Source organism: Nonomuraea jabiensis, from assembly GCF_014204795.1.
Taxonomy (GTDB): Bacteria; Actinomycetota; Actinomycetes; order Streptosporangiales; family Streptosporangiaceae; genus Nonomuraea; species Nonomuraea jabiensis.
Window position 1 is genome coordinate 11,261,760 of the sequence record NZ_JACHMB010000001.1, and the last position, 228,676, is coordinate 11,490,435.

Here is a 228,676-nt window from a genome sequence, read left to right on the forward strand (position 1 = left end):
AGCTGACCGCCGAGGAGCTGGCGGGAGCCTACGAGCTGGTCGAACGGTGGCCCCTGCTGGCCGAGTGCGGCCTGCCCGACACGGTCGTGCACGGCGACTTCCACCCGGGAAACTGGCGCAGCGACGGCGGCCCGCCGGCCGTGGTGGACTTCGCCGACGCGCACCTCGGCAACCCGGTGCTGGACGGAATACGGGCCCGTGACTGGCTTCCCCCCGCCAGACGACCCGCCGCCGCCCAGGCGTGGATCGAGGCGTGGACGGCCCACGTCCCCGGCTGCGAGGCGGCCCGGGCGCTCGCGATCGCCGAACCGCTGTCCCACCTGGCCTACGCCGTCCGTTACCAGGAGTTCCTGGACGGCATCGAACCGTCGGAGCGGATCTACCACCACGGCGACCCGGTCACCAGCATCCGCGCCGCCCTGCGCTCCGCCGTGATCATGGACTGACGATCCGGCCGTCGCGATGCCGGACGCGCGAGCGCGGTCAGGGATGCGGGGCCTTGTTGCGGTAGAGCCTGCGCAGCATGAGGGCGATGCTGAGCCGCAACCGCCCGGACGGTTCGCGCAGCGACCAGCCGAGCAGCCGTTCGGCCTGGGCCATCCGCTCGTGCAGGGTCGAGTGGTGCACCTGCAACGCCGCGGCGGCCGTGCGCAGGCTCGCGCCGCCGGCCAGGGCGTCCAAGGTCAGCGGCATCCACGGGGCGGTGGCCGCCGCACGCTCAACCGCGGCGACGTCGGGAACGGCCACAGGCTGGACGTCCACCGCGGCGGCCAGCAGAATCAGGCCGCCCAGTTCCTCGGCGAGCACGACCCGCGGGCCGGGATCGGCCGGCGTGCCCTCAGCGGTGAACCGCGCCGCCGCCCGCGCCGCGGCCACCGTCGCAGGCAGCTCCAGCAGGGGCACGGCGGGACCGGCGCCGGCCCGCGCCCCGTCCGGCAGCGCCTCATGAGCGGCGCCGACCCGCAGCGAACCGTCGAACCCGGCGATCACGCGCGCGCGTGCCGACCGGTCCAGCCCCAGCAGCTTCGCGGCGTGGTAGCGGTCCTCGGCCGGGGCGGAGTCGTCCAGCAGCACCTCCACCAGCTCGGCGTCGTGGTGCGAGCGTGGCCGGGCCCGGCTGCGCGTGCGGTCGAGGATGGTGCGCGCCGACATCGCGGCCCGTTCGAGCACCATCGCCTCGACCGGACCGGCCGGTCCCGGATGTTCGAGATAGACGGTGAGGTGGGAATCGACGGTCAGCCGGCACCAGCCCGCCTCGGGCCCGGACGGACGCTGCTCGGTGCGGGTCCCGTCAGGCGTCACCCGGATCCTGAGGTTGCGGTCGGTGTCGATGAGGACGGCCGGACGGCCGGAGAGCACGGCCGCGCCGCGGACCACGTTCTCCAGCCCTGCGCGGCGCTCGATCAGCTGGTCGAAGAACGTGATCACCCGCAGCGCGGCCCCGGCGTCCGGGTCCAGGGCCTCCAGGCGGCCGACCAGCTCTCTCATCTGTTCATTGTGCGGGCTCGCCGGCTCAGGTCGCCAGCAGCCGGCGCAACCAGTCCTGCCGGGCGCGGGTCATGGCCTGGGAGAGCGCGGCCTGCGGCATCCAGGCGTCGAAGGCGTGGAAGCCGCCGGGCCAGACGTGCAGTTCGGCGTCGCCGCCGCACTGCCAGATCCGGTCCGCGTACGCGATGGCCTCGTCGCGGAAGATCTCCGCCGAGCCCACGTCGATGTACGCGGGCGGCAGCCCGGAAAGGTCCACGGCCCGCGCCGGCGCCGCGTAGGGCGGCACGTCCGCGCTGCCGTAGGCCGCGCCCAGCAGGGCCCGCCAGCCGGTCTCGTTCGAGGTCTGGTCCCAGACGCCGAACCCGCGCATCTGGACCGTGGAGTAGCTGTCGTTGCGGTCGTCCAGCATCGGGTAGCCGAGCAGCTGGCCGTACACGGCGGGCCCCTTCCGGTCGCGGGCCAGCAGCGTGACCGCCGCCGCGAGGCCGCCGCCGGCGCTGACCCCCACGATCACGATGCGGTCCCGGTCGGCGCCCAGGTCGTCGGCCTGCTCGGCGATCCAGCTCAGCCCGGTGTAGCAGTCATCCACCTGGGCGGGGTAGGGATGCTCCGGCGCGAGCCGGTACTCCACCGACACGACGATCGCGCCGTGCGGTTCCGCGAGATCCAGCATCGGCGTCATGCCGGACCGGCGCGTGCCCGCGACCATGCCGCCGTCGTGGATGTGGTAGATCACCGGGGCCGGCGCGTCCACGGCCGCCGGTGTGCAGACCAGCACGGTGACGTCCGGGGCGCCGGGTGAGCCGGGCACGACGTGGTCGGCGAAGGTGTAGGCGCCGCCCCGCCGCAGACCGTCGTCCCCGACCTCGTGGGCGGCGACGTGGCCGGTGCGCAGGGCGCCGATCAGGTCCGGGGTCAGCGTCACCGGCGCGCCGCCCTGCACGATGGCGAGCCCGGCGGCCAGCTCGGCGTCGAAGGGCGGGGGTGGACCGGTCATGCGCGCCCGAACCCTGCCTGCGTCTCTCATGGTTCCCATCGTCGAGGTCGGGCCCGCCGGTCGGCCACCAGACGCATGTCGGGTAATAGCCGACAGGTGTCGGGTGGTGGCGGGCTTCCGCGTTGCGTGAAGGTTTCCGCAACGTGTCGGAATCACCCCGCTGTGATCAGCCTCAGATTGGTCACGATACCCCGCTCCGCGGCACAGTGCGGCAATCCCGAGACCTCACCCCCACTGGAGGATCCATGTTCGTTCGGAGTCGGGCGCGGGCGGTCGCCGCCGCCGCGGCGTCCCTCGCGTTGGCGGCCTCGCTGGCCGCGTGCGGTGGCGGCGACTCGGGTACGTCCGCGGTGCGCAGCGGAGGAGCGGGCGCCAGCGCGCCCCCGCCGACCGCGCCGTCGGGCGTCGCCACGTTCGAGGACGCCGCTCCCGGCAGCGGGGCGGGCCTGACCATCGGCTTCACCCAGCTGAACCTCGCGGTCGGCTTTCCGCAGGACGTCCAGCGCGGCGTCGAGGAGCAGGCCAAGAAGGCCGGCGCCAAGCTCATCACCTGCGACTCCAAGGCCGACGCCGCCGTGGCGCTCGACTGCGCCAAGCAGTTCAAGACCCAGAACGTCAACGGCCTGATCACGTTCCAGGCGGACGCCAACGCCGCCCCGCGGATCTGCGCGGCCGGCCCGCCGGTGCCGGTGATGGCCGTGGACATCGAGCAGAAGCCGTGCCAGACGACCTTCGTGGGCGCCGCCAACGAGTACGCCGGGCAGCTCGTCGGCTACAACGTCGGCCTCTTCTTCGCCAAGCAGAACAACTGCGAGTACGACGCGTTCGTCTCGCTCGAGTCCAAGGCCGTGGGCCAGGTCAACGAGCTGCGGATGGGTGGCATACGCAAGGGCTTCGAGAGCGTCTGCGGCGCGATCCACGACCTGCGCACGCTCGACACCGGGCCCGGCGGGCTCAGCGAGCCGGCGCAGCGGCTGATGACCGACACGCTGACCGCGCTGCCGGGGGCGAAGCACGTGATCGTCGTGGGGATCAACGAGGACGTCATCATCGGCGCCCTGGCCGCCGCCCGCGTCCAGAACCGGATGGACGACCTGTACCTCGGCGTGCAGAACCTCAACCCGAAGAACTGCGTCATCTACACCGCCCCGCACTGGCTGGGCAGCGTCGCGTACTTCCCGGAGAAGTACGGCCAGCTCCTCGTGCCGAACCTGATCAAGGCGATGAAGGGCGAGAAGCTGCCGGCCGACCTCCTGGTGCCGCACGAGTTCGTCACCAAGGAGACGGTCAAGCGGTACTACCCGTCGTACGCCTGCTAGGAGGGCCGCGATGTCCTTCCTGAACGCCCGCGGCATCACCAAGTCCTTCGGCCCGGTCAAGGTCCTGCACGGCATCGACTTCACCGCCGAGGCCGGCTCGGTGGTGGCCCTGCTGGGCGAGAACGGCGCCGGCAAGAGCACCTTCGTCAAGATCCTGGCCGGTGACCACGGCGCGGACAGCGGCGAGATCGTCATCGACGGACAGCGCCGCCGGTTCGGCTCCGTGGCCGACGCGCGGGCCGCCGGCATCCGGCTGATCTCGCAGGAGATCGCCGACGCCGGGACCCTGACCGTGGCCGAGAACGTCGTGCTGGGCGCGTGGCCCCGCCGGTACGGTGTGGTGAGCCGGAAGGAGACGCGCCGCCGAGCCGCCGGGCTGCTGGCCCGGCTGCGCGCCGACATCCCGCTGAACCGGCTGGTCAGCGACCTGCGGCTGGGCGAGCGGCAGATCGTCGAGATCGCCCGGGCCCTGGCGGGAGAGAGCCGGTGCCTGCTGTTCGACGAGCCCACCGCGGCACTGTCCGACATCGAGGCCGGGCGGCTGTTCGAGCTGATCGCCGACCTGCGCGCGGCCGGCGTGGCGATCGTCTACATCACCCACCGGCTCGACGAGGTCTTCCGCGTCGCCGATCGCGCGTGCGTGCTGCGCGACGGCCGCATCTCGCTCGACCGGCCGGTGGCCGAGGTGACGACGGCCGGCCTGGTGGAGGCCATGGTGGGCCGGGCGGTCGCCGCCCGCCGCTTCGTAGCGGGCGCGGCCGCTCCGGCCCCGCCCGCCGGCGCGGGGCTCAGCCTGCACGCGGCGTCCGGGGACAACTTCGCGAACGTGTCGCTGTCGGCCGCGCCGGGCGCCGTGGTCGGCCTTTACGGCAAGGTCGGCTCGGGCGTCTCCGAGGTGGCCGAGACCCTGTTCGGCATGCGCCGGCCGGCGGCGGGCGAGCTCCGTCTCGACGGCAAGGCACTCCAGCTGCGCGCACCGGCTGACGCGATCCGTGCCGGCATCGGCTTCCTGCCCCCGGACCGGCAGGGCCAGGCCGTGCTGCCGGGCCGGCCCGTGGCGGAGAACCTCGCCGCGCCGAGCTGGCGGCGGCTGGCCGGGCGGGGCGGTCTGATGAGCCGCGGCCGGGAGGCGCGGGCGTACCGGCGTTGGCACGATGCCCTGTCGATCCGCTCGCGTGACGACCCCCGCCAGAGCATCGGCACCCTGTCCGGCGGCAACCAGCAGAAGGTCCTGCTCGCCCGCTGGCTGGAGTGCGGCTCCCGCGTCCTCGTGCTGTCCGAACCGACCCGGGGCGTCGACGTCGGCGCCCGGCAGGAGATCTACCAGGCGATCCGCGGGCTCGCCGCGGACGGGACCGCCGTCGTCGTCGCGTCCTCCGACTACGAGGACATTGTCGCGGTCGCCGACCAGGCCGCGGTCATGGTGCGCGGCCGGATCGTGGCCGTCCTCGACGGCGCCGACGTCACCACCGACCGACTCACCGAATCCGCAGGAGGAGCTCTCAGTGTCCGATAGTGCCGTCACGCCGGGATCCGCGGCGGTGGCCGCGGGCCAGGATCCGGCGCCGGGATCGCCGGCCGGCCGGGCATCCGCGCTCGCCCGGATCCCCAACAGCGCCGCGCTCGTGGTCTTCCTGATCCTGGAGATCGTCTTCTTCAGCGCCAACTCCAAGTACTTCCTCAACTGGGACAACGCGGCGAACATCCTGACGGCCATCTCGATCACGGGCGTGCTCGCCGCGGGCGCCACGCTGCTGCTCGTCTCAGGGCAGTTCGACCTGTCCGTGGGCAGCGGCGTCGGGTTCGTCGGCCTGCTCCTGGTCGAGCTGCAGCCCCATCTGGGCACGGCCCAGGCGGTCCTGGTGGCGGTGGCGGGCGGCATCGCCATCGGACTGCTCAACGGCTTCCTGGTCAACGTGCTCGGCATCAACGCGCTGATCACGACGCTCGGCACGCTCGCCATCTTCCGCGGGCTCACGCTCGCGGTGGGTAAGGGACAGAACATCGCGGTGGAGGGATTCGACTGGGCCATCGCCCGGCCGTTCCTCGACATCCCGGTGCCGGCGCTGGTGTTCGTCGGCGTGGCCGTCGTCTTCGCGCTGCTCATGAGCTTCACCGTCTACGGGCGGGAGATGTACGCCATCGGCGCCAACGCCAACGCCGCGCGCCTGGTCGGCATCCGGGTCAAGCGCAAACTGTTCCTGGCGTTCGTCATCTCCGGGCTCTGCATGGCGCTGGCCGGGCTGCTCAACACCTCGCTGATCGGGTCGTCGTCGGGCACCACGGGCACCGGACTCGAACTGGCCGCGGTCACCGCGGTGATCCTCGGCGGCACCAGCCTCCAGGGCGGCACGGGCAGCGTGTTCGGCACGATCATCGGCCTGCTGATCGTGGGCGTGCTCAGCAACGGTCTCACCCTGATGAACGTCGATTCGTCCTGGCAGCAGGTCGCCACCGGCTCGCTGCTCATCCTCGCGGTCGCCTTCGACCGGCTCCGTGCCAAGCTGCTCAGCGGGCGCCGATGAGCGCGTGCCAAGCTGCTGAGCGGGCGCCGATGAGGGCGGCGACCTACACCGTCCGGCGGAACGCCGACGTGCCGATGAGCGACGGCGTCCGGCTCCGTGCCGACATCTGGCTGCCCGACCGCGACGGTCCGGTGCCGGTGCTGCTGGAGCGGATGCCGTACGACAAGTCGTCCTCGTTCATGGCACAGCACATCGTCGGGCTGGAGATCGTGCGTGCGCTCGACGCCGGGTTCGCCGTCGTCGTGCAGGACACGCGCGGGCGCTACGCCTCGGAAGGGACTTTCGATCCGTTCGCGCACGAGGCGGCCGACGGCCGTGACACCGTCGCCTGGCTGCTGGAGCAGGACTTCTGCAACGGCGACGTGTTCATGTACGGCGCCTCCTACATCGGCGCCACCCAACTGCTGGCCGCCTCGGCCGCGCCCGAGGGCCTGCGCGCCGTCGCGCCCCAGCTGACCGGCTCCGGCTACTACGAGGGCTGGACCTACCGCGGCGGGGCGCTGCAACTCGGGTTCGTCCTGCTGTGGATCATCGAGTCGCTGGCTCCGCCGGACCTGGACCGCCGCCGGTCCACCGATGAGGTACGGACGCTGCTGGCGGAGCTCGCCCGGGATCCCTGGCGGGCCATGGACCGGCTCCCCATACGGCGGACGGACCTCGAAGCGCTCGCGCCCTACCTGCGCGACTGGCTCGCCCACCCGTCCCGCGACGGCTTCTGGGACGCCATCGACCCGTCCCTGGCGTACGGGCGGATGGACGTCGCCGGACTGCACATCGGCGGCTGGAACGACATCTTCCTCGAAGGCACCCTGCGCAACTACCGCGGGCTCAGCGAGCAGGCGGCGACCGAGGAGGCGCGCCGGCTCCAGTACCTCGTCGTCGGCCCCTGGTCGCACGGCAACCTCAGCGGGTGGCAGGGCGACGGCTGGCACGGATACGACGCCGACGCCGGCGCCCTCGACCTGACCGCGATGCACCTGGAGTTCTTCTCGGCGATCGCCGAGCGCCGCGAGCCGGACCTGCCGAAGGCGCGGATCTTCTTCACCGGCTCGAACACGTGGCACGACCTGCCGTCCTGGCCGCCGCCAGGCACCACACCGAGCTCGTGGACGCTCGGCGCGGACGGGAGCCTGGTGCGGGAGGGCGCGGGCGAGCCGGCGACGCTCACCTACCGGTCCGATCCGGCGAACCCGGTGCCGACCACCGGCGGGGCGACGTTCCTGCCCGGGCTGCTCGTCGGCCGCAACTCGGGCCCCAAGGACCAGGCCGGGATCGAGGCGCGGGACGACGTGCTCGTGCTGACCTCCGCACCGCTGGCCGCCGGCCTCACCATCGCCGGCGAGGTGGTCCTGCACCTGGAGGCGGCCTCGTCGGCCGAGGACTGCGACTGGACGGCGCGCCTCACCGAGGTCGACGGGGCCGGCCGGTCGGTCGGACTCGTCGACGGCATCGTGCGGGCCCGGTACCGGCACGGGGGTGAGGCCGTCCCGCTGCGGCCCGGGCGGCGGGAGTCTTACCGGCTGCCGCTGGGCTCGCTCGCCCACGTCGTACCGGCCGGACACCGCCTCCGCCTGCAGATCGCCTCGTCCAACTTTCCCCGCTTCGACCGCAACCCGCAGACGATGGCGGAACCGGCCGACGCGACCCCGGACGACTTCGCCGTCGCCGACCAGAGCGTCTTCGTCGGGGCCGGCGGCACCCGCCTCGTCCTCCCCGTCGCGCCGAACCTAGCGACAGGCTGACGTACACCAGCGGCTCATCGAGTCGGAGCCGAGGTCGCACGTCGTGCGGGTCGTCGATGGCTAGGGCGCGGGTCGGGAGGTCGTTGGGGGTGTTCTCCAGGTCAGCCGAGCCGGGAGGGGTGTGACGATCAGTCACATAACCCTCCCCGTGTCGAAAGACCTGATGCCGGGAATTTCTCTAGACAACCTTGGATGTTCGGAGGCCTGCTTGAGCACGAAGGACGCCATCGCCCTTCTAGCGGGAGCCATCATCGCCGTTTCCTTCGTCGGCAGCGCCAAGACCTCCCCGGCCACGGCGGCCAGCCCGCTGGGCAACTCCAGCGGGACGCGGCCCGGTCTGGCGCCCATCACGTCGGACGCCGACAAGGGCAGGGCACGCGAGCTCATCAAACGCGTGCGGGTCAAAGGGCTCGGCCCCAACACCGGCTACGAGCGCACCCGGTACGGCGACAACTGGGCCGACACCGCGAGCGGGGTGCCGTACGCGCGCAACGGCTGCCGCACCCGCGACGACCTGCTGGCCCGCGACGGCCAGAACGTGAAGTACCGGTCGGGCTCCAGTTGCGAGGTCGTCTCGATGGAGCTGGTCGACCCCTACACCGGCCGGACCATCCACTGGCACAAGAACAACCCGGACGAGGTGCAGGTCGACCACGTGGTGCCGCTGAACTACGCGTGGCGCATGGGCGCGCCGCGCTGGCGGATGTCCAAGCGGCTGGACTTCGCCAACGACCCGCTGAACCTGCTGCCCGTGGCCGGCTACGCCAACGAGCAGAAGGACGCCTCCGGCCCGGCGAGCTGGTTACCGCCGCAGCGGCGCGTCCGCTGCGCGTACGTCACCCGCTTCGCGCAGGTCGCGCTCAAGTACAACGTGCCCGTCACCCCGGCGGACAAGAGGATGATGCTGGCCCAGTGCCGCTGATGAGCCGGGCTACCGGGGGTCCTCCCAGGTGAAGCCGTGCTCGAACGTCTGCTCGGCCAGGATCCGCTGCCCGTCCGTGTTCGGGTGGAAGTAGTCCCATTTGCTGACGTGGTCGAGCGTGAACGGGTACGAGAACACCGCGCCCCCGTCGGTGTGGCAGCCGGGCCCGAACCTGGCGCACGCCTGGGCCGCCGCGCGGTTGTAGGCCATGACCCGCGCCCGCACCCGCTGGCGCCGCTGGACGTCGGCGCGTTTGGTCGAGGTGGGCTGGGCGAGCATCGACTGGCAGATGCGGCCGGCCGTCCAGAACGTGCGGGCGAGCGGGGTGGTCCTGCCCACCTCCCACAGCCGCCGCAGGTCGGGGATGCTGGCGATGAACACCCGGGCCGCGGGCATGCCGGCCCGCAGCTCGGCCAGCGCCGCGTCCATCCGCTGCCGGTACGTCTCGACGGGCGTCATGGCCTGCTCGGTGCGCACGCACGCGTCCTGGGCGCCGATGAGGATCGTGACGTAGTCGGCCTTGGCCTCGACGGCCTTGCGCACCTGGCCGAGCAGGTCGGCGCTGGTGGCCCCGGGGACGGCGAAGGTGAGGTTGTGCTTCTGGAGCGTTCCAGCCATGGCCGACAGGCGCAGGTAGTGGCTGTTCACCTGGGGGTTGTCGCCGGAGGACCATGAGCGCGGGGTGCAGGAGACGTAGAAGCCGCAGGCGTTGAAGCCGGTGGAGATGGAGTCACCGAGCGCGGCCATGATCTCGGGGACGGGCTGGGCCGCGGCGGCCTGTGCCGGACCCGTGGCGGAGACGAGGAGCATTGCGGCGAGGACTGAGCCCAGGCGAGCGATCATGGACCCAAGGTAGGAAGCGGATCAGCGGCGGGCCATGACGTCCGGGTCAGGTCTGTGATTTCAGGACCGACTTCATATCGTCGCTTGACAGCCCGGACCCGATCAGGATGGGGTAAATGCAGCTCAACGTCTGGTTTTATCCGGGTTCGTTGACCGTAACCTCGCATTCACGGGGGTCTGAGTCGAACGTGTTCAGTTCCCGCATAGAGTGTCTTGGGTGAGTGTCGCGCTCGGAACAACCCGCCCGCTACCGGTTCGCACCACCCTTGTCGGCGACCCGGGCGACCTGCTGGCATCCCTGCCCAGGACCGCCCCTTACGCCTGGGTCAGGAACGGCGAGGGCCTCGTCGGCTGGGGGCAGGCCGCACGGGTGGCCGTGCCCCCGGGCCCGGGGCGGTTCGCCTGGGCCCGCCAGTGGCTGGCCACCGTGTTCGGCGACGCCCACGTCGACGACGCCGTGCGCACCCCCGGCTCCGGCCCGGTCGCCTTCGGCAGCTTCACCTTCGACGAGGACGCCCACGGCTCCGTCCTCGTCGTCCCGCGCGCCGTGCTGGCCCGCCGCGACGGCCACGCCTGGCTCACCACGATCGGTGACGCGCCGCTGGAGACGTTCTCCCCCATCCGCGACCCCGGCCGCATCAGCTACGGCGACGGCAGCCTGAGTGCACCCGAGTGGGAGCACGTCGTGGCCAGGGCCGCCAAGCGCATCCGCGAGGGCGAGCTGGAGAAGGTCGTGCTGGCGCGCGACCTGGTCGCCACCGCCGAGCGGCCCATCGACGTGCGCCTGCTGCTCACCCGGCTGGCCCGGCGCTATCCCGAGTGCTACACGTTCTCGGTCGCGGGGCTGGTGGGGGCCACGCCCGAACTGCTGATCAGGCGTACGGGCCAGGAGATCGAGTCGCTCGTGCTGGCCGGCACCACCCCGCGCGGCACCGGCCCGGCCGACGACCTCGCCCGCGGGGCCGCGCTGTTCGCCTCGCCCAAGGACCGGCACGAGCACGAGTGCGCCATCGCCTCGGTCCGCCAGACGCTCGCCCCCCTCTGCGCCTCGCTGGAGACACCGGACGAGCCCGAGCTGCTGGTGCTGCCCAACGTCCAGCACCTGGCCAGCCACGTCACCGGGCGCCTGGCCGACGGGGCCTCCGTTCTCGACGTGGTCGCCGCCATGCACCCGACGGCCGCCGTCGGCGGCACCCCCACCCCCACCGCGATCGAGGTCATCCGCGAGCTGGAGGGCATGGACCGGGCCGGCTACGCCGGGCCCGTCGGGTGGATCGACGCCCACGGCGACGGCGAGTGGGGCATCGCGCTGCGCTCGGGGCTCGTGCAGGGCCGCCGGGCCCGCCTGTTCGCGGGCGGCGGCATCATGGGCGACTCCGACCCGGCGGCCGAGCTGGCCGAGGCCCAGGCCAAGTTCAGGGTCATGCAGTACGCGCTGGAGGGCTGATCAGGCAGTGTGATCAGACAGTGTGATCAGGCAGGGACGTGGATCTCCTCGCCCACGTCCACGCGCGCCCGCCCGGCCGTCAGCGTCGCCACCCAGTCCGCGAACGGCGCCACCTCGTCCTCGCCCACGGAGACGGCGAAGGTGACCTCGCCCGCGTACGTCACCTCGCGCACCGGGTGGCGCGAGGCCCGCAGGTCGTTCTCCACCCTCCCGGCCTGGTCGTGGGCCACCGCGACGCGCACGACGCGGGCCGGCACCATCCGCACCGGCTCGGCCCGGTCGAGGGTCTCGGTCACGGCGGAGCCGTAGGCCCGCACCAGCCCGCCCGCCCCCAGCAGGGTGCCGCCGAAGTAGCGGGTCACCACCGCCACCACGTCGCTGAACCCCCTGCCCACCAGGGCCTGCACCATCGGCGTGCCCGCCGTGCCGCCCGGCTCGCCGTCGTCGTCGCCCTTCTGGACGCGCTGCCCGATGACGTACGCGGTGCAGTTGTGGGTCGCGCCGGGATGCTTCTGCCGCCGCTCGCCGATGAACGCGACCGCCTCCTCGACGCTGCGCGCGGGCGCCAGCGCGCAGATGAACCGCGAGCGCTTCGCCTCCGTCTCGTGCTCGACGACGGAGGTGAGAGTCAGGTACGGCGCAGGCACATTCGACAGGTTATGCCCTTGCCGGGCCGACTCCGGAAGCTACCATCTCGTCCATTCCATAAGGACCTACGGGAGGGTCTCATGGACATTGTGAACCGCCTCATGCCCTTCGTCTCCTCGGCGATCGACGCCTACGGCGTGAGCGTGCTGGCCAAGACCCGCGAGCTGGCCGCCGACACGGCCGTGGCCCGCGGCACCCGCATCCTGCAGCGGGTCTTCGGCCGCGGTGACGCCGCGTCCAGACAGGTGATCGAGACGGTGGCGAGCGCCAAGCCGGACGACGAGCCGAGCCGCGCGGCGTTGAAACTGGCGATCATGGAGGCGTTCCGTGCCGACCCGCACCTCGCGGGCGAGGTCGCGGCCATGTTGCCCAGGATGACGGATGACATGATCGTCACAGGGGACAACGCCCCCGTCCTCTGACGCGAAGGAGGGACGTCCCTTGCCCAGCGAAGGCGGGAGCAGGCTGCTGGCCGTCAGCGATCTGCACGTCGGCTACGAGGAGAACCGGGCCATCGTCGAGGAGCTGAAACCGGCCGACCCCGGCGACTGGCTGCTGGTCGCGGGCGACGTCGGCGAACGGCTGGAGGACATCGCCCGGACGCTGGGCCTGCTGGCCGCGCGGTTCGAGCGGGTGGTCTGGGTGCCGGGCAACCACGAGCTGTGGACCCCACCGGGAGACCCGCCGGAGCTGCGGGGCGTGGCCCGCTACGACCATCTTGTCGCCATGTGCCGCGAGCTGGGCGTCGTGACGCCGGAGGACGACTATCCGGTGTGGGAGGGAGCCGGCGGGCCGGTCCGGATCGTGCCCCTGTTCCTGCTCTACGACTACACGTTCCTGCCGCCGGGCCACCGCACCAAGGCGAGCGCGCTCGCGTACGCGCACAGCACCGGCGTGGTCTGCACCGACGAGTATCTCCTGCACCCCGACCCGTACCCGAGCCGCGAGGCGTGGTGCCGGGCCCGGGTGGAGCTGACCACGCGGCGCCTGGCCGGGCTGGACGGCGTGCCGCTGGTCTTCGTCAACCACTATCCCCTGGTACGCGAGCCGACCGACATCCTGCGCTACCCGGAGTTCGCCCAGTGGTGCGGCACGACCGCCACCAGGGACTGGCACACGCGTCACCCGACCGCCGCCATGATCTACGGCCACCTCCATATCCCCCGCGTCACCTGGTACGACGGGGTGCGCTTCGAGGAGGTGTCGCTCGGCTACCCCCGGGAGTGGCGGCGCCGGCCGGCCGGCCGCAGGCTCCTGCGCGACGTGATCGTCCCCTAGACCGGAAACCGCAAACACTTCTTCGCGAAGAAGTGTTTGCGAAGAAGTGTTTGCAGTTTAGGCTTCGTGTCATGACGCGATCCCCCGACAGCGTGGTCGTCCTCGACGCCAAGGGCCTGCGCGCCCTCGCCCACCCCTTGCGGGTGCAGCTCGTCGACCTGCTGCGCAAGCACGGCCCGTCCACCGCCACCCGCCTGGCCGAACGCTTGGGGGTGAACTCGGGCACGGCCAGCTACCACCTGCGCAGGCTCGGCGCCGCCGGGTTCGTGGAGGAGGACGCCGAGCGCGGCAACGCGCGGGAGCGCTGGTGGCGCTCGGTCCACCGGACGACCCGGCTCGTCGACGACGACGGGCTGTCCGAGCGGGAGCCTGAGGCGGTGCTGGCGTACATGCAGTCCATCGCCGCCCTCTACAACCTGCGCACCCAGCAGGCGCTCAACGAGCTGCAGACCATGCCGCAGCCGTGGCGCGGCGTGCTCGACCTCAGCGCCATCCCGTTCCGCCTCACCCCGGAGGAGGCGCAGCGGCTGCGCGCGGACGTGGCGGAGCTCTTCGCGCGCTACCGGCGCGACGGCGACGAGGCGCCGCCGGACGCGGTCCGGGTCTACCTGATGACGCAGGTCATCCCCGAACTGGACGACCCCGAGGAGCCGTGATGGAGCCGCGCGGGTCCTTACGGCCGATGGCCGGGGTGCTGGCGGCCATCGCCGTGTCGATGACCGGGACGCGGGTCTCGGCCATCGCACTGCCCTGGTTCGTGCTGACGACCACCGGCAGCGCGGTGTGGACGGGGCTGGTGGCGTTCGCGGAGATGGCCCCGTACGTGCTGGTCAAGGCGCTGACGGGACCGCTCGTGGACCGGGCGGGGCCGCGCCGGATCTCGTGGGTCGCCGACGTCGTGAGTGCCTCGGCCGCCGCCGCGATGGTCGTGCTGCACGCGCTCGGTCTGCTGCCGCTGGGCGTGATCGTCACGCTGGTCGCGGTGATCGGCGCGGCCCGCGGGCCGGGCGACCTGGCCAAGGAGATCATGATCCCGGAGGCGGCCGAACGCGGGCGGCTGCCGCTGGAGCGGGCCACCGGGCTGATGGGCGTGACGGAGCGGCTGGCCGTGACCGTGGGACCGGGGGCGGGCGGCGCGATGGTGGCGCTGCTCGGCTCGCTGCCCAGCCTGGGCGTCAGCGCCGCCCTGTTCGCGCTCGGATCGGCGGTCGTGGCCGTGGCGCTGCCGCGCGGCCTCGGACACCGCGCCCCCGGCGCCCCAGAGCACGAAGAGGAGGAGGGCTACTGGCGGCGGTTCGGCCAGGGCTTCGCGTTCCTGCGCGGCGAGCCGCTGCTGCTCGCGATGATGGCCATGGTCGCCGCCACGAACCTGCTGGACGCGGCCTGGAGCCAGGTGCTCGCGCCGGTGTGGGCCAAGGAGTCCGGCCACGGGCCCGCCGTCCTCGGGCTGAGCGTCAGCGTGATGGGGCTGGCCGCGGTCGGGGGCAGCCTGGTGGCCTCGGCGGTGGCGCACCGGATGCGGCGCAGGCCGGTGCTCTTCGTGGCGTTCCTGCTCGGCGGGCCGCCGAAGTTCCTCATGCTCGCCGTGGACATGCCGGTGTGGGGGCTGGTGGCCGCGTGGGTGGTGATGGGGTTCAGCGGCGGGTTCCTCAACCCGATCCTGAGCGCGATCTCGTACGAGCGCGTCCCCCGGCACCTGCTCGGCCGGGTGGGCGCCCTGCAGGGCGCGGTGATGTGGGCCGGCATCCCGCTGGGCGGGCTGCTGGGCGGGGCGGCGGTGACGGCGGCCGGGCTGGCGCCGGTGCTGGTGTCGTGCGGGATCGCCTACGCGCTCGTCACGAGCCTGACGGGGCTGCGTCCCGAGTGGCGCGAGATGGACCGGCTGCGCGGCCACGGCCCTCCCGGCGTACCGGCGCCAGAGGGCAGCGCCGGTACGCCGGGACGTTAGAGTGATCAGCGGGTGATCAGGCCCTGCGCCAGGTCGGCGGCGGTGGCCACGTGGGAGCGGCGGGCGGCGGGGCCGTAACCGCCGCCACCGCCCGACTCGCAGCGCAGCACGTCCCCCGCCGTGACCGGCAGCGCGTTCACCTTGAGCATCTCGCGGGCGTCCGGGGTGCCCGGGTTGAGGGTGACGCGGGGCGGCGCGCCCGGTTCGCCGCCCGCCAGGCCCCAGGCTGGGGTGACCGAGCGCTCGAACCAGAGCGACAGCGAGGTGTCCCCGCAGAACTCGTACTCGCGCACCACCCCGTTCCCGCCCCGCCACTGACCGGCCCCGCCGGTGTCGGGGCGGATCTCGTAGCGGCGCACCCGGACCGGGAACAGCGTCTCCAGCACCTCGATGGGCATGTCCCGCAGCGCGCCGTTGACGTTGTTGATCAGGCAGGTCTCGCCGTCGCCGCCGTCCCAGGCGCCCCAGCCGCCGACCGTGGCCTCCTGGGAGACGTACAGCTTGCCGGTACGCGGGTCCGTGCCGGTGAACTGCACGATCATCGAGTCCCCGTACGAGGCCGCGGCCGCCTTGTCCGGCAGCACCGGCGCCAGCGCCTTGACCACCAGGTCGATGAGCAGCCCCAGGTGCGAGTAGTAGTACTGGCAGGCGGCGGGCGACTCGGCGGCCAGCATGGAGCCGGGCCGGGTCTCGACCGACAGCGGGCGGAACGAGCCGCCGTTCAGCGGCACGTCGCCCGAGACCAGCAGCTTGTAGCCGACGCGGACGGCGGCCACGGCCTGGGCCGCGCCGCAGTTGACCGGGCCGAGCGCCTGCTCGGCGCAGTCGGTCAGGTCGACGTGCATCGACTCGCCCGACACCGCGACCGTGACGTTGACCGGCAGCGGGGTGCCGAGGTCGATGCCGTCGTTGTCGAGGAAGCCGGCGGCCTCGTAGACGCCGTCGGGGATGGCCGCGATGGCCGCGCGTTCCATGCGCTCGGTCTGGGCGAAGATCTCGTCGCGGGCGGCCAGCACCGTCTCCAGGCCCCACCGGGACACGATCTCCTTCAGCCGCCGCTGGCCCGTCATGGCGCAGCTCACCTGGGCGCGCAGGTCGCCGAGCGTGGCGTGCGGGAAGCGTACGTTGCGGGCGATCACCTCGTGCAGGTCGCGGCAGGGGGCGCCGCCCGCGTACACCTTGACCGGGCCCATCCGCAGGCCCTCCTGGAAGATCGACGTGGAGTCCATGGAGCCGCCCGGGTCCTTGGAGCCGACGTCCAGCCAGTGCGCCCGCGACGCCGCGAACCCGGCCAGCTCCCCCTCCACGAAGATCGGCCCGTAGACCGTGACGTCGTTGAGGTGGGTGCCGCCGATGTAGGAGTCGTTGAGCACCCACACGTCGCCCTCCTGCCAGACCTCCCGCCCGTACAGGCGCTCGGTCTCGCGGGTGCACACCTCCAGGTTTCCCAGGAAGATCGGCAGCCCGGACGACTGGCCCAGGACGTTGTGGTCGCGGTCGAGCAGCGCGACCGCGCAGTCCTTGGCCTCGTAGATGACGGGGGTGTAGGAGCTGCGGATGAGGGTGGTGTTCATGTCCTCGGCCGCCTGCAGCAGCGCGCAGCGGATGATCTCCGTGGTGACAGGGTCGATCAAAGGTTCACCTTCACGATGAGAAAGCCGTTGGGGTCCACGGTGGCCACGCAGCCGGGCGGGATGACCGTCGTCGCGGTCTCCTCGACCACGATCGCGGGCCCGGCCAGCTCGCCGTCGAGGCTGGAGCGCCGCAGCACCGGGGTGCTGTGCACGGCCCCGTCGAAGATCACATCCCGTACGTACGCCGCCCGCTCCTCGGGTGCCTCCTGCGTGGCGGCGGCGGTGCGCGGGAACGAGCCGAGCCCGGTGCTGCGCAGCATGACGAACTCCACGGGCGCCTCCGGGGTGGCGTGCCCGTAGCGGCCGGTGTGCGCGCCGGCGTAGCGGGCCGCGATCGTCTCGAGGAAGCCGGGCTCGGCGGGCTCGGCCGCGTCGCGCAGCGGGATGGTCAGCGTGTAGTCCTGGCCCTCGTAGCGCATGTCCACGGCGTGCTCGACGCGGCGCCGCTCCTCGGGCACGCCCTGGGCGGAGAGCGCCGCCAGGACTTCTTCCTCCAATGTCCCGAAATTTCGGGACATGTCGGGGCCGTCGAGCGTGTCCTGCGACCGGAAGTACGGATGCGTCAGATCCCGGCGTACGTCGGCCTCCAGCATCCCCCACGCCGAGAACGCGCCGGGGAAGCGCGGCACCACCACCTCGGAGATCCCCAGCTCACGCGCGATGAACACGGCGTGCATCGGCCCCGCGCCCCCGAACGCCACCAGCGCGAACTCGCGCGGCTCGATCCCGTGCTCCACGGTCAGCGTCCGGATCGCCTGCGCCATCTTGGCGTTGGCCACGTCGCAGATCCCCTCGGCCAGCAGCAGCGGATCCATGTCCAGCTCGTCGGCCAGCGTGACCACCGCCGTGCCCGCCGCCTCCACGTCCAGCGTCATCAGCCCGCCCGCGAACCAGGCCGGGTCCACCCGGCCGAGCACCACGTTCGCGTCGGTGACCGTGGCCCGGGCGCCGCCCCTGCCGTAGCAGGCCGGCCCGGGCACGGCCCCGGCCGACTCGGGCCCGACCCGCAGCGCGCCCGCCTCGGCGTACGCGATCGAGCCGCCGCCCGCGCCGATCGTGTGCAGGTTCACGATGGGCATGAGCACCGGGTAGCCCTCGATGCGGGCCTCGGCGCTGACGTCCGGCCGCCCGTTGACCACGAGCGACACGTCGAACGACGTCCCGCCCATGTCGATGCAGATCGCGTTCTCCCTGCCCATGAGCCGGGCCGCCGCGACGCCGCCCATCGTGCCGCCCACCGGTCCGGACAGCAGCGTCTGCAACGGCCTGCGCATCGCGTACGAGGCGTTCACCAGCCCACCCGACGACTGCATCACGTGCACCGGCACCGCCAGCCCCCGCTCGGCGAAGCGCCGCTCGATCCTGGCCAGGTAGCGGCGCACCACGGGCCCGGTGTACGCCTCCAGCACCGCCGACGAGGTCCGCTCGTACTCGCGCCACTCCCGCGCCACCTCGTGGGAGAGCACGACCAGCACGTCGTCGCCCAGCTCCTCGCGCAGGAGCTCGCCGGCCCGCAGCTCGTGCGCCGGGTTCGCGTAGGAGAACAGCAGGCACACCGCCACCGCGTCGAACCCCTCCTCCCGCGCCCGCCGCCCCGCCGCCCGCACAGACTCCTCGTCGAGCGGCACGAGCTCGCGCCCCAGGTAGTCCAGCCGGCCGCCGACCTCCATGACGTCCTGGCGCGGGACCAGCGGCGCGGGCTTGCGGTAGCGCAGGTCGAACATGCGGTCGCGGTTGCCCCTGGCGATCTGGTAGACGTCCCTGCCGCCCTGGCCAGCCAGCAGCAGCACCCGGGCGCCCTTGCGCTCCAGCAGCGCGTTGAGCCCCTGGGTGGTGCCGTGCACGAAGAACGAGATCCCGGCCGGATCGTCGACGACCCGGCCCAGCGCGGCGAACACCCCCTCGGCCAGGTCTCCCGGAGTGGTGGGCGCCTTCGAGGCGGTGACCGTCCCGCTGCGTTCGTCGTAGCAGACGACGTCGGTGAAGGTGCCGCCGATGTCCATGGCGACGCGATAGCTCATGCGCTGCACCGTACGCTGGCGGGGGCACCGCCCGCATGTGCGAGCCGCACAGGGCAGGGCCCCTTTCGGTGCATTCCGCCCGGCCGCCCCCGCGCCACCGTACTTCGGCCGGGTCGGCTACGGCACTCCTGCGGCGGCGGAGCACGGCGGGCGGGCCGTGGGAAGGGTCGCGGGTGGGCTCAGCGGAGGAGGACGTGGCAGGCGAGTTGCAGGGCCAGGCGGGTGGCGGCGTCGTCCAGGTCGAAGCCCGCGGACTTGATGCGCTCCAGGCGGGTCGTGATCGTGTTGCGGTGTACGCCCAGCCGTTCGGCCGCCTTCAGCGCACCACCCTCGTCCAGCACCGCGGCCAGCGTCTCCAGCAGCGTGCCGTCCTTGTCGACCGCCAGCAGCGGTCGCAGCACGACGGTGGCCGGGGTGCGCAGGACGCCGGTGGGCAGCGCGCCCAGCAGCTCGGCCGGGCCCATGCGATCCGCTCGCGCCACCGTCCCCGATCCCGCCACGAACGCCGCCGCTTCGGCTCCCAGCAGCGACTCCCCCACTGACCGCAGGCCCTCCACCCGCGCGCCCACCCCGGCGGCGCACGGCCAGGGCATCGTGCGGAGGCAACGGTGGAGGCGTTCGGCCAGCTCGCCGGGGTCCAGCGCCGACCATCCCGCCCAGCCCTCGCCGCGCGGCAGCACGGGCACCTGGCCCACGGCCGCGGCGATGAGCGTCCCGGCCAGCGCGGCGTCGCCCGCCTCCGCCGTCGGCCGGACCTGGTAGGCGGTCAGCGCGCCCTCGACGGGCCAGCCCAGCGCGATCGCCTCCGCCCGCGCCCCGCGCTCCTCCGGCTCCCCGGACTCCCCCGGCTCCCCTGGCTCTCCCGGCTCCTGCTGGGCGTCGGCGAGCAGGCGTTCGGCGAGGGCGCGCCTCAGAGCGAAGTCGCGGGAGGAGCGCAGCCGCTCCTGCGCGGCCCAGGCGGTCAGCGGGGCCACCGCCAGCCTCAGCACGGTACGGACGGCCGCCGGCCATCCGGGCGATCGGGACGACCCGCCGGCCACGAGCGTGCCCAGCAGGCCGCCGTCCAGATCGGGCACCTCCACCTCGGCCGACCACCGCGCCCCCACCCCACCACCGCCCCGGGCACCCCCTTCGGACCGGGCACTCCCCTCGGGCCGGGCGCTCACGTCCCACCGCAGGCCCGCGTCGGACCGCGCACTTACGCCGGACCGGGCCCCCACGTCAGGCGGCGTGCCGTCGTCCCCAGAGGGCTCCGCCCGCCCGCGGCCGCCCGTCCCCTCGGCCTCCGTGCTCAGCCGAGCGGCACCCGGCCGGTCAACGGCCCGGGCTCCGGCCAGGTGGCGGCCGTACCGGTCGAGGAGGGTCACCGAGGTGCCGGGAAGCTCGGCGTTCAGGACGCCCAGCACGCGACGGGCCGAGGGCCCGGCCTCGGCCAGGCGCGTGGCGCAGCGGGCCACGAGCTGGGTGCGGGCCGCCTCCGGGCGGGCGGCGGCCGAGGCGACCCGGACCGCGACGATCAGCGGATCCTCGTCCACGAAGATGAGGGTGACGCCGAGCCGTTCCGCCAGCACCTCGCCGGATCCCTCGCTCAGCCCGCCCGCCGGCGCGATCACGCACGCCGCCGCCTGCTCCCACGCCCGGCGGGTGGCCATCTCGACGGCCCACCCGCCGCTGGCCGCCGTCCCGATCAGGACCACCGCCGTGTGCGGCGCCACGGTCCCGAACACCGACAGCTCGTCCACGATCCGCACCTGGTGCACGGGGTTCTCGCCCGAGCCGTACATCCTGGCCCCGGCCAGCGGCCCGGCGTTGACCAGCTCGGCCACCGTGACCGGCGCCTCCCACCCCGCCCGCGGCCCCGTCACAGCGGGATCCCGAACGCGTGCAGCCCGCCCAACCGCTGCCCCCGATCCGTGTGCCACACCGGGGCCGCCTTGACGACCATGACGTCCACCTCCAGGCCGGGCACCGCCTGGTCGACGTCCACGACCATCCCGTCGGCCGTGGAGATCATGCAGATCTGGTCCGGCGTCATCGCCACCGCCGCCCCGTCGGCCAGGGCGAGCACGATCTCGTTGTGGGCCTCCAGCCGTACCAGCCGGCGCAGCCCCTCCGTCTCCTGCACCACGATGCTCGACGGCAGCGACGGCAGCGACAGGTCGGCGCCGTGCCCCGTGCTGCCCTCCACCGCCAGGATCCGCCCCCTGCACAGGTTCCGCACGCCGAAGGGCGCCGCGGTCGAGCGGGGCGCGCCGGGCTCGCCCGCCCGCAGCAGCAGGCTCACCGTCCCGGGCACGAGCACCCGTGCCAGGTCGCCGGCCGCCATCGGGTAGCAGGCCGCCACCGCCCACCCGCCGACCGACAGCACGACGGGGCGCATCAGCTCCTCGACCCGGTCGCCGGCCGTCTCCAGCAGCACCAGCTCGCCCGATCCGCCCGCCAGCGCCACGGGTGCCGGGCTCATCCCGCCCAGCGCGTACGTCGTCTGCTCCAGCAGCGGGAACACCCGGCCCGTGCCGTCCCCGTCCACCAGCGGCACCCCCAGCTGGGCCGCCGCGATGAGCGGGACGAGGGCGTTCTCGGCGGCCAGGTTGAGCGCGACCACGGCCCCGGCCCGCTCCCCCAGCCTGCGTTCGAGCGCCCGCACGGCGCGGGCGGGCTCGTCGCCCCTCGGCAGCTGCTCCCCCAGCGCGGTCGTGGACCCGACCAGGCTGACCGCGACGCACAACGTGTCCGGCGCCGGCTCCTCGGCCGTCACCAGTTCGACGCCCGGCCCGATCAGCGAGCCCGCCCAGTCGAGGGTGAGGGTGTGCGCCGACTCCGCCGCTCCGGTCGCGAACATCCTGGCCCCGGCCGACAGCCGCGCGAGCCCGCCCTCGTCGATCACCACGGCCTCGCCTGCGCGCCGGTTCACGGCATCGCCCCCTCGGCCGTCACGCGCACCCGGTAGAGCCCGTCCGGCAGGTACGACAGCGGGTTCACGGTCGTCTCCGCGATCCTGGCCGACCCGGGCAGGGCGCCCGCGCTGACCACGCGGGTGAGCGCCTCGTCCCTGGCGTCCTGGAGCACCCGGTCCAGCTCCGCCCGGCCCCGCGCCTGCACGATCCGCTCCACCTGCGCCTCCGGCCGCCCGATCGCCGCCCCGTACGCCGCGGCCACCTCGCCGGGCACGCCGGGGAGCGCCACCCGCCCGCGTGCCAGGCTCGCCGTCCCGCCCAGGTCGCAGGCCAGCGGGTAGCGCCGGAAGTAGTGGGCCGACACCAGCCCGCCGCCCGATCTGGCGAAGAACACCGGCACCCCCGGCAGCTCCCGGGCCGCCTCGTCGGCGATCCGCCCCGCCTCGGGGCCGAGCGCCGCGTTGCGGATCGTGGCCTCCTCGCGCTCGCGCAGCCCCGGATGGCCGAACTCGTACGACAGCGTGATCCGCGCCTGCGGCACCTCGGCCGCGATGATCGCCGCCACGGCCAGCTCGTGGTCGGCCAGCATGGGCGAACCGGTCGCGGTCACCGCGAAGTCGCTCAGCCCGCACGTGGCGGCGAAGCGCCGGACCGCCTCGGTGTCCAGCGGCGCCAGCACGCGCCCGGTGAGGCTGTGGCCGCCGCGCACGATCGTGGCCGTCCCGGAGCCGACGCGCGGGCGCAGCGCCTCGGGGCACGGCCCGCCCACCCGGATGGCCGCCACCGCGGCGGTGGGCACGTCGCCCAGGTCCACGGCCACGCAGGCGCGCGCCGCCGCGCGGGCGGCGACGCGGCTCACCGGCCACTCGGGCGCGCCGTCCCTGACGGCCACCAGCACCGGCGAGGGCCGTACCAGGGCGACGCCGAGGATCACTCCAGCTCGCGTCCTTCGGTCTCCGGCAGCGGCACGGCCAGCAGCGCCGTGGCCACCATGAACGCGTTGATGATCAGCATGGTAGCGGTGAACCCGGTGGCGTGGGCCAGCAGCGCCCCCACCGCCGACGGCGCCACCGTGGTGGCCACGAGCTGCGCGGCCGTGGCCCACGAGTAGCCGGTGCCGCGCAGGGCGGTCGGGTAGAACTCGCCGTTCCAGGTGTTCCAGACGCCCCAGGCGCCGAGGCTGAAGAACGACAGCACGAAGTTGCCCAGGTACAGGCCGGTGGTCGAGGAGGCGGTGGCGAACCAGAGCCCGCCCAGCACCGCCGCCACGACGTAGACGAGGAACACCTTCTTGCGCCCGAACCGGCCGGTCAGCAGCGAGGCGCTCACGTACCCGGGGATCATCATCAGCGCGCTCAGCGCCGCGAAGCCGAGCGAGGCCGACAGCGTCAGCCCCTTCTGCTGCAGCAGCGTCGGCAGCCACGTCTGCAGGCCCCAGTAGCCCCAGTTGAAGACGAAGTTCAGCAGCAGCATGACCACGGTGATCCGGGAGAGCCCGCCACGGAACAGGTCGAGCGGCCGTCCCACCCGCTCGCTCGCCACCGTGAAACTGGCGTCGGCGTCCGGGCTGCTCAGCGTGCGCAGCACCGCGCGTGCCTCCTCCTGGCGGCCCCGGGCGGCCAGCCAGTACGGCGACTCCGGCACCCACGCCCGGATCGCGAACGCCCACAGCCCCGCCGCCGCGCTGGCGATCACCACGACGTGCCAGCCCAGGCCGCCCAGCGTCGTCGACGCCCCGATCGCGGCCAGCATGCCGATCGGCCACCCGATCGACAGGTAGACCGCCGCACGCCCGCGCGAGCGGGTCGGCAGCAGCTCCAGGAAGTAGGGGAAGGTGATCGTGTAGACGCCGGCCAGTGCGAGCCCGGAGGCCACCCGCAGCGCCACGAGCACCGCCATGTTCGGCGCGAACGCCGAGGCGAGCGCGATCGCCCCGTACGCCAGCAGCGACCAGAACGCCACCGGCTTGCGCCCGGCCCGGTCGGCCACCGGCCCCCACACCAGCACGCCGGGGATCATGCCGAAGGCGACCGCCGACAGCACGACGCCGACCCCCGCCTCGTCGATCCCGAAGGCGGTGCCGAGGTCGCCGGAGACGTAGACGAGGGCGAGCTGCTCCCACGACTCGATGACGAACGCGATGAACAGCGCGAGCGCGACGAGCACGTGCCTGCGGGTGAACGGCATCCGATCGAATGCCGCGCCGATGGGGATCGTTCGGGAGTCGACGGCGGTCATGGAAGCTCCTCGGAGGGGGGCGCGGAATATGGCCGCACCATAAAGCCGCCCTCGTCCGGCGGCCCTGTGCACGCCGCACTGGCGGGCCGCACGATCTGTGCGGCCCGCCCTGCGTCACGGGCGGGCGGCGTAATAAGGGCCCCGGGGGAACCGCCGCGGGCGCGTAGATCAAGACTCGATCCACCGCCGCAGCACGCTCGTGGCCAGTGTCATGGCCGCTTTGCAGGCGTTCGTGTCGCGCAGCTTGTCGAGCATGAGGAAGTCGTGCACGATGCCGGCCATCCGCACCGCCGTCACGTCGTTGCCCAGCTCGCGCAGCCGCGCCGCGTACAGCTCGCCCTCGTCGCGCAGCACGTCCGCCTCGCCCGTGATGATCAGCGTGGGAGGCATGCCGCGCAGCTCCTCCGACCTGGCCCGCAGCGGCGAGGCGTGACTCTCGGCCCGCTGGGAGGGCTCGGGGGTGTACTGGTCCCAGAACCACTTCATGCCGTCGCGGTTGAGGTAGTAGCCGGAGGCGAACTGCCGGTAGGACTCGGTGTCGAAGCTCGCGTCCGTGACCGGGTAGAGCAGGCACTGGCCGCGCAGCTGCACGAAATTGAGTTTTCTGGCCATCATGGCCAGCACGGTCGCCATGTTGCCGCCGACCGAGTCGCCGCAGACGGCCATCCGGGTAGGGTCCAGGTCCTTCTCCTTGCCGTGCTCCGACACCCAGCGGGCCGCGACGTAGTTCTGCTGGATCTGCGTGGGGTACTTCGCCTCGGGAGCGCGGTCGTACTCCGGGAAGACGACGGCGGCGCCGCAGCGCGCGGACAGCTCCCGCACCAGCCGGTCGTGGGTGTGGGCGGAGCCGAACACCCAGCCCGCGCCGTGGATGTAGAAGATGACCGACAGGGTCCCCGTGGCGCCCTTGGGCTTGACGATCCGGACCGGCACCAGGCCGGTGGGGCCGCCCTGGACCTGGATCCACTCCTCGTCGATCTCCGGCCTGGGCACGTTCGGGTCCGACTGGAGCCGCTCCAGCGCCTCGCGACCCTCCTCGGGCGGCAGCTCGTAGATGAACGGGCGCCGGGCGGTGGCGTCGGCGAACTCCTGCGCCGCCGGCTCCAGGACGACCCGCTTGATCATTGTGGTCACGATGACCCCCCGGTGAATGTCACGCCGAGGGATTTGTGCCTATTCGCACCTCCAGACCACCGCCCAAAACCGTCAAATTCCCCCCAAAACGGGTCACTCCCTCTGGAGCTCGTGCGCCAGCTCCTCCAGCTCCGCCCCGCCCGCCATGAGCGCGGTCAGCTCCTGCGTGGTGATGTCGGCCTTGCCGTACTCGCCCAGGCTGGCGCCCCGGTTGAGCAGCAGGAACCGGTCGCCCACCGGGTAGGCGTGGTGGGGGTTGTGGGTGATGAAGACCACGCCGAGCCCCCGGTCGCGGGCCCGGGCGATGTACCGCAGCACCACCCCGGCCTGCTTGACCCCCAGCGCGGAGGTGGGCTCGTCGAGGATCAGGACGCGGGCGCCGAAGTAGACGGCCCTGGCGATGGCCACCGACTGCCGCTCGCCGCCGGACAGCGTGCCGACCGGCTGGTCCACGTCGCGGATGTCGATGCCCATGGCCCGCAGCTCCTCGCGGGCGACCTTCCTGGCCTTGGCCACGTCGAAGGCCAGGCCCTTCTTCGGCTCCGAGCCGAGGAAGAAGTTCCGCCAGACCGACATGAGCGGGATCATCGCCAGGTCCTGGTAGACGGTCGCGATGCCGCGGTCGAGCGCGTCGCGGGGGCTGGCGAAGCGCACCTCCTGGCCGTCCACCAGCAGCGTGCCGACGTCGTGCTGGTGGACTCCGGCGAGGATCTTGATGAGCGTGGACTTGCCGGCGCCGTTGTCGCCGAGCACGCAGGTCACCTCGCCGGCCCGTACGCCCATCGACACCTCGCGCAGCGCCAGCACCGACCCGAACGTCTTGCCGATGCCCCTGGTCTCCAGAATCGTCTCCAGAATCAATGCTTCACCTCCTCGGCGTACCGCCTGACCAGGCGGTTGGCCAGCGTCGCCAGCAGCAGCATCGCGCCCAGGAAGAACTTGAACCAGTCGGCGTTCCAGCCCAGGAACACGATGCCCTTGTCGGCCATGCCGAAGATGACCGCGCCGATGGCGGCCCCGATCGCGGAGCCGTACCCGCCGGTGAGCAGGCAGCCGCCGATGACGGCGGCGATGATGTAGATGAACTCCTGCCCGATGCCGATGTTGGCCTGTACGGAGGTGTAGCGCAGCGCGAGGATCGAGCCGACCAGCCAGGCGGCGAACGCCGTCGTCATGAACAGGGCGATCTTCGTACGGGCGGCGGCCACGCCGACCGCGCGGGCGGCCTGCTCGTTGCCGCCCACCGCGAAGATCCAGTTTCCGGCCTTGGAGCGCATGAGCACCCAGGTGGCCACGGCGGTCACCAGGAGCCACCACAGGATCGCCACCCGGAACGAGGTCCCGCCGATCTGGATCGTCCCGGCGAGGATCGCGTTCGCGGCCTCGAAGCCGGAGGCCCGGCGCAGGCCGCTGACCTGCACCGTCCCGGTGATGGCCTTGGTGACGCCGAGGTTGACGCCCTGCAGCATGAGGAACGTGCCCAGCGTGACGATGAAGCTGGGCAGCCTGGTCCTGGTGACGACCAGGCCGTTGGCGAACCCGATGGCCAGCGCCACGACCAGCCCGACGAGCATCGCCAGCCAGACGCTGAACCCGTAGCGGGTGGCCAGCGTGACCAGGATCAGCCCGCTCGTGCCGGTCAGCACGCCGGCCGACAGGTCGAACTCGCCGCCGATCATGAGCAGCGCGACCGCCACGGCCATGATGCCGAGCGTGGCGGCCGGGTCGAGCCAGTTCGCGACGCCGTCCAGGGACCGGAACACCGGCGACTGGGAGGCGAAGAACACGAACACCACGACCAGCCCGACCACCGCGCCCAGCTCGGGCCGGATCAGCAGCCGGCGGGCCAGGCCGACGTCGGCGACCCGCTCATCGGCCGCCAGGGTCATCGCGTGCCCGCCTCGGCCAGCTTGGCCACCTGCTCGGCGTTGTCCTTGGTCACGAAGCCCGGCCCGGTGTTGACGGGCAGGCCGCCGCCGACGGTGTTGAGGTTGTTCTTGTACAGGTTGAGGAACGTGATCGGCAGGTAGCCCTGCAGGTACTGCTGCTGGTCCACGGCGAACAGGATCTCCCCGTCCTTGATCGCGCTCACCACGTCGCCCGACAGGTCGAACGTGGCCAGCTTGGCCTGCGAGCCCGAGTCCTTGATGGCGTCCCTGGCGGCGATCGCGACGGCCGGGTTGAGCGCGAGCACGCCGTTGACCTGCTTGTCCGACTGGAGCTTGGCGGTGACCTTGGAGGTGACGTCGGCCAGGTTGCTCACGTCGACCTGCAGCCGCTCGACCGTGCCGCCCAGCGTCTGCTCGGCGCCCTTGCAGCGCTGGTCGAGGCCGACGTTGCCGGCCTCGTGGATGACGCACAGCAGCTTGGTGACGCCGGCGGCCTTGAGCTGCTCGCCCGCGCCGCGCCCGGCCACGTCCTCCGACTGCCCGACGTGCGTGATGGCGCCGAACGCCTTGGAGGAGTCGGCGCCCGAGTTGATGGTGACCACCGGGATCTTCGCCGCGACGGCCTTGCCGATGGCCTCCTTGAGCGCGTCGGGGTTGGCCATGGAGACCACGATGCCGTCCACCTTCTCCGAGACGGCCTGGTCGATGAGCTGCGACTGCTTGGCGGGGTCGCCGTCGCCCTGGTAGGTGACCTTCACTCCGTACTGCTTGCCCGCGGCCTCGGCGCCGTTCTTGACCACGTCCCAGAAGGAGTCGCCGGCGCCTCCGTGGGTGATGACGGCGAAGCTGGCACTCGCGCCGGCCGGGGCGGCGGCGGAGCCGGCGGCGGGAGCGCTCTGCGCGCTCTGCCCTCCGGAGGAGGAGCAGCCGGTGACGGCGAGCGCGCCCAGCAGGGCCAGCACGATCGGGGTACGTCTCATAGGACACCTCCAAGACCAACGGGCTCGCCCTGGTTGTACCTCAATATCATTTCTATGTATAGACATACGGACTTGTTCACAGTAGAACGGAACCTTACGTTCCGATATACTGAAGGGTATGACGAGCGCACCCATGAGCGGCCGCAAAGCGCAGGCCGCCCGCAACGACGAGTTGATCCTGCAGGCGGCCCGGGCGGTCTTCACCGCCGACCCCGGCGCCCCCATCGCGGCCGTGGCCGAGAAGGCGGGCGTCGGGATCAGCGCGCTCTACCGCCGCTACCCCAGCAAGGAGGCGCTGCTGCAGAAGCTGTGCGGCGACGGGCTCAAGCTCTACATCGAGATCACCGAGCGGTCGCTGGCCCAGGAAGGCGACCCGTGGGAGGCGTTCGCCACCTACATGCGCGGCATCGTGGACGCCGACACCAACTCCCTGACGATCAAGCTGGCGGGCACGTTCACGCCGACCGAGGAGCTGGGCCGCGACGCGATCCAGGCGTCGTCCCTGGCCACCGAGGCGCACCGCCGCGCGGTGGAGGCCGGCGTGCTGCGGCCGGACGTGACCACGGCGGACATCGCGCTGCTGTTCGAGCAGCTGGCCTCGATCAAGCTCGGCGACGAGGAGCGCACCGCGCAGCTGCGCCACCGCTACCTGGCGCTCGTGATGGACTCGCTGCGGATGCCGCCGGCGCACCGGGAGCTGCCGGGCCCTCCCCCCGTGGACGAGGAGCTGTCGGTGCGCTGGTACCCGTCCTAACCCTCCGGCTCGGCCAGGCGGCTCGCCAGCGCCACGGTGCGGCGGGCCCGGGCGACGATGGGGGCGTCCACGAAGCGACCGTCGGGCAGCGCGACCGCGCCGAGGCCCGCGCGCTCGGCCCGCTCGGCCGCCTCGACGATCTCCGCCGCCCGGGCCGCCTCCTCCGCCGAGGGGCGGAACGCCCGCCTGATCACGGGGATCTGGCGGGGGTGGATGGCGGTCCTGCCGAACATGCCGAGCCCCCGGCCCGCCAGGCAGGAGGCCAGCAGGCCGGCCTCGTCCTTGACGTTCGGGTAGACGGCCATGGGCACCGGCGGCAGGCCGGCCGCCGCCGCGGCCAGCACCACCTGGAGCCGCAGGTGGTCCATGGCCCGCTCGTCGGTGATGGCCAGCTCGGCGGCCAGGTCCTGCTCGCCGAGCGCGACGCCGGCGACCTTCGGGTGCGCCGCGATCTCGCGCGCCGCGACGATCCCGGCCGCCGACTCCAGCAGCGCGTACGCCGGAGCGCCGCTGACCGCGTCGAGCACGGCCGCGGACTCCACCTTGGGCAGCCGAACGGCGTCGGCGAGCTCCCCGACGGCCTCGAGGTCGGCCAGCCCGCGCCCGGTGGCCAGGTCGTTGACGCGCACGTGCACCCGCGCCTGCCCCTCGGCGTCCCGGCGGGCGCGCAGGTAGGCGACGGCGTTGGCGCGGGCCTCGTCCTTGCGGGCGGGTACGACCGCGTCCTCGAGGTCGATGATGACGACGTCCGCCCCGGAGGCGGCGGCCTTGTCGAAGCGCTCGGGCCGGTCGCCGGGCACGTACAGCCAGGTGACGTTCACGCGATCACGCCCTCTTCGCGCAGGGCGGCGATCGCCTCGCCGGTGTAGTCGAGCTCCGCGAGCACCTCGTCGGTGTCGCGCCCGAGCCGCCGTCCCGGCCAGCGGATCTCGCCGGGCGTGTCCGACAGGCGGAACAGGACGTTCTGCAGGGTGACCGAGCCGAGCTCCTCGTCCGGCACCTCCACGAACGTCTCCAGGGCCGCGTACTGCGGGTCCTCGGCGATGTCGGAGACGTCGTAGATCGGCGCGACCGCGGCCTGCGCCTCCTCGAAGCGGGCGATGACCTCGTCGGCGTCCCGCTCGGCGATCCACGACGCGACGGCCTCGTCCAGCTCGTCCACGTGCTGCACGCGCCCGCTGCCGCTGGCGAACCACGGCTGCTCCACCAGGTCGGGCCGCCCCACCAGGGTGACCACCCGCTCGGCGACGGGCTGGGCGCTGGTGGAGATGGCCAGCCACCGCCCGTCACGGGTCCGGTACGTGTTGCGCGGCGCGTTGCTGCTGGACCGGTTGCCGGTGCGGCGCGGCACGACGCCCAGCGCCTTGTACGCGGTCATCTGCGGCCCCAGGATGCCCAGGATCGGCTCGATGATCGCCAGGTCGATGACCTGTCCCCGCCCGCTCCGCTCCCTGGCGCGCAGGGCCACCATGATCGCGTACGACATGGCCAGGCCCGCGATGCCGTCGGCCAGGGCCAGCGGCGGCAGCGTGGGCGGCCCGTCGGGCTGGCCGGTCATGGCCGCGAACCCGCTCATGGCCTCGGCCAGCGTCCCGAACCCCGGCTGCTTGGCCATCGGCCCGAACTGCCCGAACCCGGTCATCCGCGCCACGATCAGCCGCGGGTTGAGCTCGAGCAGGTCTTCGGGGGCGAGGTTCCAGCGTTCCAGGGTGCCGGGGCGGAAGTTCTCGATCAGTACGTCGGACCGCTCGGCCAGGCGGCGCAGGATCTCCTGGCCCTCGGTCCGCGACAGGTCCACGGCCGCGGTGCGCTTGTTGCGCGCGAGCGTCTTCCACCACAGCCCCACGCCGTCCACGGAAGCGCCGTGCCCGCGCGACGGATCGCCGCGCCGGGGGTGCTCTATCTTGATCACGTCGGCGCCGAAGTCGCCCAGCATCATCGCGGCGGAGGGACCGGCGAACAGGGTCGCCGCGTCGATGACCCGCAGGTCGGCGAGGCTCGTCATAGGTATGTAACTTATAAGAAATATGTCATAGGTCAACCAGACAGGACACTCTTGGACATGTCGCCTACGGACCCGCGGCCGCCGATGAGCAAGGCCGAGTACGTCTACAGCGTGCTGCTCGACGAGATCCGCACCGCGCGGATCCCGGGCGGCACGGCGCTGCGGGCCGGGGAGGTGGCCCGCCGGCTGGGCGTGTCGGTCACCCCCGTGCGCGAGGCGCTGCGCAGGCTGGAGAAGGACCGGCTGATCAGCTACGAGGCGCATCACGGCGCGACCGTCGTGGACCTGGGCGACGAGGCCCTGGCCGAGTACTACGGCCTGCGCGCGGTGGTCGAGGGCCTGGGCGCGCGCCTGGCGGCGGGCCGGATCACCCCGGAGGAACTGGCCGGGCTGCGCGAGCTGCACGCCTCGATGGCCGAGGACGCCGCGCACGGCAGGCACGACCGGCTCGGCGAGCAGAGCAGGCGGTTCCACCTGCGCATCGTGGACATCGGCGGCCCGGCCTTCCTGGCCGCGCACGCCAGGTCGGTGCGCAACAGCTTCCCGGTGCCCGCCGAGGCGTCGCTCTGGCTGGACGAGGCCCAGGTGCGGGCCCAGCTCGAAGCCCACGAGGGCATCCTGAACGCGCTGGCGACCGGCGACGCCGAGACCGCGGAACGCATCATGATCGACCACGTGCGCCGGGCCGGTGATTACCGGCAACAGCACTGACCGAATACGTACGTCACGGTCGCCGATGACAAAAATCAGCGTTCGGCCCTGCTCTATTGCAACTCGATTACGGCTGTTGCACGATGGCCACTCAGGTGGTCTGGCACCCGAGGGGGCAGGGACTGTGGCGGACGCGTGGACACTGCATCCCGACTACCGGACCCCTCCGGTCCCCACCGGCGCAGGCGTCCTCCCGGGCCCCTGGCGGCATCCCGACGGCGGCCAGATCATGAACGGCACCTACGAGCGGTCCCTTCCCGACCGGCAGGTCGAGGTCGTCACCGTCTGGTACGGCTACGCGCTCAGCCACTGGAGCGGGCCGCGCATGCCGCGCTTCAGCAGCCCGCTGGTCTCGGCCTGGAACCCGGTGCTGGCCCAGGGGCTGGCCGTCGACCCGGACTCCCCCTCGCCGTACCACGACGAGCTGTGGTGCGACCGGTGGATCGCCGACGCCCTGCTGTACGGGCGCAAGCCGTACGGGGCGTTCACGCTGCCGGCGGCCGAGGCGCTGCGCTGGTTCGCCAAGAGCGGCGGCACCGGCCTGGTCTACCACGCGGAGCCGGCCGGCGGGCTGATCAGGGTCGTGGCGGGCACGGCCGAGCGTTACGCGCAGCTGTTCGACCTGGACGCGCTGATCGCCGACTACCGCGGCGCGCTGCCGCCCGAGCTGGCCGAGCCGGAGGTGGCGGCGCTGGAGGCGCACGGCGGCCACTCCCCCGCGCTGCGCTACATCCTCAGCGAGAACGGCGAGGCCCGCTTCGCCCGGGCGGCGCTGTCGGTCCGCGGCCTCACCCTCGGATACCCTCCACGGGAGACGGCCGCCCGCATCGCCGCCGCGGCCCTCTCGTGAGCGCACCCACCAGCTGAGCCGGAGCCACGCCGTGACCGCGAGACCCATGCCGGGCGTCAAAGGTGTCCTGTTCGACCTGGACGGCACCCTGCTCGACCACCGCAGCGCCGCCGACGCCGCGATCACGGCCTGGATGACGGCGCGCTTCCCCGGCCACCCGCGCCTGGAGGAGGTGGCCGCGCTCTGGGCGGTCCTGGAGGGGCGCTACCTGGCGATGTGGCACGCGGGCGAGTGCACCCATCAGGAGCAGCGGCACCACCGCCTGACCTCGCTCTGCCGGGAGCTGGCCGTGCCGGTGCCCGGCGACCTCGACTCGGCCTACGCCGACTTCGGCGAACGCTACCGGCAGGGCTGGACCGCCTACCCGGACGCGGCGCAGGCGGTGGCGGAGCTGGGCGGGTTCGCGCTCGGGGTGCTGACGAACGGGGCGCAGCGGATGCAGGAGGCGAAGGTCCGCGCGATCGGGCTGGCCGACCTGGTCGGGCCGGTGCTGACGGGCGAGGTGCTGGGCGGCCACTTCAAGCCGTCGCCCGCCTCCTACACCGGCGCCGCCGCGGCGCTGGGGCTGGCCCCGGAGCAGGTGCTGCTGGTGGGCGACGACGTCGACAAGGACGTGACGGGGCCGGCGGCGACCGGGATGCGCTCGGTCTGGCTCGACCGGCTCGGGGTCGAGCCGCCCCCCGCCGGCTTCCCGCGCATCACCTCACTGACCGAGCTCCCGCGACTGCTCCGCTAGCCCCGTTTTCCGCATGTGAGGTTGTTTGAAGATCGCTGGGTTGCTGTGGTGATCGTTGTCGCGGTATGACCTGGCTGGTGAGACAGCGTGCGGAGTGGGGTCGGGCCAGTGTCGAGAAGATACTGGGAGCGTTACCGGTGGTGGCAGGGTTCTGCTCCCGGCTGCGGATCCGGGAGCTGGTGGATGCGGCCTGCCCCGTACGCGATACCGCAGAGCTGACTCATGGCCAGGTGATCGAGGTGCTGGTGGCCAACCGGCTGACCTCGCCCGCTCCGCTGGTGCACGTCCAGGCATGGGCCAGGCAGTGGGCGGTGGGTGAGGCGTTCGGCGTCGAGCCCGAGTTGCTGAACGATGACCGGATCGGGCGTGCTCTGGATGCCATCGCCCCGCATCTGGATCAGCTCGTCGGATCGGTCGGGCTGGCCGCGATCGAGGCGTTCGGTATCGACGTGACCCGCTTGCACTGGGACATGACCTCGATCTCGCTGCACGGCGACTACGACGATGCCGAGTCCGGCTTCGCACGACCCAGGTTCGGTCATCCCAAGGACCGGCGGCCGGATCTGAAGCAGATCCAAAGCGGGATCGCCGTCAGCTCCGACGGCGCGATCCCGGTCTTTCACCGTGCCTACGACGGCGCCGCAGGGGAAGTGGCCCAGGTCATCGGCGCTATGCAGGCCCTGCAACGGCTGGCCGGCCCGCAGCAGGTCCTCATGGTCGGCGATTCCAAGCTGATCTCTTACGCCAACCTGGCCGCGATGATCGCCGATGAGGTGGGTTTCATCGCCCCCGCCTCCAAGATGTTCGTCAGCGCCCAGACGCTGGCCGGCCTCGATCTGGCCACGGCCCGGCCGGTGGATTACATCGCCGCCCGCGACGCCGGCAAGAGCGCCGACCGGCGCGGCGTCTGGCACGTGCGCGAAGACACCATGACGCTGGCCGGGCCGCGCAAGAACGACCCGGTGCTGAGGCTGCGGCGGATCTTCGTGCATTCCTCGGCCCGTGCTCAGGCGGCCGCCAGCGCCCGGGCCAAGAAGCTGGCGCGGGCCGGTGAGGATCTGGTCCGGCTGGAACGCGGCCTGGGCAGCCGCCACTATCCCGACGAGCAGGCGGTCACCGACCGGATCACCGCGATCGGCCGCGCCCGCCGGGTGAGCGCCTACCTGACCGCTGAGACCGGCACCGACCGGCTCACCGGCAAGCCCACCCTCGCCTGGCACTTCGACGCCCACGCCCTGGACGCTGAAGCCGCCACCGACGGCTGGTACGCCTTGCTGACCAACCTCGACCCACGTCAGGCCGATACCGAACAAGTGCTGCGCCACTACAAAGGCCAGGAAGCCGTCGAGCGCCGCTACCAGGCGTTCAAAGGCCCGCTGGCCGTCACCAACCTGTACCTCAAGAACAACCGCCGCATCAACGCGCTGATCACCGTCATCTGCCTGGCTCTGCTCATCTTCTGCCTGATCGAACGCCAAGTCCGCCTCGCACTGGCCGCCCGCGGAGCGACCAAGGTCGACGGGTTGTACGCCGGCAGGCCCGCCGTTCCCACCGGCAAGCTCGTCCTGGACGCGCTGACTGGCATCCGGCTGATCCCGGGCATCGGGCAGTCACCCCCGACCATCCCGCAACCCACCGATCTTCAACTCCATCTCCTGGACCTCCTCGACATCGATCCACGAGACCTCCGCTGAAGATCGCTCACATGCGGAAAACGGGGCTAGCGGCGTCACCGCGGCCGCCTCGCCTGCGGCGTCACCGCGGCCGCCTCGCCTGCGGAGTCACCGCGGCCGCTGCGGCGTCACCGCGGCTGCTTCGGCGTCACCGCGGCCCGCCTGCCTGCGGGGTCACCGCGGCGCGAGCTCGGCCAGCACCGAGCCGTCCAGGTCGAAGCCGCCCACGTGCGCCAGGTAGGACCCCTGCACCAGTGGGTCGCCGAGGTAGACGCCGCCCGCCTGGCGCACCAGCAGCGCCCCCGCCGCCACGTCCCAGGGGTGGGCGCGGGTGCCGTACGCGGCGTCCGACCAGCCGGCGGCGACGTGCGCGAGCTTGAGCGCGGCGCTGCCCGGCCTGCGCACCGCCGAGAAGGACTCCAGGAACCGGCCGTAGCGGCGCAACGCCTCCTCGCCGTCCGCCTCCAGGTCCGCGGGCGTCGGATAGCTCGACAGCAGCATCGCCTCCCGGTCTCTCGTGGCTCCGGCGCTCCTCAACGGCGTGCCGTTGCACCAGGCGCCCTCGGTGGAGGCGCTGAACTCGTCCTCGCGCACGGGGTCGTACACCACGCCGGCGACCAGCTCCCCGCGCGCGGCCACGGCGATCGACACGCAGAAGAACGGCAGCCCGGCGGCGAAGTTGGCGGTGCCGTCGATGGGGTCGATGTACCAGACGAGGTCGCCGGAGCCGGACGTGCCGCCCTCCTCACCGACGATCATGCTCTCGGGCACGCGGGCGGAGATGACCGCGCGGATGGTCTCCTCGGCGGCCCGGTCGTGCTCGGTCACCGGGTCGTGGAAGTCGCGTTTGGTGGACACCTCGGGGCGGGACCTGAAGGCCTTGCGCAGCCGGGGCCCGGCGGCTCTGGCCGCCTCGGTGGCGATGTCCAGCAGGTACGTCACGTCCATCTTCACTCCCAAAGCAGGGGAAAAAGGCTTCATGCCCCACTATGCCCATTTCGCCCTCTTCGGTTGTTTGTCAGGACATTCTGACCTGCGTTAAGCTGATCAGCATGACCGCGAATCTCGCCATCGACCTGGACCGATCCAGTCCCGTGCCGCTCTACTTCCAGGTGGCCGAGCAGATCGCCGAGGCCATCCGGCGAGGGGACCTGGCGCCCGGCTCCCGGCTGGACAACGAGATCCTGCTGGCCGACAAGCTGGGCCTGTCGCGGCCCACGATCCGCCAGGCCATCCAGTATCTCGTGGACAAGGGCCTGCTGGTGCGCAAGCGCGGCGTCGGCACCCAGGTCGTCCACGGGCAGGTCAAGCGCTCGGTGGAGCTGACCAGCCTCTACGACGACCTGCGCAGGGCGGGCCAGGAGCCGGCCACGCAGGTGCTGGCGCTGGAGCCGCGCCCGGCCGAGGAGGAGGTCGCCGGCATCCTGGGCGTGGCGGCGGGCACGGAGGTCCTCTATCTCGAGCGCCTGAGGTTCGCGGCCGGGGAGCCGCTGGCGGTCCTGCACAACTGGCTGCCGATCGGCCTGGCCCAGCTCACCGCCGCCGGGCTGGAGAGCCGCGGCCTGTACGAGCTGCTGCGCGCTGCGGGCGTGCGGATGCGGGTGGCCAACCAGCGGATCGGCGCGCGGGCCGCCACCCAGGCCGAGGCCCGGCTGCTGGCCGAGCGCCGCGGCGCGCCGCTGCTGACCATGGTCCGCACCACGTACGACGACCAGGGCCGGGCCGTCGAGCACGGCTCACACGTCTACCGGGCCTCGCACTACTCCCTCGAGGTCACCCTCATCGAGCGCTGAGGCGGCCCGCCGCTTCAGGTAGAGCGTGGTGCAGATCCCGAACACCACCGCCACCGCGAGCCCCACCCACGAGAAGCCCTTCAGCCACTTCTCGGCGACGAGCCCGAGATAGAAGATCACCGTGGTGGTGCCGCCCGCCCACACGATCCCGCCGAGCACGTTGGCGACGGCGAACTTCCAGTACGGCATCCGCAGCGCCCCCGCCAGCGGCCCGGCCAGGATGCGCAGCAGCGCGATGAAGCGCCCGACGAAGACCGCCCACACCCCGAACCGCTGGAAATACCCTTCGGCCTTGGCGACGTGCCGGGGCCCGAAGTGCTTCGGGAAGCGCCGCCCGAGCCGCTCGAACAGGGGCGCGCCGCCCCTGCGCCCGATCGCGTAGCCCACGGAGTCCCCCAGGATCGCCCCGGCGCTCGCGCACGCGCCGACCCAGAAGGGGTGCACCACGCCCTTGGAGGCCAGGATCGAGGCGCTGACCAGGACGATCTCGCCGGGCAGCGGGATGCCGAGGCTCTCGAAGCCGATCACCAGCGCGACCATGGCGTAGAGCCAGCCGGCCGGGATCGCCTGCAACCATTCGTCGATATGCACGCGCGCAACCCTAGCGCCGTCACATCACCACAAGACCCGCGATCGAGACCTTCCTTCCGCACCGGACGGTCAGCGTTCGCTGTCCAGCATGGACATCTGCGCCTCGGCGTACCGGGAGCCGGCGGCGGCGCCCTCGGGGACGACCGCCTCGATGGCCGCCAGGTCCTCGGCGCTCAGGCTGACGTCCAGGGCGCCCAGGGCCTCGGCCAGCCGCTCGCGCCGCCGCGCCCCGACGAGCGGGACGATCTCCTCGCCCTGGGCCAGCACCCAGGCGATGGCCAGCTGCGCGACCGTGGCCCCCTTGGCCTCGGCGAGGCCCCGCAGCGCCTCCACCAGCGCGAGGTTGTGCGCCAGATTGTCGCCGGAGAAGCGCGGGCTGGCGGCGCGGAAGTCGCCGGCGGTCACCTCGCGGTCCTTGGACCAGTGGCCGCTGAGCAGCCCCCTGGACAGCACCCCGTACGCGGTCACGCTGACGCCCAGCTCGCGGCAGGCCGGCAGGATGTCCCGCTCGATCCCCCTGGACAGCAGCGAGTATTCGAGCTGCACGTCGGCGATCGGGTGGACGGCGTGGGCCCGCCGGATGGTCTCGGCCCCGGCCTCGGACAGCCCGACGTGCCGCACGTGCCCCTTGGCGACCTCCTCGGCGATGGCGCCGACGGTCTCCTCGATCGGCACGGCCGGGTCGACCCGCGCGATGCGGTAGACGTCCACGTGGTCGGTGCCGAGGCGGCGCAGGGTGTAGGCGAGCGAGGTCTTGACGGCCGCGGGCCGGCCGTCGAAGCCGAGCCAGTTGCCGTCGTAGTCGCGCTGCGCCCCGAACTTCACGCTGATCCGCACGTCGTCGCGCGAGCGGCCGTCGAGCGCCTGGCGGATGAGCAGCTCGTTATGACCCATGCCGTAGAAGTCGCCGGTGTCGAGCAGCGTGATGCCGGCGTCGAGGGCGGCGTGGATGGTGGCGATGGACTCGGACGTGTCGGCCGGCCCGTACAAGTCGGACATTCCCATGCAGCCCAGCCCGAGGTCGGACACGACAGGTCCGTCGGTTCCCAGAGTTCTCATATGACCAGTATGCCCATCGCGCTGACAGATTTCAATTTTTGTCAGCGCATGCAAGCCGCTCGAAGTCCGCCCGGGACGCCACGCGGACGAAGTCGAGGTGCGCGTTGGCGGGATCGGCGGCGGCCCGCCGGTAGTGCTCGCGGTAAACGGCGTGCTGCTTCCAGGCGAACCGGATGATCGACTCGTCCTTGTCGAGGAGGAAGCGGAAGGATTCCCTGTTGCCGTTCCACAGCTCGGCGCCGGTGGCCATCCGGCGCAGCGTCCTGACCAGGAGCTGGCGCATGACCGCCGGCCTGGGCAGGTCGATCCAGACCACGGTGTCGGCCCGCGACCACACCAGGTCGCGCACGGCGGAGTAGTTGCCGTCGACCACCCACCCGTCGCCCGCCGTGAACGCCTCGACCTCGGCCCTGAACTCCTCCGGCGGGCGCGGCGTCCACCCCGCCATGTGGAAGACGGAGTCGAGCTCCAGCCACGGCACCCCCAGCCGCCCGGCCAGCGCGGCCGCCAGCGTCGACTTCCCCGACCCGGAGTTCCCCACCACGGATACGCGTCTCACCCGGCACAATCTACTGCCGGGGCGGGCCTGCCAACGGAAGATCATGCGTTTGCGCACGTCAGCCAGGAGGAGCGGTTCGACGGGCTCGTCACATGCTGAGGTCCCCCGTCTCCATGTAGATCTCGCCGGCCACCTCCACCCGGGCGTGGAAACCGTGCTCCCCGGTACGGGAGACGCCCAGGTCGAAGGCCCCCTCCGCCGTGTCGCCCGCCACGAGCCGCCGCCGGGGCGTGTCCGCCCGGCCGAACGTCACCGGCACCGGACGCTCGAAGTCCGCCGGCGGCTCGCCGGTGACGCCGGGCTCGTGGCGCACGGTCCCCGGGACGAGGCGGACGGTGAGGACCTGGTCGAAGTCGGGGCGGGCGGTGATCTCGTGCGCGAGGTGCAGCCCGCCCGCCCGGCCGAAGCACAGGTAGCGCAGCGGTGCCTCGTCGTCGTGACGGGCCGCCGGGTCGAGCCGCCGGAAGAGGAAGACGCGCTTGACGCGCGCCGTGACGTCCTCGGCGATCGGGGTGCCGCCGCGCTCGAAGTGTCCCCGGAAGACGGTGCCCCGCAGCGAGGCCCGCACCGGACCGGCGTCGGGGTCGAGCTCCAGGATGTCGAACGGGTCCGGCACGAACGTGCGCAGGTCGTCGACCTTGCGTACCGCCTCGCGGACGTCGTCGCGGAAGTCGACCTCCATGAGCGCCTGGAAGCGGTGCGCCGGGACGTGGAACATCGGCAGGTGCGAGAAGTAGAGCGGGTCGTCGCCGAAGAGCAGCATTCCATGGACGTCGAACGTCTCGGGCTGGGCGTGGTCGTGCATCGTCGCCTCCGGTTTTCCGCTGGACACCCAGTACAGCCCCGGCGGCGCGACGAACGCCTGAGTACGGGCTACTCAATCGGCCCCCCTGTAATCGGCCCCCCTGTAATCGGCCCCCCTGTAATCGGCGCTGTGTAATCGGCGCTCAAGCCGCGTGCAATCCGCCCCGCGTACAACAGCGGGGAACACGCCTGCGGCGGGCGCGAAGAGAGCGGGGAGAGCGATGGGCACGGGTCTGTGGATGTCGATGGCGATCACGGGGGCGACGATGCTGGTCCTGGCGTGCGTCGGACTGCCGTTCCTGATCGCCTCCTGGAACGGCCGGCAGCTCCTGGCCACCGGCATCGCCGCGCAGGCGGTGATCGAGTCGATGGCCGACACCGGCGTGACGATCAACGGGCAGCCGCTCGTCAGCTTCGTCCTGGGCGTGCGGACGCGGGACGGGCAGGTGCACCGGGTCACGCACCGGCAGTCGCTGCCGCGCCTGCCCATGGGCATGGTCGTGCCCGGCGCGGTGGTGCCGGTCAAGGTGGACCCGCAGCGGCGCGACCGGGTGCGCATCGACTGGGCGTCCTGGCGTCCCACCCCGTACGGCGCGTAGCCGCCGAGAGCCAGACCGACCCGTCCGGTGGTTTCCGGACGGGTTACGTTCTTTTTTCCATCCGGTCCTAACCCTTGGCAACTCACCTCCCAGACACCTAAGGTTCAGTGCAATGCCACACATTACTGGGAAGGTTCATGACGTCCAAGCAGGTCAGGCCCCTGGCCGGCGCCGTACGCACCTCCAAAGGAGCAGTTCGGCCGCTGTCCGGAGCACGCATCACCGGCGGACTGCTGCATGACTGGCAGCGCCGCAACCGCAGGGCCACAATCCCCCACACCATCGAGCAGCTCCGCGCGGCGGGCAACGTCGCCAACCTGAGCCGCCTCCTGGAGGACGCCCCCGCCCCCTACCGGGGCCGGTACCCGTTCCTCGACACCGACCTGTACAAGACCCTCGAAGGTCTGGCGTACGAGCTCGGCGACGGCGACACCTCGGCCAGGGAGTTCTTCGACGAGGTGGTCGGCCTGCTGGAGCGGGTCCAGGCCGGCGACGGCTACCTCAACTCCTTCTTCCAGGACCCGGCGGCTGCCAAGAAGCCCTGGGAGGACCTGACCTGGGGGCACGAGCTGTACAACTTGGGCCACCTCATCCAGGCGGCCGTCGCCGCGAACCGGCGGATGGGCGACGACCGGCTGCTGCGCGTGGCCACGCGCTTCGCCGACCTGGCGGTGGAACGGTTCGCGGAGAGGGGGATCTGCGGCCACCCCGAGGTGGAGATGGCCCTGGTCGAGCTGTTCAGGGAGACGGGCGAGCGCCGCTACCTGACGCTGGCCGCGGCGTTCGTCGACCGCAGGGGCACCGGGCAGATGGAGCACAGCATCTTCCCCGGCGAGTACTTCCAGGACCACGTGCCCTTGCGCGAGCTGCCGTCGGTGACCGGCCACGCGGTGCGGATGGCCTACCTGGCGGCGGGCGCGGCCGACGTCTTCCTGGAGACCGGCGACCGGTCGCTGTTCGAGGCGCTGGAGCGGCTCTGGGACGACATGGTGGCGACCAAGCTGTACGTCACCGGCGGCCTGGGCAGCCGCCACTCCGACGAGGCGATCGGCGACCGGTACGAGCTGCCGTCCGAGCGCGCCTACAGCGAGACCTGCGCGGCCATCGGCGTCATGCAGTGGGCGTGGCGGATGTTCCTGGCCGGCGGCGACGCGAAATACCTCGACGTGTTCGAGCGCGTGCTCTACAACGCCTACGCCGTGGGCCTGTCGGCCGACGGCACGGCGTTCTTCTACGACAACCCGCTGCAGCGCCGCCCCGACCACGCGCAGCGCAGCGGCGCGGAGGCGGGCGGCGAGGCGCTGCGCCGCGCCTGGTTCACCTGCCCGTGCTGCCCGCCCAACATCGTGCGGTGGATGGCCCAGCTCGCCGACTACGTGGCGGCCGAGCGCGACGGCGCCGTGCTGATCGCCGCCTACACGCCGGCCACGATCCGCACGGCCGAGCTGGAGCTGGCGATGGAGACGGCCTACCCGTGGGACGGCGACGTGCGCATCGTCGTCGAGCGGGCGCCGGACGGGCCGTACGGGCTGGTGCTGCGCGTGCCCGGCTGGGCCGGGAACGTGACAGTCACCGTCAACGGCGAGCCCTGCCAGGCGCCGCGCTCCGGCGGCTGGATCACCCTGCACCGTGCGTGGTCGCCGGGCGACGAGGTGCGCCTCACCCTGCCGATGCCGGTCCGGGCGCACGGCTCGCACCCCCACCTGGACGCCACCCGGGGCGCGCTCAGCCTGGCCCGGGGGCCGCTGGTGTACTGCGTCGAGCAGCACGACAGCCCGCAGGCCCCCGTCGACGACCTGCTCGTCGGCGCCCACGACGTTGTCAACGCGCACACCGAGCGCCGTGACGCGGCCGTCGTGCTGCGTCTGGAGGCGGACGCGGCTCCCCCGCCCGCCGCCGAGCTCTACCCCGAGCTCCCTCTGCACGAGGCGCTCCCGGAGACGAGGGTCGCGGCGACCTTCGTCCCGTACTTCCTGTGGGGCAACCGCGGCCCCCAAGCCATGCGGGTCTGGGTCAGGACCCCCTGGACCAACGGAAAGAAGGCATCATGATGAGGAGATCGGCGGCGCTCGCGAGCGTCACCATGACCACCGTGCTGGCGCTCACCGCCTGTGGCGGGGGCGGCGGCGCGGCGGCCCCCGGCACGGGGACGGGCACGGGCGCCTCGGGCGGGCCGGGCGCGCCCGCCGCGACGGGCGGCACCGTGCGCATCCTGGCCAAGGCGGACTTCTCCCATCTGGACCCGGTGCGCGGCTTCGACGGCGGAGTGAACAACTTCTACCGGCTCATCTACCGGGGGCTGACGATGTTCGGCGCGGGTCCGGGCGCCGAGGGCACGAAGATCGTGCCCGACCTGGCCACCGACACGGGCACGCCGTCCGACGGCGGCAAGACGTGGACGTTCACGCTCAAGGACAACCTGTTCTTCGAGGACGGCTCGCCGATCAACAGCGAGTCCGTGAAGTTCGGCTTCTCGCGCACGTTCGACCCGGAGGCCGGGATCGGCTCGCCGTACGGCAAGCTGCTGCTGGACGCGCCGAAGGACTACAAGGGCCCGTACCTGGACGGCGACCTGAAGACGATCGAGACGCCCGATGACAAGACGGTCGTCTTCCACCTGAAGAAGCCCTTCGCCGACTTCCCGAGCGCGCTCGCGCTGGCCAACTTCACCCCCTTCCCCAAGGGCACGGGGGCGGGCGCGGCGTTCGACACCAAGCCGATCGCGAGCGGGCCGTACAAGCTGGAGAGCTACCAGCGCGGCGCCTCGCTGAAGCTGGTGCGCAACCCGCAGTGGAAGCGTGAGACCGACAGCGTGCGGGCGGCCAAGCCGGACGCGTTCGAGTGGACGTTCGGCCTGGACCCGGCCACGATCGACGAGCGCATGCTGGCCGAGCAGGGCACCGACACCGACGCCATCGGCCCGTCGATCCAGGCGGCGACCGTGGCGCGGGTGCAGGCGCCGCAGATCAAGCAGCGCACGCTGTCCGGGCTCAACGGCTGCACCACGTACATGGGCCTGAACACCACCAAGAAGCCCCTCAACGACGTGCGGGTGCGCCAGGCGATCAACTACGCGATCAACAAGGACACCGTGGTCGCCGGCATGGGTGGCGGCGCGCTGGCCGCCAAGGGCACCTCGATCCAGCCGCCCACGGTCGCGGGCCGGGTGGACTACGACCCGTACCCGTACAACCCCGAGGAGGCCAAGAAGCTGCTGGCCGAGGCCGGCCAGGCCGACGGGTTCACCCTGACGCTCGACACCCGCCCGGACCCGAAGATGGCCGCGGTCGCGGTGGCGATCCAGGACGCGCTCAAGCAGGTGAAGATCGACGTCAAGATCAACAACATCGACACCTCCACGTACTACGAGGTCATCGGAACGCCGGCGCAGCAGCACGACGCCGCCGTCACCGGCTGGTGCCCCGACTGGGCCTCCGGCGCGACGTTCCTGCCGCCGCTGTTCGACGGCCGCAACATCACCTCCAAGGGCAACTCCAACCTCGCGCAGATCAACGACAAGGGCATCAACCAGCGGATCGACGAGATCGCCGCGATGACGGACGTGCAGGCGGCCAACGCGGCCTACGGCGAGCTCGACAAGCAGATCATGAAGGAGGCGCCGGTCGTCCCGCTGGCCTACGAGAAGCTCATCCTCCTCGTCGGCTCCAACATCGCCGGCGCCTACCAGTCCAACTCCTTCTCCGGCGGCATCGACCTGATCTCCGTCGGCCTGGCGAAGCCGACGAAGTAGATGGCCGTCGCCGCTTACTCCCCGAGCACGTCGAGGGCACGGGTCACGAGCGCGCTGCTGCGCGACAGGGGCGCGGTGCTGAGCACCGCGTTCCTGTCGCTGATCGTGCTGATGGCGATCTGCGCGCCGCTGATCAGCGCGATCACCGGCCACGGCCCGAACGACTTCGACACCGCCGCCGTCGACACCGACCTGGGCGGGGTGCCGCGCGGGTCGCTCGGCGGCATCAGCGCCGAGCACCTGCTGGGCGTCGAGCCGCAGAACGGCCGCGACATCCTGGCCCGCATCGCCTACGGCGCCCGCGTCTCCCTGCTGATCGCGGTCTCCGCCACGGCGCTGACGACCCTGCTGGGCGTGGTGCTGGGCATGCTGGCCGGGTTCTACCAGGGCTGGGTGGACCAGGTGATCTGCCGGGTCATGGACTTCCTCATGGCCTTCCCCGCGCTCATCTTCATGATCGCGATCCTGTCGTCGCTGCCGCAGGGCAACCGGCCGGTGCTGCTGGTCCTGGTGATCAGCGTGTTCGGCTGGCCGTACCTGGCGCGGGTGGTGCGCGGGCAGACGCTGACGCTGGTGAACAGGGAGTTCGTGGAGGCCGCCCGCGCGTCGGGCGCCTCCACGGGCGCGCTGGTGTTCAAGGAGATCCTGCCGAACCTGCGCAGCTCGCTGATCGTGATGACCACCCTGGCCGTGCCCGGCTACGTCGGCACCGAGGCGGGGCTGTCGTTCCTGGGCGTCGGCGTCACGCCGCCGACGCCGTCGTGGGGCCAGATGATCTCGAGCTCGGTCGCCTGGTACTCCGTCGATCCGATGTACTTCGCGATCCCCGGCGGGTTCCTGTTCCTCACCGTGCTGTCGCTGACGGTGCTCGGCGACCGGCTGCGGGCCGCCTTCGACGCCGGGGAGGCCTCATGATGGCGCGTTACATCGCCGGGCGGCTCGCCGGGGTGGTGCTGATCCTCTTCCTGGTGTGCCTGTTCACGTTCATCATCTTCTTCACGCTCCAGCCCGACCCGGCGGTGATGATCTGCGGCAAGACGTGCACGCAGGAGCGCATCGACCAGATCCACGCCGTGCTGGGGTTGGACGAGCCGCTGGTGAAGCAGTTCTTCGGCTTCCTCATCGGGATCTTCGCCGGGCGCGACTACGGCGAGGGCGCCAACCTGGTGCACTGCGGCGCCCCCTGCCTGGGCTACAGCTTCCAGACCGGCCAGTCCGTGTGGGACATGGTGGTCGACCGGCTGCCGGTCAGCGCCACGGTCGCGATCGGGGCCGCGGTGCTGTGGCTGCTCATCGGGATCGCCGCCGGGCTGCTGAGCGCGGTCAAGGAGGGCACCTGGTGGGACCGCACCGCCATGGGGCTGGCGCTGGGCGGCTCCAGCGTCCCCAACTACGTGCTGGCGCTGGCGCTGCAGTACGTGCTGGTGGTGCAGCTGCAGGTGCTGCCGTTCCCGCGGGCCGTGGCCTTCGCCGACGATCCGGTGGTGTGGTTCCAGTCGTACCTGATGCCGTGGATCGTGCTGGCCACCGGCTACGCCTGCCTCTACAGCAGGCTCACCCGGGCGAACGTGATCGACACCCTCGCCGAGAACTTCATGCGCACGGCCCGGTCCAAGGGCCTGAGCCCGGCGCTGACCATGCGCAGGCACGCCCTGCGCCCGGCGCTGACCCCCATCGCCACGATCTTCGGCATGGACTTCGCGGCGCTGCTGGGCGGCGCGCTGATCACCGAGACGGTCTTCGGGCTGAACGGGGTCGGCAAGATGGCCGCCGACTCCATCACCAAGAACGACCAGCCGGTGATCATGGCGGTGACGCTGCTGGCGGCGTTCTTCGTGGTGGTCGGCAACGTGGTGATCGACCTCGTCTACACGAGGCTGGACCCGAGAGTGAGGATCACGGCGAAATGAGCGACCTGCTTGTCGTGGAGGACCTCACCGTCACCTTCCCCACCACGCGCGGCCCCGTGGACGTGGTCAAGGGCGTGTCCTTCACCGTCGGACGGGACGAGACGGTCGGGATCGTCGGCGAGTCCGGGTCCGGCAAGTCCATGACCAGCCTGGCCGTCATGGGGCTGCTGCCCAAGGGCGCCAGGACCAGCGGCAGCATCCGGCTGGACGGCGTGGAGCTGCTGGGGCGCCCGGACCGGGAGCTGCGGCGGCTGCGCGGCGACCAGATGTCGATGATCTTCCAGGACCCGCTGTCGTCCCTGAACCCGTACTACACGGTCGGCCTGCAGATCGAGGAGATGTACCGCGCCCACCGCGGCGGCTCCCGCGCGGCGGCGCGCAAGGTCGCGGTCGAGGCGCTGCGGCAGGTGGGCCTGCCCGAACCGGAGCGGCGGGTGGACTACTACCCGCACCAGTTCTCCGGCGGGCAGCGGCAGCGCATCATGATCGCGATGGCTTTGGTGTGCTCGCCCGCGCTGCTGATCGCCGACGAGCCGACCACGGCCCTGGACGTGACCGTGCAGGCGCAGATCCTCAAGCTGCTGGCCGGACTGCGGCAGGAGCGCGGCATGGGCATGGTGTTCATCACGCACGACCTGGCCGTGATCAGCTCGATCGCGACCCGCGTGCTGGTGATGCGCCAGGGCGAGCAGGTCGAGTACGGCACGGCCGAGCAGGTCTTCGCCGAGCCGCGCCACGACTACACCCGGATGCTGCTGGACAGCATCCCGCGCATCGACGACCCAGTAGACGGTGAGGTGAAGGCATGACGCTGCTGCGGGCCAAGGACCTGACCAAGCGGTTCGTCTCGCGCGGCCCGCTGGGCGCCAAGGCCGAGTTCACGGCGGTCGACCGGGTCAGCTTCGAGGTGCGGCTCGGCGAGACGCTGGCCGTGGTCGGCGAGTCCGGCAGCGGCAAGTCGACGACCGCCCGCATGATCGCCAAGCTGATGGACCCGAGCGAGGGCACGCTGGAGTTCGACGGCGAGGACGTCACCCATGCCAAGGGGGCGGCGCTGGCCCGCTTCCGCGCCAACGTCCAGGTCGTCTTCCAGGACCCGTTCTCCTCGCTCAACCCCCGCCACACGGTGGAGCGGATCCTGATGGCGCCGCTGGACTACCAGGGCATCGCCCCCGACGGCGGCCGGCGGGCGCACGCCAAGGAGCTGATGGAGCGGGTCGGGCTGAACCCCGACCACTCCCTGCGCTACCCCGCGCAGTTCTCCGGCGGGCAGGCGCAGCGCATCGGCATCGCCCGCGCGCTGGCCGTCAACCCCAAGCTGGTCATCTGCGACGAGGCCGTCTCCGCGCTGGACGTGTCGGTGCAGGCACAGGTGATCGAGCTGCTGCGGCGGCTGCAGCGCGAGAGCGGCTTCAGCTACGTGTTCATCGCCCACGACCTGGCCGTGGTCCGGCAGATCGCGCAGCGGGTCGCGGTGATGAGCGAGGGGAAGATCGTCGAACTGGGGGACGCCGAACAGGTCTTCGGCGAGCCCCGGCACGATTACACGCGTACGCTGCTGGCGGCCATCCCGCGCATCAACCCGGAGTGGGACCGCCGCAGGAGGGAGAAGCTGTGATCACCGCGACCTACACGATCCCGGGCATGCGGGTACGCGACCACGTCGTGGAGGTGCCGCTCGACTGGTCGGACCCCGAGGCCACGATCAGGGTCTTCGCCAGGGAGCTCGTCGCCCCCACCCGGGACGGCGACGACCTGCCGTGCCTGCTCTACCTGCAGGGCGGGCCCGGCGGCAAGGGGCCGCGTCCCGTCGGCACGTCGGGCTGGCTCGGCAAGGCGCTGGAGACGTACCGGGTGATCCTGCTCGACCAGCGGGGCACGGGCCGCAGCTCGCGGATCGACGGGCGGGTCATGAACGCGCTCGACCCGCAGGAGGGCGCCGACTACCTGGCCCACTTCCGCGCGGACTCGATCGTGGCCGACGCCGAGCACCTGCGCAAGACCGTCTTCGGCGGGCGGCGCTGGTCGACGCTCGGGCAGAGCTACGGCGGCTTCCTGACGATGACGTACCTGTCGCAGGCGCCCGAGGGCCTGAGCGCCTGCTACGTGGCCGGCGGGCTGCCCTCCCTGGACCCCGACGCGTCGGAGGTCTACCGGCGCACCTATCCCCGGGTCGCGGCCAAGAACGCCGAGTTCTACCGCCGCTACCCGCACCACGCCGAGACGGTGTCCCGGCTGGCCGACCGGCTGGCCTACGGCGACGTGCTGCTGCCCGACGGCGACACGCTCACCGTGCGGCGGCTGCAGTCGCTGGGGATCGACTTCGGCATGAAGCCGGGATACGAGCGCATGCACTGGCTGCTCGACGAATCCGCTGAATTGCCGGAGACGTTCCTGCACCAGGTACTGGCCCGCTCCTCCTACGCCGACAACCCGCTGTTCGCCGCGCTGCAGGAGAGCATCTACGGCTCCGGGCCCGGCGCGACCGCCTGGGCGGCGCAGCGCGAGCGCGCCAACCACCCCGCCTTCGCCGAGGACGCCCGGCCGCTGCTGTTCACCGGCGAGATGATCTACCCCTGGATGTTCGCCGAGATCCGCGCGCTGCGCCCCTTCCGCGCCGCCGTCGACCTGCTCGCCGAGCGGGCCGAGTGGCCGGCGCTGTACGACCTGGACCGCCTGGCGGCCAACGAGGTGCCGGTGGCGGCGGCCGTCTACTTCGACGACATGTACGTCGACTCGGGGCTGCAGCTGGACACCGCCTCCCGGGTGGGCAACACGCAGGCCTGGGTCACCAACGAGTACGAGCACGACGGCATCGGCGAGGAGCGCGTCTTCGCCCGCCTGACCGGACTGGTCCGCGACATAGGAGGAGGAATCACCAGTGAGTGACGGCAAACCCCCCAGGCTGACAGAGGTCCCCGCGTTCCGCGAGTTCATCGCCCAGGGCTGGGACGCCCCCGCCCGCACCCCCGACGTCGTGCCGGGGGCGGCCGAGGCGGCCGCCGCGCACCGCGAGCGCCTGGCCACCGCGCTGCCCGGCCGGACCGTGGTGGTCAAGGCGGGCCGGGCGCCGGTACGCAGCAACGACACCGCCTACGACTTCCGCGTGGACAGCGACTTCTACTGGCTCACCGGCTGCGCCGTGGAGAACGCCGTGGCCGTGATCGCGGACGGCGCCGCCACCCTCTACCTGCCGCCGCCCGCCCGCCCCGGCGACCTCGGCTTCTTCGCCGACGCCGCCTACGGGGAGCTGTGGGTGGGCCCGTCACCGTCCCTCGCCGAGTGGTCGGCGGCGCTCGGGGTCGCGGTGCGGCCGCTGTCCGACTTCACGGACACCTCCGAACCGGTGGAGGAGCTCCCCCGGGTGCTGGCCGAGCTACGCATGATCAAGGACGAGTGGGAGATCGGCCAGCTGCGCGAATCCGTGGACCGCACGGTCGAGGGCTTCGCGGCCGTGCTGGCCGAGGTCCCCGCGGCGATCGAGGGGGCGGGCGAGCGGTGGCTGCAGGGCACGTTCGACCGCTACGCCAGGGCGTACGGCAACGGCCCCGGCTACGCCACCATCGTCGGCAGCGGCCCGCACGCCCCCACCCTGCACTGGGTGCGCTGCGACGGGCCCGTCCTGCCGGACCAGCTGCTGCTGCTCGACATGGGCGTGGAGGTCCGCAGCCACTACACCGCCGACGTCACCCGCACCTTCCCCGCCTCCGGCACCTTCTCCCCCGCCCAGCGGCAGGTGCACGACCTGGTGGAGAAGGCGCACCGGGCGGGCCTGGCGGCGGTCGGCCCCGGCCGGCGCTTCACCGACTTCCATTACGCGGCGATGGAGGTCATCGCGCGCGGGCTGGACGACTGGGGGCTGCTGCCGGTCTCGGTGGACGAGGCCCTGTCGGACGCCGGCCAGCACCACCGCCGCTACCTGATCTGCGGCATCGGCCACCACCTGGGCCTGGACGTGCACGACTGCGCCCAGTCCAGCCCGGAGGCCTACCACGGGGCCGCCATGGCACCGGGCATGGTGCTCACCGTCGAGCCTGGCCTGTACTTCCACGCCCACGACCTCACGGTCCCGCCGGAGCTGCGCGGGGTGGGGGTGCGGATCGAGGACGACCTGCTGGTGACGCCGGCCGGCGCGGAGATCCTGTCGGACGCCCTGCCCATCGACGCCTCCGGCCTGGAACGCTGGGCCAAGGAGTCCACCGCCTGACCCCGCGGGTTCTCCCGGCACCACCCCACACGGCGCCGGAAGAACCCGCCCCCACCCCGGCTGCGGGCCCTCCCGGCGGCTCCGGCTGGCGTCCTTGCCGTGCCCACGTCTGGACGCTGGGGGGCCCACCTCCTCGGGCGCGCGCGTTGCGCCGAACCGCACCGCACCACGTCTCGCCGACCCGACGCTTGGAGGGCCTGCTCGCAGGATGGCGCTGAACCGGTCCTGACGGGCGAGCGCGGGGTCAGGCCGAGCCGCCGTAGCGGGCGTAGGCGGGCACGAAGTCACTCCGAGCCGGTGTAGCGGGCCTGGCGGGCGGTGGCGGTGAGGGCCGCCGCCCGGGCCGCTTCCGTGGGTGTGAACGGCAGCTCGGGACGCCGGACCAGCAACGCCCGGTCCGGATTGACGGAGATCACCATCGTGGTGTTGAGCTCGGCCCCCTCGTCCACCGTGTCACCCGGCCGCCGCCACTCCACCTCCGGCACCCGCAGCAGCTCCGCCATCGCCTCCGGCAGCCGGTCCGGGTCCGCGCTCACCCGCTGCGCCAGCACCAGCGCCTGGACGCCGGGGTCGGTGAGGTCCTTGACCTGCGCGGGCACGATCACGACGTCATGCCCGCCCGCCTCCGTCAGCGCCCCGGCCAGCGCCTCCTGCGCCAGCCCCGGCGGCGCCTCGATGACGAACTCGTCCAGCGCGTCACACCCCGCGGGCGTGATCGCGCTGCTGCCGGTCGGCGCGATGTGCAGTGCCAGGATGTTGCAGCCCAGCCGCCCGAACGCCCCCGCCACCGCGGCGAGCCGCCCCGGCCGCTCCACCACCCGCATGCGGATGCGCCACAGCACCATGGCCGCCCCCGCGCCCTCCTCCACGGGCAGCGCGGGGGCCTTGCGTACGGGGCGGTGGCCCAGCCGCTTGTGGACCACCGCCCCCACGATCAACGCCGCCCCCAGCCCGACCATCACCACCGGACCCGGTTCGCGGTGGCCGAGCAGGGTCGCGAGCAGGTGCGCCAGGCCGACCGCGAGGAACAGCGCGGCCAGCTCGACGATCTCTCGCCACCAGGAGCGCCGATTGCCGTTAACCACCTTGGGTGCATCGCTCATGCACCCCAGTGTGTGCGGGGCGTGTTTCGTGATCACGAACGGCGCGGTTGCGGCGGCATTAAACCGCGCTAACCGCATGACCCGTTCGTGACAGGCCCCTTAGACCCGCTCGACCTCGAAGACCAGCGCCGACTCGGCCCGCAGCACGGGAGCGGGCAGCCCCAGCTCGCCCAGGACCGCGCCGCTCAGCCGCACCGGGCCCGCGGTCCACTCCGGCAGCCCGGCCGCGCGGGGCTTGGGGCCCGCGACCCGCACCTCGTACGTCGCCGCCGGGTCGAGCCCCGGCAGCCGCAGCGGCGCGGGCCCGATCGCGACCCTGGAGGTGAGCTGGACGAACGCGAACACCCCGCGCTCCGGCAGCACCACCCCGTGCAGCAGCGCCGACGGGTCCGGGTGGTCGGCCCGCACCACCCGCCCGCCGTGCAGCGTCGGCCGCAGCCGCTTGTGCAGGGCGATCCACTCGGCCAGTTCCTCCAGCTCCGCCTGGCTCACCGAGGTCAGGTCCCACTCCACGCCCATGTGACCGAACAGCGCGGTCGCGGCCCGGAAGGCCAGCGGCAGCGACCGGCCCGTGATGTGGTCCTGCGGCGCGCCGACGTGGCTGCCCATCCGCTCCGGCGGCACGAGCAGCCCGGTCCAGCGCTGGATCGCCTGCCGGTCGAGCGCGTCGTTGCTGTCCGACGTCCACACCCGGTCGGTACGCGCCAGGACGCCGTAGTCGACGCGGGCCCCGCCCGACGAGCACGACTCGATCTCCAGCTCGGGGTGGCGGGCCCGCAGCTCGTCCAGCAGCCGGTACGTGGCCAGCGTCTGCGCGTGCACCCCGGGCACCCCGTCGTGCACCGGCTCGGCGATGTCGCGGTTGTGGTCCCACTTGATGTAGTCGAGCGCGTACTCGCTCACCAGGCTGTCCAGCCGCTCCAGCAGGTAGTCGTACGCCTCGGGCCTGGCCAGGTCGAGCACCTGCTGGTTGCGCTGCGGCGGCGGCATGCGCTCGGACCGTCCGAGGATCCAGTCGGGGTGCGCGCGCAGCAGGTCGGAGTCCGGGTTGACCATCTCCGGCTCGAACCACAGCCCGAACTGCATGCCGAGCTTGCGCACGTGCTCGGCGAGGGGGTTCAGGCCGTCCGGCCAGACGCCCTCGTCGACGTACCAGTCGCCGAGCCCGGCCCGGTCGTCGCGGCGATGGCGGAACCAGCCGTCGTCGAGTACGAACCGCTCGATCCCCGCCGCCGCGGCCTTGTCGGCCAGCTCCAGCAGCCGGTCGAGGCCGTGGTCGAAGTAGGTGGCCTCCCAGTTGTTCAGCGTGACCGGGCGGACCCCCAGCGGGCGGGCGGCGCGCAGGTGGTCGTGCAGCCGCGTGCTCGCCTCGTCCAGCCCGCCGCCCGACCAGGTGAAGTACACCTGCGGCGTGCGGTAGCTCTCCCCCTCGGCCAGCACGATCTCGCCGGGCTCCAGCAGCTCGCCCGCCGCCACCAGCGCCGGCCCCTCGGCCAGGCGCTCGGCGTAGTGGAGGTGGTTGCCGCTCCAGCCCGCGTGCACCCCCCACACCTCGCCGCCGCGGAACCCGAACCCGGCGGTCCCGGCCACCAGCAGCCCCGTGCCGTCGTGCCCGGTCCGGCCGCGCCGGTTCTCGCGCGACCACACGCCGTAACCGAACGCCGTGCGCTGCGGCACCTTCTCCAGCGCCCACCGGCCGGTGAAGTCCAGCAGCTCGCCGGCGCGCGCCGGCACCGGCAGCGCGCAGACCAGCCCCTCCAGCCGGTACGGGGCGGCGGCGGTGTTCGTCAGCGTGTGCCGCATCGTCACCAGGCCGCCGGCGTCCATGGCCAGCTCGGTGACCAGTTCCAGGCCCGCGCGGGCGTCGGAGGCCGCGACGGTGACCGTGCCGCCCCGGCCGGGCGTCGCGTCCGCGTCGAGCCGGTCCAGCGTCCAGCGCACCGGCCAGTGTTCGCCGTCCCGGCCGCCCGACAGGCCCGGCCTGCCGTACCAGTTGTCTCCCTGGGCGGGCAGCAGCGGCGGCGCGGCGGTGAGGGAGGCCAGCGCGGGCGTCAGCTCGTCGCCGGTCGCGGACCCGAGGTCGGCGCCGAAGTGGCGCACGCGCGGCAGGCCGGTGCCCGAGGCGTCCAGCACCAGGGCGGCTCCCGCGGCGGAGAGGATGAGGGGTGACAAGTCGGACTCCTCGTTCAGCTCAGCGTTACGACGCGAACCTACAGGAACAGCACACTTGCCTCGATCATGGGGCGGCCCCTCCGGGGGCAGGAGCCGGAGGGGGTGAAAAGCGTCAGACGGAGATCCGCCCGTCGTGGACGCCGCTCTGCCCTGCGTGCGGCGGGGCGTCAGGCGGGCTCGGGCGTGCTGCCGAGCACGACGCGCAGGTCCGCCTGCGTAGGCGGCTTCGTCCAGGTGAGCCCCGGCCCCCCGGCGGCGATCAGGCGCGGCGCGACCTCGCGCAGCAACTCCCCGGCCGCGGCCTCGGGCTGCTTCTCCCTGGCCTCCCGGTACTGCTCGAGCACCCTGGCCAGGTCGAGCATCATCGTGTTGGTCTCACGCACGGTGACCTGCAACGCTCCAATGGCCGGGTCGGCCGACCAGGGGCACTCGCCGGACACGGCCTCGCGCACCGCCTCGGCGAAGGCGGCCCGGTCCATGCCGTCCACCTCGCCGTCCAGCCAGTCCTCGCGCAGGTTCAGCACCCCCGGCCGCTCCACCGCCCCGAGGTGCGCGATCAGGGCCACCACCGTGCCCTGCGGATCGTGCAGCGCGGCGTCCCCCCTGGCCGCGAAGGCGTCGGCGAGCAGGTGCAGCGAGATCAGCCGGGGCGGCTCGTACGTCGTGAGCACCCCCTGCCTGCCGCGCGCCCGCAGCGGGTAGGCCCGCAGACCCTCCATGAACGCGGGCTCGACCTCCGCCGGGATCCCGAGGTCCATGTCCGCCTCGACCGTGGTGCCGGCGTCACCGGCGTCACGGCCGGCCGGGTCACGCCGGAACCACCAGACCATCGCCCCCACGACAATGGCGGCCAGCACTACCACTGCGATCCACACGATGTTGTTTGCTTTCCCCTCGTACCTGACAGCGGTAGCAGCGTAGTGTGCTCCGACCGGATGAATACGCAAATTTCTGCAAATGCGGCTAAGCGCACCCGCGGATCGTGTATGCCCTGGCGGCTGACAGAATTGGAAAGGTGACAGATGGCATCCTGACACCGGACCAGATCCTCGCCGCGGCCCAGGACGTCCTGCGCCGTTACGGTCCGGCCAAGGCCACGGTCGTCGACGTCGCCCGCGCGCTCGGCGTCAGCCACGGCAGCGTCTACCGGCACTTCCCCAGCAAGACGGCCCTGCGCGAGGCCGTGACCCAGCGCTGGCTCGACCAGTCGCACGCGGAGCTGGCCACCGTGCTGGCCTCCGACGCCCCGGCCGGCGTGCGGCTGCGCGAATGGCTGGGCGCGCTGTTCCGCTCCAAGCGCAAGCGGGCGCTGGACGACCCCGAGCTGTTCGCCACCTACGTGGCCCTGGTGACCGAGTCCAGCCAGGTCGTCGAGGGACACGTCGCCGACCTGGTCGGCCAGATCCGGCAGATCGTGGACGCCGGGCTCGAGCGGGGCGAGTTCGCCGCCCCAGACCCCGCCGCCACGGCCCGCGCCGTCTTCGACGCGGCGATACGCTTCCACAACCCGGCGCACGCCGCCGAATGGAGCCGGCCGGGCATCGAGGATGACTTCACCGCTCTGTGTGATCTCATCCTTCTCGGGCTCGAAGTCCGCTGATGGTGTGGTGTTTTTACATCTGGTAACCGGAATTGTTGTCCTGGCGGATTAGCTCTCTCCACCTGCATCTCCGTTCAGCCCTGAACAGACATGTAGACTCGGAGCCGAACGCTGTCGCTCTCAGTGACGCCACGGGCCGGCCCGCGCCACCGGTAGGAGGTTCCCGGCCCTGACAGAGCGCGGAGCCGCTTCATGGAGCCACTCCAGCTGACCACCACCCGCCGCAACGGGACCCTGACCGTCAGCGTGTCCGGCGAGCTCGACATCGCCACCACCGAACGCCTGCGCGCCCACCTGCTCGACCTGCTGCAGGAGGCGGGACGCGCCCCGCACAAGCAGGTCGCGCTGGTCATCGAGATGAGCCGGCTGACCTTCATCGACGCCGCCGGGCTCGGCATCCTCGTCAGCGCCCGCAACCACGCCCAGGCCCAGCAGGTTCCGCTGCGCCTCACGGGCGTCCCGCCGGCCGTCCGGCGGCTGCTGCGCATCACCGGCCTGGAGGCGCGCCTCACCTGAACGCCCGCCACCTGTAGGTTGTCAGGCGTGATTCAGGTTCCCGATCAGATACCCCTGAAGCTGGAGGACGGGTTCGAACGCGTCAGGCGGGAGCTCGACCTGCCGGACGACTTCCCCCGCGCCGTGCTCGACGAGGCCGCGTGGGTGGCGCGGGTGCCGCGGCTCGACGCCGAGGACCTGTCCGACGTGCCGTTCGTCACCATCGACCCGCCCGGCTCGATGGACCTCGACCAGGCCGTGCATCTGGAGCGGCTGCGCGCCGGCTACCGCGTCTGGTACGCGATCGCCGACGTCGGCGCGTTCGTCCGGCCGGGCGGCCCCATCGACGCCGAGGCCCGCACCAGGGGCGAGACCGTCTACCTGCCCGCGGGCAAGGTGCCGCTGCACCCCAAGGTCCTGTCGGAGGACGCGGCCAGCCTGCTGCCCGGCGCCCTGCGGCCGGCCGCGGTCTGGCGCATCGACCTCGACGCCGACGGCCGCACGGTCGGCGCCGACGTGCAGCGCGCGCTCGTGCGCAGCCGCGAGCGCCTCGACTACGCCTATGTGCAGGCGGCCGTCGACACCGGCACCGCCGACGCCGTCCTGGGGCTGCTGGCCGAGATCGGCCGCCTGCGCCTGGCCCTCGAACGCGAGCGCGGCGGCGTCACCCTGCCCACCCCCGAGCAGGAGGTGGTCTCCGACGGCGACGGCGCCTACCGGCTGGAGTTCCGGCTGCCGCTGCCCGCCGAGGCGTGGAACGCGCAGATCTCCCTGCTGACCGGCATGGCCGCGGCCTCGATGATGCTCGACGCCGAGATCGGCATCCTGCGCGTGCTGCCCCGGCCGCACGCCGACGACCTGGCCAAGGTCCGCCGGGTGGCCCAGGCGCTGGACGTCCCCTGGCCCGACGGGGCCGCCTACGGCGCCGTGGTGCACGACCTGGATCCGCAGAACCCGCAGCAGGCGGCGTTCCTGCACGAGTCGAAGGTGCTGCTGCGCGGCGCGGGCTACGTGGCCTTCGACGGCGCGCCGCCCAAGCTGGCCGAGCACGCGGCGGTGGCGGCGCCGTACGCGCACGTCACGGCTCCGCTGCGGCGCCTGGTCGACCGGTACGCGACCGAGGTGTGCCTGGCGGTCGCGGCGGGCGTGCCGGTGCCGTCCGACATCCGGGCGGGCCTGGCGGCCCTGCCCGCCATCATGAGCTCGACCGGGCGGCGCGCCGGGGCGGTGGAGCGGGCGTCCGTGGACCTGGTGGAGGCGTTCCTGCTGCGGGAGCGGATCGGGCAGGCGTTCGACGCGGTGGTGATCGACGTGGACGAGCGCCGCGGGGGCGGGCAGGTGCAGCTCGTCGACCCGGCCGTGATCGCGCGCTGCGACGGCCCGCTCCCCCTCGGCGAGCGGGTCACGGTACGCCTGACGCAGGCGGACCCGGCCACCCGCGAGGTCCGCTTCACCCTGGCGACGTGAACCTCGGGCGACTGCGGGGCCGCGCGCGGCCCCGCACCGGGCGTCACTTCTTCAGCGGACTCCATCCCGCGCCCACGCCCATGAGGTGGAGCGCGACGCAGAGCAGCCCGGCGGTACCGAGCGTGGCGACCGTGACCACGCTGCCGACCGCGAGGCCGGCGATCTCGAAGACGAGGGCGAGCACGAACAGCAGGGCGGCGACAAGGGCGAACATGTGATGGCTACCTCCGAACGGGGCCGGCCGGACGCCGCGCATCCGAGGGGGCTGGCCTCGGCGAGTGCGTCCGAGGATGTCTCTGACATGGGGATTTCCAGCACGATCGGCCGAAAAACTGCCCCGAAGGTGACGTTGCGTGAACGAACGACGACACCGATTTGACCGGCCGGTCAGTCTCCCGGCATGGGGCTCAGACCCCTTTCACCCGCATGCCGTCGCAGACCACATCAGCCATCCGTACGGCCGCCCCTCTGGCCCGGGCCCTGCGCTCGGCCACCAGGCACCCGCGCAGCAGATCCAGCACGTCCTCCCCCGCCAGATCCCCGCGCGCCGCCCCGGCCCGCTGCGCCCTGACCAGTAATCGGGCGACGGCCCTGCCGAGATCGTCCTGCAACGAGACCTTCATCCCGGCCCCGCTGTCGAGCATGTCGCACAGCGCCTGGCTCTCCGACGCCTGCTCGACCACCTTGGCGAACCAGGCGAAGAACGCCTTCCCGGGATCCTCCGCCGTGGCCAGCGCGCGGGCGTCGGCCACGAACCGCTCGATCCGCCCCAGCAGCACCGCCTCGAACAGCGCCTCCTTGGTCGGGAAGTGCCGGTAGACGGTGCCCACCCCGAACCCGGCCCGCCGCGCGATCTCGTCGAAGGAGATCGTCAGGCCGTCACTGGCCAGGGCCTCCTGCGCGATCTGCAGCACCCGCTCCCGGTTCCGCCGGGCGTCGGCCCGCAGCGGCCGGGCCGAGCTGTGGTCGTCGCCCATGAACGAACCTGCCTTCAACAACCGGAGGGATCTCTCCGATTCTATCGACCACCCCTCGGCCCCGCGCCAGCCGTGGTCAGCCGGCGTGGCGCTCGGTGACGATGTGGTCGCCAATGCCGGGGGCCGCTCCCCCTGCTGCCCGGCGCGCCCGGCTGCGCGACCCTCATCACCAGCCGCCCCCGCCTGACCACGCTGGTGACCGCACACGCCGTCGACCTGCCGATGATGCCCCACGAGCAGGCGCTCGACCTCCTGCACAACCTCTGTGCTCAACCCCGTACAGGTGAACGTGCTCAGTTGGTGATGCGCTGACCACGGGCTCTCGTCAGTCCGCAATGGACGGTCGACGGCGTCGGTCGGCAGGGCACTTCTCATGCCACCTTGATGACAACCTCGGCGGTGTAGTCGATGAACCGCACCCCGATGGCTTCGGCGTGCTCGCGCTTGGCGGTACTCCCGGTGCCGATCACACGCAGCTCGCGCCCGATGGCCAGCCGGGCGACGGCGAGGCCGACCCCGCCTCCGACCCCGTTGACCAGGACCGTGGCACCGGCCGGGAGGCCGAGCTGGTCGAGCGCATCCACCGCGGTCGTCCCGGCCACTGGCAGCGTTGCCGCCACGGTCGCGGACAGACCCGCCGGGATGCGGGCGGTGTTCGGCGCGGACAGCACCGTCGTCTCGGCGTAGGTGCCGCCACCGGCGCGCGCGAAGCCGAAGACCGCGTCACCCACCTCGAGCCCGTCAACGTCCTCGCCCCGGGCGAGAACGGTTCCCGCTGCCTCCATGCCCAGCACTCGGGGGAACGGACGTCCGCCGTCGAGCCCGGGGACCAGACCCGAGCGCAGGTCGTCGATGTCAAGGGCGACGAGCTCGTGGACGCGGGTGCCGGTGTAGAACGTGGTGTAGCTCATGGCGCGGTCGCGGGGCGGGGACAGTTAGATCTCGCAGAAGGCGGACCCGGGTGCGCGGCTCGAGCGCCCGCGGAGCGAGGTTGGGCAGTTTGATCCGTTCGGCTGCCGCGGGACCGATGCCGAGGCGGCGGTTGAGATCGTCGACTGCGGTCAGGTGCGCGTTGACGGCGGTGGGCTTGCGCACCCGGGAGAGGTAGTTGCTGACGGTTTCGCCGTCGGGCGGAGAGCCAGGCTTGGTGAGGTCGCTTCGTACGCAAGATCCAACGCGCCACAGTCTCCCCCTCCATCCCCACGGACCATCTCTTGCGTTTACGCAAAGTTCAGTACATACTGAATTTTATAGACGATTGAGATAGGTGGAGGGAATGACAGACGATCGGGAGCGAATCCTGGAGTGGGTGGAGCGGGCGGCGGTGTTCTGCACGGATGAGTACGCCGTGCCGCCCATCGCCGGCCGCGTGCTGGCCTGGTTGATGATCTGCGATCCGCCGGAGCAGTCGGCGGGCCAGATCGCCGAGGCGATCGGCGCGAGCAGGGCGTCGCTGGCCACCAGCATGCGCCTGCTCATCGACGCCGGATTCGTGCGCCGCCGCACCCGTCCGGGGCAGAAGACTCACTACTACCGGGTGGACGACGACGCCTGGGAACGGGTCGTCCGGCGCAGGGTCGCGGGCCTGGCCGCGTTCCGTGAGATCACCGCGGCGGGCATGGAGCTGACCGGCTCCGATCCGGTGCGCACCGGGCGGCTGCGCGCGGCGCACAACGTCTTCGACTGGATGGACAAGGCCTTCGCGAGCATGCCCGGGCCGCAGCACGAGGGAGATGCCGATGAGGCGTGAGCAGGGCCGCAGCGCGATCGTGGCCGGGGCCGGGATCGGCGGGCTGGCCGCGGCCGTCGGCCTGCTGCGCGGCGGATGGGACGTGACCGTGCTGGAGCAGGCCCGGGAGCTGGGAGAGGTGGGCGCCGGCTGGTCGTTCGCGCCGAACGCGTTGCGCGCGGCCGACGCCCTGGGCGTCGGCGAGGAGTTCCGGGCGTGCTCGGTGCCCACCGAGGCGGGCGCCACGATGCGGCTGCCGGACGGGACCTATCTGATGCGGTTCCAGCCGGACGCCGACCCGGCGCTGCTCGCCAACCACCGTGCCGACCTGCAGCGCGTGCTGGCCCGGCACGTGCCGGCAGAGCAGATCCGTACCAGCGCTGCGGTGACCGGCGTCCGCCAGGACGGCGACGGCGTCACCGTCACCTGCCGGGACGGCGGCGAGGTGCGGGCCGATCTGCTGGTCGGGGCGGACGGCATCCACAGCACCGTACGCCGCCGCGTCTGGCCGGACGCGCCCGAGCCCGTCTTCCAGCGCATCCTGTGCTGGCGTGGGGTGACAGAGCCAGGCGCGGTCGGGCCGGTGAGCGGGTTTCAGACCTGGGGCCGCGGCGCCCGGTTCGGCGCGCACCCGTTGATCGGCGAGCGGGTGTTCTGGTTCCTCACCGTCCGCCAGGAGCAGCCGGGCCTGCGCTTCGACGACGATCTCGGCGAGGTCTCGGCCAGGACGCGCGGCTGGCACGACCCCATCGCGGCGCTGCTGGCCGCCACGCCGCCCGAAGCGGTGCTGTGCCACGACATCTACGACCTGGACCCGCTGCCCTCCTACGCCAAGGGCCGCATCGCACTGCTCGGCGACGCCGCCCACGCGATGACCCCCTTCCTGGCCCAAGGCGCCTGCCAGGCACTGGAGGACGCCGTCGTACTCGCAGCCGAGGCAGCCCGGACGAGCTCCGTCCCACAGGCCCTGAACCGCTACGACCAGGCCCGCCGCCCCCGCACCCAGCAGGTGCAGCGCATGGCCAGGACCGACCCCAAGCTCAGCCTGTCCACCAGCGGTGCCACCTACCGGCTCATGACCACGATGACCCGCCTGGCCTCCTCCGGCGTGGCCCGCCGCAAGAGCGCCCGGCTCTGGGACTGGACCCCACCCCCTCTCTCCACAGAAGGCACACGATGACGATCGAGCACATCAGGTTCCGCAGCGGCGACGTACACTGCGCGGCCGACCTCTACCTGCCGCAGGAAGCCGACGGGCCGGTGCCCGGCGTGGTGATGGGGCACAGCGTCCACATGGTCAAGGAGGCACTGGCGCCCGGCGCCGCCTACCTGGTCCGTGCCGGTTTCGCCGTCCTCGCCATCGACTACCGCACCATCGGCGCCAGTGAGGGCCACCCGCGCGGCCAGGTCTTCCCGCACCGCTACGTCGACGACGTCCGCAACGCCATCACCTACCTGCAAGGCCGACCCGAGGTCGACGCGGCCAGGATCGGGTTGTGGGGGCACAGCCTGGGCGCCACCGTGGCGATCCAGGCGGCCGCGATCGACCGCCGAGTCGCATGCGTCGCCTGCCAGAACCCCAGCATGTTCAATGGCTGGCGCGCGATGGAGAAGGCCCGCGGCCGGGCCGGCGTCCAAGCGATCCTCGATGTCGTCGATCAGGACCTGCGGCAACGCCAGGAGACGGGGAAGGGGATGCGCATGCCGCTGCTCGGCACCGGCGATCCGCACATCGTGGACTACCTGCAGCTGGCCAAGGAGGTCTACCCTACGTTCGACGACGAGGTGGAGGCCGAGTCGCTGGCCCAGGTGCTGCTCTGGGTGCCGGAGGCGTTCATTGAGCGCGTCGCCCCCCGGCCACTCCTCATGGTCACCGGGCGCGAGGATCTCACCCACGACATCGACGAGGTCCTGGCCGCCTACGACCAAGCCCGCGAACCGAAACGCCTGGAGATCCTGCCATATGACGAACGCGGCCTGTCCGTAGAACCCGGACTCGGCCAAGCGATGAGCCTCGCGGCCGAGTGGTTCCACCGACACCTGATCGAGGCAGAGCCGTTCGTCCCCTCCCCACCGGCCAGCGAGGTACGCGCCAAGGGCTTGCGCCCCGAATTCACTTCTCAGTAATCGGGGGGTCGGTGCACAGGCGTTCGCGTTGCTCCTGGTCAGAGCACGACCGGATGGCTCCGGGCTCGAACACAGCGGGGATGGCGAGCTGCCGAAGGGGTGGGCGGCAGCGGCGGATCCCGCGATACGGGCGTGAAGCGGGAACGACGCCGAGGGCTGCCGCATGATCTTTCGCAGGAAGAAGCCGGAACCGCAGAGCCTTGCCGCCAACGGGCCGGCCAGTGTCGTCGCGACCAACGCCACCGACGTGAGCACCAGCGTCCACTATGGCCTCGCTCCTGGCTCCGTCCGAGCGGCGGGTGACGTCCGCGGACCCGAACGCCTGGTCCGGCTTCCCTTCCACCTGCGGACCTTCGTCGGCCGCACGACCGAACTCACCTTGCTCGACCAGGCGCTCGTTGGGCCCGGAAGCGCGGTCATCTACGCCGCACACGGCCTCGACGGCATCGGCAAGAGCGCCTTGGCCGCCCACTGGGCTGACCGGCGGCGTACCGACCATGGCGTCATCTGGTGGATCACCGCCGACTCTCCCGCCGCCCTGCGCACGGGCCTCGCCGACCTGGCCGTCGCCCCCCAGCCCGACGAGGCCCTCGAGTTACTCCGCCGTGTCTCCGACGCCACCGACCTGACTGGCGCCGCCGATTTGTGCGCCGACCTGGACTACCTGCCCCTGGCCATTGAACAGGTCGGTGCCTACCTGCTGCACACCGGCCTAAGCCCCGCGGAATCCCTGCGGCTCCTCGACACCTCTGACCCCATCGACAGCGACGTCGAACATGCTGTCACCCGCCTGTGGCACATCACCCTCGACCGTCTCACCCCCGAAGCCGCCCGCCTCCTGCGCCTCCTCGCCTGGTCCCGAAGAAATCCCCCGCTCGCTCCTCACCCCGCTCCTGCCGGAACCCGCTCTCGCCTCCGCCCTGGACACCTTCGCCGACTACCGCCTGATCTCCCTCGCGGACGACACCATCTCGGTACACCGGCGGGTGCAGTCCCTCGCCCGCACTCCCGGCCCCCGCCGCAGCCCCCAAGAGATCACCCAAGCCCGCGCCCAAGCGGTCGACCTCCTGCGCGAAGCGATGGAACCTCTCGTGGGCGGCCCTCAAGCCTTCCGCCTCATGAATCCGTTCATCCCCCACGCTGAGGTCCTCCTCGACCACATCCCCCCGAGGATGACACCTCCGACATGGTGCTCTTACTCGGCATCGTCGGCTCCCAATTCCTCGTCTGGAACCGGTATGAAAAGGCGGTCGTCCTCTTCGAGCGCGCCCTGGCGGCCGGACGCACATGGACGAATCAGCCCCGCGAGGTCATGTTCCAGCTGGAGAACAACCTGGCCGTCGCCCATGGCTGCATGGGCGACCATGAAACCGCTCTCGCGCTCCTGCGAGAGCGCATCGCCAACTACACCACCGAACTCGGCGCCGACGCCCCGCTCACCGCCGAGGCACGGTTGAACCTCGCCGACGCTCTCCAGGCCGCACAACGGTCCAGTGAAGCCGCCACCCTCCTTGAGGAGATCATCGCCGAGGCCACACCGGTCCTCGGTGCCGACCATCGCCTGCTCCAGCAGACCACCGCAAGGCTCACCCAACTCCGTATCCAGACAGCGGGATCATCCGCGATCCCGCTGCTTGAAGACGTCTATAACAGCCACCTCCGCGACCACGGCATCGACGACGTCCAAACCAGCACCGCCCGCGTCCGGCTCATCGAGGCGTACATGGAAGAACGGGACTACACCCGCGCGATCCCGCTCCTGGAACAAGAGCACGCCCACAAGGCCGACCGCTTCGGCCTCGACCACGACAGTGCCATCACCGTGCGCTCCCAGCTCGTCCTGGCCTGCGTCTCCACCGGGGACACCGAACGCCTCCGGCCCCTGGGCACCCGGATCGGTCTCGACCTGGACCTCACCCTCGGCCCAGACCGCCCCTCCGCCCGATCCCTCCGCGACGCCCTCCCGTTCTTGCTGGACGGGGCATGACCCCTGCGGTGGTCCGGACGGCGAAAGCGGGCGCCACGCTCGCCGTCGCGGCGACCGTGAACGTGGCCACTTCCCTGATCACTGACGACCTCACCGCGGGTTGGCTGGCGGCCGGCGTTACCACGCGGGTCGAGACCTCCACGGCATCGCCCCACCACGGCCCCGAACCCGGACCGGGCATCAGCGCACCGGGACGCGGCGCCCTCGCCGCGGGTGGCGACATCGACCAGGCCCACACCGAAGGCCGGGAACCCGGCCCTTGACGGCCCTCCCCTGCGTACGGGCCCTTTCAGGCGTGTTCGTAGGGCTGTGAGGGAGAGCTGGTGAAGGGGGAAGAGAGACGGCAGGACCCGGTGCGGCGGCAGCAGCTCTACGATCCAGCGAGCGAGCTCGAAGAATCATCCCCGATCTTGTCACTGATGGTGAACAGAGCAGCATTCGGTATCAATCGTGGGGTTGCTGTTCAGCTGACCTGGCCGGACTCAATCGCGTGTACCTGGTGACAGCAGTCTTACCGACACCCGTTTCACCCGGCGCCTTCCCCGCATCACCTGACGCGCTGCCCTGGGCCGCGCTGCCGTCAGAGGTGTTGCCATGGGCGGTGCTGCGGTCGGCGGCGGATGGGCTCGCGGCCTCTGGTGTGTCAATCGCGAGTGGGCCAGGCCGAGGCGTGCGTCAGGTCGCTGTAAGGGGGGAACAGATCCACCAGCTGGGTGACCGTGAGCAGCCGGGCCAGGCTGCCCTGCACGCCGATCAGCCGCAGCGCCCCGCCACGTTTCTCGGCCCGGCGCTGGGCCTCGATGAGGACCCACAGGCCATGGGAGTCACAAAACTCCAGCTGCGCGGTATCGACCACGATGCGCGGCCGGGATGCGGTCAACAGCTCATCCAGCGCGTGCAGCAGGGTGAGGTGGGTCTGGTGATCCAGCTCTCCCGCCAACCCCAGGAGGGCGAAGCGGGGACGCTGCTTGATAGTGATCGTTAACTGTGTCATGCCTTTCGGATGGGGGTCGACTCGGGACAGGAAGCCTGTCCCGTGCTGCGGCGATGGACACCTGGCCCGGCCGCCGTAGCCACTTCAGCGATTCCCTCTACCCCGCTCTTCGGCGGCTAAATATCGACTCACACGCTGCCTTGCCGATCGGGCGCGTTCCTGGCGCTCGAAGCCTGGCGCGGCCGGCGTCCGCCGCCACAGGTCTCAGGGCGTATCCCGGCGCGGCGCCTCCGTCTCGACGCCGTGAGCCCGAGCTTGCCGGTCTTGCCCGGCCGCCAGGCGGTGTAGCCGCTCCAGCTGCCGGCGGAGCGCCGACACGGCAGCACTGGTCTGGGCCGGCAGCAAAGAGGCTGCCTGATCCATGCGCTCAGCCGCCGCTGCCGCGTCGTCGTCGGGAACGTCGTCGGCACGCCCTTGGGCCGGTGCACCCCATCGACGGGACGGGGTCTTCGCGCCCGCGTCTGCTCGCGGCCCGGGCCGCCTCCTCAGGCTCCAGACGCTCGGCGCGCTCGCGCAGCGCCGGCACCTGCCTGCGTGCGCCCACCCACAGGGTCATCTTGTCCCCCGACCTCCCCGACCCCAGCCCCTGCGACCAAAATCGTTAGTCAGCAGGCTCTTACAGAGGTGGGACGATTCCGCTGGCCACCAGCTGCGTTCACAAATAACAGGCGGAAGTAACCCGCGAAGCCGAGCTCGCCGCAACCGTCCTGACACCTGGTCTTCTGCCGATGAAAATTTCACGAATGGTCCAGGGGAATCGCCGGTCATCCCCACGATCCGAAGCCGGGTTGCGCGGCATCGCTAGTCCCCCTTGACGCCATACATTGGACGTCATACGTTTCGGCGAACCTATTCCTTGTCGGATGCCTTGTCGCGTTGACGAACCACATCGTTTCCTCAGGTCCGGAGTCGACGTTCTACCGCATGCCCCACATCACGGTGTTTCGTCGAACGGCGACTGGTACGGGGCGATGAACCAGCCATGGCGGCACGGGCGGCATTAGGTAAAACCATCACCCACCTCGCCATCAGGAGTTTCGATGAGCACGCCGATGAACCGTCGACACTTCATCGCCACCACTGTGGCCACCGCCGGCGCTGCCGGGCTGCCTCCGGCAATCTTCGATGGCCGAGCGGCTGCTGCCGTGCCGCCGCAGCTGACGCTGCCGCAACGCGGCATCTACGATACGGCCGCCGCGGCAGGTTGGACCGATGCCTTCCTGACCGGCAACGGTGAGTACGGGGCCATGCTCTACGGTGCGCCCAGCCTGGAGAAGGTGGTCTTCACCCATCATCGGTTCGTGATGCCCAACGGCACCCGTAACGTGACTCCGCCGGTGCTGTCGGGCCGATTGGCGGGGGTCAGGGACAAGGCGCTTGCCGGCGACTTCAGCGGTGCCACCAGTGACTTCACCTCCGGCTGGTCGTTGCGCTGGACCCAGACCTTCCATCCGGGCTATGAGCTGCAGATCAGCACCCCAGAAATGACGACGGTCAACAACTACGCCCGGATCACCGATTTCAGGACCGGTGAGGTCACCTCGACGTGGACCGACGGTTACGGTACGTGGAGCCGCCGGGCTTTCGCGTCCCGAGCCGACGGGGTCATCGTCCACGAGCTCACTCCCGCGCCGGGCCGGACGATCGACACCACGCTCGGCGTCAACACGGTCCTGAGCGGCGTGCCGGGGTCCGTCGGTTTCACCACCCTGGCCACGGTCGGCAACGGTGACGGCTACCTGAACCTGCGGGGCAGATACCCCGCCGGGCAGGGGGCGTTCGGCTATGAGGGCGTCACCCGGGTGATCGCGACCGGCGGTTCGGTACGGGTGAGCGGGTCGGCCATCGTGGTGGCCTCGGCGACCAAGCTCGTGCTGCTGACCAAACTCGACCGCTACGAGTCGTCCACCGCGTGGGACGCGAAACCGCTGCACACGGCGCTGGCCGCGCTGAGCGCCGACTACACGGGCTTGCTCACGCGGCATACTGCCCTGCACACCGCGCTGTACGACCGTTCACGCCTCGACCTGAACGTCAGCGCCGCCGATCGGCAATTGTCGACCAGCGAGTTGATCGCGCGGCAGAATGCCAACCGCAATGTCATCGACCTCGCGTTGTTGGAGCGGATGTACGACTCCGGCCGTTACCTGTTCCTCAGTTCCAGCGGCATCCTGCCGCCGCGGCTGACCGGCCTGTGGACGGGCGCCTGGGACGCGGCATGGGCCGGCGACTTCACCACCGACGCCAACGTCAACTTCCAGGTCGCAGGCGGCAACATCCTGTCCCTCACCGAAGCCATGGACGGCTACTTCAACCTGATTCTCGGCCAGATCAACGACTGGCGCACCAACGCCAGAAACCTCTACGGCGCTCGCGGCCTGCTCGCTCCCTCCCGGACCGACGGCGAGTACGGCAAGATGCTGCACTTCGACGGCGGGTTCCCCGGGCACACCTGGATTGGCGGCGCCGACTGGCTGCTCTATCCACTGCTCGAGTACTACCAGGTCACCGGTGACGCCACCTTCTATCGCACCAAGCTCGCTCCGGTCCTGATCGAGCTCGCGTCGTTCTACGAGGACTTCCTCACCCGCACCGACGCCAACGGCAAGGTCATCTTCGTGCCGTGCTTCTCCATGGAGAACAGCCCCGGCAACACGGGCAGGCAGTTGTCGATCAATGCGACCGGCGAGATCGCCGCGGGCAAGCACGCGCTGCAGGCCGCCATCGAGGCTGCCAACTTCCTCGGGACCGAGCAGGGCCCAGGCCAAGGCGTGCAACGCTGGACCGCCTTGCTGGCCAAGATACCCGATTACCGGATCAACGGCGACGGGGCGCTCGCGGAATGGTCGTGGCCCAGCCTGAGCGACCGATACAACCACCGTCACGTACAGCACATGTACCCGCTCTGGCCGCTGCACGAGATCAACCCCGAAGACAAACCCGACCTGATCCGCTACGCGAGCCGCGCCCTGGATCTGCGAGGGGACGAGGCAGGGGAGGCTCACGGCGCCATCCACCGCAGCCTCGCCCGAGCCCGGCTCAAGGACGGCGTCGGCGTGTACACCAACGTGCGGAAGATTCTGGGCAACAACATGATCTTCCGGTCGTTGATGACCTCGCACAACCCGAACCTGGCGATCTACAACGCCGATGCCGCCAATTCGCTGCCCGCGATTCTCGCCGAGGCATTGATCTACACGAGGCCCGGCATCCTGGAGTTGCTGCCCGCCCTGCCCGATCAGTTCGCCAAGGGCACGATCACCGGCGTGCGCGGCCGCAACCGCATCCGGATCGAGTCCCTCACATGGGACCTCGGCGCCCGGACCGTCACCGCCACCGTCGTCTCCGACATCACCCAGACCGTAACGCTCATCTCCCGGCGCGGAATCGCTTCCGTTTCCACCGGTGCGAGCGTCGCCGCCTCGCCGTTGGGCAGCTACGCCAGGCAGGTGTCGCTCACCGCAGGTACGACTACCCGGATCACCGTCGAGTTGGGCGCCGGCGGCCCGTCCACCGGCGTCGTCCGCCTGGTCAACCGCAACAGCGGTAAGGTGCTTGACGTCTCGGGCGCCTCCACCGCCGACGGCGCCGCCATCGTCCAATGGCGCTGGAGCGGCGGGCCCAACCAGCAGTGGCGGATGTCGCAGAACTCCGACGGCTCCTTACGGCTGTCCGGTGTCGGCAGCGGCAAGGTCCTCAGCAGCCCGAACGCCAACCAGGGCGCCGCCCTCGTCCAGGCGACCGATAACAACGGCGCGAACCAGCAGTGGAAACTCCTTCCCGCAGCCACAAGCGGCTACTACCGACTCGTCAACATCGGCAACGGATTGTGCGCGGACGTCGAAGGGGGCTCCACAGCCGACGGCGCCCGAATCATCCAATGGGCTGGCAACAACGGCGCCAACCAGGAATGGCAGATCGTCACCATATGACACCCCGGACCCACCCACGCGTTCCGTCGCACTACCTCGCTGCCGAGGTTGTCACTTCAGGTGTCTTTACTTGATTCGGCCTGGATAGGCGGTGCATTGCTGCACCGAGGCCCCCTCAGAACCGTGCGGGCCACTCCTCGCGGCACACGGCTCAAGCAAGCCCCGGATGAAATCGCGAACGCCCCGGTATGTTTCTGTTATCCCCATCCGTCCCCTCCGTCACTCTCACCAAAGCCTCCACACGGGAGGCAACGGCAGTAAGGCAGCAATGATCGACAAGAGCTGTGCAAACTCCTCAGCCCGCCATCTGGCTCTCACCGCGCTGGCGACGGCGGTGGCCCTCTGTGGCGCCCCGGGGCCGGCGGCATCCGCCGCCGTGCGCACCGCCATCCCAGCGGCGCTACACGGCGGCACGGGCCTGCCCGATCCGGGAACCGACCCCGTCTTCTCCTCCGATGGGGAGCTGAGCAGGAAGGAGACCTATACCTACCGGCCGTCCAAACCGGGCGACCACGCCTTGCCGTCCGGCACGTTCCTGCTGTCCTACGACGTGTCCCAAGCCTCGCGGCACCCCTTGAAGGCGCAGCTCGTCAAGGCCCGAGCGGAGCTCGCCCGCAGCACGGGCATCGCGCTCTACCTCACCGGCGGAACCGCGCTCAACGACACCGACCTGAGGGCGGTGCAGACGGCCGGCAACGCCGAGAGCGCGGGCGGGCTCGGGCTGACCAACTTGAACCGACTGCACATCTACAACCTGCGATCCCTCCAGGGCGGCACAGAGTGCACACCGGACTCCGGACTGGCCTGCGCCGGGCAGATCGCACGCGGCGGGCGCTCACCGTACCTGTGGTACAACGGGTGGTGGGGGTCGTGGGTCAGGCACCTGGTGCTGGACGATCTGCAGGACGTCAAGCCCGGCTCCTTCAGCAACCACAACTTCGCCTCAGTCAGCTTGAAGGCGGCCCGCACCGTCGGGGCGATGGCGTTCGGACACGGGCCTTACGCCAAACTGAGCGTGCTCTATCTGCCCAGCGTCACGGAGATCGGCGCGAACGCGTTCCGCCGCAACCAGTACCTGACCAAGGTCAATCTCCCGCGGGTGCGCACCATCGACGACTTCGCGTTCGACGACGCTTCCCGCCTGCGCTACTTCAACGCCCCCGAACTGGAGTCGATCGGCCGGAACGGACTGAACGACAGCCACGTGTTGGAAGCGGTCAACCTGCCCAAGCTCCGCTACATGGGCATCAACTGCTTCGATCTCAACGGTGACGCCGCCGCCGGGACAGGCGTCAAGGTGCTGCGGCTGCCAAGCCTGCAGACGCTGGACAAGAACGCCATCGTCCACCTCGCCTCCCTCAAGGAGCTGTACGCGCCCGCGCTGACGACCGCCTGGCATGACTCGATATCCGGCAACGCGAGCCTCGAATCGGTCTACGCACCGAGCCTGAGCAAGCTCGGTCCGCGCGTCTTCGCTCAGACTCCCCGCCTGCGAGCGCTGTACCTCGGCCAGAAGCCACCCGCCCAGGACGCCGCCGCGTTCACAGGAGCCGACCCGGCGAAGCTGACCATCTACTACACCGGCGACACCTCCGCCTGGGCGAGCTTCGTACCGGCGGGCAATCCCACGATCAAGCTGGTCAAACGGAATCCGGACACGGCACCTTCCGCCACCCCGTCGGCCGGCCCCCTGCCGGCCCAGACTTCCGCGCCGAATCCGCCGGCCACGGCATCCCCGTCGCCTACGTCAACACCGGCGCCTGCCGGACTGCCCACAGGCGTCACGCGGTCTTTCCGATCGCTCGACACTCCTCCACTGTTCATCCAGGCGTCCGGCGGCTTCGCCCGGCTAGCCGCCATCCGCGAGGACGATCCGGCCGCAGCCCGGCAGCGCGCCGGCTTGCGCATCGTGCCGGGCCTCGCCGACCCCAAGGGATACTCATTCGTCGGCCCCGACGGCCGCTACCTACGCCATAAGAACTTCCGGCTGCGTTTCGACCTCAGGGATGGCAGTTCCTTGTTCAACAAGGACGCCACCTTCTACGCCCGTCCCGGCTCGACCGCCGCATCGGTGACACTGGAGTCGTTCAACTACCCGAACCGGGTCGTCGTCCAGCGCAACCGTCAGCTATGGCTCCTTCCCCGGCAGGCGACCGCCGCCTTCCGCGCCGCAAGCTCCTTCCAGCCGGTCCTGCCTCTCCGCTGAACCTTGACGGCTCGACGGGCAGCGTATGTCCTCGCGCGCTGCCCGTCAGCGGATCGGGAGGACGCTGCGCCTACGCCTCGACAAAGGTCACACTTGCCACCGCCGCGGCACGGCCGACCACACCGCCTGGGCCGTGGTCGCGCAGCGCGAGCTCACCCTGGCCCACGCCGTCGAGAAAGCGGCGCGATCACGGGGATACGCGCTCCACGTGACGACCGACGCTCCCGAGCCGGGCAAGCTGCTTGAGCGGTTCCGCGAGCTCACCGCCCCCAGGTCGACGGAGTGGTCATCGTGCCGGGGTGCGCGTTCGGTGGACGCATCCGGACTTGACCTGGTCGGCCTGCCGCGAGTGCAACTGAACACGACAAATCCGCTGCCCGGGGAGACCGAGTACTCCTGGCCGGCGCTGAGCTCAGTACGACAGCCCATCGAGGCGGTGGCCGAGGCATCCGTCGACCGGCTACTTGATCAACACAGTGCCGAGCGCCGACACGAAACCTTCTTCGGGACGCTCATCCCGCGCGCCTCCTGCGGCCCGCATCCGGTACGGAGCCCTAGGTGAACGGTCTGAAGCGCGACCTGCGCGTGTTGGCGGCTACGTGACGGCGCCGGTCATTTGCCCGGATATGAAGTGCTTCTGGCCGATGACACAGACGAAAGGACCGGAATGACGGCGAGGGTGGAGGCCGCGAACACGAGTCTCCACGAGGTGCTGAACTGGCCCCGGAAGGCGACGCCGCTCGAATATCGAGTTACGCGGCCTGAGCAGCGTGGTGGTATTCGTTGATCGCGCCTGCGGCGACGGCGATGTGAACGTCGATACCCATCGAGCCCTCGCGCCGGATGACTGCTTCCGGCGCGAAGAACCCTGCGACATGGAAGGCCTCGCTGTGGACGGACGGCGGATTATTGCTTTGGTGGGCTGCAACCCGAGCCTCGTGTGCGGCGGGCGGCTCAGATCGCTTCACCGTGGCCGTGGTGTTCTTCGTCGGGGGGTGACGTAGCCGATGCCCTCGTGCAGCCGGACGGTGTTGTAGAAGGTGCGGCGTGCCGGAACATCCAACGGCCGAACCGGTTGCAGTTGTCAACCGCGGTTCGAGATGGGAACTGCGGATTCAGCTCCCGTGGGGTCCGCTTCGGCGCGCAGGATCCGCCAGATCACATAGGCGCAGGCGGCGGTTGCGGGCATGGTCAGCAGTGTGCTGACAGTCCCGAGCACGATCACGTTCCCGGCCAGGTACAAAGGCACCATCACCATCGCGCCGATGGCGAATTTCGCCAGGAAGACCGCCGAACACTTCTGGTAGAGGCGCCGCCTCGCACGATCGCGCCGCCAGGTGAACCGTTCACCGCGCGCTTGTCCCACCACCAACCCGATCAACGGCCACCCCACCAGCATGGATACCAGGAACACGGCCCCGCCGACCACGCTGGCCAGCACACCGACAAGGTAGAAGTTGACCCCCACCCCGCTACTCCCGGCCAAGAACGCGGACACGCCCACCGTGAGTAGCCCGCCGGCTGCCTGCCAGTACTTTCGGTCGGTCCACACCCGGGCCACCGCGAGGACGAACACACCGCCGACTGCGATCAGGGCGGAGGTCGTGACTTGGCCGGTTATCAGATAGACAACCGTGAACAGCGCTCGGGATGCGATGCTTTCCGCGAGCGTGCGCCAGCCGCCCACTACGGCGAACAAGGACAGCGACTTCTGCGTCAGCAGGTTGAAGTTCATGTGCTGACCTCCGCTCCATTGGATCCGCCGGATCCGCCGGGGGTGGGAACCATGCGGGGGGTGCCTTTGGTGACGTCGGGGGCGGGGAAGCTGTCGCGGCGCATCGCGTCCTCGTAAGCACCGATCGCGGCGCGCAGACTCTGCTGCCCACGGGAGGCCTGGACCAGCTCATCGCAGAGGCGGTGCGCATCCTGCATCGCCAGGTTGCCGCCGAAACCCGGTGCCACGTGGATCGCATCGCCGATGACCGTCACCGGAGCAGCCGGCCATGCCGGCATCAGCGGGATCAGCCCGCCCCGCAGGGCGACTGTGAGGTGCGGCCACGCGTGGTCGACGACCATCTGCAACGTCGGGTGAAAACCGGCGGACACTTCCTGCGCTCGGCGCCACACCGTGGCCGGTGATTCGGCCGAACCGAGCACCTCCTTCGTGACGGGCAGCGCCCACATCATGTAGTCCTCGGCATCGGCGACGACGCGGGAGTGCAGAGCAGGCAGCCACTCTTTCCTCGCGACGACCGGCGGCTGGCTGAACCGCAGCACGGCCATCGCCATCATCGCGCCGTGCGCCTGTGCGTTGGAGGGGCTGTGGCCGATCAGTTCGGGTAGCCCGGTACCGGCCACGGCCCGCAGCGGCGTCGCGCCCATCAGCGTGCGTTTCCCCGTGTCGACCACCCGCACGTGAGGCAGGTACTGGCGGCGAACGGCTGAACCGATGCCGTCCGCACCGACCAGCACGTCCGCGGTGTCCGTGCTGCCGTCGGCGAACCATGATCGGACGGTCCCGTCGGGCCGCTGTTCGAACCGCGTGAACTCCGCCCCGAACCGCACCGTGTCCTCCAGTCCGGTCAGCAACACCGCCCGCAACAGCGGCCGGTGTACCTGCCGCCCGGGCCGCACCCCCGCCGTGCCGTCCAGCGGTTGGCTCCGCTCGACCACAAGCCTTCCCTCTACTTCGGACAGGAGCAGCCTCTGTTCGCGCGGTCCGCCCATGGTGGCCTCCGCCATCGCCACATGCGGCGGCGGCAAGCACGCCCGCAGCGCAGCCGTTCCGCGGTCATCGAAATGCAGGCTGACGCCCTGCGGACGCCCCTGCTCCTCTTCCCGCTCGTATACCACGACGTCGATTCCCGCCCGTCGCAACCCCTGGGCCAGCGTCAACCCGCCAAGCCCCGCACCGACCACGACTACCTTCACACTGCCGACCTTTCTCCACCGATTGATGAAGTTCAAGGTAGCACGTACCGGGTGAATAACTTCACCAATCGGTGAGGAAAGATCCGATAGACTCGCCCTGCCATGACAGAACACAGTCCCTCTGCTCGCCCCGGACGCTGGCGATCCGGCGCGGAAAGCAGGCAACGGATCCTGGAAGCCGCCCGCGCGCTGTTCCGCGAGCACGGCTATGGCGGCACGACCGTGCGCGCCGTCGCCGCCCAGGCGGAAGTCGATCCCGCCATGGTGTTCTACTTCTTCAAAACCAAGCAGGGCTTGTTCGCCGCGGCCACGGAGATGCCCCCCCATCTGCCGTCAGCCATCGAATCGATCTTCACCGGCGGCCTCGATGGCATCGGCGAACGCATCATCCGAACGCTCTTGGAGAACCTGGACAAACCCGGCCGCACGCCGCTCATGATGCTGACCCGGTCAGCCCCCACTCACGAGGTGTCCGAAGCACTGCTCCGCGAATTCATCGACCGGGAAATCACCAGTCGGCTCGCGGCGATGCTCGACACGCCCGACGCCGCGCTACGGGCCGGCATGGTGAACGTCCAGATCCTGGGCCTGGCAGTAGCGCGTTACATCGTACGACTCGAACCGATCGCCTCTGCCTCCACCGACGAACTGGTGGCCAGCCTCGGCCCGCTCGTGCAGCAGTGCCTCACCGGACAGGGGGCTACTACCGCTACCGACACGCCAGGCAGTGGAAGGTGATCGACTTCACCCGCCACAGCCCCCATGATTGCCGGCGCCGGTGACATGATTTCGACCACCCTGTCGGGCTCAATAAACATCCCCAGTCGACCGCGTCCTGGACGAGCTGCTGCTACTGGCGCGCAGCCAGGCCGGGCTCGCGGCGCGGGAGCCAGTCGACCTGGCCGCTGTCGCGCCCGCCGCCCTCGACGCCACCGGAGCGCGGCTGCCGCCGGCGTCGCCGTACGATGCGAGCTCCGGCCGGCGCGGGTCAGCGGCGAACCGGTCCTGCTGGAACGGATGGTCGGCAACCTGGTCGACAACGCGGTCCGCTACAACGTGGCGGGCGGGCGGCTGGGTCGTCGACACGGGAACGGCGGGCGGGCGCGCCATCCTGCGGATCTCCAACACCGGCCGCCCGGTCCCGCCCGGCGAGGCGGAGACGCTGCTGGAACCGTTCGTGCACGGGCAGGGCACCCGCGTCCGCACCGACGGGCTGGGGCTGGGGCTGTCGATCGTGCGCGCGGTCACCCTCGCCCACCGGGGACGGATCGCGGTCGCCGCCCGGACCGGCGGCGGCCTCGGCATCACCATCGACTTCCCGCAGAACCCGGTGACGAAGGACGCGAGATCGCAGGACATTGATTCGAGCTACCTCGACCTCGCGGTGCGCGGGGTGCGCTCCGCCGAGGTGAGCACGAAGATCAGCCGCCACCTGGAGCGGCCGTGCGCCTGGCTGGCCGCCGGGCTCGGGCACCCGCGCGTCTCGGCGGTCACCGCCCGCGAGATCACCGCCTGGCGCGATCACCTGGCCGCTGCCGGGTGGCGGCGCAAGGACGGCGGCGCGGCCGCCATGGCGCCGGCGGCGGTCAACAACCATCTCGCCCATGCCTCGGCGCTGTTCTCCTGGATCAACGCGCACGCCCCGGCCGCCCTGCTGCCGGGGGGCGATCCGACCAAGCGCGTCGAGCCGCTGCGGCTGACCGCCCCGAGGTCCGCGCGTTGAACGCTGCCCAGGTGCGCACCGTCAAGAACGTGCTGGACCGGCTGGAGTCCTTCCACCAGCTCACCGGCCGTCGCCACCGTGGCGGCCCGGCCGCCACGCACCGCCATGCCCGGCCGCTGCGTGATCGCGTCATCGTGCACACGATGCTGGGTACCGGGCTGCGCCGCGCCGAGATCGGCGGCGGATACGTCGAAGACCTGTGACACCGCTCGAGCGGTACGGGCGCATCAAGGGCGGGGTCAGGGGATGTCGGCCAGGCGGACCTCGCCGGCCGCCCCGGCCGGGCGGAACCGGTAGCCGCCCTGCCGGTCGAGCTGCAGGTCCATGGCGTGCGGAACGACTCACCTCGCCTTCGGCCATGGCCCTCACCACTGCCCGGGAGCAGCCCCGAGTTGTCAGTCGCGCTTCTGGGCGGCGGCGTACTTCTCCGCGCCCTCCCGCTCCAGCCAGGCGGCGAAGGTCATCAGGCCGGGGTGCCGCTCGCGCAGGGCCGGAATGTCGGCGTACCAGCCGCCTCCGTGGTTGGCGAACTCGTAACCCGCGATGGCGTCATGGCCCTTGTCCAGAAGGACCTCGCGCGGAATGGCCCGGTAGGTGATCGGCTCGTGCAGCACCTGCTCCATGACGTGCGCGATCTGGGTCATGGTGAGCTCGTCGCCCGCCAGTTCGAGGGTCTCGCCCACGTACTGGGCGGGGTCGGTGAAGGCCAGGGCGGCGAAGACGCCGATGTCCGTACCCGCGATGAGCTGCACCGGCACATCGGGGAAGATGACGTCGGCCAGCACACCGTCGCGGGTGCCGAAACGCGGATCGACCTGGTTGTCCATGAACCGGACCGGCCGCAGCACCGTGGTCGGCGTGCCAAGCCGCCAGGCGTGGGCCTCCAGTTCCGCCTTGCTCTCCCAGCGGCGAATGCCGTGGCCGGCGTCGGCGGCGCCGACCGAGGCGTAGACGAAATGCTCGATGTGGGCGTCGGCGGCCGCGTCCGCGACATTCCTGCCCAGCCGCAATTCATCCTCGACGGTGAAGTTCGGCGGCGTTCCCGGGTAGCCCGCGGTGGGCTGGACGCTGAAAACGCCGTACACGCCGCGGAACGCGGCGTCGAGCGAGGCGCGGTCGTCCATGTCACCGTGCGCCACTTCGGCACCCGCCTCGGCCAGCGCGCGGGCACTCGCCGATTGAGGGTTCCGTACCAGGGCCCGCACGCGCCACCCGGCCCCCAGCAGCGCACGGGCCGCCGCACCGCCCTGGGTGCCGGTGGCGCCTGTCACCGCGACAATGTTCTCCATCACTTACTCCTTGATCACGTTTCGAACAGTTGGTGCGCGCGACCGAAGCCCAGGTCGTCCACCAGGCGCCGCTTCCACGGACGCTGGAGCACGGCGTGGGTCAGCCTGCGCGTGGTACGAGGGGCCGCCATGATCGTCGCTGCCGGCTCCCTGGCCCGGGGGATCAGCCGGTCGGCCGGCACCACCTCGTTGACCAGGCCCAGCTCCAGCGCCTGCGCGGCATCTATGCCCGCGCCGGTGTAGAGCGCCGTGGCGCTGCGCTTGAGGCCGAGGAGCTCCTGAAAGACCAGGTGCTGGCCGTCACCCGGCACCGCGCCGGCCCGGAAATGAGTGTCGTCGAAGACGGTCTCGGGGGTGCACAAGGTGATGTCGCAGGCGAGCGCGAGCTCGTGGTGGTAACCAGGGCCGTTGATGGCGCCGATGGTGGGAACGTCCACCGCGAACACCGTCGTAGTAGGTCTGGTAGCGCCCGCCGGTCAGCCGCCTCTCGCGCAGGTCCGGCTCCAGCCCGGCATCCAGGACCCGCCGGTGCCCGTGATGATCAGCACCTCGTTGGCCGGGTCGTTCCCGGCTTCCTGAAAGACCTGTCCCCACGCGTAACCTCCCAAGCTAACCGGGGATACTCCCCGTTTAGCGGCCTGCGCTACGATACGGGGACTGTCCCCGTTTCTGCAACCGGAAGTACCGTGACCCAGCCAACGGCCAAGCCCATGCGGGCCGATGCAGCGCGCAACTACGAGCGCATCCTCGCGGCCGCGAGATCGGCCTTTGCCGAACAGGGAGCCCAGGCGCCGCTCGACGACATCGCCCAGCGGGCAGGCGTCGGAAACGCGACCCTCTACCGCCACTTCCCGACGCGGCAGGCCCTGCTCGAAGCCGTACACCGCGACCACATCGAGGCCCTGTGCCGCCAGGCCGAGGCACTGCTGTCGTCCGCCTCGCCCAGCGAGGCCCTGATGTCCTGGCTCAAGGCCGTCGTCGCCCAGGGCAGCACGACCCGCGGCCTGGCCGCCTCCCTCATGGCTGCAGTGGGAACGCAGGAGGAGTCATGGTGCCGCGCGGCCATCGTCACCTCGGCCACCGCACTGCTCACCCGAGCCCAGCAGTCGAACGCCATCCGCCAGGACGTCACGGCCACGCAACTGCTCAAGTTCGTCAACGCCATCGCCCTGGCCACAGAGACGGAACCCGACCGAGACCAGCAGTCCGGCCATCTCCTCGACCTCCTCCTCAACGGCCTGCGCCCCACACCTGGCTGATCCGCAAGCCGGGATAGACCGTGTGACCTTTCCCGACGCCATCGAAATCCTCAACCCCGACGACACCCACAAAAGACCAGAGGGGTCCGCGAGCTGGCCGGGCGTGGAGGGACGCACCGACCGCGCCCCGGTGGCCGTGCAGGGGGGCGTGGGGATCGATCCTTCCGGCCGTACGGAGTTTCATGCTGGCCGCCCGGGCGCGCGGCCTGGGCACCGTGTGGACCACCGCGCATGGCTGGCCGGCTACCGGCGTTCTGGCCTGAGAGCTGTCTCTTGGATCAGGTTCGGAGCCAGATGGCCAGCGCGGCCAGGGTGACGGCGCCGAGGAAGATGTAGGCGCGTTTGTCGTACCGGGTGGGTGCGCCATGAGGCGCCAGGGAGTCGAGTGAGGTGAGAGACCTTCACCGCCGGGTTGTCGCAATCATCCGGCTGAAGCTGGGGGCAGTTCGTCCCGGAGGATGCCGAGGTGGGCGATAAGCAACCCTGACAACGTCGGGACGGACTGGCACTGCCAGACGGTCCGGGTCCGCCGAATGTCTGACGGATGGCCGCACCATGAACTGCGTACCCCGGACACCGAAGCACCCGCCCCCGGAAGGGCGGGTGCCGGGCTCGGGGCCGGTCAGGAGGGTGTGGCCCGGTGGTCGGTCAGGGGGCGCGGGTGGGTGTGGGCGAAGCGCTTGAGGCGGATGCGCTCCTCCCTGCGCACGGGCGACAGCTCCACGATGCGCGCCCCCTCCGGCACGAACCGCAGGTCGTGCGTGATGAGGAGCGTCGTCCGCCCGGCCATGAGCCGCAGGAGCGGCTTCATGACCTGCGCGGCCGTGGCCTCGTCCAGCCCTGTCATGGGCTCGTCGAGCACCAGCACCGGCGCGTCCCGCAGGACCGCCCTGGCGATGGCGATCCGCTGCCGCTGGCCGCCGGACAGCAGCCGCCCCCGCTGCCCCACCGGCGTGTCGTAGCCCTGCGGCAGGAGTTCGGCGAACTCGTGCACCCCGGCCGCCTCCGCCGCCCTGACGATCTCCTCCAGCGAGGCGTCGGGGCGGCCGTAGGCGATGTTGTCGCGTACGGACCCCGAGAACAGCAGCGTCTCCTGGTGCAGGACCGTGATGTTCTCGCGCAGCGACTGCCGCGTCAGGCGCCGGATGTCGACCCCGTCCAGCAGGATGCGGCCCGCTTCCGGGTCGTAGAACCGCAGCATCAGCTTGGCCAGCGTGGACTTGCCCACCCCGCTCGGCCCGGTGAGGACGACGACCTTGCCGGGCGAGGCGGTGAACGTCACGTCCCGCAGCACCTGCCGCCCCCGCCTCGGATACGTGAAGGCGACCCTGTCGAACTCGACCAGGCCCCGGCTCCGCCCGGCGGGCACGGCGTCCTGGGCGTCGGTGACGGAGGGCCTGACCTTGAGGATCTCGATGACCCGGTCGGACCCGGCCGCCGCCTCGGACACCGTCAGCGCGAGCTCCCCCAGCGCCTGGACCGCCGGGTAGAGCAGTGCCAGGTACGCGGCGAAGGCCAGCAGGCCGCCCAGGGTGAGCCGGCCGGCGGCGATCTCCCACGCGCCGAACCCGAGGACGACGATCAGGCAGACGGTCTCGATGACCTGAACGGTGGGCCCGTACAGGCCGGACAGCCAGGCCTGCGACATGTTGGCGCGCAGCCACATGCCGCCCTCCCGGTGCAGCCGGCGCGACTCGGCCTCCTGCCGGTTGTACGCCTGCACGAGCGGCTGGTTGGCCAGCCCCTCCTCCAGGACGCTGTTCATGGCGCCGTTGCTGTAGCGCTCCCGGGCCGCGGCCGTTCTGAACCTGCCCGCGAACACCTTGGACACCACCAGGAACAGCGGGATCAGCGCCATCGTGACGAGGGCGAGGTCCCAGCGGATGAAGAAGGCGGCCCCGGCGAAGAACACCACGCTGGCCGCCGTGGTGAGCGCCTTGACCAGCCCGGAGCCCACGAGCTCCTCGATGGCCTCGATGTCGTCGGTCAGCCGTGCCATCAGGTCGCCGAGGCGGCGGTTCTCCGAGAAGTCCGGCGCCAGCGTCTGCAGGTGCGCGTAGACGCGGTCGCGCAGGGCCAGCAGGAACCGTTCGGCGCCCAGCGCGGTGGCGTACGTCGCCGCGAAGGACGTCGCCCCGGCGATCGCGGCGAGCCCGAGCCAGAGGGACGCCGGGACCCAGAACTCGCCCAGCCGCCGGGTGGTCAGCACCTCGTCGGTGATGTGGCCGAACAGGCGGATCGCGGCGACCTCGCAGAGCGCGGCCACGACGGCGAACACGACGCCGGCCGCGAATAGGCGGCGCAACCCGCGGGTGTCCGGCCAGAACTCGCGGAAAGTGCGGCGAATGGAAATCGCCGGGGCGAGTTCGCGGCCGGAGACAGTCAATGAGAGCCGGCGGCCAGGCCACCGGCTCTCACGGGAGCGGTTTACCACCCCCACCACCAGCGCCGGGAGCGGCAGCGCCAACCGCGCCAACCACAACGCCAGCGCCTACGGCGTCGGCAGCAACCCTGCTGGAAGTCCATCCTGGTGAGCTGAGTGCCAGCCATGATTCCTCCCCCGTTTGCTGACTTGTACAAATCGCACGTTAGCACCCGAAATGCGACAAAGCACGAGATATCGCCTTTTTAAAGGTAATTTGACCAGCGAAACCGCCCAACAAAGGCCGTTGCCCGACGCTGTTAAATCGAGCGTAAATAAAAAGAACCGCTAATCCGGGTAACGGTAATCCCAAAGGATGCTGCTCAGAACTGGTTCCAAGGTGTAGGTCACCCGATACTTTGGTCCGATGGATCGGACGTCTGCCCCCAGGATCATGGACGCATGGCATTCCTCGGCGTCATCCTCATGATCCAGGGCTTCGGCAGCCTCATCGCCGACCACTTCTTCGGCAAGAACTTCGGCCTGCTCCACCTGGTGCTCGACGGCACCGCGCTCACCGTCGTGAGCACCGTGGTGGGCGTCGCGGGCCTGCTCCTGACGATCGGCGCGATCGCCAAGAACGACTAGGACCCGCCCTCCGACAGAGGGCGGGTCCGACCTTTCGACAGGTCAGGTGAGCGAGGAGTAGGCCACCACGCCCCGCCGCATCGCGTCGACCGCCTTGCCCGCCGTCTGCTTGATCTTGCTGCCCGGCGGGGCCGCGTTCCCCAGCTGCCCGAGCAGGTCCATCAGCTGCTTGACCCACCGGACGAAGTCACCGGCCGCCAGCTCGTTGCCGTTCACCCCGTCCCGCAGCACGGCGTCCAGGGTGTGCCCCTTCGTCCACCGGAACGCCGCCCACGCGAACGCCAGATCCGGCTCCCTGATCGTCGACAGCCCATGGTCGGACTCGATGCCCTCCAGCTCCCCCCACAGCCGGATCATCGACGTCAGCGCCTCCTGCGTCCGCCCGGCCGGCACCTTCGGGCGGCGCGCGTCATCGGAGGCCCGCGACTCGAACACCAGCGCCGACACGCACGCCGCCAGCTCCGCCGGGTCCAGCTCCTCCCACAACCCCTTGCGCAGCGACTCGGCCGTCAGCAGGTCGAGCTCGGTGTAGATGCGGCCCAGCCGGCGGCCCTCGTCGGTGACCGTCTCACCCTCGAGATAGCCCAGCTGCTCCAGCACCGAGCAGATGCGGTCGAACGTCCGCGAGATGACGTGCGAGCGCCCCTCGACCCGGCGGCGCAGCCCCTCGGTCTCGCGCAGCAGCTTGTAGTAGCGCTCGGCCCAGCGGGCGTGGTCCTCACGCTCGTCGCAGCCGTGGCACGGGTGCTGGCGAATGAGCCGGCGCAGCTCGTTGACCTCGTCGTCCTCCACCGTGTGGTCGCGCGCCCTGGCCGGCTTGCCCAGGTCGCGGTCGCCCAGCTTGGCCAGCAGCGTGGAGACGAGATTGGCGCGCTCCTTGGGCGAGCGGCCGTTGAAGTTCTTCGGGATGCGCAGCTTCTCCAGCGGCTCGACCGGCACGGGGAAGTCCGCCGGGTCGAGCTTCTTGACCTGCTTGCCGATCGTCAGCACCAGCGGGCTCGGCCCCTGACCGCGCGGGTTGCGGCCCGGATCGAGCACGATCGCCAGCCCCGCCCGGCGCCCGCCCGGCACCCGGATCACGTCACCCGGCTGCAGCGCCTCCAGCGACCGCACCGCCGCCGCCCGGCGCGCCGCGCCACGCTGCCGGGCCAGCTCGGCCTCACGATCGGAGAGCCTGCGCCGCAGCGCCGCGTACTCGGGGAAGTCCCCCAGGTGGCACGTCATCGCCTCCTGGTAGCCCTCCAGCGCCTCCTCGTGCTTGCGCAGCTGCTTGGCCAGCCCGACCACCGCCCGGTCGGCCTGGAACTGCGCGAACGACTCCTCCAGCAGCGTCCTGGCCCGCTCCCGGCCGAACTGCCCGACCAGGTTGACCGCCATGTTGTACGAAGGCTGGAAGCTCGACCGCAGCGGATACGTACGCGTACCCGCCAGCCCCGCCACCGACAGCGGATCCATGCCCTGCTGCCACAGCACCACCGCATGACCTTCGACGTCGATGCCGCGCCGCCCCGCCCGCCCGGTCAGCTGGGTGTACTCGCCGGGCGTGAGGTCGGCATGGGTCTCGCCGTTCCACTTGTCGAGCTTCTCGATCACCACGCTGCGCGCCGGCATGTTGATGCCCAGCGCGAGCGTCTCCGTCGCGAACACGGCCTTGACCAGCCCGCGCGTGAACAGCTCCTCCACGACCTCCTTGAACGCCGGCAGCATGCCCGCGTGGTGCGAGGCCAGCCCGCGCTCCAGGCAGTCACGCCACTCCAGGTAGCCCAGGACGGCCAGGTCCTCGTCCGGAAGGTGCGCGGTGCGCTCGTCCACGAGCTGCCTGATCTCGTGCCGCTCGCGGTCGGTCGTGAGCCGGATCCCGGCGTACAGGCACTGCTGCACGGCGGCGTCGCACCCGGCGCGGGAGAAGATGAACGTGATCGCCGGCAGCAGCCCTTCGGCGTCGAGCTTCTCGATCACCTGCACCCGGTCCGGCGGCCGCGAACGCTGCGGCCGGCCGTAGCCGCGCCTGCCCCGCCCCGCCGTCAGCCGCTCGGCGTCGCGCGTCACCCGCATCAGCGTGGGGTTGACGCGCGGGGTCAGGTCGTCGTTCACGAACATGTCGTAGAGGCGGTTGCCGACCATCATGTGCTGCCACAACGGCACCGGACGGTGCTCGTCCACGATCACCGTGGTGTCGCCGCGCACCTCGCCCAGCCACTCGCCGAACTCCTCGGCGTTGCTCACCGTCGCCGACAGCGCCACCAGCCGCACCGACTCCGGCAGGTGGATGATCACCTCTTCCCAGACCGCGCCGCGGAAGCGGTCGGCGAGGTAGTGGACCTCGTCCATGACCACGAACCCGAGCCCCGCCAGGGTCGCCGACCCGGCGTAGAGCATGTTGCGCAGCACCTCGGTGGTCATGACGACGATGGGGGCCTCGCCGTTGACGCTGTTGTCGCCGGTCAGCAGGCCGACCTTGGCGGTGCCGTAGCGCTTGACCAGGTCGTTGTACTTCTGGTTGGACAGCGCCTTGATGGGGGTGGTGTAGAAGCATTTCTGGCCCTGCTCCAAGGCCAGATGGACGGCGAACTCGCCGACCACCGTCTTGCCCGACCCCGTGGGCGCCGCCACCAGCACACCGTCTCCGGCCTCCAGGGCGCGGCAGGCGTCTAGCTGGAAGTCGTCCAGCTCGAAGTCGTAGAGACCTCGGAACGATCTCACCGCGGCCCCGTCGTCCCCATGTTTCTGACGGAAGGCCGCATAGCGTTCCGCTGGCGTTGTCATACCCGTCAGCCTACCGAAATCGCCTTTCCGGTCGGTCCCCCCGTGGTGCGACGGCTCCTGCCCGGGCGCCTTTACAATGTAGATTTCAAACGATGACCCGTAACGCCCCCGGGCGTACCTCGCAGTGGACCGGCGCCGGGCCCACGCGTTCGCCGTCGGCGTAGGCGAGAACCGAGTCCGTGGTTTCCAGCCGCACGCTCCGTACCCGCCGCACCGACACCGCCCGATGCCCCACGTGCGTCCCCCGGTAGACGCTCGGGAAGACCCGCAGGAACTCGGCCTTGGACACCGCGTCCAGCATCACCACGTCCAGCAGCCCGTCGTCGGGCCGCGCGTCGGGGCACACCCGCATCCCCGCCCCGTACGAGCACGTGTTGGCCACCGCCACCAGCATGGCCTCGCGCTCGATCACCTCGTCGTCGTCGAGGGCCAGCCGGAACGGGATCGGCCGGAACGAGCGCAGTTCCTCCACCGTCGCCACCAGGTAGCGCGCCATCCCCGGCGGCCACGTCTTCCGGTTGGCCCGCTCGTTGACCCGCGAGTCGAACCCGCAGCACATCACGCCCGCGAACAGCTCGTCCGCCTGCCCTGCCCGGATCCGGGCGACGTCCACCAGGCGCGACTTCATGCGCAGCACGGCGCGGGCCGCCGCGATGGGGTCGGCGCACGGCACCCCGAGCGCGGCCGCGATGTCGTTGCCGGTGCCGGCGGGGATGATGCCGAGCGGCACGTCGGTGCCGGCCACGGCCTGCACGGCCAGGTGCACCAGCCCGTCGCCGCCGAAGGCCACGAGCGCGTCCGGGCGCTCGGCCACGGCGGTGCAGGCCCGCGCGAGGGCGTCGGCGGCGTCGTCGCCGACGATCACCGACAGCTCGGCCCCGCCGGCACGCAGCCGGCGCGCCACGGGCTCGAGCAGGCGCAGCGTACGGCCGCCGCGGGCGGCGGGGTTGACGAGCAGGGCGAGTTGTGGGGACACGCCCGGAACTTATCGCCTATCGCGTGGAACCGGAATCCTCCCCGGAGCGCTCGTCGTCGACCGGAGTGGAGTCCTCCACCAGCGGGGAGGCCTCGTCGTCGGACAGGTGGGAGAAGTCCTCGGTGGCGGGCATGCGCTTCTCACGCATGAACATGAAGAACTCGGCCAGGAAGTAGAGCACGATCATGGGTGCGGCCAGGGCCATCATCGTCAGCGGATCGCCGCCGGGCGTGATGACGGCGCCGAAGACGAACATGGCGAAGACCACCCAGCGGCGGTGCTTCTTGACCGTGGCGTAGGAGAGCACGCCGATGAAGTTCAGGAACACGAGCAGGAGCGGCAGTTCGAAGGACACGCCGAAGATCAGCAGCATGATCAGGACGTAGTCGAGATAGTCGTCGATGCCGATGGTGGCGACAGTGCCTTCGAGCGAGAATCCCAGCAGGATGCCGAGGCTGGTGTCCATGATGATGTAGGCCAGCGCCGCGCCGAGCACGAACAGCGGGACAGCCAGCCCCATGAACGCCATCGAGTAGCGCTTCTCGTTGCGATAGAGCGCGGGGGTCACGAACGCCCAGATCTGGTAGAGCCAGACAGGCGAGGACACCACGAGGCCGATCATCAACGAGACCTTCAGCGTGATGAAGAAAGACTGGAAGATGCCACTGTAGGTCAGGGCACACTGCCCGTTGAGCTGGCGCGACTGAACGGTCTCGCAATAGGGGGCTTTGATCGCCTCCCACACGGGGTCGAAGAAGATCCAACCGACGATGACGCCGACGACGACGGCGGCCACCGCTATGAGCAGCCGGTTGCGCAGCTCGCGCAGGTGCTCCATGAGGGGCATGCGGCCCTCGGGGTCACGCGCGGGCTGACTCGACCGTTTGAGCAACGCCATCTAACAGTCCAGGTGACGAGGAGGGATGGGGGTCAGGCTCGCTTGTCGGCCTGGGCGGCGCTGGCGCGCAGCCTGGCGGCCTGCTCCTCGAGCTGCCTGGCCTGCTCCTCCGCGGAGAGCGCAGGGGCGGCCTGGATCTGCGAGGGCTGCGCCGGCTGGGGCTGCGGCTGAGCCGGGGCCTGCGCCTGCGCCTGCGCCTGGACGGTGTGGGTGTCCTCGTCGTCGTCGCGGAGCTTGGCCGTCTCGGACTTGAAGATGCGCAGCGACCTGCCGACGCCGCGGGCCATCTCGGGCAGCTTCTTGGCGCCGAACAGCAGGACGAGCACCAGCGCGATGATCAGAAGTTCGGGGACTCCGAGATTCGACATGAAACGCCCTTTTCTAGCGAGTGCCTTTTTTCAGCCACGATCGTACGCTGCCTGAGGCGTGGTCTCACCCCCCTGGCCCGCCAATCTGGCCCGCCGCGGCTCCAGCTGAGCCGTCGCCTCGGCGATTTCCCTCTTCAGAGTACGTGCCGCCACGACGACGCGGGCACCCGCGACCCCGACCACGCCGAGCCCCGCCACGCACAGCCCGCCCGCCCGCCACGTAGATCCACGTCATGACTGGTGAGCGTACAGGGCCAGGGCCCGCTCGGCCTCCTGGCGCACGGTCTCGGCCATCTCGGGGGGAGAGACGACCCGGCCGGTGTCGCCCAGGCGCAGCGCCAGCTTGAGGATCCAGTCCTCGTCGCGGGCCCGCAGCGCCACCCGCAGCCGCCCCTCGCCGAGCTCGGTGACCTGCTCGCACGGGTAGTACTCGGCCACCCACCGCCCGGCGGCGCTGAGCTCCAGCTCGACCAGCTCGTCAGTGGGCGAGGGCCGGAAGACGCCCTGGGTGACGTCGATGGGCTCGGCCTCGGCCGGCGGGTCGGCGGGCACGTCGAGCACCTCCACGCCGAGCATCCGGTCGAGCCTGAACAGCCGCATCGCCTCGGCCCGGTAGCACCAGCCCTCCAGGTAGGTGCGGCCGTCGACGACCACGACCCGCGTGGGGTCGACCTCGCGCGGCGTCACCTCGTCGCGCCCGGGCACGTAGTAGCGCAGCGACAGCCGCCGGCCCCTGGTGAGCCCCTCGCGCACGCGCGGCAGCGCGTCCGGCGCGGCGTCCACGTCGACCGCGAGCTGGCTGCTGAGGGTGGCGGCGCCCTCGCCGGCGGCCCGCTCCAGCTTGGCCGTCACGCGGGGCAGCGCGTCCCCCGGAACCTCGGCGAGCTCGGGGGTCGCCGCCAGCATGCGCAGCGCGACCAGCAGCGCGCTGGCCTCGTCGATGCCCAGCCGCAGCGGCCTGGCGATGGTCTCGGCGTTGTCGATGATGATCTCGCCGCCGTCCCAGGAGACGTCGATGAGGTCGCCGGGGGTGTGGCCGGGCAGGCCGCACATCCACACCAGCTGCAGGTCGTCGATGAGCTGCTTCTCGCTCAGCCCGAACACCGCGGCCACCTCGTCGACCTGCGCCCCCGGGTGGGACATCAGGTACGGCACCAGCGCCAGCAGCCTGGGCAGCCGGTCGGCCGACCCGCTCATCTCAGCTCCTCTGTCATGCCATTGCCCCCTTCAGTCGGCGGATGACGGCCTCGCGGGCGTCCGGCGGCCCGACGACCTCCACGTCGGCGCCGAGGCTGGCCATCCAGCCGGCCAGGCGTTCGGGGTCGGTGAAGGGCAGGTCGGCCTCGTCCCACCCGGCGTCCCCCGTACGCACGGCCGAGGCGAGCTGCCGCAGCCCCTCGCACGTGCCCTGGCGGACGCGGACGACGGCCACCCGCTCGTCCGTCGAGTCGTCGGGAAAGCCGACCATACCCCGGAGATCGACCCCTTCGGGCACCTCGACCGCGCCGGGCCGGCCCATGACGGTGACCTGGCCGGTGACGCGGCTGAGCCGGAAGACGCGCGGCGCCTGCCGGTCGCGGTCGAACCCGGCCACGTACCAGCGGCCGTTGCGGCTGACCACGCCCCACGGCTCGACGGTGCGGGCGCGCACGCTCTCGCTGCCGGCGCTGCGGTAGTCGAAGCGCACCACGCGCCGGTCGCGCACGGCGTCCCACAGCGCGGGGAAGGCCGGGTCGCGGGTGTCCACGCGCAGCTCCAGCGCGCCGCCGCCCATGACCCCGCCCATGGACGGGCCGACGGGCTGCTCGGTGGCCACGCCGCCGGCGCGCAGCTTCAGCAGCGCCCCCGAGGCGGCCTCGGCCAGGCTGGCCCGCTGCCACACCTGCGCGGCCAGGCCGAGCACGGCGGCCTCGTCGGGCTCCAGGGTGATCTCCGGCAGCTCGTACGACTCGCGCTCGATCCGGTAGCCCGGCTCGTCCTCCCAGGGGTCGCGCACCACGTCGATGGGGATGCCGATCTCGCGCAGCTCGTTCTTGTCACGCTCGAACATGCGCTGGAACGCCTCGTCGCCGTCGCGGTCGTAGCCGGGGACGGCCTGGCGGATCTGCTCGGCCGACAGTGGCCTCCGGGTGGCGAGCAGGCAGATCACCAGATTGAGCAACCGTTCGGTCTTCCGGCGCGACATCTGCCTCACTCCTCCTGCATCGACGCTACCCTGCCCCCGTGATCAGATGGCGCAAGGGCGAGGTTGTACGGATCCGGCGCGAGTGGCCGGGAGCGGTGGAGCTGGACGTCGCCGTCCCCGAAGGGGAGTGCCGGGCGCTGGCGTATCCGCCGTTGGTGGGCCGCCCGGAACCCGGCGACGAGGTGCTGCTCAACACGACGGCACTCGCGATGGGTCTCGGTACGGGAGGTTACGCCATGGTGGTGGCCGTCCCGAACCGTTTGCCGCAAGATCCCGCGGGTCCGGGCCACCTGGTGAAGGCCCGCTACACGCCGCTGCAGGCCACGGTGCTGGGCGCCGACGAGCAGGACTCCCCGCATCACGACAGATTGCGCGAGGCCGACTCGCTCGACGGGATGCCGGTGGTGGTGGCCGACCTGCACTCGGCGCTGGCGCCGATCCTGTGCGGCCTGTACGCCGACCGGCCCGGCACGCGGGTGGCGTACGTGATGCAGGACGGCGGCGCGCTGCCGGTGTGGTTCTCGATGGCGGCGGCCCGGTTGCGGGAGATCGGCTGGCTGGCGGGCGTGGTGACGGTCGGGCAGTCGTTCGGCGGCGACGTGGAGGCGGTCACCGTCCACACGGGGCTGCTGGCGGCCCGGCACGTGCTGGAGGCCGACGTGGCGATCGTCGCGCAGGGCCCGGGCAACCTGGGCACGGGCACCAGGTGGGGCTTCTCCGGGGTGTCGGCGGGCGAGGCGGTCAACGCGGCGGGCGTGCTCCGCGGCCGCCCGGTGGCGGCGCTGCGGGTCAGCGAGGGCGACCGGCGCGAGCGCCACTACGGGGTCTCGCACCACTCGCTGACCGCCTACGGCCGGGTCGCCCTGACGCCCGCCGACGTGCCGGTGCCGGAGCTGCCCGGGGAGTTCGGCGAGCGGGTCAGGGACCAGTCGGAGCTGCTGGCCGTCCGGCACCGCCTGGTGCCGGTGCCGGTGGAGGGCCTGCACGAGGCGCTGCGGGAGTCCCCGGTGCGCCTGTCGACGATGGGCAGGGGCCTGGAGGAGGACCTGCCCTACTTCCTGGCCTCGGCGGCGGCGGGCAGGCTGGCGGCCTCGCTGCTGTCGTAGGAGTCCTTGAACGTGAACGCCTCGGGGCTCGGCCCCTCGGCCCTGAGGCGCTCCAGCCGCGCCATGCCCTCGGCCAGCGACGGGATGTGACCCTCGGGGACCCACCACATCACCATGTACGGCTCCGCGATGCGCAGGAACCACTCCCTGCGCCGGCGCAGCACGCCCAGATGAACGCTGCGGTAGGTGTAGTTCCACAGGGTGTCCAGCGACTCCCACACCGAGAAGTTGATCAGCAGGTGGTCGCCGTAGTCGTGGATGACGGTGGCGGTGGGGTCGCTCTCGCTCTCCTTCAGCCGCCACACGAACCCGGGGGACTCGTCGGCGACGGCGTTGATGGGCTCGAGGAGGGCGACGAACTCGGCGAGGTCCTGACTGTCGATGGGCGCGCGCAGATGGGCGATGTTCAGCTCAGCGAGATGCATGACGCTCAGCACACCACCCGTCCGCCTTCTATGTCAATCCTCATTTATTTTAGAGAGGGAGACGCAGCACTCCCCCGGCCGCGGATCGAGCCTGGCCCGGCCCGGCTCGTCGCCGAGCCCTTCGAGCAGCCCCTGGCACAGGGCCAGGTTCATGGAGCACACCAGCAGCGGCTGCTCCTCGGCCAGCACGTGGAAGGGGCAGTTGCGCAACCGCAGCGCGCCGCCCTCCTCGTACGGCTCGTAGCCGCGCTCCCTGAGCACCCGCTCGACGGGCTCACCGGCGTGCCCCTTGGCCAGCCGGGCCCCGGCCTCGCGCGCCGCCCGCTCGGCCCGCTCCTCGGCGCCCAGCGCGTCGACGACCTCGGCCAGGACCGAGGCGAGGGCGGCGTAGTCGCGCGGCGGCAGGCTCACCGACCGCTCGCCCCTGGCCCGGCGGTAGACCTTGGCGGGCCGGCCGCTGCCCGGCCCCTTCTTCTCCTGCTGCCGGAACCCGCTCTCCAGCAGCCCGGCCTCGACGAGCTTGTCGAGGTGATGGCCGGCGAGGGTCCTGGAGACGCCCGCGGCCTCGGCCGCCTCACCCCTGCCCACGTCGCCGCCGCGGGCCGCGACGGCCGCGTACAGGCTGCGGCGTACGGGGTCGTGCAGGAGGGCCAGCGCGTCGAGGTCGTCGCTACTCACAACGGGAGTCTATGAAAGCTTCCGCTCCACGTGCTTGTACGTGCACGCGCGGCTGGCGTTGGACGGGACGTTGCCGTACCTGCGCCAGCACGCCCCCTTCTTGATCACCCAGATGTCGACCCACTCGGGCGCGTGGTAGCGGCGGTAGGTGGCCTGGGCGTTCTTCAGCACGCGGGCGGCCACGGCCTTGGCCTGGGCCTTGCTGGAGGCGGAGGTGTTCACCCACGTCGTGCCGGCGTCGCCGCCCACGACGCAGGGCTTCTTGACGCCCTTGCAGAAGGGCGGGCCGCCGGCGGCGGAGGCGGCCGTGGCGCCGCCGAGGAGGACGGCTAAGGCGGAGGCGATGACCAGGAATGCACGGATCATGAGGATCATCCTGCCTCAATAGGCGGCGATGACGTCCACGACGTAGACGAGCGTGTCGGTGCCCGTGATGCCGCGGGCGGGGTCGCCGGCGGGGCCGTAGCCGTAGGAGGGCGGGACGACCATCAGGACCCGGCTGCCGGCGGGCACCCCGACCAGGGCCGCCTCCCACCCCTTGGGCACGCCGCCGTCGCCGATCCTGAACGCCTTGGGCCGGCCGCTCGTCCAGGTGGCCTCGAAGACGCGGCGGCGGCTCCAGATCGCGCCCTCGTACTGGGCGACCACGAGCTGCCCCGCCCGCGTGCCGCGCCCCTGACCCCTGGCCAGCACCTTGGCCTCGAACGCGGCCGGCGGGGCGGTGGCGGGCACCTCCAGCCCGGGCGGGGCGCCGGCGCCGACGCGCACGCCCGCCAGCGAGCCGCCGCCCGCCTCGACCGAGGCGCCCCTGGGGTGGGCGCCGAGGATGTCGACGACGTAGACCATCTCGTCATCCGGGCCGACGCCGGGCGGCAGGCGCGCGCCACGGCGTTGATCGGGCGGAAGGGCGGCCAGGACCCTGCTGCCGACCCTGCGGCCCCGCAGCGCCCCGTCCAGCCCCGGCGGCAGCTCCCCCAGCGGGAACGCGGCCGGGGTGCCGCGGTCGAAAGTGGAGTCGACCAGGCGGTTGTCCCCGCCGTCCCAGACGTGCGCGGTGTACTGGACGATCGCCGTGTCGTCCGCGCCGAGCCGGGCGCCGTCGCCGCTCGCCAGCTCCTCGACCTTGAGCCCGGCCGCCGGTGCGCCGCCCGCGAACGTGATCGTCGGCCTGGCCCCGAACGGGCCGTCCACCGTCATGCCCGGATCGCGCGCCACCCCGCCCGAGCAGCCGGCCAGCAGGAGCAGGACCGGCAGTAACGCGGCGGTACGGCGGTGCGGCATCGGTCCTCCCACGCGGCGGGGCTGAGCGTGGCGATGCTACCGCGCCCGGCCCCGTCCTGCCGTGTCCGGCCCGCGCGCGGGCCGGACGGGAGAGTCGGTTCAGGAGGCGCCGAGGATGTCCACCACGAACACGAGGGTGCTCTTGGCGGGGATGCCCTGCTGCGCCTGGTCCCCGTAGCCGAGGTCCGGCGGGATGCTCATCACGACCCGGCTGCCGACGGGCACCCCGGCCAGGCCCTGCTGCCAGCCCTTGATGACCCCCGACAGCGGGAACTCGGCCGGCTGGCCCCGCTCCCAGCTGGAGTCGAACTGCTTGTCGCTGCCCCACAGCTTGCCCGTGTAGTGGACGGTGAGCGTCTGGCTCGCCTCCACCTTCGGGCCGGTGCCCTCGATGAGGGTCTTGACGACGAGCTTGTCCGACGGCTTGTCGCCGGTCTTCGTGGTCAGCGTGGGCGCCTTGTCGCCGCCCGGGTTGTCGACCTTGACGCCCTTGAGGCTCTCGCCGGTCTCCTTGCCGGTGGCGGCCTTCAGCGGCGGCGGCTGGGTGCCGACGATGTCGAACACGAACACCTTGGTCGGCTCGGCCGGCTGCTGCGTGGCCTGCTGCTGGGCGACACTGTCGTTGGCGAGCACGGCCAGCAGCCGCCCGCCGTGCTTGACCTTGGTGAAGCCCTCCTGCAGCACCTGCGGGATCTGCTGGTCGACCGCGATCGTCTCGGGCTTCTTGGTGTCGTACGAGGAGCCCTGGACCGCGTTGCCCTTGCCGTCCCAGTTGTAGACGGTCAGGTTGACGATCACGCGGTCGCCGGACTTGATCCCGTCACCGGTGCCCGGCTGGATCACCTCGTACGACGACTTGGTGGCGGGCGTGCCGGCGGGGAAGGTCACCGTGGGCTTGGCGCCCACGTCACCGGTGACCTTGACCCCCGACCCGGCGCCGGCGGCGCCGGTGCTCGCGCCGTTGTCGGAGCCGCAGGCGGCGGCGAACAGGATCAGTGGCACGGCGGCCAGTACGGCCAGAGCGCGGCGCATGGGTTTCCCTCGGGAAGACGGCAGATTCGCGTCACCCTATCCGACATCCGGGTAGGCCCGAGGTAAACCACGCGCTACATCCCGGCTATGAGCTTGTCCACCCTCTCGTCCACGCTGCGGAACGGGTCCTTGCACAGCACCGTGCGCTGCGCCTGGTCGTTGAGCTTGAGATGCACCCAGTCGACGGTGAAGTCGCGCCGCTTCTCCTGCGCCTTGCGGATGAACTCGCCGCGCAGCCGCGCCCTGGTCGTCTGCGGCGGCACCGACTTGGCCTCGAAGATCTTCAGGTCGGACGCCACCCGCTCCACCGAGCCGCGCTTCTGCAGCAGGTAGAACAGGCCGCGCTTGCGGTGCACGTCGTGGTAGGCCAGGTCGAGCTGGGCCACCCTGGGCGAGGACAGCGGCAGGTCGTACTTCTTGCGGTAACGCTCGATGAGCTGGTATTTCGTCACCCAGTCGATCTCCCGGGAGACCAGGTCGAGGTTGCCGGTGTCGACCGCGTTCAGCGTGCGCTCCCACAGCTCCAGCACCCGGTGGGCGATGGCGTCGCCGCCGCGGCGGTCGACGAAGTCCTTCGCCTTGGACAGGTATTCCTGCTGGATCTCCAGGCTGGAGGCCTCCCGCCCGTTGGCCAGGCGCACCCTGCGGCGGCCGGTCATGTCGTGGGAGACCTCGCGGATGGCCCTGATCGGGTTCTCCAGCGACAGGTCCCGCATCACCGTGCCCGACTCGATCATGCGCAGCACCAGGTCGGTGGCGCCGACCTTGAGCAGCATCGTGGTCTCGCTCATGTTGGAGTCGCCGACGATGACGTGCAGGCGGCGGAACCGCTCGGCGTCGGCGTGCGGCTCGTCCCGGGTGTTGATGATGGGCCGCGACCGGGTCGTGGCGCTGGAGACGCCCTCCCAGATGTGCTCGGCCCGCTGCGATACGCAATAGACGGCGCCGCGCGGCGTCTGCAGGACCTTGCCGGCCCCGCAGATGATCTGCCGCGTCACCAGGAACGGGATCAGCACGTCCGCCAGCCGCCCGAACTCCCCGTGCCTGCCGACCAGGTAGTTCTCGTGGCAACCGTAGGAGTTGCCGGCCGAGTCCGTGTTGTTCTTGAACAGATAGATGTCACCCGCGATGCCCTCTTCGCGAAGCCGTTTCTCGGCGTCGACCAGCAGGCCCTCGAGGATGCGCTCGCCCGCCTTGTCGTGGGTGACGAGCTCGATGACGTTGTCACACTCGGGTGTTGCGTATTCAGGATGGCTGCCCACGTCGAGGTAGAGACGCGCGCCGTTGCGGAGGAAGACGTTGCTCGATCGGCCCCAGGACACGACCCGCCGGAACAGGTAGCGCGCGACCTCGTCGGGCGACAGCCTGCGCTGTCCCCTGAACGTGCAGGTCACGCCGTACTCGTTCTCCAGCCCGAAGATGCGACGATCCATCACCTCACACTATGCCCCTGGATCGGCGAGCGGGAGAGATCTTCCAGGTGTTTTCCCACCCGGCCCTCTGTGACCCCTCTTTTATCCCCTTTGTCCCCGCGCCCGCCCCCACGGGGCGCGGGTCCGTTCTGCCGCTTTTCCAGGACCCTCGGCGTCAGGGCGTCCAGATCTCCTGAACCTGGACGATCTTCCCCTTGTAGACGGTGATGAGCGCGGGCTTCCCCTCCCGCTTCATCAGCACCGACCTGGGGCAGCGCTTGCTGCCCAGCCCCGTGTTCCGGTTGACCGTCATGGCGCCCTCCGACTTCGAGCAGCCGAACGCCGACAGGTAGACCACGTCCTTGGCGACGGGCGAGGCGTACGCCATGACGTCACCCTCGGGCGGGCCCACGAAGTAGCCCTCGGTCTCGGTGCCCTTCTTCCACTTGATCGGCTCGTACTCGGCCACGTCCCCGCGGATCTCGGTGATCCGGCCGCGCAGGATGCCGTCGTGGCGGGAGTGGATGCCCTTGGTGAAGTCGTGCTTCGGGTCGGACTGGAAGGTCGTACCGAACGGCTTGGGCGCCTTGAACTTGGGGAACGCAGCGGCATACCCGGACGCCGCACCGGCCGCCACAGCCGCCGCAGGGGCGGCGTGAGCGGCCACACCGGAGCTCAGCACCACGGCCACAGCGGCACCGGCCGCCAGGAGGCCACGCATGGGAGTGTTCACGGATTCTGAGATCCGCCATCACCCCCCAAAGTTCACCCCCACCCCAGTGATACAAATCACACTCCCGCACCCCCACCTTCTCCACGATTTCACCTCACCTCAGAACCTCCACGCCCCCCGAGCCCCTCACCACCTCGACGCCACCGCCCACACAGTTGCGCGCATCGCCCGTGGTCGCCTACCCACCGCGTACACCTCCCGCATCTCTCCGCAACCCATGCACCGCCTCCCCGCCCCGACCACTTACGCAGCCCTCTGCACCTCATGCACCGCCTCCGCACCACCGCACCACCCACGCGGTCCCCGCGCCCCCAGACACCGTCTGCACCGCCGGCACCCCCGCAGCGCCCCCATAGCGCCCATTGGACCGTTGCCCACACCCCAGCACACGCCCCCGCACCGCGCCCTCGTGCCACGCCCTCGTGTTACGCCACCCGCCCAACCCCCCGCCACCCGCCGACCGCCACCACGGACCCCGCCACCCGTTCACCGCCGCCCTTTCACCGCCCCGCGCCGTAACGCTGCCTCACCCACCGCCGCAAGCTCTCCATCGCGGCCCCCGCGGCCCACGCCATCGCCGCCATGCCCCCGCCCGAGCTCCCCACCATCCGTCGCCCACCGCCCTCCACGCGGCCACACCCCCTCGCCGCCCCCTCACCGTCCTGCGCCACCGCCCCGCGCACCGCCGCCGACTCGCCACCGTAGCTCCGCCATCCCAAGCCGGAGGCCGCCCGTGAAATCACCCTCCTCCCCCGGCGAGCGGGGAAACCCCCGCAAGACGACGAAAAACCCGTCAGGGGCCGCCGTAGCGGCCCCTGACGGGTTCGAGAAGGGTGGACGGCTACAGCGGCGCCGAGCCGTCGTCCACGTCGCCCTCAGGCCCCGTGGGAGGCGGGGTGTCCTCGGAGGAGGGCTTGGCCGCGGGCGGCGGGGTGGCGGCCGGGGGCGGGGTGGTGGTCTGGGCCAGCAGGCGCTCCAGCCGGGCGCCCGTGAGCCGCAGGAACTTGCGGTGCTCCCGGTTGCGGTCGAGGACCGCCACCTCGAGCTGCGCCACCGGCGGCCGCTCGCCGCCCGGCTCGGTGAGCGCCGTCAGCGCCACCTCCAGCGCGTCGGCCAGCGACATCGACTCGCGGTAGCGCTCCTTGAGCCGCGTGGACACCGCGTCCGCCTGGCCGCCCATGGCCGCGAAGCCGTGCTCGTCGAAGACCGACCCGTCGAAGGTGAGCCGGTAGATCGCGTCGCCGTCCTTGGTCTCGCCGACCTCGGCGACCACGACCTCCACCTCCAGCGACTTGATCGACTCGGTGAAGATGCGGCCCAGGTTGGAGGCGTACAGGTTGGCCAGGCCGCGCCCGGTCACGTCGGAGCGGTCGTAGGTGTAGCCGTTGATGTCGGCGTAGCGGATGCCGCCGAGCCGCAGCTCCTCGAACTCGTTGTAGCGGCCCACCGCCGCGAACCCGATGCGGTCGTAGATCTCGCTGATCTTGTGCAGCGCCCGCGACGGGTTGGGCGCGACGAACAGGATGCCGTCGACGTACTGCAGCACGACGACGGAGCGGCCCCGCGCGATGCCCTTGCGCGCGTAGTCGGCCTTGTCCCGCATGATCTGCTCAGGGGACGCATATCCAAAAGGCATGGACACGTGCGGTGGTCCTTTCTAGCGCAGCGGGGCGATGGGGCCGTCGGGCGAGATCAGGCGGGCTTCGAGCATCTGCTCCACGTAGTCGGAGACCTGATCCTCACTCAGCCGGCGGAAGCCATCGGCGTCGATCACCGACACGATCGGCCAGATCTTCCTGGTGACATCGGGCCCACCGGTCGCCGAGTCGTCGTCGGCGGCGTCATAGAGCGCCTGGATGAGGGTCATCGTCATGTCGTCGGCCGACGCCCCGTCGCGGTAGAGCTTCTTCAGCGACCCACGCGCGAAGATCGAGCCGGAGCCGATCGCGTCGAACCTCTCCCTCTCGTACGGCCCGCCCGCGACGTCGTAGCTGAAGATGCGCCCCTCATCCTTGTCAGGGTCGTACGCGGCGAACAGCGGCACCACCACCAGCCCCTGCATCGCCATCGGAAGGTTGCCCCTGATCATGGTGGCCAGCCGGTTGGCCTTGCCCGCCACCGACATCGTGCGGCCCTCGAGCTTCTCGTAATGCTCCAGCTCCACCCTGAACAGCCGGGCGAACTCGATGCCGGTGCTGGCCGTGCCCGCGATGCCCATGCACGAGTAGTCGTCGGCGCGGAAGACCTTCTCCACATCGCGCTGGGAGATGATGTTGCCCGATGTCGCCCGCCGGTCGCCCGCCATGATCACGCCACCGGCGAAGGTGGCGGCCACGATCGTCGTCGCGTGCGGGACCTGGTCGCCGATCGGGGTGGCCAGCACCTCATTCCGCTGCGGCAGCAAATCAGGCGCATACGAGCTGACAAACTCCGTGAACGAGGAACTTCCGGTGTTGCGGAAAAGCTGGTTGACCAAGCCGGCGGGCAGATCCCTGTGCGATGCCACGCGACTCCCTCCAAACGTCAGTGTTCCTAGGGCGACCCTACTCATGTTGCGTTGTTGTCTGCACTTCCCACGATCAGCTCACGGCGAACCCGCGTGATCACACGCCGCCCCGTTCCGTGTTCAGATCGTTTCTTTACGGCCCCCTGCGGCCACGCGACCGCCGCTAAGTCCGCACATCCCGAACAGGCGGCCAACCTGCGGCTCCCCCCGGCGACCTGCGGTGATCGCCACCCCGGCCGCCCTCACCCTCACGTCCTGCGGCACCGGCGCAGCCAGCATCTCCCCGACGATCGCCGCCAACTCCGTCTCCGGCGGCAAGAGCTCCGAGTCCGCCGACTGGATCAGGCGGTGGGTGATCCCCGAGTTCGAGAGGACGCCCCGCAACGACAAGGTGCTCTTCCAGCCCAGCGGCCTCGACGACGAGCAGTACAAGACGAAGATCGCGCTCGTTCTCACGTCCAGGGCCGGCGCCGACATGATCGACATCGACGGCATCCGGTCGGACAGTCCGCCCAGGCCGGCTACATCCGGAGGCCGGCGGCGCCACCGTCGAGCAGTGGGAGGGCCGGTCGCAGATCCCGCAGGCGTACAGAACCCGGGCATCCTCGACGGCAAGAAGTACGGCCTGCCGGAGAACACAAGACGGCCGCGTCCTGTTCCACAACAGGACCCTGCTCACCAAGGCCGGCCTGCCCGCCCGTCCCTGGCAGCGTCTCGGCGACCCCAGCCTCCAGGCTGCAGCGCAGTCCGCCCGCGGCTTCCGGTTACCGGAGGGATCAAGGCATGACCGAAGCTGTCGACCTCGCCGTCACCGCCATCCCCGTCACCCACCACCAGGCCGAAGCCCTCGCGCTCCCCGACCGCGTCGGCCGCCATGCCTCACGGCCCCATGATCCAGATCGCCACCCCGGCCAAGATCTTCCACCGCCCCGCCACCACCTTCGCCGCCTCCACCCCAAGAACTTCCTCCCCGCGGAGATCACGCCACCACCCTCAACCAGGCCGTCGTCCAAGACGGCGAAGAACCACCCAACGGCACCCCACCCGGGCATCCCCGCCCCGCCCTCACCTACCGCGACGACCGCCCCACACCGCCTCACGACATACTTAGGACCATGAGGGACTGGATCCTCCACGTCGACCTCGACCAGTTCATCGCCGCCGTCGAGATCCTCCGCCACCCCGAACTCCGCGGCAAACCCGTCGTCGTCGGCGGCTCAGGAGACCCCACCCAACCCCGCACCGTGGCCGCCACCGCCACCTACGAAGCCCGCGAACACGGCATCCACTCCGGCATGCCACTGCGCACCGCACTCAAACGCTGCCCCGAAGCGATCTTCCTGCCCAGCGACCCACCCGCCTACGAAGCCGCCTCCGCCCACGTCATGGCCGTACTCCGCGAATTCCCCGTACGCGTCGAAATCTGGGGCTGGGACGAAGCCTTCCTCGGCGCCACCACCGACGACCCCGAAACCCTCGCCGCCACCATCCGCCAGACCGTACGCGAACGCACCCAACTGTCCTGCTCCATCGGCATCGGCGACAACAAACACCAGGCCAAACTCGCCTCCGGCCTCGCCAAACCCGCCGGAATCTACCGCCTCACCAGCGACAACTGGGCCGAGATCATGAACGACCGACCCACCGACGCACTCTGGGGCATCGGCGCCAAGATCTCCAAAAAACTCGCCGCCCTCGGCCTCCACACCGTCGCCGAACTGGCCGCCGCCGACCCCACGCACCTCGCCCGCCACTTCGGCCCCACCAACGGCCCCTGGTACCGCTACCTCGCCCTCGGCAAAGGCGAAGCCGAAATCGTCACCACACCCTGGATCGCCCGCGGCCACAGCCGCGAAACAACCTTCCAGCACGACCTCACCGACGAAACCGACATCGCCCACCACGTCGCCGACCTCGCCAACCAGGTCGCCCACGACGCCCGCGAAGCCGGCCGCGACATCACCCGGGTATCGGTCAAGGTCCGCTTCACCCCGTTCCTCACCCGAACCCGCCAGTCAAAACTCCCCGCCCCCACCACGGACCCGGCCACCATCCAGCAGGCGGCCCTCACCATCCTCACCCGCTTCGACCTCACCCGCCCGGTCCGCCTCCTGGGCGTCGCCGTCGACTACACCCTCCCCAGAGCCGATCAGCCCACCCTCGACACCGTCGAATAGAACTCGCCCCGAAGCCGCTCGTCAGCCTCGACCAACTCCCGAAGCTCCTCCTCCGAAACCTCGACGTCGTCGAACTCCTCAACGGTCGCCTCGACATAAGAAAGCGCCCGCCGCACCACCCCGGGATCATCCCTGAACTGCCCGATCCCCGTATTGCACGGCAGACACAGCGCATATCGCACATCCCCGGTGCGATGACAATGGTCCACATGCTCGGGCGGCCGATCCCAGCACACCACACACAGACCATGCTGAGCCGAGATCATCCGCTCGACATCCTCATGCCGCACCTGATAACGCTGCGTCAGGTGATAACTCCGCGTCCGCGCCACCTCATCGGAAACGCGCTGCCGCGGGAGGACCACGAACTCGGGCCAGAGAATCTCCCCGTCCAGATAAAGGGCCGCCAACTCCAGCAACACCAGATTGTCGCCGAAGTGGCCGAGCCCGTTGTTGCAGTTGAAACAGAGAATGCCCCGGACCAGGCCGGTCGCGTGGCTGTGGTCGACGAACGTGCCGGGGACGGCCCGGCAGATGGCGCAGAGCCCGCCCTGACGGGCGAGCATGCGCTCGAAGTCGTCCTCGGTGATGCCGTAGCGGCGCTTCAGGTGGTAGTTGCGAGTGCTGCCGTGATTCTTGATCCGCTCTTCCCGCATCACGGTGTTGTGACACGGCTTGCAGTAATCGGTAAGCCCCGACTTCACCGCCCGGTTGCGCCCGAACTCCGTAACCGGCTTCACTCTCTCGCAACGAGGGCAGTATTTGTGCCCCTCGGGGACTTCCCTCACCTCTCGCACCGTTTTGCCTTGCTCGGCCATGCGTTTGCGATAGCTCTGAGTGGAACGCCTCCGAAAGCATGCCTTGCAATACCGCGCACGGCCATCGGCCATGCGCTTATTGAGCCCGAACTCGGCGACCGCCTTGGTCTCACCGCAGTCCGGGCATCGCTTCACCTCGTCCGGCGTTTCCACCCGATTTACCCTTTTTGAATGTCCGGTTTGCCCTACTCTCCGCCCTTTTGTACATAAGAGCGCACGAATTCCTCTGCGTTCTCTTCGAGAACTTCGTCGATTTCGTCCAGAATTGCGTCGACATCGTCCGTGAGCTTCTCCTGGCGCTCCTGAACGTCCGGCGTCGCCGAGGCCTCGGTCTCCTCGACTTCGCTCTCGCGCCGACCGGCCTGCTTCTGGCCTCCGGTGTCCTTGGTTGCCATGTCCTACCTCCGGTTGGGGGACTGCCTCTAGGCATATCTTCCCCGAACCGGGCGACATTTCGCGCCGATCGCCCAGCGATCTTGCCCGCTTGACTAGATAGTCGAGCTATCCAATAATGGATCCACCTACACACGAGGAGGTTCCGATGTCCCCCGCATCCCTGAGCACGGCCGGTGTGCTCCTCATCACAGTCCCCGGGGTGGCCTTCGGCGGCGTCACCCTGTTGAAGTTCCTGATGCGCAACGTTCCCGGCTACCTGGACAACCCGGTCCGGCGTGGCCTGTGGCGGGCCGGGCACGCGCATGCGGGCGTGCTGGTGCTGTTCTCGCTGGTGGCGATGCTCTATGTGGATCAGGCGAGTCTGCCTGAGGGGCTGAAGGCCCTGACGCGGGTGTTGATCGTGGCCGCGCCGATCCTGATGCCGCTGGGTTTCTTCCTGTCGGTGGTGCGTCCGCGTGACACGAAGCCGAGCAGGTTGATCTGGCTGACGGTGGCGGGTGGGGCGTGCTTGGCGGTGGGCACGCTGACGCTGGGTGTGGGCCTGCTGTAGGGGGTGGACCGGCCCCGGGGCGCCGCCATGGGCGGGGGCCGGTCTACTCGGATCGGTCGCCGACCGGCGAGCCGGATCAGTCGCCGCCAGTAGGCCGGATCGGTCGCCGACCGGCGCGCCGGATCAGTCGCCGCCGGTGAGGGCGGCGACGAGGTCGGCGGCGGTGCGGCAGCGGTCGAAGAGTTCGCCGACGTGGGCTTTGGTGCCGCGCAGTGGTTCGAGGGTGGGTACGCGCTGGAGTGACTCGCGGCCGGGGATGTCGAAGATGACGGAGTCCCAGGAGGCGGCGGCGACGGATTCGCTGTATTGGCGCAGGCAGCGGCCGCGGAAGTAGGCGCGGGTGTCGTTGGGCGGGTGTTCGACGGCGCGCTGGACTTCTTCTTCGGTGACGAGGCGTTGCATGCGTCCGCGGGCGACGAGGCGGTTGTAGAGGCCGCGGTCGGGGCGGATGTCGGAGTATTGCAGGTCGACGAGCTGGAGTCTGGGGTGGGACCAGGCCAGGCCGTCGCGGGTGCGGTAGCCCTCGAGGAGTTCGAGTTTGGCGACCCAGTCGAGTTCGCGGGAGAGCTGCATGGGGTCTTCGGCGAGCCGGGTGAGGACGGACTCCCAGCGGTCGAGGATGTCCTTGTTCATCTCCTCTTGGGCGGTGCCCCGCTCTTCGACGTATTTGCGCGCTTGTTCGAGGTATTCCATCTGGAGCTGGACGGCGGTGAGCTTGCGGCCGTCGCGCATGGCGATCTCGTAGCGGCAGGTGGGGTCGTGGGAGACGGCCCTGAGGGCTTGTACGGGGTTTTCGACGGCGAGATCGCGGGTGAGGAAGCCTTCCTCGATCATGGCGAGGACGAGGGCGGTGGTGCCCAGCTTCAGGTATGTCGATATTTCCGACATGTTGGCGTCGCCGATGATCACGTGCAGCCGGCGGTACTTCTCGGGGTCGGCGTGCGGCTCGTCGCGGGTGTTGATGATGGGCCGCTTGAGCGTGGTCTCGAGGCCGACCTCGACCTCGAAGAAGTCGGCGCGCTGGCTGATCTGGAAGCCTTCGCCGCGGGAGTCCTGTCCGATGCCGACCTTGCCGGCGCCGACGACGACCTGGCGGGAGACGAAGAAGGGGGTCAGGTGCCGGACGATGTCGGCGAAGGGGGTGGCGCGCCGCATGAGGTAGTTCTCGTGGCAGCCGTAGGAGGCGCCTTTGGCGTCGGTGTTGTTCTTGTAGAGCTGGATGGGCGCGTTGGAGGGGATGGCGGAGGCCCGGGTGGCGGCGTCGTACATGACGCGTTCACCGGCTTTGTCCCAGATGACGGCGGCCCGGGGGTTGGTGCATTCGGGCGAGCTGTATTCGGGGTGGGCGTGGTCGACGTAGAGCCGGGCGCCGTTGGTGAGGATGACGTTGGCCAGGCCGAGGTCCTCGTCGGTGAGCTGGCTGGAGTCGGCGACCTCTCTGGCCAGGTCGAAGCCGCGCGCGTCGCGCAGTGGGTTCTCCTCTTCGAAGTCCCACCGGGCCCTGCGCGCCCGGGCCGCGGAGGCGGCCAGGTAGGCGTTCACGACCTGTGAGGAGGTCACCATCGCGTTGGCGCCCGGCTGGCCGGGTACGGAGATGCCGTACTCGGTCTCGATGCCCATCACCCGACGCACCGTCATGCAACACCCTCTGTTCGTCCGGATCTGTCTATCCGCCGTTTATATGCCCGAGCCTATGCCCTTCACAGTGCCCCAGGGTCACAGAGTTATGGCACCGACGCCTTTTCAACCTGTACGGCGGGAGCTGATGGGGTTTGCGTGGATCTGCGGGGCTTGAGTAGCCGCTGGATGGGCCGTTCGGCAAAGGAGTACACGAGGTACGACAGCGCCACGGCCACCAGGACGGTCGTGGTGGCGACGGCCCAGGGGGGCAGGTGGCCGGTGAGCGCTGGGATGAGGGCCACCGCGACGACGCCATGGAAGAGGTAAAGCGGGTATGTGATGCCGCCGAGCGCGGTGAGCGTCCTGGACGGTTTGAGGCGGATCAGCCCGAGGGCGGCGACGGCCATCACGGCGAAGATCAGGGTGATGGTGATGATCACGCTGAGGTCGGCGACGGGCATGTTCTTGAACCCGACGTTGTCGACGCGCCGGTGGACGCGGTCGAGCGCGGAGCCGATCGACAGGGCGTACCCGCCGGCCACGTAGAGCCACGGCAGCCAGGCGCTGCCGCGTTTGTGGATGAGGTAGAGGGACATGCCGGCGATGAAGTAGGGCGCGTAGTCGGGCATGACGATCTCGTTGACGATCTCGTTGCCGAGCCGGTCGGCGCCGAAGGCGGCCACCAGCCAGACGCCGGAGAAGATCAGGACGCGCCCGTACGTGACCCCGATGATCACGAGGATGACCATCAGCAGGTAGAAGCGGAGCTCCGCCCAGAGCGACCAGTAGACCTGGCTGGCGTCGGTGACCTTGAACAACCGCTGGAACATGGTGGCGTTCACCAGGTAGTCGCCTGGTGAAAGTTTTGGGTCAAGCGCCTTGGCGCCGGTGAGCCCGTAGAGGGCCGCGGTGGCGACGAGGCTGAGCCAGTACGCGGGATAGAGGCGCACGAACCTGGACCGGGCGAACCCGCCGAGCCCGCGCCCCCACACGGTCATGAGGATGACGAACCCGCTGATGATGAAGAACAGCTCGACCCCGAGGATGCCTAACCCCGCGAAGGGCGCCAGCGGCGGGAACAGCGCGGCGGGCCTGGCCCCCCAGACGGACGCGTACGCCACCAGGTAGTGGAAGGCGACGACGGCCAGCGCGGCGATGAAGCGCAGGAGGTCGAGCTCGGCCAACCGGCCGTCTCCCCGAGCATGCTTGGGCCGGTTAGGTGCGTGCACGCCCTTTTGACGTCACGTGGATCACTTTGGTTCCAGCGGTCCCTCCGTTCCCACCACGAGCGGCCGCGAGGAGTCGTCGAGCCCGAGCGCGTCGCGGGCCGCGGGCGTGAGGGCGAGCAGGCCGGCGGCTCCGGCGGCGCCGCACTCCGACAGGTGGACGCCGTGGCCGGCCAGGAGGCGGGCGGCGTCGGCCGCCTGGTCGTCGGTGATCGTCATGTAGAGGTCGGCGAGGTGGTGGAGGAGGTGGTGGGCGATGATGGAGGGTTCGAGGCAGTCGAGGCGGCCGAGCGTGGTGTGGCCGCCCTGGACGCGTACGGGCTCGCCGGCTCTGGCGCTTTCGAGCAGGCAGGGCGCGCCTTCCGGCTCGACCACGACGATCTTGGGCTGTTCGCCCCAGCGGTCGCGCACGTATGCGGCTCCGGCGGCGGCGAGCCCGCCGACGCCCGCCTGGAGGAACACGTGGGTGGGCGCGCCGGCGCCCCCGTGGGCGGCGCTGTGGCCGCCGGTCGCGGCCGAGGAGCCGTTGAGCCTGCCCGAGTACGCCTCCAGGCCGGTGAGCGCTCCTGCGGACGTGGCGGGGCCAGTGGTGCGCGCCGGGACGGCGGGCAGGGCGCCCGGGTCGGCGAGTTCGTCGAACAGGACGGTGTAGCCGCGCATGACGTCGAGCGGGATGCCGGTGTAGCCGTTCCAGGAGCTGTCGGAGACGAGCCGCCAGCCGTTGCGCTCGGCGGCCTGGATCGCGGCGGCCATGCTGGCCTCGTAGTCCTCGCCGCTGCGCCGTACCTCGGCGCCGAGTCCGCGCAGCCGCTGCGCGAACGCCTCGGGGACACCTTCGCTGAGGTACACGACGCAGTCCACGCCGACCTCGGCGGCCCCGGAGGCGACGGAGATGCCGTGGTTGCCGGCGCTGGCGCACACGAACGGCGTGCCGCCGCCCTCGTGCTCGGCGAGCAGGTGGACGGCGTACGCGCCGCCGAGCGCCTTGAAGCTGCCCAGCCCCATGCGCCCGCTCTCGTCCTTGACGTGGACGGCTTCGGTCCCGGCCAGGTCCGGGACGGTGCGGACCGGCGTGGGCCGGTAGGAGGGGTGCCGGGCGAAGTGGGCGCGGGCCTGGCGGGCGTGCTCGGTCCCGATGAGCGCGCGGTCGTGCGCGGTGTACGGGGCGCGGGCGGGGTTGAGGTACTCCATGATCGCCATGCTAGGCGGGGCCCACCGCTCTCCCCGGCCCGCCACTCCGCCGCAGTGAGAGCCCGGTGAGAAGCACCGTGGGAGCCCGGTGAGAAGCACCGTGAGAAGCACGGTGGCAGGCGGTCAGGCGCGGTCGCGGGCGGCGGCGACGGCGGCCTGGCCGAGGCTGACGCCGCCGTCGCCGGGCGGCACGCGCACGTGTTTGAGCACCCGGAACCCGGCCGCGCGCAGCCGTTCCACGGTGGCCTCCAGCAGCAGGGCGTTCTGGAACATCCCGCCCGACAGCGCCACCGCGGTCAGCCCGGTGGCGGAGCGGAGGGCGTCGCAGGCGCGGGCGACGGCGTCGGCGAGGCCGTTGTGGAAGCGGCCGGCGATCGCGCGGGTGCCGGTCCCGGCCGCCAGGTCCGCGGCGGCGGCCCGGACGAGGTCGGCGGCCTCCACGACGAGCAGGTCGCCGTGGGTGATCCGGGCCTCGTACGTGCCGCGCTCGGCCGGGTCGGCGTGCTGTTCGAGTTCGACGACGGCCTGCCCCGCATAGGTGATCTTGTCGCGGACGCCGAGCAGCGCGGCGACGGCGTCGAAGAGGCGGGCCGCGCTGGAGGTCAGCGGGGAGCCGGGGGCGAGCCGGAGCGCGTCGGCCCAGGGGTTGCGGCGGGCCACGTCCAGGCGGGCCACGTCCAGGCCGGGGTGGCCGTCGCCGAGGTAGGCGGCGGTCATGCGCCAGGGCTGCCGGACGGCGGCGCTCCCGCCGGGCATGGGGATCTGGGCGAGGTGGCCAAGGCGTTCGAAGGAGGTCAGGTCGGCGCGCAGGAACTCGCCGCCCCACAGGGTGCCGTCGGGGCCGTGGCCGAGCCCGTCGAGGGCCACGCCGAGCACCGGCCCGGGGTCGCCGTTGTCGGCCAGGCAGGAGGCGATGTGGGCGTGGTGGTGCTGGACGCCGAGGAGTTCGACGCCGCGGATCTCCTTGGCGTGCCGGGTGGACAGGTAGCCGGGGTGCAGGTCGTGGGCCACGATCTGGGGCCGGATGCCGAACAGGCCGCAGAAGTGGTCGATGCTCTCGACGAACGACCGGAGCGTCTCGTGGTTCTCCAGGTTGCCGATGTGCTGGGAGACGAACGCGCGCCGCCCTTCGACCAGGCAGAAGGTGCTCTTCAGCTCGGCGCCGCAGGCGAGCACGGGCCGGGGCGCGGGCCAGCGCATGGCCAGCGGTTCGGGCGCGTACCCGCGGGCGCGGCGCAGCACGGTCACCTCGCCCGCCATGGGCCGCACGACGGAGTCGTCGGCGCGTACGTGGATGGGGCGGTCGTGGATGAGGAAGGCGTCGGCGATGCCGCTCAGGCGGGTCAGCGCGTCGTCGTCCTCGTAGGCGATGGGCTCGCCGGAGACGTTGCCGCCGGTGAGGACCATGGGTTGGGCGAGCTCGGCGAGCAGGAGGTGGTGCAGGGCCGTGTAGGGGAGCATGAGGCCGAGGCTGCGGGTGGCGGGCGCCACGGAGGCGGCGACGGGGGCGCCGGGCAGGCGGGGCAGCAGCACGATGGGCCGGGCGCGGCCGGTGAGCAGTTCGGCGGCGTGCTCGTCGATCTCGCACAGCCTTCGCGCCTGCGCCAGGTCGGCCGTCATGACGGCGAACGGCTGCTCCTCGCGGTGTTTGCGGCCGCGCAGCAGGGCGGCGGCCCGCTCGTCGGCGGCGGGCACGGCGAGGTGGAAGCCGCCGAGGCCCTTGACGGCGACGACGCGACCGGCGCGCAGCAGGGTGACGGCGCCGGCGACGGGGTCGCCGCACAGCTCGGTGCCGCGGGCGTCGCGCAGCCGCAGCCGGGGCCCGCAGGCGGGGCAGCAGGTGGGCTGGGCGTGGTGGCGGCGGTTGCCGGGGTCGTGGTATTCGGCCGCGCACGCCTGGCACATGCCGAAGCCGGCCATGGTGGTCAGCGGCCGGTCGTACGGGACGCCGCGCACGATCGTGAAGCGGGGCCCGCAATTGGCGCAGTTGATGAACGGGTAGCCGTGGCGGCGGTCGTCGGGGTCGGCCAGCTCGCGCAGGCAGTCGTCGCAGGTGGCGCCGTCGGCGCGGACGAGGGGGCGCAGCGGGCCGGACGGGATGCCGGCGGCGATGGTGAAGCCGTTGTGGCCGGTGGGGCGGGCGCTGACGACGGTGACGCGTTCGATCTCGGACAGGGCGGGCGCGTCGCGTTCGAGCGCGGTCAGGAACTCCTCGACGCCCGCCAGGGCGCCTTCGACCTCGATGTGCACTCCGTTGACGTCGTTGTGCACGCGCCCGGCCAGACCGAGCCGGCGGGCGAGCGCGTGCACGAAGGGACGGAAGCCGACGCCCTGGACGACGCCTTCGACGTGCACGTCTACTCGTTTGAGCGTGGTCATCAGACCAGTGTGCGCCTGTTCGGGGCGGCGTGCATGCGTATCGGCCGTGTCGTCGCCGGCGTCGCCGCGCGCCCGCCGCGTGCCCCGCCGCGGCAGGGGGCGGGCATGCGGACGGGAGGGCCGCGGCGGCCCTCCCGTCCGGGGGTTCTACAGGTACTGGCCGGTGTTGGCCACGGTGTCGATGGATCGGCCGGCTTCGGTGCCCTGCTTGCCGGAGACGAGCGTGCGGATGTAGACGATCCGCTCACCCTTCTTGCCGGAGATGCGGGCCCAGTCGTCGGGGTTGGTGGTGTTGGGCAGGTCCTCGTTCTCGGAGAACTCGTCCACGCAGGCCGTGAGCAGGTGCTGGACCCGCAGGCCCTTCTGGCCGGTTTCGAGGAACTGCTTGATGGCCATCTTCTTCCCGCGGTCGACGATGTTCTGGATCATCGCGCCGGAGTTGAAGTCCTTGAAGTAGAGGACTTCCTTGTCGCCGTTGGCGTAGGTCACCTCGAGGAAGCGGTTCTCCTCGCTCTCGGTGTACATGCGCTCGACGACGCTCTGGATCATGCCCTGGATGGTGCCCTCGCGGGAGTCGCCGTGCTCGGTCAGGTCGTCCGGGTGCAGCGGCAGGTCGGCGATGAGGTACTTGGAGAAGATGTCCTTGGCCGCCTCGGCGTCCGGCCGCTCGATCTTGATCTTGACGTCCAGGCGGCCGGGCCGCAGGATCGCCGGGTCGATCATGTCCTCGCGGTTGGAGGCGCCGATGACGATGACGTTCTCCAGGCCCTCGACGCCGTCGATCTCCGACAGCAGCTGAGGGACGATGGTGTTCTCCACGTCGGAGGACACGCCGGAGCCTCGGGTGCGGAAGATCGAGTCCATCTCGTCGAAGAACACGATCACCGGGGTGCCCTCGGAGGCCTTCTCCCGGGCCCGCTGGAAGACCAGGCGGATGTGCCGCTCGGTCTCGCCGACGTACTTGTTGAGCAGCTCGGGGCCCTTGATGTTGAGGAAGAAGCTCTTGCCGGACTGGCCGGTCTTCTCCGCGACCTGCTTGGCCAGGGAGTTGGCGACGGCCTTGGCGATGAGTGTCTTGCCGCATCCGGGCGGGCCGTACAGCAGCACGCCCTTGGGGGGCCGGAGCTTGTGCTCGCGGAACAGGTCGGCGTGCAGGTAGGGCAGCTCGATGGCGTCCCTGATCTGCTCGATCTGCCTGCCGAGGCCGCCGATCTCCTCGTAGGAGATGTCGGGGACCTCCTCGAGGACGAGCTCTTCGACTTCGGACTTGGGAATGCGCTCGTAGACGTAGCCGGAGCGCGGCTCGAGCAGGAGCGAGTCGCCGGCCCTGATGGGCTGGCCGACGAGCGACTCGGCCAGTCGCACGACGCGCTCTTCGTCGGCGTGCGAGATGACCAGGGCGCGCTTGCCCTCGTCGAGCAGTTCTTTCAGCATGACGATCTCGCCGACCTCTTCGTAGCCGAGGGCTTCGACCACGTTGAGCGCTTCGTTGAGCATGACCTCCTGGCCACGCCGCAGCGAGTCGATGTCGACGGCAGGGCTGACGTTCACGCGGAGCTTGCGGCCGCCGGTGAACACCTCGATGGTGCCGTCTTCTCTGGCCTCGAGGAAGGTGCCGAAACCGGATGGCGGCTGCGCCAGCCGGTCGACCTCCTCCTTGAGGGCGACGATTTGGTCCCGGGCCTCCTTGAGTGTGGCGACCAGGCGTTCGTTCTGGCCGGTCACGGCCGCGAGGTTCGCCTGCGCCTCATGGAGACGCTCTTCGAGGACTCTGGCCTGACGGGGTGACTCGGCCAGCTTCCGCCTCAGCGCGGTGATCTCCTCCTGGAGGAAGGAGACCTGTGTTGAAAGATCAGCGACCTCCCGTTCGCGCTGCGCGGCTCGAGCCTCAGCATCATCGCGAGCTGCCACGCCCGTCACCTCCTTCCCAGTCGAGGGCGACTACTAAGGACCTTACCTATCTCGGGCCCCTCCGTAACCTGGCCGGGCAGTGTTCGTAGAGTGACATTCAGTATTCGGTGAATAATCCTCAATAGTGCGTTTAATACTCCCAGCACATGCACACGGGAATCTGTTCCCGTGTCACGCACCAACGCACCCTCGTGGCCAAATTGTCATAGTTCCTCGGTGGTCCCCTTCGGTCGACGGCGTCTCGGCGGGGGCGTCACTCCGTCCGCCATGCGGCGGGCGGTGACGAGGAATCCCGTGTGGCCGATCATCCGATGATCCGGTCTCACCGCGAGTCCTTCGACGTGCCAGTCGCGAACCAGGGTCTCCCACGCATGCGGCTCCGTGAAACACCCGTGATCGCGAATCGTCTCCACCGTCTTGGACAGCTGCGTGGTCGTGGCGACGTAACAGCAGATCACGCCACCCGGGGTGAGCGCCTTGGCGGCGGCGTCGACGCACTCCCACGGGGCGAGCATGTCGAGGATCACCCGGTCGACGTCGCTCTCGTCGATGGAGGCGACCAGGTCGCCGACGACCAGGCGCCAGTTGTCGTCCATGGGGCCGCCGAAGAACTTCTCCACGTTCTTGCTCGCCACGTCGGCGAACTCCTGGCGCCGCTCGTACGAGGTGACGTGCCCGTCGGGGCCGACGGCCCGCAGCAGGAAGCACGTCAGCGCGCCGGAGCCGACGCCGGCCTCGATCACCCGCGCGCCCGGGAAGATGTCGGCCATGCCGACGATCATCGAGGCGTCCTTGGGGTAGATGACGGCCGCGCCGCGCGGCATGGCCAGCGTGTAGTCCTGCAGCAGGTGGCGGAAGGCGAGGTATTGAGTGCCCCCCGAGGAGCGCACGACGGAGCCCTCAGGCTGCCCGATCAGGTCGCTGTGGGGGATGGCGCCCTTGTGGGTGTGGAAGACGCCGTCCTCTTTGAGCGTGATCGTGTGGCGTTTGTTCTTGGGGTCGGTGAGCTGCACCTGATCCCCCGCCTGGAAAGGCCCATGCCTGCGGAAACCCATGGCCGCAAGGTTATAGGGCTTTCGAGGGCGACCGGACGCACGGTATCTATGGGGGATGCTTCCGCGCGACGTGATCTCCACCGGCCCCCTGATTCTCCGGCCTCCCGCGGAGGAGGACGTCGAGGCGATCGTGAAGGTGTGCAACGACCCGGTGACCGCCCGGTTCCTGCCGGTGTTGCCGTCGCCGTACCGGGTGCAGGACGCGCACGACTTCCTGGAGCAGGCGGCGGCGAAGTGGGCGGGCGGCGGCGCGGAGTTCGTGATCACGCAGGACGGCGGCTACGTGGGCGCCATCGGGGTCGTCCCGCCCGATCAGTGGGGCGTGGCCTCGATCGGCTACATGGTGGCGCCGTGGGCGCGGGCCCGGGGCGTGGCGGCGACGGCGGCCAGGGCGGTCACCGACTGGCTGTTCGACCACGGGGTGCGCCGGGTCGAGCTGCAGGCCGCGGTGGAGAACGTGGCGAGCCTGCGGGTGGCCGTCAAGGCGGGCTTCCTCGAGGAGGGGCGCCGGCGGGAGGCCAGGCGGCTGCGCGACGGCCGCTACGTCGACATGGTCACCTTCGCCCGGCTGGCGGGGGACGCGGTGGCGGCGGAGCCGTACCTGCCGTTCTTCGCGGACGGGGAGCTGTGCGACGGCGTGGTGCGGCTGGTGCCGATGACCGTGGAGGACGCCGGCGACTTCCACCGGATGCTGGCCGACCCGACGGTGGCGGCCTATCACTTCGGGCCGATGGGCACGCTGGAGGAGCACGAGCGGCGCTGCCGCTACACCGGCTACTGGTGGGTGTCGGGGCAGCGGATCGAGCTGGCCGTCAGGGACGCGGCCTCGGGGGCGTTCGCCGGGCACATCCAGCTCGCGCACGTCGTCCCGTCGCTGGGGCAGGCCATGGTGGGCTATTCGCTGGTGCCCGAGTTCCGGGGCAAGGGGTTCATGACGCGGGCGGTCAGGCTGCTGGTGGACTGGGCGTTCGCGAACACGGCGCTGCACCGGATCGTGGCCGGCACCGACGCAGGCAACACGGCCTCGCACGCGGTGCTGGAGCGGGCCGGGTTCAGCCGGGAGGGCGTGCACCGGGGGCTGTTCGTCAGGGCGGACGGGACGCGGGCGGACGACGTGGCGTGGTCGGTGCTGCGTCCCACGTGACGGGTGCGGGCAGGGAGGGCGCAGAAATCCTGATTTCCTGTTGAGGGCTAGTCAGGAGCCGCGTCGGGGGTGATAGTCAGGGCACCCGCACTTCAGTTTCGCGCGATCGGGCCGCGCGATCTCTCCTCCCCCCGAGGGAGCACCGCGATGTCATACAACCATGTCGATGCCGCCATGCGTGAACTCATCGCCTCGTTCTCCTGCCTGGAGGCCGCCGACCTGCTCGACCGGCTGGCGCGTACCGCCGCCGCCGTCACGGGCACGGCCTACGCGGGATTCGTGCGCGTGGACGCCCTGCGGCTCGAGGCCGACACGATCCACACGCACGCCCCTCCCGGCGATCCCCAGCGCGTGCGCCGGTGGCTGGCCGGGTCGGGGGTGCTGAAGGAGCTGGCGACCGTGCCCGTCACGGTCCGGCTGGCGCGCGACGCGGCGGTGGGCGAGCCGGGCTTCCTGGCCACTCCCCTGCCGCTGGCGACGCGGGACCACACGTTCGTGTGGGTCGCCGGGCGGGGGTTCGGCGACGGGGACGAGCACCTGCTGAGCCGCTTCGCGACCGCTGCCGGGCGGGCGCTGGAGGCGGCGAGCGGGCTGGAGGCGGCGGTACGGCTGTTGCGCGGGGTACGGGCGTTCTGCCCGGCCCAGCCGCCGGACCTTCCGGTTGGAGGCGACCGGATCCCGGGGTAAGGGACGACCGGTTGTCCGCGCGGATTGGGCCGAGAATGACTCCATTTATCCAAAGATTTTACGGATACTTGGCTATTTATCCGTAAATCGTGGCCATTTCGCCCCTACGGCTGCTCCGCGGGGCCCGGGCGCTCGCGCGGCCCTGGACGCGGAGCGCCCGCGGCCCCGGGGCGGGGACGCGGGCGTTCCGGCGGCCGGGTTATCCCCGGTGCGCCTCGAAGCGGAGCGTGCGCGAGACGCCGACCCGGACCGTCGTCCCGGGGGCGATGGTGACCGGCTCGTTCGGCGGGATGTCGTAGAAGTTGGGGTCACCGGGCGGCTGGATCTGGGTGCCGTTGACCGAGCCCAGGTCGACCAGGTTGACATCCCACCCGTCGAGCGCCACCCGCAGGTGGCGGCGCGACACCGAGCCGTCCGGACTGGTCACCTTGGCGGGCCTGGCGGTGCCGCCGGCCACCTCGGGCGCCCGCTCGGGGTCGCGGCCCAGCAGGTAGTCGCTCTCCAGCGGCAGCGCGGTACCGTCGTCGAGGATGAGCACCCCGAGCGACGGGCGCGGCCCCTTGTAGGGGACGAGGGTGCGCTGCACCAGCGCGATGCCGCACACCGCGCAGTAGGGCGAGCGGGGGTCGTTGAAGTGGTCGTTCTTGCAGTCGACGCCGTAGACCAGGGGCCGGTCGCCGTGGTCCTGCTGCTGCTCCTGCGGCGGCTGGCCCGGGTGGTCGAAGTGGTCGGGCGGGCCGAGCAGGGGCGGCGCGGGCTGGTCGAAGTGGTCGGACGGGCCCAGGTGCTGCGGCATCGGCTGGTCGGCCACGCCGTTGCCGGGGGGCGGCTCGTCGTAGGAGGGGAACTGCTGCTGCTCGGGCAGCGACTGCGGCTGCTCCTGCGGCGGCTGGAAGAAGGGGGCCGGCTGCTCCTGCGGCGTGTGGTAGGGCGGCTGGTCCTGAGGCTGCCCGTAGGGCGGCTGGTCCTGGGGCGGACCGTACGGCGACTGATCCTGGGACGGGCCGTACGGTGGCTGGTCCTGGGACGAAAGGTATGACGGCTGCTCCGCCACCGGCGCGGGCTGCGGGCCCGACGGCGGCCCCGGCACGACCGGCGGCTGGTCGGCCAGCGGGTACGGCGGCCGTTCCACCGGCGCGGGCGGCTGCTGGACCAGGTCGGCCTCGAGATGGATGGCCGTGGCGGGCATCTCGCTGGTGAGCGGCCTGGACGGGGCGAGTGCCGAGGACTGCTCGGTGAGGTCGCCCACGAGGCCGCCGCCGTGCACCACGCCGCCGTCGAAGCGGACCGCGGGGTGCGGGGTGCCGGCGCCGGGCAGGCTCAGCTCGACCCGCTCGACGGGCCCGGTGACGAGCCGGTCGGCCCACGTCAGCGAGTCGCTGCCGGCCAGGCGCGTCTCACCGCCCGGGGTGCCGATGGTGGCCGCGGCCGAGCCGCTGACCAGGACGGCCACGCCTTCTCCGACCCGGCCGGCGACGGCGCAGGTGGCCGGGTCGCCCGCCATGTTGGCCGCGAGCACCTGAGCGGCGCGGCGGGCCAGCGCCCTGCCGTCGCCGCCGGACGCGGCCGTCTCGCGCAGCGCGTCGAGCAGGTCGTCGGCGGCGGCCTCGCCGGCGTCGCACACCAGCAGCAGCCCGCCCGCGTAGGCGACCAGCCCGTTACCGGGAAGCGGACGCACCACTCCGAAGCCCTGGCCAGTCATGCGTCCTCCCTCATGACGACGGCGCTGCGCTGCTCATCGGTGCCCTCGCTGCGCTCGGTCACTCGTTTCTCCTCCCCGGAAGCCGGCGAAATTACGGCACCCGCACTGCCGTGCTGGCCACCAGCCATACGCATACCCAGACGAAGGGGCCGTGCCGCGGCCACGTCGTCTCGATTCGGTGAACCGGTGGACCGCAACAAACCCCTTAACTGTGCAAGTTTGGCCAAACAGAACACTATCGGCCAGTCGTCACATCGCAGTAACCGGCCGCAGTCGGCTCCGGCCGCCCGAAACTGCTGGACACGACCCTATCCATGGCCCGCCGCTTAAACGAGTGGGACAAATCAGACGCCCGTGAAAACCCGGTTAACATCGGCCGTGGCGAGCACCCCGTAGATCTCGCCGCCCCGTTCCACCAGGAGATACTCGCTGCCCGGGGCCTCGCGCATGGCGTCGATGAGCGGCTCTCCGGTCAGGTCGGCCGCGAGCACCATGGTGGGCTCCAGGGACTTGGCGACCGAGCCGGCGCTCACCCAGGGGCGGCGGTGCTCGGGGGTGGCCTGGACGGCGGCCTCGTTCACGATCGCCAGGGGCCGGCCTTCGTGGCCGACCACGACGAGGGCGCCCGCGTTGCGCTCGGCGGCCTGCCGCAGCGCCTCCGACAGCGGCGTCTCGGCGGTCACCGGGATCGCCCTGCGCGCCAGCGCGCGGGCGTTGACCTGCGGGATCCTGGCGCGGATCTTGGCCACGCGCAGCGACTGGCTCGCGCCGAGCCAGATGAACGACGCCAGCACGAACGGCCACAGCAGTTCCATCGTGTCGATGTCCTGGCCGCCCTGCAGGGTCGTGGCGATCGAGAACACGACGAGCAGCACGGCCAGCACGCGGCCGCCCCAGGCCGCGACGATGGTGCCGGAGCTGGGGTTCTTGGTCAGCTGCCAGACGCCGGCGCGCAGCATCCGGCCGCCGTCCAGGGGCAGGCCGGGCAGCAGGTTGAACACGCCGACGATGAGGTTGGCCATCCACAGCTGCCAGATGAGCACCTCGGGGATGCCGCCGCCGTTGATCACGTAGACGTCGGCGGCCAGGCCGAGCCCGGCCAGGCCCAGCGACAGCGCCGGCCCCGCCGCGGCGACCAGGAACTCCTTGGCCGGCGTGGGCGGCTCCTTCTCGATCTCCGACACGCCGCCGAGCAGGTAGAGGGTGATCCTGCGCACCGGCAGGCCGTAGAACTTGGCCAGCACGCTGTGGGCCAGCTCGTGCAGCAGCACCGACACGTACAGCAGCACCGCGAACACGAACGCGACCGCGTAGGCGGCCGTCCTGTCGAGCTCGGGCAGCATCTGGCTCACCTGGCGCTCGAACGCCCAGGTGATGAAGGCCGCCACGATGAACCATGTCCACGAGACGTACACCGGAATGCCGAACGGCTTCCCCATCCGAAGACCGGAGAACTCCCGCCGCGGGCTCTGCTCGCTCACTGCACTCCTTGATACGTCCATTACGTGCTGTTGCTGCCTTGATGCTACGCGCCGGATCGGTGATCATCGTGGCGCGAAGGCTATTCTGTCGGGGTCTTGACCTAGAGTGCGGTGCATGACGTTGACCGAACCGGTGATCATCGGAGCTCTCTCCCCGTCCCGGGCGGGCGATTTCATGACCTGTCCGCTGCTCTACCGCTTCCGGGTGATCGACCAGCTCCCCGAGAAGCCTTCGCAGGCGGCGGTGCGGGGCACGGTGGTGCACGCGGTCCTGGAGCGGCTCTACGACCTCCCGGCGCCGCGGCGTTCGGTCCAGGCGGCGCTGGAGCTCCTGGAGCCACAGTGGCAGCGGCTGCTGGACGAGGACCCGCAATACGCGCAGATGTTCGCCGACGAGGCCGAGCAGGCCGAGTGGCTGGTGCAGGCGCGCGGCATGCTGGAGCGCTACTTCACGCTGGAGGACCCGACGCGGCTGGAGCCCGCCGAGCGCGAGCTCTACGTGGAGGCGGTCCTCGACGGGGGGCTCATGCTGCGCGGCTACGTCGACCGGCTCGACGTGGCGCCGACCGGCGAGGTCCGGGTGGTCGACTACAAGACCGGCAGCGCGCCGGGCCCCGACTTCGAGGCCAAGGCGCTGTTCCAGATGAAGTTCTACGCCCTGGTGCTGTGGCGGCTGCGCGGCCAGGTGCCTCGGCTGCTGCAATTGGTCTACCTGGGCGGGCAGGGCGAGGTGCTGCGCTACGCCCCGGACGAGGCCGACCTGCTGGCCACCGAGCGCAAGGTGATGGCGCTGTGGACGGCGATCGAGCGGTCGCTGGAGTCGGGCGAGTGGCGTGCCCGCCGCAGCCGCCTGTGCGACTGGTGCGACCACCAGGCCCTGTGCCCGGAGTTCGGCGGCACACCCCCGCCGATCCCCGCCCGCCAGCCGGGCGACACCACCCGCACCCACCGCCGCGCCGCCACCGACGAACTCTGACCCACCCCGCCACCCCACCCGGCACCTGCGCGCGGGGGTTTGAGGGCGGATGGGTGGCAATCCTCCCGAGGGAGGAGGTTACGGGCTTTCACCTGGGCCTACAGTGAAGCGGTGCGCATAGACCGGACCACGTTCCACGACGCGGTGCTCGCCGGGGTGGTGGCCGCGGCGTCGGTGGCGATGTTCGTGCTCTACGGCCCCGACCGCCTGCAGGCGCAGGGTCTGGCGGTGGACGGCATGCGCGCCCCCGACCCGCTGGGCGGGCTCCTGGTGGTGCTGGCGTGCGTGCCCGTGGCGGCGCGCAGGCGGTGGCCGCTGGCGGCGATGTGCGCCGAGCTGGTGCCCGAGACGCTGCTGAGCGTGCTCGGCTACGGGACCGGGGTCTCGGGGCTGGCCGGGCTGGTGCTGCTGTACTCGGTGGCCTCCTACCGCGGGCTGGCGATGGCGCTGGCGGGGCTGCTGATCTCGATGGTGACGTACGTGCTGGGCGCCCTGGCGGGCCCGGTCAGGGCGACGAGCTGGAGCGAGCACGTCGTGGTGGCCGTGGTGCTGGTGGCGGTGTGGGGCGCGGGGCGGAGCCTGCGGCTGCGGCGGGCGTACCTGGACGAGCTCAAGGACCGGGCGGAGCGGCTGGAGCGGGCGCGCGCGGCCGACACGAGGGCGGCCCGCGCCGAGGAGCGTTCGCGGATCGCCCGCGAGCTGCACGACGTGGTGGCCCACCACGTCAGCGTGATGACCGTGCAGGCGGCCGCGGCGCGCAGGGTGCTGGCCTCCGATCCCGACCTGGCGCGCGAGGCGCTGTCGGCGATCGAGCACACCGGCCGGATGGCGATGGCGGAGATGCGCAGCATCGTCGGCGTCCTGCGTACCGACGCCCGCGCCGAGCTGGGCCCGCAGCCCGGCGTGCAGGATCTGCCGGTGCTGGTGGAGCAGATGCGGGAGGCGGGGCTGGCGACCCGGCTGATCGTGGAGGGCGAGCCGCGGCCGCTGCCCGCCGGGGTCGACCTGGCCGCCTACCGGCTGGCCCAGGAGGGGCTGACGAACAGCCTGCGGCACGCCGGGGCGGGGGCCAAGGCCGTGGTGACCGTCCGCCACGACCCCCGTGAGCTGGACGTACGGGTGCAGGACGACGGGCTGGGCGCGGCCGGGGTGTCCGCGCGGCCAGGGCACGGTTTGGTGGGCATTCGCGAACGGGTCGCACTCTATGGTGGAATCCTCAACATCGGTCCGCTACCGGGGGGCGGTTTCGAAGTGCGGGCGAGGTTCCCGTTGAAGGACGGCCAATGACGATCAGAGTGCTGCTGGTGGACGACCAGCCGCTGCTGCGTACGGGATTCCGCCTGATTCTGGAGGCCGAGTCCGACATCACGGTGGTGGGGCAGGCGGGTGACGGCAAGGACGCCATGGAGCAGACGCGGGCGCTGCTGCCCGACGTGGTGCTGATGGACATCCGCATGCCGGGCGTCGACGGCATCGAGGCGACCCGCAGGATCGTGCGGGAGGCGGCCCCGACGGCGCACGTGCCGAAGGTGCTGGTGCTGACCACGTTCGACCTGGACGAGTACATCGTGGAGGCGTTGCGCTCGGGCGCGTCCGGGTTCCTGCTGAAGGACGTGCCGCCCGACGAGCTGGTGCAGGCGATCCGGGTGGTGGCGGCGGGCGACGCGATCGTGGCGCCGAGCGTGACGCGGCGGCTGCTCGACAGGTTCGCCAAGCGGCTGCCGTCGGCGTACGAGCAGCCCGCTCCGGCCCGGCTGGACCGGCTGACGGAGCGGGAGCTGGAGGTGCTGCGGCTGATCGCCAAGGGAATGTCCAACGCGGAGATCGCGGCCAAGCTCGTGGTGAGCGAGACGACGGTCAAGACCCACGTCGGCAACGTGCTGACCAAGCTGGGGCTGCGCGACCGCGTGCAGGCCGTGGTGCTGGCCTACGAGACGGGGCTGATCACGCCGGGCACGTACTCCTGAGACGGGGGGCGCGCCCGGGCGGGCGCGCCCCCCGTCTCAGGACACGGTCAGGACGCGGCGGCGGGGGCGGCCTCGGCCGCGGCGGGGGCGTTCTCCGGGAAGTGGCAGGCGACGCGGTGGCCGCTGGCCAGCTCCTCCAGGGGCGGCTCGACCGTCTTGCAGATCTCCTGCGCCTTCCAGCAGCGGGTGTGGAAGCGGCAGGCGGGCGGCGGGTTGAGCGGGCTGGGCACGTCGCCGGCCAGCCGGATGCGCTCGCGCTCCTTGCGCGCCTTGGGGTCGGGCACGGGCACGGCCGACATCAGGGCGTTGGTGTACGGGTGCATCGGCGTGCTGTAGAGCTGCTTGCGGTCGCCGATCTCCACGATCTTGCCCAGGTACATGACGGCCACCCGGTCGCTGATGTGGCGCACCACCGACAGGTCGTGGGCGATCACGACGTAGGTGAGGTCCAGCTCGTTCTGCAGGTCTTCGAGCAGGTTGACGACCTGGGCCTGGATGGAGACGTCGAGCGCGGAGACCGGCTCGTCGGCGATGATCAGCTTGGGCTTGAGCGCGAGGGTGCGGGCGATGCCGATGCGCTGCCGCTGGCCGCCGGAGAACTCGTGCGGGTAGCGGTTGTAGTGCTCGGGGTTGAGCCCGACCAGGGCGAGGATGTCCTGGACGGCCCGCTTGACGCCGTGCTCGGTCTTGACGCCCTGGATGCGGAACGGCGCGCCGACGATGGTGCCGACCGTGTGGCGGGGGTTGAGCGACGAGTACGGGTCCTGGAAGATCATCTGCATGTCGCGGCGGAGCGGCCTCAGCTTGCCCTGCCCCATGTGCGTGATGTCCTCGCCCTCGAAGACCACCTTGCCGGCGGTGGGCTCGAGGAGCCGGGTGACCAGCCGGCCGGTGGTGGACTTGCCGCAGCCGGACTCCCCCACCAGGCCGAGCGTCTCGCCCTTGAACACGTCGAAGCTGATCCCGTCGACCGCCTTGACGGCGCCGACCTGCCGCTTGAGCAGGCCCTTCGTCACGGGGAAGTGCTTCTCCAGGCCCTGTACGGAAAGGAGCGGCTCGTTCTTGGGCTCGGTCACTGGGTCTCCAGCAGTGGCTTGATCTCGTTCTCCCACAGCTCCCGCCGCTCCGTCCGGTCCATGTGGCAGCGCACCAGGTGGCCGCCCTGGGTCTGGAGCAGGTCCGGGACCTCGGACTTGGCCTTGCCTCCGGTCCGCTCCGCGTACGGGCAGCGGGGGTGGAAGGCGCAGCCCGGCGGCACGTTGATCAGCGACGGCGGGGAGCCCTTGATCGGCAGCAGCCGTTCGGTGGGCTCCCGGTCGAGCCGGGGCATCGATCCCAGTAGACCCCATGTGTAGGGGTGCTCGGGACGGTAGAAGATGTCGTCGGCGCTGCCGTACTCGATGCACTTGCCCGCGTACATGACCAGGATGTCGTCGGACAGCTCGGCCACCACGCCCAGGTCGTGGGTGATGATGATCAGCGCGGAGTTGAACTCGCGCTGCAGGTCGACCATGAGGTCGAGGATCTGGGCCTGCACGGTCACGTCGAGCGCGGTGGTGGGCTCGTCGGCGATGAGCAGCTCGGGGTCGCACGACAGCGCCATGGCGATCATGGCGCGCTGGCGCATGCCGCCGGAGAACTCGTGCGGGTAGGAGTCGACGCGGCGCTGCGGCTCGGGGATGCCGACCCGGCCGAGCATGTCGATGGCGTGCTTCTTCGCCACGGCCTTGGTGACCTTGTTGTGGATGCGGTACGCCTCGATGATCTGGTCGCCGACCGTGTAGAACGGGTGCATCGACGACAGCGGATCCTGGAAGATCATCGCCATCTTCTTGCCGCGCAGCCCGCGCACGTGCTCCTGGGAGGCGCCGACGAGCTCCTCGCCGTCGAGCCAGATCTCGCCGGAGATGTTGGCGCCCTTGCCCTTGTGCAGGCCGAGGATGCCGAGGCTGGTGACCGACTTGCCGGAGCCGGACTCGCCGACGATGCCGAGCGTCTTGCCGCGTTCGAGGTCGAACGTCAGCCCGTCGACGGACTTGACCAGGCCGTCGTCGGTCGGGAAGTGGATCTTGAGGTCCTTGACCTGCAGAAACGCGCTCATGCCAGCCTCACCCTCGGGTCCACGACCGCGTAGAGCAGGTCGACGATCAGGTTGGCCACGATGATGAAGGCGGCCGCCACCAGGGTGACGCCCATCACCTGGGGCAGGTCGTTGCGCTCGATGGCGTCCCTGGCGTACTTGCCGATGCCGGGCAGCGAGAACGTGCTCTCGGTCAGCACCGCGCCGCCGAGCAGCAGGCCCAGGTCCAGGCCGAACATGGTCAGCACCGGGGTGAGCGTGGCTCTCAGCCCGTGTTTGAGCACCACGGCCCGCTCGGGCAGGCCCTTGGCTCTGGCCGTGCGTATGTAGTCCTCGGACATGGTCTCCAGCATGCCCGCCCTGGTGAGCCGGGCGTAGCCGGCGGCGTACAGGAAGGCGAGCGTGATCCAGGGCAGCATCAGGTTGTTGGCCCAGGTGAGCGGATCCTCGCTGAACGGCACCCAGTCGGCGACGTCGCCGACGAGGCCGAGCTGGTCACGGAAGATGGCCAGCGAGACGATGCCGGTGAAGAAGATGGGCAGCGACACGCCGGCCAGGGCGACGCCCATGGAGATGCGGTCGAAGAAGCTGCCGCGCCGCAGCGCGGACACCACGCCGGTGGCCACGCCGAAGAACACCCACACCACGGCCGCGCCGAGCGCCAGCGACAGGGTGATCGGTATGCGGTCGAGCAGGTCGGGCAGGACCGGGTTCTGCGTGACGTACGAGTAGCCGAGGCAGGGCGCCGGGCACAGCTCGACGCCGGGGCCGTAGTTGCGCTCCACGCCGACGAAGATGCCCTTTACGAACCGCCCGTACTGGACCAGGAGCGGGTCGTAGAACCCCAATCGGATCGCCGTATCGTGGATGACCTGCTCGTTGGCGGCCTTGCCGACGTAACGAGAGGCGAGGTCGTCAGCGGACATCCCAGCGAGCCGAGGCACGAGGAAGAAGATGGCGAACGTCGTGATGCTCACCACGAAGAGCAGCATGACGGCCGCTATCAACCGTCTGAGAATGTATGTGAACACTGATCTCGGCCATGGCGGCCGGGCCTCGTGAGCCCGGCCGCCGGAGCCTTCACCTGCTTTCGACGTACGTGTCCGGCGGGGTCCGCCTGACCGATTACTGGGTGCTCAGCGTGAGGTACTCGTACATGCCCCAGTTCTGGCTGACGAAGACGTTCTTCAGCGTCGGCGGCCGGTAGAACAGGCCGTGCGCCCAGACGTAGGGCAGGATGAACGCCGAGTCCATGACCTGCTTGTCGACCTGCGCCCAGATGGCGTTGCGCTTGGTGGCGTCGGTCTCCGCGGCCGCCTGGTCGATGAGCTCGTCGATCTTCGGGTCCTTGACGCTGAGGTTGGTGTTACCGGCGTCGCGGATGACACGGCTGTCGACGATCTGCTGGAAGAAGCCGAAGCCCTCGGGGTAGTCGGCGCCCCAGCCGTAGACCATGAGGCCGAGGTTGTTCTTCTTGGCGAAGTCGGGCTTGCCGGCGTACAGCTTGAAGTAGTCGCCCTGCGGGTAGCCCTTGATCTCCAGCTTGATGCCGACGCGGCCGAGCGACTGCTGCAGCGACTCGGCGGTCAGCTTCTCGGCGGCGCGCTCGTTGCGGTAGGAGATGGTGGTGCTGAAGCCGTTGGGCTGGCCACAGGCCGCCAGCTCCTCCTTGGCCTTGGTGAGGTCGCCGGTCGGGTTGGCCTCGACGCCGTACGGGTCGATCTTCTGGTAGCCGGTCATCTTCGCCGGCATGAGGCTGAGCGCGACGTCGCCGCCGGCGTCGGGGCCGCCGTAGGCGCCCTGGATCGCGGAGCGGTCGGCCGCGTACATCACGGCCTTGCGGCAGTGGATGTTGTCGAACGGCTTGACGTCACCGTTGATGTTGGTGAACCAGGTCCGGTCGATCGGGGCCGAGTCGGCGTACTGCTTGACCTTCGGGTCGGTCAGGACCGTCTTGCGGGCGTTGGCCGCCACGCCGGTGCTGTTGATCTTGACGTCGATCTTGCCGGACAGCAGGCGCTGGTCGAGGTCGTCCTCGTTCTGGCCGAGCAGCACCTCGATGGAGTCGTTGAGCTGCTTGCGGTTGGGGTCGGTGGCCGGGTCCCAGTTGGGGTTCTTCACGAGCTCGATGCGCTTGGTGAGCTCGTGCGACTTGAACATGTAGGGGCCGGTCGAGACCGGGTGCTCCTTGTACTTCGAGCCGGTGTCCTTGGCCTCGGGCACGGGGGCCGTCTGCGGGAGCATGGCGAAGTAGTCGAAACCGCCGTACGGCTTCTTCAGGTGGAAGACGACGGTGGACTCGTCGGGCGTCTCGACGGCCTTGAAGTCGTCGAGCTTGCCCTTCATCTTGTACGGGCCGGTGTAGCCCTGCACGTCGAGCCAGTCGTTGAAGTAGGTCGGGCCGCTGGGCAGGATGTCCTTGTCCAGCGAGCGGGCCACGGCGTACTTGACGTCCTTCGACGTCACCGGGGTGCCGTCCTCGAACTTGATGCCCTTGCGCAGCTTGTACGTCCACGTCTTGCCGCCGTCGCTGGGCTTGCCCAGGTCCTCGGCCAGGTCGCCGACGAGCTGCAGGCCCTCCTCGCCCGGCACCGGCTTGAACATGGTCAGCGCGCGGGTGTAGAGGCGGGAGAAGTTCCACGCGTAGCCGTAGTACTGGTCGCCCGGGTCGACGGAGTCGAAGTCGCCCGGCATGCCCATGTGCAGGGTGCCGCCGGTCTTCTCCGACGGGTTGACGACCTGCGTGACGCCCGCGTTGTACTGGCTCGCGGGCTTGTCGTCACTGCCGGTGCCGCTGGTGCTCTTGGCACCGCCACCGCCGCCACACGCCGAGACGACCACGGCGAGAGCGGCGGTCACCGCCACTGCCGACGCCTTTGATCTTGTCTTCATCGACCTGACACACCCCTTGTATCTAGGAGTTGAGAACTTGCTGAAAACTCACGAGGGCTATCGGGCCTTGGGGTCGAAGGCGTCCCTGAGGCCGTCACCGAGCAGGTTGAACGCCAGCACGGTGATGAAGATCGCGAGACCGGGGAAGATCATGAAGTTGGGCGCCACCTGGTAGTTGTGGACGGCGTCCGACAACATGCCTCCCCACGTGGGAGTCGGCGGCCGCACACCCACGCCGAGGAACGACAGCGCGGCCTCGAACAGGATGTTCGAGGGGATCAGCAGCGTCGAGTAGACGAGGATCGGCGCCAGGAGGTTGGGCAGGATCTCCTTGAACAGGATGGTGTGGTTGCGCGCGCCCAGGCTCCTGGACGCGTCGACGAACTCCCGTTCGCGGAGGGACAGCGTCTGACCTCGGATGATGCGCCCGATATAGGGCCAGTTGAAGAACCCGATGATGAACACCAGCAGGCTGATGCGCAGCGTGTCGCCCGACATGCCGAACGCCTTGTCGGGGATGACGCCGGCCAGCGCCAGCGCGAACACCAGCAGCGGGAAGGCCAGGAAGATGTCCATGAGGCGGCTGATGACGGTGTCGACCCAGCCGCCGAAGAAGCCGGCGATCATCCCGAGGACGGTGCCGAGCACCACGCACAGCAGGGTCGCGAAGAACGCGATCAGCAGCGAGATGCGGGCCCCGTACAGGACGCGGCTGAACAGGTCGCGGCCCGAGTCGGGCTCCACGCCGAACAGGAAGTCGCTGCTGATGCCGCCGAAGGCGCCCAGCGGCGCGCCGATGGAGGGGTCGAGCTTCTCCCGGTGCCACTCGCCCGGCGGGTGCCCGAACCACGACACCAGCAGCGGAGCGAAGACGGCGACCAGGATGAGCAGGAGGATGACGATGCCACCGGTCATCGCGATGCGGTCGCGCTTGAGGCGCATCCACGCGATCTGCCCGAGGGAACGTCCCCTGATGACCGAGGTCTCCGCTCCCTCAAGAACGGTCTCCGGCCCTGCTTCGATGGCCGATTCCGGAACATCGAGCGGTGCGGTCATGCCAGTAGCCCCCTGGATTCCAGACGACATCGTCCGTGTCGGCGCGGTCCCGGTCAGGGTAGTGCGCCCATGCGATCGAGGTCCGCGTGTCGCGGCCCCAGGAGGCAGAATCTATGGCCTGAGCTGGTGTGACTAGTCCCTCTGAGCTCTATGTGGCTCAACTGTGATTGACCAGAAACTCATTCGTATCGATCTTGAGGAGAATGTCTACGAGCCGTCCCGGTTACGTCTCGGAACTGTGACACAGCCGAATTCGTCCGTGGATTCAGCTGATGCCACGCTTTTTGAGCAGCGCCTCGATGTCGGAGAAATCGTCCTCGGCCTTGGCGGTCTGCTTGGGCGCGACGGCGGGCTGCTGGGGTTTGGGGGCGGCTTTGTTCGCTGAGGGCTTAACTGCGGGGGCCTCTGAAGGGGCCTTCTTCCTGAAGCTCGCCAGTTTCCGGCCGCGCATGACGCCCGACGCGACGAACAGCACCACCGACAGCCCCGCCACGGCGACCCCTGCCCAGACGAAGGGATTGAACACCATGCCGGTGACGAACCCCACGATGGTCGCGCCTATGGTCCACAACGTCTGCAGCGCACCCGTCAGGTAGGCCGCCGCCGGCAGCAGCGCCCATGCCGCAGCCCGCATGCCCGAGGCCGCCCCCCGGCGCCTGAAGGCCAGGAAACTGAGTATCAGGCCCAGCAGGGTCAGTCCGGCACACAGCGGCAGCCAAACGGTCGGATTGAGCATCACGCCACCCCTCGTATCGACTACATCTCCATCCTGGCACGCGAAACGCCGCCCGCCCCTCCTCCGCGAGAACCACTTGTCCCCTAGGGGTCCGGCTTGCCACCCCGGGGGCCGGCGACCGTGATCGAGTCGGCCTCCCCGGCCGGGCGGCATCCCCCACGGCCCGCCGTCTGGCCGGGCGCGGGGCCCGCTGACGGCGGCGGCCGAGGACGGATGGTGCAGGAAGGTCAGGACGCGAATTTGACAGCGAGGGGGCGCTTGGGAGGTCGGACGGATGCGAGGTTTGGTGGGATGTGAGGTGAGGCGGATGCGGCGTGAGAAGGGATGTGAGGTGAGACGGATGCGAGGTGACAGGGATACGGGGGTGAGATGGATTGCCGGGGTGAGACGGATAGGGCGGGGTCAGATCGAGATGAGGGCGCGGAGGTCGGCGACGGTGACCTGCTCCAGGGACGGCACCACCAGTCGGCCGGGCGCGGGGTCGATGGCCAGCAGGCTCGGGACGGCCACCACCGCACACCCCGCCGCCGTGGCGGCCGCCACGCCGTTGGGAGAGTCCTCCAGCACCACGCACCGCACCGGCTCCACCCCGAGCAGCCGCGCAGCCGTCAGGTACGGCTCAGGGTCAGGTTTGGTACGCGTGACGTCGTCCGCCGTGACCACCACGTCGAACCGGTCGCGCCCCACGCTCTTGAGCACCGCCTCCGCGATCTCCTTCAGCGACGACGTGACCAGCCCCACGGGCACCCCCTCGTCCCGCAGCGCCTCCAGCAGCTCCAAGGCGCCCGGCATGACATGGACCCCCGCCGTCAGCCGCCGCACCATCCCGCCGGTCATCCACTCCCGCACCGTCTCGGCGGGCACGTCGGCGCCGGAGACGGCCAGCATGTAGTCGACCGTACGCTCCATGGATCCGCCCAGCAGGTGGACCTGGTGCTCCGGTGTCCACTGGGCGCCGAGCCTGGCCATCACGTCCGTCTCGATCTCCAGCCAGACCCGCTCGCTGTCGACCAGCAGCCCGTCCATGTCGTAGAAGACCGCTTCCACGCCTGCCCCCCGATCGGTAGTGTTTGCCCGCCATTGTCCCTGCCCCGCCCGGTTCACGGACAGGCCGCCCCCCGCCACCGGCCTCGTCCACCCGCCCGAGCCGCCCCCCCGTCACCGGCCTCGTCCACCCGCCCGAGCCGCACCTCGTCCCTGGGACGAAGCGACCTCGCGCGGTCATCTCCGCCCTTCGACTCGCTTCCGGTCAAGCGCTACGGCAGCGCCGCACGGCTCGTCCCATCCACCTGCCGAGTGAAGTCCTGAACCGAGCCACCCGCCCAGATAACCGGCCGAGCCGCTCCCAAACCGGCCGCCCCTGGTGCCACCGTTCCGTCCACCGACCGAACACCCCCGGCAGCAGGCGGTCCACCCGCCAAGCGCCCCCCGGCAGCAGCCCGTCCACCCGCCGAGCGGACTCCGCAACCGGCCCGCCCACCCGCCGACCAGCCGAGCCAAGCCGACCAGCCTCTCCGGCACCGGTCCGTCCACCGACCGGTGAGCGACCACCCGCCCGGACCGCGAGCCCGACATCCCCCTGCCGAGAGACCGTCCACCCGGACCGGGAAGCCGCCATCCGCCCACCGACCCGTGAACGACCGCCCGCCCGAGCCCGGAAGCCGCCATCCACCCGCCGGCCGGTGAAGGGCCGGGTGGGTGGGGGTTAGACGTTGAAGTATTTGGCCTCGGGGTGGTGGGCGACCAGGGCTGAGGTGGCCTGTTCCGGGTGGAGCTGGAACTCCTCCGACAGCGACACCCCGATGCGCTCCGGGTCGAGCAGCTGGAACAGCTGCTTCTGGTCCTCCAGGTTGGGGCAGGCGGGGTAGCCGAACGAGTAGCGGCAGCCCTGGATGTTGACCTTGAGCATGTCGTCGATCGACTCCTCGCCGCCGATGCCCCACTCCGAGCGCACCCTGGCGTGCCAGTATTCGGCCAGTGCCTCGGTGAGCTGCACCGACAGGCCGTGGAGCTCGAGGTAGTCGCGGTAGGCGTCCTTGGCGAACAGCTCGGCCGTCGCCTCGGCGATCTTCGCGCCCATGGTGACGACCTGGAAGCCGACCACGTCGACTTCGCCGGAGTCCTTGGCGCGGAAGAAGTCGGACAGGCACAGGTGGCGGTCGCGGCGCTGGCGCGGGAAGGTGAAGCGGGTGCGCTCGCTGCCGTCGTCGTCGAGGATGATCAGGGAGTCGCCGTCGGAGACGCACGGGAAGTGGCCGTAGACGACGGCCGCCTCCAGCAGCCCCTCGGTCTGGATGCGGTCGAGCCACATGCGCAGCCGCGGCCGCCCCTCGAGCTCGACCAGCTCGTCGTAGTCGGGCCCCGCGCCGCCCCTGGTGGGCTTGAGCCCCCACTGGCCGAGGAACAGGGCGCGCTCGTCGAGGAAGGCGGCGTAGTCGGTCAGGGAGATGCCCTTGACCACGCGGTCGCCGTAGAAGGGGACCGCGGGGATGGGGTTGTCGGCGGCCACGTCGGAGCGGGCGGGCAGTTCCTCGACGGGCGTGCGCTGCAGCACCGCGCCGGTCTTGACGCGCCGCTCGCGCAGCGGCGGCAGCGTCGCGCCCGCGACGCCGCGCTTGACGGCCATGAACGAGTCCATCAGCCGCAGTCCCTCGAACGCGTCGCGCGCGTAGCGCACCTCGCCCTCGAACAGCTCGGCCAGGTCCTGCTCGACGTAGGCGCGGGTCAGGGCGGCGCCGCCGAGCAGGACGGGGTATCGCTCGGCCAGGCCCCTGGAGTTCATCTCCTCCAGGTTTTCCTTCATGATGACCGTCGACTTCACCAGCAGCCCCGACATGCCGATGACGTCGGCCTTCTGCTCGTCGGCGGCCTCGAGGATGGCCGAGACCGGCTGCTTGATGCCGAGGTTGACGACCTGGTAGCCGTTGTTGGACAGGATGATGTCGACGAGGTTCTTGCCGATGTCGTGCACGTCGCCCTTGACGGTGGCCAGCACGATGCGGCCCTTCGACTCGCCCTCGACGCGGTCCATGTGGGGCTCGAGGTAGGCGACGGCGGCCTTCATGACCTCGGCCGACTGCAGCACGAACGGCAGCTGCATCTGCCCGGAGCCGAACAGCTCGCCCACCGTCTTCATGCCGTCGAGCAGCACGTCGTTGATGATCTCGAGGGCGGGCCGCTGCTCCAGCGCGGTGTCGAGGTCGGCCTCCAGGCCCTTGCGCTCGCCGTCGATGATGCGCCGCTTGAGCCGCTCCCACAGCGGCAGCGCGGCCAACTCCTCGGCCTTGCCGGCGCGCAGGGCGGCCGCGTCGACGCCCTCGAACAGCTCCATGAACCGCTGCAGCGGGTCGTAGCCCTCGCGGCGGCGGTCGTAGACCATGTCGAGCGCGACCTGGCGCTGCTCGTCGGGGATGCGGGCCATCGGCAGGATCTTGGAGGCGTGCACGATGGCCGAGTCGAGCCCGGCGTTGACGCACTCGTTGAGGAACACCGAGTTGAGCACCATGCGGGCGGCCGGGTTGAGACCGAAGCTGATGTTGGACAGGCCCAGCGTGGTCTGCACGCCCGGGTAGCGGCGCTTGAGCTCGCGGATGGCCTCGATGGTCTCCAGGCCGTCGCGCCTGGTCTCCTCCTGGCCGGTGGCGATGGGGAAGGTCAGGCAGTCGACGATGATGTCCTCGACCCGCATGCCCCAGTTGGTGGTCAGGTCCTCGACGAGGCGGCTGGCCACGCGTACCTTCCACTCGGCGGTGCGGGCCTGGCCCTCCTCGTCGATGGTGAGCGCGACGACGGCCGCGCCGTGCTCGCGTACGAGGCGCATGATCTTCTGGAAGCGGGAGTCGGGGCCGTCGCCGTCCTCGTAGTTGACGGAGTTGACCGCGGCGCGCCCGCCGAGCATCTCGAGACCGGCCTGCAGCACCGCGGGCTCGGTCGAGTCGAGCATGATCGGCAGCGTGGACGCGGTGGCGAACCGGAACGCCAGCTCCTTCATGTCGGCCACGCCGTCGCGGCCGACGTAGTCGACGCACAGGTCGAGCATGTGGGCGCCGTCGCGGGCCTGATCGCGGGCCATCTCGACGCAGTCGTCCCAGTGGCCGGCCAGCATGGCCTCGCGGAAGGCCTTGGAGCCGTTGGTGTTGCAGCGCTCGCCGATGGCCAGGTAGGAGGTGTCCTGGCGGAACGGGACCGTCTGGTAGAGCGAGGAGGCGCCCGGCTCGGGGTGCGGCCGGCGCGGCGCGACCTGCTGGCCGCGGACGCGCTCGACGACCTGGCGCAGGTGCTCGGGCGTGGTGCCGCAGCAGCCGCCGACCAGCGACAGGCCGTAGTCGCGGGTGAAGGTGCCGTGCGCGTCGGCCAGCTCGGGAGCGCTCAGCGGATAGTACGCGCCGTCGGCGGTCAGCACGGGCAGGCCGGCGTTGGGCATGCAGGAGAGCTTGAGCCGCGAGTGGCGGGCGAGGTAGCGCAGGTGCTCGCTCATCTCGGCGGGGCCGGTCGCGCAGTTGAGGCCCACGACGTCGACGCCGAGCGGCTCGATCGCGGTCAGCGCGGCGCCGATCTCGGAGCCGAGCAGCATCGCGCCGTTGGTCTCGATGGTGACCTGCGCGATGATCGGGATGTCGCGGCCGGAGTCTTCGATGGCCCGCTTGGCGCCGATGACGGCGGCCTTGACCTGGAGCAGGTCCTGGCAGGTCTCGATGATCAGCGCGTCGGCGCCGCCCGCGATCAGGCCCGCGGCGTTGTCGCGGTAGGCGTCGCGCAGGACGGCGTACGGCAGGTGGCCGAGCGTCGGGAGCTTGGTGCCGGGCCCCATGGAGCCGAGCACGAAGCGCGGCTGGTCGGGCGTGGACCAGTGGTCGGCGGCCTCGCGGGCGATCCTGGCCCCCGCCTCGGAGTATTCGAAGACGCGGTCGGAGATGTCGTATTCGCCGAGGGCGGCGAGGTTGGCGCCGAACGTGTTGGTCTCGACGCAGTCGACGCCGACGGCGAAGTAGGCGTCGTGGACGCCGCGCACGATGTCGGGCCGGGTGACGTTGAGCACCTCGTTGCAGCCCTCGTGGCCGTGGAAGTCGTCGAGCGTCGGGTCCTGGGCCTGGAGCATCGTGCCCATCGCCCCGTCGGCCACGATGACGCGCTGGGACAACACTTCTCGGAAGGACGGGGAGATGCTCATGGGGTAGAGCTTATCGGGTGCGCCTAGAGCCCTACTCGCAAGCGGCCCGTACGCGCGTTCGCTCTGGGAGCGAAAGCGGGGCCACCAGGGGCGTGGGCGCCCCGGTCTTCGAGACCCCGGCGGTCCTAAGGTGGGTGCCGGGCGCTATCGTACCGACTGTCAATTGAACGCCGCGTCCAATTGGGGGTCTCCGTGACCTACCGCACCGTACTCGTCGGCACCGACGGCTCGGCCTCCTCCTTCCGCGCCGTCTCCGCGGCGGCGTCCCTGGCCTCGGCGACCGGCGCCACTCTGGTCCTGGCCTGCGCGTACCTGCCGATGCGGGAGAGCGAGCGCGCCGCGGCCGCCGACCGGCTGGGCGATCTCGCGTACAAGGTGGGCGGCTCCACCCCGGCCGACGACGCCCTGCGGGCGGCGCGCGGGCACGCCGTGGCGGCCGGCGCCTCGGACGTGGTCCTGGCCGCCGAGCAGGGGGACGCCGTGGACGTGCTCGTGTCGCTGGCCGACCGGCACCGGGCCGACCTGCTGGTGGTGGGCAATCGCGGGCTCAACAGCCTGGCCGGGCGGCTGCTGGGCTCCGTGCCGTCCGCGGTCTCCCATCGCGCCGCCTGCGATGTCCTGATCGTCCACACGACGGACGGCCGCTGACCGCCCGCCCCTTTTCGCTTTTCTTACGCGCACGCGCGCGCGAGGCATCGCCACGACCCTGCGGCGGTGGTGCGGCGAGTGCGGGTGGCTTGCCGGACGCTGCCCCGATATGCGCGGGTGACGCTATGACGCGGATGGCGTATGTCGCAGGAAGATCACGTCTGCGCCGCAGCGGTAGATACCTGGCCACAGAGGGCATATCTGGCGCATAGAACGGCACATTGCACACAAGGCCCATCAACCGCAACAGACGCAGCCGTTGCAGGAGGCGCATGGTGCTGGAGGCAGGAGCGAAGGGACGCGGCGGTATGAGCGGCAGACGAGTGCGGGAGCGCCAAAGAGGCGATGTTGGTGCTGAAGGAGCGACGGGAGGGGTGGGCCTGCTCGCGGCCAGCGGGCCGGGATGCAGACGCTCCGAGGCGTGCGGCGGGAGAGTGGGAGAGGCGCGTAAGTGTCAGCGGGGTTGCGGGGGTTGGAGCCGGGATAAAGGTGCAGGAGGTATGGGTGACGCGGGGCGGCGTAGGGGTTTCGGACGGGTGGGGTGGCGGGCTGGGATGGGTGGTGGGGAGGCGCGGTGAGGTGTCGGCCTGAGGGCACGGGGATGGCGCGTTCGCGCTTGAGAGGCGGGTTGCGCGTTCGCGGGGAGATCGGTGACGCCGAGTACTCCCGACCGCATAGGCTTAGCGAGACGATGGAGAGAGGAGGCGACACGTGATAGAGCTCGAAAGGCTCCCCGAGCTCGTAGACCCGGTGCTCATTGCCGCGTTCGAGGGGTGGAACGACGCGGGCGAGGCCTCTAGTGGTGTGATCGCCCATCTCGAGTCCGCCTGGAAGGCCGAGCCGCTGATCGCGCTCGACCCGGACGACTACTACGACTTCCAGGTCACCCGGCCCGTCGTGGAGATGGGCGAGGGGCTGACGCGTTCGATCGTGTGGCCGACGACGCGGCTGCTGCGCGCCCGCCCGCCGGGCGTGGAGCGCGACGTCGTGCTGCTGCGCGGCATCGAGCCCAACATGCGCTGGCGCTCGTTCTGCGCCGACATCATCGAGATCTGCCGGGAGCTGGGCATCGAGCTGGCCGTCATGCTGGGCGCGCTGCTCAACGACTCCCCGCACACGCGGCCGGTGCCCATTCTCGGGGGTGCGACGGACGAGGCGCTGGCCCGTTCGACCAACCTGGAGCTGAGCCGCTACGAGGGCCCCACCGGCATCGTCGGGGTGCTGCAGCACGCGTTCGGCGAGGCGGGGCTGGACGCCATCTCGCTGTGGGCGTCGGTGCCGCACTACGTCGCCCAGCCACCCAACCCGAAGGCGACGCTCGCGCTGCTGCGCCGCCTGGAGGACGTGCTGGAGATCCCCATGCCCCTGGGCGAGCTCGACGAGGAGGCCCGCGCGTGGGAGCGCGGCGTCGACGAGCTGGCCTCGCAGGACAGCGAGGTCGCCGAGTACGTCAAGGAGCTGGAGGAGCGCAAGGACGCCGCCGAGTTGCCCGAGGCCAGCGGCGACGCGATCGCGGCCGAGTTCGAGCGCTACCTGCGCCGCCGGGACCGGGACACTGACAGCTAACCCTCAGGGATAAAAACCGCGAAATTTTCGGGATTTCGGGTAATAATCGGGGCCGTACAAGATTGCACCCACGTTAGGGCTCCAGACACAGATCCGATAAATCCAGAAAAACCCCTCGGCTTCGCGCCGTGATGCCTACTCAACTAACCGCGCACGTTAGGCACGCCATGGCGACTTCCCATGTTGACCCGCACCAAAGAAGTCAGGACACCAGGCGCCGCGTCCTCGAGATGGCCGTCTCCCTCCGGGAGGACCGCTCCGGCGGCTCCGTGGACCACTTCCTCGCGCTGCTGCAGGACCGCCTTCCGCTCTGGCTGAGCATTCTTCATGATCTCTCCTATCGCATCGGAAAAGGGTGCGTAGCGGACAACCTTCTCCCCATTGCCCGAGCGGGCATTAATTACTACATCGAGGTGCAAAGTGCAGCACTTCCCGCTTTCACCTCGCCGCAAGTGACGGTCCGCTTCCGCGAGGCCGTCCGCGACACCGGGCTGGGTCCGGGCACCGAAGTCGCGCCGCTGGCCGCGTACCTGGCGGCGGAGCAGGACCTCGGCCGGATCGGACCCGAGGTGGACCCGGAGGCCAGCGCACGGCTGCTGATCGCGGGCTGCTTCCACCGGGCCTACCTCGAGATGTTCGTGGGGGCCGACGCCGGCCCGACGCTGGAGGCCAGCGCTCGCGAGATCGTCCGCGAGCTGCGCCTCGAACCCGTTCCCGCCTGACCTCCGGAGATCCGGCGACAGCACCCCGGCCCCGCCCGCGGCGATCCCGCGGGCGGGGCCTTCGCATGCGCCGAGCCTTGCCAACTGCCTGAACGCGTGTTTAGCGCGCTGAACATGTGTTCAGCGCATTCGGACCTGACGCGCAGGCCAAGATCCGCGACGCGGCCATCGCCCACTTCGCCCGCGACGGCTTCCAGAAGACGAACCTGCGGGCCGTCGCCGCCACCGCGGGCGTGAGCGCCGCCCTGGTCATCCACCACTTCGGCAGCAAGGAGAAGCTGCGGAGCGTCTGCGACGACCATGTGCTCGGCGTGCTGGTACGGCGGGCGCACGAGGCCGGGACGCCCGGCCTGCTGGGCGAGTTCATGGCGAACCCGGAGGAGTACCAGCTCAAGGTGCGCTACATGGTCCGGGCGATCGAGGAGGACACCCCCGCCGCGGGCAGGTTCGTCGACACGCTGGTGGCCGAGTCGGAGTCGATCCTGCGGGCCGGGATCGCCGACGGTTCGGTGCGGCCGTCCTCGGACGTGCGGGCGCTGGCCGTGTTCACCGTGCTGACCAGCCTGGCCATGCTGACCATGGCCCCGCCCCTGACGCGCGCGCTCGGGCACGACGGCTTCGGCCCCGAGGTCCTGCGCCGGATGACGCTGCCCACGCTGGAGCTCTTCACCCACGGCCTGTACGCGGACGACGCGCCGCTGAAGGCGGCCAAGGCCGCCTGGGAGACCACTCAGAAGAACGCCGCTCAAGAGAACAGGGACGAATGACCGATGGCGACCGCGCTACATCGCGCACCGGGCCAGGAAGCTGGACGAGATCGCCCGGCGCTTCCTCGCCCGCCACCCCGACGCGATCGGCCTGGACCTGGGGGCCGGCCTCGACAGCCGGGCGCTGCGGATCGCCCCGCCGCCCACCGCCGAATGGCACGACGTCGACTTCCCCGAGGTCATCGCCGCCCGGCGGCGGCTGCTGCCGGAGGCCGCCAGGCCCCACGACCTCGCCGCGGACGTCACCGACCCCGCCTGGCCACCGGCGAGATCGCCTTCAACGGCTACAGCACGTTCGCCGTGTGGGCCCAGAAGCGGGTCGCCGTCGGCAAGAACGTCGCCGGCATCTCCAGGTTCCCCGGCCTCGACGACCCCCGCGAGCCCGAACGCCGGCACCCCAAGCTGAAGCTGGTCAAGGAGGTCCTGATGACACGGGAGCCCGAGGTGGCCGGGTTCCCGGCGTGGCTACGGCTGATGAACCGCCTGACCGCCCCCAGCGCGGCGTTGTCGCGGAAGGGGAACGTGGTTCTCCATTACCGTTTCTAGGGGTAGACTGATCGTCAGTTTCACTGATGATTTGGAGAGCTGACCATGATTCTGATCACCGGCGGGCTGGGCTTCATCGGCACGCACACCACCCAGGCCCTGCTCGACCTCGGCGAATCCTGCGTGCTCGTCCAGCGCAGGCCCGCCGTGCTGCCCGAGAGGTTCGCGAACGCGCCCGTCGTCGTCGAGCAGGCCGACCTCACCGACGAGGCGGCCCTCCTGGCCGTCGGCGAGCGGCACAAGATCACCGGCATCGTCCACCTCGCCGGCTCCATCCCGTGGCCGCCCGGCGCGTACCAGCCGCTGGAGGGCGCGGACAAGTCCATCCGCAGCCTCCTGAACGTCTTCCGCGCCGCGAGCGAATGGCAGGTGGCGCGGCTCGGCCTGGCCAGCACGATCGGCGTGTACGGCGGCGTCACCGCCGAGGGCGCGCTCAAGGAGGACCTCCCCCTGCCGATGACGTCACCCCACCCGATCCCGGCGTTCAAGAAGATCGGCGAGCTGCTCGGCGACCATCTGGCCGGCGCCATGGGCCTCGACGTGGTCCACTACCGCATCGGCGCCATCTGGGGCCCGCTCGGCCATGCCCAGTCGCCGTTCTTCGCCGCGCCGCAGCTCGTGCACGCCGCCGCCCGCGGCGCCGAGCCCGACCTGTCCGCGCTGCGCGCCGGCGCGTACGCGGAGGACGGCATCGACCTGTGCTACGTCAAGGACTGCGGCCGCGCCCTCGCCCTGCTCCAGCTCGCGGACCGGCTGGCGCACCGCACGTACAACGTGGCCTCCGGGAGGGCGACGACCAACGGCGAGGTCGCCGCGGCGATCAGGAAGCTCGTGCCCGACGCCCGCGTCGGCCTCCCGGAGGGCCGCGACCCCGCCGCGCGGGACACCTGGCTCGACATCACCCGCCTGCGCGAGGACACGGGGTACGAGCCCGCCTACGACACCGAGCGGGCGGTCGCCGACTACCTGGCCTGGCTGCGCGCCGGGAACGAGCGCTAGGGCGCTCAGCCTCCGAGGGCGGCCAGGCGGCCCACCGTACCGTCGATGACCTGCGTGTACACCGCCTCGGTCAGCTCGGCCACGCGCGCCCAGCCGTACCTCGCGCGGGCCCTGAGCGCCCCGGCGGCGGCCAGCTGCGCCCGCCTGCCCGGGTGGTCGAGCACGTCGCTCAGCGCCCTGGCCAGGGCGCGCGGGCGGCGCGGCGGCACCAGGACGCCGCAGCCGGCGACCGTGTCCAGGTGTCCCCCGACCGCCGAGGCCACGACGGGCACGCCGCACGCCATGGCCTCGATCGCCACCATGCCGAACGGCTCGTACCACGGCACCGTCACCAGGACGTCGGCCGAGCGCATCAGCGCCGGCACGTGCTCGCGGGGCACGCTGCCGATCACGTGGACGCGGCGTTCGAGCCCGTACGCCCGCGCCAGGTCGTACAGCCTGACCGCCTCCTCGTCGTCCGCGCGGCCGCCCGCAATCACCAGGTCGGCGTCCGGGATGCGGCGCAGCGCCCTGATCACGGTGTCCACGCCCTTGCGCGGCACCATCCTGCCGATGCTGAGGATCAGCCTGCCGCCGGTGCGCGGCGCCACCGGCCCGTCGGGGCGGAACACCGACAGGTCCACCCCGCACGGCACGACCGCGATGCGCCGCTCGGGGACGCCCATCGCGCGCAGTTCGGCCACCTCGTCGCCGCAGGTGGCCAGCACGGCGTCGGCGCGCCTGCCGATCGCGCGCTCGGTGTCGATCCGGTGGGCGGGGCTGGTGTCGGCGTCGCCCTGCCAGCGCCGCTTGACGGTGCCGAGCGCGTGGAACGTCTGCACCACCGGCACCCCGTCGGCCGCCCGCAGCGCGGCCTGCCCGCTCATCCAGAAGTGGGCGTGGACGACGTCCGGGGGGCTCGCGGCCCAGCGCTCGGCCAGGCGCTCGCCGAACTCGGGCATGTACGGGGGCAGCTCGTCCTTGGAAAGGGGAACCGGCGGCCCGGCCGTGACGTACTCGACCGTGACGCCCGGCGCCATGGTCACCGACCGGGGCTGCCGCTCGGACGTGCGCCGGGTGTGGACGACGACCCTGTGCCCGCGCCCGGCGAGCGCGCGGGCCAGTTCGGCGACGTGGACGTTCTGGCCGCCGGAGTCGACACCACCGACGGCCGCCAGCGGATCCGCGTGCTCGGAAATGAGATCGACCTTCACTGCGTCAGCTCCCTCACTGCCTTGACCACCTGCTCGCTTGTCACGTGAGACAGGCACGGGTGCCCGGGCACCGGGCAGGTGCGCGCCCTGCTCGCGCGGCAGGGCGCCTCCTGGTCCCCGAGCAGCACCGTGGGCACGCCGTACGGGGCCCACCGCGCCGCGGGGACGACGGGGGCGAACAGGCTCACGACCGGCGTCCCGACCGCCGCGGCCAGGTGCGCGGGGCCGGTGTTGCCCGCCACGAGCACGCCGGCACCGTCGATGACGGTGGCGAGTTCGGCGAATGTGGTCACGCCTCCGAGATCGACGGCGACGTCGTCGGCCACGTAGGCGGTGAGGTCACGTTCGTTGCCGGTCACGACGACCCGGTGTCCGTCCTGCACCAGCTCCCGTACGGTCCGCCGGTGCCGTTCGGCCGGCCAGGTCCGCGCGGGGGCCGATGCCCCTGGGTGCACCACGATGTACGTGCCTTTGCCGGCATGGGCGCCGGCCCCAAGCAGGTGCCCCAAATTTTCGGCGATATCCGGCAATGGCCGCTGAACAGCGAGTTTGCCGTCATCGCCGGCCGGCAACTCGAATCCGGCCGCCCTGGCGACCGCCAGCATCCGCTCCGCCTCGGGCACGTCGACGCTCTCGTCCACGACGTGCCGGACGTCCAGGAGCGAGCCGGGGTAGTCGTTGCTGATGGCGGTGATCCTGCGGACGCCGGCCAGCCGGAGCAGCAGGGCCAGCGGGAGCGCCGACTGGTGGAAGGAGGTGAGGATCACCGCCTCGTCGACGCCCGCGAGCCTGCCGACCAGGTCGGCCGCCTGTCCCTTGGTGACGGGCGGCGGGGTGTGGTCGATCCACGGGGCCCGCCATTCGATCACCCGGTCCACGCCGGGCAGCAGCTCGGCCGCCTGCCTGCCGTCCGGGCCGGCCAGGAAGACGAGCTCGCGGGCCAGCGTGCGCACGGCCCTGACGGCGGGCCCCGCCAGCAGCACGTCGCCGGCGCCGTCCAGCCGCGCCACCAGGACCCGGCCCCGGTCGAGCGGGCCGCGGCGGCGCGCGGCGCGGACGGCCGGCTTCCTGGCCGACGCGCGCGGGACGGTCCGCATCCTCCGGCGCGGGGCCGTGTCGCACAGCACCGCTCCCGGCATCCGGCCGCTCGTCGCCGCCTGCGCACGCGGGCACCAGGTGGCGGCCGGATCATGGAATATCGCGTCGATGCCGAGAAACCTCATCGTTCCCCCTCACAGGACGGGAACCGCTACCGAGAGGAGCGATGCTCAAACCTTCCCCACGGCTCTGAGATGCGCAAACAGGAGAAACGGCCTGGAGTTGGTCACGTTGAGTAGTTGTTTGCCTGGTTGGACCCCGGGTAGCTGGCGGACACGCGACGGAGGTGGAAGGTGTTCGAAAAGCGACGTCCCGGCGCGGTGCTCTTCGATCGGGACGGGACCTTGATCAGGGACGTGCCGTACAACGGTGACCCGGACCTCGTCGAGCCCATGCCGGGCGCGATGGAGGCGGTGGCCAGGCTCAGACGGGCCGAGGTGCCGGTGGCCGTGGTCACCAACCAGTCCGGCGTGGCCAAGGGCCTGCTGTCCCCGGACGACATGGATCAGGTGAACGCCCGCGTGGAGGAGTTGCTGGGGCCGTTCGACGCGTGGGCGATCTGCGTGCACGACGACGCCGACGGCTGCACCTGCCGCAAACCGGCGCCGGGGCTCGTGATCAGGGCCGCCGCCGTGCTCGACGTCAGCCCCCGTGACTGCGTGGTCGTGGGGGACATCGGCAGGGACATGGAGGCGGCCAGGGCCGCCGGGGCCAGGGGCATCCTGGTCCCCACCCCGCAGACGCGCCAGGAGGAGATCCTGCAGGCCGCGGAGGTCGCCGACGACCTGATCGACGTCGTCGACCTGGTGCTCAGCGACGCCGAGGCGCCGGTGCCGGCCATCAGCGCGCCGTGGGCCCGCGCGCTGGGTTGGAGCCGCTGGTGAGCCGGCGCAGGTATGAGAGCAGGTCGGCTGGGTAGGCGCCGCAACATGATGATGCTCGACTGGACCCGCAGGGCCGCCTGCCTCGACCTGGACCCGGAATTGTTCTTCCCGATCTCTCTGGAAGGGCCGAGCCAGTCACAGGCCGAACGGGCCAAGCATGTGTGTGCCGGCTGCCCCGTACGTGAGCCGTGCCTGGAGTACGCGCTGACCACCAGGCAGGCGTACGGCGTGTGGGGCGGCACCGACCCGCAGCAGCGCAGGGAGCTCGTCCTGCGCTCGGCCGCCTGACCGACCCCCGGCTCAGCCGGGAAGAGCCGCAGCGAGGAAGCGCTCCCGCTCGGCCGCCTCCAGGTGGTCGCTGAACAGCACGCCGTCGAGGTGGTCGACCTCGTGCTGCAGCACCCTTGCCAGCACCCCCAGCGCGCGGACCGTCACAGGCTTGCCCAGCATGTCGCGGCCACGCGCTGTGACCATGTAGGAACGTTCCAGTGGCCACCACAGCCCCGGCGCCGACAGGCACGCCTCGTCGGCCGTGACCCGCCGCTCCGACAGTTCGAGGCGGGGGTTGACCAGATGGCCCGACTTGCCGTCGTAGGAGTAGACCACCACCCGTACCGGCTCGCCCACCTGCGGCGCCGCCAGGCCCGCGCGGCCGGCGCCGGCGCGCATGGTGGCGGTCAGCGACTTGACCAGGCGCCGCAGCTCGCGGTCGAAGTCCTGGACCGGCTCCGCGACCGAACGCAGCACCGGATCGTCGAACGTGCGAATAGGCCGGACCGTCACCCGCAACTCCCCCATAGGCCACGTCGTCACCGTCAACGTTTCCCGTGACCGCGCCTCGCCAATCCCTGAGGACCTGCCTTGTAGCACAGCGGTAACAGAGGAGACCCGTGGGCGAAACCACCCGAAAGCAGTATCGGAGGGTGATCTCACTAGCGTCACACGTGCCTGTGATGCCTGGCCGGGTGCTCGGGGCCCGGCCAGGCATCTTCGACTACCTGGAGGTGCCGGCATGAGCGTGCTTGCCCTTGAGGGCGGGTCCTCCCCGGAGACGGCCCCCGACGCCCTGTCGGGCTTCACGGTCGGCGTGACCGCGACGCGGCGGCGCGAGGAGTTCGGCGCGCTGCTGGAGCGGCGCGGCGCCCGGGTGGTCAGCGCCCCCGCGATCCGGCTGGTCCCGCTGGCCGAGGACGCCGACCTGCTCGCCGCGACCCGGCTCAGCCTGGCGGAGCCGCTCGACGACGTGGTGGTCACCACCGGCGTCGGCTTCCGCGGGTGGATGGCCGCGGCCGAGGGCTGGGGCCTGTCGTCCGACCTGGGCGAGCACCTGGCGAACGCGCGGCTGCTGACCCGCGGCCCCAAGGCGCGGGGGGCGGTACGCGCCGCCGGCCTCAACGACCACTGGACGCCCGCCACCGAATCGTGCCAGGAGGTCAAGCAGTACCTGCTCGACCAGGACCTGCGCGGGCGGCGCATCGCGGTGCAGCAGCACGGCGAGCCGCTCAGCGACTTCGTGGCGGACCTGCGCCAGGCGGGGGCCGAGGTGATCGAGATCCCGGTCTACCGGTGGCTGCCGTACCGCGACATCTCGCCGCTGCGCCGCCTCATCAGCCAGACCATCTCCGGCTCGGTGGACGCGGTGGCCTTCACCAGCGCGCCCGCCGTGCACGCGATGCTGGGCGCGGCCCGCGCGGAAGGGCTGGAGGAGTCGCTGCTGGCGGCGTTCAGCGGGACGGTCGTGGCCGCCTGCGTCGGGCCCGTCACCGCCGAACCGCTGACCTCGCGCGGCGTTCCGACGCTGCAGCCCGAACGTTCGCGCCTCGGCGCGCTGGCCCGCGCCCTGGCCCGGCACCTGCCCGAGCACGGGGTGACCCGGCTCGTGGCGGGCGAGCACCGGCTGGAGATCCGCGGCCACGCGGTGGTGGTGGACGGCGAGCTGCGCCCGCTGCCCCCGGCCCCGATGGCGGTGCTCAAGCGCCTGGCCGACAAGCCGGGTCACGTGGTGTCGCGCGCCGACCTGCGTACCGTGCTGCCCGGCAGCGTCGCCCGCGACTCGGCCGAGCACGCGGTGGAGATGGCGATCACCCGGCTGCGGCGGGCGCTCGGGCCGAGCGGGATCGTGGAGACGGTGGTCAAGCGCGGCTACCGGCTCGCCTGCCAGTACGAGGTGGGGCTGTGATCCGACGTACGGCCACGCTCGTCCTGGCCGCGCACGGCACGCGCAGTGCCGCCGGGGAGTCGACCCTGTCGGCCCTGGCGGAGACGGTCCGGAGGGCCCGTCCAGGGCACCGGGTCGAGCTGAGCTACCTCGAGATCAGCTCGCCCCTGCTGTCCGACGTGCTGCCCGCCGTCCGCGGCCCCGTGGTCGTCGTCCCGCTGCTGCTGGCGGGCGGCTACCACGCCCACATCGACCTGCCGGAGGTCATCGCCTCCCGCCGTCCCGACGCCGTGGTCGCCGGCTGGCTGGGGCCGCACCGGCTGCTGACCTCCGCGCTGGTGCGCAAGCTGGCGCGCGCCGGCCTGCGCGCCACGGACGCGGTCCTGCTCGGGGCCGCGGGCTCCTCCGACCCGTCCGCCCTCGCCGACGTCCGCGCCGCCGCCCACCGGCTGGCCGTACGCCTGGCCCGGCCGGTCACGGCCGCCTTCGCCTCGGCCGGCTCGCCGTCCCTGGAGGAGGCCATGGAACGGCTCGGCTCGACCCCGGCCGCCCGGGTGGCCATCGCCTCGTACGTGCTCGCGCCCGGCCACTTCCATGACCGGCTGGCTTCGGTGGGCGCGGGGCTGGTGAGCGACCCGCTCGGTCCGGACCCGGACGTGGCGGCGCTCATCTGGCACCGCTACGACACGGCCCTCAGCAGGCGCCAGCCGCTCAGGTCACCTTCAGCCGGCCTGCATCGGGCGTCTCTGTAGCGCAGGACGGTCCCCGCCGAGCGCCGTTCGCCCGGCGCTCGCGGGACGGCGTCAGAGGGCGACGCCCAGGAGGGCGTCCGCGAGGTCGCGGACCAGAGCGGGGGCGCCGGGGTCGGGGCCGTCCTGGTCCAGGGCCTGCTCGGCCCAGGCGTCGATGGCAGACAGGGCGCCCGGGGAGTCGAGGTCGTCGGCCAGCCGGGCGCGTACCGTGGCCAGCAGCTCCTCGGCGCGCGGCCCCGCCGGCAGCGCGACCGCCGCGCGCCAGCGCGCCAGCCGCCGCTCGGCGTCGGCCATCAGGGACGGGACGTACTCCCAGTCGGCGCGGTAGTGCCGGGCCAGCAGCACCAGCCGGACCGCCATCGGGTCGTGGGCCACCCGCAGCCGGGACACGAACACCAGGTTGCCCTTGGACTTGGACATCTTCTCGCCGTCCAGCGCCACCATGCCCGCGTGCGTGTAGAACTTGGCGAACGGCCACTCGCCGGTGAGGGCGTGACCCTCGGAGGCGCCGCACTCGTGGTGCGGGAAGATCAGGTCGGAGCCGCCGCCCGCCACGTCGTAGCCGCCGCCCAGGCTGTCCAGGGCGATCGCCGTGCACTCGATGTGCCATCCGGGCCGCCCCCGGCCCAGCGGGGCGTCCCAGGCGGGCTCTCCGGGCCGCTCGGCCCGCCACAGCAGCCAGTCGAGGGGGTGCCGCTTGCCCGCCCTGTCGGGGTCGCCTCCGCGTTCGGCGAACAGGGCCAGCATCTCCGCCTCGTCGTAGCCCGACACCTGGCCGAACTTGGGCGCGTCGGCCACGCTGAAGTAGACGTCGCCGTCCAGGGCGTACGTGACACCCTTGGCCGACAGCTTGGAGATCAGCTCGGCCACCCGGCCGACGACCTCGGTGACGCCCACGTACTCGCGGGGCGGCAGGATCCGCAGCGCCTCCATGTCGCCGCGGAACAGCTCGATCTCCCGCTCGGCCAGCTCGCGCCAGTCGACGCCGGTCTGCTCGGCCCGCTCCAGCAGCGGGTCGTCCACGTCGGTCGCGTTCTGCGTGTAGTGGACCTCGTGGCCCGCGTCCCGCCACATCCGGCCGACGAGATCGAAGGCGTGGTAGGTGTTGGCGTGGCCGAGGTGGGTGGCGTCGTAGGGGGTGATGCCGCAGACGTACATCCTGGCGGTCGGCCCCGGGTCGGTCTGCCTCACCTGCTTGGCCGAGGTGTCGTAGAGACTCAGCGGAATGCTCTCACCTGGGAGCTTTGGAACGTTCTGGGCAGCCCACGATCTCATGTGTTTGAGCCTATCTGTCCCGATCAGCGGTCAGGTCAGTGAACTCGTACGTCACGCCCTCCGCGGAGAGTGAGACCTCCATCACCGACAGGGAGGCGAAGACGCGCCCGCCGGGGAGTTGGTGGCGGACGATGAGCGCGCCAGGGTCGGCGGACGGCTCGGCCTTGATGAGCTCGCTCCAGGTCTCGCTCTCGAACCTGGGCAGGTACACGACGACCCGTTCGCTCGCCGGGTCCAGGCCCGTGTTCACGATCATGCTGATGCCGTCGGGCAGGTCGGTGGTGGTCAGCCGGTCGCCGTCCCAGCTGAACATGCGGATCCGCGCCAGGTCGGCGAGCACCAGGTGGAAGGGGTCGTAGCGGGTCACGTCGGGGCCGGGCGGCTCGCCGGTGGACGCGGCCCGCAGCGCCAGGTCGCCGCGCGAGAGCCGGTCCGCCTCCGGCGCGGGCCGGCCGCGCCCGTTGAGCAGCGCGGCGGCGCGGCGGGCCGCCGGGTTGACGGCCAGCCAGGTGCCGCCGGCCTTGAGGTCGCGCCCGCCGACCACGCCCGGATGCTCCGGCCAGTGCTCCCCCGGCGCCTCCCACGGGCGGTCGGTGAACTCGTCTCTGACGCCCATGAGGGTGAGCGTCCGCCCGGGTTTCACGATCAGCGTGCACATGGGGCAAAGGGTAATAAACGGGCTTCGGCCGCCGCCGGGAGGGGCGGGCCCTGACGGGCCCGGGAGCGCTTCAGATCGGGGGCCAGGGGATGGCGGGCCAGCCTTCGGAGGGGTACGGGTGCACGCCGGTGTCGAGCAGCCGCCTGACCCGCCGCCAGGTGGCCTCGACCTCCTCCAGGCTCAGCAGCTCGCGCAGCCTGCGCCCGAGGGAGCCGGTCTCGATGTCGCGCTCCAGTTTGGCCAGCACGGCCACCGCCTCGCGGGCGAGGGGCTTGCCGCGCCACTGCCAGAGCACGGTACGGAGCTTGTCCTCGACGGAGAAGCAGACCCCGTGATCGACCCCGTAGACGTGCCCCGTGGGCAGCGGCAGCAGGTGGCCGCCCTTGCGGTCGGCGTTGTTGACCACCGCGTCGAACACCGCCATCCGGCGCACCAGCGGATTTCGGCTCTTGACCAGCCGCTGGAGGTCGACCTCGCGCTCGGTGTCGATCCACAGCTGGACCATGCCGGGGCCGAAGGGGCCGTCGCGGTAGACGGTGGGCGGCACGATGTTCCAGCCGGTCGCCTGCGACACCTCGAACGCGGCCACCTCCCGGGCGGCCAGCGTGCCGTCGGGGAAGTCCCACAGCGGGCGCTCGCCGCGTACCGGCTTGTAGACGCAGGCGGCCGTGCGGGAGCCCAGCTTGACCGAGCAGTAGAGCGTCATGTTGGTGGCCTCGACGAGGCGGCCGGCCACCTCCAGCCGGCCGTCGCGCAGCAGCGCGAGCGCCTCGTCCTCCTGCATGGACGGCGGTTGCCGGGACGGCTTGACTGCCGGTTCGCTCTCCGGAGCGGTCATGAAGCCGCCTCACCCCCGCGATATCCGTTGAGGCGTACGCAGACGTGCCCGGCGGCGTCGAGCGGCTGTCCGCACAGCGGGCACGGTGGTCGGCCGGCGGCGACGATCTCGAGGGCCCGCCGGGTGAAGGCGCGGGCGGCTCCCGCGCTGATGCGCACCCGCAGCACCGCGGGGTCGGCGGCCTCGACGTCTTCCTCGTCGACGACCTCCTGCGCCTCGATCACCACTTGAGACCTCTCCGCGTCCCAGGCCAGCGCCATGGTGCCCACCCGGAAGTCCTCCGAGACGGGCACGTCGAGCGGCGCGTCGTCGGCCAGGTCGGCCGGGGCCAGCGCGGGCACGTGCGCGGTGCCCCCGCTCAGGCGCAGCACCTCGTCGAGCAACTCGTCCAGCCTGCCCGCGAGGGCGGCGACCTGCAACTTCTCCAGCGCCACCGTGGTCAGTCTGCCCTCGGCCCTGGCCTGCAGAAAAAAGGCGCGCGCGCCCGGCTGCCCCAGGGCACCGGCGACGAACCTCTCTGGTGGGTCGTAGTCGAAGACCGGCATACGCTGACCTTACGTGGTTCCGGGTCCGCCGCCGACGGCGGCATCGCTCCCGGTGATGTTTTCTCCCCCGTCTTTCTCCTCCGAATCCTCGGGAAGCCGCAATTCCCCCATATCGTTGAGCCTGAGAACAAAGGGGCGCAGGGGGGTATAGCGGATGACGGTGAGGGCCGCAGGATCGGCTGTTATCCGCTGAAAGTGATCGAGATGCAGGCCCAGAGCGTCCGCGACGATCGATTTGATCACGTCGCCGTGGCTGCAAACCAGGTAGACAGCCTTCTCCCCCAGGCGTTGATTCCACTCCCGGACCGCCGCGACCGCCCGATGTTGCATACCGGACAGGGACTCCCCTTCCGGAAATGTCACCGCACTGGGGTGCGCCTGCACCACCCGCCACAGCGGCTCCTCGGCGAGCTCCTTCAGCGGGCGGCCGGTCCAGCCGCCGTAGCCGCACTCGATGAACCGGTCGTCGATCAGCACGTCCATCCCGCGCCCGTCGGCGACCGCGTGGGCGGTCTCCCGGCAGCGTTCGAGCGGGCTGGAGACGACGGCGTCCAGCCGGACGCCGGCGACGCGGGCCGCCAGCGCCGTGGCCTGCGCCAGGCCGGCCTCGCTCAGATGCACCCCCGGCGTACGTCCGGCCAGCACGGGGCCGGTGAGGTCCGTCAGCCCGTGGCGGGCCAGAAGCAGCGTGGTCACCTGGCAAGTGTCGCAGGCGTGGATCACAACTTCTCACCGTGGGCCGCCACGGCCGCGCCAACCGCGGACAACAGTGGTGCGGCAGCCCGATGAGCAGGTTTCTTGTTGGTAACCTGGCGGGATCATGGAGCAGCGCTATGTCGGCCGCAGCGGCCTGTCGGTGTCCCGGCTGGGGCTCGGCACGATGACCTGGGGGCGTGACACCGACGCGGAGGAGGCGGCCGCCCAGCTCCGCACGTTCCTTGACGCCGGCGGCAATCTCGTCGACACGGCCGACGTCTACACCGGTGGCGACTCCGAGCGGCTGCTGGGCCGGATGCTGCGCGACTCCGTGCCGCGTTCGGAGCTGGTGATCTCCACCAAGGCCGTGGTGACGCCGACCGGCCGCCGCCCGCGCGACGCCTCCAGGCGCCACCTGATCGCCGCGGTCGACGACTCGCTCAACCGGCTCGGGCTCGACTACGTCGACCTGTGGCAGCTGCACACGTACGACGCCGAGGTGCCCATGGAGGAGACCCTGGCCGCGCTCGACGCGATCGTCTCCTCCGGACGCGCCGTCTACGCGGGCGTGTGCGACTACACCGGCTGGCAGCTGGCCGTCGCGGCGGTCACCCAGAAGATGATCCCCGGCCGCATCCCGATCACCTCGGCGCAGGCCGAATACTCGCTGCTGGCCCGCGAGCCCGAGCGTGAGCTGCTGCCCGCCGCCGCCGAGCTGGGCGTGGGGGTGCTGGCCTGGTCGCCGCTGGGCCGCGGGGTGCTGACCGGGAAATACCGCACCGGCATCCCGGCCGACTCCCGGGCCGCCACCCCGCACTTCGCCGACTTCGTCCGGCCGTATCTGGACGAGCGCAGCCGCAGCGTCGTCGAGTCGGTCATGACCGCCGCCGACGGGCTCGGCGTCTCACCGCTGGCGGTCGCCCTGTCCTGGGTCCGCGATCAGCCGGGGGTCTCCTCGGCCATCGTCGGAGCCCGTACGCACGCGCAGCTCACCGGGGCCCTGACGGCCGAGGACGTGGTGCTGCCCATAGAGATCCGAGATGCCCTCGATGACGTGTCGTCACCCGACTGACCCCTCGCCCCAGGAACGAGAGGCCCCCTCGCGTATCACTAGTCGATACCGAATCGCAACTTTACCTGCCAAACGCCTGCGTCTCAGGTCCGATGTCCATAAAGATTTCCCCCGGAAGCGACGCAGGAGGGGACGGATGGGGAGCAGGGCCGCGATCTCGGCTGGAGTTCTCGCGGTGGCGCTGGCGGCCGTCCCAGGGGCCGCGACGGCCGCGACAGCCGGCGCGCAGGACTGCACGCGCGACGGGGGCCTGCTCTCAGGGGTGACCAACACACTGTGCGACGTGGTGAACACGCTCACCGGCACGGTCGACACCTTAACCGGCGGGACCACCAAAAAAGTCACGGACGGCGTGAACGACACCACCGACGAGGTGCTCGGCCGGGTCGGAGAGGTGGCGCCGACCACCAGGTCCACGCCTGACGCCAGAACCTCGCCGTCGCCCTCCGCCTCCGCAACGGAGCAGGGGGACGACCCCCTGGACACCGGCTGCCGGCCGGGGCAGGCCTGCGCGGACGAGGACACCACGCTGAAGCTCACCCCCTCGCCCTCCCCCTCTCCCTCGCGCACGTCGCGACCCCGCGAATGGGGCGTGGAATCCCTGCCCAGCAAGAGGCCCACGGCGCCGGAGCAGCGCCCGCAGACCATGGACACGGGGCGGCCGGTGATCGAGAAGGAGACGAAGGCCCACACGGACGAGCCGCGGGTGGACCTGCTGTGGCCCAATCCGTTCGCCCATGAGCTGACCCTGCCGATGCAGGACAAGCGGGTGGTACGGCCCAGCCCGCCCGCCTCGGACGTGCTGGGGACGGCGCTGACGATCGCGCTGCTGGGGTCGGCGGTGCTGGCCACGCGGATCGTCCAGCAGCGGCGCCAGCGCACGGAGCCGGTGGAGTCGATCCCCTTCGAACCGGCGCGCGCCGGCAGCGGCAGCGGCGCCGGCAACAGCAACGGCCGTCACCGCCTGGCCTGAGCGGGCCCGCGACCTGCCGCGCGCAGAAAAGCGGGGCCCCGCGACCCTCGAGACCCCGCTCCCAGCCTTCGATCAGGCGCCGACGGCGTGGACGCCGCCGTCCACGTGGACGATCTCGCCGGTCGTCGCCGGGAACCAGTCCGACATGAGGGCCACGCACGCCTTGGCCGCCGGGATCGTGTCCGCCAGGTCCCAGCCCAGCGGGGCCTTCGCCGGCCAGCTGTCCTCGAACTCCTTGAAGCCCGGGATCGACTTGGCCGCCATGGTGCGCAGCGGACCGGCAGCCACCAGGTTGACGCGGATGTTGTGCGGGCCGAGGTCGCGGGCGAGGTAGCGGCTGCACGACTCCAGGCCCGCCTTGGCCACGCCCATCCAGTCGTAGACGGGCCACGCCTTCGTGGCGTCGAAGTCGAGGCCCACGACCGCGCCGCCCTCCTTCATGAGGGGCAGGCAGGCCACGGCGAGGGACTTGAAGGAGTAGGTCGACACGTGCAGGGCCGTGGCGACGTCCTCCCACGTGGTGTTGAGGAAGTTGCCGCCCAGCGCCGTCTGCGGGGCGAAGCCGATCGAGTGGACCACGCCGTCGAGGCCGTCCACGTGCTCGCCCACCCGCGCCGCGAGCGTGCCGAGGTGCTCGTTGCTCTGGACGTCGAGCTCCAGCACCGGCGCCGGCTCCGGCAGCCGCTTGGCGATGCGCTCGACCAGGCTCAGCCGCCCGAACCCGGTGAGCACCACCGTGGCGCCCTCCTCCTGGGCCAGCTTGGCCACCGAGAACGCGATCGAGGCGTCGGTGAGCACGCCGGTCACGAGGATCCGCTTGCCTTCGAGAATTCCCACGTCAGTGCCCCATTCCGAGTCCGCCGTCGACCGGGATCACGGCCCCGGTGATGTAAGAGGCGTCGTCGCCGGCCAGGAAGCGTACGACGCGTGCCACCTCCTCGGGCGCCGCCTGGCGGCCGAGGGGGATGCGGGAGACGATCGCCTCCTGGTCGAGGTCGGCCGTCATGTCGGTGGCCACGAAGCCGGGCGCGACCACGTTGACCGTGATGTTGCGCGAGCCGTACTCGCGGGCCAGGGAGCGGGCGAAGCCGACCAGCCCGGCCTTGGAGGCGGCGTAGTTGGCCTGGCCGGCCTGGCCGGACAGGCCGACCACCGAGGAGATGAGGATGATGCGGCCGCGCTTGAGCTTCATCATCGGGCGGATGGCCCGCTTGGCCACGCGGTAGGCGCCCGTCAGGTTGGCGTCGATGACGTCGGTGAAGGTGTCCTCCTTCATCATCGCCAGCAGCGTGTCCTTGGTGATGCCCGCGTTGGAGACGAGGACCTCGACCGGGCCCTGCTCCGCCTCGACCTTGTCGAACGCGGCCTCGACGTCGGCCGTGCTGGTGACGTCGCAGCGCACGCCGAACAGGCCCTCGGGCGGCTCCCCCGATCGGTAGGTGACCGCGACGGCGTCGCCGGCCGCGGCGAGTTCACGGGCGATCGCAAGGCCTATGCCGCGATTGCCCCCGGTGACGAGTACAGAGCGTGCCATGGCACCAGACGCTATCTCCTACCGGCGGGTATCCGGTTGTCCGGGTGGCACAAGATCACAGGGTTAGGATCGTGGACATGCGCCAGATCGATCCCGACTTCCTGGAGCTGCCGCTGCGGCAGCTGGCGGACGCCGCCCTGCAACGCGCCCGCGAGCTCGGCGCCGAGCACGCCGACTTCCGGCTCGAACGCGTCAGAGCCGAGACGCTCAGTCTCTATGACGCCCGGCTCGAAGGCGCCATGGACGCCGACGACCTGGGCTACGCCGTGCGTGTCGTCAAGGGCGGCACGTGGGGCTTCGCGGCGGGCATCCACCTGACGCCGCAGGCCGCCGCGGCCGTGGCCGAGCAGGCGGTGCGGGTGGCGGAGGTGAGCGCCCCAATCAACCGCGAGCCCATCGAGCTGGCACCCGAGCCGGTGCACGCCGAGGCCGTGTGGGTGTCGGCGTACGACGTCGACCCGTTCGAGGTCCCCTCGGCCGACAAGGTGAGCCTGCTGGCCGACTGGTCGGCCGGCCTGCTGAAGGGCGCCGACCACGTGTCGGCGCGGCTGCTGCAGGTCAAGGAGCAGAAGTTCTACGCCGACACGGCCGGCACGGTCACCACGCAGCAGCGGGTGCGGGTGCACCCGAAGCTCAACGCCATGAAGGCGCACGAGGGCGGCTTCGACGACATGTCGACGCTCGCGCCGCCGGTCGGGCGCGGCTACGAATACCTGACGGGCACGGGCTGGGACTGGCAGGGCGAGCTGGCCAGGCTGCCCGAGCTGCTGGCCGAGAAGCTCGCGGCGCCCTCCGTCGAGGCGGGCGACTACGACCTGGTCATCGACCCGTCCAACCTGTGGCTGACGATCCACGAGTCGATCGGCCACGCGACCGAGCTGGACCGGGCGCTCGGCTACGAGGCGGCGTACGCGGGCACCAGCTTCGCCACGTTCGACCAGCTGGGCGAGCTGGTCTACGGCTCGCCGCTGATGAACGTGACCGGCGACCGCACGGTCACGCACGGCCTGTCCACGATCGGCTACGACGACGAGGGCGTGCAGGGGCAGAGCTTCGACATCGTCAAGGACGGCATCCTGGTCGGCTACCAGCTCGACCGGCGGATGGCCCTGATGAAGGGGCTCGGGCGGTCCAACGGGTGCGCGTTCGCCGACTCGCCGGGGCACATGCCGATCCAGCGCATGGCCAACGTGTCGCTGGCGCCCGCGCCGGACGGCCCCTCCACCGACGAGCTGATCTCGGGCGTCGAGCGGGGCATCTACATCGTCGGCGACAAGAGCTGGTCGATCGACATGCAGCGCTACAACTTCCAGTTCACCGGGCAGCGGGCGTACCGGATCTCCCACGGGAAGCTGGCCGGGCAGGTCAGGGACTTCGCCTACCAGGCGACCACGACGGACTTCTGGCAGTCGATGGAGGCCGTCGGCGGGCCGCAGACTTACGTGCTCGGGGGCGCCTTCAACTGCGGCAAGGGCCAGCCGGGCCAGGTCGCGCCGGTCAGCCACGGCTGCCCGTCGGCGCTGTTCAGGGGCGTGCGGATCCTCAACACCGTTCAGGAGGGTGGCAAGGCATGACGCCGCAGGAGATGGTCGAGAAGGCCCTGGAGCTCTCGGCGAACGACGACTGCGTGGTGCTGGTGGACGAGGAGTCCACGGCCAACCTGCGGTTCGCGGGCAACACGCTCACCACCAACGGCGTCGCCCGCTCCGCCCGGCTGACCGTGATCTCGATCGCGGGGCAGGGCGTCGGGGTCGTGTCGCGGGCCGCCGTACGCGACGATCAGCTCGCGGACGTGGTGGCGGCGGCCGACGCGGCCGCGCGGGAGGCCCAGCCCGCCGAGGACGCCCGCGCCCTCGTCGAGGGCGTGCCGGAGTCGCCGCACTGGGGATCCGCCGTCGAGCCGACCGACATCGGGGTGTTCGAGGGGTTCGCGCCCGCGCTCGGCGACGCGTTCGCGGCGGCCGAGGCGGGTGGCAGGAAGCTGTACGGGTTCGCGGAGCACTCGCTGACCTCGACGTTCCTCGGCACGTCGGCGGGCCTGCGGCTGCGCCACGACCAGCCGACCGGGCGCCTGGAGCTCAACGCCAAGTCGGCCGACCTGAAGCGTTCGGCGTGGACGGGCGTGTCCACCGAGGACTTCACGGACGTGGACGTCGCGGCGCTCGACTCCTCGCTGGCGCAGCGGCTGGAGTGGGCCAAGACCCGGGTCGACCTGCCGGCCGGGCGCTACGAGACGCTGCTGCCGCCGAGCGCGGTGGCCGACCTGATGATCTACCTGTTCTGGTCGGCGGGGGCCAGGGACGCGCTCGACGGCCGCTCGGTGTTCTCCAAGCCCGGCGGCGGCACGCGGGTGGGCGAGCGGCTGGGCACGCTGCCCGTCACGCTGTCGAGCGACCCGTCGGCGCCGGGCATCGCGTGCGCGCCGTTCGTCACGGCGCACGCCTCCAGCCGGGAGAGCTCGGTCTTCGACAACGGGCTCCCGCTGGGGGCGACCGACTGGGTCAAGGACGGGACCCTGGAGGCGCTGCAGCAGACCCGCTACTCGGCGGAGCTGAGCGGCCTGCCGGTGACGCCCGGGATCGGCAACCTGATCATGTCGGGCCCCGAAGGCGGCCGGTCCATGGAGGAGATGATCGCCTCCACGGAGCACGGGCTCCTCGTCACCTGCCTGTGGTACATCCGCGAGGTCGACCCGCAGACGCTGCTGGTGACCGGGCTGACCCGGGACGGGGTCTACCTGGTCGAGCACGGGGAGGTCGTGGGCGAGGTGAACAACTTCCGCTTCAACGAGAGCCCGGTCGACCTGCTCGGGCGGTTGACGGAGGTGGGTGCCGGCGGGCGCACGCTGCCCCGGGAGTGGAGCGACTACTTCCAGCGCGCGATCATGCCGGCGGTGCGGGTGCCGGACTTCAACATGTCCACGGTCAGCCAGGCCAGCTGACCCTCCCGGCGGCCGCGCCCGTCCCGGGCGCGGCCCCCTTGGTCAGCGGGGGCCCAGGAGGGCGCCGAGGGCGTGGCTGAGCGCCTCGCCGAGGGTCTTGGTGCACGTCTCGTAGCCTTCGTACGGGCCCCCGTACGGGTCGTACACCTCGGGCGCCCGCCGCGCGTCGCGCCGTTCGGCGGCCGACTCGACGATCGCCCGCGCCCGCTCGGCCGTGTCCGAGCGGTAGCGGCGGTGCCCCGCCCCGGCCGCCAGCTCGGCGAACTCCGGCAGCGTGAACGTCCTGCGCTCCGCCTCAGGGGCGATCCCGACGGCCACGGCCCGGTGCCCGGCCTCCATCGTCAGCAGCAGATCGGCCGACCTGACCAGGTCGAGGTCGAGCATCCGGGCACGGTGCGCCCGGCCGTCCAGGCCCAGCCGGTCGAGGGCCGTGATCGCGTGGGGGGCCATCGGCCGGCCGACCAGCGCGCGAACCCCCGCGCTCCCCGTCGCCACGGGCAGGTGCGCGGAGTTGAGCATCGCCTCGGCGATCACCTGCGCCATGGCGGAACGGCAGATGTTCGCCGTGCACACCAGCAGGATCCGGAACTCAACACTCACACCGGCCAATCTAACCTCCCGCCCCGGGCGAGGGGCGGGGGGACGGCTCTCCGATCCGCCGGCCGGCTCCCGCCTCCCCGGGGCCCGCGCGGCCGCCTGCGGCCGTCAGAGAGCCGTACGCGGCCCGCGAGGCGTCCCCGAGGTCGGGCGTCCCCCGGGGGTCAGGCGTCCCCGAGGTCAGGCGTCTTCGAGGCGGAAGCCCACCTTCATGCCGACCTGGAAGTGCGCGACCTCTCCCGCGTCGAGATATCCGCGGATCTCCGTCACCTCGAACCAGTCGAGGTGACGCAGCGTCTGCGAGGCCCGCCTGATGCCGTTGCGGATGGCCTCGTCGACGCTCTCCCCCGACGTTCCGACGATCTCGGTCACCCGGTACGTTCGATCCGTCATCTCCGCTCCTCCTTACTCAAAGGCCATGATCGCATGACCCCTGTTCCCGCGCCGGGGCGCTGTCGCCCCCGGCCTGTTCCAGGTCTACGGTGGAAGATATGAAGGGGTCGCGCAGGAGACCAGACGTCCATCAGGTCACGGACGCCAAGCCGTCGCTGACGGACGACATCCGCAAGCGCGAGATCGGCTACCTCATCAAGATGGGCATCCGGACGATCTGCCTGATCCTGGCGGTCGTGGTGCCGGTGCCGTGGCCGTACCGGCTGCTGTTCATCGGCGCGGCAGTCTTTTTGCCATACATAGCCGTAATCGGGGCCAATGAGAGAGGGAAGGCTGCCCCTCCGCCTACCTTTGACACCCCTGAAGCTAACCAAACCGAGATACCGCTGCATCGACGCGAGATCGGGTCGTGACTAAGTCTTGACGCATCCCACGGGTTGTAGGTGTACGCTTTAGGCAAGCGCTCCGGTCCCCCGTCGGAGTGCTGGTGCCGGCGTTCCGGGCCCCCGTCGGAACGCCGATGACGCGACGCCGGGTGGTTTGCCCCCGTAACCACCCGGCGTCGCCCTTTCCCGGAACTTTTTGATCAGTCGGCGACGCCGGCCGCAGTCGGATAGGGCCGCTTTCCCGAAACCGTTTGCACTCCCTCCCGCCTCGTTATTCACAGGAAATCTTCAGGCGGGAGGGCGGCTTGACTTCAAGAGTTCGTTCGAGTCTCAGCGGTCTGTCAGCGTCTCGGTTGTGGCCTGTCCCCAGTTCTTCGCCAATGTGATCAGTTTCGCCACCGCGTCGTCGGGGGCGGTCCCGGCGCCCTGAGCGAGACCGAGCAGGTACGCCGTCAGGGGCGCGGCCGGTCTGGCCACGCCGTGGGCGACCTCCTTGGTGAGGTCGAGGATCAGGTCGCGGTCCACGGTGGCCGGGTCGATGCCCAGCTCCTTGCAGGCCAGGGCAGTCCATTCGTTGAGCACGTTCATACGAGCCTCCTCCAGGTCGTCCATTGTGTCGCAGTCGAACCACGGCCTTCCCGGCAACGCCAGCCGCACGGCCGTGAGGGGGCCGAGCAGGCCCTTGAGCGAGCGGCCCGGGTAGGCGGCCAGGGCCCGCCTGAGCCGAGCCGTCGGCCACACCCCGGCCAGCCACTGCTCCCGCCCGCCGTCATCCACCATCACCACCCCACCGACCGGGCCCTCCTCGGGGCCCGGTTCTCGGGCATCTCCGGACGTGGGCAGCACGGCGCCTCCCGACGCCGCCCCTGCGCCATCACGAGGCATCGGCGGCGGCGTGGCGTCCTGAGACATCGAGCGCGCGACGTCCTGAGGCATCGGGCGCGCGACGTCCTGAGGCATTGGGCGCGCGACGTCCTGAGGCATCGGCCGCGACGCTTGGCTGGGCGTCGACGGCTCTGTGGCGCTCTCGGACGTTGCCCGCGTCGCGTTCCCGGATGACGGCTCCACGACGTTGCCGGGTGTCGGGCCCGGGACGCCACCGGACGCCGGGCGCGCCGTCTCACCGGACGTCGAGCGCACGGTGCCGGCGGTGGTGCCGGGTGGCTGCGTTGTGGCGGCGTTCAGGAGGGACGTGACGTGGCGGGCGGTGATGAACGGCAGGTCGCCCGCGAGCAGGACCACCCACGGGGCGGTGACCTCGTTCAGTCCTGCCGCCAGAGCCGGGACGGGGCCGCTTCTCGGCGGGTCCTCGCGGACGAACACCACTGCGGGGATCGGCCGCTCGGGGCCGACGACGATCGTCGTACGGGCGTCCGCGACCGCCGCCACCACGTGCTCGACCAGGGACCTGCCGCCCACGGTGAGACCGGGTTTGTCCGCCCCGCCGAGCCGGCGGGCCTCTCCCCCGGCCAGGATCACCGCGTCGAAAGCCACCCGACCCGGACGCTCGGCCGAGGGCGCCACGTGGAAAGCCACCTGACCCGGGCGCTCGGCCGAGGACGCCACGTCGTCAGCCGCCGATGGCGGACATCGGCCGGGCCGGCTGGAGGAAGGACGGGTCGTCGATGCCGTGGCCGGCGCGCTTGCGTGCCACGGCGGCGACCCAGCGTTCGGCCAGTTCCTCGTCGGAGGCCCCCGCGCGCATGCGCGTCTTCAGGTCGGACTCCTCCGTCGCGAAGAGGCAGTTGCGTACCTGGCCGTCGGCGGTGAGCCGGACCCGGTCGCAGGACCCGCAGAACGGGCGCGTCACCGACCCGATCACCCCGACCCGGGCGGGCCCCCCGTCCACGAGGAACCGCTCGGCCGGTGCGCTGCCGCGCTCCTCGATGTCGTCCACCGTGAGGTCGAACGCGCTCGACAACCGGTCGAGGATCTCGTCGGCGGTGACCATGCCCTCGCGGGTCCAGCCGTGCTGGGCGTCGAGGGGCATCTGCTCGATGAAGCGCAGCTCGTAGCCCTGGTCGAGGCACCACCGCAGCAGCGGTACGGCCTCGTGGTCGTTCAGGTCGCGCATGAGGACCGCGTTGACCTTGACGGGACGCAGGCCCGCCTCGTCGGCGGCGGCCAGGCCGGCGATCACGTCCGCGTGCCTGTCCCTGTAGGCCAGCCGCTTGAACGTGTCGGGGTCGAGCGTGTCGAGCGAGACGTTGACCCGGTCGAGCCCGGCGGCGGCCAGCGGCTCGGCCAGCCGGGCCAGCCCGATGCCGTTGGTGGTCAGCGAGATCTGCGGCCTGGGGGTCAGGGCGGCGGTACGGGCGACGATGTCGACCAGCTCGCGCCTGATGAGGGGTTCGCCGCCGGTGTAGCGGACCTCGGTGATGCCCAGGCGTTCGACGCCTATGGTCACGAGGCGGACGATCTCGTCGGCGGTGAGGAGCTGCGCGTTGGGGAGCCAGTCGAGGCCTTCGGGAGGCATGCAGTACGTACAGCGCAGGTTGCACTTGTCCGTGAGGGACACCCGCAGATCCGTCGCCACCCGTCCGAACGAGTCTCGCAACATGGGGCGTCACCTCCTGTTCGTTCGCCAGAGGGCCAGACTACGACGCCTGTCGGGCGGCGCTCAAAACCACTCGTTCACCACACGACAACACTTTGCGCCCTAGATCGATTCCACACGAACAGGCCAGAGGTACGTGAAACGCCGCACGCGGTCGGCGTCAGGGGTGTTCAGCCCGCCGCCTCGTACCAGGCCTCGCGGGCGTGCATCAGTTCGGCCAGGTGGTTTCTCGCCCACTCGCAGCCCGCGTTCATGGGTTCGATGAGGCTGCGGCCGAGGTCGGTCAGCTCGTACTCGACGCGCGGCGGGATCTCCTCGTACGCGGTGCGGGTGAGGAAGCCGTCGCGCTCCATGGCACGCAGGGACTCGGTGAGGACCTTCGGGGTGATGCCGCGCAGCGTGACCTCGAGTTCCTTGAAACGGCGCGGGCCCGATTCCAGGCAACGGATGAGCTTCGCGGTCCACTTGTCGCCGATGCGGATCGGCGCGACTACCGGAGGGCATCCGGTGAACATGTCCGGATCGAGTGGCTCGGCCATGCCGACATCGTAGGTAACTATCGTTGCGGAAAGCGATATCTCGCCCTTTACCGTCTCCGCTGAGTGGCCGGGGAGACCGGCCCAGGCAGAAGGGGTGTGGTGAGGGTGAGCAAGATCGTGGTGTTCGGCGCCGGTGGGCGGGCCGGGGTGCGGGTGGTCGCGGAGGCGGTCGGGCGGGGGCACGAGGTGACGGCCGTCGTTCGGGATCCCGGGAAGTACGCGGGGGTGTGGGGTTCTCCCGGGACGGGTTCCTCTGGGGCGGGATCGTCCGGGACGGGATCGTCCGGGACGGAGCCCTCCGGGGCGGGATCCTCCGGGGCGGGATCCTCCGGGGCGGGATCCTCCGGGGCGGGATCCTCCGGGGCGGGGTCCTCCGGGGCGGGGGTGCGGGTGGTGGCCGGGGATGTCACCGACCTTGCCAGCGTGGCGGAGGTCGCGGCGGGGCATGACGCGGCCGTTCAGGTGGCGGCTCGGCTGGACGTGTCGTCGGAGGAGTTCTACACGGCGGCGGCCCGGGCGCTGGTCGGCGGGCTGGGGCAGGCCGGGGTGTCCCGGCTGGTGGCGGTCGGGATCGGGACCCTGCTGGAGGTCTCGCCCGGGGTTCGGCTCGTGGACACGCCGGACTTCCCGGCGGAGGCGCGGGCGTTCTCGCTGGGGCATGCGGCGGAGTTGGAGGTGTTCGAGAAGTCGAGGCTGGACTGGGTGGTGCTCGCGCCGCCGCCTGTGCTCCTCGATGAGTCGGCGTCCCGGACCGGGCGTTATCGGATCGGGGGTGGAGAGGTGCCGGCGTTGGAGCCCGTGTTCTCGTTCGCGGATCTCGGGGTGGCGGTGGTGGACGAGGTCGAGCGGCCCCGGCACCACCGCGTCCAGGTTGCCGTGTCGTATTAGGCGCCGCCGGTTGCCGTGCTCCCGGAACGTCTTCACCGCGCCACCGCCTTCGTAACGCGCCGGGGAGCGCGCAGGGTGGTAGGGCGTTCTGGGGAAGCACAAGCGATGGAACGCCCTGGGGCCGTGAGCCGCGTGGCGCGTGGGGCAAGCTCTCGGGCGTACGGCGCGCTGGGCGTAGGCGCGCCAAGCGGATGCTGCACGAGCGCGGGCGCATGGGGCCGGGCTGCGAGCGGCCGGGGGCGATCTGCGCGGGGGCGGCCTGCGCGGGGGCGACCTACGCAGGGACGACCTGGAGGGCGGGCTGCGAGGGGGCCTGGGCAGGGCCGTGCTGGAGGGGGCCGCGGTGCACGGGGCGCGGCGCACGTGCCGGGCTGCGCGAGGCGGCGGCGGGCACCGCGAGCCGACCTACGCGGGCCGGGCCCCGCGGGGGCGGCCTTGGCGAGGCGGGCTGCGAAGGGCGGCCTGGGCACGGCCGTGCCGGAGGCTCGTGCTGCACGGGGCGCGGCGCACACGGCCGCCCTACGCAGGCAGCCTGGGCGAAGCGGCCTGCGCGGGAGCGGCCTGCGCGGGAGCGGCCTGCAGGGCCGGGCTGGAGGAGGCCGGGCTGCACGGGGCGCGACGCACGTGCCGGGCTGCGCGAGGCGGGGGCGATCTGCGCGGGGCGACCTAAGCGGGGCTGCACCGAGCGGCCTGCGCCGGGCCGTGCTGCTCGGGGCGGGTTACGCGGGTGGTCGGGGTGGGGGGCGCGGCCGGGGTGTGAGGGCTTGGGGTGGAGCGAGGTGGGGCGGGGGGAGCGGTGTTGGGAAAGGATGGGAATGGGAAACGCCCGGCCGGGAGGGGCCGGGCGTTTCGGGGTGGGTCAGCGGCGGCCGACGACCTTGACCCAGTCCTTGCCCTCCGCCGGGGAGAGCCAGCGGGAGCCCTCGAAGACCGCGCGCCACGTACCCGACGTGCGGGCCGGGACCCGCGTCGAGAAGTAGCCCTTGCCGCTGGTCCTGACGGTCTCCACGTACTCCCAGCGGCCGCTGCCGTCAGGCTGGAAGAGGATCACGATCCGCTTCGCGGCCAGGCGGTGCCAGCGCTCCGAGTCCTTGCAGTAGTCGGCGTGGTGCACCGAGACGAAGCCGTTGATGTAGTCCTCGTCGCACTGCACGGAGAGCTTGCCCTCGAGCGTGATGGGCCGGCCCCGCCATGCGGGCTCGGGGTTCGCGTCGAACTGCAGGCTCGTGTAGCCCGCGACATCCGGGTCCAGGCCCGGATCCGGGTCCGCGAGGGCGGGCGAGGCGGCGGTCGCCACCATCGTCGCGCCCAGGGCGGCAGCCGCCAGGCCGGCGGCTAGACGTCGCATCTTCAAAATCGGATTCCTTCCCCGTCTCGAACGCGGCCCCAAGACGGGGCCACGTCAAAGCCAATGACGCGTAAGGGTAAGGAAAAGTTGGAGTAAAGCCGATCACAATTCGGCAACGGCGGTTTAAGGCCGTGCTATAGGCATATTTTCGGCTATTGCGTAATTTGTCGGGGCTTGGACGCGTCTGGCGCGTAGTGTCCTGTTCCGGGATAGCGGACGCGCCAGAGGCCGCCCGAGCGGCCCGTGACCGTCGCCTCGAAGGTCCCGGAGGCGTCCGTCATCGTCTGCCCGATTCGCTCCCAGGTCGCGGACTCGTCGCCGCGCCACAGGATCTCCAGCCGCTGCCTGGCGAACGGGCCGTAGTCGGTGTAGCCGCGCGGGTCCACCCGCCTGAGCGAGCCGCGCAGGCGTACGAGGTCGGAGCCCTCCAGCTTGTCGGCCCGCACCGACGAGAGCTTCGTGTCCCGCCTGAACTGGAACGACGCGTACTCGGTGACCGTAGTCCCGCCCGCTCCCCTGGCGGTGGCGGCGATCGTCCAGGTGCCGGTCGGGTAGTAGCGGTTCAGCTGCTTGTCGGGCAGGAAGCGCCAGGTCTCCCAGCCGTTCGCCATGCGGGCCGGCGGGCCGGATCCCGGTCCCGTGGTGCGCCAGGTCAGCTGCGGCGGGCTTTCCTCCAGACCGTCCTCGGCCATCTGTGGTGGTTGCCCTGCTTTCTGGCCGAGTGAGCCGAGTGAAAGGGAAGGTGCCTGAGCGGTTCCGGGTGCTGGTGCCTGAGCGGGTCCGGGTGCGAGTACCTGAGCGGGTGCGGGTGCCTGAATGGGAGCGGGTGCCGGCGCCGCGGGCTGGGCGCCCGGTCGGGGATGGTTCGGGGGCGCTGGGCGGGCAACCGGTGCCGGGCGGACAATCGGTGCGGGGCGGGTGATCGGTGCCGGCCGGGCCACCGGTGCAGGTCGGGGCGCCGTGACCGGTGCGGGGCGGGGCGCTGTGACCGGTGCGGGGCGGGTGCCGGTGGAGCCGCTGGTGGGGGAGGAGCCGGGGCCGACCGAGCCGGTGTCGGGGGCGGGCGCCGGAGCCGGGGCCGGGGCTGGGATCGTTAGCTTGTCGGTCAGTACGGGGCCGGGCGGGGCGCCGGGTTCGATTTTGACGGTGATGCCGTCCTTGCCGCGCGCGCCTTTGGCGACGACGTCGACCACCAGGCGTACGGAGTCGTTCGCCCCCACGACGGGTTCGGCCGGACGGACGGTGATCGCGCGGATGGCGGGCTCGGTCGCGACCGGGGGGGCGGGCACGGTGAGCGGCCCGGCCGCGAGCGAGACGAGAAGAAGGCTTCTGGTCATGATCGAGACGGTAGGAACCGCCCGGTAATGGCCAGGACCTCGACACACGCCACGAATGGCAAAACTGTGATCAGCCGGAGCAGCCAGGAAGCCCCGCCGACAGCGGCCCGCCGACAGCGCCCATCGACAGCGCCCCGCCGACAGCGGCCGACGAAAGCCGGCCGCCGGAAGCGCGGCTAGCGTGGCCCGCTGTAGAGGCCCTCGATGATGTCGGCGTATTTCGCGTGGATGATCCGCCGCTTCAGCTTGAGACTTGGGGTGAGCTCCTCGGTCTCGGCCGTCCACTCGCTCCCCAGCAGCGCCCACTTCTTCACCTGCTGCACCCTGGCCAGCTTGGCGTTCGCGGCCTCGACCGCCGTCTCCACCTCCTTGACCACCTCCGGATGCTCGGCCAGCTCCGCCAGCGAGGCGAACGCGATGCCGCGCGCCTGCGCCCACCCCGGAGCGACCTCCCCGTCGAGCGTCAGCAGGGCCACCGGGTGCGGGCGGTTGTCGCCGTAGGCGAGGGCCTGGCCGATGAGCATGTGCTCCTTGAGGTGGTTCTCGATCTCGGCCGGGGAGATGTTCTCGCCGCCCGCCGTGATGATCAGCTCCTTCTTCCGGTCGACCACCCGGTAGAAGCCGTCCTCGTCGACCGTGCCGATGTCGCCGGTGTGCAGCCAGCCGCCGTCGTCGATGAGCTCGGCCGTGGCCTCGGGCCGGTTGACGTAGCCGCGGGTGTTGAGCGGGCTGCGGGTGAGGATCTCGCCGTCCTCGGCGATGCGGATCTCGACGCCGGGCTCGGCCCTGCCGACGGTGCCCAGGCGGTAGCAGGAGGGGCTGTTGCCGGTGAACGCCCCGGTCGTCTCCGTCATGCCGTACACGTCGATGACCTTGAGCCCGAGCCCGGCGTAGAAGTGCTGCACCTCGGCGGGCAGCGGCGCGGCGCCCGTGGCGGTCCACTCGGCGCGGTCGAAGCCGATCATGCCGCGGATGACCGACAGCAGGGACGCGTCCGCCTGCTCGTAGGCCGCCCGGATCTCGGGGGTGATCGTGCGCCCGTACTGGCCGGCCTCCACGTACTCGGCGCCCGCCCGCATCGCCTGGCGTACGGCGGCCTGCTGCTCCTCCGGCTGGGTGGCGAGCACGGCGAGCAGGCGGGCCATCATCTTCTCCCACACGCGCGGCACCCCGAAGAACATCATCGGCCTGACCTGCCCGAGCGTCTTGCCCAGGTTGGCCAGGTCGGTGCAGAAGTGCACGTGGGAGACCTTGACCAGGGGCAGGTAGAGGCTGAGGATGCGCTCGGCGATGTGCGCGTACGTGAGGTAGGAGATCTGCGTGCCCCGCAGGGGCAGGTTCGTGATGCGGTCGGTGGCGGCGACCTCGTAGAAGACGTTCGTGTGGGTGAGGGGGACGCCCTTGGGCATGCCGGTGGTGCCCGAGGTGTAGAGGACGGTGACCCTGTCGTCGGGGGTGACCGCGCTCATGCGGGCCTCGATCTGGGCCGGGTCCGCGGCCAGGCGCGTACGGCCCAGCTCCAGGAAGTCCTCCCACGACATGAACCGCTCGTCCGCGGGCGCCCCTTCGAGCATGATGATCTTGCGGAGCCCGTCCAGGCGGGACAGGACGGGCTGCCAGCGGGCCAGCTCGGCCGGGCCGCCCAGCACCGCGTACCGGGCGGCCACGTCGCCGGCCACGAACGCGATCTGGTCGGGCGCGAACGTCGAGTACACCGTGCAGCCGACTCCGCCGGCGTGCACGGCGCCCAGGTCGGCGAGCACGTGCTCGCTGCGGTTGACCATCATCACCGCCACCGACTCCCCGGGTTCCAGCCCGAGCGCGGCGAACCCGGCGGCGATCTCCAGGACCCGCTGCCGCGCCTGCGCGTACGTCAGCGTGGTCCAGCCGTCCCCGTCGGGGTCGGAGTAGGCGGGGGCGTCGGGATGCTGCTCGGCGGCGAGCCTGAGCTGTTCGCAGACGGTACGGCCGGCGATCTGCCGCTCGATCTCGGCCCGGACTTCGAGGACTTCGGCCATGGCGCGCGCCTCCGGTCAGTGTTCACTTGCGCGAGTGGCCTGCATCGCACCACACCCCGGGGGTAGCGGCAAGAGCTCGGGGGGAGAGATCCGCATCCTTCACGTAGAGTAATCGGTTGGGTGCGCAGAGGGGGCGGCACATGAGCGGCAGGACGTTCTTCGGGCATCCCTGGGGGCTGGCCACGCTGTTCGGCACCGAGATGTGGGAGCGGTTCAGCTGGTACGGGCTGCGGGCGATCCTCGCCACGTTCCTGGCCGCGTCGCCGGCGCAGCACGGCCTGGGCCTGTCGCAGGAGACGGCGCAGGCGGTCGTGGGCGTCTACGGCGCGCTCATCTACCTGGTGGCGCTACCCGGGGGGTGGATCGCGGACCGGATCCTGGGGGCGCGCAGGTCGGTGTTCTGGGGCGGGTTCGTCATCATGCTGGGGCACATCAGCATGGCCGTGCCGGTGTCGTCGCCGTTCTTCGTGTGGCTGGGCCTGCTGCTGATCATCGTCGGCACCGGCCTGCTCAAGCCGAACATGTCCGTCATGGTCGGCCGGCTCTACCCTGAGGGGGACGACGCGCGCAGGGACGCCGGGTTCTCCCTGTTCTACATGAGCATCAACCTGGGCGCGTTCTTCGCTCCCATCGTGGTCGGCTGGCTGGCCGACGGCGACCGGTGGCACCTGGGGTTCGGCGCGGCGGCCGTCGGGATGGCGTTCGGCCTGGCCCAGTACCTCCGGGGCGGCCGTCACCTGCGGGGCATCGGCGAGCGGCCGGTCCACGTGCAACATCGCCTGTTCTGGTGGGTGACCGGGAGCACGGCGGCGGCGACGGCGATCGCGCTGGGCGCGTGGGCGGCGACCGGCACGCTCACGGTCGACCGGCTCACCGTGGCGGTCACCGTGGTCATCCTCGTCGTGCCGGTGGCGTATTTCGCCTACATCCTGCTCGGCAGCCACGACCTGACTGAGGACGAGCGGATCCGCATGAAGGCGTACGTCTGGCTGTTCGTGGCCGCGGCCGTCTTCTGGATGATCTACGACCTGGCGCCGAGCAAGCTGCTGTTCTTCGCCAGGGACCACACCGAGCTGTCTCTGTTCGGCCTGCCGATCCAGCCGGCCACGACGCAGTCCTTCAACCCGCTGTTCATCATGATCTTCGTGCCGGTCTTCGCGGCGTTGTGGGTGCGGCTCGGGACGCGGGTGAGCACGCCGCAGAAGTTCGCGTTCGCGCTGATCGTCATAGGGTTGAGCTTCGTGGTCATGGCCGTCGCGGCGGCGCTGGCGGGGCCGGGCAGGGTGTCGGTGTGGTGGCTGGTGCTCGTCTACCTCATCCAGGTGTTCGGGGAGCTGTCGTTGAGCCCGGTCGGGCTGTCGGTGACGACGAAGCTGGCGCCGGAGGCGTTCAAGGGGCAGATGCTCGGGGTCTGGTTCATCTCGCTGTCGGTGGGCGACGCGGTCGGCGGGCAGACGGGGCGGCTCGGCCGGGTGCTGTCGGATCCGATGTACTACCTGGTGCTGGCGGCGATGGCGATCGTGGCCGGGATCGCGCTGTTCATGTTCGCGCGGAGGTTGCGGGTGATGATGGCTGAACACCACGAACCGGTCATAAGGTAAATATTCCGACGTGTCTGAAATTCTCGACCTTGTCGGCATCTTCGTCTTCGCGTTGACGGGCGCGCTCATGGGCGTGCGCAAACGGCTCGACGTGGTCGGGATGGTGGTGCTCGCCGAGATGACCGCCCTGGGCGGCGGCGTCGTACGCGACCTGATCCTCAACGTCCGGCCCACCGCCTTCCAGAGCCTCGGCTACGTGCTGGTGCCGGTGGCCGCGACGGTGATCGTGTTCTTCTGGCATCCGCACGTGGCGCGGGTGATGCCGCTCATCCTGGTGCTGGACGCGGCGGGGCTCGGGCTGTTCTGCGCGGTGGGGACGGAGAAGGCCCTGGAGTACGGCCTCGCCCCGCTGCACGCGGCGCTGCTGGGGGTGGTGACGGGCATCGGCGGGGGCATGCTGCGCGACGTGCTGGCCGGGGAGATCCCGACCTTGCTGTACGACCGCCAGCTGTACGCGGTGCCCGCGCTGCTGGGGTCGGGGGTGATGGCGGCGCTGTCGGCGTACGGGCTGCACGGCTGGCCGGCCACGCTGGCGGCGGCGATGCTGGCGTTCGGGCTGCGGATCATGGCGATGCGCTTCAAATGGCGCGCCCCCTTGGCCCGGGGCTCCGGCGAATGAGGTGCTCGAATTGCGGGAAAGCAGACGACATCGCACGCTGGAAGCGACTAGCGTGAGGGAGGTGACACAGAGCGTGGCGAAGACGATACGCATTGATGACGTCCCGGACGAGACGTACGAGGCGCTCCGCGTTCAGGCGGAGGCGGAAGGCCTCACGGTCGCCGACTATCTGCGTCGCCAGCTGCGACTCATCACCCGCCCCACGACCGCCGAGGTCATCGAGCGAGCGCTTCAGCGGCCGCGGGAGAACGGTCCGACCAACGACGACATCCTCGCGGCGATCCACAAGGCCCGCGGCGCATGATCGTGGTCGACGCCTCGGCCTGCGTCCACGCCCTTCAGGCCGAGCGGCCCGATGCCGACCTGGTGCGCACGCTCCAGAAAGCGGGGTCGCTGCACGCTCCCACCCTGCTCGACGTCGAATTCCTGAGCGCTCTGCGCGGGCTCGTGATCAGCGGCAAGCTCCCCATCGACCGGGCTGACGAAGCGCGCATGGACTTCTCCGATCTTCCCCTCATCCGCTATCCGGTCGAGAAGCTCGCCGATCGGATCTGGGCGTTGCGCAATAACTTGACCGTGTACGACGCCGCGTACATCGCTCTGGCCGAAGCCCTCGGATGCGCGCTGGTCACCACGGACGCCAAGTTGCGCTCCGCATGCGGACATCGGGCGGAGGTCGAGGTCTACCCCCTCACACCATCGCGATGAGCGCGTCCGACGGGCGGTGGGGGCCGGTGGGGCCGTGGTCGCGGGCGGCGCGGATGCGGGTGAGCGCTTCGGTCAGGACCTGGGGCGGCTGGGTGTAGGGCAGGCGGAGGTAGCTCTCCAGCGTGCCCTCCAGGCCGAACCAGGGGCCGGGCGCGAGGCGTACGCCGTGGTGGACGGCCGCCTCCGCGAGCGGCGTGGCGCCCGGGCCGTTCAGGCGCACCCAGAGGGTGCCGCCCCCGCGCGGCACCGTGAACGTCCACTCGGGCAGGTGCTCGCGCAGCCCCGACACCAGCGCGTCGCGTGAGGCGCGCAAGGTGCGGCGGCGCTCGGCGCGCGTCTCCTCCAGCCGGTCGAACAGCCGCGCCACCACGAGCTGTTCCAGCACCGGGCTGGCGATGTCCACGGCCGACCGGAACATGGCCAGCCGCCGGGCCAGCGCGGCGGTGGTGCGGACCCAGCCGATGCGCAGCCCGCCCCACCACAGCTTGGAGGCCGAGCCGATGCTGATCACCCGGCTGTCGGTGTCGAACGCCGCCGCCGGGGACGTCCTGGGCACCTCGTCCAGCGCCAGCTCCGACCAGGTCTCGTCCACCACCAGCATCGTGTCCGTACGCCGGGCCGCGCCCACGACGGCGGCGCGGGTGGCGTCGTCCATGAGGGCGCCGGTCGGGTTCTGGAAGTCGGGCATGAGGTACGCCAGCCGCGCCCCCGACTGGCGCATGGCGCCCGTCAGCAGGTCGGCCTGCCAGCCCTCGTGCGAGATGCCGACCGGGACGATCCTGGCGCCGCGCTGCCGGGCCACGTCGATGGCGTGCGGGTACGTCGGCGACTCCACGAGCACCGGGTCCCCCGCGCCGACGAGCAGGCCGAGCACGAGCTGGATGGCGTGCTGGGAGCCGGTCGTGACGAGGATCTGCTCGGGCCGGGTGGCCAGGCCCCTGGCGGTGTAGTGGGCGGCGATGCGCTCCCTGAGCACGGGCAGGCCGATGGGGTCGTAGCCGTTGCCCATGCCGTACCTGGGCAGGTCGTCCACCGCCTCCAGCATCGCCTGCCGCAGGGCCGACGGCGCGGGCGGGGCGGCACACTGGAGCTGCACGAGGCCGTCGCCGTCGGTGCTGAGCCACGGGTTGTCGGCCGTGGTGGCGGGGTCGGGCAGGGCGGTCCAGCTGCCGGAGCCCTGGCGGCTCTCCAGGTAGCCGCGTTCGCGCAGCAGGTCGTAGGCCGAGGTCACGGTGGTGCGGCTGACCTTGAGGGTCTCGGCCAGGTGGCGTTCGGCGGGCATGCGGACGCGTACCGGGATCTGGCCGTCCATGATGAGGGCGCGCACGCCGTCGGCGAGCGCGCGGTAGTACGGCCGCGCCGCCGGGTCGATCTTGATGAGCCGCGCCACCTGGGTCGCCGACAGATACCTCATAAGGCCACTTTTCGTGATTGGCTCTGTTTTGGCAAGCCGGCTGGATGCCAATCTGTGGCCACTATGAGTGAAGCGACCGTCCCCCGGCTCAGTTCGTCCCTTCCCGCGCGCCTCGTCAGGCTGTACGGCGGGCTCGCCCTCTACGGCACCGGCATCGGCCTCCAGGTCGAGTCCGGGCTGGGCAACGACCCGTGGGACGTGTTCCACCAGGGCCTGGCCCTGCGCAGCGGCCTGTCCATCGGGACCGTCATCATCGGCATCGGCGCCCTGGTGCTGCTGCTGTGGATCCCGCTGAAGCAGAAGCCCGGACTGGGCACGGTCAGCAACGTCGTCTTCCTGGGCCTGTTCGCCGACGGCGCGATCTTCCTGCTGCCCACCCCGTCGCACCTGGTCCTGCAGGCCCTGTACGTGGTGCTCGGCGTCGTCGCCATCGCCCTGGCCACCGTGCTCTACATCGGCGCCGGGATGGGGCCGGGCCCCCGCGACGGCATCATGACCGGGCTGATGCGGCTCGGCCTGTCGGTGCGGCTGGGCCGGTTCCTCATCGAGATCACGGTCCTGGCCGCCGGCTGGCTGCTCGGCGGCACCGTGGGCGTGGGAACGCTGGTGTTCGCGCTGGCCATCGGGCCGTTGACCCAGCTGTTCACCCGCTGGTTCCCCCTGACGTGATCCCGTGACCGGGGCCGGGCATGACGCGACATGATCGGACCCGCTCACGGGATCACCCCTCATCCGAGTAGCGTCTAGGCATGCGGATCGAGGACTACGCCCTCATCGGGGACATGCAGTCGGCGGCTCTGGTGGGCCGCGACGGTTCGATCGACTGGCTGTGCCTGCCAAGGTTCGACTCGCCGTCCTGTTTCGCGTCGCTGCTCGGCAGCGAGCGCAACGGGCACTGGTGGCTCGGCCCCACGGGCCGCAGACCCGCCACCCGCCGGCGCTACCGGCCCGAGACGCTCATCCTGGAGAGCGAGTGGGACACCCCGACGGGCACCGTCCGGGTGATCGACTTCATGCCCCCGCGCGACCGCAACCCCGACGTCGTGCGCATCGTGGAGGGCGTCTCCGGGAGCGTGGAGATGTCCACGCAGCTGCGGGTGCGCTTCGACTACGGCCGGATCGTGCCGTGGGTGCGCCAGAGCGACGGCCACCTGCAGGCCATCGGCGGGCCCGACTCGGTGTGGCTGCACTCCCCCGTGCCGCTGAAGGGCGGCGACTACGCGCACCGGGCCACGTTCACGATCAAGGAGGGCGAGCGGCTGCCGTTCGTCTTCACCTGGCACCCCTCTCATGAGCCGATGCCGGCGCAGATCGAGGCCGAGACCCAGCTGCGCGAGAGCGAGGCCATGTGGGCGGAGTGGGTCGCGCGGTGCACCTACCAGGGCCCGTACCGGGATGCCGTGGTCCGGTCGCTGATCACGCTCAAGGGCCTCACCTACGCCCCCACCGGCGGCATCGTGGCGGCGCCCACCACGTCGCTCCCCGAGGACGTGGGCGGGGTGCGCAACTGGGACTACCGCTTCTGCTGGCTGCGCGACGCGACGATGACGCTCGACGCGCTGATCAGCTCCGGTTACCTGGAGGAGGCCGCCGACTGGCGCGCGTGGCTGCTGCGGGCCATCGCGGGCCGGCCCCAGGACCTGCAGATCATGTACGGCGTCGCGGGCGAGCGCCGGCTGCCCGAGCTGCGCCTCGACTGGCTCGACGGCTACGAGGACTCCCGGCCCGTCCGCATCGGGAACGAGGCGGTCAAGCAGCTCCAGCTCGACGTGTACGGCGAGGTGATGAACTGCCTGTTCGTCTCGCGCACGCGCGGCCTGTCACCCGACGACCGGGCGTGGACCATCCAGCGCGAGCTCCTCGACTACGTGGAGGACCACTGGGACGAGCCCGACGAGGGCCTGTGGGAGGTGCGCGGGCCCCGGCGGCACTTCGTGCACTCGAAGGTGATGTGCTGGGCGGCGCTGGACCGGGCGGTCAAGTACGTGGAGCGGTTCGGGCGCACCGGCCCGGTCGACAAGTGGCGCACGCTGCGCGACGTCATCCACGCCGAGATCTGCTCGAAGGGCTACGACGCGCGGCGCAACACCTTCACGCAGTCGTACGGGTCGTCGGAGCTGGACGCGGCGCTGCTGCTGATGCCCATCGTCGGCTTCCTGCCGGCCGACGACCCCCGGATGCTGGGGACGGTGGCGGCCATCGAGAAGGAGCTCCTGTCGGACGGGTTCGTGCTGCGCTACCCGATGGCCGAGGACAACGACGTGGACGGCCTGCCCGGCGGGGAGGGCGCCTTCCTCGCGTGCAGCTTCTGGCTGGTGGAGGTGATGGCGATGCAGGGCCGCAAGGAGGAGGCGAAGACGCTGTTCGAGCGGCTGCTGACCCTGCGCAACGACGTGGGGCTGCTGGCCGAGGAGTACGACCCCCGCTACAACCGGCTGGTCGGCAACTTCCCGCAGGCCTTCAGCCACGTCCCCCTGATCCACGCCGCCCGCGCCCTCTCGTAGCGGGCCTACGGGCCGGTGAGGCGGCGCTCGCCGGCCGTGGTGATCACGAACACCTGCCAGTTGTAGTAGGCGTAGTAGTTCCTCGGGTCGCGCTTCATCTGGCGGGCGTGCAGGAGGATGGCGTTCACGTACGCCCGGGAATGGTTGTACGCGTACAGCGCCCGCCGGTAGTCGCGGGGCGCGCCCGAGGCGCGCAGGTAGTTGGCGGCGCCCATGACGGCGTCGCGCGGGTCCTGCACGTCGCCGCCCATGCCGTACGCCTTCCAGGTGCCGGGCATGAACTGCATGGGACCCTGGGCGCCGACGTGGCTGTCCGACTTCACCCGGCCGAACTTGGTCTCCGCGAACATCACCGCCGCCAGCACCTCCCACTCCACCCCGAACCTGCGTTCGGCCTTCTTGAAGTGGCCGAGCAGCTCGGCGGCGGGCGGGGCGGGCTGGACCTTGAACGTGGCCGAGGGCTTGACCGGGTGGGCCAGGGAGAGCAGCTCGCGGATGGCGGCCGTGTTGTCCTTGGCCTGGGCGGCCAGCCCGGACGGCAGGCGGGCGAAGGCCCGGGCGGCGACCTCGGGGTGGCGGGCGGTGTAGCGGTAGACGCGCTGCTGGTGAAGGGCCAGGAGCTCGACGTCCCTGGGCGGCTTGCCGGTCTTCGGCCAGGCGTCGATCGCGGCGTTGAGCGCGGCGCTGGTCCCCTTGAGCGCGGCGGCCAGCCGGGCGGGGTCGCCGGGGATCTTCTGGTCGGGCGCGGGCAGCGTCTCGCCCGCCTGCGGGGTGGACTGCTGCGGGGTGGACTTCTGCGGGGTGGGCACGGACGGGCTCGGCGCGGGTTGCCGGCCGGCCGCCGAGGCCGCCGGGGCCGGGTCGCCGCAGGCGGCCGTGCCGAGGAGGGCGGCGAGCGCCATCGCGGCCAGGGCGCGGGCGGGGCGGGGCGGCGGTGATGATCGTGGCGTTCCTCCATGGTCGGCCAACCTACCGGCTGCGGCCCGCCGCCGGCGCCAGGCGGGCCCGGACACGCGCCGTGCGGGCTCGCCCGCGCGCCCCCGCCGCGCCGCTGATCGGGGCCGCTCCCCCGCAGGTGGCGGCTACCCGCGCCGCTGGTCGGGGCCGCTCGCGCGCAGGGCCCGGGGTGAGGCGCCCAGCTCGCGTCGGCAGACCTTGTTGAACGCCTGCAGGTCCGGGATGCCCACCGCCGCCGCGATCGCGGGGATCGCCAGCGTCGACTCGCGCAGCAGGTGCAGCGCGCGCGACAGCCTCCTGCGGCGGATGTACGCGACCACCGTGTGCCCCGTCTGGGCGCGGAACAGCCGGGTGAGGTGGTTGTGCGACACCCCGGCGGCGCGGGCGATGCCGGGCACGGTCAGCGGCGCGGCCAGGTCCGCGTCGATGTACTCCATCGCGGCCGCCACGACGGCGTGCGCGCTGCCGGCGACGGGCAGGTTCGCGATCCGCCAGAGCACCGTCCAGACCTCGGCCGACGCCCTGGCCCTGGTGTCGGGGACCGCCGCGATGGCCTGCCGCAGGGAGGCGGCGATGAGCGGCGCCTGGTCCCCCGCGTCCCGCATGACGGGCACGACCCGCCGTTCGTCGCCGCCGGGCAGCCTGAAGTGCGCGTACAGGTGCTCCGACCTGCCCCGGTAGTGGTAGTGGACCTCGGCGCCCGGCGGGATCAGGCTGAGGTGGCCGGGTTTGATCGCGTGTACCACCCCGTCGACCACCAGCTCGGCGGCGTACCCGTACAGGTGGAGCTGCCACAGGTCGGGCAGCCGGAACACGTCGTGGTCCCTGACCACGCCGTGCACGCCCACCCCCGCGCCGGCCACCGCCGGCGGGTCGGAGAGCGCGATCGTCACCTGCCGCACGGGAGCTGTTCTATCGCAGCGGGGGAAAATGGACCAGTAGTTGATGATTACATCCCACGACAGGGCTGGTGTCCGGTTCTAGTTTCGAGGCATGCGAACCACTTTGCTGACCTCCGCGCAGGTCGCCGGATTCGTGGCCGCCGGCTATCTGCGGCTCGACGGGGTCGTCCCGGACGAGCTCAACGACCAGGCGATCGACGTGCTGGAGGCGGGCATCCCGCGCTCGCCGTACGGCACTCCGGTCGCCAAGGCCTACCCCGAGGGATCGTTCGCCCGCCGGCTGATCGAGCTGCCCGCCGTCGCGGGCGCGCTGCACTCGCTCGTCGGTCCCGACCCGACCGTCGACCACCATGCCGTGCACGTACGCGAGCCGCACAACGGCCACGCCCAGCCGTTGCACGCCGACGCCATCATCGACACCCGCATGGACGCCTTCGACGTGCAGCTCATGTACTACCCGCGCGAGGTGACGGCCGACATGGGCGGCACCCTCGTGGTGCCGGGCAGCCACCTGCGCCGGATCAACGAGAGCGACACCGGCCGCTACCAGAACCTGCGCGGCCAGACCCGGCTCACCTGCCCCGCCGGGACCGTGATGCTGCTCCACCACGGCATCTGGCACGGCGGGCGGCGCAACGACAGCGACGTCCGCAGGTACATGTTCAAGATCCGTTTCAACCCGACCGTGCCGCAGGTGCGGCTCTGGGACACCTCCGACCTGGACGATCCCGCCGTCGCGGCCGAGCTGGGCCGGCGCTTCCCCTGGTACGAGCAGGCGACCGGGCGGTTGGAGGTCCACAACCGGGTGCGGATGTGGCGGGCCCTGATCAACGATCCGTCGTTCGACATCGAATACTGGACGACTCGCGTGAACAACCGCCCCGGGAGGGTCGCATGAAGCAGCAGGTGCTCGTTCTCTACCTGGCCACCTCCGCGCTCGACGCCCCGGTGGTGGGCTGGTCGCGCTACGACGGCACCGGGCGCACCGAACCGACGGCCGGTGACGGGGACGAGCCGCCGTACGAGACGGGGGTGGAGGCGTTGCGCGACGGGTGGCGGCTGTTCCAGGCGTCTCAGCTCATCCCGCCGTATCCCGGGCACGAATATGACACGTCGTTCATGAAGCACGAATTCTTCTTCGAGAAGATTTCGTAAACCCGGACGTACGGCCTTATCGTGTGATCGCTCGATCTGGCCGGAGGAAGGAGCGGGATGCCTGACCTGCGCCCGCTCCGGCCGGGCGATCCCGAGCGGATCGGCTCGTACCGGCTCGTCGGCGTGCTCGGCTCCGGTGGACAGGGCGTGGTCTACCGGGGCGTTGGCGACGACGGGCGCGAGGTCGCCGTCAAGGTGCTGCGCCTCGCCCACGACGAGGACGTCACCAAGAGCTTCCTGCGGGAGGTGGAGGCGGCGCGGCGGGTGGCCGCCTTCTGCACGGCCGCGGTGCTGGATGCCGGGATGGCGGACGAGCGGCCGTACATCGTGAGCGAGTACGTGGCAGGGGACACGCTCCAGGACCTGGTCCGGGCGTCGGGGCCGCGGTCGGGCGGGGCGCTGGACCGGCTGGCCATCTCCACGCTGACCGCGCTGGCGGCCATCCACCAGGCGGGGATCGTGCACCGGGACTTCAAGCCGGGCAACGTGCTGATGGGGCCGGACGGGCCGATCGTCATCGACTTCGGGATCGCCAAGGCCCTCGACGCGACGACCCGGACGTCGGTGCCGGTGGGGACGCCCGCGTACATGTCGCCGGAGCAGTTCCGGGGCGAGCGGGTGGGGTCGGCGTCGGACGTGTTCAGCTGGGCGGGGACGATGGTGTTCGCGGCCACCGGGCGCACGCCTTTCGCGGGAGACACGCTGGCGGCGGTGGTGAACAGCGTCCTGAGCGGCACCCCGGACCTCACGGGGGTGCCGCCGCACCTGCTGGGCGCGATCGAGGCGTGCCTGTCCAAGGACCCGTCCACCCGCCCTGACCCGACGACCCTGCTCCAGCAACTCATCCGCCAGGCCGGCCCGACGTCCCGCGCCCCCGTTCCCGGAACGCCCTCCGCTACCCCGCCCCATAGTTCAGCCCAGCCCGCCGGGGCGGCTCAGGGCGTCGGCGCCTGGGCGCCGCCCGCTGGAGCGGTCCCGTCCGGTCCGGCTCCCTTTGGGACGGTGCCTCCGCCCGGCGGGGTGGCGCAGGCCGGGCCTCCGTTTCCTCCCCCGGGGGCGTGGCCTCTTTCCGGTGCTCAGCCCGTCCCCGGCTCTTCGGCCGTCCGGTCGGGGCCTCCGGCCGGGAATGCCGTTCAGACGGGCCCCGACGGCATTTCGACCGGCCCCGACGCCCGGAGCGGCATTTCGACGGGCCCTGATGCCTGGGGCGGCGTTCAGGCGAGACCCCACGCCGGGACCGGGCCGGCGGCGGGTGCGGATACGGAGACCGGGCGGGGCCGGTCGGTCAGCCGGCGGGCCGTGTTCGGCGGGGCCGCGGCGGCGGTGGCCGCCCTCGCGGTGTCCGCCTTCACCGTCCTGCGCCCGAGGAACGACCTCCTCCGCCCGGACGGCCGGCGTACGGAGCAGCCGCTCAGCGGAAGCCCCTCCCCCGGCACCACGTCCCCGGCACCTGCACCGACGCCGTCCGACGAGCCCTTCGGGACGCAGATCGCGGCGTCCGAGCCCCTGCCGGGAGGGAACGGCGCGACCACGGTGCTGGCCGCCGCAGGGAGCACCATCGGGTGCGGGACTCCCAAGGGGGTGGTGTTCGCGTGGGGCCTGGGGCAGACGGCCACCAGGATCGGGGACGGTGGGGGCTCGACGACGGGCGTGGCCATCGGCGAGGTCGGCGGCACGCCGGTGCTGGCGTCCGGGCATGCCGACGGGCAGCTGCGGCTGTGGAGCCTGACCGGCGAGAGCATCGCCTCGCACAAGGTGAGCGACCCCGTCATCGCGGTCACCGTCACGGGCGGGGGCAAGGCGGTCGCGGTGTCGCAGAAGTACGACTCCATGAAGGACCTCCGCAGCGTCGTGCGCCTGTGGGACATCTCCACCGGCAAGCAGCTCGGCCCCGCGATCAACGACCACTTCCAGGGCATCCGAGGGCTGGCGTTCGGCCGGCTGGGCGAGGACGACGTGCTCGTCACCGGCGACGGCGGGCAGCGGGTCCGGGTGTGGCGGCTGTCGAACGGGCGGATGACGCACTCGTTCCACACCGGGGAGATCGGCGGGATCGAGCGGCTGGCCTGCGGCGAGATCAAGGGCAAGCCCGTCCTCGTCTCGACCCACCTGGACGCGACCCTGCGCGTGTACGACCTGGCCACGGGCAAGCGCAGGAAGAAGTGGGAGTTCAGCGACCAGAGCCCGGACGACCGGGGCACCACGGCCCTCGTCGCGGGCCGGCTGGGGGACGTGCCCATCGCCGTCGTCGCCCACGGCCCGTGGAACGGCGACGTCATCGTCCGCGTCTGGAACCTCGACGACGGCGACACCGTCGGCGTGCTCGGGCCGGGCCTCGGCGGAGCGATCCGCGTGGTGGCGCTCGCCGAGCAGGGCGGCCGCCCGGTGGTCGCCGGCACCACCGAGGACCGCACCCTCCGGACCTGGAGCCTCGGCCCCGCCTGACCCTCCTGGCCCGCCGGCGCAGGGAGGACTGCGGCACCGACGATGCCCGCTCGGTCGCCCAGCCTCGCCTGATCGGATGCGTCTGACAATCCTGCTGACCCGACCTTTACTACGGGGGTAAGCGTGATCGGCTCGCCTCCGTGCCCGCTCATAGCGTGGACGTGTCGTATTCGAATCGCGGTCGAATACCGAGTCAGTGCGACTCCCCCGACCGCGACTGCGCGTGAGGAGGCCAACAGTGAGCCAGACCGCCCAAAGGGCCGTTCGCCCCGGTGCCGCCGATCCAGACCCCGCCCCGCGCGCGCCGGACAAGGTGGGACCGGGCGATCCTCGCTACCGCTGGCTGGTGTCGAGAGGCTACAACCAGCGATTCCGGTGCGCCCCCGAACACGTCCGCCCGGCCGTCTCCACCGAGGACGTCCTGGGAGCGGTCGACGAAGCAGTACGGACGGGCCGGCGGATCGCGGTCCGCAGCGGCGGTCACAGCTTCGAGCACCTGGTGGACGATCCGTCCGTGCAGACGCTCATCGACCTCTCGGCGATGAACGCGGTCCAGTACGACTGGCGCCGCCGCGCCTTCATGGTCGAGGCGGGTACCACGCTGGGCGAGGCGTACCGGAAGCTGTTCCTGGGCTGGGGTGTCACCATTCCCGGCGGAACCTGTCCCGATGTGGGGATAGGCGGGCATGTCTGTGGCGGCGGATACGGGGCCCTGTCCCGGCTGCACGGCCTGATCGTCGACCACCTGTACGCGGTGGAAGTGGTCGTGGTGGGTCCCTCGGGGAGGGCCACGAGCGTGGTGGCCACCCGGGAGCCGTCGGATCCCAACCGGGAGCTGTGGTGGGCTCACACGGGAGGCGGCGGCGGCAACTTCGGGATCGTCACCCGGTACTGGTTCCGGTCCCCGGACGCTCACGGCGGCGAGCCCGCCACCTTGCTGCCTCGGCCGCCTGCCACGGTGTTGCACTACTCGTTGGATTGGCCGTGGTCGCAGCTCGACCAGGACTCGTTCGTCCGGCTGGTCCGGAACTTCGGGGAGTGGGGCGAGCGGAACTCGGCGCCCGGCTCCTCCGCGGCCGCCTTGTACGGTGAGCTGGCCCTGCCCAGCCGGCCCAGCGAGACCATCACCCTGTCCGGGCAGGTGGCCACGGACACCGGCGCGCAGGCCCTGCTGGACGACCTGGTGAACGCGCTCGGGCAGGGCGTCCCCATCCAGCCCGCACGCCAGTCGTCCGCCCTTCCCTGGCTCGCCGCCACGCAGGCCTTCGGCTACGAGTCGGGCGCCTCCGACCTCCGCTCCAAGATCAAATCGGGGTATCGGCGGCGGCGCCTGACCGACCAGCAGATCGTCACCGCCTATCGGCATCTGACCCGGTCCGACTACAACTATCCGTACGCGAACCTCTTCATCAACACCTATGGAGGACGGGTCAACGCCGTCGCACCGGCTGCGACCGCCGTGCCCCATCGCGACTCGGTCTTCCTGGTCGGCTACCTCGTCGGCTGGCAGGGGGCGGCCGAGGACACCCGGCACCTGAGCTGGATCAGGGACCTGTACCGAGACATCTACGCCGACAGCGGCGGGGTTCCGGCCGGTGACGCCGATGACGGCAGCTTCATCAACTACGCGGACACGGACCTGGCCGATCCCCGGTGGAACGCCTCAGGCACTCCGTGGCACGCGCTGTACTACAAGGACACCTACGCGCGGCTCCAGCAGGTCAAGCGCCGCTGGGACCCGCACGACGTCTTCCGTCACGCCTTGTCCGTCCGCCCCCACTGACCTGCCGCACGGCCGGGGCTCCGGGCGGCGTGCCCTCGTTACGACGCCGGGCCGGACGCAGGCGGACCGGGCGGAGGCGAGCCGACGGGTGATGAGGGGAGTGCCCGGCCCGGGCTGGAGCCGGGCCGGGCACTCCCCCTGGCGGGGTGTTACGGGGTGGTGAGGCGGGCGATGAGGGCTTGGGCGTCGCGGGTCAGGATGGTGCGGGAGGTCGGGTCGGGTACGTTGGCGCGCTTCTCGGCGGCCTTGACGAAGCGCTTCAGCGCGTCGATCGCGTGCCCAGGCTTGCCGCGCCTGTCGTGCCGCTCCGCCGCATCGAGGTGTTCCAGCAGTTCCCGGGCCCCCTCGGCGGTCACCGTGTGCGCCTTCCTGAAGTGCGCGATCAGCGCGCGCACATCGGCGTACGAGGTCGTGGTCGAGAACGTGACAGTCGAGGTCACGCTCCGCCCCGCCCGGTCCGTGGCCGTGGCGACGAGCGAGTGGTCGCCGAGGGGCAGGGTCCACAGGCGTACCGGCGCGCCCGGGGGCAGCGCGGTTCCGTCGAGCTTGGCCGTGGCGCTCTGCACGCCCGAGACCGCGTCCGTGGCCGTCAGGACCGGGGTGACGGTGCCCGAGTCGCCGTACGGCTTGGTCTCCACGCCGGTGACCGTCAGCGCCGGGTCCGACTTGTCGATCTTGACGGTGACCGTGCCGATCTGGGAGACGTTGCCGCCGTTGTCGGTGGCCCGGTAGCGGACCTCCTTGGCGCCCTCCGCGCTGAGCGTCACCGGGTTGGCGGCGTTCGCCCAGGTCGTCCCGCCGTCGAGCGAGTACTGGCGGGTGGCCACCGTGCCGTTGTCGGTCGCGGTGACGGTGAGCGTCACGTTGCGGGTGTACCAGCCGTCCGCCCCGTCGGGCGAGGCCGGGCTCAGCGTGGCCGTGACGGCGGGCGGGCTGGTGTCCGCGACGCCCCCGCCCTGGAACGTGAGCGCGTCCACGTCCACGCCGCCGGTCGAGGTGACGTACAGGCGGCCGGTTCCCGCGGGCGGGTCGGCGAGCGCGGTGGTGACCGTCTGCCAGCCGTCCCCCGGCGGGATCGTCACCGTCGCGAACGGCGCGGCGGTGGGCGACTTCCAGCGCAGGGAGAGCGTGCCCGCGCCCGAGGCCCTGGTCTGGACCCCGGTGATGCCGGCGAAGTTGACCGGGTCGTAGGCGAGCCAGTCCCCCGCGTCGAACGAGGTGACCTTGAACTTGCCCGACGCGCCGTCGTCGGGGGTCCTGGTCACGCCGCTGCTCTCGTCGGCGTGCTCGGCCTGCGCGAGCTTCGGGTTGAGGGTGAGCGCGGCCTCGCCGAGCGCCCCCGGGATGCCGTTGGCGCCGTTGTCGCGGTAGCTGACGACGACCACGCCGTAGATGTTCTCCGTCTCGCCGTGCTCGGGCGCGTTCGCGGGCGTCGGCCAGGCGCCGGTGCAGCCGGTGCCGGTGGTCTCGGGGTGGGCGTGCACGTCGTGCCCGAGACCGAACGTCCACTGCATGCGCGAGCACACCGGGCTGTCGCCATCCTCGGCGTCATGAACGGCGATCTTGTACGGCACCGCGTTCCCCCAGTCGAAGAACCCGCCGTCCGGCGGCGTCTGGACGCTGACCTCGGGCGCGGTGTTGCCGACGGTGATCTCGGCCGAGGTGAGGCCCGCCCGGCCGCCGGAGTCGGTGACGCGCAGCCGCGCCACGTACTGCCCCAGCTCGGTGTAGGTGTGCGTGGCCGTCGCCCCGGTGGCGTCGAACGTGCCGTTCCCGTCGAAGTCCCACTCGTACGTCAGCGTGCCCGGCTCGGTGTCCCTGGACGACGACGCGTCGAAGGCGACCGTGAGCGGTGCCTGGCCGCTGGACGTCCGGTCCGTGGTCATCCTGGCCTGGGGCGTCTTGTTGTCCGGGGTGTAGTCGATCCGGTAGAGCCCGGCGTCGGGGTTCGCGCGGAAGAACCCGTCGCCGTACTCCAGCACGTACAGCGACCCGTCCGGCCCGAACTCGATGTCCATCGGGCTGTCGGTGATGGGCTGCGCGGCGTCCCGCAGCTCGGCGTTGGGCAGGAAGTGCTCCAGCTTGGTGACCGGCCCGTCCGGGTACGTCACGGTGAACGCCGCCAGGTAGTCCTGCGAGAACTCGGCGAAGAACGCCTTGCCGTCCCAGTACGCGGGCAGCTTGCCGGGCGCCGGGTTGTCCGGGTCGTAGTGGTAGATCGGCCCGCCCATCGGCCCCTGGCCGCCCTGCGGGTCGAAGTCCACGAGCCCGGCCCACTCGGCCGGCTGGTGGGTGTTGTTGTCGCCGTAGTAGAGGTCGGCGGGGACGGCCGGCGGGAGCCGGTCGAGGCCGGTGTTCCAGCGCGAGGTGTTCAGCGGCCCCGCCGCGCAGTCGAACCACGGCCCCGGCTTGGCCGTCTCGAAGTCCCAGTCGTTGTAGTTGAAGTTGTTGCCCGTGCAGTACGGCCAGCCGCTGTTCATGGGCTTGGTGAGCGGGGTGACGTTCCACTCGACGTAGCCGAGCGGCCCCCGGTTCGGGTCGGCGGTGCCGGCGTCGGGGCCGTAGTCGGCCCACGACAGGGTGCCCGTCTCCGCGTCCACGTCCATCCGGAACGGGTTGCGCACGCCGGTCACGAAGATCTCCGGGCGCGTCTTGTCCGTGCCCGGCGGGAACAGGTTGCCCTGCGGGATCGTGTACGTGCCGTCGTCGGCGACCTTGATCCGCAGGATCTTGCCGCGCAGGTCGTCGCTGCTGCCCGCGCCGCGCCGCGAGTCGAAGCCCGGGTTCATGCCGGGCGCGTCGTTGTTGGGCGCGTACCCGTTGGCGCCGGGCGCGCCCGCCGGGGTGTTGTCGCCGGTGGCGAGGTAGAGGTTGCCGTCGGCGTCCCAGTCCACGTCGCCGGCCACGTGGCAGCACTGCCCGCGCTGCGTCTCGACCTTGATGATGACCTGCTCGGTGGACAGGTCGAGCGCGTTGCCGGTCCACTTGAAGCGGGAGAGCTGGTTGTAGCCCTTCCACTGGTTCCAGTACGTGTCGTCGGCCCCGGCGGGCAGCGAGTTGGGCGCCGAACCGGCCGGCGTCGTCTCCGGGTACGGCGCCGACATGGTCTTGGGCGCGTAGTAGAGGTAGACCCAGTGGTTCTCGGCGAAGCGGGGGTCGAGGGAGACGGTCTGCAGGCCGTCCTCGGAGTTGTTGTAGACCGGGACGGTGTTGACGATCTTCGTGACGCCGGTGGCCGGGTCGGTCAGCCTGATGTCGCCGTTGCGCGCGGTGTGCAGGACCCGCCGGTCGGGCAGGACGGCCAGGTCGATCGGCTCGCCCACGTTCTTGGTCAGCGTGATCTTCTCGTAGCTCGACCACTCGGTGGCCGGTTCGTGCGCCTGGGCAGCGCCCGATAATGGGCCGGACAAAGGGCCGGGTAAGACGAGTGCGGTGGCGGTCAGGAAGAAGCCGCCGAGCACCGTGAGGGTACGCTGCATGGTGATGCCGCTCCTAGGACGAGGAGTGTCATGATCCGGGCCGCCACGCCCGCCGCTGCAACGGCGGGGATCGCGTGGCGGTCCGGCCTTGTGGTGGGGGTCAGCCGCGCAGGGCGGCCATGTTCCGGTAGCTGAGCTCGGCGTACTGCAGCGACTGGCCCGGGTCCGCGCCGGGTGCGTTGTCCTGCTCGTACATCGGGTTGTGCAGGCCCCTGGACCGGAGCCGGCCGAAGAAGCGGGCGTAGTCGATGTCCCCGGCCCCGAACGGCACCATGTCGTAGCCGTTGGCGGTGCCCGGGTTGGCGGTGCCGTCCTTGGCGTGGAACAGCGGAAACCGCTTCTCCCGCGCCAGCACGGTGGCGAGCGGGTCGAAGACGTCGGTCTGCGCCGAGCCGTCGGGCGCGGTGTACGTACGGTGCTTGAACTGGGCCACGTGCGCCCAGAAGATGTCCATCTCGAAGTAGACCCGCCGGGGGTCGCTGATCTCGAAGAAGTACTCCAGCTTGCGGATGCCCGAGGAGCGGGTGGGCCGGCCCTGCTCGTCGAGCGGGCCGCTGTCGAGCAGGAACGCGTACGCCGCGTCGTGGTTGTGCGTGTAGAGCTTGAGCCCGGCCTGGCAGGCGAGCTCGCCGAGCGCGTTCCACTTCTCCGCCGCCACGTCCCAGTCGGCCTTGTACGCGCTGCCCGTCGGGTCGGAGCCGGTGCCCACGTGGTCCAGGCCGAGGATGTTCGCGATCTCCAGCACCTGCTTGAACCGGTCGAGGTCGGCGGTGCTCAGCGGCCACGAGGCCGGGATGAAGCCGTGGTTGCCCTCGGCCCGCAGCCCGTTGTCGTCGAGCCAGCTCCGCAGCAGCCTGGCGCCCTCGACGGTCTCCAGGTTCGCGCCGCCCTCCGCGTTGGCGTGCTGCCGGTACCCGGCGAACTCGACCTGCTGGTACCCGATGCGCGCGAGCGCCTCGAACACGCGGCGGAAGCCGGACGGCAGGGTCGTGGACGCCGGGTCGCGGCCGATGGCGTCGCGGACGGTGTAGAGGATGATGCCGCGCTTGCCCGGCGGGATCAGCGGCCGGTTCCGGCCGCCCTGGGCCTGCACGGGGTCGGCGGCGGCGGGCTGGGCGAGGGGGACGGCGGCCGCGGCGGCGATGCCGGTGGTGGCCGCGAGCAGCCGGCGGCGGCTCAGGCCGAGCGTGCGACGGAGCGCCTCTTCCTGCTCATGGAGCTGGCTCACGCGTGTTTCCCTTTCGTCAGGGACGCGTGCGCCGACCACGTCACGGTATTACTGTGCCCGGCTCCACGAACATGCCACCGCGCGGGGAGCTGCGACGATCAATTGTTACTACGCCGTGCGGGCGCGGTCAATGGTGCCCAAATGCCTGATCGACGGCGTCCGGGGCGAGCACGTGGTCGATGACCATGACGGCGGCTCCGACGACGCCCGCCCGGTCGCCGAGCCGGCTCGACCTGATGCCGAGATGCTGGGTGGCCAGCGGGAGCGAGCGGCTGTAGATCGTCTCCCTGACCCCGGCGAGCACCTGCTCGCCCGCCTCGGCGACGTCCCCTCCGATAACGATGAGCGAGGGGTTGAAGAAGTTCACGATCGAGGCCATCACGGCGCCGACCTCGCGGCCGGCCTGCCTGACGAGCCGCGTGGCGCGCAGGTCGCCCGCGCGCATCAGCGCGACCACGTCCCGGCTGCCGTTCGCCGCCACGCCGGCGGCGCGCAGCTGCGCCGCCATGGACGCGCCGCCCGCGACCGCCTCCAGGCAGCCGAGGTTGCCGCACCGGCAGGGCGCCTCGGACGCCGGGACCCGGATGTGGCCGACGTCGCCCGCGGCGCCCTGCGCGCCCCGGTGCAGCCGGCCGCCGGAGATGATGCCGCAGCCGATCCCGGTGCCGATCTTGATGAAGATCAGGTGGTCGATCTCGGGCCCGGCGGCCCAGTGCTCGCCGAGCGCCATGATGTTCACGTCGTTGTCGGCCAGGACCGGCGCGCCGAGCCGCGCGCCGAGCCATCCGGGCACGTCGAAGCCGTCCCAGCCGGGCATGATCGGCGGGTTCACCGGCCGTCCCGACGCGTGCTCCACCGGGCCTGGCAGCCCGACGCCGACCCCGCAGACCTGGTCGAGGTCGTGCCCGGCGCCGTCCAGCAGCTCGCGGAAGGCGGTGGCGACCCACTCCAGCGTGCGCTCGGGCCCCTGGTCGACGTGCAGCTCGGCGGCCCGCTCCGCGAGCACGGTCTTGCCGAGGTCGAGCACGGCCAGGCGGGCGCGGGTGGCGCCCAGGTCGGCCGCGAGCACCACCCGCGCGCGCTCGTTGAACGCGAACACCGCCGCCGGGCGGCCGCCCGAGGAGATCGAGTCCTCGGCGGCCACCACCCAGCTTCCCGCGATCAGCCCGTCGAGCCGCTGCGACACGGTGGATCTGGACAGGCCGGTGAGCTCGGCCAGCTCGCCGCGGGTGCGGGCCCGCCCGTCCCTGAGGATCGCCAGCAGCGCCCCCGCTCCGGTGCCCTGGCCGTTGGATGCCGTTGACATGGGCTCTAGCTTACTTCGATGATCGGCCGACTTATGTTGACAGAAACTAAAAGTCCGATCTATCGTCCCGAAATATGCCGGACATATGTGGGCAACAGGCGCACATATCGTGAAATCGTCCGGCAATCCTGAGCTCCGGCCCGGGATCAACGCTCCACGCTTGGAGGATTCGGTCCGGCCCTGAGCCCGCAGTCGCGCCGAGACGCGGGCCCCGCAGGGATGCCACCCGGCCGGATCCTCCACAGGCCCTGGTTCCGGCAATCCGGAAACCGGTGTCCCGGACTGAGGCCCCACGCGGGAGCGCTCCCAAGCCCGCGGCGCATCTCCTCAGCCGGCCTCCCACAGGTCGCAGTTGTGCTCGGCGAGCATCGTGGCCAGCGGGACCGGCGTGGACCGGCCGCCCGCCCTCAGGGACATGACGAGGGAGGTCCCGTTGAAGGCCGGCCAGCGCGCGGAGTGCGCCGCCCGCGGCTGCCCGGTGATCGTGAACGACCCCCAGTAGTGCACCATGTCGCGGGCCAGCCGCCGCTCCGAGGCGTCGAACGTCGGCGCGATCGGGGTGCCGTTGTCGAAGCTCGGCCACAGGTAGGCCAGCTCGGCGGCATGCCCCGCGCCCCACTCGTAGCCGGCCGGCTCGGGGGTCAGGCCGGGGCCGGTGCGGTGGTCGAAGCGGTAGCCGTACACGCGGGTGTGGGCGGACAGGGCCTCGATGAAGCGCAGCGTCGGGCAGCCGCCGAGGCCGGCCAGGAAGCCGGAGTCGGTGAAGACGGCCGCCGCCAGGTACGCCGAGGTGAACTGGTCGGACTGCGCCGGCCACGGATACCTGGCCAGGACGGCGTCGGCGCGGTCGGGGAAGAGGCCGCGGACCCAGCCCTCGTACTGCTCCCTGGTCCAGCCGCGGGCGCCCTGCAGGAACGTGCGGCCCTCGTCGCGGGTGGAGCCGACGATCAGGGGGACCCGCTGGAAGCGGCCCGCCCGCACGGCGGTGTCGGGGTTCTCCGGCAGGGCGGGCGTGCCGTACAGGAACGAGGCGAACTGCGGCCCGTCGACCAGCTCGGCCGCGCTCAGCCCGCGCAGGCAGGCCAGGTCGGAGCAGCCGAGCGTGGTGGCGATGGAGGCGCCGGCCTGCTCGCCGTCCGCGTACGGGCGGCTGGTGCAGGACCCGCTCTGGATGATCGCGCGGGCGAACAGCCCGGCCGAGGTGGGAGAGGTGAGGTTGGCGCACACGGAGAAGCCGCCGGCCGACTCGCCGTCGATGGTCACCTGGCGGGGGTCGCCGCCGAACGCGGCGATGTTGCGGCGCACCCAGCGCAGCGCGGCCTGCTGGTCGAACAGGCCGTAATTGCCGGACGTGCCCGACTCCGCGGCCAGCAGCGGGTGGGCCAGGTAGCCGAAGACGCCGAGCCGGTAGTTGACGCTCACCACGACGACGTTCTCGAGCTGGGCGATCAGGGTGCCGTCGTGCTGGTTGGCCGAGCCGTTCTGCAGGCCGCCGCCGTGGATCCAGAAGAGCACGGGCAGCCGCTGCCCGGCCTTCGTGCCGGCGGGGCGGAACACGTTGAGGTACAGGCAGTCCTCGGTCTCGGAGCGGGGGCCGTTGGAGCCGGCCGCGGCGGGGCAGCGGTTGCCCCACTGGGAGGCGTCGCGCACGCCCTGCCAGGCGGGCGCCGGCCGGGGTGCCCGCCAGCGCAGCTCGCCGACGGGCGGGGCGGCGTAGGGCAGGGCGAGGAAGCGGTCGACGCCGTCCGCGCGGGCGCCGCGTACCAGGCCGGTGTCGGTACGCGCCACGGGCCGGTCGCCGCCGGACGCGGCGGCGGGCACGGTGGCGGGCACGGGGAGGGCGGCGACCAGGGCCGCCGCGGCGAGCGCGATCAGTAATCGTCTCAACGGACTGTGACCTCCTGACGTAGACGCAGGTCCCTGGAGGAGGACCCGACGTGGACGGTACGGCGGCCCCTCGCGAGGGTCCACCGGCCGTCCGACCAGTAGTGCAGTGCGCGCGGCGGCACCGTCACGGTGACGGGGCGCCGCTCGCCGGGCGACAGCCGCACCCGGGCGAACCCGGCGAGCGCGCGGGGCGGCATCGGGACCGGCGGGCCGGGCGGCGGGCCGAGATACACCTGCGGCACCTCGATCCCGGCGCGCCGGCCGGTGTTGGCGACCGTGAACGACACGCTGAGCCCGCCGCCCGCGGCCCGCACCGACAGGCCGCCGTACTGGAAGCGGGTGTAGGACAGGCCGTGCCCGAAGGGGAACAGCGGCTCGATGCCGTGCGCGTCGTAGTGCCGGTAGCCGACGAGCACGCCCTCGCTGTAGTCGGCGACGCCGCCCACGCCCGGGTAGCGCTCGGGCTGCGCGGTGGGCACGTCCTCGGCCCGCCGGGGGAACGTCACCGGCAGCTTGCCGCCCGGGACGGCCCCGCCGAGCACGAGCGTGGCGGTGGCGTCGGCGCCCTCCTGGCCCGGGTACCACATCTGCAGGATCGAGCACACGCCGCCCACCCACGGCATGAGCACCGGGTCGCCGGTGTTGAGCACGACCGCGGTGCGGGCGTTGGCGGCGGCGACGGCCCCGATGACGGGGTCCTGGCCGTTGGGGAGGGCGAGGGCGGGACGGTCGGCGCCCTCGGTGCCCTCGTTGAAGGCGAACACGAGCGCCGCCCGCGCCCCCTTGGCCAGCACGGCGGCCTCCCGCAGCGCCTCCTGGCGTCGGCGCGGGGTGACCCAGGCCAGCCTGACCTGCAGCGGCGTGCCGGCGACGCCGGTGGCCGCGACGGTGACGGGCTTGGCCACCCCGGCTTCGAGGCGGACGGTCGCACCGGCGTTCGTCAGGCCGCCGGAGGTCGCGATGAGGCTGCTGTTGCCGCCGATGAGGGCGCCGACCGAGCCGATCCTGACGCCGTCGAGGGTCAGCGAGATCGAGCCGTTGAACGACGGCACCCCGCCCGCGCCCTGGATGCGCAGGTCGTAGTCGCCGGTCTCGGGCGCGGTGAGCGTGCCCGTCCACGTCCACGACGAGCCGGCGGGCAGGGCGTCGGCGCCGGTGTGGTCCACCTGGGCGGCGGCCTGCGGGGTGCCGCCCTGCTGGGCGCCCTGTTGAGTGCCCTGTTGAGTGCGCTGCAGCACCAGCGCCGAGTCAGGCACCGGGACCCCTTCCAGGTCCACGCCCGTGGCCCAGCGGATGCGGCTGCCCGGGCCGGCCTGGCGGCGCAGGGCGGCCAGCGGGCTCTCGGCGCTCGCGGGGATCACCCTGGCGCTGCCTCCGCCGCCCACCAGGGGGCTGGCCGCGGTGGGGCCGATGACGACCAGGTCGGCCAGGTCGGCGCGGCGCAGCGGCAGCAGGTCCCGTTCGTTGCGCAGCAGCACGGCGCCGGCCAGCGCGATCTCCTTCGCGGTGCGGGCGCCGCCGGCCGGGTCCGGGGAGGGCCGCGGCCGGCCGCCGCCGAGCAGGCCGAACCGGTCGAGCTGGACGAGGACGCGGCGCACCGCGGTGTCCACCACCGACCCGGCCAGCTGCCCGGAGGAGACGGCGGCGGCCAGGCCCCCGTAGTTGACGCCGAAGGGCATCTCCATGTCCATCCCGGCGGTGAGCGCGGGCGCGCCGCTGTGCGTGGCGTACCAGTCGGACATCACCCAGCCGCCGAAGTGCCATTCGTCGCGCAGGATCCCGGTCAGCAGGTGCGGGTGCTCGGCGGCGTACACGCCGTTGACGTGGTTGTAGGCGGCCATGACGGCGCCGACGCCCGCCTGCACGGCGGCCTCGAAGGCGGGTAGGTAGATCTCGCGCAGGGTCCGCTCGTCCACCTTGACGTCGATCGTCTGGCGGGCGTTCTCGAAGTTGTTGGCCGCGTAGTGCTTGACCGTGGCGATGAGGCCCTCGCCCTGGATGCCGCGGATCTCGCCGGCGACGAGCGCGGCGGCCAGCAGCGGGTCCTCCCCGAGCGTCTCGAAGTTCCGGCCGGCCTGCGGCACCCGGACGATGTTGGTCATCGGCGACAGCAGGACGTCCATGCCCAGCGCGCGGCCCTCCCTGCCGATGACCGCGCCGAACCGCCGGGCGAGGTCGGGCGCGAACGTCGAGGCGAGCGCCACCGGCGCCGGCAGGGCGGTGGCGCTCGCCGTGACGCGCACCCCGGCGGGCCCGTCGGCCAGGCGGAGCTCGGGGATGCCGAGGCGCGGCACGCCGGGAACGTACCCGGCCTGGCCCTTGGAGGCGGGGTCGGTGGCGCCGTGCAGCAGCGAGACCTTCTCCTCCAGCGTCAGCTGCCGCAGCAGCGCGTCGACGTCGGCCCGATGGTGGGCGGGGCGGGCGGTCCGCCGCGCGGGGGCGACGGCCGCGGCCACGGCGGCCGCGCCGAGCAGCCGCGCCGCGTCGCGGCGCGTCAGCGACGGGTTGAGCGCTTCAGCCATGTGAACAGCTCCTTCGAGGAACGGGCCGACCGGCTGGGGTCGCGCCCGCAACATACGAGCCGCGGAGAGGGTTGCGGAACCGCGTTCTCCGTTCAACGGAAGACTTTTCAGAACGTCGTTCGGTGTGTTTCTGGATTGTTACCCATAGCAACAAACTCTGGGGCTTCGAGGGCTGGACCCGCAGGCAGCACGGGTTTACGTTGCCGCAAACAACATAAAAACCGGAACATCGCGGGGTGACAGGTCCGAACCGGGAGGCGGCGACCATGACCACAACCGACGACGGCCCGGCCGCGGCCACGATGCGCCGGGGCGTCCACGCTCCCGGCGGCACCAAGCAGCCGGCAAGCCGGACGGCTTCCGGAAGCGCGCAGCGGCCCGCCGGCCGGACCGTGACGAGCCGGGTCCTCAGCGTGCTCAGCGCGTTCTCCGGCGAGTGTCCCAGGCTGAGCCTGTCCGACATCAGCCGCCGCGCCTCGATGCCGTTGACGACCGCGCACCGGCTGGTCAGCGAGCTGATGTCGTGGGGCGCGCTGGAACGCGACCGCGACGGCCGGTACCAGATCGGGCTGCACCTGTGGGAGGTGGGCGCGCTGGCGCCGCGCGGGCTCGGGCTGCGCGAGGCCGCCATGCCGTTCCTGGAGGACCTGTACGAGGTCACCCACCAGCACGCCCAGCTCGCCGTCCTGGACGGGCCCGACGTGCTCTACCTGGAGCGGATCTCCGGCCGGGACGCGGTCGGCGTGCGCAGCCGGGTGGGCGGGCGCTTCCCTGCCCACGCCACGGGGGTCGGGCTGGCGCTGCTGGCCCACACGCCGCCCGCGGCGCAGGAGGCGTACCTGGCCGGGCCGCTGGCGGCCTTCACCGACCGGACCATCGCGGACCCCGGGCGGCTGCGGGGGGTGCTGGCCGAGGTGCGCCGCCACGGGTACGTCATCAGCGACCGCCAGGTCACGCTGGACGCGGTGTCGGTGGCCGCGCCCGTGCGAGACGCGGCCGACGAGGTGATCGCCGCGCTGTCGGTCGTGGTGCGCGTGGGCGAGCCGCAGGCGGGCGCGCTCGTGCCGGCCGTCGTCAGCGCCGCCCGCGGGCTGTCGCGCTGGCTGCGGTCGCACCCGGAGCGGCCCTGACGGGGGTTGCCTTTTCCGGCTGTTGTGTGATGTGGTGCGGCTCGCTTTCCTCTATCGCTCTGGAGGCTTGACCGTGCCGTTCATTGTGGATCTGACCAGCGGGAACGTGGAGAAGGAGCAGCACCCGGGCGAGATCGGCGGGTCAGTGCCGGGGCTGCGGCTGATGGCCGGGCGCACGCCCGCCGGGCTCGATCCGTACGATCCGGGGGCGCTGCTGTACGTGGCGGCCGGGGCGCTGGGCGGGACGGCGGCGCCGGGGCTGGCCAAGGCGGTGTTCCTGGCGAAGTCGCCGCTGACGGGGGTGGCCGGGGAGTCCCACGCGCTCGGGCCGTTCGCGGCGGGCCTGCGCGGGGCGGGCGTCAGGGCGCTGGCCGTCACGGGGCGGGCCGCGCGGCTGTCGTACCTGCTCGTCCGGGACGGGCAGGTGTCCCTGCACGACGCCTCGGAGCTGCGCGGGCTGGGCACGGCCGCGACCACGGACGCGCTGCGGGCGCGGCACGGCCAGGGCGCGCACGTGGCGGCGATCGGGCCGGCCGGGGAGAACCTCGTGCGGTACGCGAGCATCGTGACCGACCACGCCTACGCCGCCGGACGCTACGGGCTCGGCGCGGTCTTCGGGGCCAAGAACCTCAAGGCCGTCGTGTGCGTCGGCGAGGTCCCAGCGGAGGGCGCGGCGGAGGTCGCCGACCCCGGGGCGGTCGCCGGGCTGGCCGCCTTTTACCGCGGCTCGCTGGCCACGAACCCGCTGGCGGCGATCCAGGCGGGGATGCCCGGGTTCGCCGGATGGGTGGGCGACCCGCCCGCTCCCGGGTACGCCGCGGTGCGCAACTTCTCGGTGACCGGCGCGCACGGGCTGCGGGTGCCGTCCGCGGGTGACTACGACGGGCGCGCGGTGGCGACCACCGGCGCCTGTCCCGGCTGCCCCAATGACTGCCTCAAGGTGTACGCGCCCCCGGGGCTCGCCGAGCGGCGGACCGGCGGGCTGGGGCAGGAGGCGTTCCTGTCGCTCGGGTGGAACCTCGGGATCGACGACCTCGACACCGTGCTGGCCGCCAACGCCCGCTGCAACGACCTCGGGCTGGACCCGGTCTCCCTGGGCGGGACGCTGGCGTTCGCCATGGAGTGCGCCGAGCGGGGGCTGCTCCCCGGCGGGCCCGCGTTCGGCGACCCCGTGGCGTTGCCCGGGCTCGTCGACGACGTGGCGGCGCGCACGGGCGAGATGGGCGACCTGCTGGCCGAGGGCGCGGCGCGGGCGGCCGCGAAGCTCGGGCCGGCCACGGCCCCGTACGCGATGACCGTCAAGGGCGCCGAGCTGCCCTGCTTCGACCCCCGCGTCCAGCCGGGCATCGGCCTCGGGTACGCGATCGCCCCCGGCGGCCCGCGCTACGACGCGCTGGAGCACGACCTCGACTTCGACCCCGTGGCGGGGCTGCCCTACAGCTTCGGCGAGGCGCGGCGGATCGGGGCGGAGCCCGCGCCGGTCGCCGGGCTCGACGCCGAACGGGGCCGGCGCACCGCCCGGCTGCTGCGGCTGTGGAGCGGGCTCGACGCGCTCAACCTGTGCGTCTTCGCCTCCTCCCCCACCCGCCCGCTGACCATCGACCACCTGAGCGCCCTGGTCACCGCCGTCCTCGGGCGGGAGTTCACCCTGGACGACCTGCTGGCGGCCGGTCAGGCGCGGCTCGACGGGATGCGCGCGTACGCGATCCGCGAGGGCGGCGGGCCCGACGAGCTGCCGGCCCGGATGCACGAGGAGCCGGTCACGGCGGGGCCCCACGAGGGCGCGGTGCTGGACCGCGCCTCGTTCGAGCTCGCCCGCGCCGCCTTCTACGAGGAGCTCGGCTGGCGCTGATTCCCCCGGAAAACACTCTTGTCCGGTTTGTGTGGTTCGCGTTATGTTCTGGTCAATCGTTTGAACGAGAGACGGGAGACCCTCGGGGATGGCTGTCACGATCGACCTGGGCGGACGGACGGCGCTCGTCACGGGCGGCGCGGGAGGGCTCGGGTTCGCCTGCGCCCGCGCGCTGGCCGAGGCCGGAGCGGACGTCGTGCTCTCCGACCTGGAGGGCCCGCGGCTGGGCGAGGCGGCGGCCGAACTCGGCGCCGAGGCGCGCCCGGCCGACCTCACCGACCCGGCCCAGGCGGCGGCTCTGGCAGGCGCCCGCGACCGCATCGACGTGCTGGTGAACTGCGCCGGGATCATGCGCACCACCCCGCTGCTCGACATCGAGCCCGGCGAGTGGCTGCGGATCGTGGACGTCAACCTCAACGCCACGTTCTGGCTCACCCAGGCCGTCGGGCGCGGGATGGCCGAGCGGGGCGGCGGCTCGATCGTGACGCTGGCCTCGGTGGCCGCCCGCTCGGGCCGCCCCGACGCCGCCCACTACTCCGCCACCAAGACCGCCCTGCTCTCCCTGACCAAGTCGGCGGCCCACGCGCTGGCCCCCGTGCGGGTGAACGCCGTGTGCCCCGGCGTCTTCCTCACCCCCATGTGGGAGGAGATCATCGCCGACCGAGACCGGCGGTTCGGTCCCGGCGCGGGCGCCGGCTACCTGAAGGAGGTCGGCGAGCGCTCCCCGTTGCGCCGGCCCGGGCGTCCCGAGGAGGTCGCCGCCGCGGTGCTGTTCCTGGCCAGCGACCTGGCGTCGTTCGTGACGGGCCAGGCTCTCAACGTCGACGGCGGACTGGAGATGAACTGACCGTGCGCCAGACGTTCAAGCTGCTGCCCGAGCTGTTCGGCGACGGCGCGATGGCCGAGATCTTCTCGGCCGAGCGGACCGTGCTGGCCTGGCTGCGCACGGAGGCCGCGCTGGCCCGCGCCCAGGCCGCGGAGGGCGTGATCTCCGAGGCCGACGCGCGGGCCATCGAGGCGGCCTGCGTGCCCGCCACCATCGACCTCCGGCGCCTCTGGTCGGAGGCGGTCAACGTGGGCTACCCGATCCTGCCCCTCGTACGGATGATCTCCGCCGCGCTCCCCGAGGGGCCCAACGGCCGCGTCCACTACGGCGCGACCACGCAGGACATCATGGACACCGGCCTGGCCCTGCAGATGGGCGAGGCTCTCGATCACCTGCGGGCGCTGCTCGGCTCGTTCGGCGGCGCGCTGGCCCGGCTGGTGGCCGAGCACGCCGGCACCGTCGTCGCCGCCCGCACGCACGCCCAGCAGGCGGTGCCCACGACGTTCGGGGCGAAGATGGCGGTGCTGCTGGCGGAGGTGACCCGCCAGCGCGACCGGGTGAGCCAGGCGGCGCGGCGGGTGCGGGTCGTGTCGCTGTTCGGCGCGGGCGGCACGTCCGCCGCGATGGGCGAGCGCTCCCGGCAGGTGCGCGAGCGCGTGGCCGGGGTGCTCGGCCTCGGCGCCACCGAGGTGCCCTGGCACGTGGCCAGGGACGGCGTCGCCGAGTTCGGGGTGACCTGCGCGAGCCTGGCGGCCACGGCGGCCCGCTTCGCCCGCGAGGTCGTGGACCTGTCCAGGACCGAGGTCGGCGAGGTGCGCGAGGCGGGCGGGCACCACCGCGGCGCCTCGTCCACGATGCCGCAGAAGGCCAACCCGATCGGCTGCGAGGCCGTCATCGGCATGTCCGGCACGGCGGGCGCGCTCAGCTCGGGCCTGTTCCGCGCGATGGAGGCCGGCCACGAGCGGGCCGCCGGCGAGTGGCAGGTCGAGTGGTACGTGGTGCCGCTCCTGGCCGAGCTGGCCGCGGGCGCGCTGGCCACGGCCGCCGAGGTCGCCGCCGGGCTGCGGGTCTACCCGGAGGCCATGCGGGCCAACCTGGGCGCCGAGGGCGGGCTGATCATGGCGGAGGCGTACATGATGCGGCTGGCCCCGGCGCTGGGCCGGGAGCGGGCGCACGACCTGGTCTACAAGGCGGCGCACGAGGCCCGCGAGCGCGGGCGGGCGCTGGCCGACGCGCTGCGCGACGTGGCGGCGCCGGACGACCTGGCGAGCCTGGGCGAGCTGCCCATCCCGCCCGAGTCCTACCTCGGCGAGGCCGAGGCGATCTGCGCCGCGGCGCTTGAAGCCTGGAGAAGTGATGAGTGAACGCAGGCTCGCGGATCTGCTGGCCATGTGGCGGATCCGCGCGTTCGAGGAGAAGGTGCGCGACCTGCGCACAGAGAATCCGGTCGGGGGCCCGATCGTCGGTTCGGTGCACCTGTGCGTCGGCCAGGAGGCGGTCCCGGTGGGCGCGTGCGACGTGCTGGAGCCGCACGACGCGCTGTTCGCGACCTACCGCGGCCACGGCTGGGCGCTGGCCAGGGGCGTGCCCGCGCGGGCGCTGTTCGCCGAGCTGGCGGGCCGGGCGACCGGCGTGAACGGCGGGCGGGGCGGCTCGGCGTACTTCACCGCTGCCGAGTACGGCTTCCACGGCGAGAACTCGATCGTGGGCGCGGGCGCGCCGATCGCGTGCGGGGCGGCGCTGGCCGGCCGGCACGACGGCTCGAACCGGGTGGCCGTGAGCGTCTTCGGCGACGGCGCGATGAACCAGGGCGCGGTGCACGAGGCCATGAACTTCGCCGCCGCGCTGTCCCTGCCCGTGGTGTTCGTCTGCGAGAACAACCGCTACTCGGAGCTGACCCCGATCGCCGACATGGTGCGCAACCCGCGCCTGGCCGACCGCGCGGCCGCGTACGGGATCCCGGGCCACCGCGTCGACGGCAACGACGTGGAGGCCGTGCGCTTCCACGTGCGCGACGCGCTGGAGGTGGCCCGCGAGGGCGGCGGGCCGACGCTGCTGGAGTGCATGACCGAGCGCCTGGCCGGCCACTACATCGGCGACGCGCAGACCTACCGGCAGCCCGGCGAGCTGGAGCGGATCGGCCGGCGTGAGCCGATCGCCCGGCTGCGCGAGGGCCTGCTGGCCGACGGGGTGCCGGCCGCCGAGCTGGACGCCGTGGAGCGCGGGGCGCGGGCCGAGATGGCCTCCGCCGCCGAGCGCGCGCTGGCCGCGCCCCTCGCCGACCCCGCCACCGCAAGGGAGCACCTGTATGCCTGACCTGTCCTACGGCGAGGCCGTGAACGCGGCCCTGCACCGTCTCATGGAGGAGCTGCCGGAGACGCTGGTGTACGGCGAGGACGTCGGCGTGCCCGGCGGCGTGTTCGGCGTGACCAGGGGCCTGCGCAAGCGGTACGGCGACCGCGTGTTCGACACCCCGATCAGCGAGTCGGCGATCCTGGGCAGCGCGGTGGGCGCCGCGATGTTCGGCCTCCGCCCGATCGTCGAGATCATGTGGGCCGACTTCTCCCTGGTGGCGCTGGACCAGATCGTCAACCAGGCGGCCAACGTCCGCTACGTGTCGGGCGGGCGGCTGCGGGCCCCGCTGACGATCCGCACCCAGCAGGGCAACGCGCCGGGCGCGTGCGCGCAGCACTCGCAGTGCCTGGAGGCGCTGTTCCTGCACGTGCCGGGGCTGCGGGTGTGCATGCCGAGCACGCCGCAGGACGCCTACGACCTGCTGGTGACGGCCGTGCACGGCGACGACCCGGTCCTGGTGATCGAGAATCGCACGCTGTACTCCGGCCCGAAGGAGCCGGTCAGGACGGACGGGCCGGTCCAGCCCATGGGTGGGGCGCGCACCCGCCGTACGGGCTCCGACGTCACGGTCGTCACCTGGGGCGCGATGACGCACCGGGTGCTGGCGGCGGCCGAGGCCCTGGCCGGCGAGGGGGTCGAGGCCGAGGTGCTGGAGACGCCGTGGCTCAACCCGTTCGACACCGAGGCCGTGATCGACAGCGCGCGCCGTACCCGCAGGCTGGCGGTCGTCCACGAGGCGAACGTCACCGGCGGCTTCGGCGCCGAGGTCGTCGCCCGCGTCGTGGGCGCCGGGGTGGCGCTGGCCGCGCCGCCGGTCCGGATCGGCGCGCCCGACGTGCGGATGCCCGCGGCGCCGGTCCTGGCGCAGGCGCTGATCCCCGACGCCGCGCGGATCGCCCACGACGTCAGGCGCTTGACCGCGGGAGCACGATGAAAGGCGTCTGGCACTTCTCCTTCACGGTCTCCGACCTCGACAGGTCCGTGGAGTTCTACCGCGACCTGCTCGGGTTCGCGCTGGTGCACCGGCAGGAGCAGGACAACGACTACACCCGCCGGCTCGTCGGCTACCCCGACGCCGTGCTGCGCGTGGCCCAGCTCGCCGTGCCGGGCCAGCCCCGCGGCGTCTCCACGCACGACCTGGAGCTGGTCGAGTACGTACGGCCGAAGGGCGCCCCGCGCGACCCGGCCCGCCACCTGCCGGGCACGGCGCACCTGGCGCTCACCGTCGAGGACGCCCGGGCCGAGCACGCCCGGCTGGCGGCGGCCGGGGTGCGCTTCGTCAACCCGCCCGAGGCGATCACCGCGGGGGTGAACCGGGGCGGCTACGCCTGCTACTTCCTCGACCCCGACGACATCACCCTGGAGCTCGTGCAACCGCCGGGCAACGCCTAATATGTGCACGCTCAAACGATTGATCACGTGAGGAGGCTGGATGACCGTCGTCGACGCCCACCAGCACTTCTGGAACCTGGAGACGGGCTCGTACCCGTGGCTGACGCCCGATCACGGGCCGATCCACCGCACGTTCGAGCCGGCGGAGCTCATCCCCCAGCTCGCGGCGGCGGGGGTCGGCCGCACCGTGCTGGTGCAGTCGATGGACTCCTACGCCGACACCGACGCCATGCTCGCGCAGGCCGACGCGTACGACTTCATCGGCGCGGTGGTGGGCTGGGTGCCGCTGCACCGGCCCGGGGAGGCGGCCGGGGCGCTGGAGCGGTACCGGCGGCATCCGAGGTTCGCGGGGGTGCGGCATCTCATCCACGACGAGCCCGACCCCGACTGGGTGCTCCGGGAACCGGTGATCGAGGGGCTCGGGCTGCTGGCCGCGGCCGGGCTGCCGTTCGACGTGGTGGCGGTGCTGCCGCGACACCTGGAGCACGTGCCGGTGCTGGCCGAGCGGGTGCCCGGGCTGCGGATGGTGATCGACCACCTGGCCAAGCCGCCGATCAGGGAGAAGGGCTGGGAACCGTGGGCGTCCCTGCTCGCCCGCGCGGCCGAGTGCCCGGACGTGTACGCCAAGGTGTCCGGCCTGAACACGGCGGCCGACGCCGCGACGTGGACGGCCGGGGACCTGCGGCCCTACGTGGAGCACGCGCTGGAGGTGTTCGGCCCCGGGCGGCTGATGTTCGGCAGCGACTGGCCGGTGGCGCTGCTGGCCGGGGACTACGCGAAGGTGTGGCGGGAGACGAACGCCGTGCTGTCGGGGCTCTCGCCCGCCGATCGCGCGGCCGTGCTCGGCGGCACCGCGACCCGCTTCTACGACCTCCAGGAGGCGCCATGACCGGCACCCGTCCCGCCCGGGAGGCGCCATGACCCGCACCCGCATCCGCACCCGTCCCGCGCGGGAGGCCGCCGCGTGATCGACGTGTTCGCGCCCATCGCCGCCGCCGCCGACCTGTCCATCCCGGCCGCGCACCGGCTGCCCGTCGCCGTCGTCGGCGCCGGGGCCATCGTGGACGTGGCCCACCTGCCCGCCTACCGGCAGGCGGGGCTGGAGGTGACCGGCCTGTACGACCTCGACGCCGATCGCGCCGCCGAGGTGGCCCGGCGGCACGGGGTGCCCAGGACGTACGGCTCGCTCGACGAGCTGCTGGCCGACGATCGCGTGGCCGTGGTGGACATCGCCGTCGCGCCCGGCGCGCAGCCCGGCATCGCGCGGGCGGCGCTGGCGGCGGGCAAGCACCTGCTGTGCCAGAAGCCGTTCGCGCCCGACGTGGCGACCGGCCGGGGCATCGTCGACCTGGCGGCGGGCAGCGGCCTGAAGGTCGCGGTCAACCAGCAGCTCCGCTTCGACGAGGGCATCGCCGCCGCCCGGGCCATGGTGCGCGCGGGCTGGATCGGCGAGCCGACGGCGATGACGTTCACCGTGAACATCCTCACCGACTGGAGCGCCTGGGACTGGCTGGTCACCACCGACCGGCTGGAGATCGTCTACCACTCCATCCACTACCTGGACGCGATCCGTTCGATCCTGGGCGACCCCGAGCTGGTCTTCTGCACCGGCAGCCGCACGCCGGGCCAGCTCGCCAGGGGCGAGACGCGTACGATGAGCACGCTGGTGTACCCGGGCGACCTGCGGGCGCTCGTCCACGTCACGCACGAGAACCGCACCGGCGACCAGGAGGCGTCCTTCCGCGTCGACGGCACGCAGGGCGCGATCAAGGGCACGCTCGGCCTGCTGTACGACTACCCGCACGGCCGCCCCGACACCCTGGAGGTCTACAGCCGGGCGCTGCCGACGGACGGCTGGCTGCCGTACCCGGTGACCCGGCGGTGGCTGCCGGACGCGGTGGCCGGGCCGATGGGCTCGCTGCTGCGGGCCGTCGCGGAGGGCGGCGAGCCGGAGACCTCCGGCGCGGACAACCTCGGCACGCTGCGCCTGCTCGACGCGCTCTACCGCTCGATGGACACCGGCGAGAGCGTGCGCTGCCGCCCGGCGGACAGGGGAGGATCGTCGTCATGAAGCGTTCCCGGATCACGCTGGCCGACGTCGCCGCCGTCGCCAAGGTCGACCGGGCGGTCGTCTCCCGCGTCGTCAACAAGGACCCCACGCTCAACATCCGGCCGGAGACGCGCGAGCGGGTGCTGGCGGCGATCGAGGAGCTCGGCTACCGGCCCAACGTGGCCGCGCGGAGCCTGCGCACGTCGCGGGCGCACATGTTCGGGCTGTTCATCCCCGACTTCGCCAACCCGGTCTACGCGGAGATCATCAAGGGCGCGGAGGCGGAGGCGGCCGCGCAGGGCTACGTGCTGGTCACCGGCAGCGCGTCGGGCGCGGCGCTGGGCGACTACATGGACCGGATCGGGCAGGGCCGCATCGACGGCCTGCTGCTGGCCGGGACCGGCGACGAGTCGGGGCTGATCGCGCAGCTCGACCGGGGCGCCATCCCGTGGCTCATGCTCAACAACCGCAGCAGGAGCGTCAAGCGCTACGTCATCCTCGACGACGCGCGGGCCGCCGCGCTGGCGGTGGAACACCTCGTACGCCTGGGCCACCGCCGCATCGCCCACCTGGCGGGCCCGTCGCGCTCCGACACGGCCACGCGCAGGTCGGCGGGATACTCGGCGGCGATGCGCGCGGCCGGGCTGCCGGAGGGGCCGATCGTGGCGGCCGACTACACGCCGGCGGGCGGGGCGGCGGCGATGGCCCGGCTGCTGGCCGCCCCCGAGCGGCCGACGGCGGTGTTCGTCGCCAACGTGGCCTCGGCCATCGGGGCGATGGAGGGCGTGCGCGCGGCCGGACTGGAGATCCCCCGGGACGTCTCGATCGTCGCCGTGCACGACCTGGAGCTGGCCGGCTACCTCAATCCCGCGCTCACGACGGTGCGCATGCCACTGGGCGAGCTGGGCCGCCGCGGCGTGACCCTGCTGGCCGGCCTGGAGCCGGACGACACGGTGGCGGAGGTGCTGGCCGGGCCGATCGAGCTGATCCAGCGCCGCTCCACCGCTCCCCCGGCGTGACTGTCACGCGGCCCGCCCGGTGACGTGATTTAGGACGCCCGATTCCACCCCATTGACAGCACCGCAAATCGCGTCCTACGTTGTGCGAAACGTTTCGACCCCGGCGGATCGGCAGTGGCATGTCTTCGATACGTGACGTGGCGGAGCGGGCGCGGGTCGCGGTGAGCACCGTGTCCGCCGCGCTCAACGGCACCCGCCCCGTGGCGGCGGACACCCGGCGGCGGATCGAGCAGGCGGCGGCCGAGCTGGGATACCGCCCGAGCCTGCTGGCCCGCGGCCTGCAGAGCAAGCGCACCCGCATCCTGGCCCTGCTGTACCCCACCCCGCGCAGCGGTTTCGGGCTGACCGAGATGCAGTTCGCCACCGGCGCCGCCGAGGCGGCCCGCGAGCTGGGCTACCACCTGCTGCTCTCCCCCGAGCACGCCGACCCGGTCGAGGAGCTGCGCCACCTCACGGGGCTGGGGCTGGTGGACGGCGTGCTGCTGATGGAGGTCGGGCTGGCCGACGAGCGCACGGAGTTCCTGCTGGAGGCGGGCGTGCCGTTCAGCATGATCGGGCGGACCCGCGACCCCGGCTCGATCGACTACGCCGACATCGACTTCGCGGCCACGGCCGCGGCCGCCGTCGCGCACGTGGCCGGGCTCGGGCACCGAAAGCTGGCCTTCTTCAACCTCTCGGCCGACCGGCACGCGGCACGGTACGGGCCCGCCGTCCGGGCCGGGGCGGAGTTCGCCGAGGCCGCCCGCGCGGCCGGGATCGGCTACGTCGACGACTTCCGGCCCGGCTCGGCCGACGAGGGCAGGCAGGCGTTCGAGCGGCTGGTCGCCGCGCATCCCGACACGACGGCGCTGGCGGTGATGGACGACCACGCGGCGGTCGGGGTGATCGCGGCCGTGGCGGCGCGCGGCTGGCGGATCCCCGAGGACCTGACGTTGCTGCTGGTGCTGTCGTCGGCGCGGGTCGCCGAGATGTTCCACCCCAGGCTCACCACGATGGAGCCGCCGAGCGCCGAGCTGGGCGGCCTCGGCGCCCGCATGCTCATCGACCGGCTGGAGGGCGACGGGCCGCCTGCGCAGCGGCTGCTGCCCTGCCGCCTCGTGGTCGGCGACAGCTCCGCACCACCCCCCGAAGGAGTCAGATCATGACGCTCGGCACGCACACCCTCACCGCCGGGCGCAGGCTGCTGTTCGGCGGCGACTACAACCCCGAGCAGTGGCCGGAGCACGTGTGGGCCGAGGACGCCGAGCTGATGCGGGCCGCCGGGGTCAACCTCGTCACGGTCGGGGTCTTCAGCTGGGCGCGCCTGGAGCCGGAGCCGGGCAAGCGGGACTTCGCCTGGCTGGACCGGGTGCTCGACCTCATGGCCGAGGCCGGGATCGCGGTGGACCTGGCCACCCCCACCGCCTCGCCGCCGCCGTGGCTGGGGCACCGCTGGCCGCAGACCCTGCCGGTCGACGAGGCCGGGCACCGCCTGTGGTACGGCTCGCGCAACCAGTTCTGCCCCTCATCGCCCGTCTACCGGGAGCGGGCGCTGGCCATCGTCAACGACCTGGCCGACCGCTACGCCGCCCACCCCGCCCTGGCCCTGTGGCACGTGGGCAACGAGTACGGCCAGGTCTGCCACTGCGACGACTCCGCCGAGGCGTTCCGCACCTGGCTGCGGGAGCGCTACGGCGACCTGGAGGCGCTCAACGAGGCGTGGGGCACCACGTTCTGGAGCCAGCGCTACAGCGACTGGGCCGAGATCGTCACCCCGCGCCGCGCCCCTTACCTCATCAACCCCTCCCAGCAGCTCGACTGGCGACGCTTCTGCTCCGACGCGCTGCTGGCCCACTTCCGCGCCGAACGCGACCTGCTGCGCGCCAGGACCCCGCACATCCCGATCACCACCAACTTCATGGGCCTGTTCAAACCGGTCGACTACTGGGCGTGGGCGGACGAGGAGGACATCGTCTCCAACGACCACTACCCCGACCCGTCGGACCCGTTGGCGCCCGCCCGCACGGCCCTGACCCACGACCTCATGCGCGGCCTGGCCAAGGGCAGGCCGTGGCTGCTGATGGAGCAGGCCGCCGGCGCGGTCAACTGGCGCCCGCACAACCCGCCCAAACCGCCCGGCCGGCTCCGGCTGGAGTCGCTGCAGGCGCTCGCCCGGGGCGCGGACGGGCTGTGCTACTTCCAGTGGCGGGCCTCCCGCTTCGGCGCCGAGCGCTTCCATTCGGCGATGCTCCCGCACGCCGGAGCCGACACCCGCGTGCACGCCGAGGTCCGCGCGCACGGCCGGGAGCTGCGCGAGCTGGCCTGCGTGGCGGGCCGGCCGGTGCCCGCGCGGGTGGCGATGGTCTTCGACTGGGCGAGCTGGTGGGCGCTGGAGGAGCGCGGCCGGCCCAGCGACCGCCTGAACGCGAGCGACCAGCTGTTCGCCTACTACCTGCCGTTCTGGGAGCGCGGCGTGAGCGTGGACCTGGTGCCCCCGTCGGCCTCGCTCGACGGCTACGCCCTGGTCGTGGTCCCGAACCTGTTCCTGCTCGGCGATGAGGACGCGGCGGCCATGACCGCCTACGTGCGCGGCGGCGGGGTGCTGGTCGTGGGGCCGTTCTCGGGGATCGTGGACGAGCGGGCGCACGTGCGGACCGGGCGGTTCCCCGCGCCGCTGCGCGAGGTGCTCGGCGCGTCCGGCGAGGAGTGGCGGCCCGTGGACGGCCCGGTGCGCTGCCGGTGGGCCGATGGGACGGAGTTCGCCGCCCACACCTGGACCGAGCTGATCGCCCCGGAGGGCGCCGAGACGGTGGCGGAGCTGGTCGAGGGCGGGTCGGCGGTGCTGCGGCACCGGGCCGGGCAGGGCGTCGCCTGGTACGTGGCGACGATGCCCGAACCGGCCGCGCTCGGCGAGCTGGCCGCGCGGGCGCTGGCCGACGCGAGCGTGCAGGGCGTGCTGCCGGAGCTGCCGCCCGGGGTGGAGGCGGTACGCCGCGGCGAGGTGCTGTTCCTGCTCAACCACGGCACGGAGACGGCGCGCGTGCCGCTCCCGCACCCGGCCACCGACCTGCTGACCGGATCGGCCGCGCACGACCCCGTGGACTGCCACGTCACGCTGGCGCCGCAGGCGGTGGCGGCCCTCGTTCAAGGAGCTGAATGAAGTTCAAGGACGGCTACTGGCGGCTGCGTCCCGGGGTGCGGGCCGACTACGCCACGGCGGCGCACGACGTGACCGCCGACGCCCGCTCGCTGCGAATCCTGGCCCCGGCCAGGCCCATCACCCACCGGGGATACACGATCGACGGGCCGGTGCTGCGGGTGGACCTGTCGTCCCCGATGCCGGACGTGATCCGCGTCCGCGTGGTGCACTTCGCCGGATCCGTCCCCGCCGCCCCGGTCTTCGAGGTGCGCGACGACGCCCCGGACGTCGACCTCGCCGTGGACGCCGAGCAGGCGAGCCTGACCAGCGGCGCGCTCACCGTACGGGTGCGCAGGGACGCCCCGTGGGAGATGACCTTCAGCGCCGGCGGGCGCGAGCTGACCCGCAGCGCCGGCCGGAGCCTGGGCGTCATGCGCGATCCCGGCGACCGGCACTTCACGGTCGAGCAGCTCGGGCTCAGTGCCGGGGAGCTCGTGTACGGGCTGGGCGAGCGCTTCGGCCCCCTGGTGCGCAACGGGCAGTCCGTCGACATCTGGAACGAGGACGGCGGCACCAGCAGCGACCTGGCCTACAAGAACATCCCCTTCTACCTCACCAACCGCGGCTACGGCGTGTTCGTCAACCATCCCGGCCGGGTGTCGTTCGAGGTCGGCTCGGAGACGGTGTCGCGGGTCCAGTTCAGCGCCGAGGGCCACGACCTGGAGTACCTCGTCATCCACGGCCCCACCCCCAAGGACATCCTGCGCCGCTACACGGCGCTGACCGGCCGCCCGGCGCTGCCGCCCGCCTGGTCGTTCGGGCTGTGGCTGTCCACGTCGTTCACCACCGACTACGACGAGGCGACGGTGACCTCGTTCGTGGACGGGATGGCCGAGCGGGACCTGCCGCTGAGCGTGTTCCACTTCGACTGCTTCTGGATGCGGCGCTACCGGTGGTGCGACTTCGAATGGGACCCGGAGGTGTTCCCCGACCCCGAGGGCATGATCCGGCGGCTCAAGGAACGCGGGCTGCGGGTCTGCCTGTGGATCAACCCGTACATCGGGCAGGCGTCGGCGCTGTTCGACGAGGGGGCCGCGGCCGGTCACCTGCTGCGGCGGCCGGACGGGACCGTCTGGCAGGATGACCACTGGCAGGCGGGCCGGGCGCTGGTGGACTTCACCTCCCCGGCCGCCAGGGAGTGGTACGCGGGCAAGCTGCGCGGGCTGCTCGACATGGGGGTGGACGCTTTCAAGACCGACTTCGGCGAGCGCATCCCGACCGACGTCGCCTACGCCGACGGCGCCGACCCCGAGCGCATGCACAACTACTACACGCTGCTCTACAACGAGACCGTGCACCGGGTGCTGGCCGAGCGGGGCGCGCCCGTGCAGTTCGCCCGCTCGGCCACGGTGGGCGGGCAGCGGCTGCCGGTGCACTGGGGCGGCGACTGCGAGTCGACGTTCGAGGCGATGGCCGAGTCGCTGCGCGGCGGGCTGTCCCTGGGGCTGGCCGGGTTCGGGTTCTGGAGCCACGACATCGGCGGGTTCGAGGGGCGGCCCGATCCGGCCGTGTTCAAGCGGTGGGTGGCGTTCGGACTGCTGTCGTCGCACAGCCGGCTGCACGGCAGCAGCTCGTACCGGGTGCCGTGGCTGTTCGACGAGGAGTCGGTCGACGTGCTGCGCTCGTTCACGCGGCTGAAGGCGCGGCTGATGCCCTACCTGTACGGCGCCGCCGTCGAGGCCGCGGCCGAGGGGCTGCCGATGATGCGGGCCATGCAGCTGGAGTTCCCCGGGGACCGGGGCTGCGACCATCTGGACGCCCAGTACATGCTCGGGCCCGACCTGCTGGTGGCGCCGGTCTTGTCCGCCGATGGCGACATTTCGTATTACGTACCGGAGGGAACCTGGACCCGGCTGCTCGACGGCGAGACCGTCAGCGGCCCAGGGTGGCGTACCGAACGGCACGGGTTCGACAGCCTGCCGCTGCTCGTGCGGCCCGGCGCGGTGCTGCCGACGGGCGCCCGCGAGGACCGGCCCGACTACGACTACGCCGACGGCGTCACCCTCAACGCCTACCGCCTGGCCGACGGCGCCCGCCGCACCGTCACCGTGCCCTCCCCCGGGCCCTCCCCCGGGCCCTCCCCCGACGGCGGCGCCGGCGCCGTCTTCGAGGTCTCCCGCACGGGCGACCGCGTCCGCGCCCGGCGCGTGGCGGGCGCGCCCGCCCGCTGGAGCCTGCGGCTCCACGGCGGACCCCAGACTTCGGACGGCCCACGGGTCACCGCGGAGCCCGGCACCGACGACATCGAGATCACCCTGTGAGGAGCATGATGACCACCTTCCCCGAGAACTTCCTGTGGGGCACCGCCACCGCCGCCTACCAGGTCGAGGGCGCCTGGAACGAGGACGGCCGCGGCCCGTCGATCTGGGACACCTTCTCCCACACCCCCGGACTGGTGACCGGCGGTGACACCGGTGACGTGGCCTGCGACCACTACCACCGGCTGGAGGAGGATCTGGACATCCTCTCCGGGCTGGGCGTGGGCGCGTACCGGTTCTCGATCTCCTGGCCGCGCGTGCGGCCGGGCGGCCGGGTCAACCAGCCGGGCCTGGACTTCTACTCGCGGCTGGTGGACGGGCTGCTCGACCGCGGCATCGCCCCCGTCGCCACCCTCTACCACTGGGACCTGCCGCAGGAGCTGGAGGACGCGGGCGGCTGGCCCAACCGCGACACCGCCTACCGCTTCGCCGAGTACGCCGACCTCATGGGCCGCACGCTCGGCGACCGCGTCCGCACCTGGATCACCCTGAACGAGCCGTGGTGCTCGGCCTACCTCGGCTACGCCTCCGGCGTGCACGCCCCCGCCAGGACCGAGCCCGCCGCCGCCCTGGCCGCCGTCCACCACCTGAACCTCGGCCACGGCCTGGCCGTCCAGGCGTTGCGCGCGGTCGTCGACCCGACGGCCCAGATGTCGGTGACGCTCAACCTGCACCACGTGCGTGGCGTGTCCGAGCGGGACGCCGACGCCGTGCGCCGCGTGGACGCGCTGGCCAACCGGGCCTTCCTCGGCCCCATGCTGGAGGGCGCCTACCCGCGCGACCTCATCGCCGACACCGCCGCCGTGACCGACTGGTCGTTCGTGCGCGACGGCGACGAGGCCACCGCGTGCCAGCCGCTGGACGTGCTCGGGGTCAACTACTACAACCCGACGCTGGTCCGCCAGTGGGACGGATCCTCCGAGCGGGCGACCGCCGACGGGCACCAGGACGGGGCCGCCTCGCCGTGGATCGCCTGCGACGACGTCGAGTTCGTCCCGCAGCCGGGCCCGTACACCGAGATGGGCTGGAACATCGACGAGACCGGCCTGACCGAGCTGCTGCTGCGGCTGCACCGCGACTACCCGTCCATGCCCACGCTGATCACCGAGAACGGCGCGGCCTTCGCCGACGTCGTCGACCCCGACGGCCGGGTCCGGGACGAGCAGCGCGTCGACTACCTGCACCGTCACCTGTCCGCCGTGGCCGAGGCGATCTCCGCCGGGGCCGACGTACGCGGGTACTTCGTGTGGTCGCTGATGGACAACTTCGAGTGGGCGCACGGGTACGCCAAGCGGTTCGGCATCGTGCGGGTGGACCCGGACACGCTCGAGCGCACCTGGAAGGACAGCGCCCACTGGTACCGCGACGTGGTCGCCACCGGCAAGCTGCCCGCCTAGCTAGGGTTTGCGGCCCACGCCTCCGACGAAGGTGTGGTACGTGATGCCCGGCGTGGCGCGGTCGTCGGGGCCCGGGCGCCACTCGGGCAGCGGCACCAGGCCGGGCTCCAGCAGTTCGAGACCGTCGAAGTAGGCGAGGATCTCCTCGCGGGTGCGCCACCGGCCGGTGCCGAGGCGCTCGTTGAAGATCCGCTCCGCCTCGTACGCCTGCTTCGACACCTCGGGGTGCGCCTCGCCCGGGTTGTGGAAGTGCGAGATCACCACGTGGCTGCCCGGGGCGAGCGGCCCGATCAGCGCGCCCGCGACGCCGGCCGGGTCCTCGTCGTCGCCCAGGTGGTGCAGGATCCCGAACATCAGCAGCCCGACCGGCTCGTCGAAGTCGATCAGCGAGCGCGTCTTCTGGTCGTTGAGGATCTTCTCCGGCTCGCGGGCGTCGGCCTCGACGATCGTGGTGCTGGCGTCCACGGCGAGCAGGGCGCGGCCGTGGACGAGCACGATCGGGTCGTGGTCCACGTAGACGACCCGCGACTGCGGCGCCACCGCCTGGGCGATCTCGTGGACGTTGCCCTGCGTCGGCAGGCCCGAGCCGATGTCCAGGAACTGCCGGATGCCCGCCTCGGCCGCCAGGAAGTGGACCGTGCGCCGCAGGAACTCCCGGTTGGCCATGGCCGCCTCGGGCGCGTCGGGCGCCACCTTGAGAGCCGCCGCGGCCACCTGGCGGTCGATCTCGTAGTTGTCCTTGCCGCCGAGCATGTAGTCATAGACGCGGGAGACACTGGGCTTGGTGGTGTCGATCCCGCGAGGCGCGCGCTCCTGCTCGCTCTCGGGCACTGTCGGCTCCTTGGTCGGATGGGTGGAGCCATGATCCTAATTGGCAAACCCCTGATTTATGCCGATATTTCGGGACGCAATAGGCGGGGGCGAACCGCCTACCAGCGATCGACGTGAAGCACCTCGTCGAGCGGCTGCCGCTTCGCGGGGGCGAACGTCTCGCCGAGGTAGTAGGCGGTCGGGATGAGCACGCCCTGGCGCACGTCGCCGGGGATGCCGAGCAGCTCGGCGACCTCGCTCTCGTACGCCAGGTGCAGCGTCGTCCACGCCGTGCCCAGCCCGCGGGCGCGGGCGGCCAGCATGTAGCTCCACGCGGCGGGCAGCAGCGACCCCCACAGCCCGGCCTGGTTCCCCGGGGGCAGCCCGCCGTCCCCCACCGCGATGCACCCGATCACCAGCACCGGCACGTCCCCCATGTGCTCGGCCAGGTACAGCGAGCTCTCGCCCACCCGCCGCTGCTGCGCCGCCCGGACCGGGTCGTCCTGGAACAGCGCCCCCGCGGAGCTGCCGGACTCGAAGTACGCCTGGTGGGAGCGCTCGTAGTAGCTCCCGACCGCCTTGCGCAGCTCGGGATCGGTCACCACCATCCAGTGCCACGCCTGCCGGTTGCCGCCGCTGGGCGCCTGGAGCGCGATCTCGAGGCACTCGCGCACGAGCTCCAGGGGGACGGGGCGGGTCAGGTCGAGACGCTTGCGCACGCTGCGCGTGGTGGTGAGCAGTTCGTCGGGGGTCAGCGGTTCGATCGTCATGGGGCCATCATGCAACGCCACCGGCCCCGGCGCCGGGTGACGGGCCGATCGCGCCGTGCCGGTTGACGCCCCGGCGCGGGGACGTGTCAAGTTCACCTGTTTCCCCGGGGCTCCCAGCGAGAAGGACTACCGCATGTCCCGAACCAGTCCCCCCAGTCCAACCGAGGAGTCCAGCGCCGGCGGAGAGCCGAGTCTGAAGCAGGTGATGGGCCCGGGCCTGCTGCTGCTGTTCATCGTCGGCGACATTCTCGGCACCGGCATCTACGCGCTGACCGGCGAGATCGCCGGCGAGGTGGGTGGCGCCGCCTGGCTGCCGTTCGCCGTCGCCTTCGCGGTCGCGTTGATCACCGCGTGCTCGTACCTGGAGCTGGTGACGAAATACCCGCAGGCCGCGGGAGCCGCGCTGTACGTGCACAAGGCCTTCGGCAAACACCTCCTGACCTTCCTGGTGTGCTTCGCGGTGATGTGCTCCGGCATCACCTCCGCCTCGGCGGCGTCCCGGGCCTTCGCCGCCAACCTCGCCACCGGCTTCGGCCTGGACGCCGGCAACGGCGTCATCCTGCTGATCGCGCTGGCGTTCATGCTCCTGGTCCTGGCCGTCAACCTGCGCGGCGTCGGCGAGAGCGTCAAGATCAACGTCCTGCTCACCGCGGTCGAGCTCTCGGGTCTGCTGATCGTCATCCTGGTCAGCCTGTACTTCATCGCCGGCGGGAACGCCGACTTCTCCCGCGTCGTCACCTTCGAGACCGCCTCCGACAAGAGCGTGTTCCTGGCGGTCAGCACGGCCACGTCGCTGGCCTTCTTCGCCATGGTCGGGTTCGAGGACTCGGTCAACATGGCGGAAGAGACCAAGAATCCGGCCCGGATCTTCCCTCGCATGATGTTCACCGGGCTCGGGATCACCGGGTTGATCTACGTGCTCGTGTCCATCTGCGCCGTCGCCGTGGTCCCCGTCGGGCAGCTCTCCGAGAGCGAGACCCCGCTCGCGACGGTGGTGCAGACCGCGGCCCCCGGCTTCCCGATCTCCGATCTGCTGCCGTTCATCTCGATGTTCGCCGTGGCGAACTCCGCGTTGATCAACATGCTGATGGCCAGCCGGCTGCTCTACGGCATGGGCAAGCAGGGCGTGCTGCCGCCCTTCCTGGCCAAGGTGCACCCGAGGCGGCGCACGCCGCAGGCGGCGATCGTGTTCACCACCGTGATCGCCCTCGGGCTGATCACGTTCGTCTCGCTGAGTCCCGACAGCCCGGTCGTGTCGTTGCTGGGCGGGACGACCTCGCTGCTCCTGCTGGCGGTCTTCGCGCTGGTCAACGTGTCCGTTCTCGTCCTGCGCAGGGAACAGGCGGCGACCGAGCACTTCAGCGCGGGGCGCGTCCTGCCCGTCGTGGGCGCGATCACGTGCGTGTACCTGGTCCTGCCGTGGTCCTCCGGACGTCCCGCCGGCCAGTACGAGATCGCGGGCGTGCTGCTCGCGCTCGGCCTGGTCCTCTGGGTGATCACCTGGTACGCCCGCAGGAAGGAGCACGCCGGCTGACCGGCCGTCCGGGCGGCTCACCGGATCAGGCCGACTCGCGGATCACCAGCTCCGTGGGCAGTATCACCGGATCCACGTGCTCGGCGCCGTCGATGAGCGCCAGCAGCAGGCGTACGGTCTCCTGCGCCACCTCCGCCAGCGGCTGGCGGATCGTGGTCAGCGGCGGGTGCGTCGACAGGGCCACCGACGAGTCGTCGAACCCGCCCACCGCCACGTCGTCCGGCACCCGGCGGCCCGCCGCCCGCAGGGCCGCCAGGGCGCCGGCGGCCATCAGGTCGGAGGCCACGAAGACGGCGTCGATGTCGGGCGTGCGGGCCAGCAGCTCGGTCATCGCGCGCTCGCCGCTGGCCTGCGTCCAGTCGCCGTGCGCGATGAGCTTCTTCGTCGCCTTGCGGCCCAGCACGTCGGCGAAGCCCTCCAGACGCTGGATGCCGCCCGGGGTGTCCATCGGGCCGGTGATCATGGCGATGCGCCTGCGGCCCTGGTTCACGAAGTATTCGGTCATCTGGCGGCCGCCCAGGCGCTCGTTGGCGGCGGCGTACGGGATGACGCCCTCGCTGCCGATGACGGCGCCGCAGGAGACCGCGGGCGGCCCCGAACGCAGCGCGTCGATGAACGGGTCGCCGGCGTGCGTCGAGAGCAGCAGCACCCCGTCGGCGTGGCCGCCGCGCACGTAGCGGACCACCCGCTCGCGGTCGCCCTCGTCGCCCGCCAGCATCATCACCAGCGACAGGTCCCGCTCGGCGAGCATCCTGATGGCGACTCGGATGGTGGTGCTGTAGTTGGGGTCCTCGAACAGCTTCTCGTGCGGCTCCGACAGCACCATCACGATCGACCCGGTGCGCTGGGTGACGAGGCTGCGGGCGGCCCGGTTGACGACGTAGCCGGTCTCCGAGATGGCCCGCTCGATCGCCACGCGTGCCGCCGGGCTGACGTACTTGTCCCCGTTGAGCAGCCGGGAGACCGTGCCGCGGGACACGCCCGCGGCGGCGGCGACGTCGTGGATCGTGGGGCGCTTCATTTGACGGCTCCGGAGGACAGGTCGGTCTTCCAGTATCGCTGCATCGTGAGGAAGAGCGCGATCAAGGGCACGATGGACAGCAGCGCGCCCGTGAGGATCAGGTTGTAGAGGGAGGGCTGGTTCGCCCCGGCGGCCAGCAGCGTGTAGAGGCCCACCGTCAGCGGGAACTTGCCGTCGTCGCCGAGCATGATGAACGGCAGCAGGAAGTTGTTCCAGATGGCCACGAACTGGAACAGGAAGATCGTCACCATGCCCGGCACCATCAGGGGCAGCGCCACCCGGTACATCAGCCGCCACTCGGTGGCCCCGTCGATCCGCCCCGCCTCCAGCAGCGAGTCGGGGATGGCCGCCGTGGCGTAGATGCGGGCCAGGTAGATGCTGTACGGGTGCAGGATCTGCGGCAGCAGCACGGCCCAGTAGGTGTCGGCCAGCCCGACCTTGGAGAACAGCAGGTACTGCGGGATCGCCAGCACCACGGCCGGCACGAGGATGCCGCCGATGAGCAGGTTGAAGATGAGGTCGCGGCCGGGGAAGCGGAACTTCGCCAGCGCGTACCCCGAGATCGCCGAGACCGCGGTCGACAGCAGCGCGCCGCCGCCCGCGTACACCAGCGTGTTGGCCGCCCACAGCCAGAACACCCCGTCCCGGTAGGCGAACAGCTGGCTCACGTTGTCGGCGAAGCCGGTGCCGAAGGCCAGTGTCGAGGTGGTGAACAGCTCGCCCGGCGACTTGGTCGCCGCGATCAGCACCCAGAGCACCGGGAACAGGCAGTAGATCGCGCCGAGCAGGAGCAGCCCGGTCGGGGCCACTCCCCACGGCGTGCGCGCGGCCGTCGCCCGGTGTGCCGTGGCCCGGCGTGTCGCGGCCCGGTCTGTCGTGGCGCGGTGTGTCGTGGCCATCAGCCCTCCCCGAAGGCGCGGTTGCGGACCACGCGCAGGAACCCGAACGACAGGACGAGCGAGATCGCCGCGATGACGATCGAGGTGGCGGCGGCCGAGTACAGGTCGCCGGTGACGAACGCGTCGCGGTAGACCTTCATGAGCGGGCTCCACGTGGAGCTGATCGTGTTGGTCAGCGGCCGCAGCGTGGTGGGCTCGGTGAACACCTGGATGGTCGCGATGATCGAGAAGACGGTGGTCAGGATGATCGCCGGGGTGAGGATCGGGATCTTCACCCGCAGGGCGATCTGGAGCTCGGACGCGCCGTCCAGCCGCGCGGCCTCGTACAGGTCGCGCGGGATCGCCCGGAGCGTGGTGTAGAGCACCAGCATGTTGAAGCCGGTCCCGCCCCACACCGCCACGTTCGCCATGGAGTACGTGACGGTGCTCGCGCCGAGGAAGTCGACGTCCAGGACGTCCCTGATGGGGCTGAGCGAGGGCAGGTAGAGGAAGCCCCACAGCAGCGTGGCGGCCACGCCCGGCACCGCGTACGGCAGGAAGATCGCGATCCGCGAGAACCGGGCCAGCCGCACCCGCGCCGAGTCCAGCAGCAGCGCGAACAGCAGGGCCAGCCCCAGCATCACGACCAGCACCAGCGCCCCGTAGCCGAGCACGCGCAGCCAGCCGTGCCACAGCTCTGGGTCGGACAGGGCGGCGGAGAAGTTGTCGAACCCGACGAAGACCTCCTTGCGCGCGCCCCTGCCCAGCCCGAGCCCGGACACCTTGGTACGGCGCGTCGCCAGCCAGACGGTGTACCCGATGGGCACCGCGAGGAAGAGCGTGAACAGCACCATCGCGGGGGTCAGGAACAGGTACGGCCACACCCCCCTCTCGGACCTCTTCATGAGGCGATCTGGAAGCCGGACTTGCGCATGTCGGCGACGGTCGCGTCCTGCATGGCCTGGATCGCGTCGGAGAACGATGACTTGTTCTGCACTGCCTTGTCGAAGTTGTCCTTGAAGGCGTTGTACGTCACGCCGACGTTCGGGCCGAAGGTGAAGCCGCGGGCGACGGCGGAGACGGCGGCGGCCTGCTGCCAGAAGTCGGGCTGGTTGGCGAAGTAGTCGGGCGCCTGGCCGAGCGACGACTGGGCCTTGGTGGCGGCCGGGTAGATGGCGGCCTCCTTGACCAGCAGGTCCAGGGCGGCGGGGTCGGTGTTCATCCAGGTGGCGAACTGGGCGGCGGCGGCCTTGTTCGGCGTCTTGGCGGACACGGCCGTGGACGAGCCGCCCCAGAAGCCGCTGAAGCTCTCGCCCGCGTTCCACTGCGGCAGCGGCGCGGCGGCCCACTTGCCCTTGGCCTTGGGCGCGTTGCTCGACAGCACGCCCGGCGCCCAGACGGCCGACGGCCAGGTCAGCAGCTTGCCGTCGTTGAGGGCCTTGTTCCACTCGGGGGTGAAGTACGGCATGTCGTCGATGACGCCCTCCTTGACCAGGCCGCCCCAGTAGTCGGCGACCTTCTTGGTGGGCTCGTCGGCGATGTTCACCTTCCAGGACTCGCCGCTGATCGACCACCACTGGGCGCCGGCCTGCTGGGCCAGGCCCGTGAACGCTCCCGGATCCTTGCTGGAGAACGTGCCGAGGTACGCCTTCGGGTCCTTCTTGTGCACGGTGCGCGCGGCGTCGGCGTACTCCTGCCAGGTCTTGGGGACCGCGATGCCGTACTTGTCGAACAGGTCCTTGCGGTAGAAGAGCATCATCGGGCCGCTGTCCTGCGGGATCCCGTACACGCCCGCCGTGCCGAGCGTGACCAGGCCCCACAGGCCCTCGGCGAACTCGCCCTTGATCGAGGCGGTCTCGGCCTTGATGTCGGCGACCGCGTCGGCGGCGACGAACGAGGGAAGGTGCTGGTACTCGGCCTGCACCAGGTCCGGCGGGTTGCCGGCCTTGGCCGCGGTGAGGAACTTGGCCGCCGCGTCGTCACCGCCCGCCTGCTTGCTGACCGTGACCTGGATGTCCGGGTGCGACTGGTTCCAGACGGCGACGATCTTGTCCATGTTGGGGGCCCAGGTCCAGTACGTCAGCTTGACCGGTCCCTTGGCGGCGGCCGTGGGGCTCTGCGCCGCCTCGGTGCCGGGGGCGGGTTCGCTGGACCCGCAGCTCGCGAGAGTGGCCGTGAGCATGAGGGCCAGGGCGGCTCCGAGGCGGTTGGCGCGCATGCGTACCTCCAGAAGGTTCTGTGAACGTGCACAGAGTGAAACAGCCACGAAACGCGAGTCAAGGGGTCGTTATGCTCTCGTTAATCAGCCATTATCGGGATAAGTCAGGGCGGCTGTTCCCGGTGAGGCCGGGTGGGCGCTACTGTGCACGTTCACAGAAGAGCTTCTCTAGGGGGATGGATGTATCCGGAGCGTCCTGCCGGCATCGCCTTTGGCGGCGACTACAACCCGGAGCAGTGGCCGCGCGAGATCCTGGAGGAGGACGTGGCCCTGATGCGCGAGGCCGGGGTCAACCTGGTCAGCCTGGGCCTGTTCTCGTGGGCGCTGATGGAGCCCGCGGAGGGGCGCTACGAGTTCGGCTGGCTGGACGAGATCGTGGACCGGCTGCACGAGGCCGGGGTAGCCGTCGACCTGGCCACGCCGACCGCCGCCCCGCCTGCCTGGTTCATCCGGAAATATCCTGACGTGCTGCCGGTGACCAGGGAGGGGACGCGGATCGGGTTCGGCGGCAGGCAGAGCGCCTGCTCCAGCGCCCCGGCCTTCCGCGAGGCGACCGCGCGGCTGGTGCGCGCGCTGGGCGAGCACTACCGGGGGCATCCGGCCGTGGTCATGTGGCACGTGCACAACGAGTACGGGGCGCCGCTCGGCGAGTGCTACTGCGAGCACAGCGTGGCGGCCTGGCGCGTCTGGCTGAAGGCCACGTATCGCGATATTTCCGCATTGAACGAGGCCTGGGGCGCCACCTTCTGGGGCCAGACGTACACCGACTGGGCGGAGATCGACGCCCCCCGGTTCAACCACACGGTGGTCAACCCGGCCCAGCGCCTCGACTACGCCCGCTTCAGCGACGGCCAGCACCGCGAGCACTACGCGCTCCAGCGCGACCTCCTGCGCGAGCTGACCCCCGGCATCCCCGTGACCACGAACTTCGCCGGCACCGTGAACTGCAAGTCCGCCGACCTGTGGCAGTGGGCCCGCGAGCTGGACGTGGTCGCCAACGACCACTACCTCCAGGCCGAGCGGCCGGACAACCACATCGACCTGGCCATGTCCGCCGACCTCGCCCGCTCGGTGGCGGGCGGCGCGCCGTGGATGCTCATGGAGCACTCGGCGGGGGCGGTCAACTGGCAGCCGCGCAACCTCGCCAAGCGCCCCGGCGAGATGCGCCGCAACAGCCTGGCGCACGTGGCGCGCGGCTCGGACAGCGTGCTGTTCTTCCAGTTCAGGGCGTCGCGGTTCGGGGCCGAGAAGTTCCACTCGGGGATGGTGCCGCACGCGGGGACCGGCTCCGAGCAGTGGCGCGAGGTGGTCCGGCTGGGCGCCGACCTGCGCAAGCTCGCCGGGCTGCGGGGCAGCCGGGTGCGGGCCGAGGTGGCGGTGGTCTGGGACTGGGAGTCGTACTGGGCGCTGGAGCTGGACTGGCGGCCGTCGGTGGACCTGACGTTCAGGGAGCGGATGGACGCCTTCTACGAGGCGCTGTGGCGGGAGCACGTCACGGTGGACTTCGTCCACCCTTCCACCGATATTTCGGGATATCGGGTGGTGGTGGCGCCCAGCTCGTACCTGCTGACCGAGGCGTCCGCCAAGAACCTCCACCGGTACGTGGAGGCGGGCGGCAACCTGCTCGTCTCCTACTTCTCCGGCATCGTCGACGAGCACGACACCATCCACCCGGGCGCCCACCCCGGCGCGCTGCGCGAGCTCCTGGGCCTGTCGGTCGAGGAGTTCCACCCGCTGCGCGAGCACGAGACGGTGACGCTGGCGGGCGGGGGCACGGCCCGGATCTGGTCCGAGCGGGTCCACCCGGCGGGCGCGGTCGCCGTACGGGACTTCGCCACCGGACCCGACGCCGGACACCCCGCCCTCACCCGCCACGACCTGGGCGCGGGCACCGCCTGGTACCTCGCCACCGCCCCCGTCACCGGGCTGCGCGAGGTGCTGGCGCAGGTGCTCGACCACGCGGGCGTGTCCCGGCCGCGCGGCCTGCCCGACACCCTCGAACTCGTACGCCGGGGCGGCCACGTCTTCCTCATCAACCACGGCGACGAACCCGTGACGGTCGAGGGGGTGACCGGGACCAGCGTGTTCGACGGCGTACGGCACGAGGGATCGGTCACCGTCGCGCCCGGCGCGGTCACGGTCATCGCCCCCACCCCCTAGGGAGACCTCCATGAAACGCGTCCTGACCACGCTCCTGTTAGTGCTCGCGTCCCTGACCGTCACGCACCCCGCCCAGGCGGGCGTGCTGCGGATCAGGGGCGCGGACGTCTCCAGCCTCGCCAAGTCGGAGGCGTACGGCGGCCTCTACCGCGACGCCCGCGGCCGCGCGGGCGACGCGCTGCGCATCCTGTCGGACGCCGGGCTCAACTACATCCGGCTGAAAGTCTGGGTGAACCCGGCCGACGGCTACAACACCAAGGCGCGGATCCTCCCGATCGCCAAGCGGGCCAAGGCTCGGGGCATGAAGCTGCTGGTGGACTTCCACTACTCCGACACGTGGGCGGACCCGGGCAAGCAGTTCAAGCCCGCCGCGTGGGAGTCGCTCCCGCTCGACCGGCTCGCGCAGGCCGTGTACGACCACACGTACGACGTGCTCGCCGCCCTGCGCCGCCAGGGCACCACGGCGGACATGGTGCAGGTGGGCAACGAGATCAACGGCGGCCTGCTCTGGCCGGACGGCTCCAACTCCGACTGGCCGAGCACCGCCCGCCTGCTGAACGCCGGGTACGACGCGGTCAAGCGGGTCTCGCGCGCGACCGAGGTCGTGCTGCACCTGGCGAACGGGGGCGACAACGGGCTGTACCGGTGGTGGTTCGACAACGCCGCCGCGCACGGCATCCGGTACGACGTGATCGGGCTGTCGTACTACCCGTACTGGCACGGAACCCTGGAGACGTTCCAGGCCAACCTCAACGACGTGGCCACCCGGTACGGGCGGCCGGTGGTCGTGGTGGAGACGGCGTACCCGTTCACGACGGAGGACGACGACGGCTGGCCGAACATCATCGTCTCGGCGGAGCCGTACCCCGGCTATCCGGCGACCCCGCAGGGGCAGGCCGCGATGCTGGCCAAGGTCGCCGACATCGTCCGGCAGGTCCCGGACGGGCTGGGTCTCGGCCTGTTCGCCTGGGAGGCGACCTGGACCGGCGTCAAGGGCAACGGCTGGGACCCGGCGGACCCGGCGTCGGGCAACGGCTGGGAGAACCAGGCCTTGTTCGACTACGCCGACCGCGCCCTGCCCGCCCTGCGCGCCCTCGGCCACTCCTGACCTCCCGCCCGCGCCCGTCCCCCCTCCCCCTCCCCCGGAGCCACCGAACCACCGGACCCTGAACCACCGGCCCCCAGACCCGAACCACCGGACCCCGGACCGCCAGACTGGCCCTGACACGGAATCCTGACCGGCATTTACCGAAATTGCGGAAATCCGGCTTTCCGCGACACTATGATCGCGTTACGCCACCTCCGCACCACGGTGCGTACCCGAAGGAGCCGCCCATGGCCGACCCCTGGCCGGAGCGCGCGCCGCGCGGAATCGACACCTCCAGGCCCAACGTCTCGCGTGTCTACGACTTCATGCTCGGCGGCAAGGACAACTACGAGGCCGACCGGCAGATGGCGCTGCGGGCGCTGGAGCTCGCCCCGGACGCGCCCGAGGCGGCGCGGGCGAACCGGGAGTTCCTGGGGCGGGTGGTCAGGTTCCTGGCGGCGCGGGCGGGCCTGCGCCAGTTCCTGGACCTCGGCTCCGGGCTGCCCACGCGGGACAACGTCCACGAGATCGCCCAGTCGGCCGCCCCCGGCAGCCGGGTCGTCTACGTGGACCACGACCCGATCGTGCTCGTCCACGGCCGCGCGCTGCTGGCCGTGAACGAGGCGACCACGGTCGTCGAGGCCGACGTCAGGGACCCGGACGCGGTCCTCGACGACCCGGAGACCAGGCGCCTCATCGACTTCGGCGAGCCGGTCGGGCTGCTGATGTTCGGCGTCCTGCACCACCTGGCCGACCACGAGGACCCGGCCGGGATCGCCGCCCGCCTGATGGCCCGCCTCCCGGCCGGCAGCCACCTGGCCGTCTCCCACTTCTACGACCCGGGCCCGGCGCACCCCGAGGCGTCCGCGCAGGGGTACGCCGCCGAGAAGCTGTTCAACGAGACCCTGGGCACCGGCCGGTGGCGCACCCGCGAGGAGATCCTGGCCTGCTTCGACGGCCTGGAGCTGCTGGAGCCCGGGCTCGTGCCGCTACCGGAATGGCGGCCGGACCCCGGCGACCTCGCCCGGCCCGGCCTGTCCGGTCAGACCCTGGCAGGCGCCGTCGCGCGCAAGCCCCAGTGAGGGGTCAGAGCGCGCCCGCGTACACCCAGCGGCCCTCGAACCGGACGAACCTGCTGTTCTCCTCCAGCTCCCCCGGAGTGCCGCGTTCGACGTAATGGGCGCGGAAGCGCACCGTGCCCTCGGTGTGGACGACGCTGCCGCCGGTCGTCTCCAGCACCTCCAGCCGTACCCAGCGCGTCTTCCTGTCCAGGTCGAGCCGGGCGGGACGGGCGGACGGATGCCAGGTGCGCAGCAGGTAGGCGGCGTCGCCCATGCCGAACGCGCTGTATCGGGACCGCATGAGCTGCTCGGCGGTGGCGGCCGCCGCCTCGCCCCGGTGGAGCCTGCCGCAGCAGTCCTGGTAGGAGGCGGGCAGGCCGCACGGACATGTACGAGGCATGACCCCTATTGTGCCGCGCGCAGCCGCCACGCCTGCTCAGCCGGTGAGATATGACCGGAGGACGGAGATGTCAGAAGAGGTCCAGCCTCTCGTGTCACATTCCCTGACCACCGCGGAACCGGCCGCCAGAACCGACCCCCGCAGCACCTCAAGGGAGATCGCGCCCTCCCACTCGGCCACAGCCGGACGGCTCCTGCGCAGGCTGGCGTGGCATTCGCCGCCCCGCAGACGGAGGCCGGCCTCCCAAGGTCCGTCCATGAAAGCGAGCTCGGCCGTCGACTCCCCCGGCTTGCCGGTGGTCAGGGCCGACAGCCACCATCCCAGGATGACGACGGGGAAGTCCGTCCAGCCGACCTCGGGAAACCCTTCCCCGTCGCCTTCCAGCCAGATGGGACCCACGATGGATCCCGACCGGAGCCGTTCCATGGCCGAGGGCTTCACGACGGCCCTCAGTTCTCGGATCATCATTGTGCCGGGACCGGCAGCCGCGCCGTGAGCTCGGTCAGCGTGGGGCCGAGCGGGGCGTCCAGGGTGAGCGAGGCGTCGGCGTCGCCGCCGGTCTCCCCCTGGTTGACGATGGCGATGGGGATGCCGAGCGAGGCGGCCTTGGTGACGAACCGCAGCCCCGACCTGACCGTCAACGACGACCCCAGCACCAGCAGCAGCCGCGCGCCCCCCACCAGGGCGAAGCACTCGTCCACGCGCGGTCGGGGGACGTTCTCGCCGAAGAACACCACGTCCGGCTTGAGCACCCCGCCGCACGCCGCGCAGCCGACCACCTGGAACCCGGCGACCTGCGCGTCGGTGAGCACTGCGTCGCCGTCGGGGTTGATCCGGGCGGCGGCGGCCTCCCATTCCGGATTGGCCGCCCGCAGCCGCCGTTCCAGCTCGGCGCGGGGCGTGCGCTCGCGGCACGACAGGCACACCACCCGGTCGAGCCCGCCGTGCAGCTCGATCACCCGCCGCGCCCCGGCGGCCTGGTGCAGGCCGTCGACGTTCTGGGTGACGATGCCGGCGAGCAGCCCGCGCCGCTCCAGCTCGGCCACGGCCCGGTGGCCGGCGTTGGGCCGGGCCTGGCCGATCTGCCGCCAGCCGACGTGGCTGCGCGCCCAGTATCGCTGCCGCGCCTGCGCGCTGCCGACGAAGCGCTGGTACGTCATCGGCTCCGCGCGCCGGGCCCGGCCGGTCGGCCCCCGGTAGTCGGGGATGCCGGACTCGGTCGACAGGCCCGCTCCGCTGAGCACCGCCACGCCTCCGCCCGCGACCAGCTCGGCCAGTCGTGTCACTGTCACAACTCCCATGGTGCCCGATCTCCGCGACCGCCCGTCCCCCGACCCTGAACCAGGGGGACGGGCGTCTCCCGGTCGCGCTAGCCGCCCGCGCGTTCCCCGGCCCCGTCGATCCGCTCGGCGATCCGCTCGGCGCTCCACAGCCGCCGCATCTCCGGGCAGCTCTCCAGCAGCTCGCCGAGCCGCCCGCGCCCGGCGACCCGGCCGCGATCGAGCACGACGATCTGGTCGGCGCGTTCGAGCGCGGCCTGCCGGTGGGAGACGACCAGCAGGGTGCCGTGGCCGGCGATCCGCTCCCACAGCAGCCGCTCGGTCTCGACGTCGAGCGCGGACGACAGGTCGTCCACGACCAGCAGGTCCGGGTCGCGGACGAGGGCGCGGGCGGCGGTGGCCCGCTGCACCTGCCCGCCGGACAGCCGCACCCCGCGCGGCCCCACCACCGTGTCGAGCCCGTCGGGCATCGCGGCCAGGTCCGGCTCGAACGCGGCCAGCTCCAGCGCCCGCCCGATCTCGGCGTCGGTCGCGGGCCGGCCGAGGAGCAGGTTCTCGCGCAGGGTCTCGGAGAACAGCCTCGGGACCTGGCTCGCGTACGCCACCCGGCCGGGGACGAGGAACGTGCCCGGGTCGCCGACGGGCACGCCGTTCCACGAGATCGTGCCCTCCTCCAGCGGCAGCAGGCCGAGCAGGGCGCGTACCAGGGTGGTCTTGCCCGCGCCGACCGCGCCCGTGACGACCGTGAACGAGCCGCGCTCGACGCGCAGGTCGATCCCCCGCAGCCCGCCCGCGCTCAGCCCGCGGACCTCCAGCACCCGGAGCGGGGCCGGGTGCGGGGGCACGGCCGCGACGGCCGGCGGGTCGCGGCGCAGCCAGACGTCGGCGCCGCGCGACAGGTCGTCGGCGCTCTCGTGCGGCGCCATCAGCCGGGTGAGCCGGTCAGTGGCGACCGCCGCCTGCGGCAGGCGGTAGAGGACGGTGCCGATCGACCGGGGAAGGGCCGTCAGCCAGCCAACGTAGCTGGTGAACAGCGCCAGGTCGCCCACCGTGAACTCGCCGCCGCGCATCGCGGGGGCGGCCAGGAGCAGGACGAGCCCGATGCTGAGTTCGACGGTCGCGCCGGTCGTGGCGTCCAGCAGGTCGGTGGCCAGGCGGTCCTTGACGGCGGCCGCGCGCCGCCGCCGGTTGTGCTCGCGCAGCCGCTCCAGCGCCGCCTCCTCGGCTCCGGCGGTCTTGATCGCGAGCACGCCGCCGAAGATCTCGCCCACGTACGCCGTGACGGCCGCGCCGAGCGTCCTGGCCCGCTGGTGCAGCCGCCCGATGGTCTGCCGCATGAGCCTGCTGAGCACGCCGATCGCGACCATCGGCAGCACCAGCGCCAGCGTGACGACCGGATCGACGGACGCCATGATCGCCAGCGCGGCGGCGGCGAAGAGCGCCGTCCCGGCCAGGCTGACGCTCTCGTCGGTGAAGTCGACCGCGTCGGCCACGTCGTCCCGCAGGCGGGCGACGGACTCGCCGGGCGAGTGCGGCAGCCGGGCCGCGGCGGGGCCGCGGGCGGTCAGGAGGGAGCGCAGGGTGTTGGCCCGCAGCAGGGTGGCCGCCGCGGCCCACCAGTAGACCCCGTACGTCCACGCGATGACGATCATCAGGCCCCGGGCGACCTCCACGCCCACGAACGCCGCGCACAACCACAGCGCCCAGCCCGGGTCGCCGCCCAGCCCGTCGAAGATCCGCTGCAGGACCAGCCCGCTCGCCAGCGGGATCACGTGGACGGGCAGCCAGAGCAGCGCGCCGATGAGGTACCGGCGGAAGTCGAACGTGGCCAGCCGGGTGGCCACCAGCATGACCGGCTTCACCGGCTCACCCCCGCCAGGTCGAGCAGGCGCCCGAACCTGCTGCCGGGGTCGGCGGCGAGGTCGGCGCGGCGGCCGTACTCGACGATCTTGCCGTGGTCGAGCACGGCGATCTTGTCCACGCGTGACAGCGAGGACAGGCGGTGCGCGATGATCACGCCGGTCCGGCCGGCGAGCAGGCGGTCGATGCTCTGCTCGATGCGGCGTTCGGTGGCGGGGTCGAGCCTGCTGGACGCCTCGTCGAGCACGACGAGCCCGGGGTCGGCCAGGAAGGCGCGGGCGAACGCGATGAGCTGCGCCTCCCCCGCCGACACCGCGCGCAGCTCGGTGTCGAGCCCGTCGGGCAGTCCGGCCAGCCAGTCGCCCAGCCCGACGCCGTGGAGGACCTCCCGCAGCCGCCCGTCCCCCGGGGACGGCCGGAAGAGCGTCAGGTTGTCGCGCAGGCTCGCCGCGAAGAGCTGCACGTCCTGCGTGACCACGCCGATCCGCGTCCGCAGGGACGCCTGGCCGGCCTCGCGCAGGTCCAGCCCGCCGACCCGGACGGCGCCCTCGGTCGGGTCGTACAGGCGCAGCGCCAGGCGGGCGAGCGTGGTCTTGCCGCTGCCGGTGCGCCCCACCAGGCCGAGCGTCTCGCCGGGGGCCAGCGTGAGGGTGACGCCCGACAGCACCTGCTCGTCGTCGCCGGGGTAGGCGAAGCCGACGCCCTCCAGGCGCAGGCCGAGCGGGCCGGTCGCGGGCAGGCTCCGGGTGCCCTCGGGCAGCGTGGGCCGCTCGGCCAGCAGGTCCGCGATGCGGGTCAGGCCGGCCAGCGCCGCCTGGTACTGCCGGATCTGGTCGATGAGCCGCTCGAACGGCGTCCGTACCATCAGCGTGTACTGGAAGATCAGCACGGCGGTGCCGACCGTGAGCGTCCCCGACCGCAGCGCCCAGGCGGCGAGCCCGAGCATGATCGCGGTGCCCGCGGCGAACGCCACCGACGTGCCCGCCAGCAGCGTGGTCCCGATGCGCGCGTCCCTGACCTCGGCGCGGTAGAGGGCGGCGCTGACCTGGTGGAATCGGCGTACGGTGTGCTCGCCCGCGCCGTTGGCCCGCAGGTCCTCGGCGCCGGCCAGCCGCTCCTCCAGCATGCCGAACAGCCGCGCGCTGGCCGCGCGTGACCGGGCGGCGGCCGGCACGGCCAGCCGCTGGGCGCGCGCCATGCCCCACCCGATGAGCAGGCAGTAGGCCAGCAGCGCGCAGCCGATGCGCCAGTCGACGCCGAACACGATGACGACCACCCCGGCCAGGAGCAGCGCGCTGGCCACGACGTCCATGAGGAACGCGACGACGAAGTCGGCCACGGCCACGACGTCGCCGTCCACGCGTTCGATCATCTCGCCGGGCGTGTGCCGGCCGTGGAAGGCCAGGTCGAGGCCGAGTGCGTGCCGGGCGAGGCGCTCGCGCAGGCGGTTGGTGCCGTCCCAGGCCAGGCGGCCGGCCAGCCACGCGGCGACCAGCCGGGCGGCCTGGCCGGCGACGGCCAGCGCCAGGTAGGCGACGGCGATCAGGGTCAGGTGCCTGATGCTCGCGCCGCCGATCGCGTCGTCCACGAAGCGGCGGGTGATCTGCGGCGCCGCCAGCGGCAGCGCGGTGGTGGCGGCGATGGCCGCGACGAGCGCGGCGCTCTGGCGGGGTCCTGGGCGCAGCAGCCGCAGGACGGAGGTGCTATGCGGGGAAATCCCCTGGTCGAATGATCTCGATGACAAACGTCATGCCCTTTGGATAGGAGGTCTCGTTGCTCTGGCGGGACACGAACGTCGTCCTCATCGCCGGCCTCCTTGATCCGATGGGCGCGCTCCACGGAGTACAGCAGCCCCGCACGCGCCGGGGCAACCGAATTACTCGCTCCGCCTCAGCACCCCGGCCCGCGCCAGCCCGGCGGTCAGCCGCCCGGGCGGCAGCCCGGGAAGCCGCTCCAGCCACTCCTTGATCATGCGGGTGACCTCGTAGGCCCGCATCGTGCCGGGCGCGTCGAACTCCACCCACCTGACCAGGTCGTCCCCCGCCCCTGGCGGGAAGCGCACGCTCTGCCCGGCCCACTCCGAGCGGATCGCCATCCGGTACGGCCGCAGCCCGGCCAGCCGGACCCCGCCGGCCCCCGCCGCCAGCAGCTCGACGGACTCCCCCGCGGCGCCCGCGGCCACGCCGGGCGCGCCCAGCACCAGCTCGCACGTCACCGGCACGCCCGGCGGGATCGCGGCCAGCAGCCGCCGCAGGTCCACGGTCCACCCGTTCAGGCCGGTCACGGCGGCCAGGAAGTCGATCCGCGTCACGGCGATCGTCAGGCCGCGGCAGCGGGCCAGGACGTCGCCGGGGAAGGCGGCCACCCGCTCGGCGTCCAGCCATCCGGCCCACGGCCCGCCCGCGGGAGGGCGGAACGCCCCGGTCACCCAGCGCACCTGCTTCCCCGGCCGGGTGTCCGAGGCGTCCCGCGACCGTGCCCCTCCAACGGGCCCGGCGTCCGTGTCCTTCCCCTTGCCGGCGCGCCACGGGGGGCGGATCACCCGTTCGGGCGACCACGCCGAGAACGCGGCCCCGGCCAGCTCCGGCACGCGCCGCAGCGCCGCGCCGTGCTCGGCCACGAGCCGCCCGCACAGCGTCACCCGCTCCGCCCCCAGCGCTCCCACCAGCGCGAACGCCGCGGGAAGCCGCCGGGCGGCGTCCAGCGCGACGTGGGCCCGCCGCCCGCCGGCGACCTGCGCGGCCAGCTCGACCTCGGGCCGGAACACCTCGCACCGCCCGGCCGCGCCGAGCACGTCCCTGCTGCTCTGCATGCTGCCCTCGGCCAGCTCCAGGTCGCCGATGCTGAGCCGGACCGCGGGGTCGGCCGCCAGCCGCAGCGCCGTGCCCACCGCCCTGAGGCGGGCGTCGTCGAACGCCTGCCGTTCCAGGACGGCCGCCGCCGCCCGTTCGAGCAGCGCCGCGAGCGGCCCGCCGTCGAGCCGTTCGGCGGCGGCCCGCAGCCGGGACGGGTCGGCCAGGCGTTCGACGACGTGGTCGTTGAGGTCGAGCACCTCGGCTCCGGGAGGCGGCACGACCTCGGTGGTGAAGTCGGTCAGCGGCGGGACGACGAGCAGCTCCATCAGCGTCGCTCCCCCTGCCACGGGTACGGGTGCGCCGCCCGCGCGCCCGGGGCCACCGGGCCGGCCACCCGCGAGCACGAATCCGCGCGCACGTCCGCCGGCCCCGGGTAGCGGGCGACGGCCCGCGAGCGCGCCGCAGGGGAGCAGATGTCGGCCGCCTCCGAGGTCGGCCACGGCGCCGGGGAGCAGGTGTCGGCCGCATCCGGTGTCGGCCGGGGCGCCGGGGAGCAGGTGTCGGTCGTATCCGGTGCCGGCCGGGGCGCCGGGCGGCCGCCGGCCGGGCGCAGGTAGACGCAGCGCAGCTCGGCGGCGAACCGGAGCCCGCCGTCGCGCAGCCAGCACTCCTCCGGCCCCGGCAGGGTCTCCGTCAGCGTGAGCCGCTCGGCCGTGGCCGCCAGCCGAGCCAGCCCCTCGACGAGCGCGGGCGAGCGGGTGTCCACGTGGATCGGCCGGCGTTCGCGGGCGGAGGCGGCGAAGAACGTCACGGGCAGGTCGTGCGTCTCCCGCAGCCGCGCCATCGCGACCAGCAGCTCGCGGTCCCCGGCCGCCTGCCCGAGCGCGTCGAACGACGCCCGGCCCACGCGCCAGGCGCGCCGCGAGATGACCACGTTGTCCCAGGTCAGCCGGGGCACCCGGGACAGGTGCCGCAGGTCCGGCCGGCGCACCCTGGGCAGGGCGAGCGCCGTGTGCAGCGCGGTGTCGTCGTGCTCGCCGTTGTGCAGCAGCAGCGGCCCGTCCACCCCCTTGGCCCGCAGGACGGCCCGGCGCCCGTCGCTGTGCACGTACAGCTCGTCGAGCCCGATCCGGCGCCGCCCGCCGTCGGCCGTCACGCCGCCCAGCTCCAGCACCGGCCCGGGGAACTCCAGCGGCGGCCGGCCGGTGGCGCGGCGCGAGATGACGTTGAGCGCGGTGTGGCCGCCGAGCGCCCGCTCGATCGCCGCGTCCCGCTCGGCGACGAGCGCGGCGCCGTCGGGGTGGAACTGCAGGGCCCACGGCGTCAGCAGCGCGACGTCGTGGAGGTCGCCGAGGACCAGCGGGGTCAGCCCCGGCTCGTACGCCTCCAGCGACGGCGCGGCCACCATGACGTCGGCCGAGCAGAGGACAGGCGCGGCCGGCGGCTCGGGGTCGTCCAGCAGGCCCGCGAGGTCGACGGTGGCGGCGCCGGGCGGGGCGGCGCGCACGATCGCGGCGATCCGCTCGGCGAGGCGGTCGCCGTAGCGGATCTCCAGGTCGCCGGTCGCCCCCAGCACCTCGGCCAGCCCGAACGTGCCCGTGCCGAGCCGGGCGGCGAGCAGCCGGTTGGTGCGCCGCCTGGTCAGCTCGGCGTCGGCGGCGAGCAGGTCGAGCACCTGGGGCACGCGGCCTTCCAGGTCGGCCGCCAGCCCCGCGCCGACGGTCACCCGGAGCGTGCCGGCCGCCGCCTCGTGCACGGCCACGCGGTCGTCGCCGGGCCGGTCGTCGTGCGCCCGCCCGCCGCCGGCCAGCGTCTCGATCCGCCGCTGCAGGGCCAGCTTCACGTCGGGAGAGGCGGCGGGATACTGGGCGAGCAGCTCGGTGATCTCCCGCACACGCCGCCCCACCGGCAGATCGCCACCCGGGCGGTGGGCATCCGAGCGGGGGGCGTCCGAGCGGTGGGCATCCGAGCGGGCGGCGTCGGGGCGGGCGGCGCCGGGGCGGTGGGCATCCGGGCGGTGGGTGTCAGGGTGGGCGGAGTCCTGGTGGGGGGTTTCGGCGGGGAGGCGTTCGCGGAGCCGGGAGAGCGGGTCCGCGGCCGTGGCCGGCGGGCAGAGGTCGTGGGTGAGCAGCCCGCGGCGCACCGCCACCGCCAGGGCCGCGGCGGCCTGCTCCAACGCCGTCCCCGACTCGGCGGCGATCTCGGCCAGCGTCCGGCTCCCGTCGCACAGCGCGAGGAACGGCGCCGCGTCGGGCACGGCGTCCGGCACCGCGCCCGTCCAGGTCCGGCGGCGCGGCACCAGCCCCGCCACGAGCGCGGGGTCGGCCAGGACGCGCTGCTGGAGCGACTCGCCCACCCAGTCGGCCGGGTACGCGACCCGCCGCGGGTGCACCCGGTGGCCCGACCACGTGTGGCCGCAGGCCGCCGCGGGCTCGACGCGGCCGTGGTCGAGCGGCCCGAAGCTGCACGTGGCGCAGAGCCCCTGCAGGACCGAGCCGACCAGGCGCCGCAGCCGGCCGCCCTTGGCGGCGCCGCGCCGCAGGTCGCGGTAGAGGCCGGGCGCCGAGCGCACGAGGGCGTCGAGGAAGCGCTCGTCGGCCGCGATCCCGGCCACGGCCGCGCGGGCGAGCGCCGCGTCGGCGGCCGTCGTGCCCGCCAGGGCGAGCCGGGCGTCCTCCAGCGACCCGGTCACCTCGTTCCAGGCGGCGAGCCAGCCGGCGGGCGCGGGCGTGTCGCCCGGGAGCGGGCGCAGGTCGCGCAGGCGGCTGCGCAGGCCACGCGGCAGCCGCCCGCCGCCCGTCCCGCGTGCGAGACGGTCCCCGCCTGGGGGTCGGGCGTCCCCGCGTGCGGGACGGGCGTCCCCGCCTGCGGCGCTGCGGACCGGGCGGGGGTCCTCGGTGCGGCGGGCCGGGGCCTCGGCGAGCAGGTCGAGCGCCCGCCGCTCCAGCCGGACGACCTCGGCGGCCGCCGCCGCGGCCCGCGGGTAGGCCAGGGATCGGACGAGCTCCCAGGCGAAGCCCGCGCTCCGGACGGTCACGGCCGGCAGCAAAGTCCAGTCCTGCTCGCTCACACGGGCCACCCCTTCTCGCACGGAATTGGCCTCAGCACGCCTTAACTCAAAATGCTTACAAGATCATCTTTGCTTGTCAATGAGACCGCCGATGAGAAATCAACGGGCCGCCCATAATGAATCCACCGTCCGCACCTGAAAATCCCGCCATAAGGTGCGGAGTCGTTTACTTCTGGTTTTCGTCCCCTTATCTTCCCAGTACAGGGGGCCAAGCCGGGTGCGACAGCACGAATTCGGCTGCTTTCTTCCAGACGTTCGAAAAAACCATCGTTACGCCGTTCCACGACGGGGGATGAAGGACTCGTGACGGATGGCGGGCGGCGCGAAGGGCCGAATCTCTCGACACCGGCGTTCGTCGCCGGGCTCGTCGTCATCACCGCGATGGTGGCCGCGCTCGACACCCTCTCGGGCGCGGCGGTGCGGCTGTTCCCGCTGCTGATCTTCCTCCCGGCGATCGTGGCCGGGCTGGGCACCGTGCGGCAGACGGTCGTCGCGTCGGCGTGGGTGGTCCTGGCGGCGCTGGGGATCACCACGTACCTGGGCGGCAAGCTGAACGACAACCTGCTGGCCGCCGGGTTCACGGCCGTGTTCGGCGCGCTGAGCGTCTTCGGCTGCGCCTACCGGGTGCGGCGCGAGGAGGAGGTGCACCGGCTGCGCTCGGCGGCGGCCGCCCTCCAGCAGCTGATCGTGCGCCCGCTGCCGCTGCGCACCGCCGACGTCGTCATCGACGGCCTCTACCAGCCGGTGGAGGAGGACACGATGGTGGGCGGCGACATGTACGAGGTCGCCGTCTCCCACCACGGCACCCGGGTGCTCATCGCCGACGTGCAGGGCAAGGGCCTGCCCGCCATCGGGACCGCGCTGGCCGTGCTGGGCTCGTTCCGGGAGGCGGCCTACCGGGAGGAGACGCTGGCCGGGGTCGTCGAGGCCATGGAGAACGCCGTGGCCAGGCAGAACACCTTCGCCGCCACCACCGGAGAGCCCGAGCGCCTGGTCACCGCCCTGGTGCTGGACATCGGCCGGGGGCTGGACGTCGAGGCGGTCAACTGCGGGCACATCGCCCCGTACATGATCCACCGCGGCGACGCCCGGCAGGTGAACCTCGGGGAGCCGTCCGTGCCGCTCGGCGTGGGCACGCTCGCCCCCGGGCCGCGCGGGGGCGCGCGGTTCGCGTTCCCGCCCGGCGCGGCGCTGGTGCTGTGCACCGACGGCGTCACCGAGGCCCGCGACCCCCGCGGCGCCTTCTACCCGCTGGAGGAGCGGCTGGAGGGCTGGGCCGGCGACCCTCCCGATCGGCTCGCCCAGGTGCTCGGCGAAGACCTCCGCGCGTTCACCAGGACCGCGCCGCGCGACGACATCGCGATCCTCACGCTGCGCCGGTCCGAGTCCTGACCTGCCGCGAGCCGGCTCGCGCCGGTCATGAACCGGTCGCTCCACCCACGCGTACCTACACACATCGGACATGTCCATGGAGGTGTCGTGGAGCTCAGCCTCTTGCGGGCACAGGCTCACAGCCCGTCGTATTTCTCGTTGATGCGTGCCTCGTCAGGGGAGCGCGCACCGGTTGACTTCTGCATCCCGTGCAATCCATATTTCCCGACCCCGGAGATCTTCGAGCATCTCGGGAGAAACCTGGAGACGATTCTCAAGTTCTATCCGAGCGACGCGGGCACGATCACCGCGGAGCTCTGCGCCACGCTCGGGCTCCACCCGAAGACGGTCGCCATGGGCAACGGCTCGACCGAGTTGATCACCTGGATCGATCACCTGCTGGTGCGCGAGAGCCTCGCGGTGCCCATCCCGACCTTCGGGCGCTGGACCGACCAGCCGCTGGAGACGGGCAAGCGGGTGGACATGTACCCGCTGCTGGAGAGCCGCAACTTCGCCCTCGACGTGCAGGACTACGTCTCGTTCATCCGCATGCGCGGCTCCCGGGTCGCGGTGATCTGCAACCCGAACAACCCCGACGGCGGCTACCTGCCCAAGCACGACGTGCTGCAGCTGCTGGACGAGCTCATCGACCTCGACCTGGTGATCGTGGACGAGTCGTTCGGCGACTTCGTGGACTGCGAGCCGGACGCCGGGCTGGCGGCGGAGGCCGCGGTCCGGCCGAACGTGATCGTGCTGCGCAGCCTGGGCAAGAACTTCGGCCTGCACGGCATCCGGTTCGGTTACATGGTCGCCAACCCGGCGCTGGCCGGGCGGGTGCGCGACGCGCTGCCCAAGTGGAACCTCAACTCGTTCGCCGAGGTCATCGTGTTCATGATGCGGCAGTTCATGGGCGAGTACCAGAACAGCCTGAGGCTGGTGGGCCAGGACAGGCGGGCCATGTTCCAGCAGCTCGGCACCATGCCGGGGCTGTCGGTGTTCGCGTCGCAGGGCAACTTCCTGCTGATCAAGCTGCCGCCCGGCTACGACGGGGTGGGGCTGCGCGACCACCTGCTCTCCGAGCACGGCGTCTATGTGCGCGAGTGCGGCAACAAGCTGGGCACGACCAGCCAGTTCATCCGCCTGGTCGTACGGCCGCAGGACGACGTGCGGCGGCTGCTCATCGGCATGACGCAGTACCTGTACTCCGGCAGCCTGCACGAGATCCCCGTCATCGGGGTGCACCACCGGCACGTGAACCCGCTGTCTGCCTGAGATGCCGCCGGCCTGAGATGCCGCCGGCCTGAGATTCCGCCCGGGCCCCCGGCAGCGCTCCGCAGGGGGTCCGGGCGGGCCCTGCTTACTCTCAGGGCTCACTCTCAGGGCTACTGCCGGTGGAGCCGGTAGCGCTTGGGCAGCTTGAACCCGCGCTCGGCCATGATCTGCCGCAGCCGGTCGGGGTAGTCGGTGATGATGCCGTCCACGCCGTCGTCGATGAGCTTGTTCAGCGTCGGCCCGTCGTCGATCGTCCACGGGATCACCTCGATGCCGAGGGCGTGGGCCTGGTCGACCATGTCCTTGGTGACGTACGCCTGGTAGCCGGGGTCGGTCACCTTGCCGTTCTGCGGGAACCCGTGCACCGGCGAGAACGCGTCCGCCCCGAACGACTTGACCGCCTTGAGCGGGTCGCCGCCGAAGTCGTCGATGTCGATGCCGCCCAGCCAGGGCGAGGCGCCCGGCTGTCCGGTCTGCAGGAAGTCGCGGTTGGTGAGCGCGACGAGCGGCAGCCGCGGCTCCAGCTCGCGCATCCGCATCAGGGCGCCCCAGTCGAAGCTCTGGATGGTGACCTGCCGCAGCATCCCGGCGCGCCGGATCTCCCGCAGCGTCACCTGCACGAACTGCTCCCTGGGCGCGGTCTCGCTCGGCGCCCCGGCCT

Annotated in this window: 205 protein-coding genes (2 of these 205 only partly in view); 97 read left to right on the top strand and 108 right to left on the bottom strand. The window is 71.7% G+C overall.

The genetic code is table 11. The features are described 5' to 3' along the window. On the top strand, positions 1–446 hold the final stretch of the coding sequence (locus HD596_RS51480; RefSeq protein ID WP_185076757.1) for an aminoglycoside phosphotransferase family protein. 754 nt of this gene lie to the left of the window's left edge; the window shows 446 of its 1,200 coding nt (coding positions 755–1,200); its start codon lies off the left edge, out of view; it ends in the stop codon at positions 444–446. Positions 447–483: 37 nt separating this feature from the next. Here HD596_RS51480 and HD596_RS51485 read toward each other — a convergent pair whose 3' ends face one another. Both HD596_RS51485 and HD596_RS51490 read right to left on the bottom strand, forming a co-directional pair. Then, a complete protein-coding gene (locus HD596_RS51485) occupies positions 484–1,488 on the bottom strand; it encodes a helix-turn-helix domain-containing protein (protein ID WP_185076759.1) in 1,005 nt (334 codons plus the stop codon). Positions 1,489–1,513: 25 nt separating this feature from the next. Continuing rightward, complete coding sequence (locus HD596_RS51490; protein ID WP_185076761.1) at positions 1,514–2,485, bottom strand: alpha/beta hydrolase; 972 nt, start codon at positions 2,483–2,485, stop codon at positions 1,514–1,516. Between the two features lie 245 nt (positions 2,486–2,730). Here HD596_RS51490 and HD596_RS51495 point away from each other — a divergent pair, with 245 nt between their 5' ends. The 5 genes from HD596_RS51495 (at position 2,731) to HD596_RS51515 (ending at position 8,993) form a co-directional block, all read left to right on the top strand. Beyond that, on the top strand, positions 2,731–3,804 hold the full coding sequence (locus HD596_RS51495) for a sugar ABC transporter substrate-binding protein (RefSeq protein WP_185076763.1): 1,074 nt from the start codon (positions 2,731–2,733) through the stop codon (positions 3,802–3,804). A gap of 10 nt (positions 3,805–3,814) precedes the next feature. Then, positions 3,815–5,320, top strand: a complete 1,506-nt coding sequence (locus HD596_RS51500) for a sugar ABC transporter ATP-binding protein (RefSeq protein ID WP_185076765.1) — start codon at positions 3,815–3,817, stop codon at positions 5,318–5,320. Then, positions 5,310–6,329, top strand: coding sequence for an ABC transporter permease (locus HD596_RS51505; protein WP_221519993.1), 1,020 nt, complete (start codon positions 5,310–5,312; stop codon positions 6,327–6,329). Before HD596_RS51500 ends, HD596_RS51505 begins: the two co-directional genes overlap by 11 nt. A gap of 29 nt (positions 6,330–6,358) precedes the next feature. Next, the gene (locus HD596_RS51510) at positions 6,359–8,071 is read left to right on the top strand and encodes a CocE/NonD family hydrolase (protein WP_185076766.1); all 1,713 of its coding nucleotides are present in this window, start codon (positions 6,359–6,361) and stop codon (positions 8,069–8,071) included. A gap of 208 nt (positions 8,072–8,279) precedes the next feature. Beyond that, complete coding sequence (locus HD596_RS51515; protein ID WP_221519994.1) at positions 8,280–8,993, top strand: HNH endonuclease family protein; 714 nt, start codon at positions 8,280–8,282, stop codon at positions 8,991–8,993. 9 nt (positions 8,994–9,002) lie between these two features. On the opposite strand, the gene HD596_RS51520 is transcribed toward HD596_RS51515, so the two are convergent. Then, the gene (locus HD596_RS51520) at positions 9,003–9,836 is read right to left on the bottom strand and encodes a GDSL-type esterase/lipase family protein (protein WP_185076768.1); all 834 of its coding nucleotides are present in this window, start codon (positions 9,834–9,836) and stop codon (positions 9,003–9,005) included. A gap of 217 nt (positions 9,837–10,053) precedes the next feature. Here HD596_RS51520 and HD596_RS51525 point away from each other — a divergent pair, with 217 nt between their 5' ends. Further along, positions 10,054–11,283: an isochorismate synthase gene (locus tag HD596_RS51525; RefSeq protein WP_185076770.1), complete on the top strand. Its 1,230-nt coding sequence runs from the start codon at positions 10,054–10,056 to the stop codon at positions 11,281–11,283. A gap of 26 nt (positions 11,284–11,309) precedes the next feature. Here HD596_RS51525 and HD596_RS51530 read toward each other — a convergent pair whose 3' ends face one another. Continuing rightward, on the bottom strand, positions 11,310–11,930 hold the full coding sequence (locus HD596_RS51530) for a YigZ family protein (RefSeq protein ID WP_185076772.1): 621 nt from the start codon (positions 11,928–11,930) through the stop codon (positions 11,310–11,312). Between the two features lie 81 nt (positions 11,931–12,011). On the opposite strand from HD596_RS51530, the gene HD596_RS51535 reads away from it, so the two are divergent. From HD596_RS51535 to HD596_RS51550, 4 genes are all read left to right on the top strand, one after another. Continuing rightward, a complete protein-coding gene (locus HD596_RS51535; protein WP_185076774.1) occupies positions 12,012–12,353 on the top strand; it encodes a hypothetical protein in 342 nt (113 codons plus the stop codon). Positions 12,354–12,372: 19 nt separating this feature from the next. Further along, positions 12,373–13,209 (top strand): metallophosphoesterase family protein, encoded by an 837-nt coding sequence (locus tag HD596_RS51540; protein WP_185076775.1) that lies wholly within the window; start codon positions 12,373–12,375, stop codon positions 13,207–13,209. 71 nt (positions 13,210–13,280) lie between these two features. Next, positions 13,281–13,865, top strand: coding sequence for an ArsR/SmtB family transcription factor (locus HD596_RS51545; protein WP_185076776.1), 585 nt, complete (start codon positions 13,281–13,283; stop codon positions 13,863–13,865). Beyond that, on the top strand, positions 13,865–15,157 hold the full coding sequence (locus HD596_RS51550; protein ID WP_185076777.1) for an MFS transporter: 1,293 nt from the start codon (positions 13,865–13,867) through the stop codon (positions 15,155–15,157). Before HD596_RS51545 ends, HD596_RS51550 begins: the two co-directional genes overlap by 1 nt. Before the next feature lie 5 nt (positions 15,158–15,162). Here HD596_RS51550 and HD596_RS51555 read toward each other — a convergent pair whose 3' ends face one another. From HD596_RS51555 to HD596_RS51600, 10 genes are all read right to left on the bottom strand, one after another. Further along, the gene (locus HD596_RS51555) at positions 15,163–16,791 is read right to left on the bottom strand and encodes a hydantoinase B/oxoprolinase family protein (protein ID WP_185076778.1); all 1,629 of its coding nucleotides are present in this window, start codon (positions 16,789–16,791) and stop codon (positions 15,163–15,165) included. Further along, positions 16,788–18,812 carry a hydantoinase/oxoprolinase family protein gene (locus tag HD596_RS51560; protein WP_185076779.1) on the bottom strand — a complete coding sequence of 675 codons (2,025 nt, stop codon included), beginning with the start codon at positions 18,810–18,812 and terminating at the stop codon, positions 16,788–16,790. Before HD596_RS51560 ends, HD596_RS51555 begins: the two co-directional genes overlap by 4 nt. A 179-nt stretch (positions 18,813–18,991) precedes the next feature. Then, entirely contained in the window at positions 18,992–20,677 is a 1,686-nt protein-coding gene (locus tag HD596_RS65360; RefSeq protein ID WP_185076780.1) for a PucR family transcriptional regulator, read from the bottom strand. After that, on the bottom strand, positions 20,674–21,726 hold the full coding sequence (locus HD596_RS51570; RefSeq protein WP_185076781.1) for a DUF917 domain-containing protein: 1,053 nt from the start codon (positions 21,724–21,726) through the stop codon (positions 20,674–20,676). The genes HD596_RS65360 and HD596_RS51570 overlap by 4 nt, the downstream gene beginning before the upstream one ends. Next, entirely contained in the window at positions 21,723–22,643 is a 921-nt protein-coding gene (locus HD596_RS51575; protein ID WP_185076782.1) for a hypothetical protein, read from the bottom strand. Before HD596_RS51575 ends, HD596_RS51570 begins: the two co-directional genes overlap by 4 nt. Beyond that, a complete protein-coding gene (locus tag HD596_RS51580) occupies positions 22,640–23,947 on the bottom strand; it encodes an MFS transporter (protein WP_185076783.1) in 1,308 nt (435 codons plus the stop codon). Before HD596_RS51580 ends, HD596_RS51575 begins: the two co-directional genes overlap by 4 nt. A 168-nt stretch (positions 23,948–24,115) precedes the next feature. Beyond that, the gene (locus HD596_RS51585; RefSeq protein ID WP_185079246.1) at positions 24,116–25,072 is read right to left on the bottom strand and encodes an alpha/beta hydrolase; all 957 of its coding nucleotides are present in this window, start codon (positions 25,070–25,072) and stop codon (positions 24,116–24,118) included. 102 nt (positions 25,073–25,174) lie between these two features. Continuing rightward, on the bottom strand, positions 25,175–25,936 hold the full coding sequence (locus tag HD596_RS51590; protein WP_185079247.1) for an ATP-binding cassette domain-containing protein: 762 nt from the start codon (positions 25,934–25,936) through the stop codon (positions 25,175–25,177). 2 nt (positions 25,937–25,938) lie between these two features. Next, the gene (locus HD596_RS51595) at positions 25,939–26,970 is read right to left on the bottom strand and encodes an ABC transporter permease (RefSeq protein ID WP_185076784.1); all 1,032 of its coding nucleotides are present in this window, start codon (positions 26,968–26,970) and stop codon (positions 25,939–25,941) included. Beyond that, positions 26,967–27,950 carry a sugar ABC transporter substrate-binding protein gene (locus HD596_RS51600; RefSeq protein WP_185076785.1) on the bottom strand — a complete coding sequence of 328 codons (984 nt, stop codon included), beginning with the start codon at positions 27,948–27,950 and terminating at the stop codon, positions 26,967–26,969. Before HD596_RS51600 ends, HD596_RS51595 begins: the two co-directional genes overlap by 4 nt. Positions 27,951–28,068: 118 nt before the next feature. On the opposite strand from HD596_RS51600, the gene HD596_RS51605 reads away from it, so the two are divergent. Further along, the gene (locus HD596_RS51605; RefSeq protein WP_246555448.1) at positions 28,069–28,704 is read left to right on the top strand and encodes a TetR/AcrR family transcriptional regulator; all 636 of its coding nucleotides are present in this window, start codon (positions 28,069–28,071) and stop codon (positions 28,702–28,704) included. Here the strand turns inward: HD596_RS51605 and HD596_RS51610 are convergent. Together HD596_RS51610 and HD596_RS51615 are read right to left on the bottom strand one after the other, a co-directional pair. Beyond that, complete coding sequence (locus HD596_RS51610) at positions 28,701–29,525, bottom strand: HpcH/HpaI aldolase/citrate lyase family protein (protein ID WP_185076786.1); 825 nt, start codon at positions 29,523–29,525, stop codon at positions 28,701–28,703. The genes HD596_RS51605 and HD596_RS51610 overlap by 4 nt on opposite strands. Then, a complete protein-coding gene (locus HD596_RS51615) occupies positions 29,522–30,709 on the bottom strand; it encodes a CaiB/BaiF CoA transferase family protein (protein WP_185076787.1) in 1,188 nt (395 codons plus the stop codon). Before HD596_RS51615 ends, HD596_RS51610 begins: the two co-directional genes overlap by 4 nt. Before the next feature lie 57 nt (positions 30,710–30,766). On the opposite strand from HD596_RS51615, the gene HD596_RS51620 reads away from it, so the two are divergent. The 4 genes from HD596_RS51620 to HD596_RS63165 all read left to right on the top strand — a co-directional run bounded on the left by HD596_RS51620 (position 30,767) and on the right by HD596_RS63165 (position 34,700). Next, positions 30,767–31,420, top strand: a complete 654-nt coding sequence (locus HD596_RS51620) for a GntR family transcriptional regulator (RefSeq protein ID WP_246555449.1) — start codon at positions 30,767–30,769, stop codon at positions 31,418–31,420. 124 nt (positions 31,421–31,544) lie between these two features. Next, complete coding sequence (locus tag HD596_RS51625) at positions 31,545–32,270, top strand: hypothetical protein (RefSeq protein WP_185076788.1); 726 nt, start codon at positions 31,545–31,547, stop codon at positions 32,268–32,270. A 31-nt stretch (positions 32,271–32,301) separates the two neighbouring features. Beyond that, on the top strand, positions 32,302–33,006 hold the full coding sequence (locus HD596_RS51630; protein WP_185076789.1) for an HAD family hydrolase: 705 nt from the start codon (positions 32,302–32,304) through the stop codon (positions 33,004–33,006). A 65-nt stretch (positions 33,007–33,071) separates the two neighbouring features. Next, on the top strand, positions 33,072–34,700 hold the full coding sequence (locus HD596_RS63165; protein ID WP_185074260.1) for an IS1634 family transposase: 1,629 nt from the start codon (positions 33,072–33,074) through the stop codon (positions 34,698–34,700). 153 nt (positions 34,701–34,853) lie between these two features. Here the strand turns inward: HD596_RS63165 and HD596_RS51640 are convergent, their stop codons facing one another. Next, positions 34,854–35,627: an inositol monophosphatase family protein gene (locus HD596_RS51640; protein WP_185076790.1), complete on the bottom strand. Its 774-nt coding sequence runs from the start codon at positions 35,625–35,627 to the stop codon at positions 34,854–34,856. Positions 35,628–35,731: 104 nt separating this feature from the next. Here HD596_RS51640 and HD596_RS51645 point away from each other — a divergent pair, with 104 nt between their 5' ends. Further along, positions 35,732–36,472, top strand: coding sequence for a GntR family transcriptional regulator (locus HD596_RS51645; protein WP_185076791.1), 741 nt, complete (start codon positions 35,732–35,734; stop codon positions 36,470–36,472). Here the strand turns inward: HD596_RS51645 and HD596_RS51650 are convergent. From HD596_RS51650 to HD596_RS51665, 4 genes are all read right to left on the bottom strand, one after another. After that, positions 36,416–37,063, bottom strand: coding sequence for a DedA family protein (locus HD596_RS51650; RefSeq protein WP_185076792.1), 648 nt, complete (start codon positions 37,061–37,063; stop codon positions 36,416–36,418). The two genes, HD596_RS51645 and HD596_RS51650, sit on opposite strands and share 57 nt — an antisense overlap. Before the next feature lie 69 nt (positions 37,064–37,132). Then, a complete protein-coding gene (locus HD596_RS51655) occupies positions 37,133–38,122 on the bottom strand; it encodes an aldo/keto reductase (protein ID WP_185076793.1) in 990 nt (329 codons plus the stop codon). 31 nt (positions 38,123–38,153) lie between these two features. After that, positions 38,154–38,681, bottom strand: coding sequence for a P-loop NTPase family protein (locus HD596_RS51660; protein WP_221519995.1), 528 nt, complete (start codon positions 38,679–38,681; stop codon positions 38,154–38,156). An 88-nt stretch (positions 38,682–38,769) separates the two neighbouring features. Beyond that, positions 38,770–39,486, bottom strand: a complete 717-nt coding sequence (locus HD596_RS51665; RefSeq protein ID WP_185076794.1) for a hypothetical protein — start codon at positions 39,484–39,486, stop codon at positions 38,770–38,772. 220 nt (positions 39,487–39,706) lie between these two features. Between HD596_RS51665 and HD596_RS51670 the strand changes: the two genes are divergently transcribed. The 9 genes from HD596_RS51670 (at position 39,707) to HD596_RS51710 (ending at position 49,952) form a co-directional block, all read left to right on the top strand. After that, positions 39,707–40,084: a DUF3592 domain-containing protein gene (locus HD596_RS51670; RefSeq protein ID WP_185076795.1), complete on the top strand. Its 378-nt coding sequence runs from the start codon at positions 39,707–39,709 to the stop codon at positions 40,082–40,084. A 137-nt stretch (positions 40,085–40,221) separates the two neighbouring features. Further along, positions 40,222–42,135 (top strand): glycoside hydrolase family 127 protein, encoded by a 1,914-nt coding sequence (locus HD596_RS51675; RefSeq protein ID WP_185076796.1) that lies wholly within the window; start codon positions 40,222–40,224, stop codon positions 42,133–42,135. Beyond that, the gene (locus HD596_RS51680; RefSeq protein WP_221519996.1) at positions 42,132–43,835 is read left to right on the top strand and encodes an ABC transporter substrate-binding protein; all 1,704 of its coding nucleotides are present in this window, start codon (positions 42,132–42,134) and stop codon (positions 43,833–43,835) included. The genes HD596_RS51675 and HD596_RS51680 overlap by 4 nt, the downstream gene beginning before the upstream one ends. After that, positions 43,836–44,750: an ABC transporter permease gene (locus HD596_RS51685; protein WP_185076797.1), complete on the top strand. Its 915-nt coding sequence runs from the start codon at positions 43,836–43,838 to the stop codon at positions 44,748–44,750. It begins immediately after the preceding gene. After that, positions 44,747–45,745: an ABC transporter permease gene (locus HD596_RS51690; protein ID WP_246555450.1), complete on the top strand. Its 999-nt coding sequence runs from the start codon at positions 44,747–44,749 to the stop codon at positions 45,743–45,745. Before HD596_RS51685 ends, HD596_RS51690 begins: the two co-directional genes overlap by 4 nt. Then, positions 45,742–46,554, top strand: a complete 813-nt coding sequence (locus HD596_RS63170; protein WP_185076798.1) for an ABC transporter ATP-binding protein — start codon at positions 45,742–45,744, stop codon at positions 46,552–46,554. The genes HD596_RS51690 and HD596_RS63170 overlap by 4 nt, the downstream gene beginning before the upstream one ends. Continuing rightward, on the top strand, positions 46,551–47,363 hold the full coding sequence (locus HD596_RS63175) for an ATP-binding cassette domain-containing protein (RefSeq protein WP_185076799.1): 813 nt from the start codon (positions 46,551–46,553) through the stop codon (positions 47,361–47,363). Before HD596_RS63170 ends, HD596_RS63175 begins: the two co-directional genes overlap by 4 nt. Further along, complete coding sequence (locus tag HD596_RS51705) at positions 47,360–48,634, top strand: alpha/beta fold hydrolase (RefSeq protein WP_313046785.1); 1,275 nt, start codon at positions 47,360–47,362, stop codon at positions 48,632–48,634. The genes HD596_RS63175 and HD596_RS51705 overlap by 4 nt, the downstream gene beginning before the upstream one ends. Then, positions 48,627–49,952, top strand: coding sequence for an aminopeptidase P family protein (locus HD596_RS51710; RefSeq protein WP_185076800.1), 1,326 nt, complete (start codon positions 48,627–48,629; stop codon positions 49,950–49,952). Before HD596_RS51705 ends, HD596_RS51710 begins: the two co-directional genes overlap by 8 nt. Positions 49,953–50,236: 284 nt before the next feature. Here the strand turns inward: HD596_RS51710 and HD596_RS51715 are convergent, their stop codons facing one another. The 3 genes from HD596_RS51715 to HD596_RS51725 form a co-directional block, all read right to left on the bottom strand. Then, positions 50,237–51,055 (bottom strand): ACT domain-containing protein, encoded by an 819-nt coding sequence (locus tag HD596_RS51715; RefSeq protein ID WP_185076801.1) that lies wholly within the window; start codon positions 51,053–51,055, stop codon positions 50,237–50,239. Between the two features lie 99 nt (positions 51,056–51,154). After that, a complete protein-coding gene (locus HD596_RS51720; protein WP_185076802.1) occupies positions 51,155–53,227 on the bottom strand; it encodes an alpha-galactosidase in 2,073 nt (690 codons plus the stop codon). A gap of 167 nt (positions 53,228–53,394) precedes the next feature. Next, entirely contained in the window at positions 53,395–54,102 is a 708-nt protein-coding gene (locus HD596_RS51725; protein WP_185076803.1) for a hypothetical protein, read from the bottom strand. Positions 54,103–54,242: 140 nt separating this feature from the next. On the opposite strand from HD596_RS51725, the gene HD596_RS51730 reads away from it, so the two are divergent. The 3 genes from HD596_RS51730 to HD596_RS51740 all read left to right on the top strand — a co-directional run bounded on the left by HD596_RS51730 (position 54,243) and on the right by HD596_RS51740 (position 56,789). After that, positions 54,243–54,827 (top strand): TetR/AcrR family transcriptional regulator, encoded by a 585-nt coding sequence (locus tag HD596_RS51730; RefSeq protein WP_185076804.1) that lies wholly within the window; start codon positions 54,243–54,245, stop codon positions 54,825–54,827. 192 nt (positions 54,828–55,019) lie between these two features. Further along, the gene (locus tag HD596_RS51735; RefSeq protein WP_185076805.1) at positions 55,020–55,343 is read left to right on the top strand and encodes an STAS domain-containing protein; all 324 of its coding nucleotides are present in this window, start codon (positions 55,020–55,022) and stop codon (positions 55,341–55,343) included. Positions 55,344–55,370: 27 nt separating this feature from the next. After that, on the top strand, positions 55,371–56,789 hold the full coding sequence (locus HD596_RS51740; protein ID WP_185076806.1) for an RNB domain-containing ribonuclease: 1,419 nt from the start codon (positions 55,371–55,373) through the stop codon (positions 56,787–56,789). Between the two features lie 43 nt (positions 56,790–56,832). On the opposite strand, the gene HD596_RS51745 is transcribed toward HD596_RS51740, so the two are convergent. From HD596_RS51745 to HD596_RS51755, 3 genes are all read right to left on the bottom strand, one after another. Next, the gene (locus HD596_RS51745) at positions 56,833–57,003 is read right to left on the bottom strand and encodes a hypothetical protein (RefSeq protein WP_185076807.1); all 171 of its coding nucleotides are present in this window, start codon (positions 57,001–57,003) and stop codon (positions 56,833–56,835) included. A gap of 193 nt (positions 57,004–57,196) precedes the next feature. Further along, entirely contained in the window at positions 57,197–57,766 is a 570-nt protein-coding gene (locus tag HD596_RS51750; RefSeq protein ID WP_185076808.1) for a TetR/AcrR family transcriptional regulator, read from the bottom strand. Positions 57,767–58,137: 371 nt separating this feature from the next. Then, positions 58,138–58,677 (bottom strand): alcohol dehydrogenase catalytic domain-containing protein, encoded by a 540-nt coding sequence (locus tag HD596_RS51755; protein ID WP_221519998.1) that lies wholly within the window; start codon positions 58,675–58,677, stop codon positions 58,138–58,140. Positions 58,678–59,042: 365 nt separating this feature from the next. On the opposite strand from HD596_RS51755, the gene HD596_RS51760 reads away from it, so the two are divergent. The 5 genes from HD596_RS51760 (at position 59,043) to HD596_RS51780 (ending at position 63,872) form a co-directional block, all read left to right on the top strand. Beyond that, entirely contained in the window at positions 59,043–59,516 is a 474-nt protein-coding gene (locus tag HD596_RS51760) for a GbsR/MarR family transcriptional regulator (RefSeq protein ID WP_185076809.1), read from the top strand. Then, positions 59,506–60,675, top strand: a complete 1,170-nt coding sequence (locus HD596_RS51765) for an FAD-dependent monooxygenase (RefSeq protein ID WP_185076810.1) — start codon at positions 59,506–59,508, stop codon at positions 60,673–60,675. Before HD596_RS51760 ends, HD596_RS51765 begins: the two co-directional genes overlap by 11 nt. Then, positions 60,672–61,622, top strand: coding sequence for an alpha/beta hydrolase (locus tag HD596_RS51770; protein ID WP_185076811.1), 951 nt, complete (start codon positions 60,672–60,674; stop codon positions 61,620–61,622). The genes HD596_RS51765 and HD596_RS51770 overlap by 4 nt, the downstream gene beginning before the upstream one ends. Before the next feature lie 1,186 nt (positions 61,623–62,808). Further along, complete coding sequence (locus tag HD596_RS51775; protein WP_185076812.1) at positions 62,809–63,609, top strand: tetratricopeptide repeat protein; 801 nt, start codon at positions 62,809–62,811, stop codon at positions 63,607–63,609. Beyond that, positions 63,606–63,872: a hypothetical protein gene (locus HD596_RS51780; RefSeq protein WP_185076813.1), complete on the top strand. Its 267-nt coding sequence runs from the start codon at positions 63,606–63,608 to the stop codon at positions 63,870–63,872. Before HD596_RS51775 ends, HD596_RS51780 begins: the two co-directional genes overlap by 4 nt. A gap of 380 nt (positions 63,873–64,252) precedes the next feature. Here the strand turns inward: HD596_RS51780 and HD596_RS51785 are convergent, their stop codons facing one another. Then, positions 64,253–64,603 carry an STAS domain-containing protein gene (locus tag HD596_RS51785; RefSeq protein ID WP_185076814.1) on the bottom strand — a complete coding sequence of 117 codons (351 nt, stop codon included), beginning with the start codon at positions 64,601–64,603 and terminating at the stop codon, positions 64,253–64,255. 1,040 nt (positions 64,604–65,643) lie between these two features. Here HD596_RS51785 and HD596_RS51790 point away from each other — a divergent pair. The 3 genes from HD596_RS51790 to HD596_RS51800 all read left to right on the top strand — a co-directional run bounded on the left by HD596_RS51790 (position 65,644) and on the right by HD596_RS51800 (position 71,303). Then, a complete protein-coding gene (locus HD596_RS51790) occupies positions 65,644–68,535 on the top strand; it encodes a glycosyl hydrolase family 95 catalytic domain-containing protein (protein WP_185076815.1) in 2,892 nt (963 codons plus the stop codon). A 268-nt stretch (positions 68,536–68,803) separates the two neighbouring features. Beyond that, entirely contained in the window at positions 68,804–70,741 is a 1,938-nt protein-coding gene (locus HD596_RS51795; protein ID WP_185076816.1) for an AbfB domain-containing protein, read from the top strand. A gap of 133 nt (positions 70,742–70,874) precedes the next feature. Next, a complete protein-coding gene (locus HD596_RS51800) occupies positions 70,875–71,303 on the top strand; it encodes a hypothetical protein (RefSeq protein WP_185076817.1) in 429 nt (142 codons plus the stop codon). A 190-nt stretch (positions 71,304–71,493) separates the two neighbouring features. Here HD596_RS51800 and HD596_RS51805 read toward each other — a convergent pair whose 3' ends face one another. The 3 genes from HD596_RS51805 to HD596_RS51815 all read right to left on the bottom strand — a co-directional run bounded on the left by HD596_RS51805 (position 71,494) and on the right by HD596_RS51815 (position 73,672). Continuing rightward, on the bottom strand, positions 71,494–71,709 hold the full coding sequence (locus HD596_RS51805; RefSeq protein ID WP_185076818.1) for a hypothetical protein: 216 nt from the start codon (positions 71,707–71,709) through the stop codon (positions 71,494–71,496). A 116-nt stretch (positions 71,710–71,825) separates the two neighbouring features. Further along, on the bottom strand, positions 71,826–72,476 hold the full coding sequence (locus HD596_RS51810) for a DUF3159 domain-containing protein (RefSeq protein ID WP_185076819.1): 651 nt from the start codon (positions 72,474–72,476) through the stop codon (positions 71,826–71,828). Further along, positions 72,473–73,672: an FAD-dependent oxidoreductase gene (locus tag HD596_RS51815; protein WP_185076820.1), complete on the bottom strand. Its 1,200-nt coding sequence runs from the start codon at positions 73,670–73,672 to the stop codon at positions 72,473–72,475. Before HD596_RS51815 ends, HD596_RS51810 begins: the two co-directional genes overlap by 4 nt. Positions 73,673–73,774: 102 nt before the next feature. On the opposite strand from HD596_RS51815, the gene HD596_RS51820 reads away from it, so the two are divergent. The 3 genes from HD596_RS51820 (at position 73,775) to HD596_RS51830 (ending at position 75,598) form a co-directional block, all read left to right on the top strand. Further along, the gene (locus HD596_RS51820) at positions 73,775–74,410 is read left to right on the top strand and encodes a TetR/AcrR family transcriptional regulator (protein ID WP_185076821.1); all 636 of its coding nucleotides are present in this window, start codon (positions 73,775–73,777) and stop codon (positions 74,408–74,410) included. A 205-nt stretch (positions 74,411–74,615) separates the two neighbouring features. Continuing rightward, entirely contained in the window at positions 74,616–75,395 is a 780-nt protein-coding gene (locus HD596_RS51825; RefSeq protein WP_376776173.1) for a sensor histidine kinase, read from the top strand. Beyond that, positions 75,392–75,598, top strand: a complete 207-nt coding sequence (locus tag HD596_RS51830; protein ID WP_185076822.1) for a hypothetical protein — start codon at positions 75,392–75,394, stop codon at positions 75,596–75,598. The genes HD596_RS51825 and HD596_RS51830 overlap by 4 nt, the downstream gene beginning before the upstream one ends. Positions 75,599–75,790: 192 nt before the next feature. Here HD596_RS51830 and HD596_RS51835 read toward each other — a convergent pair whose 3' ends face one another. Together HD596_RS51835 and HD596_RS51840 are read right to left on the bottom strand one after the other, a co-directional pair. Further along, positions 75,791–76,684, bottom strand: coding sequence for an NmrA/HSCARG family protein (locus tag HD596_RS51835; protein WP_185076823.1), 894 nt, complete (start codon positions 76,682–76,684; stop codon positions 75,791–75,793). A 14-nt stretch (positions 76,685–76,698) separates the two neighbouring features. Next, on the bottom strand, positions 76,699–77,130 hold the full coding sequence (locus HD596_RS51840; RefSeq protein ID WP_313046800.1) for an enoyl-CoA hydratase/isomerase family protein: 432 nt from the start codon (positions 77,128–77,130) through the stop codon (positions 76,699–76,701). 240 nt (positions 77,131–77,370) lie between these two features. On the opposite strand from HD596_RS51840, the gene HD596_RS51845 reads away from it, so the two are divergent. Then, entirely contained in the window at positions 77,371–77,943 is a 573-nt protein-coding gene (locus tag HD596_RS51845) for a TetR/AcrR family transcriptional regulator (RefSeq protein ID WP_313046802.1), read from the top strand. 622 nt (positions 77,944–78,565) lie between these two features. Here the strand turns inward: HD596_RS51845 and HD596_RS51850 are convergent. Then, positions 78,566–80,248, bottom strand: coding sequence for an ABC transporter ATP-binding protein (locus HD596_RS51850; protein WP_246555452.1), 1,683 nt, complete (start codon positions 80,246–80,248; stop codon positions 78,566–78,568). A gap of 519 nt (positions 80,249–80,767) precedes the next feature. Between HD596_RS51850 and HD596_RS51855 the strand changes: the two genes are divergently transcribed. After that, positions 80,768–80,953 (top strand): hypothetical protein, encoded by a 186-nt coding sequence (locus tag HD596_RS51855; protein WP_185076825.1) that lies wholly within the window; start codon positions 80,768–80,770, stop codon positions 80,951–80,953. A 42-nt stretch (positions 80,954–80,995) separates the two neighbouring features. Here the strand turns inward: HD596_RS51855 and HD596_RS51860 are convergent, their stop codons facing one another. The 6 genes from HD596_RS51860 to HD596_RS51885 form a co-directional block, all read right to left on the bottom strand. After that, the gene (locus HD596_RS51860; protein ID WP_185076826.1) at positions 80,996–83,719 is read right to left on the bottom strand and encodes a DEAD/DEAH box helicase; all 2,724 of its coding nucleotides are present in this window, start codon (positions 83,717–83,719) and stop codon (positions 80,996–80,998) included. 85 nt (positions 83,720–83,804) lie between these two features. Beyond that, a complete protein-coding gene (locus HD596_RS51865; protein WP_185076827.1) occupies positions 83,805–84,695 on the bottom strand; it encodes a diacylglycerol/lipid kinase family protein in 891 nt (296 codons plus the stop codon). A 16-nt stretch (positions 84,696–84,711) separates the two neighbouring features. Next, positions 84,712–85,593 (bottom strand): twin-arginine translocase subunit TatC, encoded by an 882-nt coding sequence (gene tatC / locus HD596_RS51870; RefSeq protein WP_185076828.1) that lies wholly within the window; start codon positions 85,591–85,593, stop codon positions 84,712–84,714. Between the two features lie 32 nt (positions 85,594–85,625). Continuing rightward, positions 85,626–85,961 (bottom strand): Sec-independent protein translocase subunit TatA, encoded by a 336-nt coding sequence (tatA, locus tag HD596_RS51875; protein WP_185076829.1) that lies wholly within the window; start codon positions 85,959–85,961, stop codon positions 85,626–85,628. A gap of 231 nt (positions 85,962–86,192) precedes the next feature. Then, positions 86,193–87,158, bottom strand: a complete 966-nt coding sequence (locus tag HD596_RS51880; RefSeq protein WP_185076830.1) for a helix-turn-helix transcriptional regulator — start codon at positions 87,156–87,158, stop codon at positions 86,193–86,195. A gap of 13 nt (positions 87,159–87,171) precedes the next feature. Further along, positions 87,172–88,146, bottom strand: coding sequence for a helix-turn-helix transcriptional regulator (locus HD596_RS51885; protein ID WP_185076831.1), 975 nt, complete (start codon positions 88,144–88,146; stop codon positions 87,172–87,174). Between the two features lie 38 nt (positions 88,147–88,184). Here HD596_RS51885 and HD596_RS51890 point away from each other — a divergent pair, with 38 nt between their 5' ends. Then, positions 88,185–89,252, top strand: a complete 1,068-nt coding sequence (locus tag HD596_RS51890; protein WP_185076832.1) for a DUF3866 family protein — start codon at positions 88,185–88,187, stop codon at positions 89,250–89,252. Here the strand turns inward: HD596_RS51890 and HD596_RS51895 are convergent. The 10 genes from HD596_RS51895 to HD596_RS51940 all read right to left on the bottom strand — a co-directional run bounded on the left by HD596_RS51895 (position 89,198) and on the right by HD596_RS51940 (position 97,805). Further along, positions 89,198–89,677, bottom strand: a complete 480-nt coding sequence (locus tag HD596_RS51895; protein WP_185076833.1) for a DUF3291 domain-containing protein — start codon at positions 89,675–89,677, stop codon at positions 89,198–89,200. The two genes, HD596_RS51890 and HD596_RS51895, sit on opposite strands and share 55 nt — an antisense overlap. A 33-nt stretch (positions 89,678–89,710) precedes the next feature. Next, complete coding sequence (locus HD596_RS51900) at positions 89,711–90,355, bottom strand: helix-turn-helix transcriptional regulator (protein ID WP_185076834.1); 645 nt, start codon at positions 90,353–90,355, stop codon at positions 89,711–89,713. A 9-nt stretch (positions 90,356–90,364) separates the two neighbouring features. Further along, on the bottom strand, positions 90,365–90,721 hold the full coding sequence (locus tag HD596_RS51905) for a hypothetical protein (RefSeq protein ID WP_185076835.1): 357 nt from the start codon (positions 90,719–90,721) through the stop codon (positions 90,365–90,367). Positions 90,722–90,736: 15 nt separating this feature from the next. Next, complete coding sequence (locus HD596_RS51910) at positions 90,737–91,636, bottom strand: FKBP-type peptidyl-prolyl cis-trans isomerase (RefSeq protein ID WP_185076836.1); 900 nt, start codon at positions 91,634–91,636, stop codon at positions 90,737–90,739. A 99-nt stretch (positions 91,637–91,735) separates the two neighbouring features. After that, on the bottom strand, positions 91,736–92,668 hold the full coding sequence (locus HD596_RS51915; protein ID WP_185076837.1) for an FKBP-type peptidyl-prolyl cis-trans isomerase: 933 nt from the start codon (positions 92,666–92,668) through the stop codon (positions 91,736–91,738). 74 nt (positions 92,669–92,742) lie between these two features. Further along, positions 92,743–94,101 carry a Pup--protein ligase gene (pafA, locus tag HD596_RS51920; protein WP_185076838.1) on the bottom strand — a complete coding sequence of 453 codons (1,359 nt, stop codon included), beginning with the start codon at positions 94,099–94,101 and terminating at the stop codon, positions 92,743–92,745. A 154-nt stretch (positions 94,102–94,255) separates the two neighbouring features. Next, on the bottom strand, positions 94,256–94,801 hold the full coding sequence (locus HD596_RS51925; RefSeq protein ID WP_185076839.1) for a hypothetical protein: 546 nt from the start codon (positions 94,799–94,801) through the stop codon (positions 94,256–94,258). A gap of 853 nt (positions 94,802–95,654) precedes the next feature. Continuing rightward, positions 95,655–96,449: a proteasome subunit alpha gene (prcA, locus tag HD596_RS51930; RefSeq protein WP_185076840.1), complete on the bottom strand. Its 795-nt coding sequence runs from the start codon at positions 96,447–96,449 to the stop codon at positions 95,655–95,657. Between the two features lie 21 nt (positions 96,450–96,470). Then, complete coding sequence (prcB, locus tag HD596_RS51935; RefSeq protein WP_185076841.1) at positions 96,471–97,319, bottom strand: proteasome subunit beta; 849 nt, start codon at positions 97,317–97,319, stop codon at positions 96,471–96,473. 120 nt (positions 97,320–97,439) lie between these two features. Then, positions 97,440–97,805, bottom strand: coding sequence for a hypothetical protein (locus HD596_RS51940; RefSeq protein WP_185076842.1), 366 nt, complete (start codon positions 97,803–97,805; stop codon positions 97,440–97,442). A gap of 629 nt (positions 97,806–98,434) precedes the next feature. Between HD596_RS51940 and HD596_RS51945 the strand changes: the two genes are divergently transcribed. Further along, the gene (locus HD596_RS51945; RefSeq protein ID WP_185076843.1) at positions 98,435–99,496 is read left to right on the top strand and encodes a DNA polymerase IV; all 1,062 of its coding nucleotides are present in this window, start codon (positions 98,435–98,437) and stop codon (positions 99,494–99,496) included. Here HD596_RS51945 and HD596_RS63180 read toward each other — a convergent pair. Both HD596_RS63180 and HD596_RS51955 read right to left on the bottom strand, forming a co-directional pair. Continuing rightward, positions 99,469–100,467: an endonuclease VII domain-containing protein gene (locus HD596_RS63180; protein ID WP_185076844.1), complete on the bottom strand. Its 999-nt coding sequence runs from the start codon at positions 100,465–100,467 to the stop codon at positions 99,469–99,471. The two genes, HD596_RS51945 and HD596_RS63180, sit on opposite strands and share 28 nt — an antisense overlap. A gap of 32 nt (positions 100,468–100,499) precedes the next feature. Next, complete coding sequence (locus HD596_RS51955) at positions 100,500–100,709, bottom strand: ubiquitin-like protein Pup (RefSeq protein ID WP_185076845.1); 210 nt, start codon at positions 100,707–100,709, stop codon at positions 100,500–100,502. Positions 100,710–100,855: 146 nt separating this feature from the next. Here HD596_RS51955 and HD596_RS51960 point away from each other — a divergent pair, with 146 nt between their 5' ends. Next, positions 100,856–101,260, top strand: coding sequence for a hypothetical protein (locus tag HD596_RS51960; RefSeq protein ID WP_185076846.1), 405 nt, complete (start codon positions 100,856–100,858; stop codon positions 101,258–101,260). Between the two features lie 123 nt (positions 101,261–101,383). Here HD596_RS51960 and dop read toward each other — a convergent pair whose 3' ends face one another. The 6 genes from dop to HD596_RS51990 form a co-directional block, all read right to left on the bottom strand. Continuing rightward, a complete protein-coding gene (dop, locus tag HD596_RS51965) occupies positions 101,384–102,898 on the bottom strand; it encodes a depupylase/deamidase Dop (RefSeq protein WP_221519999.1) in 1,515 nt (504 codons plus the stop codon). An 86-nt stretch (positions 102,899–102,984) separates the two neighbouring features. Continuing rightward, entirely contained in the window at positions 102,985–104,064 is a 1,080-nt protein-coding gene (locus tag HD596_RS51970) for an acyltransferase family protein (protein ID WP_221520000.1), read from the bottom strand. Positions 104,065–104,130: 66 nt separating this feature from the next. Beyond that, the gene (locus HD596_RS51975) at positions 104,131–105,297 is read right to left on the bottom strand and encodes a pyridoxal-phosphate dependent enzyme (RefSeq protein ID WP_185076848.1); all 1,167 of its coding nucleotides are present in this window, start codon (positions 105,295–105,297) and stop codon (positions 104,131–104,133) included. A 123-nt stretch (positions 105,298–105,420) separates the two neighbouring features. Continuing rightward, positions 105,421–107,676, bottom strand: coding sequence for a carbamoyltransferase HypF (gene hypF / locus HD596_RS51980; protein WP_185076849.1), 2,256 nt, complete (start codon positions 107,674–107,676; stop codon positions 105,421–105,423). A gap of 147 nt (positions 107,677–107,823) precedes the next feature. Continuing rightward, the gene (arc, locus tag HD596_RS51985; protein WP_313046818.1) at positions 107,824–109,596 is read right to left on the bottom strand and encodes a proteasome ATPase; all 1,773 of its coding nucleotides are present in this window, start codon (positions 109,594–109,596) and stop codon (positions 107,824–107,826) included. Positions 109,597–109,790: 194 nt separating this feature from the next. Then, a complete protein-coding gene (locus HD596_RS51990; RefSeq protein WP_185076851.1) occupies positions 109,791–110,642 on the bottom strand; it encodes a tRNA (adenine-N1)-methyltransferase in 852 nt (283 codons plus the stop codon). A gap of 55 nt (positions 110,643–110,697) precedes the next feature. On the opposite strand from HD596_RS51990, the gene HD596_RS51995 reads away from it, so the two are divergent. Together HD596_RS51995 and HD596_RS52000 are read left to right on the top strand one after the other, a co-directional pair. Further along, entirely contained in the window at positions 110,698–111,786 is a 1,089-nt protein-coding gene (locus tag HD596_RS51995) for a GNAT family N-acetyltransferase (RefSeq protein WP_185076852.1), read from the top strand. 147 nt (positions 111,787–111,933) lie between these two features. Next, a complete protein-coding gene (locus HD596_RS52000) occupies positions 111,934–112,473 on the top strand; it encodes a hypothetical protein (RefSeq protein WP_185076853.1) in 540 nt (179 codons plus the stop codon). A gap of 199 nt (positions 112,474–112,672) precedes the next feature. Here the strand turns inward: HD596_RS52000 and HD596_RS52005 are convergent, their stop codons facing one another. After that, positions 112,673–114,175: an FHA domain-containing protein gene (locus tag HD596_RS52005; RefSeq protein WP_185076854.1), complete on the bottom strand. Its 1,503-nt coding sequence runs from the start codon at positions 114,173–114,175 to the stop codon at positions 112,673–112,675. A gap of 344 nt (positions 114,176–114,519) precedes the next feature. Further along, positions 114,520–115,656 carry a site-2 protease family protein gene (locus HD596_RS52010; RefSeq protein ID WP_313046822.1) on the bottom strand — a complete coding sequence of 379 codons (1,137 nt, stop codon included), beginning with the start codon at positions 115,654–115,656 and terminating at the stop codon, positions 114,520–114,522. Positions 115,657–115,771: 115 nt separating this feature from the next. On the opposite strand from HD596_RS52010, the gene HD596_RS52015 reads away from it, so the two are divergent. From HD596_RS52015 to HD596_RS52025, 3 genes are all read left to right on the top strand, one after another. Then, positions 115,772–116,632: a RecB family exonuclease gene (locus tag HD596_RS52015; RefSeq protein WP_185076855.1), complete on the top strand. Its 861-nt coding sequence runs from the start codon at positions 115,772–115,774 to the stop codon at positions 116,630–116,632. Positions 116,633–116,743: 111 nt separating this feature from the next. Beyond that, the gene (locus HD596_RS63185) at positions 116,744–117,919 is read left to right on the top strand and encodes a sensor histidine kinase (RefSeq protein ID WP_185076856.1); all 1,176 of its coding nucleotides are present in this window, start codon (positions 116,744–116,746) and stop codon (positions 117,917–117,919) included. Next, positions 117,916–118,599, top strand: a complete 684-nt coding sequence (locus tag HD596_RS52025; protein ID WP_185076857.1) for a response regulator — start codon at positions 117,916–117,918, stop codon at positions 118,597–118,599. Before HD596_RS63185 ends, HD596_RS52025 begins: the two co-directional genes overlap by 4 nt. Before the next feature lie 47 nt (positions 118,600–118,646). On the opposite strand, the gene HD596_RS52030 is transcribed toward HD596_RS52025, so the two are convergent. The 8 genes from HD596_RS52030 to metH all read right to left on the bottom strand — a co-directional run bounded on the left by HD596_RS52030 (position 118,647) and on the right by metH (position 130,533). Next, positions 118,647–119,675 (bottom strand): ABC transporter ATP-binding protein, encoded by a 1,029-nt coding sequence (locus HD596_RS52030; RefSeq protein ID WP_185076858.1) that lies wholly within the window; start codon positions 119,673–119,675, stop codon positions 118,647–118,649. Continuing rightward, entirely contained in the window at positions 119,672–120,700 is a 1,029-nt protein-coding gene (locus tag HD596_RS52035) for an ABC transporter ATP-binding protein (RefSeq protein WP_185076859.1), read from the bottom strand. The genes HD596_RS52030 and HD596_RS52035 overlap by 4 nt, the downstream gene beginning before the upstream one ends. Beyond that, a complete protein-coding gene (locus tag HD596_RS52040) occupies positions 120,697–121,710 on the bottom strand; it encodes an ABC transporter permease (RefSeq protein WP_185076860.1) in 1,014 nt (337 codons plus the stop codon). The genes HD596_RS52035 and HD596_RS52040 overlap by 4 nt, the downstream gene beginning before the upstream one ends. Before the next feature lie 94 nt (positions 121,711–121,804). Next, a complete protein-coding gene (locus HD596_RS52045) occupies positions 121,805–123,571 on the bottom strand; it encodes an ABC transporter substrate-binding protein (protein ID WP_185076861.1) in 1,767 nt (588 codons plus the stop codon). A gap of 57 nt (positions 123,572–123,628) precedes the next feature. Beyond that, on the bottom strand, positions 123,629–124,627 hold the full coding sequence (locus tag HD596_RS52050; RefSeq protein ID WP_185076862.1) for an ABC transporter permease: 999 nt from the start codon (positions 124,625–124,627) through the stop codon (positions 123,629–123,631). A 265-nt stretch (positions 124,628–124,892) separates the two neighbouring features. Then, positions 124,893–125,363 carry a cellulose synthase gene (locus HD596_RS52055; protein ID WP_185076863.1) on the bottom strand — a complete coding sequence of 157 codons (471 nt, stop codon included), beginning with the start codon at positions 125,361–125,363 and terminating at the stop codon, positions 124,893–124,895. A gap of 402 nt (positions 125,364–125,765) precedes the next feature. Beyond that, complete coding sequence (locus HD596_RS52060; protein ID WP_185076864.1) at positions 125,766–126,410, bottom strand: HAD family hydrolase; 645 nt, start codon at positions 126,408–126,410, stop codon at positions 125,766–125,768. A 658-nt stretch (positions 126,411–127,068) separates the two neighbouring features. Further along, positions 127,069–130,533, bottom strand: coding sequence for a methionine synthase (gene metH / locus HD596_RS52065; protein WP_185076865.1), 3,465 nt, complete (start codon positions 130,531–130,533; stop codon positions 127,069–127,071). A gap of 192 nt (positions 130,534–130,725) precedes the next feature. Here metH and HD596_RS52070 point away from each other — a divergent pair, with 192 nt between their 5' ends. From HD596_RS52070 to HD596_RS52100, 7 genes are all read left to right on the top strand, one after another. Then, positions 130,726–131,181 (top strand): universal stress protein, encoded by a 456-nt coding sequence (locus HD596_RS52070; protein ID WP_185076866.1) that lies wholly within the window; start codon positions 130,726–130,728, stop codon positions 131,179–131,181. Positions 131,182–131,892: 711 nt separating this feature from the next. Continuing rightward, entirely contained in the window at positions 131,893–132,747 is an 855-nt protein-coding gene (locus tag HD596_RS52075) for a PAC2 family protein (RefSeq protein WP_185076867.1), read from the top strand. Positions 132,748–132,977: 230 nt separating this feature from the next. Continuing rightward, the gene (locus HD596_RS52080; RefSeq protein ID WP_185076868.1) at positions 132,978–133,469 is read left to right on the top strand and encodes a TetR/AcrR family transcriptional regulator; all 492 of its coding nucleotides are present in this window, start codon (positions 132,978–132,980) and stop codon (positions 133,467–133,469) included. Positions 133,470–133,585: 116 nt separating this feature from the next. Further along, the gene (locus HD596_RS65365) at positions 133,586–134,236 is read left to right on the top strand and encodes a TetR/AcrR family transcriptional regulator (RefSeq protein ID WP_185076869.1); all 651 of its coding nucleotides are present in this window, start codon (positions 133,586–133,588) and stop codon (positions 134,234–134,236) included. 49 nt (positions 134,237–134,285) lie between these two features. Next, the gene (locus HD596_RS52090) at positions 134,286–134,642 is read left to right on the top strand and encodes a class I SAM-dependent methyltransferase (protein WP_313047682.1); all 357 of its coding nucleotides are present in this window, start codon (positions 134,286–134,288) and stop codon (positions 134,640–134,642) included. Continuing rightward, the gene (locus HD596_RS52095; RefSeq protein ID WP_185076870.1) at positions 134,537–134,782 is read left to right on the top strand and encodes a hypothetical protein; all 246 of its coding nucleotides are present in this window, start codon (positions 134,537–134,539) and stop codon (positions 134,780–134,782) included. Before HD596_RS52090 ends, HD596_RS52095 begins: the two co-directional genes overlap by 106 nt. A gap of 45 nt (positions 134,783–134,827) precedes the next feature. Continuing rightward, positions 134,828–135,781, top strand: coding sequence for an NAD-dependent epimerase/dehydratase family protein (locus HD596_RS52100; protein WP_185076871.1), 954 nt, complete (start codon positions 134,828–134,830; stop codon positions 135,779–135,781). Between the two features lie 5 nt (positions 135,782–135,786). Here the strand turns inward: HD596_RS52100 and HD596_RS52105 are convergent, their stop codons facing one another. Both HD596_RS52105 and HD596_RS52110 read right to left on the bottom strand, forming a co-directional pair. After that, positions 135,787–136,974, bottom strand: a complete 1,188-nt coding sequence (locus HD596_RS52105; RefSeq protein ID WP_185076872.1) for a glycosyltransferase — start codon at positions 136,972–136,974, stop codon at positions 135,787–135,789. Then, entirely contained in the window at positions 136,971–138,197 is a 1,227-nt protein-coding gene (locus tag HD596_RS52110; RefSeq protein WP_246555454.1) for a glycosyltransferase family 9 protein, read from the bottom strand. Before HD596_RS52110 ends, HD596_RS52105 begins: the two co-directional genes overlap by 4 nt. Before the next feature lie 168 nt (positions 138,198–138,365). Here HD596_RS52110 and HD596_RS52115 point away from each other — a divergent pair, with 168 nt between their 5' ends. Beyond that, complete coding sequence (locus HD596_RS52115; protein ID WP_313046832.1) at positions 138,366–138,956, top strand: D-glycero-alpha-D-manno-heptose-1,7-bisphosphate 7-phosphatase; 591 nt, start codon at positions 138,366–138,368, stop codon at positions 138,954–138,956. Between the two features lie 45 nt (positions 138,957–139,001). Beyond that, entirely contained in the window at positions 139,002–139,244 is a 243-nt protein-coding gene (locus HD596_RS52120; RefSeq protein ID WP_281398346.1) for a WhiB family transcriptional regulator, read from the top strand. 12 nt (positions 139,245–139,256) lie between these two features. On the opposite strand, the gene def is transcribed toward HD596_RS52120, so the two are convergent. After that, the gene (gene def / locus HD596_RS52125; RefSeq protein WP_185076873.1) at positions 139,257–139,739 is read right to left on the bottom strand and encodes a peptide deformylase; all 483 of its coding nucleotides are present in this window, start codon (positions 139,737–139,739) and stop codon (positions 139,257–139,259) included. A 229-nt stretch (positions 139,740–139,968) separates the two neighbouring features. On the opposite strand from def, the gene HD596_RS52130 reads away from it, so the two are divergent. Continuing rightward, entirely contained in the window at positions 139,969–141,135 is a 1,167-nt protein-coding gene (locus tag HD596_RS52130) for a uroporphyrinogen-III synthase (RefSeq protein ID WP_185076874.1), read from the top strand. Beyond that, the gene (locus HD596_RS52135) at positions 141,132–141,866 is read left to right on the top strand and encodes a sirohydrochlorin chelatase (RefSeq protein ID WP_313046838.1); all 735 of its coding nucleotides are present in this window, start codon (positions 141,132–141,134) and stop codon (positions 141,864–141,866) included. The genes HD596_RS52130 and HD596_RS52135 overlap by 4 nt, the downstream gene beginning before the upstream one ends. 51 nt (positions 141,867–141,917) lie before the next feature. Here the strand turns inward: HD596_RS52135 and mshC are convergent, their stop codons facing one another. From mshC to HD596_RS52160, 5 genes are all read right to left on the bottom strand, one after another. Further along, entirely contained in the window at positions 141,918–143,141 is a 1,224-nt protein-coding gene (mshC, locus tag HD596_RS52140; protein ID WP_185076875.1) for a cysteine--1-D-myo-inosityl 2-amino-2-deoxy-alpha-D-glucopyranoside ligase, read from the bottom strand. Positions 143,142–143,151: 10 nt separating this feature from the next. Beyond that, positions 143,152–143,799 (bottom strand): NRDE family protein, encoded by a 648-nt coding sequence (locus HD596_RS52145; RefSeq protein WP_185076876.1) that lies wholly within the window; start codon positions 143,797–143,799, stop codon positions 143,152–143,154. 70 nt (positions 143,800–143,869) lie between these two features. Then, positions 143,870–144,637 (bottom strand): Rv2133c family protein, encoded by a 768-nt coding sequence (locus HD596_RS52150; protein WP_185076877.1) that lies wholly within the window; start codon positions 144,635–144,637, stop codon positions 143,870–143,872. After that, entirely contained in the window at positions 144,634–145,182 is a 549-nt protein-coding gene (locus HD596_RS52155) for an Rv2134c family protein (protein WP_185076878.1), read from the bottom strand. The genes HD596_RS52150 and HD596_RS52155 overlap by 4 nt, the downstream gene beginning before the upstream one ends. 9 nt (positions 145,183–145,191) lie before the next feature. Continuing rightward, positions 145,192–145,878: a histidine phosphatase family protein gene (locus HD596_RS52160; protein WP_185076879.1), complete on the bottom strand. Its 687-nt coding sequence runs from the start codon at positions 145,876–145,878 to the stop codon at positions 145,192–145,194. Positions 145,879–146,002: 124 nt separating this feature from the next. Between HD596_RS52160 and HD596_RS52165 the strand changes: the two genes are divergently transcribed. Together HD596_RS52165 and HD596_RS52170 are read left to right on the top strand one after the other, a co-directional pair. Continuing rightward, a complete protein-coding gene (locus HD596_RS52165) occupies positions 146,003–146,950 on the top strand; it encodes an aldo/keto reductase (RefSeq protein ID WP_185076880.1) in 948 nt (315 codons plus the stop codon). Between the two features lie 136 nt (positions 146,951–147,086). Beyond that, the gene (locus HD596_RS52170) at positions 147,087–147,923 is read left to right on the top strand and encodes a hypothetical protein (RefSeq protein ID WP_185076881.1); all 837 of its coding nucleotides are present in this window, start codon (positions 147,087–147,089) and stop codon (positions 147,921–147,923) included. Between the two features lie 72 nt (positions 147,924–147,995). Here HD596_RS52170 and fabI read toward each other — a convergent pair whose 3' ends face one another. Both fabI and HD596_RS52180 read right to left on the bottom strand, forming a co-directional pair. Further along, positions 147,996–148,760, bottom strand: coding sequence for an enoyl-ACP reductase FabI (fabI, locus tag HD596_RS52175; protein WP_185076882.1), 765 nt, complete (start codon positions 148,758–148,760; stop codon positions 147,996–147,998). A 1-nt stretch (position 148,761) separates the two neighbouring features. Next, a complete protein-coding gene (locus tag HD596_RS52180) occupies positions 148,762–149,457 on the bottom strand; it encodes a beta-ketoacyl-ACP reductase (protein ID WP_185076883.1) in 696 nt (231 codons plus the stop codon). Between the two features lie 77 nt (positions 149,458–149,534). Here HD596_RS52180 and HD596_RS52185 point away from each other — a divergent pair, with 77 nt between their 5' ends. Both HD596_RS52185 and HD596_RS52190 read left to right on the top strand, forming a co-directional pair. Further along, positions 149,535–151,031, top strand: a complete 1,497-nt coding sequence (locus HD596_RS52185) for a TldD/PmbA family protein (protein ID WP_185076884.1) — start codon at positions 149,535–149,537, stop codon at positions 151,029–151,031. After that, the gene (locus HD596_RS52190; RefSeq protein WP_185076885.1) at positions 151,028–152,398 is read left to right on the top strand and encodes a metallopeptidase TldD-related protein; all 1,371 of its coding nucleotides are present in this window, start codon (positions 151,028–151,030) and stop codon (positions 152,396–152,398) included. Before HD596_RS52185 ends, HD596_RS52190 begins: the two co-directional genes overlap by 4 nt. Before the next feature lie 42 nt (positions 152,399–152,440). Here the strand turns inward: HD596_RS52190 and HD596_RS52195 are convergent, their stop codons facing one another. Continuing rightward, complete coding sequence (locus HD596_RS52195; RefSeq protein WP_185076886.1) at positions 152,441–152,998, bottom strand: arsenate reductase/protein-tyrosine-phosphatase family protein; 558 nt, start codon at positions 152,996–152,998, stop codon at positions 152,441–152,443. Between the two features lie 177 nt (positions 152,999–153,175). Then, positions 153,176–153,388 carry a dodecin gene (locus tag HD596_RS52200; RefSeq protein ID WP_185076887.1) on the bottom strand — a complete coding sequence of 71 codons (213 nt, stop codon included), beginning with the start codon at positions 153,386–153,388 and terminating at the stop codon, positions 153,176–153,178. Positions 153,389–153,486: 98 nt separating this feature from the next. Between HD596_RS52200 and HD596_RS52205 the strand changes: the two genes are divergently transcribed. Then, positions 153,487–153,801, top strand: coding sequence for a DUF3099 domain-containing protein (locus HD596_RS52205; protein ID WP_185076888.1), 315 nt, complete (start codon positions 153,487–153,489; stop codon positions 153,799–153,801). 303 nt (positions 153,802–154,104) lie between these two features. Here HD596_RS52205 and HD596_RS65370 read toward each other — a convergent pair whose 3' ends face one another. The 3 genes from HD596_RS65370 to HD596_RS52225 form a co-directional block, all read right to left on the bottom strand. Beyond that, on the bottom strand, positions 154,105–155,268 hold the full coding sequence (locus HD596_RS65370; RefSeq protein WP_313046846.1) for an NTP transferase domain-containing protein: 1,164 nt from the start codon (positions 155,266–155,268) through the stop codon (positions 154,105–154,107). 76 nt (positions 155,269–155,344) lie between these two features. Beyond that, positions 155,345–156,334 carry a GTP 3',8-cyclase MoaA gene (gene moaA / locus HD596_RS52220; protein WP_185076889.1) on the bottom strand — a complete coding sequence of 330 codons (990 nt, stop codon included), beginning with the start codon at positions 156,332–156,334 and terminating at the stop codon, positions 155,345–155,347. A 167-nt stretch (positions 156,335–156,501) separates the two neighbouring features. After that, entirely contained in the window at positions 156,502–156,870 is a 369-nt protein-coding gene (locus HD596_RS52225; protein WP_221520004.1) for a winged helix-turn-helix transcriptional regulator, read from the bottom strand. Between the two features lie 105 nt (positions 156,871–156,975). Between HD596_RS52225 and HD596_RS52230 the strand changes: the two genes are divergently transcribed. Next, a complete protein-coding gene (locus HD596_RS52230) occupies positions 156,976–157,758 on the top strand; it encodes an NAD(P)-dependent oxidoreductase (RefSeq protein WP_185076890.1) in 783 nt (260 codons plus the stop codon). A gap of 859 nt (positions 157,759–158,617) precedes the next feature. On the opposite strand, the gene HD596_RS52235 is transcribed toward HD596_RS52230, so the two are convergent. From HD596_RS52235 to HD596_RS52245, 3 genes are all read right to left on the bottom strand, one after another. After that, positions 158,618–159,106, bottom strand: coding sequence for a hypothetical protein (locus HD596_RS52235; RefSeq protein WP_185076891.1), 489 nt, complete (start codon positions 159,104–159,106; stop codon positions 158,618–158,620). 152 nt (positions 159,107–159,258) lie between these two features. Beyond that, entirely contained in the window at positions 159,259–159,798 is a 540-nt protein-coding gene (locus tag HD596_RS52240) for a hypothetical protein (RefSeq protein WP_185076892.1), read from the bottom strand. A gap of 821 nt (positions 159,799–160,619) precedes the next feature. Beyond that, complete coding sequence (locus HD596_RS52245; protein WP_185076893.1) at positions 160,620–162,461, bottom strand: AMP-dependent synthetase/ligase; 1,842 nt, start codon at positions 162,459–162,461, stop codon at positions 160,620–160,622. A gap of 140 nt (positions 162,462–162,601) precedes the next feature. Here HD596_RS52245 and HD596_RS52250 point away from each other — a divergent pair, with 140 nt between their 5' ends. From HD596_RS52250 to HD596_RS52265, 4 genes are all read left to right on the top strand, one after another. Then, entirely contained in the window at positions 162,602–164,062 is a 1,461-nt protein-coding gene (locus tag HD596_RS52250) for a peptide MFS transporter (RefSeq protein ID WP_185076894.1), read from the top strand. 10 nt (positions 164,063–164,072) lie between these two features. Next, a complete protein-coding gene (locus HD596_RS52255; protein ID WP_185076895.1) occupies positions 164,073–164,681 on the top strand; it encodes a trimeric intracellular cation channel family protein in 609 nt (202 codons plus the stop codon). A gap of 61 nt (positions 164,682–164,742) precedes the next feature. Continuing rightward, positions 164,743–164,985, top strand: a complete 243-nt coding sequence (locus HD596_RS52260; protein ID WP_185076896.1) for an antitoxin — start codon at positions 164,743–164,745, stop codon at positions 164,983–164,985. Beyond that, positions 164,982–165,389: a type II toxin-antitoxin system VapC family toxin gene (locus HD596_RS52265; RefSeq protein WP_185076897.1), complete on the top strand. Its 408-nt coding sequence runs from the start codon at positions 164,982–164,984 to the stop codon at positions 165,387–165,389. Before HD596_RS52260 ends, HD596_RS52265 begins: the two co-directional genes overlap by 4 nt. On the opposite strand, the gene yczR is transcribed toward HD596_RS52265, so the two are convergent. Next, the gene (yczR, locus tag HD596_RS52270) at positions 165,373–166,803 is read right to left on the bottom strand and encodes a MocR-like transcription factor YczR (protein ID WP_185076898.1); all 1,431 of its coding nucleotides are present in this window, start codon (positions 166,801–166,803) and stop codon (positions 165,373–165,375) included. The genes HD596_RS52265 and yczR overlap by 17 nt on opposite strands. Before the next feature lie 63 nt (positions 166,804–166,866). Between yczR and yczE the strand changes: the two genes are divergently transcribed. Beyond that, positions 166,867–167,472, top strand: a complete 606-nt coding sequence (gene yczE / locus HD596_RS52275; RefSeq protein WP_185076899.1) for a membrane protein YczE — start codon at positions 166,867–166,869, stop codon at positions 167,470–167,472. Between the two features lie 80 nt (positions 167,473–167,552). Next, positions 167,553–169,307, top strand: a complete 1,755-nt coding sequence (locus HD596_RS52280; RefSeq protein ID WP_185076900.1) for a glycoside hydrolase family 15 protein — start codon at positions 167,553–167,555, stop codon at positions 169,305–169,307. Positions 169,308–169,312: 5 nt separating this feature from the next. Here the strand turns inward: HD596_RS52280 and HD596_RS52285 are convergent, their stop codons facing one another. Both HD596_RS52285 and HD596_RS65375 read right to left on the bottom strand, forming a co-directional pair. Continuing rightward, positions 169,313–170,209, bottom strand: coding sequence for a transglycosylase SLT domain-containing protein (locus HD596_RS52285; protein ID WP_185076901.1), 897 nt, complete (start codon positions 170,207–170,209; stop codon positions 169,313–169,315). Positions 170,210–170,389: 180 nt separating this feature from the next. Continuing rightward, positions 170,390–171,166 carry a helix-turn-helix transcriptional regulator gene (locus HD596_RS65375; protein ID WP_185076902.1) on the bottom strand — a complete coding sequence of 259 codons (777 nt, stop codon included), beginning with the start codon at positions 171,164–171,166 and terminating at the stop codon, positions 170,390–170,392. Positions 171,167–171,257: 91 nt separating this feature from the next. Here HD596_RS65375 and HD596_RS52295 point away from each other — a divergent pair, with 91 nt between their 5' ends. From HD596_RS52295 to HD596_RS52310, 4 genes are all read left to right on the top strand, one after another. Beyond that, entirely contained in the window at positions 171,258–172,064 is an 807-nt protein-coding gene (locus HD596_RS52295) for a phytanoyl-CoA dioxygenase family protein (RefSeq protein ID WP_185076903.1), read from the top strand. Further along, a complete protein-coding gene (locus HD596_RS52300; RefSeq protein ID WP_185076904.1) occupies positions 172,061–172,321 on the top strand; it encodes a hypothetical protein in 261 nt (86 codons plus the stop codon). Before HD596_RS52295 ends, HD596_RS52300 begins: the two co-directional genes overlap by 4 nt. Before the next feature lie 57 nt (positions 172,322–172,378). Continuing rightward, positions 172,379–174,766, top strand: a complete 2,388-nt coding sequence (locus HD596_RS52305) for a serine/threonine-protein kinase (protein WP_185076905.1) — start codon at positions 172,379–172,381, stop codon at positions 174,764–174,766. A gap of 346 nt (positions 174,767–175,112) precedes the next feature. Further along, positions 175,113–176,549 (top strand): FAD-binding oxidoreductase, encoded by a 1,437-nt coding sequence (locus HD596_RS52310; RefSeq protein WP_221520005.1) that lies wholly within the window; start codon positions 175,113–175,115, stop codon positions 176,547–176,549. A 149-nt stretch (positions 176,550–176,698) separates the two neighbouring features. Here the strand turns inward: HD596_RS52310 and HD596_RS52315 are convergent, their stop codons facing one another. The 5 genes from HD596_RS52315 to HD596_RS52335 form a co-directional block, all read right to left on the bottom strand. After that, positions 176,699–180,028 (bottom strand): PQQ-dependent sugar dehydrogenase, encoded by a 3,330-nt coding sequence (locus HD596_RS52315; RefSeq protein ID WP_185076907.1) that lies wholly within the window; start codon positions 180,026–180,028, stop codon positions 176,699–176,701. Positions 180,029–180,128: 100 nt separating this feature from the next. After that, positions 180,129–181,256 carry a sugar phosphate isomerase/epimerase family protein gene (locus HD596_RS52320; protein ID WP_185076908.1) on the bottom strand — a complete coding sequence of 376 codons (1,128 nt, stop codon included), beginning with the start codon at positions 181,254–181,256 and terminating at the stop codon, positions 180,129–180,131. A 127-nt stretch (positions 181,257–181,383) separates the two neighbouring features. Beyond that, the gene (locus tag HD596_RS52325) at positions 181,384–182,562 is read right to left on the bottom strand and encodes an ROK family transcriptional regulator (RefSeq protein ID WP_185076909.1); all 1,179 of its coding nucleotides are present in this window, start codon (positions 182,560–182,562) and stop codon (positions 181,384–181,386) included. A gap of 327 nt (positions 182,563–182,889) precedes the next feature. Next, the gene (locus HD596_RS52330; protein ID WP_221520006.1) at positions 182,890–184,449 is read right to left on the bottom strand and encodes a carboxylesterase/lipase family protein; all 1,560 of its coding nucleotides are present in this window, start codon (positions 184,447–184,449) and stop codon (positions 182,890–182,892) included. After that, positions 184,446–186,971, bottom strand: coding sequence for a beta-glucosidase (locus HD596_RS52335; RefSeq protein WP_185076910.1), 2,526 nt, complete (start codon positions 186,969–186,971; stop codon positions 184,446–184,448). The genes HD596_RS52330 and HD596_RS52335 overlap by 4 nt, the downstream gene beginning before the upstream one ends. 266 nt (positions 186,972–187,237) lie before the next feature. Between HD596_RS52335 and HD596_RS52340 the strand changes: the two genes are divergently transcribed. The 14 genes from HD596_RS52340 (at position 187,238) to HD596_RS52405 (ending at position 204,428) form a co-directional block, all read left to right on the top strand. Next, on the top strand, positions 187,238–188,101 hold the full coding sequence (locus HD596_RS52340; protein ID WP_221520007.1) for an IclR family transcriptional regulator: 864 nt from the start codon (positions 187,238–187,240) through the stop codon (positions 188,099–188,101). Positions 188,102–188,174: 73 nt separating this feature from the next. Next, the gene (locus tag HD596_RS52345; protein ID WP_185076911.1) at positions 188,175–189,953 is read left to right on the top strand and encodes an aldehyde ferredoxin oxidoreductase C-terminal domain-containing protein; all 1,779 of its coding nucleotides are present in this window, start codon (positions 188,175–188,177) and stop codon (positions 189,951–189,953) included. An 88-nt stretch (positions 189,954–190,041) separates the two neighbouring features. Beyond that, entirely contained in the window at positions 190,042–190,800 is a 759-nt protein-coding gene (locus tag HD596_RS52350) for an SDR family NAD(P)-dependent oxidoreductase (RefSeq protein ID WP_185076912.1), read from the top strand. Positions 190,801–190,802: 2 nt separating this feature from the next. After that, a complete protein-coding gene (locus tag HD596_RS52355; protein ID WP_221520008.1) occupies positions 190,803–192,143 on the top strand; it encodes a class-II fumarase/aspartase family protein in 1,341 nt (446 codons plus the stop codon). Beyond that, entirely contained in the window at positions 192,136–193,095 is a 960-nt protein-coding gene (locus tag HD596_RS52360) for a thiamine pyrophosphate-dependent dehydrogenase E1 component subunit alpha (protein WP_185076913.1), read from the top strand. The genes HD596_RS52355 and HD596_RS52360 overlap by 8 nt, the downstream gene beginning before the upstream one ends. Continuing rightward, positions 193,088–194,068 carry an alpha-ketoacid dehydrogenase subunit beta gene (locus HD596_RS52365; RefSeq protein ID WP_185076914.1) on the top strand — a complete coding sequence of 327 codons (981 nt, stop codon included), beginning with the start codon at positions 193,088–193,090 and terminating at the stop codon, positions 194,066–194,068. The genes HD596_RS52360 and HD596_RS52365 overlap by 8 nt, the downstream gene beginning before the upstream one ends. Continuing rightward, positions 194,065–194,526, top strand: coding sequence for a VOC family protein (locus HD596_RS52370; protein ID WP_185076915.1), 462 nt, complete (start codon positions 194,065–194,067; stop codon positions 194,524–194,526). The genes HD596_RS52365 and HD596_RS52370 overlap by 4 nt, the downstream gene beginning before the upstream one ends. A gap of 40 nt (positions 194,527–194,566) precedes the next feature. Continuing rightward, a complete protein-coding gene (locus HD596_RS52375; protein ID WP_185076916.1) occupies positions 194,567–195,415 on the top strand; it encodes an amidohydrolase family protein in 849 nt (282 codons plus the stop codon). Positions 195,416–195,490: 75 nt separating this feature from the next. Further along, complete coding sequence (locus tag HD596_RS52380) at positions 195,491–196,597, top strand: Gfo/Idh/MocA family protein (RefSeq protein ID WP_185076917.1); 1,107 nt, start codon at positions 195,491–195,493, stop codon at positions 196,595–196,597. Beyond that, positions 196,594–197,595 (top strand): LacI family DNA-binding transcriptional regulator, encoded by a 1,002-nt coding sequence (locus HD596_RS52385; protein WP_185076918.1) that lies wholly within the window; start codon positions 196,594–196,596, stop codon positions 197,593–197,595. Before HD596_RS52380 ends, HD596_RS52385 begins: the two co-directional genes overlap by 4 nt. Before the next feature lie 119 nt (positions 197,596–197,714). Then, complete coding sequence (locus HD596_RS52390) at positions 197,715–198,740, top strand: LacI family DNA-binding transcriptional regulator (protein ID WP_185076919.1); 1,026 nt, start codon at positions 197,715–197,717, stop codon at positions 198,738–198,740. Next, the gene (locus tag HD596_RS52395) at positions 198,737–200,734 is read left to right on the top strand and encodes a beta-galactosidase (RefSeq protein ID WP_185076920.1); all 1,998 of its coding nucleotides are present in this window, start codon (positions 198,737–198,739) and stop codon (positions 200,732–200,734) included. Before HD596_RS52390 ends, HD596_RS52395 begins: the two co-directional genes overlap by 4 nt. After that, positions 200,731–203,034: an alpha-xylosidase gene (gene yicI, locus HD596_RS52400; protein WP_185076921.1), complete on the top strand. Its 2,304-nt coding sequence runs from the start codon at positions 200,731–200,733 to the stop codon at positions 203,032–203,034. The genes HD596_RS52395 and yicI overlap by 4 nt, the downstream gene beginning before the upstream one ends. A gap of 8 nt (positions 203,035–203,042) precedes the next feature. Next, a complete protein-coding gene (locus HD596_RS52405) occupies positions 203,043–204,428 on the top strand; it encodes a GH1 family beta-glucosidase (RefSeq protein WP_185079268.1) in 1,386 nt (461 codons plus the stop codon). On the opposite strand, the gene HD596_RS52410 is transcribed toward HD596_RS52405, so the two are convergent. Both HD596_RS52410 and HD596_RS52415 read right to left on the bottom strand, forming a co-directional pair. Continuing rightward, positions 204,429–205,259, bottom strand: coding sequence for an SAM-dependent methyltransferase (locus tag HD596_RS52410; protein WP_185076922.1), 831 nt, complete (start codon positions 205,257–205,259; stop codon positions 204,429–204,431). 98 nt (positions 205,260–205,357) lie between these two features. Continuing rightward, positions 205,358–206,008 carry a nitroreductase family protein gene (locus HD596_RS52415; protein WP_185076923.1) on the bottom strand — a complete coding sequence of 217 codons (651 nt, stop codon included), beginning with the start codon at positions 206,006–206,008 and terminating at the stop codon, positions 205,358–205,360. A gap of 133 nt (positions 206,009–206,141) precedes the next feature. On the opposite strand from HD596_RS52415, the gene HD596_RS52420 reads away from it, so the two are divergent. Then, complete coding sequence (locus HD596_RS52420; protein ID WP_221520009.1) at positions 206,142–207,542, top strand: APC family permease; 1,401 nt, start codon at positions 206,142–206,144, stop codon at positions 207,540–207,542. A 25-nt stretch (positions 207,543–207,567) separates the two neighbouring features. Here HD596_RS52420 and HD596_RS52425 read toward each other — a convergent pair whose 3' ends face one another. From HD596_RS52425 to HD596_RS52440, 4 genes are read right to left on the bottom strand one after another with little or no spacing between them, the layout of a single operon-like run. Beyond that, entirely contained in the window at positions 207,568–208,563 is a 996-nt protein-coding gene (locus HD596_RS52425; RefSeq protein ID WP_185076924.1) for a LacI family DNA-binding transcriptional regulator, read from the bottom strand. Beyond that, positions 208,560–209,462, bottom strand: a complete 903-nt coding sequence (locus HD596_RS52430) for a carbohydrate ABC transporter permease (protein WP_246555456.1) — start codon at positions 209,460–209,462, stop codon at positions 208,560–208,562. Before HD596_RS52430 ends, HD596_RS52425 begins: the two co-directional genes overlap by 4 nt. After that, positions 209,462–210,346 carry a carbohydrate ABC transporter permease gene (locus tag HD596_RS52435; RefSeq protein ID WP_185076925.1) on the bottom strand — a complete coding sequence of 295 codons (885 nt, stop codon included), beginning with the start codon at positions 210,344–210,346 and terminating at the stop codon, positions 209,462–209,464. Before HD596_RS52435 ends, HD596_RS52430 begins: the two co-directional genes overlap by 1 nt. Further along, a complete protein-coding gene (locus HD596_RS52440; protein ID WP_185076926.1) occupies positions 210,343–211,659 on the bottom strand; it encodes an ABC transporter substrate-binding protein in 1,317 nt (438 codons plus the stop codon). The genes HD596_RS52435 and HD596_RS52440 overlap by 4 nt, the downstream gene beginning before the upstream one ends. A 180-nt stretch (positions 211,660–211,839) precedes the next feature. On the opposite strand from HD596_RS52440, the gene HD596_RS52445 reads away from it, so the two are divergent. The 3 genes from HD596_RS52445 (at position 211,840) to HD596_RS52455 (ending at position 215,988) form a co-directional block, all read left to right on the top strand. After that, positions 211,840–213,819 (top strand): beta-galactosidase, encoded by a 1,980-nt coding sequence (locus HD596_RS52445; RefSeq protein WP_185076927.1) that lies wholly within the window; start codon positions 211,840–211,842, stop codon positions 213,817–213,819. Positions 213,820–213,829: 10 nt separating this feature from the next. Then, entirely contained in the window at positions 213,830–214,927 is a 1,098-nt protein-coding gene (locus HD596_RS52450) for a glycoside hydrolase family 53 protein (RefSeq protein ID WP_185076928.1), read from the top strand. 227 nt (positions 214,928–215,154) lie between these two features. Continuing rightward, on the top strand, positions 215,155–215,988 hold the full coding sequence (locus tag HD596_RS52455; protein WP_185076929.1) for an SAM-dependent methyltransferase: 834 nt from the start codon (positions 215,155–215,157) through the stop codon (positions 215,986–215,988). Between the two features lie 4 nt (positions 215,989–215,992). On the opposite strand, the gene HD596_RS52460 is transcribed toward HD596_RS52455, so the two are convergent. The 7 genes from HD596_RS52460 to HD596_RS52490 form a co-directional block, all read right to left on the bottom strand. Then, positions 215,993–216,367 (bottom strand): YchJ family protein, encoded by a 375-nt coding sequence (locus HD596_RS52460; RefSeq protein ID WP_185076930.1) that lies wholly within the window; start codon positions 216,365–216,367, stop codon positions 215,993–215,995. Between the two features lie 36 nt (positions 216,368–216,403). Beyond that, positions 216,404–216,766, bottom strand: coding sequence for a hypothetical protein (locus HD596_RS52465; protein WP_185076931.1), 363 nt, complete (start codon positions 216,764–216,766; stop codon positions 216,404–216,406). A 65-nt stretch (positions 216,767–216,831) separates the two neighbouring features. Beyond that, positions 216,832–217,668, bottom strand: a complete 837-nt coding sequence (locus HD596_RS52470; RefSeq protein ID WP_185076932.1) for an NAD-dependent protein deacetylase — start codon at positions 217,666–217,668, stop codon at positions 216,832–216,834. A gap of 68 nt (positions 217,669–217,736) precedes the next feature. Next, positions 217,737–219,509: an ABC transporter ATP-binding protein gene (locus tag HD596_RS52475; protein WP_221520010.1), complete on the bottom strand. Its 1,773-nt coding sequence runs from the start codon at positions 219,507–219,509 to the stop codon at positions 217,737–217,739. Next, positions 219,506–221,251 (bottom strand): ABC transporter ATP-binding protein, encoded by a 1,746-nt coding sequence (locus HD596_RS52480; RefSeq protein WP_221520011.1) that lies wholly within the window; start codon positions 221,249–221,251, stop codon positions 219,506–219,508. The genes HD596_RS52475 and HD596_RS52480 overlap by 4 nt, the downstream gene beginning before the upstream one ends. 132 nt (positions 221,252–221,383) lie before the next feature. Continuing rightward, positions 221,384–222,628, bottom strand: coding sequence for a hypothetical protein (locus HD596_RS52485; protein WP_185076933.1), 1,245 nt, complete (start codon positions 222,626–222,628; stop codon positions 221,384–221,386). Further along, a complete protein-coding gene (locus HD596_RS52490) occupies positions 222,628–225,372 on the bottom strand; it encodes a lantibiotic dehydratase (RefSeq protein WP_185076934.1) in 2,745 nt (914 codons plus the stop codon). Before HD596_RS52490 ends, HD596_RS52485 begins: the two co-directional genes overlap by 1 nt. A gap of 303 nt (positions 225,373–225,675) precedes the next feature. Here HD596_RS52490 and HD596_RS52495 point away from each other — a divergent pair, with 303 nt between their 5' ends. Then, positions 225,676–226,764: a PP2C family protein-serine/threonine phosphatase gene (locus HD596_RS52495; RefSeq protein ID WP_313046874.1), complete on the top strand. Its 1,089-nt coding sequence runs from the start codon at positions 225,676–225,678 to the stop codon at positions 226,762–226,764. Between the two features lie 87 nt (positions 226,765–226,851). Then, a complete protein-coding gene (locus tag HD596_RS52500; protein WP_221520012.1) occupies positions 226,852–228,015 on the top strand; it encodes a pyridoxal phosphate-dependent aminotransferase in 1,164 nt (387 codons plus the stop codon). A gap of 110 nt (positions 228,016–228,125) precedes the next feature. Here HD596_RS52500 and HD596_RS52505 read toward each other — a convergent pair whose 3' ends face one another. Then, on the bottom strand, positions 228,126–228,676 hold the 3' portion of the coding sequence (locus HD596_RS52505; protein ID WP_185076936.1) for a glycerophosphodiester phosphodiesterase family protein. The gene runs 499 nt beyond the window's last position; the window shows 551 of its 1,050 coding nt (coding positions 500–1,050); its start codon lies beyond the right edge, outside the window; its stop codon occupies positions 228,126–228,128.

What these genes read in the sequence shown, in the direction of transcription:
- HD596_RS51485 (WP_185076759.1), bottom strand. Translation starts at nt 1,488, where the DNA reads ATGAGAGAGCTGGTCGGCCGCCTGGAGGCCCTGGACCCGGACGCCGGG.
- HD596_RS51490 (WP_185076761.1), bottom strand. Translation starts at nt 2,485, where the DNA reads ATGACCGGTCCACCCCCGCCCTTCGACGCCGAGCTGGCCGCCGGGCTC.
- HD596_RS51495 (WP_185076763.1), top strand. Translation starts at nt 2,731, where the DNA reads ATGTTCGTTCGGAGTCGGGCGCGGGCGGTCGCCGCCGCCGCGGCGTCC.
- HD596_RS51500 (WP_185076765.1), top strand. Translation starts at nt 3,815, where the DNA reads ATGTCCTTCCTGAACGCCCGCGGCATCACCAAGTCCTTCGGCCCGGTC.
- HD596_RS51510 (WP_185076766.1), top strand. Translation starts at nt 6,359, where the DNA reads ATGAGGGCGGCGACCTACACCGTCCGGCGGAACGCCGACGTGCCGATG.
- HD596_RS51520 (WP_185076768.1), bottom strand. Translation starts at nt 9,836, where the DNA reads ATGATCGCTCGCCTGGGCTCAGTCCTCGCCGCAATGCTCCTCGTCTCC.
- HD596_RS51535 (WP_185076774.1), top strand. Translation starts at nt 12,012, where the DNA reads ATGGACATTGTGAACCGCCTCATGCCCTTCGTCTCCTCGGCGATCGAC.
- HD596_RS51545 (WP_185076776.1), top strand. Translation starts at nt 13,281, where the DNA reads ATGACGCGATCCCCCGACAGCGTGGTCGTCCTCGACGCCAAGGGCCTG.
- HD596_RS51550 (WP_185076777.1), top strand. Translation starts at nt 13,865, where the DNA reads ATGGAGCCGCGCGGGTCCTTACGGCCGATGGCCGGGGTGCTGGCGGCC.
- HD596_RS51560 (WP_185076779.1), bottom strand. Translation starts at nt 18,812, where the DNA reads ATGAGCTATCGCGTCGCCATGGACATCGGCGGCACCTTCACCGACGTC.
- HD596_RS51580 (WP_185076783.1), bottom strand. Translation starts at nt 23,947, where the DNA reads ATGACCGCCGTCGACTCCCGAACGATCCCCATCGGCGCGGCATTCGAT.
- HD596_RS51585 (WP_185079246.1), bottom strand. Translation starts at nt 25,072, where the DNA reads ATGATCAAGCGGGTCGTCCTGGAGCCGGCGGCGCAGGAGTTCGCCGAC.
- HD596_RS51595 (WP_185076784.1), bottom strand. Translation starts at nt 26,970, where the DNA reads ATGACCCTGGCGGCCGATGAGCGGGTCGCCGACGTCGGCCTGGCCCGC.
- HD596_RS51600 (WP_185076785.1), bottom strand. Translation starts at nt 27,950, where the DNA reads ATGAGACGTACCCCGATCGTGCTGGCCCTGCTGGGCGCGCTCGCCGTC.
- HD596_RS51605 (WP_246555448.1), top strand. Translation starts at nt 28,069, where the DNA reads ATGACGAGCGCACCCATGAGCGGCCGCAAAGCGCAGGCCGCCCGCAAC.
- HD596_RS51615 (WP_185076787.1), bottom strand. Translation starts at nt 30,709, where the DNA reads ATGACGAGCCTCGCCGACCTGCGGGTCATCGACGCGGCGACCCTGTTC.
- HD596_RS51620 (WP_246555449.1), top strand. Translation starts at nt 30,767, where the DNA reads ATGTCGCCTACGGACCCGCGGCCGCCGATGAGCAAGGCCGAGTACGTC.
- HD596_RS63165 (WP_185074260.1), top strand. Translation starts at nt 33,072, where the DNA reads ATGACCTGGCTGGTGAGACAGCGTGCGGAGTGGGGTCGGGCCAGTGTC.
- HD596_RS51640 (WP_185076790.1), bottom strand. Translation starts at nt 35,627, where the DNA reads ATGGACGTGACGTACCTGCTGGACATCGCCACCGAGGCGGCCAGAGCC.
- HD596_RS51645 (WP_185076791.1), top strand. Translation starts at nt 35,732, where the DNA reads ATGACCGCGAATCTCGCCATCGACCTGGACCGATCCAGTCCCGTGCCG.
- HD596_RS51655 (WP_185076793.1), bottom strand. Translation starts at nt 38,122, where the DNA reads ATGAGAACTCTGGGAACCGACGGACCTGTCGTGTCCGACCTCGGGCTG.
- HD596_RS51665 (WP_185076794.1), bottom strand. Translation starts at nt 39,486, where the DNA reads ATGCACGACCACGCCCAGCCCGAGACGTTCGACGTCCATGGAATGCTG.
- HD596_RS51670 (WP_185076795.1), top strand. Translation starts at nt 39,707, where the DNA reads ATGGGCACGGGTCTGTGGATGTCGATGGCGATCACGGGGGCGACGATG.
- HD596_RS51675 (WP_185076796.1), top strand. Translation starts at nt 40,222, where the DNA reads ATGACGTCCAAGCAGGTCAGGCCCCTGGCCGGCGCCGTACGCACCTCC.
- HD596_RS51680 (WP_221519996.1), top strand. Translation starts at nt 42,132, where the DNA reads ATGATGAGGAGATCGGCGGCGCTCGCGAGCGTCACCATGACCACCGTG.
- HD596_RS51685 (WP_185076797.1), top strand. Translation starts at nt 43,836, where the DNA reads ATGGCCGTCGCCGCTTACTCCCCGAGCACGTCGAGGGCACGGGTCACG.
- HD596_RS51690 (WP_246555450.1), top strand. Translation starts at nt 44,747, where the DNA reads ATGATGGCGCGTTACATCGCCGGGCGGCTCGCCGGGGTGGTGCTGATC.
- HD596_RS63170 (WP_185076798.1), top strand. Translation starts at nt 45,742, where the DNA reads ATGAGCGACCTGCTTGTCGTGGAGGACCTCACCGTCACCTTCCCCACC.
- HD596_RS63175 (WP_185076799.1), top strand. Translation starts at nt 46,551, where the DNA reads ATGACGCTGCTGCGGGCCAAGGACCTGACCAAGCGGTTCGTCTCGCGC.
- HD596_RS51715 (WP_185076801.1), bottom strand. Translation starts at nt 51,055, where the DNA reads ATGAGCGATGCACCCAAGGTGGTTAACGGCAATCGGCGCTCCTGGTGG.
- HD596_RS51735 (WP_185076805.1), top strand. Translation starts at nt 55,020, where the DNA reads ATGGAGCCACTCCAGCTGACCACCACCCGCCGCAACGGGACCCTGACC.
- HD596_RS51745 (WP_185076807.1), bottom strand. Translation starts at nt 57,003, where the DNA reads ATGTTCGCCCTTGTCGCCGCCCTGCTGTTCGTGCTCGCCCTCGTCTTC.
- HD596_RS51750 (WP_185076808.1), bottom strand. Translation starts at nt 57,766, where the DNA reads ATGGGCGACGACCACAGCTCGGCCCGGCCGCTGCGGGCCGACGCCCGG.
- HD596_RS51755 (WP_221519998.1), bottom strand. Translation starts at nt 58,677, where the DNA reads ATGAGCTACACCACGTTCTACACCGGCACCCGCGTCCACGAGCTCGTC.
- HD596_RS51760 (WP_185076809.1), top strand. Translation starts at nt 59,043, where the DNA reads ATGACAGACGATCGGGAGCGAATCCTGGAGTGGGTGGAGCGGGCGGCG.
- HD596_RS51765 (WP_185076810.1), top strand. Translation starts at nt 59,506, where the DNA reads ATGAGGCGTGAGCAGGGCCGCAGCGCGATCGTGGCCGGGGCCGGGATC.
- HD596_RS51770 (WP_185076811.1), top strand. Translation starts at nt 60,672, where the DNA reads ATGACGATCGAGCACATCAGGTTCCGCAGCGGCGACGTACACTGCGCG.
- HD596_RS51775 (WP_185076812.1), top strand. Translation starts at nt 62,809, where the DNA reads ATGGTGCTCTTACTCGGCATCGTCGGCTCCCAATTCCTCGTCTGGAAC.
- HD596_RS51780 (WP_185076813.1), top strand. Translation starts at nt 63,606, where the DNA reads ATGACCCCTGCGGTGGTCCGGACGGCGAAAGCGGGCGCCACGCTCGCC.
- HD596_RS51785 (WP_185076814.1), bottom strand. Translation starts at nt 64,603, where the DNA reads ATGACACAGTTAACGATCACTATCAAGCAGCGTCCCCGCTTCGCCCTC.
- HD596_RS51790 (WP_185076815.1), top strand. Translation starts at nt 65,644, where the DNA reads ATGAGCACGCCGATGAACCGTCGACACTTCATCGCCACCACTGTGGCC.
- HD596_RS51795 (WP_185076816.1), top strand. Translation starts at nt 68,804, where the DNA reads ATGATCGACAAGAGCTGTGCAAACTCCTCAGCCCGCCATCTGGCTCTC.
- HD596_RS51810 (WP_185076819.1), bottom strand. Translation starts at nt 72,476, where the DNA reads ATGAACTTCAACCTGCTGACGCAGAAGTCGCTGTCCTTGTTCGCCGTA.
- HD596_RS51820 (WP_185076821.1), top strand. Translation starts at nt 73,775, where the DNA reads ATGACAGAACACAGTCCCTCTGCTCGCCCCGGACGCTGGCGATCCGGC.
- HD596_RS51835 (WP_185076823.1), bottom strand. Translation starts at nt 76,684, where the DNA reads ATGGAGAACATTGTCGCGGTGACAGGCGCCACCGGCACCCAGGGCGGT.
- HD596_RS51855 (WP_185076825.1), top strand. Translation starts at nt 80,768, where the DNA reads ATGGCATTCCTCGGCGTCATCCTCATGATCCAGGGCTTCGGCAGCCTC.
- HD596_RS51860 (WP_185076826.1), bottom strand. Translation starts at nt 83,719, where the DNA reads ATGACAACGCCAGCGGAACGCTATGCGGCCTTCCGTCAGAAACATGGG.
- tatC (WP_185076828.1), bottom strand. Translation starts at nt 85,593, where the DNA reads ATGGCGTTGCTCAAACGGTCGAGTCAGCCCGCGCGTGACCCCGAGGGC.
- tatA (WP_185076829.1), bottom strand. Translation starts at nt 85,961, where the DNA reads ATGTCGAATCTCGGAGTCCCCGAACTTCTGATCATCGCGCTGGTGCTC.
- HD596_RS51880 (WP_185076830.1), bottom strand. Translation starts at nt 87,158, where the DNA reads ATGAGCGGGTCGGCCGACCGGCTGCCCAGGCTGCTGGCGCTGGTGCCG.
- HD596_RS51885 (WP_185076831.1), bottom strand. Translation starts at nt 88,146, where the DNA reads ATGTCGCGCCGGAAGACCGAACGGTTGCTCAATCTGGTGATCTGCCTG.
- HD596_RS51895 (WP_185076833.1), bottom strand. Translation starts at nt 89,677, where the DNA reads ATGCATCTCGCTGAGCTGAACATCGCCCATCTGCGCGCGCCCATCGAC.
- HD596_RS51905 (WP_185076835.1), bottom strand. Translation starts at nt 90,721, where the DNA reads ATGATCCGTGCATTCCTGGTCATCGCCTCCGCCTTAGCCGTCCTCCTC.
- HD596_RS51910 (WP_185076836.1), bottom strand. Translation starts at nt 91,636, where the DNA reads ATGCCGCACCGCCGTACCGCCGCGTTACTGCCGGTCCTGCTCCTGCTG.
- HD596_RS51915 (WP_185076837.1), bottom strand. Translation starts at nt 92,668, where the DNA reads ATGCGCCGCGCTCTGGCCGTACTGGCCGCCGTGCCACTGATCCTGTTC.
- pafA (WP_185076838.1), bottom strand. Translation starts at nt 94,101, where the DNA reads ATGGATCGTCGCATCTTCGGGCTGGAGAACGAGTACGGCGTGACCTGC.
- HD596_RS51925 (WP_185076839.1), bottom strand. Translation starts at nt 94,801, where the DNA reads ATGCGTGGCCTCCTGGCGGCCGGTGCCGCTGTGGCCGTGGTGCTGAGC.
- prcA (WP_185076840.1), bottom strand. Translation starts at nt 96,449, where the DNA reads ATGCCTTTTGGATATGCGTCCCCTGAGCAGATCATGCGGGACAAGGCC.
- HD596_RS51940 (WP_185076842.1), bottom strand. Translation starts at nt 97,805, where the DNA reads ATGTCGATCATGTCGGCGCCGGCCCTGGACGTGAGAACGAGCGCGATC.
- HD596_RS51945 (WP_185076843.1), top strand. Translation starts at nt 98,435, where the DNA reads ATGAGGGACTGGATCCTCCACGTCGACCTCGACCAGTTCATCGCCGCC.
- HD596_RS51955 (WP_185076845.1), bottom strand. Translation starts at nt 100,709, where the DNA reads ATGGCAACCAAGGACACCGGAGGCCAGAAGCAGGCCGGTCGGCGCGAG.
- HD596_RS51960 (WP_185076846.1), top strand. Translation starts at nt 100,856, where the DNA reads ATGTCCCCCGCATCCCTGAGCACGGCCGGTGTGCTCCTCATCACAGTC.
- dop (WP_221519999.1), bottom strand. Translation starts at nt 102,898, where the DNA reads ATGACGGTGCGTCGGGTGATGGGCATCGAGACCGAGTACGGCATCTCC.
- HD596_RS51975 (WP_185076848.1), bottom strand. Translation starts at nt 105,297, where the DNA reads ATGGAGTACCTCAACCCCGCCCGCGCCCCGTACACCGCGCACGACCGC.
- hypF (WP_185076849.1), bottom strand. Translation starts at nt 107,676, where the DNA reads ATGACCACGCTCAAACGAGTAGACGTGCACGTCGAAGGCGTCGTCCAG.
- HD596_RS51990 (WP_185076851.1), bottom strand. Translation starts at nt 110,642, where the DNA reads ATGGGTTTCCGCAGGCATGGGCCTTTCCAGGCGGGGGATCAGGTGCAG.
- HD596_RS51995 (WP_185076852.1), top strand. Translation starts at nt 110,698, where the DNA reads ATGCTTCCGCGCGACGTGATCTCCACCGGCCCCCTGATTCTCCGGCCT.
- HD596_RS52000 (WP_185076853.1), top strand. Translation starts at nt 111,934, where the DNA reads ATGTCATACAACCATGTCGATGCCGCCATGCGTGAACTCATCGCCTCG.
- HD596_RS52005 (WP_185076854.1), bottom strand. Translation starts at nt 114,175, where the DNA reads ATGACTGGCCAGGGCTTCGGAGTGGTGCGTCCGCTTCCCGGTAACGGG.
- HD596_RS52015 (WP_185076855.1), top strand. Translation starts at nt 115,772, where the DNA reads ATGACGTTGACCGAACCGGTGATCATCGGAGCTCTCTCCCCGTCCCGG.
- HD596_RS52025 (WP_185076857.1), top strand. Translation starts at nt 117,916, where the DNA reads ATGACGATCAGAGTGCTGCTGGTGGACGACCAGCCGCTGCTGCGTACG.
- HD596_RS52035 (WP_185076859.1), bottom strand. Translation starts at nt 120,700, where the DNA reads ATGAGCGCGTTTCTGCAGGTCAAGGACCTCAAGATCCACTTCCCGACC.
- HD596_RS52045 (WP_185076861.1), bottom strand. Translation starts at nt 123,571, where the DNA reads ATGAAGACAAGATCAAAGGCGTCGGCAGTGGCGGTGACCGCCGCTCTC.
- HD596_RS52050 (WP_185076862.1), bottom strand. Translation starts at nt 124,627, where the DNA reads ATGACCGCACCGCTCGATGTTCCGGAATCGGCCATCGAAGCAGGGCCG.
- HD596_RS52055 (WP_185076863.1), bottom strand. Translation starts at nt 125,363, where the DNA reads ATGCTCAATCCGACCGTTTGGCTGCCGCTGTGTGCCGGACTGACCCTG.
- metH (WP_185076865.1), bottom strand. Translation starts at nt 130,533, where the DNA reads ATGAGCATCTCCCCGTCCTTCCGAGAAGTGTTGTCCCAGCGCGTCATC.
- HD596_RS52080 (WP_185076868.1), top strand. Translation starts at nt 132,978, where the DNA reads ATGGCCGTCTCCCTCCGGGAGGACCGCTCCGGCGGCTCCGTGGACCAC.
- HD596_RS52100 (WP_185076871.1), top strand. Translation starts at nt 134,828, where the DNA reads ATGATTCTGATCACCGGCGGGCTGGGCTTCATCGGCACGCACACCACC.
- HD596_RS52110 (WP_246555454.1), bottom strand. Translation starts at nt 138,197, where the DNA reads ATGAGGTTTCTCGGCATCGACGCGATATTCCATGATCCGGCCGCCACC.
- HD596_RS52120 (WP_281398346.1), top strand. Translation starts at nt 139,002, where the DNA reads ATGATGATGCTCGACTGGACCCGCAGGGCCGCCTGCCTCGACCTGGAC.
- HD596_RS52130 (WP_185076874.1), top strand. Translation starts at nt 139,969, where the DNA reads ATGAGCGTGCTTGCCCTTGAGGGCGGGTCCTCCCCGGAGACGGCCCCC.
- mshC (WP_185076875.1), bottom strand. Translation starts at nt 143,141, where the DNA reads ATGAGATCGTGGGCTGCCCAGAACGTTCCAAAGCTCCCAGGTGAGAGC.
- HD596_RS52145 (WP_185076876.1), bottom strand. Translation starts at nt 143,799, where the DNA reads ATGTGCACGCTGATCGTGAAACCCGGGCGGACGCTCACCCTCATGGGC.
- HD596_RS52150 (WP_185076877.1), bottom strand. Translation starts at nt 144,637, where the DNA reads ATGACCGCTCCGGAGAGCGAACCGGCAGTCAAGCCGTCCCGGCAACCG.
- HD596_RS52155 (WP_185076878.1), bottom strand. Translation starts at nt 145,182, where the DNA reads ATGCCGGTCTTCGACTACGACCCACCAGAGAGGTTCGTCGCCGGTGCC.
- HD596_RS52165 (WP_185076880.1), top strand. Translation starts at nt 146,003, where the DNA reads ATGGAGCAGCGCTATGTCGGCCGCAGCGGCCTGTCGGTGTCCCGGCTG.
- HD596_RS52170 (WP_185076881.1), top strand. Translation starts at nt 147,087, where the DNA reads ATGGGGAGCAGGGCCGCGATCTCGGCTGGAGTTCTCGCGGTGGCGCTG.
- HD596_RS52180 (WP_185076883.1), bottom strand. Translation starts at nt 149,457, where the DNA reads ATGGCACGCTCTGTACTCGTCACCGGGGGCAATCGCGGCATAGGCCTT.
- HD596_RS52185 (WP_185076884.1), top strand. Translation starts at nt 149,535, where the DNA reads ATGCGCCAGATCGATCCCGACTTCCTGGAGCTGCCGCTGCGGCAGCTG.
- HD596_RS52190 (WP_185076885.1), top strand. Translation starts at nt 151,028, where the DNA reads ATGACGCCGCAGGAGATGGTCGAGAAGGCCCTGGAGCTCTCGGCGAAC.
- HD596_RS52200 (WP_185076887.1), bottom strand. Translation starts at nt 153,388, where the DNA reads ATGACGGATCGAACGTACCGGGTGACCGAGATCGTCGGAACGTCGGGG.
- HD596_RS52205 (WP_185076888.1), top strand. Translation starts at nt 153,487, where the DNA reads ATGAAGGGGTCGCGCAGGAGACCAGACGTCCATCAGGTCACGGACGCC.
- moaA (WP_185076889.1), bottom strand. Translation starts at nt 156,334, where the DNA reads ATGTTGCGAGACTCGTTCGGACGGGTGGCGACGGATCTGCGGGTGTCC.
- HD596_RS52225 (WP_221520004.1), bottom strand. Translation starts at nt 156,870, where the DNA reads ATGGCCGAGCCACTCGATCCGGACATGTTCACCGGATGCCCTCCGGTA.
- HD596_RS52235 (WP_185076891.1), bottom strand. Translation starts at nt 159,106, where the DNA reads ATGCGACGTCTAGCCGCCGGCCTGGCGGCTGCCGCCCTGGGCGCGACG.
- HD596_RS52240 (WP_185076892.1), bottom strand. Translation starts at nt 159,798, where the DNA reads ATGGCCGAGGACGGTCTGGAGGAAAGCCCGCCGCAGCTGACCTGGCGC.
- HD596_RS52245 (WP_185076893.1), bottom strand. Translation starts at nt 162,461, where the DNA reads ATGGCCGAAGTCCTCGAAGTCCGGGCCGAGATCGAGCGGCAGATCGCC.
- HD596_RS52250 (WP_185076894.1), top strand. Translation starts at nt 162,602, where the DNA reads ATGAGCGGCAGGACGTTCTTCGGGCATCCCTGGGGGCTGGCCACGCTG.
- HD596_RS52265 (WP_185076897.1), top strand. Translation starts at nt 164,982, where the DNA reads ATGATCGTGGTCGACGCCTCGGCCTGCGTCCACGCCCTTCAGGCCGAG.
- yczR (WP_185076898.1), bottom strand. Translation starts at nt 166,803, where the DNA reads ATGAGGTATCTGTCGGCGACCCAGGTGGCGCGGCTCATCAAGATCGAC.
- yczE (WP_185076899.1), top strand. Translation starts at nt 166,867, where the DNA reads ATGAGTGAAGCGACCGTCCCCCGGCTCAGTTCGTCCCTTCCCGCGCGC.
- HD596_RS52280 (WP_185076900.1), top strand. Translation starts at nt 167,553, where the DNA reads ATGCGGATCGAGGACTACGCCCTCATCGGGGACATGCAGTCGGCGGCT.
- HD596_RS52285 (WP_185076901.1), bottom strand. Translation starts at nt 170,209, where the DNA reads ATGGCGCTCGCCGCCCTCCTCGGCACGGCCGCCTGCGGCGACCCGGCC.
- HD596_RS52295 (WP_185076903.1), top strand. Translation starts at nt 171,258, where the DNA reads ATGCGAACCACTTTGCTGACCTCCGCGCAGGTCGCCGGATTCGTGGCC.
- HD596_RS52300 (WP_185076904.1), top strand. Translation starts at nt 172,061, where the DNA reads ATGAAGCAGCAGGTGCTCGTTCTCTACCTGGCCACCTCCGCGCTCGAC.
- HD596_RS52305 (WP_185076905.1), top strand. Translation starts at nt 172,379, where the DNA reads ATGCCTGACCTGCGCCCGCTCCGGCCGGGCGATCCCGAGCGGATCGGC.
- HD596_RS52315 (WP_185076907.1), bottom strand. Translation starts at nt 180,028, where the DNA reads ATGCAGCGTACCCTCACGGTGCTCGGCGGCTTCTTCCTGACCGCCACC.
- HD596_RS52325 (WP_185076909.1), bottom strand. Translation starts at nt 182,562, where the DNA reads ATGTCAACGGCATCCAACGGCCAGGGCACCGGAGCGGGGGCGCTGCTG.
- HD596_RS52335 (WP_185076910.1), bottom strand. Translation starts at nt 186,971, where the DNA reads ATGGCTGAAGCGCTCAACCCGTCGCTGACGCGCCGCGACGCGGCGCGG.
- HD596_RS52340 (WP_221520007.1), top strand. Translation starts at nt 187,238, where the DNA reads ATGACCACAACCGACGACGGCCCGGCCGCGGCCACGATGCGCCGGGGC.
- HD596_RS52350 (WP_185076912.1), top strand. Translation starts at nt 190,042, where the DNA reads ATGGCTGTCACGATCGACCTGGGCGGACGGACGGCGCTCGTCACGGGC.
- HD596_RS52360 (WP_185076913.1), top strand. Translation starts at nt 192,136, where the DNA reads ATGAGTGAACGCAGGCTCGCGGATCTGCTGGCCATGTGGCGGATCCGC.
- HD596_RS52365 (WP_185076914.1), top strand. Translation starts at nt 193,088, where the DNA reads ATGCCTGACCTGTCCTACGGCGAGGCCGTGAACGCGGCCCTGCACCGT.
- HD596_RS52370 (WP_185076915.1), top strand. Translation starts at nt 194,065, where the DNA reads ATGAAAGGCGTCTGGCACTTCTCCTTCACGGTCTCCGACCTCGACAGG.
- HD596_RS52375 (WP_185076916.1), top strand. Translation starts at nt 194,567, where the DNA reads ATGACCGTCGTCGACGCCCACCAGCACTTCTGGAACCTGGAGACGGGC.
- HD596_RS52385 (WP_185076918.1), top strand. Translation starts at nt 196,594, where the DNA reads ATGAAGCGTTCCCGGATCACGCTGGCCGACGTCGCCGCCGTCGCCAAG.
- HD596_RS52390 (WP_185076919.1), top strand. Translation starts at nt 197,715, where the DNA reads ATGTCTTCGATACGTGACGTGGCGGAGCGGGCGCGGGTCGCGGTGAGC.
- HD596_RS52395 (WP_185076920.1), top strand. Translation starts at nt 198,737, where the DNA reads ATGACGCTCGGCACGCACACCCTCACCGCCGGGCGCAGGCTGCTGTTC.
- yicI (WP_185076921.1), top strand. Translation starts at nt 200,731, where the DNA reads ATGAAGTTCAAGGACGGCTACTGGCGGCTGCGTCCCGGGGTGCGGGCC.
- HD596_RS52405 (WP_185079268.1), top strand. Translation starts at nt 203,043, where the DNA reads ATGACCACCTTCCCCGAGAACTTCCTGTGGGGCACCGCCACCGCCGCC.
- HD596_RS52415 (WP_185076923.1), bottom strand. Translation starts at nt 206,008, where the DNA reads ATGACGATCGAACCGCTGACCCCCGACGAACTGCTCACCACCACGCGC.
- HD596_RS52420 (WP_221520009.1), top strand. Translation starts at nt 206,142, where the DNA reads ATGTCCCGAACCAGTCCCCCCAGTCCAACCGAGGAGTCCAGCGCCGGC.
- HD596_RS52425 (WP_185076924.1), bottom strand. Translation starts at nt 208,563, where the DNA reads ATGAAGCGCCCCACGATCCACGACGTCGCCGCCGCCGCGGGCGTGTCC.
- HD596_RS52430 (WP_246555456.1), bottom strand. Translation starts at nt 209,462, where the DNA reads ATGGCCACGACACACCGCGCCACGACAGACCGGGCCGCGACACGCCGG.
- HD596_RS52435 (WP_185076925.1), bottom strand. Translation starts at nt 210,346, where the DNA reads ATGAAGAGGTCCGAGAGGGGGGTGTGGCCGTACCTGTTCCTGACCCCC.
- HD596_RS52440 (WP_185076926.1), bottom strand. Translation starts at nt 211,659, where the DNA reads ATGCGCGCCAACCGCCTCGGAGCCGCCCTGGCCCTCATGCTCACGGCC.
- HD596_RS52445 (WP_185076927.1), top strand. Translation starts at nt 211,840, where the DNA reads ATGTATCCGGAGCGTCCTGCCGGCATCGCCTTTGGCGGCGACTACAAC.
- HD596_RS52450 (WP_185076928.1), top strand. Translation starts at nt 213,830, where the DNA reads ATGAAACGCGTCCTGACCACGCTCCTGTTAGTGCTCGCGTCCCTGACC.
- HD596_RS52455 (WP_185076929.1), top strand. Translation starts at nt 215,155, where the DNA reads ATGGCCGACCCCTGGCCGGAGCGCGCGCCGCGCGGAATCGACACCTCC.
- HD596_RS52460 (WP_185076930.1), bottom strand. Translation starts at nt 216,367, where the DNA reads ATGCCTCGTACATGTCCGTGCGGCCTGCCCGCCTCCTACCAGGACTGC.
- HD596_RS52470 (WP_185076932.1), bottom strand. Translation starts at nt 217,668, where the DNA reads ATGGGAGTTGTGACAGTGACACGACTGGCCGAGCTGGTCGCGGGCGGA.
- HD596_RS52485 (WP_185076933.1), bottom strand. Translation starts at nt 222,628, where the DNA reads ATGGAGCTGCTCGTCGTCCCGCCGCTGACCGACTTCACCACCGAGGTC.